This is a genomic window from Streptomyces canus, from assembly GCF_030816965.1.
Taxonomy (GTDB): Bacteria; Actinomycetota; Actinomycetes; order Streptomycetales; family Streptomycetaceae; genus Streptomyces; species Streptomyces canus_E.
In genome coordinates this window covers 6,789,807-7,020,492 of the sequence record NZ_JAUSYQ010000002.1, presented here as the reverse complement: position 1 = coordinate 7,020,492, position 230,686 = coordinate 6,789,807, and the positions used below count along the sequence as shown (strand labels likewise).

Genomic DNA, 230,686 nt, shown 5'->3' with positions numbered 1-230,686 from the left:
TGACCGACTCGAGGCGTCCGCTGGGGACGCGGACCCGCAGCCTCTCCTCGGGCGGCACGCCCTTGGTGCCGTCGTCGGGCGCGACCCTGATCACGTCCTCGGGCGCGGGAGGCTTCCCGAATCCGCCGACACCGCCGATCCCGCCACCCCCGTCCGCCGTACAGCCGGCGACCCCGGCCAGCAGTCCTGCCCATGTCATGACGGCGGCCAGAACGGCCCCCGCGCGCCGAGCGCGCCCTTGTCTCTGCCTCACGCCCAGCCCAACGACCGGGCCCACCCTGGGGAAACGTGAGGTCGGTGGCCGCAGGCACGTGCACCCCTTTGGCGCTACGGCACCACGGACGCGCCCCTTGGGGGCACGAGGAACTGCGCGACCGGCCCCCACCACTCCGCGGCCGCCCCACAACCTGACCTGGCAGATCCACGGGCGCCCGGCCCAAGCAAACGCAGCGAAACGTGAGTGCGAGGCAAGCGCTGGGCAGAACAGTGGGGAGAACGACGCGAGGGGGTGTCGCGGCCGGGACGCCGTGCGCCCTTTTCCGCGTTGCTCCATGAGCCGTGGGAGGCCGACCGGTGTCCAGCGCAGCCGAGCAGGAGGCGGTGACCGAAGCCGCCGAGGAGCGCCCCGCCGCGCTGGTGAACGGCGCGCAGCGCAAGGCGCCCGCCGTGCCGGTGTGGCCCGGGGCGCCGACGCCGCTGGGCGCCCGGTTCCGAGTCGGCCCGGACGGGGTGGCGGGGACCAACTTCGCGCTGTGGGCGGGCGGGGCCGAGGCGGTCGAGCTGTGTCTGTTCGACGCGGACGGCAAGGAGACCCGGGCCCGGCTCACCGAGCTCACCCACGAGATCTGGCACGGCTTCGTGCCCGGTGTCATGCCCGGCCAGCGCTACGGCTTCCGGGTGCACGGCCGCTGGGACCCGTGGACCGGCGGCCGCTGGAACTCCTCGAAGCTGCTCCTCGACCCGTACGCCCGCGCGGTGGACGGCGACTTCAGCCTGCCGCCCGAGGTGTACGGCCATGTCCGCGACTGGCCCCACCAGCAGGTGGCGGACACCGTACGGGACGACCGGGACTCGGCGCCGTACGTCCCGAAGGGCGTGGTCGTCCACGATGACGACGACTGGGCCGAGGACCGTCGCCCGAAGACCCCGTGGGCCGACTCGGTGATCTACGAGGTGCATGTGCGCGGGTTCACCGCGCTGCACCCCGGCATCCCCGAGGAACTGCGCGGGACGTACGCCGGTTTGGCGCACCCGGCCGCGATCGAGCACCTCGTGGAACTCGGCGTCACGGCCGTCGAGCTGCTCCCCGTCCACCAGTTCGCGCACGAGGACCACCTGCTGCGGCGCGGCCTCAAGAACTACTGGGGCTACAACTCCATCGGCTACTTCGCGCCCCACGCGGCCTACGCCGCCTCCGGTACGACGGGCCAGCAGGTCGGCGAGTTCAAGCGCATGGTGCGCGCGCTGCACGCCGCCGGGATCGAGGTCATCCTCGACGTGGTCTACAACCACACCGCGGAGGCGGGCGAGCTGGGCCCCACGCTGTCCCTGAAGGGCATCGACAACCGGGGGTACTACCGGTTGCAGTCCGACGCCCGGCGCTACGCGGACTACACGGGCTGCGGCAACACCCTGCACGTGGTCCAGCCGCACGTCCTGAGGCTGATCACCGACTCCCTGCGCTACTGGGTGACGGAGATGGGCGTGGACGGCTTCCGGTTCGATCTGGCCGCCGCGCTGGCCCGTTCCATGCACGACGTCGACATGCTGTCCCCGTTCCTCGCGGTCATCGCCCAGGACCCGGTGCTGCGGCGCGTGAAGCTGATCGCCGAGCCCTGGGACGTGGGCTCCGGGGGCTATCAGGTGGGTGCCTTCCCGCCCCTGTGGACGGAGTGGAACGACCGCTACCGCAACGCCGTACGCGACTTCTGGCGGGGCGCCCTGCCCGACGTCCGGGATCTGGGGTATCGCCTCTCCGGTTCCAGCGACCTGTACGCCTGGGGCGGGCGCCGGCCGTACGCCTCGGTCAACTTCATCACCGCGCACGACGGTTTCACCCTGCGGGACCTGGTGTCGTACGAGCGGAAACACAACGAGGCGAACGGCGAGGGCAACCGGGACGGCACGGACGACAACCGGGCGTGGAACTGCGGGACGGAGGGGGAGACGGACGACGAGCGCGTACGGGCGCTCAGGCGGCGGCAGTTGCGGAACCTGCTCACCACGCTGCTGCTGTCGACGGGTGTGCCGATGCTGGTCGCGGGCGACGAGCTGGGTCGCACACAGCGCGGCAACAACAACGCGTACTGCCAGGACAACGAGATCAGCTGGGTGGACTGGGGCCTGCTGGAGGACCCCGGCTGGAAGGCGCTGTTCGACCTCACCGCCCGGCTGATCGCACTACGTCACCGGCACCCGGTGCTCAGGCGTCGGGCGTTCTTCTCGGGGCGGGCCCACTCCGCGGACGGCCTGCGCGACCTGGCCTGGTTCACGGCTCGCGGCGCGGAGATGACGGAGCGGGACTGGTACGCCCCCGCCGGCACGCTCGGCATGTATCTGTCGGGGCGCGACATCCCCGGCCGGGACGAACGCGGCGCGCCGATCGTGGACGACAGCTTCCTCGCCGTCCTGCACGCCGGGGACCGGCCGGCGAGCTTCCTGCTGCCGGGGCCGCCGTGGGCGGAGCGGTACGAGGTGGTCGTCGACACGTCGAGGGAGGAGCAGGAGGAGGCGCCGGGGGTGGTGCACCGGGCGGGGGCGTCGATCACGGTTCCGGCGCGGGCGGTGCTGCTGCTGCGGGTGGCCGGGTGAGACGACGGGACCGCGCCGACCTGCCCGGTCAGCCGAGGATGCCCCGCTGGTAAGCCGTCGCGACCGCCGCCGCACGGTCGTTGACGCCCAACTTGGCGTAGAGGTGGGTGAGATGGGTTTTCACGGTCGCCTCGCTGATGAACAGTTCGCGGGCGATCTCGCGGTTGGACGTGCCCCGGGCAACCAGGGCGAGCACCTCGCGCTCGCGGGCGGAGAGGGGCTCGTTACCAGGAGCCTTGGGGGCGCGGACGGCCGAGACCAGCCGGGATGCCACGGCCGGGGACAGCACCGTACGGCCTTCTGCCGCCGCCCGCACGGCCGTGAACAGCTCGTCGCGCGGGGCGTCCTTCAGCAGATAGCCCGTCGCGCCCGCCTCGATGGCCGGCAGGGTGTCGGAGTCCGTGTCGTACGTCGTCAGGACCAGCACCTTCGCGCGGGCGGAGCGGTGCGTGAGCTCACGGATGGCGTCGACTCCCCCACCGCCCGGCATCCGCAGGTCCATCAGGATCACATCCGGGTCCAGCGCGGTGGCCTTCTCCAGCGCCTCGACGCCGTTCGACGCCTCGCCGAGAACCTTGAATCCCGGCGCGGAGTCGAACATGCCGCGCAGACCGTCCCGTACGACGGGATGGTCGTCGACGATCAGCACCGAGATACCCACGTCACTGGTCATGGCGGACCAACGGTACGCGAGCCGACAGCGCGGTGCCGTGGCCCGGTTCGGACTCGACGGTGAGGGAGCCCGCGATGCGTTCGGCGCGGGCCCGCATGCCGTCGAGTCCGAAGCCGCCGGTGCGGGAGCGGGCCGGAAGGGCGAGGGGGTCGAAGCCGGCGCCGTCGTCGCGGATGTCGAGGATGACCTCGCTGCCCAGGAAGGTCAGGGTGACGCCGAGGCGGCCGGCCCGGGCGTGCCGGGAGGCGTTGGAGAGGGCTTCCTGGGCGATGCGCAGGAGGGTGGCCGAGACCTCGTCGTGAAGCTGCTCGATGGTTCCGGCGACGGTGAACTCGGCGCGGATTCCGGTCCGTTCGCCCCAGTCGGCAACCGTGTTCCTCAGGGCCTGGGGCAACCCGTCGTGCTCCAGCGCGACGGGGGCGAGGTTGTGCACCGAGCGGCGGGCCTCGCCGAGGCTGTGCCGGGCGAGGTCCATGGCGCGGTGGACGTGCTCACGGGCCTGGACCTCGTCGGGCGTGTTCGCGACCACCTGGAGCTGGGCGATGATGCCGGTCAGACCCTGGGCGAGGGTGTCGTGGATCTCGGCGGCGAGCCGTCGGCGCTCGTCGGAGACGCCCGCTTCCCTTGCCTGGACGAGGAGTTGGGCGTGCAGGGCGGCGTTCTCGTCGAGCGCCGCCCGCAGTGCCTCGATGGTCTGGGCCCGTTCCCGGGAGCGCTGTTCCTCCTGCTCGGTGATGTGGGCGACGAAGGCCTGGAGGCCGAAGTTGACGATCAGCAGCCCGGCGAATCCGAGCCACTGCGCCGTACTGGTCACCGGCAGTCCGCCGACCTGCGCGCCCGCCACGATGACCGCGCTCGCGAACAGTCCGAGCCGCCGCCACATGCCGGGGATCAGCTCGTCGGCGTCCATGTAGCCGGTGGCCGCGTAGAACGCGAAGAACGGGTTGATCCAGGTGAGGACGAAGGCGATCGCCCAGCGGACGGCGTAGTAGGCGGCGCCGGCCGGGGAGGGACTGCGGCCGCGGTCGGCACGGCGGTAGCGGGTGCCGTGCCACCACAGCTGGAGCACGAGCGCGGCGCCGACCAAGGCGCCGGCGGTGTACCACTCGGCGGGGCCGTCCATGAGGTCCGCGGAGACGACCGCGAGGACGGCGCTGACGCCGAGCAGCGCGTACGGTCCCCAGATGTGCAGTTGTTCCAGGCGGCGCTCGAGTTGCGTGTCCACCACGGTCATGTCCTCAGTCTGCACGGCCCCGTTCGCCTACTCCCAGCGGAACCAGCGCGACGCGGCGGCCGTGAGCAGCACCGTCCAGGCGACGAGCACGCCCAGGTGGGTCCAGCCCGGCCAGTCGCCGGCCGCGGCCCGGTTCAGGGCCTCGGCGGCCGCGCCGAACGGGGTGTACCCGACGATCCGGGCGAGGACGTCCGGCATGGTCTGCACCGGCGCCCACACACCCGCGCAGAACATCGACGGGAAGAACACGGCGGATCCGATGGCACCGGCGATCTTCGTCGTCCGGGACAGCGCGGAGATCACCGCGCCCAGCGCGAGGGCGACGAGCACGGCCAGAACCAGGGCCAGCAGGTACCCGAACAGCTGCTCGGGCAGTCGTACGGCGAAGGCGAACCGTCCGACGAACAGGGCGAGCAGCGCGGATGCCAGGGCGGCGCCGCCGTAGACGGTCATCTGCGCGGTGAGCAGGGCGGTCGGGCGGACCGGGGTGGTGGACATGCGGCGCAGGATGCCGCGCTCGCGGTAGCCGGTGAGGGTCTGCGGCATGGACTGCAGGCCGCTGACGATCAGGCCGAGGAGCACGGCCACCGGGACGTAGACATCGATGGTCCTGAGGCCGCCGAGGTCGGCCTCGTGGTTCCGGAAGGACGGGATCGAGCCGAGGATCACCAGGAGCAGGGTGGGGAACAGCAGGATCCAGAAGAGGGCGCCGGGTTCGCGGCGGAAGAGTCGGACCTCGGTCCGCAGTACGGCGGTGTTCATGCCGTGGCCTCCTGGGTCAGGTCGAGGAAGGCGTCGTCGAGGGTGGCGTCGACGACACGGAGCTGGTGGGCGGTGACGTGCCGGCGGGCGAGCAGGGTGATCACGGCGTTCACGGTCTCGTCGGTGCCGGACAGGGTGAGGCGGCCGTCCCGGTCCTCGATGGAGGCGAGGGCGGGCAGCGTGTTCAGTTCGTGTGCGTCGAGCGGGGCGGACGGGGTGAAGCTGATGACGGTGGCGCCCGCCGAGCGGTGGATGAGGCCCGCCGGGGTGTCCAGGGCGGCGATCCGGCCCCTGTCGATCACGGCGATCCGGTCGCAGAGCCGCTGCGCCTCCTCCATGAAGTGCGTGACGAGCAGGACGGTGACGCCGTTGGCGCGGATGTCCTCGATGAGCTCCCAGGTGTCGCGGCGGGCACGCGGATCGAGCCCGGTGGTCAGCTCGTCCAGGACGACGACCCGGGGATTGCCGACGAGCGCGAGCGCGATGAACAGGCGCTGCTTCTGGCCGCCGGAGAGCTTGCCGAACCGGGTGGTGAGCTTCTGGGTCAGCCCCAGGCGCTCGGCGAGCGGGCGCCAGTCGAGGGGCTTGTCGTGGAACGCGCTGTACAGCTCCAGGGCCTCACGGACGGTGAGTTTGGCCTGGAGTTCGCTCTCCTGGAGCTGGGCGCCGAGGACGCGGGCCACGCGCGCGTGGTCGGCGACGGGGGCGAGACCGGTGACCCGCACGCGGCCCGTGTCGGGAATCCTCAGACCCTCGACGCACTCGACGGTGGTGGTCTTCCCGGCGCCGTTCGGGCCAAGAATTCCAAAAATCTCGCCCTCCTCGACGGCGAAGGAGACACCGTCGACGACGGCCCGGCCGCCGTAGGACTTGCGCAGTTCGCTGACTTCGATGACGGACATGGCATCAGCGTCCCGGCACGGGCCCCGCCGCCACATCGCCCGTCGCGCTCGACCCGGCATCAACCGATCGGTGGATGCGGCCGTACGACCCCTCGAACATGCAGGTCGTAGGACCAACGGCCGATTCCGGTCCGGCCAAAACTCGGTGGGCGTTGTCAGTGCCGGTCCGTAGGCTCGCAGCTGATGTCCACGACACGTGCAACCACCAAGGACCGATCGGCCGTGAGGACCCTGCTGCGCCTGTGGCCGTACGTCCGGCCGGCCCGCGCGCGGCTGATCACCGCCGCGTTCGTGGCGATCCTCGCCTCCTGTACGGGGCTGGTGATCCCCCTCGTCCTGAAGTGGATGGTGGACGGGCCGGTCGCCGACGGAGACACCGCGGGCGTATGGCTCGGGGCGCTGTACCTGCTGCTGCTCGGGTTCGCGGAGGCGCTGCTGTTCGGACTGCGGCGATGGCTGGTGGCGAGACCGCTCTCCCACGTCGAGGCGGAGATGCGGGCGGGCCTGTACCGGCACCTCCAGCGCCTCCCGGTGGCCTTCCACGACCGCTGGGCGTCCGGCCAGCTGCTGTCCCGGGCCACCACGGACCTCATGCTCCTGCGCATGTTCCTCGCCTTTCCGCTGACGTTCCTGCTGGTCAACAGCGTGACGATCACCGTCGGTGTGATCATCATGCTGCTCCAGGACTGGACGCTCGGGCTGGTGATCCTGGGGCCGGCCATCCCCGTGGTGATCACGTGCATGGTCTTCGAGAAGCGGTACCACCGTGTGGCGCGGCTCGCCCAGGACCAGGTCGGCGACCTCACGACGGTCGTCGAGGAGAGCGTGCTCGGCATCCGGATCATCAAGGGCTTCGGCCGCCACCGGTCCCAGGCACGGGCCTTCCGTGAACTGTCCGGGAAGCTGCGGGGAACCGAGCTGCGCAAGGCGGGCCTGCTGGCCACGATCTGGGGCGTCATCACCACCCTCCCCGAGGTGGCCATCGGGGCGGCGCTGGTCCTGGGCTGCGTGCAGGTGGCCGACGGGGAGTTGTCGGCGGGCACGTTGGTGGCCTTCCTGTCGACGGCACTTGCGCTCAGGTGGCCGGTGGAATCCATCGGCTTCCTGCTGGCGATGACCCAGGAAGCGGCGACGGCGACGGAGCGCTACTTCGAGGTGATCAATGAAGTGCCGGAGCAGGAAGACGCACCCCGCAGGGACGCGGAGCTGTATCGAAATGCGGCTCCGCCGCGGGACGCGGCCGGCCCCGACAAACGCGCACCCGACGACGAAGGCCTCCGGTTCCACCACGTCCGGTTCCGCTACCCGGACGCCCCCGAGGACTCCCCACCCATCCTCGACCGCGTGGACCTCCACATCCGCCCCGGCGAATCCATGGCCCTGGTCGGCACGACGGGCAGCGGCAAGACGACCCTCACCGCCCTCGTCCCCCGCCTCCACGAGGTGACATCCGGCCGCATCACCCTGGACGGCGAGGACATCACCGCCATGTCCAGAGAAGAGCTGCGCTCGAAGGTGGCCGTCGCCTTCGAGGAACCCACGCTCTTCTCGGCCAGCGTCAAGGACAACGTCCTGCTGGGCATGGACGAACAGGAACTGGACCGCGCCCTGTCCGTCGCGCAGGCGGACTTCGTACACGCCCTCCCCCACGGCACCGACACCCAGGTCGGCGAACAGGGCCTCAGCCTCTCCGGCGGCCAGCGCCAACGCCTCGCCCTGGCCCGGGCCGTGGTCGGCAAGCCCGGATTCCTCGTCCTCGACGACCCCCTGTCCGCGCTGGACGTGCACACCGAGGCCGCCGTGGAGGCCGCGCTGCGCGACGTCCTCGCGGACACCACCGCGCTCATCGTGGCGCACCGCCCCTCGACCGTGCTGCTCGCCGACCGCGTCGCGCTGCTGTCCGACGGCCGTATCACCGCCGTGGGCACCCACCACGAACTCCTGCGCACCAACGCCGAGTACGCCCACCTCATGTCCGGCACCGGGGAAGCGAAGGACGACGACCGATGACGGCCCCCACCACCAACGCCCCCACGGCGGACGACGAACCGGAACTCCCCCGTCACAAGGACGCCGCGGACGCCTTCGACCGCGACGTCCTGCCCACTCCCCCGCGCGCCACCTCCCTCCTGCTGCGCTCCCTGCTCGCGCCGATGAAAGCGCGGGTCACCCTCACCACGTTCCTGCTGCTGCTCCAGCAGGCGGCCGTACAGGCGGGCCCGCTGCTGGTCGCGTACGCCATCGACCGCGCGGTTCCGGCGTTCCGGGACCACGACAACGGCCCGCTGATCGCCGTCGGCGCCGGTTATCTGCTGTCCGCGCTGTCCTCCGGCGGGCTCCAGTACGCGTTCATCCTGGTCTCCGCCCGCGTCAACCAGGACGTGCTGCTCGACCTGCGCGGCCGCATCTTCCGGCACGCCCAGGCGCTGAGCATCGACTTCCACGAGCGCTACACCTCGGGGCGCCTCATCTCCCGTTCGACGACGGACGTGGAGTCGCTGCGCGAACTGCTCAATGAGGGCCTGCAGGAACTCGTCACCGTCATCCTGTCCTTCCTCTACATCTCCGCCCTGCTGCTCTGGCTGGATCTCGCCCTCGGCGCGGTCGCGGTGGCGTCCTTCGTGCCGCTGTACCTGCTCGTGCGGGGTTACCGGCGGCGCGCGGGCCGGGTGTACCGGAAGCGGTCGACCGCGATCGCCGCCGTGATCGTCAAGTTCGTGGAGACGATGAACGGCATCCGGCCGGTGCGCGCGTTCCGTCGCGAGGCCGCCAACGACGCCGAGTTCGCCGTACTGAACAAGCGGCACGAGCGGGTCAACGGCGACGCGCTGCTGGAGATGGCCCGCTATGTCGTCAGTTCCCGGCTGGTCGCCAACACGGCCGTCGCGGGGATCGTGCTGTGGGGCGCCTACCGAGTGGCGCAGGACTCGCTGGAGCTGGGTGTACTGGCGGCGGCAGTGCTGTATCTGCGGCGGCTGTACGACCCGATCGACCGGCTCGGGATGTTCCTGAACTCCTACCAGTCGGCGGCGGCCTCCCTGGAGAAGATCGCGGGCCTGCTCGCCCAGACCCCGACCGTGCCCGAGCCGGTGACACCCAGGCAGCTCCCGGCCCTCGAGTCGCAGCACCCGGGCCGCGAGGTCGTCTTCGACGGCGTCCGCTTCGCCTACCGCACCGGCGGCGAGGTGCTCCCCCGCTTCGATCTGACCCTGCCCGCCGGGCAGACGGTCGCGGTGGTCGGCTCGACCGGCGCCGGAAAGTCGACACTCGCCAAGCTCCTCGCCCGTTTCTACGACCCCTCGGACGGCCGCGTCCTCCTGGACGGCGTGGACCTCCGCGAGCTCGCCGTGCCCGAACTGCGGCGCGGGGTGGTCATGGTGACGCAGGAGGCGTTCCTGTTCTCCGGCACGGTCGCCGAGAACATCGCGATCGGCCGGCCGGACGCCACCCGCGAGGAGATCGAGCAGGCGGCGAAGGCGATCGGCGCGCACGACTTCATCAGCGCCCTGCCCGACGGCTACGACACGGACGTACGCAAGCGGGGCGGCCGTATCTCGGCGGGTCAGCGCCAGCTCGTGGCGTTCGCGCGGGCACTGCTCGCCGATCCGGCGGTGCTGATCCTGGACGAGGCGACCAGTTCGCTCGACATCCCCGGCGAGCGGGCCGTGCAGCGGGCGATGGCGACGGTCCTCAAGGGCCGTACAGCCGTGGTGATCGCGCACCGGCTGTCGACCGTGGAGATCGCCGACCGGGTGTTGGTCATGGAGCACGGCAGGGTCGTCGAGGACGGCACACCGGCCGAACTCGTCGCGGGCACGGGACGGTTCGCGGATCTGCACCGGGCCTGGCGGGACAGCCTGGCGTGAATCGACAGGGGGACAGGTGATCGACGCGTACGAGGACCCCGGCACGCCCGACGTCCGGGGCGGCTGGCGGTATCTGTGGTGGCTCGTGCGCTGTCAGCCGGGGCGGTCCGTGGCCGGGGCGCTGCTGGGCAGCTCCTGGATGGTGCTGCTGGCGGCGACGCCGTATCTGATGGCGAAGGCGATCGACGAGGGCCTGGAGCCGGGCGACTGGGCGGCGCTCGCCGGCTGGTGCTTCGCCCTGTTCGCGGTCGGCTCCTTCAACGCCTGGCTGAGCATCATGCGGCACCGCACGATGACGCGGGTGCGGATGGACGCCAACTTCCGCACGGTCAAGGTGGTCGTCGGACAGGCGGTCCGCCTCGGCGCCGCCCTCTCGCGCCGGACCGGAGCCGGTGAGGTCGTCACGATCGGCGTGGGCGACGTGCAGACGATCGCCGGCGCCCTGACCGTCGTCGGCCCGGGCGTCGGCGCGTGCGTCGCCTATCTGACGGTGGCCGCCCTGCTGGTGTCGGTCTCTCCGCTCCTCGCGGTCGTGGTCCTGCTCGGCATCCCGGCGATCGTGCTCCTCGTCGGCCCCTTCCTGTCCCGTCTCCAGGGCGCCGAGACGGAGTACCGCGACCGTCAGGGCGTCCTCACCTCCCGCATCGCCGACCTCGCGGGCGGCCTGCGCGTCCTCAACGGCCTGGGCGGCAAGGGCCTGGTCGCCGACGCCTTCCACCGCGACTCCCAGCACCTGCGGGCCCAGGGGTACCGGGTCGGCGCGGTCACCAGCTGGGTCCAGGCCCTCGGCGTGGGCCTGCCCACCCTGTTCCTCGCCGTGGTCACCTGGCTCGCGGCGCGCCTGGCCGCCCAGGGAGAGATCACCGTGGGCGAGTTGGTCGCGGTGTACGGCTATGTCGCGGTCCTGGTGGGCCCGGTGGCGTTCTGGGTGGAGTGCGGCTACCAGCTCAGCCGGGGCGTGGTGGCGGCGAGGAGGGTCGTGCGGTTCCTGCGCCTGGAGCCGATGGAGGACCGGGGCACGCGGGATGCCCCCGCGGAGTCCTCGGTTCTGTACGACCCGGAGTCGGGCGTACGCGTCCTGCCGGGCCGCCTGACGGCGCTGGCCTGCGCGAGGCCCGCGGACACGGCGGCGGTTCTGGACCGCCTGGCCCGCTACACCCCGTCGCAGGCGACCTGGGCCGGAGTCCCCCTGGACGAGATCCGGCTGCCCCAGGTCAGAGAGCACATCCTGCTGGCGGACCACGAGGCGGACCTGTTCGCGGGCACACTGCGCGATGTGATCATGGGTGCGGACTCCGACCCCGCGGCCGCCGTACACGCAGCCGTGGCAGACGACATCGTGCAAGCTCTCCCCGACGGCCTCGACTCACCGATGGACGCCCAGGCCCGCAATCTCTCCGGCGGCCAGCGCCAACGCATCCGACTGGTAAGGGCTCTCCTCGCCGACCCGGAAATCCTCCTGGCCATAGAACCCACCTCCGCCCTGGACGCCCACACAGAAGCCCTCGTCGCCAAGCGGCTGCGCCAGACCAGGGAAGGCCGCACCACAGCCGTCACCACCACCTCCCCCCTCGTCCTCGACCACGCCGACACGGTCCTCTACCTGGTCGACGGCAAACTCGCGGCGACCGGCACCCACCAGCAACTCCTCACCGAGGAACCGGGATACCGCGCCCTGGTCGCACGAGACGCGGAGGTCATGAAATGAGCAGGGGCCACCTCCCGGTCGCCGACCAGGCCACCGTACGGCGCGCGTCCGTCCGGCTGATACGCAAAGACGCCCGGGCCTTCACCGCCGTACTCGCCCTGAACGCACTCGCCGCCCTCAGCGGTCTGGCCGGACCGTGGCTGCTCGGCCGGATCATCGACGAGGTGCGCGCCGGTGACGGCGTGGCCGCGGTGGACCGGCTCTCGCTCGTCCTCGTGGTGTGCGCGAGCACTCAGCTCCTCCTCGCCCGCTGGGCCCGCTACGTCGGCCACCGTTTCGGCGAACGCACCCTCGCCCGCGTCCGCGAGGAGTTCGTGGAGCGCACCCTGGCCCTGCCCGCCTCCGTCGTGGAACGCGCCGGCACCGGCGACCTCACCGCCCGGGGCACCGCGGACGTCGCGACCGTCGGCACCACACTGCGCGACGCGGGACCCGAACTCCTCATCAACTCCGTGCAGTTCCTGTTCCTGCTGGCCGCTGTGTTCGTCCTGGACCCGCTGCTCGGTGCCGTCGGTGTGTTCGGTCTGCTGCCCATCTGGTTCGTCCTGCGCTGGTATCTGCGGCGGGCGCGGGACGGCTACCTGGCCGAGGGCTCCGCCACCTCGGACGTCGCCGAGATCCTTGCGGCCACGGCGTCCGGCGCCCGCACGGTCGAGGCGCTCCGACTCGAGGAGCGACGCGTCCGGGCGAGCCGGGACGCCCTCGACACGGCCCGCGGCACCCGCCTGTACACCCTCTACCTGCGCAGTGTGTTCTTCCCGGTGGTGGAGGTGGCGTACATCCTGCCCGTGGCCGGTGTGCTCCTGGTCGGCGGGATGCTGCACGCGCAGGGCGTGATGAGCCTCGGCTCGGTCGTGGCGGCCGCCCTGTACCTCCAGCAACTGGTCAACCCGCTCGACCAGATCCTGGTGCGGGTCGAGCAACTCCAGTCCAGCGGCGCCTCGTTCGCCCGCGTGGAGGGCCTCGCCCAGGCCCCACGCCTGACCGAAGGGGGCTCCCCCGCCCCCGCCGACGACCGCATCGACGTCACCGCCGTGCGCTACTCCTACGGCCGCGGCGCCGAGGTCCTGCACGGCGTCGACCTGACCGTGCGCCCCGGTGAACGCCTGGCCGTCGTGGGCCCGTCCGGCGCCGGGAAGACCACCCTGAGCAGGCTGCTCGCGGGTGTCGACGCGCCGACTTCCGGATCGGTGACCGTCGGCGGGGTTCCCGTGGTCGGCCTCGACCCCGAGCAGCTGCGGCGGCAGGTCGTCCTGGTCACCCAGGAGCACCACGTCTTCCTGGGCACGGTCCGCGACAACCTTCTCATCGCCGAACCCGGCGCCGGGGACGAGGAGTTGTGGGCCGCCCTGACCGCCGTGGGAGCCGACGGGTGGGTGCGGGAACTGCCCGAGGGACTCGACACCGCGCTCGGCGAGGACGGCTGCCGTACGGACGGTTCACAGGCGCAGCAACTCGCCCTGGCCCGCGTGGTGTTGGCGGACCCGCACACACTGATCCTCGACGAGGCGACCGCGCTCCTCGATCCCACGACCGCGCGGCACACCGAGCGCGCCCTGGCCGCCGTACTCGAAGGACGCACGGTCATCGCGATCGCGCACCGGCTGCACACCGCGCACGACGCGGACCGGGTGGCGGTGATGGAGAACGGCCTGCTGACCGAGCTCGGTACGCATGAGGAGCTGGTGGCGGCGGACGGGGCCTACGCGGCGCTGTGGGGGTCGTGGCACGGGGACCGGCCCCCGGTGTCCGACCAGGGTGGAAAGTCCGTATAGCGAACATGACCTCCCGGACAACGAACGATTTCCGGCCAAGTTTCTGACGCGCTCCTGACAGTACGGGCTTTCCGGTGCCAGGCTTCCCACGGCCGCTTCACAGCAACCTCACAGATCTCTCGCTGTGTTCTGATCCGCGGCCACCTGCACCTCGTTCCGCGTACCGCCCGGACGGTCGACCCACCGTCCGGTCTCCCCTGGCCGCGCGATCCGCGGCCGCGCAGAAGGAGTCAGTGTTGAGAGACAGTTCCTCCCACAGACGCACCCCCCGCACCCTGCACCGCAAGGCCGCCACTGTGGCCCTCGTCGGTGTCTCCGCCCTGATCGCCGCGGCCGTCCAGTCGGGCGCCGCCACCGCCGCCCCTCAGAAGGCACCGTCGGCCGCGAGCAAGGTGATCCCGGGCGCCGAGTCCCTCAAGCTCACCCCCGCCCAGCGCGCCGAGCTGATACGCGAGGCGAACGCCACCACGGCGGACACCGCCAAGGACCTCGGCCTGGGCGCCAAGGAGAAGCTGGTCGTCCGTGACGTCGTCAAGGACGGCGACGGCACGCTCCACACCCGCTACGAGCGCACCTACGACGGACTGCCCGTCCTCGGCGGCGACCTGGTCGTGGAGACCGCGAAGTCCGGGGCGACCGAGGCGGTCGTCAAGGCCACCCAGAAGGCCATCAGGCCCGCCACGACCACGGCCGCGCTGCCCGCCGCCAAGGCCGAGACGCAGGCCCTGAAGGCCGCGAAGGCGGCGGACGCGAAGACCCCCGACGTCAACCGCGCCCCGCGCAAGGTCATCTGGGCCGGCAACGGCACGCCGACCCTGGCGTACGAGACGGTCGTCGGTGGTCTCCAGGAGGACGGCACGCCGAACGAGCTGCACGTCGTCACGGACGCGGCGACCGGCGCGAAGCTCTACGAGTACCAGGGCATCGAGAACGGCACCGGCAACACCATGTACAGCGGCACGGTCACCCTCGGCACCACCCAGTCCGGGTCGACGTACAACCTGACCGACGGGGCGCGCGGCGGCCACAAGACGTACAACCTCAACCGCGGCACCTCCGGCACGGGCACCCTCTTCTCCGGCCCCGACGACATCTGGGGCAACGGCAGCGCGTCCAACACGGAGACCGCGGGCGCCGACGCGCACTACGGGGCCGCGCTCACCTGGGACTACTACAAGAACGTGCAGGGGCGTTCGGGTATCCGCGGTGACGGTGTCGGGGCGTACTCCCGGGTCCACTACGGCAACAACTACGTCAACGCGTTCTGGTCGGACAGCTGCTTCTGCATGACGTACGGCGACGGCTCGGGCAACACCCACCCGCTGACGTCGATCGACGTGGCCGGTCACGAGATGACCCACGGCGTCACGTCGAACACCGCGGGACTCAACTACTCGGGAGAGTCCGGCGGGCTGAACGAGGCGACCTCCGACATCTTCGGCACGGCCGTCGAGTTCTACGCCAACAACTCCTCCGACGTCGGTGACTACCTCATCGGCGAGGAGATCGACATCAACGGCGACGGCTCGCCGCTGCGTTACATGGACAAGCCGAGCAAGGACGGTGCGTCCAAGGACAGTTGGTACTCGGGGATCGGGTCGGTGGACGTCCACTACTCGTCAGGCCCCGCGAACCACTTCTTCTACCTCCTGTCGGAGGGCAGTGGCACCAAGACCATCAACGGTGTCACCTACAACTCCTCGACGTCGGACGGCCTTCCGGTCACCGGCATCGGCCGGGACAAGGCGGAGAAGATCTGGTTCCGCGCGCTGACCACGAAGTTCACGACCACGACCAACTACGCGGCAGCCCGCACCGGCACCCTCGCGGCGGCGGGTGAGCTGTACGGCACGACGAGCGCCGAGTACACGGCCGTGGCGAACGCCTGGGCGGGCGTGGCGGTCGGCTCGCGTCCCGGCGGTGGCGGCGGCACCTCTTTCGAGTCGACCACCGACGTATCGATTCCGGACAACGGGGCGGCGGTCAACTCGCCGATCACCGTGTCAGGGCGTACGGGCAACGCGCCCTCGAACCTCGCGGTCGCGGTCGACATCGTGCACACCTACATCGGTGACCTCCGGGTACAGCTGATCGCCCCGGACGGCACGGCGTACACGCTGAAGGCGTACGGCACCGGTGGCAGCACCGACAACCTCGACACCACGTACACGGTGGACGCCTCCTCCGAGGTCGCCAACGGCACCTGGCAGTTGCGGGTCCAGGACAACGCGGCCCAGGACACCGGCTACATCAACAGCTGGAAGCTCACCTTCCCGTAGGCCGGCACGACCGACAGGCACACGGACAGGGCGCCGCCCCGGTGGTTCGACTCCCCGGGGCGGCGCCCTCTTTTTGCCATCCCATGACTGACGTCTTGTTGGGGCTTTGCCCAGGTCAACTGGGTTTACATCGCTGCAATATTCACCCACTGGTCGACTTTCGGCCAACATCACTTGAGGGTCATGACATGTACGCGCCTTGATGCCACGCTTCCTCACAACCGCCGCACAACTTCACAACCACCCCGGAAGGCAACCCCACGCCCTCCGGGCTCCCCCACGAAGGAGCTTGTGTGACCCCCCTCTACGCGCGTCACAAGCGCACCACCCTGGCCATCGCCACCGCTGTCGCCGCCGGTGCCCTGCTCACCACCGGTCTGACCACCGGCAGCGCCGCCGCCGTGACCCCGGCGGAAGGCTCCAGTAAGGCCACCCCCGCGGGCGCCCCGGTCCAGCTGTCCGCGGCCGCGCGCACCTCCCTCATCAAGGAGCAGCAGGCCGACGCCGGGACCACGGCTCAGGAGATAGGCCTCGGCTCCAAGGAGAAGCTGGTCGTCAAGGACGTCGTGAGAGACGCCGACGGCACGGTCCACACCCGCTACGAGCGCACCTACGACGGTCTGCCCGTCCTCGGCGGCGACCTGGTCGTCCACGAGTCGAAGTCCGGTGCGACCGAGGGCGTCTCCAAGGCGACGAAGGCCACCATCAAGGTCGCCTCGCTGACCCCGAAGGTCACCGTCGCCAAGGCCGAGACGCAGGCGCTGACCGCCGCCAGGGCCGCAGGCTCGGACAAGGCCGCCGCGGACGGCGCGCGCAAGGTCATCTGGGCCGCCTCGGGCACCCCCGTCCTCGCCTACGAGACGATCGTCGGCGGCTTCCAGGACGACGGCACCCCGAACCAGCTGCACGTCATCACCGACGCCGCCACCGGCAAGAAGCTCTTCGAGTACCAGGGCATCGAGAACGCGACCGGCACCGGCAAGAGCCTGTACTCGGGCACGGTCAGCCTCGAAACCACCCTGTCGGGCTCGACGTACCAGCTGACCGACGGCACGCGCGGCAGCCACAAGACGTACAACAAATCGCACGGCACCAGCTCCTCCGCGGGCACCCTGTTCACGGACGCCGACAACACGTGGGGCACCGGAGCCGCCTCCAGCTCCACCACCGACCAGACGGCGGCCGTCGACGCCGCCTACGGCGCGGCGGAGACCTGGGACTTCTACAAGTCCACCTTCGGCCGCAGCGGCATCAAGAACAACGGTGTCGCGGCCTACTCCCGCGTGCACTACGGCAACCAGTACGTGAACGCGTTCTGGGACGACAGCTGCTTCTGCATGACGTACGGCGACGGTGAGGGCAACGTCAGCCCGCTCACCTCGCTGGACGTGGCAGGCCACGAGATGAGCCACGGCGTCACCTCGAACACGGCGGGCCTGAACTACTCCGGCGAGTCCGGCGGCCTCAACGAGGCCACCTCGGACATCTTCGGCACGGGCGTGGAGTTCTACGCCAACAACTCCAACGACGTCGGTGACTACCTCATCGGCGAGGAGATCGACATCAACGGCGACGGCAGCCCGCTGCGCTACATGGACAAGCCCAGCAAGGACGGCGGCTCGGCGGACTCCTGGTCCTCGTCGGTCGGCAACCTGGACGTCCACTACTCGTCGGGCGTGGCGAACCACTTCTTCTACCTCCTCTCGGAGGGCAGCGGCGCCAAGACGATCAACGGCGTGTCCTACAACTCGCCGACGTCCAACGGCTCCACGGTCACCGGCATCGGCCGCGCCAAGGCCCTGCAGATCTGGTACAAGGCGCTGACGACGTACTTCACGTCGACGACCAACTACAAGTCGGCGCGCACGGGCACGCTCTCCGCGGCGTCCGCCCTGTACGGCTCCACCAGCACCGAGTACAAGGCGGTGGCCGCGGCCTGGTCCGCGGTCAACGTGAGCTAGTCCGCGCGAGGTCCGCGAACGGCTTGAGGGGCGGTACCCGGAACGAAGGCATGTCCGGGTACCGCCCTACTCTTGGGTCCCATGTCCTTCACGTACGACGACGTCGGCGCGACCCGGCGGAGCGGATTCTGCCCGCCCGGCTTCCACCCCCTGCACGTACGCACCCGCATAGGCGAGGGTCACGACGTCTTCCAGAAGGCCTCCGAAGCGGTCCTGACCTGGGAGATGCACCGCGCCCTGGGCGTGGGCATCGACGCCACCGCGGACCGCGCGGCCCCCGACGTGGACGTCACGGTCACCCTCGCGGGCGTCATCAGGGCTCCCTGCCGAGTCGTCTGGACGGTCGAGGAACACCGCCGCGCGGGCTGGGCCTACGGCACCCTCTCCGGTCACCCCGAGTCCGGAGAGGAGTCGTTCGTCGTCGACCGCACGGGCGACGGGACGGTGTGGCTGACGGTGTCGGCGTTCAGCCGCGCCGCGAAGTGGTACGCCCGGGCGGGGGGCCCGGCGACCCGGGGCTTGCAGCACGCGTACGCGCGGAAGTGCGGGACGGTGCTGCGGAAGCTGTGCGGCGGGGAGGACGCGGGCTGAGCGGAGAAGCCCGGCCCGCGCCCTCGCGGTTCACCGCAGGAGCACCCCCGCCCCCTCCACCACATCCTCCGAAGGCACCGCCACCAGCCCCAGCTCCGCGCCCGACGCCAGCAGCCGATGCGAGGGCAGGACGCGGACCGTGTAGCCGAAGGGCCCCGTACGGTCCAGGGACAGCGGGCCCTCGTAGACCCACCGACCCTCCGCGTCCGGGCCGCCGACCGACTTCAGCGGGACCGTCGCCGCGTCCGCGATGCGGTCCTCCTCGTCCACCCGGCCGGAGACCGCCTGGATCTCCACGTCGTCCGGGCCGAGGGCGCCGAGGCCCACGTGGACCCTGAGGCCGAGCGTGGTGCCGAGTTCGGCCGTGGTCGTCGCGGCCGTGGTCTCCACATGGTCGACCGTCACCCGGTGCCACTCCGCCCGCACCCGGGACTTCCACTCCGCGAGCTCGCGCGCCACGTCCGGGGCCATCGTGCGGTGGGCGTGCGCCGCCGGGGCGTAGAGGCGTTCGACGTACTCGCGGACCATGCGGCCGGCCAGGACCTTCGGGCCCAGCAAGGTGAGCGTCTGGCGGACCATCTCGATCCAGCGGTCGGGGAGGCCTCCCTGTCCGTGCTCGTAGAAGCGGGGGGTCACCCGCTGTTCGAGGAGGTCGTAGAGGGCGTCGGCCTCTATGTCGTCACGGCGGTCGGGGTCGGTCCCCACGCCGTCCGCCGTCGGGATCGCCCAGCCGAAGTCGGGCTGGAACCACTCGTCCCACCAGCCGTCCAGGACGGACAGGTTCAGACAGCCGTTGAGCGCCGCCTTCATGCCCGAGGTGCCGCAGGCCTCCAGCGGCCGCAGCGGGTTGTTGAGCCAGATGTCGCAGCCCGGGTACAGCTTCTGCGCCATCGCCATGCCGTAATCGGGCAGGAAGACGATCCGGTGGCGGACCCGTGGGTCGTCCGCGAACCGCACCAGCTCCTGGACCAGGCGTTTTCCGCCGTCGTCCGCCGGGTGCGCCTTGCCCGCCACCACGATCTGGATCGGGCGTTCGGGGTGCAGCAGCAGGTCCATCAGCCGGTCGCGGTCCCGCAGCATCAGGGTCAGCCGCTTGTACGACGGGACGCGGCGTGCGAATCCGATCGTGAGGACGTCGGGGTCCAGCACGCCGTCGATCCAGCCCAGCTCCGCCGTCCCGGCGCCGCGTTGCCGCCAGGACGCCCGCAGCCGGTCCCGTACCTCCACCACCAGCTGCTCCCGCAGAGAGCGGCGCAGGTCCCAGACGTCCTGGTCGGGGATGTCGCCCACGGCGTCCCAGCGGTCCGAGCCGCCCACGGTCAGCGCGTCCTCGGTGCGCTGGGCGCCGATCTGGCGGGCGCCGAGCCGGAACACCTCGGGCGCGACCCAGGTCGGGGCGTGCACCCCGTTGGTCACGGAGGTGATCGGCACCTCCTCGGGGTCGAATCCCGGCCAGAGTCCGGAGAACATCTCCCGGCTGACCTGCCCGTGCAACAGCGAGACGCCGTTGGCGCGTTGGGCGAGGCGCAGACCCATCACGGCCATGTTGAAGAGGTTGGGCTCACCGCCGGGGTAGGTCTCCATGCCGAGGGCGAGGATCCGGCCCACGTCCATACGCGGGAGCTCGGCGTCGGGACCGAAGTGCCGGGCGACCAGCTCCCGGTCGAAGCGGTCGATGCCGGCCGGGACGGGGGTGTGCGTGGTGAAGACGGTCCCCGCCCGGACCGCCTCCAGGCCGGCGTCGAAGTCCAGTCCCTGGTCACAGAGTTCGGCGATCCGTTCCAGGCCCAGGAAGCCGGCGTGCCCCTCGTTGGTGTGGAAGACCTCGGGGCCGGCGTGGCCGGTCAGCCGGCAGTACGTCCGTACGGCGCGGACACCCCCTATCCCCAGCAGCATCTCCTGGAGCAGACGGTGTTCGCTGCCGCCGCCGTAGAGCCGGTCGGTCACCCCGCGTTCGCCGAGGTCGTTCTCCTCGACGTCGGAGTCCAGCATCAGCAGGGGCACCCGGCCGACCTGGGCCAGCCAGATCCGTGCGTGCAGCTGCTTGCCGCCGGGAAGGGCCAGCGACACCTGTGCCGGGGTGCCGTCGGCCTCCCTCAGCAGCGCCACCGGCAGTTCGTTGGGGTCCAGGACCGGATAGTGCTCCTGCTGCCAGCCGTCCCGGGACAGGGACTGGCGGAAGTAGCCGTGGCGGTACAGCAGACCGACGCCGATCAGCGGTACGCCCAGGTCACTGGCCGCTTTCAGATGGTCGCCCGCCAGGATTCCCAGACCGCCGGAGTACTGGGGCAGGGCGGCCGTGATACCGAACTCGGGCGAGAAGTAGGCGACGGCGGCAGGGAGTTCACCGGTGTGGGTCTGGTACCAGCGCTCACCGGTGACATAGTCGTGGAGATCGTCGGCGACCGCGGTGAGCCGGCGCAGGAAGCGGCGGTCCTCGGCGAGTTCGGCGAGCCGGGCGGGGCGCACGCTGCCGAGCAGTCGTACGGGATCACCGCCCGACGCGGCCCAGTGCTCCGGATCGACGGACTGGAAGAGATCGCGGGTCTCCGCATGCCAGGACCAGCGCAGATTGCGCGCCAAGTCGCTCAGGGGCCGGAGGGGATCGGGCAGTACGGGTCGGACGGTGAATCGACGGATAGCCTTCACTTGCCACCTCGTCATGCGTGCGGAGGGGGACACACGGCGGTGTGGGTCCCGTCGTCAACCCCGACCGTATCTGGGCGAGGGTCTCGTCACCACGGCGCGGTTCAAGGCAGAAGACCTTGTCACCCTGAAGCCGTCCCGGATCGAACAGTCCGAAAATCGCCGCAACCTCCGCACATCCCCCATAGCCGATATGGCCGATTCCACCCCCACAGGCGTCCTTGTGGTACTTCACACCGCACGAGAGGCTTCCCCATGGCGTGCCGGCCGACGCCGTGTGCATCCGGCGGACCGCGGCCGCGTACGCCGAGCTGAGGAGGGGAACTCAAGTCATGGCACGGACGCGAGATCGGCGTCTGCGCTGGGTGGGGGGCCTGACCGCGGTGAGCTGTGCTGCCGCACTTTCGGCCATCACCCTGCCCGCGCACGCCGCACCGGAGGGGCGGATACTCGGCGCCGGAGAGCCCGGTTCCGTCAGCGGGAGTTACCTGGTGACACTCAAGGGGGGAACGAAGGCTCCGTCGGCGACCGGAAAAGGACTCGCCGAGAAGTACGGGGCGAGAATCAGCCATACCTACGGCACGGTACTCAACGGCTACGCGATCCGGGCCGACGAGAGACAGGCCAGGCGGCTCGCGGCGGACTCACGCGTCGCCTCGGTCGTCCAGGACACCCGGGTGACCCTGGAGCGCGCCCAGAAGAACCCGCCGTCCTGGGGCCTGGACCGCGTCGACCAGCCGAAGCTGCCGCTGGACAGGTCCTACACCTGGCCGGAGTCCGCGGGCGCCGGGACGACGGTGTACGTGATCGACACCGGCATCCGGATCTCCCACAGGGACTTCGGGGGCCGGGCCGCCTACGGCTGGGACTTCGTCGGGGGCGACAGATCGGCGGGGGACGGAAACGGCCACGGCACCCACGTGGCGGCCACCGTCGCCGGCACCAGGTACGGCGTCGCCAAACAGACGAAGGTGGTAGCCGTACGGGTCCTCGACGACAACGGATCGGGCACGACCGCCCAGGTCATCGCCGGTATAGACTGGGTGACGAAGAACGCGCGGAAGCCGGCGGTCGCCAACCTCAGCCTGGGCGGCTCCCACAACGCCCAGCTGGACGCTGCCGTCCGCACCAGCATCGCGTCCGGAGTGAGCTACACGGTCGCGGCGGGTAACGACGGCCTGCCGGCCGGGCTCTGCTCACCCGCCGACGTACCGCAGGCGATCACGGTCGGCGCGATCGACGCGAAGGGCACCCGGCCGGGCTTCTCGAACTACGGATCCGCCCTCGACCTGTTCGCACCAGGAGTCTCGATCACCTCCGCGGGCATCACGAGCGACACCGCGAGGGCGACCTACTCGGGTACGTCGATGGCGACCCCGCACGCGGCGGGCGCGGCCGCTTTGTATCTCGCCGGCCACCCGAAGGCCACTCCGGCGCAGGTCGGCAAAGCGCTGGTGAAACTGGCGACCTCCGGGAAGGTGTCCGGTCGGGGGGCAGGTTCACCGGACAAACTTCTCCAGGTGCCCGGTTCCTAGGGGGAAGCGTCCGTAAGCCGGTCCCGTTCGGCTGGAACGGGACCGGTTTTGCGTAAAGACATACGCGTGAGTAGTTAACAAAGTCCTGGATTGCCCACCCGAATAGGGTGGGAAGGCTCCTGCGGTACACGGCTCAGGTAGGTTCACTGGGACGCCACGCAGGACCCCCTCCCCACATCCATCCGCCCACCCAAAGTTGACGCGGACAGGAGCGGTCATGCCCGCCACGCACCATTCGTCAGCACCCCCGACGTCCAGCACCGACGCGTCCACCACGCGCCCCGTCGACCCCGGACCACCGCGCCAGGAGCGACCCTCCACACCAGCGGGACCGGCTCCGGCCATCGGGCGCATACCCGTCCTCGACGTCCGCCCGGTGGTCCAGCGCGGGCGTCGGCCGGCCAAGGCGGTCACCGGCGAGACGTTCGAGATCTCGGCCACCGTGTTCCGTGAGGGCCATGACGCGGTCGCCGCGAATGTCGTACTCAAGGATCCGGAAGGCCGCGCCGGACCGTGGACCCCCCTGCACGAACTGACCCCGGGCACCGACCGCTGGGGCGCCACCGTCACCGCCGGCAGCCCTGGTCTGTGGACCTTCACGGTCGAGGCCTGGGGCGACCCCGTCACCACCTGGCGGCACCACGCCCAGATCAAGATCCCGGCGGGCATGGACACCGAACTGGTCCTGGAGGAGGGCGCCCGGCTCTACGAACGGGCCGCCGCCGGCGTGCCCGACGACGGCCGGAACGGCGTGATCCTCGCGGCCATCCGCGCCCTCCGCGACGAGACCCGGCCCGCCGCCGCCCGTCTCGCGGCCGCGTTGACGCCCGAGGTGGACGCGGTACTGGCGAGGTACCCGCTGCGGGAGTTGATCACGGCGTCGGAGACGCTGCCGTTGCTGGTGGAGCGGGAGCGGGCGCTGTTCGGGTCGTGGTACGAGTTCTTCCCCCGCTCGGAGGGCACGCCGCAGCGCCCGCACGGCACGTTCCGTACCGCGGCCCGCCGGCTGCCGGCGATCGCGGCGATGGGTTTCGACGTGGTCTACCTGCCGCCGATCCATCCGATCGGCAGCACCTTCCGCAAGGGCCGCAACAACACCCTGTCCGCCGGGCCCGACGATGTGGGTGTGCCGTGGGCGATCGGCTCGCCGGAGGGCGGGCATGACGCCGTCCATCCGGATCTGGGCACGATCGAGGACTTCGACTGGTTCGTGAAGGAGGCCGGGAAGCACGATCTGGAGATCGCGCTGGACTTCGCGCTGCAGTGTTCGCCGGATCATCCCTGGGTGCACAAGCACCCGGAGTGGTTCCACCACCGGCCGGACGGCACCATCGCGTACGCGGAGAACCCGCCGAAGAAGTACCAGGACATCTACCCGATCGCCTTCGACGCCGACATGGACGGGCTGATCGCGGAGACGCTGCGGGTGCTGCGGCACTGGATGGACCACGGGGTGCGGATCTTCAGAGTGGACAATCCGCACACCAAGCCGGTGGTGTTCTGGGAGCGGGTGATCGCGGACATCAACGCCACCGACCCGGACGTGATCTTCCTGGCCGAGGCGTTCACCCGCCCGGCGATGATGCACACCCTGGCCCAGATCGGCTTCCAGCAGTCCTACACGTACTTCACCTGGCGCACCACCAAGGAAGAACTCACCGAGTACCTGAGCGAGCTCTCGGGTGAGGCGGCCTCCTACATGCGGCCGAACTTCTTCGCCAACACCCCCGACATCCTGCACGAGTTCCTCCAGCACGGCGGCCGGCCCGCGTTCGCGCTGCGCGCGGTCCTGGCCGCGACCCTCTCACCGACCTGGGGCATCTACTCCGGCTACGAACTCGCCGAGAACACCCCGCTGCGGGAGGGCAGCGAGGAGTACCTGAACTCGGAGAAGTACCAGCTCAAGACCCGCGACTGGGACCGCGAGGACAGCCTCGCCCCCCTGATCACCCAGCTCAACATGATCAGGCGGGACAGCCCGGCCCTACGGCAGCTGCGTGACCTCCACTTCCACCACGCGGACAAGGACGAGGTGATCGCGTACTCGAAGCGGAACGGCTCGAACACGGTTCTGGTGGTCGTGAACCTCGATCCGCACCACACCCAGGAGGCCACGGTCTCGTTGGACATGCCGCAACTCGGCCTGGAATGGCACGAGTCGGTGCCGGTGCGCGACGAGCTCACCGGCGAGACCTATCACTGGGGCAGGGCGAACTACGTGCGTCTCGAACCGGGCACTCGCCCCGCGCACATCCTCACCGTCCTGCGACCGTCCACCCCGCAGATCGGAGGGTCACCCACAACATGATCGTCAACGAGCCCGTCCACGACACCTTCGAGGACACCCCCGCCAAGGACCGGGACCCGGACTGGTTCAAGCGGGCCGTCTTCTACGAGGTCCTCGTCCGCTCCTTCCAGGACAGCAACGGCGACGGCGTCGGCGACCTGAAAGGCCTGACCGCCAAACTCGACTACCTCCAGTGGCTGGGCGTCGACTGCCTGTGGCTGCCGCCGTTCTTCAAGTCACCGCTCAGGGACGGCGGTTACGACGTCTCCGACTACACCGCCGTGCTGCCGGAGTTCGGTGACCTCGCCGACTTCGTGGAGTTCGTCGACGCCGCCCATCACCGCGGCATGCGCGTGATCATCGACTTCGTCATGAACCACACCAGCGACCAGCACCCGTGGTTCCAGGAGTCCCGCGCCAACCCCGACGGCCCCTACGGCGACTACTACGTGTGGGCGGACGACGACAAGCAGTACCAGGACGCCCGGATCATCTTCGTCGACACCGAGGCCTCCAACTGGACCTTCGACCCGGTCCGCAAGCAGTACTTCTGGCACCGCTTCTTCTCCCACCAGCCGGACCTCAACTACGAGAACCCGGCCGTCCAGGAGGAGATGATCTCCGCCCTGCGGTTCTGGCTGGACCTGGGCATCGACGGCTTCCGCCTCGATGCCGTGCCGTACCTGTACCAGCAGGAGGGCACCAACTGCGAAAATCTTCCGGCGACCCACGAGTTCCTCAAGCGGGTCCGCAAGGAGATCGACGCGTCCTACCCGGACACGGTGATCCTGGCGGAGGCGAACCAGTGGCCGGAGGACGTCGTCGACTACTTCGGCGACTACGAGTCCGGCGGCGACGAATGCCACATGGCGTTCCATTTCCCGGTCATGCCCCGCATCTTCATGGCGGTACGGCGGGAGTCGCGCTACCCCGTCTCGGAAATCCTCGCCAAGACGCCGGCGATCCCCAACAACTGCCAGTGGGGCATCTTCCTGCGCAACCACGATGAGCTCACCCTCGAAATGGTCACCGACGAGGAACGCGACTACATGTGGGCCGAATACGCGAAGGACCCGCGTATGCGCGCCAACATCGGCATCCGGCGGCGGCTCGCCCCCCTGCTCGAGAACGACCGCAATCAGATCGAGCTCTTCACCGCCCTGCTGCTGTCCCTGCCCGGCTCGCCGATCCTCTACTACGGCGACGAGATCGGCATGGGCGACAACATCTGGCTCGGCGACCGCGACGCCGTACGCACCCCCATGCAGTGGACACCGGACCGTAACGCAGGCTTTTCCTCCTGCGACCCCGGGCGGCTCTATCTGCCGACCATCATGGATCCGGTCTACGGCTACCAGGTCACCAACGTCGAGGCGTCGATGGCGTCGCCCTCGTCGTTGCTGCACTGGACCCGTCGGATGATCGAGATCCGCAAGCAGAACGCCGCCTTCGGCCTCGGCTCCTACACCGAGCTCCCGTCGTCGAACCCGGCGGTGATCGCGTTCCTGAGGGAGTACGAGGACGACCTGGTCCTGTGCGTGCACAACTTCTCCCGGTTCGCGCAGCCGACGGAGCTGGATCTCAGCGCGTTCGAGGGCAGGCATCCGGTCGAGCTGTTCGGCGGGGTGCGGTTCCCGGCCATCGGTGAGCTGCCGTACTTGCTGACCCTGGCCGGGCACGGCTTCTACTGGTTCCGGCTCCGCAAGGAAGCCGCATAGCCGACGAGGACCCGGGCGAGGCGGTTTCCACCGCCCCGCCCGGGGCACGCATCAGTAACACCCCGATCAGCCAGCCCGGGGAAAGGACGCCACGCCATGTCGGAAGCCGTCACCCGTAGCGCCACGACAAGTCCAGGCCTCCTCGCCTCGCTCGATCCACTTCTGCGCGAGTGGTTGCCGCGGCAGCGCTGGTTCGCGGGCAAGGGGCGCCCGGTCACCGGGTTCTCGCTGGTGGCGGCCACCGAACTGCTGCCGCCCACGGCCAAGCTCGGTCTGTACCACCTGCTGGTCCGCGCCCACCAGCCGCTCGTCGTGGGCGCCCCGCCACACCCCGGCGACTGCTACCAGCTCCTCATAGGCCTGCGCGAGGCGCTGCCGCCCCGGCTGGCGCCCGCGCTGATCGGCCATGTCGAGGAGGGCCCGCTCACCGGCCGTACCGCGTACGACGCCCTCTACGACCCACTGCCCGCCGAACTGCTCCTGGAAGCGATCCGCACCGGGACCCGGATCGGCGGGCTGTCCTTCGAGCGGGACCCGCACCAGGAGATCCGGGAGGGTCTGGTGGCCCGGGTGATGACCGCCGAGCAGTCGAATTCGTCGATCGTCTACGGAGATACGTTCATCCTGAAACTCCTGCGCCGGGTCGTGCCCGGCGTCAACCCCGACCTGGAGCTGCCGCTGGCCCTGGCCCGGGAAGGCTGCCCCCGGGTGCCCGCGCCGACGGGGTGGCTGGAGGCGGAGCTGGCCGGAGAGCCGTACACCCTCGCGGTGCTCCAGCCCTTCGTGCAGGGCGCTTCGGACGGCTGGGAGCTGGCCCTGCGGGAGCTCGCCAAGGGCGAGGACTTCGGCGCCGAGGCGCACGCCCTCGGGCGGGCCACCGCCGAGGTGCACACGGCGCTCGCCCGGGCGCTACCGACCGTGACGCTGGGGCACCAGCAGCTGCACCTGCTCGTCGACGGCATGATCGAGCGGCTGGAGGCGGCCGTACAGGCGGTCCCCGCGCTCCGGCCGTACGCGCCTGGCCTGCGCTCCGCGTTCACCGCGCTGGGTGATCTCGCCGCCGAGGGCAGCTCCTGGACCGCCCAGCGCATCCACGGCGACCTCCACCTCGGCCAGTGTCTGCGCTCGGCGACCGGGCACTGGTCGCTGATCGACTTCGAGGGCGAGCCGTCCAAGCCGCTCTCCGAACGCCGGCTGCCGCAGCCCACGGCCCGGGACATCGCCGGGATGCTGCGCTCCTTCGACTACGCGGCACACTCGACCGACCTGCCGGTACCGGGCTGGGCCGAGGCGTGCCGCGCCGCGTACTGTTCCGGATACGCCGAGGTCAGCGGCGTGGACCCGCGGACCGATCCGGTGCTGCTGCGCGCGTACGAGACCGACAAGGCGATCTACGAGGTCGTCTACGAGGCCCGGCACCGCCCGGACTGGTTGCAGGTGCCGATGGCCGCGGTGGCGCGGTACGCGTCGTCCGACCTGATCTGACCCGACCTGACCTTCGCCGAGGAGGCTCCGCCAGTGACCCCCCGCCCCACCCCCAGCGGTTCGGACCCGAAGAAGTCGGCCGCGAAAGCGGCGAAGAGCGTGAAGAAGGCCGCGGAGAAGGCGGTGACCAAGAAGGCCGCCGCGAGGAAGCCGGATCCGGTGGCCGAGAAGGCGCCCGTGAAGAAGGCCGTGGCGAAGAAGGCCGCCGAGAAGAACGCCGTCAGCAAGGCTGTCACCAAGAAGACCGCCGCGAAGACCGCCGCCAAGACCGCGAAGAAGGGGACCGTAAAGGCGAAGAAGGTCGCCGCCCCGGTCCCGGCGTCACCACCGGAGGTACTCGTGGCGACCCCGGTCTCACCGGAGGTACCCGCCGCCGACCGCGACCGGCTGCTGTCGGGCACCCACCACGACCCGCACGGGGTGCTCGGCGCGCATCCGGTCCCCGGCGGGGTGGCCTTCCGGGTCTTCCGCCCGTACGCCCGGGCCGTCACGGTCGTGGCCGGGGACGTGCGGGCCGAACTGCACGACGACGGCGACGGCTTCTTCTCCGGCCTGCTGGCGCTGCGGGAGGTCCCGCCCTACCGGCTGCTCGTGGCGTACGAGGATACGGTCCAGGACACGGAGGACGCGTACGGCTTCCTGCCCGCGCTGGGCGACCTGGACCTGCATCTGCTCGGCGAAGGCCGGCACGAGCAGCTGTGGACGGCGCTGGGCGCCCGGCCCATGACCCACCAGGGCGCAACGGGAACACGCTTCACGGTGTGGGCGCCGAACGCGCGCGGTGTGCGGGTGGCGGGCACCTTCAACTTCTGGGACGGGTCGGCGTTCGCGATGCGCTCGCTCGGCTCCACCGGCATCTGGGAGCTGTTCGTGCCCGGTGTCGGCGAGGGCGAGCTGTACAAGTTCGAGATCACCCGCCCCGACGGTTCGAAGACTCTGCGCGCGGACCCGCTGGCCCGCCGCACGGAGGTCCCGCCCCACACGTCCTCGATCGTCCACGCCTCGCACCACGAGTGGGGGGACGGGGAATGGCTGGCCCGCCGTGCGGAGGGCGCCCCCGCACACGAGGCTCCCTTCTCGGTGTACGAGATCCATCTGCCGTCGTGGCGCCCTGGACTGACATACCGTCAGCTCGCCGAGCAGCTCCCCGCGTACGTCAAGGACCTCGGCTTCACCCACGTCGAGCTGATGCCGGTCGCCGAGCACCCCTTCGGCGGCTCCTGGGGCTACCAGGTCACCGGCTTCTACGCGCCCACGGCCCGCCTGGGCACCCCCGACGACTTCAAGTACCTCGTCGACGCGCTCCACCAGGCCGGCATCGGCGTACTGATGGACTGGGTGCCGGCGCACTTCCCGCGCGACGACTGGGCGCTCGCCGAGTTCGACGGCCGCACCCTGTACGAACACGAGGACCCGCTGCGCGCGGCCCACCCCGACTGGGGGACGCTGGAGTTCGACTACGGCCGCCGTGAGGTCCGCAACTTCCTGGTGGCGAACGCCGTTTACTGGTGCGAGGAGTTCCACATCGACGGCCTGCGGGTCGACGCGGTCGCCTCGATGCTCTACCTCGACTACTCGCGCGAGCCGGGCCAGTGGGTCCCGAACGTGCACGGCGGCCGGGAGAACCTGGACGCGGTGGACTTCCTCCAGGAGATGAACGCGACGGTCTACCGGCGGGTTCCGGGCGTGGTGACGATCGCGGAGGAGTCCACGGCCTGGGACGGGGTCACCCGCGCGACGCACCACATGGGCCCGGGCGGCTTCGGCGGCCTCGGTTTCGGCCTGAAGTGGAACATGGGCTGGATGCACGACTCGCTCGACTACATGAGCCACGAGCCGGTGCACCGCAAGTACCACCACGGCGAGATGACGTTCTCGATGGTGTACGCGTACAGCGAGAACTACGTCCTGCCCATCTCCCACGACGAGGTCGTGCACGGCAAGGGCTCACTGGTGTCGAAGATGCCCGGCGACTGGTGGCAGCAGCGGGCCAATCTCCGCGCCTACCTGGCCTTCATGTGGGCCCACCCCGGCAAGCAACTCCTCTTCATGGGACAGGAGTTCGCCCAGGGCGCGGAGTGGTCGGAGGAGCACGGTCCCGACTGGTGGCTCCTGGACCCGGCGTACGGCGCGGAGGCCGACCACCGGGGCGTCCGCGACCTGGTCCGCGACCTGAACGCCGTCTACCGCCACACCCCGGCCCTGTGGCAGCGCGACACGGACCCCTCGGGCTTCCAGTGGATCGTGGGCGACGCGTCCGAGGACAACGTCTTCGCCTTCCTCCGCTACGACGCGGAGGGGTCCCCGCTCCTCGCGGTCTCCAACCTCTCCCCGGTGGTCCGCCCCGCCTACCGGCTGGGCGCCCCGGACGACGTCCCGGCCTGGCTGGAGACCCTGAACACCGACGGAGCCCGGTACGGGGGCGGTGACATCACCAATCCGGACGTCGTGAAACCGGACCCCACCCCCTGGCACGGCCGCCCGGCGAGCATCCAGCTCACCCTGCCACCCCTGGCGACGGTGTGGCTGCGGCCGGCCTGAGGCCCGGTCTCAGCCGGCGGACTCGTCGACGAGGAGCGCTCCTGCCCGCTCGCCCCGCGCCGGGCGGGCGGAGAACCCGGCGTTCTCCAGGACGGCGATGACCGCGGTGTTCATCGCCTCCCGCGCGACCCGCAGCTCCCGCACCTGGGGGTCGCTCAGGAGCGCGTCGTGGGGCACGGTCCTGAAGTGTTCCTGGAGCAACGGGTGGACCCGCCACTGGAGGAAGGCCTGAGGCGGCAGCTGCTCGTCGTCGGCGATCTCCACGTAGACCCCGCAGGAAAGGGTGGAGTCGAAGGTCGCGGCGACGGGTAGGCCCGCTCTGACCAGGGTGGTCTTCACCTTGTCCGCGAAGATGTCGTGCCGGATCAATATCCCATCGCTTTCTTGAGCTTGTTCTCGAGGTCCGTATTCGACTGCTCGTTGATGAGCTGCCCCAGTTCCGTGTCCGGATCCGCCCAGGGTACAGACCACGTGACCTGCGCGTTGTCCGCCATGTGCTTGCCCAGCCGGCCGGCGCACCGCGGGCACGGCTGCCGTTCGGAGTACAGCTCCGAGATCTTCTCACCCGGCTCCAGCTGGCGGATGATGTCGTCCTCCGAATGGAAGTCCTTGCCGTTGCTCAGACCGTAGACCGGCTCGTCGCGTCCCTCGACGACGGCGACGGCCACGTTGCGCATCTTCAGCCCGAGGGTGTCCATCCGGTAGTTGAAGGCCTTGCTGGCCAGCCCGCCGCTGTTGATGGCGACCGCCGCGCCGATGGGGCACGTGCCGCCGCTGTTGTGCACCAGGATCGCCGTGGATCCGACGATCACGTAGAACGTGTGCAGGTCCTCGACGGTGAGGTTGTACATGTCGGCCCCGCCGGCACGGCCGGTGACGCCGACGACGGTCGCGTGCCGGTCCTCGGCCGTGTTGAGCGCGTGGCCCTCGGTGAGCTGCCCGGCCGCGACCCAGGCGTGTGCCGTGTCGTCCCAGAAGGGATGGCGGTACGTGGTGTGAAGGACCCGGACGCGCCCGTCACCCAGGCGGATCCGCAGGTCGACGAGGTCGGTGTCGTGGTGGACCAGGCGTGCGGTGACCTTGCGGGTGCCGCGGTGCTTGCCGTCGGCCGGGTCCGCGGCCTCGACCCGGTCACCCGGTTCGATCTTGCCGATCGCCTTCTTGAGGCCGTTCTTCAGCAGGACCCGGGTGTCCGGGGTGAAGCTGCACAGGGCGCCCGCCGCCCGGTCCATGGCGCGCACGAACCGCGCGCCGCCCGCCTCGACAGCACCGATGTCCCAAGTGGAGAGCGCCTCCCCCAGTACGTCGCACTCGTCCTGGTTGCCCTTGACGCAGCGGTACCAGGGCACGACCACGGTCACGTCGCCGAGTGCCGACAGGAGGTCCCTGGTCAGCGGCTTGTCGGCGTCGAGTTCCGCCTGTGTGTAGCAGACGTCGAACTTCGGGTTGGGGTCGATCGGGTTGCCGAAGCACTGGTTCGGGTTGAAGAAGTAGTCGTAGACCTGCTTGACCTTCTTCTTCTGGTCCTTGGTCAGGCCCGGGCTCTTGGTGGTGCTCGACTTCTTGGTGGAGCCGTGGTCGGGGACGCCGTCGCCGTTCTTGTCGTTCTTCGGGCAGGGGACGTCCGAGCCCCAGCCGCCGCAGTCCAGGTGCAGACCGGTCGGGTCGCTGTGGGTGACGGGGCTGCTGTTGGAGTAGGCGTAGGCGTTGAGCTGCTGGGGGTCGGTGGCGTCGAGGACCGGGTCGACGGAGAGGAAGCGGCCGGTGGCCGGGTCGTAGTCGCGGGCGCCGAGATGGACCAGGCCGGTGCTCGCGTCCTCGGTACCGCCGACGTACCCCTTGTCGCCGGGCCAGCTGCTCGGTGCGGTGCCGCGGGCGGTGCCGAAGGGGGTGGAGCGGCGCTGCTGGAGGGTGCCGGCAGCCGCGTCGATCGCCAGCTGGGAGGTGCCGTTCTGGTCGGTGACGAGGAAGGAGAGCTTGTTGTCGCTGGTGCGGACGGCCTGGTTGCCGCCGCCGAGGTCGTAGTAGCGGGTGGCCTTGGCCGCGGTGGCGTCCTTGGCCAGGGTGAGTTCGGTGGTGCCGAGGAACAGCGTGGTGTCGGCGTCGGTGCGGGTGATCAGCCGGTTGCCGTCGGCGTCGTAGACGTAGGAGGTGGTGGCAGTGCCCCCGCTGCCGTCGGGCTTGGTCACCTTCGTCAGGTGGCCCTCGGCGTCCCACTCCAGGGTCTGCTGGTCGCCGCCCATGGTGCGGGTGTGGGTGTTGCCGTCGGCGTCGTAGCCGTAGGTGTCCTGGGAGACGCCGTCGGGGCCGGTGGTGTCGATCGCGGTGACGGCGTGCGGGCGCACGCTGCCCGCGGTCGGGTAGGTGTAGGCGCGCTGGACGTCCTTGGCGGTGTTCCCGGTGGTGTCGTGCTCGGTCTCGGTACGGCGGTTGCCGCTGAGGTCGTAGGTGAAGGACTGCCAGTAGGGGGCGGGTCCGCCCAGCACCGCGGCGCTGGGAGCGGTGGCGCAGCCGGTGGTGTTCTGTGCCCAGGCCTCGGTCAGCCGGCCCAGGTAGTCGTAGGTGTAGCACTGGTTGTCGGTGCCGTCGCGGGAGACGTCCGCGACCGAGGTGATGTTGCCGGCCTCGTCGTAGGTGTAGGTGGCGGACTTGTCGGTGCCGGCGACTCCGTCGCGGTTGACGGCGGAGTTGTGCAGCCGCTGGGTGCCCCACTCGTAGGTGTTCTTGACGTCGGTCTTGATGGCGCCGGACGCCTGGTAGGTGTATTCGAGCGGTTTGCCGGTGTAGCTGTAGACGGCGCCGGTGAGGTAGGTGGCCCCGCTGCTCGCGCCGATGGTCTTGACCCGCAGCACGTCGTCGTAGCTCGGGGTGATGGTCTCCGCGGCCAGGCCGCCCGCGGCCGGGTAGCTGGTCGACTGGACGGTGCCGTCCACGTTGTACTGGACGTTGGTCTGGTAGGCCCCGGCGAGCACCCCCTCGGAGCTGGGGACAGTGACCGTGGTGCGGTGCGGCCGGTAGAGGGTGTCGTAGAGGCTGTAGGTGGTGGTGTAGGCGGAGCCGCTCGCGCCGCCCACGTACCGGGTGGCGGAGGCGAGTTGGCCCTCGAAGCCGCTGGGGTCCCAGACGTGCTTGGTCAGCAGCGGGCCGGTGGCGTCGCCGTCGTGGGTCTCCAGCTCGCGGCCGAGATCGTCGTAGAGGTGGGTGATCTTCTTCTGGTTGGCGTCCAGGGTGTAGGTCAACCGGTCCCGGTCGTCGTACTTCGAGGTGGTGGTGCCCTTGTCCGGGTCCGTGGCCTGGATCTGGTTGCCGCGCTGGTCGTACTGGTAGGTCCAGGAGTTGCCGGCTGGGTCGGTGAGCTTGGTCAGCTTGCCCGTCGGGCCGTACTCGTAGTGCGTCTTGTCTGGGGTGCCGGTCGGGGTGGCACCGTGGTACTGCCACAGCTCGGTGGTGTTGCCACGGGCGTCCGTGACCTTGGTGGTGGGGGTGGCACCCTGCGGCGGGGTGACGGTGGTGCGGTCACCGCCGTAGGCGGTGGTCGTGGTGGACAGCACCGCGCCGCTGTCGCCGTTGCCCGCGACCTGCTGGGACTTGGTGACCCGGCCCAGGCCGTCGTAGGTGTTCCAGGTCTGGGTCTCCACCCCCAGGGCGTCGTTGGGCACCAGGAGGTCCGCCGAGGGGGCGGCCGTGTTGTAGTACGGCGCGAACTGCTTGGCCGTCAGGCCGCGTTCGTCGTAGAAGGTGTCGCTGAGCAGCCGGCCGCCGTCCGGTCCCGGTGCCTGGGTCTGGCGCTCGCGCAGGAAGCCGTCGTAGAGCGTGTACGACGTCTTGCGGCCGGTGCCGTAGAGGGTGGTGGTGCCGACCGCGACGGGCTGCCCGTCGGTGATCGTGTAGGAGAACTCGTAGTTGGGGGTGTCGTTGTTCGCCTTCACCCGGTTGGGCAGCCACACCTTGAGGTTGCGGCCGAGCGCGTCGTAAGTGGTGTCGGTGCGCTTGTTGTTGGTGTCGAGGACCGTGGTGGGCAGGCCGCGCACGGTGTCGTAGGTGGTCGTGCTGGTCTGGGCGGTGGAGGCGGTGCCCGCGGTGGCGGGCGGGGTGGTGACCGTGGAGGTGGTCGGGAAGCCGGTCGTCGGGCTGTAGGCCGTGGTGGTGGTACGGCCGTCCGTGCGGACCGTGCGCACCGGCGCGGTGGTCTCGGTCCCCTTGACCGTCGCGGTGATGTCCGTGGCGGTGAGCTGACGCCCGTAGGTGTCGAAGCCCGCGCCCGCCTCCAGATAGGTGCCGGTGGTGCCGTCATGGCTGAGCAGGGAGGCGGTGCTGGTGGCGTCGCCCTTGGTGGGGGCGGCCCCGTAACCCTGGCCGTCGTAGGCGGACCGCACGTCGGAGACGACGTCCTTCGTACGGTCGGGGGTGTCGGCGCACTTGACCGCGACCGTCTCCGAGCGGGCGGGCTTGGTCAGGATCCAGGCGGTGGTGTTGTCCACGTAGGTCGTGCGGGTGCACTGGTTGTCCTTCGAGGTGGTCTCGTCGCCGAAGTCGTCGGTCTGGACGACCCGTCCGGCGGTGTTCTCGAAGGTGTTGGTCTTGTACGTCGTCCGCCAGGCGCTGCCCGCCCCGTCGTCCAGGGAGGTCCAGGTGCGAGTCGAGGCGGTGCCGGTCAGGTTGGCCGTGGTCGTACCCCACGTGCGGACGCGGGACGCGGTCTGGTGGTGCCAGGGCGTGCTGACCGTCTTCTCCAGGACGTGGCCGCCGGGGCCGCTGTACTGCTCCGTCTTGTACTCGAAGCCGGCCACCGCGTCGTCGTCGGTGATCGTGCCGCCGTTGTCGTCGGAGACGGAGGCCGACTTGGTGCCGCCGGAGGGCGCCGCCCGGTCGCCGTCCATGCCGCGCAGGAACCAGTGGTCGGTCTGCGACTTCATGCCGACCGGGTCCTGGCCGCCGGTCTGCACCCGGACGTGCCCGTAACCGCGCCAGGTCGACCAGGTCTTGTACTTCTCCTTGGTCAGCCCGTCATCGTCGTCGTAGTGCCAGGCCGCTCCGTCCAGATAGCTGTAGCGGGTGACCATCTCCGGCGAGGACTTGGTGCGGTCGACCTGGGTGACGGAGTCGACGACGTACTTGTCGAACCACTGAAGGCTCGGGTCCACGTCGCCTTCCTTGGTGAAGTACACCGGGAAGCAGCGTGTGGCGTTGGTCTGCGGGGTCGGCAGGTTCGCGGCGTCACAAGCGGCCGTCGAGTACTGCACGGCGAGTTCGCCGCCGGACTCGTCGTCGATCGTCGACAGGCGTTCCTTGATGAACGGGGAGGTGTCGTCGCCGTCGATGTCGAGCCGGTTGGCGCGCTGGTCGTAGGCGAAGGTGACCTTGGGCAGGGTGATTTCCGGGGTCGTCGACTTCCCGGTGTGCTGGATCGAGGCGAGCAGCAGCTGGTAGTCGATGTCGGCCATGCCCCAGCGGTGGTCGAGCGTCCAGGTGTCGACGGGGGTGTAGCTGCCGCCGGACTGGAGGACCTCCGTGGTGACGCCGGTCAGCCGCTTGCGGGTCCAGAAGCTCGGTGAGTACGACTTGGTGCAGTCCTCGCCGGACTTGCAGTTCAGGTCCCAGGGGGTGTCGTACCAGTAGAACGACTTGTCGTCGATCGTGTCCGCCGCGCAGGTCACGCCGGTCTCGGGCAGGCAGCGCTCGGCGGAGGTGAACTGGACCTTCGCCAACGCCTTCGCGGAGTAGGCGGAGGTGCTGCGCAGCCCGTAGTCGATGTGGTCGAGGTAGCCGCCGCGGTCGTAGACCGTCTCGTCGGCCGGCTTCAGGTCACGCGCGTAGTAGTTGGTCTCCTTGTTGTAGTAATAGGCGATGCTGTTGCCGTGTGGGTCGACGGCGTAGTCGAGGTTCCAGCGCCAGCCCTGCTGGCACCAGGAGTCGGCGAAGGCGGAGGCGTGGCAGGGCTCGCCGTCGTCGTCGCCGAACACCGGGACGTTCCAGGTGGAGTTGGTCTCGGGACTGCCGGAGGCCCACCCGGGGAGCCGGTTGTAGCCGAAGTAGTACTGGGTGCCGTCGGTGGTGGTGACCTTCCAGTACTCGTCGTTGTGGGCGCCATTGGAGCGCACGTCGCCGGTGGAGCCGTAGATCCGCTCGACCCGGGTGCCGTCGTCGCCCTTGATCCGGAAGGTGTTGGTGCCGGTCGCGATCAGCTCGCCGGAGTGGCCGTTGAACGACAGCGTCGCGTTGTCGTACGCCCAGCACACGTCGCCGGGCTTGGTGCCGTCGGCGTTCTTCACCCCGTCGTCGGCACAGGACTTGTAGCTGCGCTCGATGGATCCGGGCCACAGGCTGAAGCCGTCGCCGGCCCAGGAGGACTGGTTGTTGGTGTTGGCCGTCCGGCCGTCGATGCCGCCCGAGGAGTAGGCGAGGGTCACCGTCGGCGCGAACGCGCCGGGGACACCCGGCACCGGCATGTCGTACGACCAGGAGAAGTCACCGGAGTTGAGGTCGGTCTTCCAGGACGAGGACGCGGAGAGCTGGCTGGCGGTGTAGTCGCCGTGGTCACTGGAGCCGCCTGAAGTGGCGGCGAGCAGCATGGGGGCGGCCGTGGCGGCGCTGCCCTTGGCGACCTTCTCGCTCCGCTTCGGCAGCGTCAGGGCGTCGGCGGTGAGCGTCTGTGCGGCGGTGTCGTTGTGTGCGGCGACCGGGGTCCGGGTCGTGCACCTGCTGTCGCCCGGGTCGGTCGCCGCGCACGCGGGCAGCCGTACGAGCTTCAGGCGGGCCGCGTACGAACCGCCGTACGCCTGGGCGAACTCGGCGTAGTCGACACTGACGCCGACGGTGTCGCCCTGTGCCCCCTGCTGCGGGGTGACAAAGAACAGCAGACCGTCGATGCCGACGCGCTCGGTGGTCCTCTGGTCGAGGACCCGGACAACCGCTTTGCCGGACAACGGAGTCCGAGCCTTCTTCCGGGGCGCTCCGAGGGAGATCGGCAGGCTCCCGGCCCGCGTCGCCCCCTTCGCCACCGTGACCGTCGCCGATCCCGCCGCCGCCCAGGTGTGCTTGGGCGCGGCCTTCGGGAGTCGCGGCTCGCCGTCGTTCGTCCGGGCGCGGGGCGTCACCCCGTGTCCGGTCAGCGGCTTCTCCGCGCTCGGTACGCGCGGTGTGTCACCCGCCTCGGCCTCCGGCGCTGCCGTGGCCTGGAGGATCGCCCCCACCAGAACGGCGGGGACGAGGAGGGCGACCCGGGCCCGTATGCCTCTCGCCATCATCCGTGCTCGCATCACGATCGCTTCGTCCTCGTTCCTTCGTCAGGGCCCGGTGATGGTGTCCAGGTCGGCACCACCGGCGAGGGCGGCGATCTGGCTGTCGGTGGCGGCTCCTTGGAGCGCCCACACGTCGTCGACGGCGCCGCTCCAGTACTCGCCCCAGGTGCTCGCGCCGGTCTTGAGCCGGCCGATCTGGAGCCCCTTGGCGGCGGCGAAGGGCAGCACCGCGGTGTTCCACGACACCTCTTCGGTGCATGCGGGGTCGTCGGGCACGCCGTCGTCGTCGTTGTCGACGCACGACCTGACCTGGGTCTGGCCGTCGACGTAGAGGCTCATCCGGCCGGCGAAGGCGTCGTAGACGACCAGGATGTGGTTCCAGGAGGTGTTGTTCTGGAAATTGCTGTGCTCGGCCGTGGCCGTGGTGGCGGTCGCGCTGTCCGCGTTCGCCAGGACCAGCTGCCAACGCCCCGCGTTCGCCGGGTCGGTGGCGTCCGGGACATAGCGCACCGCGAACCCGTTGGTGGTGGCCCCGGCCATGCTCATCACCGTGACCGCCTTGGTCGGCCGGCTGGGCGCGGTCACCCAGGCGGACACCGTGAAGCTCTTGCTGGTGTCGACAGGTGAAGTCGCGGTCGCCGCATAGCCGCCTGCGGAGCCGTCCAGCGTCAGGTCGCCGGTGCCGACCATGTTGGTGAAGCTGGTGTCGTCGATCGCCGCACCGCTGCCCAGGGTGAGCGGGTGGGCGGTGTGGTCCTCGCGGACCAGGTCGTCGGCCGAGCTGCCCGCGGAGGCCGCGTCCAGCTTCCACCGGCCCTCCACCGTGGCCGTGCTGTCGAACATCGCCGCGATCTCAGGGGCGGACAGCGCCCGGTCGTACAGCTGCACGTCCGAGATCTGTCCCGGGAAGAAGCTGCTCGGGGTGCCGCTGAAGCGGCTGGCGCCGATCATCACGGGGCCGCCCGCGTAGAAGGGCGCGGTGACCTTCGTGGTCGCCACCCACTTGCCCTGTACATAGAGGCGCAGGTCGTCGGAGACGGCGTCGTAGGAGCCCACGACGTACGTCCACTCACCGCCCGGGGCCAGCGCCGGATCACCCTGCGCCGCCCTGAGCGGGGTGCCGCTGGTGGTGTCGGAGGAGTACTGGTTGAAGCTCCAGCCGTAGGTCGCCGAGTAGTACAGCTCGAAGCCCGGCATCACGCTGCCCTCCTGGGCCGCGATGACCGCCCCGTGCGTGGGTTTGGTCTTGGAGAGCTTGGCCCAGGCGGCGACCGAGAAGCTCTGCTGGTTGTTGAGGTGGGGGCCCGCGGTGACGGCGTAGTCGTCGACGCCGTCCAGGCTCAGCGCGGTGCCGGCGCGGCCCGCCTGCCCGAGCTTGGCCCCGCCGCTGAGCACCGCCGGGTTGACATCGGCGCGGCCGGTGAGCTGAGTCGTGGCGTTGCCGTCGGTGTCGGTGGCCTGTTCGTCGAGCGGGAAGACCGCACGGGCCGGACGACCGTTGCCGATGTTCCCGCTGCTGTAGAGGTTGCTCACCTCGGTCGACGACAGGGGCTTTTCGTACATCCGGACGTCGTCGATCGTGCCCGGGAAGAAGCTGGCCGGTGACCCGCTGTACGAACCGGCGCCGATCTGGAGACCACGGCGCGCGTCCCACGGGGTGGAGTACGCCGCCGTACCGGCGAGAGTGCCGTTGACATAGAGGGACAACTGCTGGGCACCGAGCCCGTAGACGCCCACCAGGTGCACCCACTCACCCGCCTTGACCCCGCCCGCGGCCGCCTGCATCGCACGCACCGGAGTGGCAGAGGCGGTGTCCGCCGTGTACTGGTTGAACGCCCACCGGTCGTACGTCTTGGAGTAGTACAGCTCGAACCCGGGCGCGTTGTTGCCCGGCTGCGCGGCGATCACCGCGGCCGTGTCGGGCAGCTTGTCCAGCTTGACCCACGCGGACACCGAGAAGCTGACGGAGGTGTCCACGGTCGGGATGTCGGAGACGAGGTAGTCGTCGACCCCGTCGAAGCCGACCGCGGTGCCCTTCTTGCCTTCGACGCCCAGGGTCGGGTTGCCCTGCACGTCGAGCGTGCGGGTGCCGGCGCTGCCCTCGGCCTGGGTGGCCGTGGCCGCCTCGTCCAGCTTCCACTCGGCGCGCACCGGCTGGCCCTGCTTGACGCGGAAGACGTAGGTGGTGGGTTCGCTGATCCGGCCCGCCGAGTCGATGGCCTGGACGGTCAGGAAGTTGGTGCCGGAGCGGGTCGGGCGGAAGCTGATCGTGCGGGCGGCGCCCGCGGAGGTGGTGACCTCGTTGTCGGAAGACGCGTCCTCGTTGACGCCGTACTGGTACTTCACGACGTCCGTGTCCGGGGTGTCGACGGTGAAGGTGCCGTAGCGGCCGACGCCGTCGTACACGGGGTCGTTGGGGTCGGCGTCGTTCTTGGCCGGGTAGTCGCCCGACGTGACGGTCGGGCCGACCGGGATGGTGGTGTCCCACACGAAGTAGCAGCTGGTGGCCGATCCCGAGGACGACCAGGGCGAGGCGCTGTAGTAGGTGCCCGCGTCGTAGTCCCAGGTCCGGGCGACCCAGGCCACCGTCGTGTTCTTCGGGATCTTCTTGCCGTTGGAGAGGGTCTCGGTGAGCGTGGTGCTGAAGTCCTTGCCGGAGGCCCGCGGGGTCATCCGGGCGGACGTCCACTGGGCCTTGAGGCCGCTACCCGTGTCCCACAGCAGCTGGAACTGCACGCTGACCTGGTCGCTGTCGGGGTCCTTGACGTCGTTCGCCGAGATCTGCGGCAACGAGCGGATGGAGACCTTGTTCGACGGTGTCCGGCAGGTGTTGCCGGGGGACATCGTCAGCTGACTCATGGCGAGCTGCTTGGGCGGCTGGTTGTACTTCACGCGCAGATAGGCGTCGTCGGAGAACCGCTTCCAGCCGTACTTGTCGTCCTCGTTCGCCGCCCGCAGCCCGAAGGAGGTGTACGCCGAATCGTGCGAGGACGCGTACTTCACACCCGCCGTCGCGTCGAACTCCACGTCACCGCCCGGGCAGGAGGAACTCGCGCCCTTGGCGACGTCCTTGGAGTCGAGTTCATCGAGCCAGTTGTCGGACGAGCTGTTCCACGTCGTCCCCGAGTCGAAGGACTTGGTGCGCCACAGCTGCACGGAGCGCCCGTCGCAGGAGCCGGACCAGGTCTCATGGGCCACGAAGGTCGCGCTGAGGATCGACTTGCCGGCGAACCTCGACGTGGGGAACTTGTAGAACAGCCGCTTCACGTCGTACGGCGCGCAGTAGTCCCAGCCGCAGTAGCCGACGCCCGCGTCCGAATCGCCGTTGAACCGCCACTGGGGCGAGGACGCCCAGTAGCGCGAGACCATCGTCCATTCGCCCGCCTTGGGCGTGTAGGTCTGCGGGTCGATGTAGACCGGGAACGTGGTGTCCTTGGCGGTCAACAGCTTCTGGTCGGGGGTGAGTTCGAGTCGGCCGCGGGCGATGTCCACACCGATGGGGGCGACCTTGGCGGCGTCGCCGGGACCTTCGGCCGTGGCGTCCTTCCCGGCGGAAGCGGCAGCCGCGGTGACGGTCCTGGCCGCGGCACCGTCCGCGGTCGCGAGGCTCTTCGGGGCGGCCGACGCCGCGGTGGGTGAGGCAACCGCGGGCGAGGCAACGCCGGTCGACGCGGCGCCTGCGGCGCCATCGGCCGTGGCCGACTCCCGTGTGGAGTCCCACATCACCGGCTGCCCGGCCTGGAACACCACTCCGCCGGCGTTCTCGTCGACGGCCTCCAGGCCGCCGGAGTCAGAGGTGCGCAGGTCCAGCCCCGGCGAGTCGACGCCCAGCTTCAGCTCCGCAAGGGCCGGGTTCTTCGCCGCCTCGGGGGTGTTGACGACCAGCACCTCGGAGAAGCCGTCCGTGACGGCGCGCAGCTTGAGGTCGACGTCCGGCAGGACGTCCGGGTAGGTGGCCGTGTCCCCGTGAAGGGTCGGCGCGGGCAGCGTGGTCGGCCACGTGAACGACAGTTTTCGCCCGGCCCGTTCGATCGTGACCAGCGGACCTCCGCCGCCACCGGAGAAGGAGAGGCCCACCGCGACCGCGTTCGGGGCCACGAGGCCGTCGGAGCGCCGGGCGAGGGTGTCGTCGATTCCCCTCCACCGTCCGTCGACCCGGGTGCGGACGGGCTTGAGGTGCTGCACCTCCTCGAACTGCCCGTCGGGGGTGGCGTACACCTCACTCGACTCCGTGCGCAGCGAGGTGATCTCGACCTTGGCACCGCCCGTGGTGGCCGCTTCCGCGGCGGCGGCCGACGTGGCCGCGGTCCTGGCAGGATGTCTGCCGGCACCGACGGCAGCGGTCGAGCGATGCGCGGCCTGCGCCTGGCTGCCGGTCCCCGTCGACGGCACCCCGCTCGCCACGACCGCCGCCGCGATCACGGCGATCACCGATCTGCCGTACCGCCGTTCCCGAGTCACACGCATGTCCCCCGCCCCCTCCGCCCTCACAGCGTCCCCACGTCGGGGTCATGAGAAGTTCAAAAACGGACGGGACCTTAACCGGTTCTTACTTGCACACGTCAAGGGCGTTCGACCGAACCTCCTGACCATTCCATTAGGTAAAGCGAGCACCTCCGGGCGCTCGGCCGACAGGTCGGTCCGGGGTGGTCTGATACTCACTTACCTGTTTTCGCCAGGGGCGCGGATCAGGACATACGGAGCGGACGCGCGGTCGGCGCACGTCGGGTCGCCTCAGCTGCCGCGGCCCGCCAACTCGTCTACCATTACCGGAATTTGGGATTCTTTACGGAAGGATTCGGCCTTTGTCGACTCCATGACCAGCTCGTCGCACAACTCCACAGGGCAGCCGAACACCTTGGTCCGTGACCATGAGCAGCGATGGCCGCGTGTACTGCGCCCCGAGTGTGGGGGCGCAGTCCGGCGGGGCCGCGTGGGAGTGGGCTTACGTACCGCACGCTTATCGCACCGGCCGTGCATACGCAGTGACCATGGCCTGAGCAGTTACGTCTTGACGATCCCCGGGACTGCTGTGTCGGCCAGCGCCTTCGGCAGTCGGCCCGTGTGCAGCACCCCCAGCCGCTGAGTCGCCCGGGTCAGCGCCACATAGAGGTCACTCGTGCCGTACAGCCCCGGCTCGACCACGAGCACGGAGTCGAATTCGAGCCCCTTCGACTGCCGGGGGTCGAGGAGTACGACGGTCCGTGTCAGGTCCGGCTCCGCGCCCGCGGTCACCCCGTCGAGCCGGGCCGCCAGCCTGCGGTGCAGATGGCGCGGAGCGATGACCGCGAGCCGCCCCTCGGCGGGGGTCAGTTCCTTCACCGCCTCCGCGACCGCGCCGGGCAGGTCGTCGGTGGCCCGCACCCAGGGCCGTACGCCGGTCGACCGCACCGAGCTCGGGGGTTCGAAACCGGGGTTCTGCGCGCGCACCACGGCCGCCGCGAGCTCCATGATCTCGGCCGGGGTGCGGTAGTTGACGCCCAGCCGGGCGTGCTCCCAGCGGTCCTCGACGTACGGCTCCAGGATCTTCTGCCACGACCCCACACCCGCCGCCTCCGCGGTCTGCGCCGGGTCGCCGACCAGGGTCATCGAACGGGTCGGGCTGCGCCGCATGAGCAGCCGCCAGGCCATCGGCGACAACTCCTGCGCCTCGTCGACGATGATGTGCCCGAACGCCCAGGTGCGGTCGGCCGCCGCGCGCTCGGCGGCGCTGCGGTGGTCGTCCTCCTCCTGCCGCTCGGCGAACCGCTCGGCGTCGATGATGTCGTGCGCGGACAGGACCTCGGAGTCCTCCTCGTCCTTGTCGTCGAACTCGTAGGTCCGCGAGGCGTACGACACGTCCAGCACACCCTGCGCGTACGCGACCTGTGTCTCCCGCTCGCGCTCGGCCCGGGCCCGGGCCAGCCGTTCGTCCACGCCGAGGAGTTCGGCCGCCTCGTCGAGCAGGGGTACGTCCGCCACCGTCCAACCGCGGGTCACCGGGCGGCGGATGGCGGCCGCGTCCTCGTCGGGGAGGTAGCCGACCGGATCGGCGAGGAAGTCCGCGACCAGCCGCTGCGGGGTCAGACGCGGCCACAACTGGTCGATGGCGGCCCAGACTTCGGGGTTCTCGGCGAGTTCGTCGCGGATCTGCGTGATGTCGCTCGGGTCCAGCAGATTCGTCCCGTCGAACGGATCCGTGCCGATACGTTCGGCGACCATGTCGGTGAGCGTGTTGAGGATGTGGCCCTCGAAGTGCTCACGGGCCACGTTGTGCGGCAGCCGGGCGGCCCGGGTGCGCTCACGGGCCACCTTCACCAGGCCGTCGTCGAGCATGAGGATCTCCCGGTCGTGCTCGATCGCGATCACCGGGTCGGGCAGAGCCTGCCAGTCGCGTACGACGTCGGCGAGGACGTCCGCCATGGCGGCGCGCCCCTTCACCGCGGCCGCCGCGCGGCTGTCGGTCGCCGTCGCCTTCACACCGGGGAAGAGCTCCCCGACCGTCGCGAGCAGCACGCCGGTCTCGCCCAGCGAGGGCAGCACCTCGCCGATGTAGCCGAGGAAGGCGGGGTTGGGGCCGACGATCAGCACGGCACGCTTGGCCAGCAACTCCCGGTGTTCGTAGAGGAGATACGCGGCCCGGTGCAGGGCGACGGCCGTCTTGCCGGTGCCCGGACCGCCCTCGACCACCAGCACCCCGCGGTGGGGGGCGCGGATGATCTCGTCCTGCTCGGCCTGGATGGTCTGCACGATGTCGCTCATGCGGCCGGTGCGCGCGGAGTTGAGCGCGGCGAGCAGCACGGCGTCGCCGGTCGGGTCCTCGTGACCGGTCCGTTCCTGGTCGCCCAGGTCGAGGATCTCGTCGTGCAGGTCGGTCACCCGGCGGCCCTCGGTACCGATGTGCCGGCGGCGGCGCAGGCCCATCGGGGTGTGGCCGGTGGCCAGGTAGAAGGGGCGGGCGACGCCGGCCCGCCAGTCGATGAGGATCGGGGTGCGTTCGGCGTCCTCGGTGCGCAGTCCGATCCGGCCGATGTGATGGGTGGTGCCCGAGGTGAGGTCGATCCGGCCGAAGCAGAGGGAGCCGTCGACCGCGTTCAGCGCGGCCAGCAGCCCCGAGCGCTCGGCGACCAGGATGTCCCGCTCCAGCCGCGCCTGTTGGGGGGTGTTGCCCTGGGCGAGCGCGTCCGTGACGGCGGCCTCGGTGTCGCCCCGCAGGGCGTCCACATGTGCGTACAGTCCGTCGATGAATTCCTGCTCCTGACGCAATTCATCGTCCGGAAAACCGGTGTTTGACAATTCCACTCCCGCCCGGATATACTGTGCTCACTGAGCTTCTTTGCGACGCATGCTTTTATACGCACAGCCATGAAGTCGCGAACCATTGAATATACGCAGAGAAATCCCCCGAGCGCAATCGCTCGGGGGATTTCTCTGCGTTATTGCGTCAGATCACAGGACGTCCGTCAGCTCCTCCAGCAGCCGCCGCTTGGGCCTCGCCCCCACCATCGACCGCACCGGCTCCCCGTCCCGGAACACCATGAAGGTGGGCATCGACAGCACCTTGTAGGCGTTCGTGGTCAGCGGATTGGTGTCGACGTCCAGTTGGACCACCTTGAGCCGCTCGCCCTCCTCCGCGGCGAGAGCCGTGAGCACCGGCCCCATCTGCCGGCACGGCGGACACCAGTCGGCGGTGAACTCCACCAGCACCGGCAGCTCCGATGCGAGCACCTCCGTCTCGAAGTCCGTGTCCGTCACCTCTGCCACACCCGCTGCCCTGATCATCTGTGGACCCCTCCCAGTTCACACCGCGGCTCCGGACCACCCGGAACCTCCGCGTCGGCGGCCAGCCCGTCACGCGCCCGCTCGGCCCGCTCCAGCTGCTGCCCGACCTGAGCCCGCACGGACTGCAACTCGCCGATCAGCGCATCCAGTTCACCGAGCTTGCGCCGGTAGACCGCGAGCGAGGCGGGGCACGCATCGCCCTCGGGATGACCGGCCCGCAGACACTCCACGAACGGCCGCGTCTCCTCCAGGTCGAACCCGAAGTCCTGGAGCGTCCGGATCTGCCGGAGCAGCTTCAGGTCGTCCTCGTCGTAGGTCCGGTATCCGTTGTGGCCGCGCCGCGCGGGCAGCAGGCCCCGCGCCTCGTAGTAGCGCAGCGTCCGCGTCGTGGTCCCGGCCCGTGCGGCCAGCTCGCCGATTCGCATGCCCACGAACGTAGTCCTTGACGCCGACGTCAAGGCAAGAGCGGTTTGCGCTGGACCGGAGAGGTCAGCACGATCGACGTCGTCGTGCGGCCCAGGGTGGAGACCTCTTCCAGGACGTCCTCCAGGTGGACCATGTCCCGGACGGCGACCTTGAGGATCCAGCAGTCCTCGCCGACCACGTGGTGCACCTCGGTGATCTCAGGGCGCTCCATCAGTTCCAGGGTCCTCGGATGCCGCAGGTTGTAACCGCCGTGCGGGCTGACCCGGATGAACGCCTGGATGCCGTAGCCGAGCCGGGCCACGACCACGTGGGCGCCGTAGCCGCTGATGACGCCCGCCGCCTCGAGCCGCCGCACCCGCTCGGTGACCGCCGCCGGGCTCAGCCGCACCCGGCGGCCCAGCTCGCTGAGCTTGATCCGGCCGTCGGTCTGGAGGAGCTCCAGGATCTGCCGGTCCAGCGCGTCGAAGGCCACCGAGGTTTCGTCGGCGGTGGCGCGTGGCTGCCGCGGTTCTTTCGGCACTACTGCTCGAACTCCCATGATTCCCCCTTCAATGCGCGGACATACGCCGGGAGAATTATGGTCATGGATACCCCACGAGAGGTACTGGTCATCGGCGGCAGCCGATACTTCGGCAAGCGGCTGATCGCCCGACTGCTGGCCGCGGGCCACCGGGTCACGGTCCTCAACCGGGGCTCGTCAGCACCCCCTCGCGGGGCGGTTCACCTGGTCGCGGACCGCGACGACGAAAGCTCGTTGCGCAGCGCCCTGGGCTCCCGCACGTTCGACGTCGTCGTCGACCAGGTCTGCTACACCCCGCGCCAGGCGGCGGTCGCCCGCCGGGTCTTCGCCGGACGCACCCGCCGCTATGTGATGACCTCGACCGTGGAGGTGTACGAGTACGAGGACTCGATCGCCCTCGTGCGGGAGGACGCCGTCGACCCGGCGACCGTACCCGTCGATCTCGGACTTCCCTGGGACGACCCCGAATTCCTCGACTCCCATTACGGAGAAGGCAAGCGCCAAGCGGAATCCGTGTTCGCCGCCGACTCCGTATTTCCTTTTACGACCGTCCGTGTGGCCCATGTCCTGGGCGGGGACGACGACTTCACCGGGCGGCTCGCCCATTACGCGGACCGTATCCGCACCGGCGAGCCCATCGCCGTCCCGGTGGACAACCAGCCCGCCACCTACATCCACGTCGAGGAGATCGCCGACTTCCTCGCCTGGACGGTGGGCCAGGACTTCACCGGCCCCGTGAACGCGGCCTCTCACGGACTGCTGGGCACGGAGGAGTTGTGCAGGGCGGTGGCCGCGCACTTCCCCGAGGGGAAGACCGTCCTCCAGCTCGTCGAGCTCGGCGAGGTCTCGCCGTTCTCCTTCGCCCGCTCCTACGGCATGGACAACTTCCGCGCCACCCGACTCGGGTTCACCTTCGGCGACGCACGGCAATGGCTGCCACGGGCGGTGGCCGAGACGCTCGGGAAGGGGGCCTGAGATCCGGTGCGGCACCGTGGACGGGCTGCGGGGGTGAGCGCGATCGGGCCGGCCGCGATGCCCCTGTCCACCTGCGAAGCGGCCACCACCAAGGTTGCGCCCCCGGCTCCCCCCGTCCCGGCTCGCTCTGCCTTGACCCACCCAGGGGCGCGGCCCGCACCGATGCGCGACTCCGAGGCGTTGGCGTGACCCTGGTGTGCGGCGCGGCCAAGGCGTGGCCGGCGAAGGAGGTCGCCGACCCGTGGGCCCGCCTAGGGGCGGCCCAGGGGGTGTCGAGGCTCCTGCCCCGATGCGCTGAGCTCGCTCAGCCCGCCGGCCTCCTCCACCTCCAGCAGCGACGCGCTCTGCCGTTCCTCCTCGAAGGCCCGGTGGCCGCCGCGCAGGCCGAACAGGCGCTTGGCCAGGAGGATGTAGAGGACGGCGAGGATGTTGAGGACCAGCGTGGCGATCTTCAACCAGCTGATGCGCTCGGTGAGTTCGTAGATCTCCAGCGGCAGGAAGGCGGCGGTCGCGACCACCGTCAGGTACTCCGCCCAGCGCTTGGCGTACCAGAGGCCGACCGCCTCGACGAGCTCGATGAGGGCGTACGCCAGCAGCAGCACGGCCACGAGGACAAGGGTGTTGTGCTTGTACCCGAACGTCTTCTGGAGGGTATCGACGACCGGTGAGTGGTCGAGGTCGTAGTGGAAGTGCCTGAACACCGGCCGGAAGACGTCGAGATACTCGTCGAAGAGCCGGCGCACCGCGTCCTGGCTGTTGCTGAACTTCCACACCGCCACTGCGGCCAGCACGATGAACACCCCGCGCACCGCCCGCTCGATCGCGAGGAAGCGAAGGATGAACAGGTCCCTGAGCACCTTGCCGCGCGGCACGAGGGGCGCGTGGTCCGCGGGCCCCGAGCCGTGCGGCTCGCCGAGGGCGAAGTCGCCGCAGCGCAGGCAGCGCCACACCCCGCCCAGGGCGGTCTCGGCGTACAGCCGGTCCCGGAGGCGGGGTTCGTCCGGCGCGTACGTCACATGGCCGCGGCGCGCACAGGTGCGTCGGTCCCAGTCGATCTTCATCCCCCGTGTGCCTCCGATGGAAAAGCGTGCGTCCGGGCACGGCACGCTAGTGGGGCCGGGTAAGAGTTCGGTGAGTCAGCGGGTGCCGACCAGCTCCTTCTCCTCCGCGTCCCTGGAAGCGGGCTCGGCGGACTTCCGACCGGGCAGCAGCACCGCGACCACCGCCGTCCCGACGCCCAGCACGATCGCCCCGACCAGGCCGGTGTGCGCCACCGCGCCGGAGAAGGACGAGCCGACCGCGTCCGCCATCTGCCGGGTACCGGAGGCGAGCTGCCCGGCCTGTGCCTTCAGCCGGGCCGCCTGCCGGGGGCCGGTGGCCTGGGCGGCCTGCGCGGCGACCGGCTGGGCCTTCTCGCCTGCGCCGCGCGACCGTGTGTCCGGCGCCGGCCGAGTCCTGCGCCGCGGCCGGCGTCGACGCGGGGAGCCTGCTGCCGGCGGTGGCGTCGGAGAGGTGGTCCCCGTACGAGGTGGCCAGCAGCGAGCCGAGGACCGCGATGCCGAGCGAGCCGCCGAGCTCGATCGAGGTGTCGTTCACCGCGCCGCCGCCGAACACTCCGAGCCTCAGCAGCAGCGCCCCGCGGCGGCTGTACTTGTCGCCGATGGCGCCGAACAGCAGCATCAGCGCGGCGCACGGGACGGGGTGTGCATTTGCTCAATACTGTGCAACCCACGCCTACTGCACAACCATGTGCAAGTTCGGCCGGGGAGGGACAGAATGACGGCCATGACCACGGGCCATTCACCTCGCGCCGAAGCCAACCGCCGCCACATCCTCGATGTCGCACTCACCGAGCTGCTGCGCGACCCCGCCGCGTCCATGGACCAGATCGCCCGCGCCGCGGGTGTCGTACGGCGGACCGTGTACGGCCACTTCCCGAGCCGTGAGGCGCTGGTCGGCACGCTCGTCGACGGGGCCGTGGAGGCGGTGGCGGCCGCGCACGCGGCGGGACGCGAGGGGGCCGAGGACCTGGCGCAGGCCGTGGCGGGCTCCGTGCTCGCGGTCTGGGAGGTCGCCGACCGCTATCGCATCCTGGTCGCGCTCGCCCAGCGCAGCGTCACCGTGCAGGGCATCCGCGAGCGCCTCGCCACCGTGCGCGAGTCCTGCACCGAGCTGCTCCAGCGCGGTCTGGACACGGGCGTCTTCGTCTCACCGCTGCCCGCGCCCGCGCTGGCGTACGTCCACGAGCAGATGATGTTCGCGGTGATGGAGGCGGTGAACGACGGGCTGCTGGACGCGGAAGAGGCGGGCCGCTCCACCGCGGTCACCGTTCTGACCGCGGCGGGCGTACCCGCCTCTCTGGCCACCGCGCTGGTGGCGAGACTGAGCGACTGATTCTTCGGGAGGGTGGTCCGGGCGGCCGAGCCACGGGGGAGTACTCGGCCGCCCGGGGCGGGAGCCGGGCCCGGGTTCAGGTCGGGTCCGGCTCGGTTCTGTGTGACCGTAAGGCCGGCGGTCCGCGGCCGCTCAGGCCTTGGCCAGCTCCTTCTCGCCGCCCTGCTCGGGGATGTCCGCCGAGACGTCGTCGTCAGCGTGGTCGAGGAGCGTCTTCTCGTCGAAGGGCAGGTGACCGGCGAGCACCTGGTCGACGCGCTCGCGGTCGATCTCCTTGGTCCAGGTGCCGATCAGGACGGTGGCGACGGCGTTGCCCGCGAAGTTGGTCAGGGCGCGCGCCTCGCTCATGAAGCGGTCGATGCCGACGATCAGGCCGATGCCGTCCACCAGCGCGGGCTTGTGCGACTGGAGTCCGCCGGCCAGGGTCGCGAGACCGGCGCCGGTGACACCGGCGGCGCCCTTCGAGGCGACGAACAGGAAGAGCAGCAGCGGGATCTGCTCGCCGATCGACATCGGCGTACCCATGGCGTCGGCGATGAACAGCGAGGCCATCGTCATGTAGATCATGGTGCCGTCGAGGTTGAACGAGTAGCCGGTCGGGACCGTGATGCCGACCACCGGCTTGCTGACACCCAGGTGCTCCATCTTCGCGATGAGCCTCGGCAGCGCGGACTCGGAGGACGAGGTCGACAGGATCAGCAGGAACTCACGGCCCAGGTACTTGAAGAGCGTGAGGATGTTCAGGCCCGCGATGATCCGCAGGAGGGTGCCGAGCACGACGATGACGAACAGGAAGCAGGTGATGTAGAAGCCGACCATCAGGAGCGCGAGATCCTTGAGCGCGTCCACGCCCGCCGATCCGACGACCGCGGCCATCGCGCCGAAGGCACCGACCGGGGCGGCCCACATCACCATGGCGAGGACCCGGAAGACGAGCCGCTGGATGTGCTCGACACCGCGCAGGACCGGCTGTCCGACCGGGCCCATGGCCTGCAGGGCGAAGCCGACGAGCAGGGCGATCAGCAGGGTCTGGAGCACCTCGCCCTCGGTGAAGGCGGAGACGAAGGTCGTCGGGATGATGCCGAGCAGGAACTCGGTGGTGTCCTTGGCCTCCGCGTCGACCTGCGCATGGCCGACGTCCTTGACCGCGTCGGTCACGGCGAGGCCGGTACCCGGGTCCAGGATGTTGCCGACGACCAGGCCGATGCCCAGCGCGACCAGCGACATGATCGTGAAGTAGAGGAGCGCGATACCGCCGACGGCGCCGACCTTGGCGGCCTTCCGTACCGATCCGATACCGAGCACGATCGTGCAGAAGATGATCGGCGAGATCATCATCTTGATCAGGTTCACGAAGCCGGTACCGATGGGCTTGAGCTCCACGGCGAAGTCGGGTGCGACCAGGCCGACCGTGATACCGAGGGCGACCGCGACGATCACCGCGATGTAGAGGTAGTGGGTGCGGTCCTTTTTGACTGCGGGTGCCGTATCGGGGGTGCTGGCGGCCACGGCTGCCCTCCTTGACGTCGTCGTCGGCATGACCGGCGTGCGGCTCACGTCCGGGCTTTTGAAGGAATGCCGTGACTATCTCCCGCCCTGTGAGGGCGGTCACCCTTCCGTTCATTTAGTTCACAATCAGCCATGGAGGCAGACTGACGACATGCGCATCCCCGTACCGAGACCCCGGAGCCTCGCGGCCCAGCTCTTCGCCATGCAGGCCGTGCTGATCGCCGTGGTCGTGGCGGGGTACGCGCTGTTCACGTACGTCAGCGACCGGGGCCAGGCCGAGGACGCGGCGCGCGTTCAGGCCAGGGCCGTGGCGCGGGCGGTCGCGGACTCGCCGTCCGTGCGGGAGGCCATCGGCACACCGAAACCGACGGCCGAACTTCAGCCCTACGCGCTGCGGGTCATGGCCGACACCGAGGTCGACTTCGTCACGATCATGAGCCCGCAGGGCATCCGCTGGACCCACCCCGACCAGGACCAGATCGGCAAGCACTTCCTCGGCAACACCGAGCGCGCGCTCAAGGGCGAGACCTTCACGGAGACCTACACCGGCACCCTGGGCTCCTCGGTCCGGGCGGTCACCCCGGTCAAGGACGGCAGCGGCAAGGTCATCGGCCTGGTCAGCGCCGGTATCCAGGTCGAGAAGATCAGCGAGCGGGTGCAGGGCCAGCTCACCGCCCTGCTCGCCGTCGCGGGCGGCGCGCTCGCACTCGGTGCCATCGGCACCTACGTCGTCAACGCCCGCCTGCGCCGCCACACCCACGGCATGAACGCGGCCGAGCTCAGCAGGATGCACGACTATCACCAGGCCGCCCTGCACGCGGTACGCGAGGGGCTGCTCATGCTGGACGGCCAGTACCGTGTCGCGCTGATCAACGACGGCGGACGGGAGTTGCTGGGCGTGTCCCCGCAGGACAGGGTGATCGGGCGGTCGGTGGCCGACCTCGGGCTGCCGGCGCCGCTGACGGGTGCGCTGCTCTCCTCGGAGCCACGGCACGACGAGGTGCATCTGACGTCCTCGCGGGTGCTGGTCGTCAACACCTCCCCGGTCTCCGGCGGAGAGCAGCGCGGCACCGTGGTCACCCTGCGCGATGTGACCGAACTCCAGTCCCTGATGGGCGAGCTGGACTCCGAGCGCGGCTTCACCCAGGCGTTGCGCTCCCAGGCCCACGAGGCGGCGAACCGGCTGCACACGGTCGTCTCCCTGATCGAACTGGGCCGCGCGGAGCAGGCGGTGGGCTTCGCGACCGCCGAACTGGAGCTGGCGCAGGCGCTGACCGACCAGGTCGTGGCGGCGGTCAGCGAGCCCGTCCTGGCCGCCCTGCTGCTGGGCAAGACCGCGCAGGCGAACGAACGCGGCGTGGAGTTGGTCGTGTCGGAGGACAGCCGCCTGGACGACGGGTTGCTGCCGGAGAGCCTTCCGGCCCGGGACCTGGTCACGATCCTCGGCAACCTCATCGACAACGCGGTGGACGCGGCGCAGGGCAGCGTGCGGGCGCGGGTGACGGTGACGGCATACACGGCGGGCACGGGGGGCACGGCGGACACGGCCGGGCGCGGGCTGGTCCTGCGGGTCTCGGACACCGGCGCGGGCGTCGACCCGGCCCACACCGAGGCGGTCTTCCGGCGCGGGTTCTCGACGAAGCCGGCGGGTCCCGGCGGGCGCGGGCTCGGCCTGGCGCTCGTCCGGCAGGCGGTCAACCGCTGCAAGGGCACCCTGACCGTGGCGGAGGCCGAAGGGGGCGGCGCCGAGTTCGAGGTGCGGCTGCCCCTGGAGAGCGGCCCCGGGCACCTCGAGGATGCCACGGTTCCCCACAGTGCCACCGTCCCCGGCGGTGCCACGGCCCCCGGAGGCGACGTATGACCACCCAGCAGCCCATCCGTGTCCTGGTCGTCGAGGACGACCCGGTCGCCGCCGACGCGCACGTCCTGTACGTGAACCGCGTCACCGGCTTCACGGCCGTGGGCAAGGCCCACACAGGCGCTGAGGCCCGCCGTCTCCTGGACCGCACGGCCGTCGACCTGCTCCTGCTCGACCTGCATCTGCCGGACGGGCACGGCCTCCAGCTGGCCCGTCAGCTGCGCGCGGCCGGACATCAGGCGGACGTGATAGCAGTGACGTCGGCCCGGGACCTGACGGTCGTCCGCGAGGGCGTCTCGCTGGGTGTCGTGCAGTACGTCCTGAAGCCGTTCACCTTCGCCACCCTGCGCGACCGGCTGATCCGGTACGCGGAGTTCCACGCGTCGGCCGGTGAGGCGAGCGGTCAGGACGAGGTGGACCGCGCGCTGGCCACGCTCCGGGCACCGGGCCCGGCCGCTCTGCCCAAAGGGCTCAGCGCGCCGACCCTGGAGCGGGTGACGGTGGCCCTGCGGGACTGCGCGGAGGGGCTCACGGCGACCGGCCTGGCCGAGGTGGTCGGGATCTCCCGGATCACGGCCCGCCGCTACCTGGAACATCTGGTCGACGCGGGCCGGGCGGCACGCAGTCCGCAGTACGGGACGGTAGGGCGGCCGGAGTTGCAGTACCGGTGGGTCAGGGGGCAGGGGCAGCAGTAGGTCCGAGACCGGTGAGTCCGAGCCCGTGCACGGTCATTGACGGGACTAGACCACTCCTCTTACGTTCACACGGCAGCCGTCCCGGCCACAACGACGTGAGCCCGTAGGAGGTCATGCCCGTGCGCCCCACCGCCGTACTTCCCTCCCTGCTCGCCACCGCCCTCGCCGCATCCGCCCTCACCGCATGCGGCGGTTCCGGCAGCGATCCGGACACCGTGAAGGTCTCGTTCAAGCAGTCCACGGACAACTCGATCCACGTCATGGACGACTACCTCGCGGACATCAAGAAGCAGTTCGAGAAGGCGAACCCCGGCAAGAAGGTCGAACTCGTCCCGATCAAGGCCCCGGACTCGGAGTACTACACCAAGCTGCAGCAGATGCTCCGCTCCGCGAAGACCGCCCCCGACCTGGTCTACGAGGACACCTTCCTCATCAACTCCGACATCACCAGCGGGTACTTGAAGCCCCTCGACGCCTACCTCGCCAAGTGGCCCGACTGGAACCGGTTCATCGACACCGCGAAGGCCGCCGCCAAGGCCGCGGACGGCAAGACGTACGGCGTCCCGGACGGCACCGACACCCGGGGGCTCTGGTACGACAAGGGCATCTTCGCCAAGGCCGGCCTGCCCGCCGACTGGCAGCCGAAGACCTGGGACGAGGTCCTCGACGCCGCCCGCACCATCAAACGCAGGGTCCCGGACGTCACCCCCCTCAACGTCTACACCGGCAAACCCGCGGGCGAGGCCGCCACCATGCAGGGCTTCGAGATGCTGCTGTACGGGACCGAGGACCGCCTGTACGACGATGCCGCGAAGAAGTGGATCGCCGGCAGCCAGGGCTTCGAGGACGCCCTCTCCTTCGTCGAGACGGTCTACCGGGAGAAGCTCGGCCCGGACGTCTCCACCGCCCTCGACCCCAACATCCAGACCATCGTCCGGGGCGACCTGCTGCCCAAGGGCAAGCTCGGCATCAATCTAGACGGCTCCTGGCTCCCGCAGGACTGGCTGCCCGGCAGCGGACACGAATGGCCCGAGTGGTCCCGCAAGTTGGGGCTCGCGTACATGCCGACCCAGCACGGCCAGGCCCCCGGCAAGGTGAGCATGTCCGGCGGCTGGACCTGGGCCGTCCCCGCCAAGGCGGCCAACCCCGACCTCGCCTTCGACTTCATCAGGGCGATGCAGACCAAGGCCAACGCCCAGAAGTGGTACGTCGCCAACTCGGGCATCTCCGTACGCGAGGACGTGGCCGCGGACCCCGCGTACGCCAAGGCCCAGCCCGGCATCAAGTTCTTCACCGATCTGGTCGCCAGCACCCATTACCGGCCCGCCTACCCGGCGTATCCGAAGGTCTCCACCGCGATCCAGGAGGCGATGGAGGGCGTGACGACCGGTGACACCTCCGTCGAGGAGGCGGCCAGGAACTACGACGACTCGCTCAAGGAGGCCACCGACAACCAAGTGATCGAAAAGTGAACCGGCGCTCCCTCGCCCGCGCCCTCCCCGTCACGCCCGCACTCGTCCTGCTGCTCCTCTTCCTCGCCGGACCCATCGCCTACTGCGCCTGGATCGCCTTCACCGACCTGCAGTTGACCGGTCAGGCCGAGTCGTCCTTCGTCGGCTTCGAGAACTTCCGCACGGCCTTCCAGGACGAGGAGTTCCTCAACGCCGTATGGCTGACCCTGGTGTTCACGGTCGTGTCGTCGCTGATCGGGCAGAACACGCTGGGCCTGGCCCTCGCGGCGCTCATGCGGCGCGCCTCGAAGCCCGTGCGCACGCTCACCGGAGGCATCGTCATCACCGCGTGGGTGCTCCCGGAGGTCGTCGCGGGCTTCCTCCTCTACGCCTTCTTCCGCAAGGAGGGCACGCTGAACGCCCTGCTCGACCTCCTCCATCTCCCGTCCCAGAACTGGCTGTTCACCCTGCCGATCCTGGCGGTGTCCTTCGCGAACGTCTGGCGCGGCACCGCCTTCTCGATGCTGGTCTACACGGCGGCGCTCGGCGAGATACCGAAGGAGATCACGGAGGCCGCCGAGGTCGACGGCGCCGGCGGCTGGCGCCGGATGTGGCACATCACCCTGCCGATGATCCGGCGCTCCATCGGCACGAACCTGATGCTCAACACCCTCCAGACGCTGTCGGTCTTCGGGCTGATCTGGGTGATGACGAGGGGCGGGCCGGGCGACAGGAGCCAGACCCTGCCCCTCTTCATGTACGAACAGGCCTTCCAGAACAGCATGATCGGCTACGGCACCGCAGTGGCTCTGCTGCTGCTCCTGGTGGGGTCGGTCTTCTCCGTGGTCTACATGCGCCTGCTGCGGACGGAGGTCTGACCATGGCCGCCACACACTTCGCCGACCGTCGCCGCAACCGCCGACTGGCCGCCGACGCAGGCCTGTTGGCGGTCGCCGCCGCGTTCGTGCTGCCGCTCGCCTGGGTGGTCCTCTCGGCCCTGGATCCGCACGCCGACCTGAGGGTGAAGGCCCCCGACGGTGTCACTCTCGAGAACTTCGACGCGATCCTGACCTCCGACATCACCTTCACCCCGCTGCTCAACAGCCTGATCCTGTGCGGCGGGGCAACCCTGCTGACGGTGGTCTGCGCGGCCCTCGCGGCCTATCCCCTGTCCCGCTTCAGCTCCCGTCTCAACCGGCCGTTCCTGCTGTCGATCCTCTTCGCGACCAGCCTGCCCATCACGGCGATCATGGTGCCGGTGTACGCGCTGTTCGTGCAGGTCGACCTGATCGACACCCTCCAGGGCACGATCCTGTTCTTCGCCGCGTCCCAACTCCCCTTCGCCATCTGGCTGATGAAGAACTTCATGGACGGCGTACCGAAGGAGCTGGAGGAGGCGGCCTGGACGGACGGTGCGGGCTCCCTCCAGTCGCTCACCAGGATCGTGCTGCCCCTCATGGGCCCCGGCGTCGCGGTCGTGACCGTCTTCTCCTTCGTCATGATGTGGGGCAACTTCTTCGTGCCGTTCATGCTGCTGCTCACCCCGGACCAGATGCCGGCGTCCGTGAGCATCAACGAGTTCTTCGGCAACCGCGGGATGGTGGCGTACGGGCAGCTCGCCGCGTTCTCGATCGTCTACTCGACGCCGGTGATCCTGCTGTACGTGCTGATCGCGCGACGGCTGGGCGGGGGCTTCGCACTGGGCGGGGCGGTCAAGGGATGACGGGCGCCCGCGGCCGCGGGCCGGCGTCGGCCTGCCCGGTCGCGGGTGTCGGTGTACTCGAAGAGATCGGCACCACGGGGCCGGGGGGGGGCACCGACCGACCGCCGGCCCACTGCCGCATCCACCGACGGCCCGCCGGGCCAGGGCCGTCACGGGATGTGCCGTCTGCCGCCCCCCGGGTGAGGCGTTCGCGATGCCCCCGGGCCGGACCCGGACGGTACCGCCCCGGCAGGTCCCCACGTCTTCCCGGGGCCCGGCAACGCTCTCACCCCTCGGGCAGGATCCCCGGCCGGAACGGCTCCACCCCCACCACCCTGCGCACCCGCACCGGCTCGATCAGCAGCATCACCCGCCGCTCCCCCTCGAGCAGCCACGGATACCGCTCCTCGCCGATGTACTTCCGCGTGAGCCGGTCCATGGAGCGCTCCGCCTCCTCGCCCTCCACGAACCGCACCACCCGGCCCCGGATCTCGACGCGGTCGTAGGGGTTGTCTGGGTCGTGGTGGGAGAGGGAAACGTTCGGATTGCGCCGCAGGTTTTCCTCCTTCACACGTCCGATCGCCGTGTTGACCATGACGTACTCACCTTCGACATCCGCCCACATGGGCGAGACCTGCGGCGCTCCGTCCGGACCGACGGTCGCCAGATGCCAGAAGTTCGGCGCCAGCAGCCGCTCGCGAATATGCCCCTCTACCTTGCCATTCACTTCGTACACGAAGATCGCACCTCTTTCCGGCCACCCGTCCGGGCACCCGGCGCCATCCTCACCGCGGCGCCCGCGCCGCCGACAGACGATCTTCGGCCAGCCCGAATACACGGCCGAAACCGTAGATTCCTACAATCCGTGTTCCTGGCCGAACAGACCGTAGTCACCGGGCGTCCGCTTCCCTAACTTGTGGGCCGTGCGCCGACCCGCAGCCCTGCCGAACCAGCCCGGACCGCCCTTCGACCACCTCACCGCCCGCAGACTCCGTGTCGCTCTCGGCATGGGGCCCGAGCACGTGGCCTACGGGCTGCGCGTCTCGTACGGGCTCCCCTACGTCACCCCGGATCTCGTCGTCGCCTGGGAGCGCGGGATCGTCTGCCCCACCAGTCCGGAACTCACCGCTCTCGCGGGCGTGTTGTGGTGCTCGCCCGGTGAACTCATCGGCCGCCCCCCGCACCCTGCGCGAGCACCGTGTCGCGCGCGGCATCGCCCCCGAGGACGTCGCCCGTGCCGTGGGGCTCGAACTGCTCACCTACCTGAGCATGGAGGAGCACGACGAGTGGCGCGGCACCGACCGCCAGTCCGCCGCTCTCGCCGCCCTGCTGGAGCTGAACCTGCCGGACTTCGTCGCCGTCACAGGACGCGAGAAGCGGCTCGCCGAGTGTCTGCGCGGCGCGGTCGGCACCCGCTGGCAGGCCTACGTCCGTCAGATCGCGAAGATCGTCCCCCTGGACCGGCGGCTGGTGGAGGAGACCCTCATGGATCTGCACCGGCAGTACCAGGGGCAGATGGTGTCCACCCTGAGCTGGGGCGGAGGCGGCGAGCGCGCCGGCGAGGCCGGCCAGGAGTTCCTGGACGAGATCGTGGAGCGGTTCTGGGAGGCGGTCGAGAGACGGCCGTAGGACAGCGACCGCCCGGACGCATGCCTAGAAGACCGACTCCGCCTCGTCCATCCGGTCCTTCGGGACCGTCTTCAGCTCGGTGACCGCCTCGGCGAGCGGCACCATCACGATGTCGGTGCCCTTGAGCGCGGTCATCCTGCCGAACTGGCCCCGGTGCGCGGCCTCCACCGCGTGCCAGCCGAAGCGGGTGGCGAGGACCCTGTCGTACGCGGTGGGCACGCCGCCGCGCTGCACATGCCCGAGGATGACCGGCTTGGCCTCCTTGCCGAGCCGGCGCTCGAGCTCGTGCGCCAGGGCCGTGCCGATGCCCTGGAAGCGCTCGTGGCCGAACTGGTCGATCTCGCCGTGGCCGTAGTCCATGCTGCCCTCGGCGGGGTGGGCACCCTCGGCGACGCAGACGACCGCGAACTTCTTGCCGCGGGCGAATCGCTCCTCGACCATCTTGACCAGGTCGGCCGGGTCGAAGGGGCGCTCGGGCAGGCAGATGCCGTGGGCACCGGCGGCCATGCCGGACTCCAGGGCGATCCAGCCCGCGTGCCGGCCCATGACCTCGACGACCATCACGCGCTGGTGGGACTCGGCGGTGGTCTTGAGGCGGTCCATGGCCTCGGTGGCGACACCGACCGCGGTGTCGAAGCCGAAGGTGCGGTCGGTGGAGGAGATGTCGTTGTCGATCGTCTTCGGGACGCCGACGACCGGGAGACCGGCGTCGAACAGCATGCGGGCGGCCGTGAGGGTGCCCTCGCCGCCGATCGGGATCAGCGCGTCGATGCCGAACTCGTGGATCATGTCGGAGGCGCTCTCGCACGCCTCGCGCAGCCGGTCGCGCTCCAGGCGGGAGGAGCCGAGGATGGTGCCGCCGCGGGCCAGGATGCCGCTGACACTGTCCAGGTCGAGGGCGCGGTAGCGGCCGTCCAGGAGGCCGGAGTAGCCGTCCTCGAAGCCGATGACCTCGTCGCCGTAATGGTCGACCGCTCGGTGCACGACCGACCGGATCACTGCGTTCAGACCAGGGCAGTCGCCGCCTGCGGTGAGAACTCCGATACGCATCGTGCTGTGTCTCCTGCTCGCTGTTGACACCGGTGAGCCAATTCCGATTGTTTCACGTCCCGCACGGGGCCGTCGCACTCCGTACTGCCGGGCGCCTTATCCATCGTCCGGGGTATTGTCAAGAGGGTTTCCGCTCACCTCGGTGGGCGATTTTCATGACAGCGACTTTTCCGAAGGCGACGGAACGGAGATCACGCGTGACCCGCAGCGTGTACGTGACCGGGATCGACCGCGGCGACGGCCGCCAGGTCGTCGAACTGGGGGTCATGGAGCTGCTGACCCGCCAGGTCGACCGGGTGGGGGTGTTCCGGCCGCTGGTGCACCACAGTCCCGACCGGCTCTTCGAGCTGCTGCGCGCCCGCTACCGGCTCACCCAGGACCCGGCCACCGTCTACGGCCTCGACTACCACGAGGCCTCCGCGCTGCAGGCCGAGCAGGGCACCGACGAGCTGGTCTCCACCCTGGTCGACCGCTTCCACCTGGTGGCCCGCGACTACGACGTCGTCCTGGTCCTCGGTACCGACTTCGCCGACACCCAGCTCCCTGACGAGCTCTCCCTCAACGCCCGGCTGGCCAACGAGTTCGGCGCCGCCGTGATCCCGGTCGTGGGCGGTCGGGGGCAGGCCGCCGAGTCGGTGCTCGCGGAGACCCGCAACGCCTACCGGGCCTACGACGGTCTGGGCTGCGACGTCCTCGCCATGGTCACCAACCGGGTGGCCCGCCAGGACCGGGAGGAGATCGCCGAGCGGCTCTCGGGGCCGATGCCCGTGCCCTGTTACGTCGTCCCGGACGAGCCCGCCTTGGCCGCGCCCACCGTCGCCCAGATCGGGCAGGCCCTCGGTGCCCGGGTGGTCCTCGGCGACGACTCCGGGCTCGCCCGGGACGCCCTGGACTTCGTCTTCGGCGGCGCGATGCTGCCGAACTTCCTGAAGGCCCTGACCCCGGGCTGCCTGGTGGTCACCCCGGGCGACCGCGCGGACCTGGTCGTCGGCTCGCTCGCCGCGCACAGCGCCGGCACGCCGCCGATAGCCGGTGTGCTGCTCACCCTGAACGAGGTCCCGGGCGACGACGTCCTCACCCTCGCCGCCCGCCTGGCCCCCGGCACCCCGGTGCTCTCGGTGGCCGGCACCAGCTTCCCCACCGCCGCCGAGCTCTTCGCGCTGGAAGGGAAGCTGAACGCGGCCACGCCCCGCAAGGCGGAGACCGCGCTCGGTCTCTTCGAGCGGTACGCCGACACCGCCGATCTCGCCCGCCGGGTCTCCGCTCCGAGCAGCGACCGCCTCACCCCGATGATGTTCGAGCACAAGCTCCTGGAGACGGCCCGCTCCGACAAGCGCCGCGTCGTCCTGCCCGAGGGCACCGAGCCGCGCGTCCTGCACGCCGCCGAGGTTCTGCTGCGCCGGGGTGTGTGCGACCTCACCCTGCTCGGTCCGGTCGACCAGATCCGCAAGAAGGCCGCCGACCTCGGCATCGACCTCGGCGACTGCCAGTTGATCGATCCCGCGACCTCCGAACTGCGCGACGCCTTCGCCGAGAAGTACGCGGCACTCAGGGCCCACAAGGGCGTCACGGTCGAGCTGGCCTACGACGTGGTCTCCGACGTGAACTACTTCGGCACCCTGATGGTCCAGGAGGGCCTCGCGGACGGCATGGTGTCCGGTTCTGTGCACTCCACGGCGGCGACCATCCGCCCCGCCTTCGAGATCATCAAGACCAAGCCGGACGCCGACATCGTCTCGTCGGTCTTCTTCATGTGCCTCGCCGACAAGGTGCTGGTGTACGGCGACTGTGCCGTGAACCCCGACCCCGACGCCGTGCAGCTCGCCGACATCGCCATCCAGTCGGCCGCGACCGCCGAGCAGTTCGGCGTGGAGCCGCGGATCGCGATGCTGTCGTACTCCACCGGCACGTCGGGCTCGGGCGCCGACGTCGACAAGGTGCGCGAGGCCACCGAGCTGGTACGGCAGCGGCGGCCCGACCTCAGGATCGAGGGGCCGATCCAGTACGACGCGGCCGTCGAGCCGACCGTGGCTCAGACCAAGCTGCCGGGCTCCGAAGTCGCGGGCCAGGCCAGCGTGTTGATCTTCCCCGACCTCAACACCGGTAACAACACCTACAAGGCCGTGCAGCGTTCGGCCGGCGCGATCGCCGTCGGGCCGGTGCTCCAGGGGCTGCGCAAGCCCGTCAACGACCTGTCCCGGGGCGCCCTCGTCTCGGACATCGTCAACACCGTCGCCATCACGGCGATCCAGGCCCAGATCCCGACCGAGCAGAAGGCTTCCGCCCAGTGAGTGCCACCCGCCCGTCTCCCACCACCGCCCTGTCCGACGAGCTGCGCTCGGCCCCTTCTGCGCGAATCCTCGTCCTCAACTCCGGCTCCTCGTCGGTGAAGTACCAGCTGCTCGACATGCGGGACAGCAGCCGGCTGGCACAGGGGCTCGTCGAGCGCATCGGGGAGCAGTCCTCCCGGCTGAAGCACATCCCCCAGGGCAGCGAGCCCCGTGAGTGGACCGGCCCGATCGCCGACCACGACGCCGCGCTGAAGGCCGTGGCGGAAGAACTGGCGAAGGACGGGCTCGGCCTCGACTCCCCCGAGCTGGCCGCGATAGGCCACCGCGTGGTGCACGGCGGCAGGACCTTCACCGAGCCGACGGTGATCGACGAGACCGTGCTCGCCGAGATCGAGCGGCTGATCCCGGTCGCCCCGCTGCACAACCCGGCCAACCTCACCGGCATCCGCACCGCGCGGGCGCTGCGCCCGGACCTGCCCCAGGTCGCCGTCTTCGACACCGCGTTCCACACCACGATGCCGGAGTCGGCCGCGCGCTACGCGATCGACGTGGAGACCGCCGACGCGCACCGCATCCGCCGCTACGGCTTCCACGGCACCTCGCACGCGTACGTGTCCCGGGCGACCGCGAAGCTGCTGGGCAAGGCACCCGAGGACGTCAACGTGATCGTGCTGCACCTCGGCAACGGCGCGAGCGCCTCCGCGGTCCGGGGCGGCAGGTGCGTGGACACCTCCATGGGGCTGACGCCTTTGGAGGGACTCGTGATGGGTACGCGCTCCGGAGACACCGATCCGGCTGTCATCTTCCATTTGGCGCGCGTTGGCAAAATGTCCATCGACGAAATCGACACTCTTCTCAACAAGAGGAGCGGACTGGTCGGCCTCTGCGGTGACAACGACATGCGGGAGATTCGGCGCCGGATCGACGAGGGGGACGAGCAGGCCGAGCTCGCCTTTGACATCTACATTCACCGTCTGAAGAAGTACATCGGCGCCTATTACGCCGTTCTCGGTACGGTGGACGCGATCGCGTTCACCGCCGGGGTCGGCGAGAACGCGGCACCGGTGCGGGAAGCCGCCGTGGCGGGCCTGGAGACCCTGGGCCCGGCGGTGGACCGTGAGCTCAACGCCGTACGGAGCGACGAACCGCGGCTGATCTCGCCCGCCGACGCACGGGTGAAGGTCGCCGTGGTGCCGACCGACGAAGAACTGGAAATCGCGACGCAGACCTACGCACTGGTCGCACGGCATTGATTTGCGGCTCCACCGCGTGGCGACTGAGCGGTAACCCAGCTGAGCGACGTTCCGCCCATTTGTATCTTCCGCCAGACGGAATATTCCGCAGCGAAACAAACCGATAGGATCGCCCCATGCGCCGTTCGAAAATCGTCTGTACTCTCGGCCCCGCGGTCGACTCCCACGAGATGCTGGTCTCGCTGATCGAAGCCGGCATGAACGTGGCCCGTTTCAACTTCAGCCACGGCTCGCACGCCGAGCACCAGGGGCGGTACGACCGCGTCCGTGCCGCCGCCAAGGAGACCGGCCGGGCCATCGGTGTCCTCGCCGACCTGCAGGGCCCGAAGATCCGCCTGGAGACCTTCGCCGAGGGCCCGGTGGAGCTGGAGCGCGGTGACGAGTTCGTCATCACCGCCGAGGACGTCCCGGGTGACAAGACCATCTGCGGGACGACCTACAAGGGCCTGCCCGGTGACGTCTCCCGCGGCGACCAGATCCTCATCAACGACGGCAACGTCGAGCTGAAGGTCCTGGACGTCGAGGGCCCGCGGGTCAAGACGATGGTCATCGAGGGCGGTGTCGTCTCCGACCACAAGGGCATCAACCTGCCCGGCGCGGCGGTGAACGTCCCGGCGCTGAGCGAGAAGGACGTCGAGGACCTCCGCTTCGCGCTGCGCATGGGCTGCGACATGGTCGCGCTGTCCTTCGTCCGGGACGCCAAGGACGTCGACGACGTCCACCGCGTGATGGACGAGGAGGGCCGCCGGGTCCCCGTCATCGCCAAGGTGGAGAAGCCGCAGGCGGTGGACAACATGGAGGACGTCGTGATGGCGTTCGACGCCGTCATGGTGGCCCGTGGCGACCTGGCCGTCGAGTACCCGCTCGAGAAGGTCCCGATGGTGCAGAAGCGCCTCATCGAGCTGTGCCGCCGCAACGCCAAGCCGGTGATCGTGGCGACCCAGATGATGGAGTCGATGATCACCAACTCCCGCCCGACCCGCGCCGAGGCCTCCGACGTGGCCAACGCGATCCTGGACGGCGCGGACGCGGTCATGCTGTCGGCGGAGTCCTCGGTCGGCGCGTATCCCATCGAGACCGTGAAGACGATGTCGAAGATCGTCGCCGCGGCCGAGCAGGAGCTGATGTCCAAGGGGCTGCAGCCGCTCGTCCCGGGCAAGAAGCCGCGCACGCAGGGCGGTTCGGTGGCCCGTGCCGCCTGCGAGATCGCCGACTTCCTCGGCGGCCGGGGCCTGGTGGCCTTCACCCAGTCCGGCGACACGGCCCGTCGTCTCTCGCGCTACCGCGCGGTCCAGCCGATCATCGCCTTCACCACGGACGAGAGCACCCGCAACCAGCTGGCGCTCAGCTGGGGCGTGGAGTCGCACGTGGTGCCGTTCGTGAACACCACCGATGAGATGGTCGACCTGGTGGACCAGGAGATCACCAAGATCAACCGGTTCAACCCGGGCGAGATCGTCATCATCACCGCCGGCTCGCCCCCCGGCGTCGCCGGCACCACCAACATGCTGCGCGTCCACCACCTCGGCGGCGCGCAGTAGGAATCCGTACGACAGCGAGGGCGCCGCCTGTGGCAGGGGGCGCCCTCCGTGCGTGTACTCAGCCGATCGTGCCGGCGTCCGCGGGGAAGTCCGGGGGCCAGGGCAGGGACGCGTCGTACAGGGCCTCCCGGTCGCCCATCAGCGCGTACTCGGCCTCGCGCCGGCTCGGTGTGCCGCTGACGACGAAACTGTCACCGTCGGGTTCCAGCATCCAGGTGTACGCGGCGTCCTCCGCCGCGAGCCGGTGCCGTTCGCCCAGGCCGGCGAACTCCTCGGCGGTGGCCCGGCGGATGTGCACGCCGTCCCGGTAGTAGGGCCGCAGCAGCATGAGCTCCACGTGTCCGAAGCAGACCTCGACGCGCGTAGTGGTCCCGTAGGAGCCTCTCTGTCACGGCCCCCAGGGCTCACGTACGCGCTGAGGGTGCCCTCTGTTGAAGAGGACACCCTCAGCGTGTGTGCGGCTCCCGGAAGGGTTCGTGAGGGGCGTCGGTCAGCCCTCGCTGTACTGGTGCATCCCGGGCACGGTCAGTGTCCCGCCGTACTGGGCGGCCTGCTGGACCGTCACATTGGTGAAGTAGATCAGCGGGATGTTCAGCGGCGGGGGGCTGTCCGGGCTGAACGTGACCGGGATCAGCCCCAGCAGGTTGCCGGAGATGCTCTCGGTGTACATGGTCGTCTTGCCGTCACGGATCGTGGACGTGGTGCCCTTGCCCGCCTGCACGTGATACGTCTTGCCGCGCTCGGTGACGATCTGGTGGAGGTCACCGATGTCGGTGCCGCCGGAGATGACGTACTTCAGCACCTTCTTGGTCTTGCCGCTGGCCGTCTTGACCTCCACGACACCCTGGTAGTCGGCACCCTTGAGCAGCAGCGAACTGGCCTTCAGGGTCCAGGCGTTGTCGGCCACCGTCACGCCGGGCTCGGTGTCGCCCACCTCGTCCGTGGCGACCGGGCAGTCCTCGGCGTCCGTGGTGGAACTCGCCGACGGGCTCGGGGAGGCCGTGGCGTCCGCCGCCGCCTCCTCGGCCGCCTTGGTGGTGTCCTCCACGGCCTTGGTGGTGTCCTCGGCCGCCTTGGACGCCGTGTCGGTGGTGTCCTTCACGGTGTCCTTCACCGTGTCGGTGACCTTCTCGGTCGTCTCCTTGGCGGTGTCCCCCGCGCTGTCGTCCGCGCTCTTGGACGCCGAGGCCGAGGGGGTCGGCGTAGGGCTGGCACTGGACGCGTCGCCGGAGCCGGAGCCGCCCGTGAAGATCCCGGTGATCGCATCACCGATGTCCGTCAGGAGGTTGCCGTCGTCGCTCGCGGAGGCCGGGGGGGACGCCGTGGCGGTGTCGGAGCCGGAGCTGCCGGAGGAGGAGCTGCTCTCCTCCTTGCTCGCGGAGGCGGACGGGGTCGGCGTGGGCGTGGCCTGGTCGCCGGAACCCGAATCCGACGAGGAGCCGCCCGAGTTCGACCCGGAGTCCGATCCCGAGCCGGAGGAGGCCGAGGGGGACGGCGTCGCCGTAGCGGAGCCGTCGGAGTCGTCCGGGGACGAGGACGGACTCGCCGAGGCGGACGGGGACGCACCGTCCAGCGCCGCGATGCAGTCCTTGTACTCGTCGGCCGTCAGGCTCTTCGCGGTCGGCGCGTCGTCGGCCAGCGCGAGCGTCGGCGTGAACCCGATGCCCATGAGGACGGCCGTCGGCATCGCCGCCATGGCTATCGCTTTGCCGGCCGGCATGTGGAATCTGTTGAACAGAGGCTTTTTGGGGGCCGCGTGCCGGGGGCCCGTTCTGACCTCCGCCGCGGCCGCGGAGCCCTCGCCATGAAGGTTCTCAGCCGACACGGTACCCCCCGTTCGCGTCGTCGCCGCCGGCCCAGGCACTCTCGGGCGTCCGCCCCGACGATCCGTCGCGAGGGGGCTCCGGCGCCCTGTACGGCGCTGGCTCGTCCATCACGGGCCGCAGGATCGCGGTGTCGGGGTCGGCGCCCTGGGGCGCACCGCCCTGCGTCCCGTCCTCGCCCATCGCCTGCGGCTGGGGCGGCGCTCCAGGCGCCCAGGAGACGGCGAGCGCTCCGCCGACCAGGGCGAACAGGAAGCCCAGGATGAAGCCGCCGATGTTGGAGACCACCAGGGACACCAGGGCGAGGACGATCGCGGCTACGCCGGCGAAGATCCGCGTGGCCTGCTGGAACCACATGGTCAGACCCAGCGTGAACAGCAGTATGCCGATGATGAGGGAGCCCGCACCCGCGGTGGTCGCCATGGCGATGGACATGGTGCCCAACTTGACCGTGGCGTACGGGAAGTAGGCGATCGGCAGACCGCCGAGCAGCGTGAACAGACCTGCCCAGAACGGGCGGTGGCCTCGCCAGGCACGGAATCGCAGGCGCAACCGGGTGAAGGTCCCGGCGCTCTGGACCGGAGTCTCGGCACTCATGGAAAAAGCTCCCTGGGTCCGGAAGTACGTACCGGCTCGGCCGAAGGCATGGAGAACCGGAAAGTCTGTCTGTGTGCATGCGGTCCGGCGGGCGCCGGGCCTGCCATGCGGGGCGGAGAAGCACCTGCCTCCCCGCCCCGGGCCACTCAGCGCGCTGAGTCACCCTGCGGCCTCAGCCGTCAGAAGCACTCCATCTTGGAGTCGGTGCCAAGGCGCATCTTCAGGCCGCTGAGCTTGAAGGTGCCGGCCGTGGTGGCCCACGCCGTCTGCTCGACGTTCGTCAGGTCGGCCGACTCGGCCTGCTGGGCGAAGCCGCCGGGCAGGACGTTGTCGCCGGACTTGATCTCCGGACCCTTGCCACCCTTGCTCTTGGCGCTGTCCTGGGCGGCCACACCGATGTCGATGTTCTTGAACGTCGCGTCGGCGTCGAGCTGGGCGACGTCGATGTAGAGGTTCTCGGCCTCGACCTTGTGGTCCGCGTCCGGACCCGCGTCAAGACGAAGGTAGATCGTCTTGCCTATGAGCGGGATCTCGGTCTTGACCGACTGGCACATGTTCGTGATCTGCGCCGTACGGAACGACGAGATCGCGACCGGGTGCACCGCGCCCTTGTTCTTGCCGTCGGTCGACGTGTAACCGGTGTCGATACCGCCGTACTGGGCGAAGCCCTGGCCCTCGAGGTGGCCGGCCTTCACCTTGAACTCCTGGCCGGACACACTGAACGACGCGGCGAGCGCACCCTGCGCCAGCCCGACACCCACTGCCGCGGCCGCTGCGACGCTGGGCACCATGACCACAGCGAAGCGCTTCCATCTGGTCCCGCCACGCACCTGGGACTGCATATTTCCTCCTTCTCGGACGTACATCTCCTGACCCTGACTGCCCCTGTCGAAAGGACGGCTCAGCCGGGCAGGGATGGGAGAAGTGCTACGTCCTCGGGAAGGAGAGCGCCCGCACTCGGAGGCGCGAACCGCGCACCGATCACCGGCGATCACCCCCGAGCGACAACCACTGGTCGCGCCTGACACGCATCACGCACAACCTTGCTGGACAGGCTCCGCCGGGTGGGCGAAGACCCCCCTGTCCAAGAGCCGGCGCACCTGCCGCCGACCCTGCTCGGTGGGGACCCAAGGAATCCCGCCGCCCGACCGGCTGTCGGGGAACGGGAAAGGACCGAGCGTCGCCGATCGTGGTGCATTCTCGCCGCCCGCACAAGGGGCTTCGTTACTCGGTAGTAACGGCCGGATAACCGAACAACGACCCGCTGGTCTCGGTCGACGACGCTGGGTGGCAAACAGGGGGAGGACAAAGCAGTTGATCGATGGACAGAATCCGACAGATCAACGGGCCTGACTTACTGGAAGTAACAGCGGCCGCGTTTACCAAGTTTTGGCAAAGCGCGGCCGCAGTGACGTTCTCACAGCAAATCTTTCACTCGGGCAACACATGCCGTGGTGTTTAGCAACTGGTCAGAACCGGGCTCGCGCCCCGCTCGGACCCCCGCTCAGAACAGGGCGCGCGAGAGCGCTCTGCGGGCCGCCGACACCCGCGGATCGTCGGCGCCGACCACCTCGAAGAGCTCAAGCAGCCGAATCCGTACGGTGTCCCGCTCGTCACCGGCCGTGCGCCGCACGGTGTCGATGAGCCGCCCGAACGCGTCCTCGACATGACCGCCGACCAGGTCCAGGTCGGCGGCGGCGATCTGCGCCTGTGCGTCACCCGGCTTCTCGGCCGCCTCCTTGCGCGTCTGCTGCGGGTCGAGGCTCTGCACCCGCTGGAGCAACTCGGCCTGGGCGAGCCCCAGTTTGGCCTCGCTGTTGCCGGGGTCATCACTCAGTACGTTCTTGTACGCCTGGACGGCACCGCCGAAGTCCCCTGCGTCCAGGGCGCGCACGGCGGCTTCGAGGAGTGCGTCGTACGGCCCCGCCGGCACGGCCGCAGGCTGCGGAGCGGCGCCGGGCTCGGCGTCAGGGTCGACCGCGAGACCGGTCAGCCCGAAGCGCTGCTCGGCGACCTGCACCAACTGGTCCAGGGTCTGCTGGATCTGCTCCTTGCCTGCCGCGCCCTGGAAGAGCGGCAGGGCCTGGCCGGCGACGACGGCGAACACGGCCGGGATGCCCTGCACCCCGAACTGCTGCATCAACATCTGGTTGGCGTCGACATCGATCTTGGCGAGGAGCAGGCGTCCGTTGTACTCGACGACGAGCTGCTCGAGGACCGGGCTCAGCTGCTTGCAGGGCTCACACCACTCGGCCCAGAAGTCGATGACGACCGGGACTTCGGTGGACCGCTGCAGGACCTCGCGCTCGAAGCCCGCCTCGTCGACGTCGATGACGAGATCGGCCGGGGAGACGGCACCCGTGCCGCCACCCTGCCGGGCCGCTTCGGCGCGCGCCTGCTCCGCCTTCGCCTTGGCCTCCTGGGCCGCCTTCACCGCGGCGAGGTCGACGACACCGCTCATGGACATGTTCCGTGGCTGCATGCGTCGATTCTCCCCCGTCCGCGCGTGTCTGTGAAAAGCGGTATGAAAGTCGGTCGTTCCCGTGGTCGTCGGCGCCGGGTCCCCACCCCACGCCGCGTCACTCGCGTACGCCTGTCGCGAGCTTTCGCTACGAGTCGTAGCGTAATGGCACCGAGTGCCTGCCTGGAACCCCGCCCCGGTGATCTCTCTCACTGCGACCGAGAACCGCCGGTTATGGTCGGAGGATGCAGAGCCGCACCCCCGCCCCGCGCGCCGCAGGACGCCCGCGCAGCGCTGCCGCGGACACCGCGATCCTCGCGGCGACGAGGGCGGCGCTGGTGGAGCTGGGCTGGTCGAAGCTCACGCTGGGAGATGTGGCTACCCGTGCGGGGGTCGCGAAAACCACCCTCTACCGCCGCTGGGCCGGCAAGAACGAACTCGTCGTGGACGCGGTGGCCGAGCTCTTCGACGAGCTGGAACTCCCCGACAGCGGGACCCTCGCCTCGGACATCGAGGGTGTGGTCCTCCAGTTCGCGGCGATCCTGGCGCGGCCGGAGGCGCAGAACGGGCTGATGGCGGTGGTGGCGGAGTCGTGCCGCGACGACGCGCTGCGCGAACGCATCCGGTCGTCGATCGTCGACCGTCAGAAGCGTCTGGTCCTCGAGGGCCGGGAACGCGCCCAGGCCCGCGGCGAACTCCCGCCGGAGGCGGACCCCTTGGAAGCGGCCCGCACGGTCGACCTGATCTTCGACATGGTGGCGGGAGCGGTGGTCCACCGCACGCTGGTCAGCGCGGAGCCGGCGGACGAGGCATGGGTCCACGGCTTCACCCAGGTGCTGTTGACGGGCCTGGCGGGAGAGCCCACGGAGTGAGGCATGTCGCCGGCCGCGGCCCGGCGGGGGCTGATCGCGCACTCCCCCGCGCCCCTGGGTGGGTCCGGCCGGCGTCGGCCGACATGCCGCCGTGGCTGCGCCCACCCGGCGGCAGGGAGCGAGACCCACTCACCGCCGGCATCGGCGCCGGACCGGTCAGAACCCCGCCGGCTCCGTGTACACCCCCCACTCGTCCCGCAGCACCCCGCAGATCTCCCCGAGCGTCGCCTCCGCCCGCACCGCGGCCAGCATCGGCTCGATCATGTTGGACCCGTCCCGCGCGGCGACGAGCATGGCCTCCAGGGCGGTTCGTACGGCGCTCTCGTCCCGCTCCGCCCGCCGCCCGGCGAGCGCCCGTACCTGCTCCCGTTCCACCTCATGGCTCACCCGCAGGATCTCCAGATCGCCGGTGACCGAGCCATGGTGGACGTTCACCCCCACGACCCTCTTCTCGCCCTTCTCCAGGGCCTGTTGGTACCGGAAGGCCGACTCGGCGATCTCGCCCGTGAACCAGCCGTCCTCGATGCCGCGCAGGATGCCGGAGGTGACGGGCCCGATGGGGTGCTGCCCGTCGGGGTGCGCCCTGAGCCCGCGCTCCTTGATCTGCTCGAAGATCTTCTCCGCGTCCGCCTCGATCCGGTCCGTCAGCTGCTCGACGAACCAGGAACCGCCCAGCGGGTCGGCCACGCTCGCCACCCCGGTCTCCTCCATGAGCACCTGCTGGGTGCGCAGCGCGATCTCCGCGGCCTGCTCGGAGGGGAGCGCGAGCGTCTCGTCCAGCGCGTTGGTGTGCAGGGAGTTGGTCCCGCCCAGGACCGCGGCCAGCGCCTCGACCGCCGTACGCACCACGTTGTTGTACGGCTGCTGCGCGGTCAGCGAGACACCCGCGGTCTGGGTGTGGAAGCGCAGCCACTGCGCCTTCTCGGAGCGCGCCCCGTACACGTCCCGCATCCACCGCGCCCAAATGCGCCGCGCCGCCCGGAACTTGGCGATCTCCTCGAAGAAGTCGACGTGTGCGTCGAAGAAGAAGGACAGTCCGGGCGCGAACACGTCGACGTCCAGCCCGCGCGACAGCCCCAGCTCCACGTACCCGAAGCCGTCCGCGAGCGTGTACGCCAGCTCCTGCGCCGCCGTGGAACCGGCCTCGCGGATGTGGTACCCGGAGACGGACAGCGGCTTGTAGGCGGGGATGCCGGCCGCGCAGTACTCCATCAGGTCGCCGATCAGGCGCAGGTGCGGCTCGGGCTGGAAGAGCCACTCCTTCTGCGCGATGTACTCCTTGAAGATGTCCGTCTGCAGTGTGCCGTTGAGGACGGACGGGTCCACGCCCTGCCGTTCGGCCGCGACCAGGTACATGCAGAAGACGGGGACGGCGGGGCCGCTGATGGTCATGGACGTCGTCACGTCGCCCAGGGGGATGTCCCGGAACAGGACCTCCATGTCGGCGGCCGAGTCGATGGCGACCCCGCAGTGGCCGACCTCGCCGAGCGAGCGGGGATCGTCGGAGTCCCGCCCCATCAGCGTGGGCATGTCGAAGGCGACCGAGAGGCCGCCGCCCCCGTTGGCGAGGATCTTCCTGTACCGCTCGTTGGTCTGCTCGGCGTTCCCGAACCCGGCGAACTGCCGGATGGTCCAGGTCCGCCCCCGGTAGCCGGTCGGGTAGAGCCCGCGCGTGAAGGGGTACTCCCCCGGCCACCCGATCCGCTCGAAGCCCTCGTACGCGTCTCCCGGCCGTGGCCCGTACACCGGCTCCACGGGGTCACCCGAGAGCGTGGCGAAGTCGGCCTCACGCTTGCGCGAGGCGTCGTACCGGGCCTGCCAGCGTCGGCGGCCCTCTTCGATGGCGTCAGCGTCCATACCTTCGAAGTTACTAGGACGTCCGAGTAAACGTCGAAGGACGACCGCCGTACGCGTGCCGTACGGCGGTGCGGGTTACGCCTTGACGGGCGCGGGGGCCCCGTCCACAACCTGGCCCTCCAGCTCGTGGCGGATCTTCCGCTCGACGAAGAAGGCGGCGGTCGGGATCGTCCCGGAGAGCAGTACCCACGCCAGCTTGCCGAGCGGCCACTTCGCCTTGGAGCCGAGATCGAAGGCGAAGACCAGATAGATGATGTAGAGGACGCCGTGGATCTGAGAGACGACCAAGGTGACGTCCTCACCCATGTCGAAGCCGTACTTGAACACCATGCAGGTGCACAGCACGAGCAGCATGACGGCGGTGACGTAGGCCATCACCCGGTAGCGGGTCAGCACGCTCTTCTTCATGGCGTCGAGCGTAACCGCCCGTTCCGGGAGATCTTGCCCCGGGTCAGTCCTCGTCGAAGTCGTGCGCGGCGACCCTCAGCGGCCGCAGCATCGCGAAGATCTCCGCGCACTCCTCGGCGTCGTACACGCCGAGCCCGAAGTCCATCGCCATGAGGTCACGCGTGGCGGCCTCGACGACCTCGCGACCCTTGTCGGTGATGGAGGCGAGGGTGCCGCGGCCGTCGTTGGGGTTCGGGCGCTTGTCGACCAGACCGGACCTGACCAGGCGGTCCACGGTGTTGGTGACCGACGTGGGATGCACCATCAGCCGCTCACCGATCTTCGACATCGGCAGCTCGCCGGCCTTGGAGAAGTTGAGCAGCACCAGCGCCTCGTACCGCGCGAACGTCAGCTCGTACGGCTTGACCACGGCGTCGACCTCAGCGAGCAGGATCTGGTGCGCACGCATGATGGAGGTGATCGCGGCCATGGACGGCACGTTTCCCCAGCGCTGCTTCCAGAGTTCGTCGGCGCGGGCGATGGGGTCGAAGGGAAGACTGAGCGGCTTCGGCACGGCAACGACCTTACCGGCCGGTCACATCGTGGTCAGCACCGTCTCGCCTTTCAGACGGTTGCCTCCGGCGGTTGGCCGGGGGTGCCTGCGGCGGCCTGCGCGGCTTCGGTGGGGGCGGGTGCAGCGCGCGCGGTCTGGTGGGTGGGTCGGGGCCGGGGTGGGGGGCATCCGTCCTCGGTCCGGCGGTTGCTGTTGCCTCGGCTGTACTGCCACGTCCCCTTCGCGCCGTACGCGGCGCACGGCCCGTCGGGCCGTGCGCCGCGTACGGCGAACGGTCCGTCATGGCGCCGGTGACTGCGACTCCCCAGGGGCGCGGGGAACTGCGCGCCCCCCCCCACCGGCCCGTACCCGCCTGGCAACCTGACCCGGCACCCCCGTAGGCGCCCGGCCCAAGCCCAGCGCAGCTGCCCGCGGGGAACTGCGCGACCAGCCCCCACTCACCCGCACCCGCCCGACACCGCGATCCGCCACCCCCATAGGCGCCCGGCTCAAGCCCCGCGCACGCGGCCCGCTCCGGTCACCGACATCACCAGGGAATACAGAGATGTCGTGGCCGCGATGAACATCCGGTTCCCCTTCGGCCCGCCGAAAGCCACGTTGGCCACCGGCTCCGGGACGCGGATGCGGCCGATCAGCGTGCCGTCGGGGGCGTAGCAGTGGATGCCGTCGGCCAGGGCGGCGGCCCACAGCCGGCCCTCGTCGTCGAAGCGGATGTTGTCGAAGTGGACGCCCTCGCGGGCCTCGGCGAAGACCTTGCCGCCCGAGAGCGTGCCGTCGGCGTGGACGTCGTACTCGTGGATCCGGGCCGCCCGGGAGTCGGAGACGTACAGCCGCTGCTCGTCGGGGGAGAGGATCACCCCGTTGGGCCCGTCCAGCCCGTCGGCGGCAAGAGACACCTCGCCCGTGGCCGGATCGATCCGGTACACATGGCACGCGCCGATCTCGGACTCGGCCCGGTGCCCCTCGTAGTCGCTGAGGATGCCGAAGTCCGGGTCGGAGAACCAGACCGTGCCGTCGGAGCGTACGGCGGAGTCGTTCGGGCTGTTCAGGCGCTTGCCCTGATAACGCTCGGCCAGCACGGTCACGGTGCCGTCGGGCTCGGTGCGGGTGACGCGGCGGTTGCCCTGTTCGCAGCTGACGAGGCGGCCCTGGCCGTCGACGGTGTTGCCGTTGGTGTTGCCTGCCGGGGTGCGGAAGACGCCGACCGTGCCGGTGGCCTCGTCCCAGCGCAGGAGGCGGTCGTTCGGGATGTCGCTCCAGATCAGCTGCCGCCAGGCGGGCAGATAGACAGGGCCCTCCGCCCAGCGGCAGTCGCCGTACAGGACCTCCAGCCTGCTGTCGCCGTTGGTACAGGGCCGAAAGCGGTCGTCCAGGATCTCGTAGAGGCTGTCGGAGCCAGGCATGGTGTGTCCTCCTCGGGTCGGGGTGGGGACGGGGTCAGCGGCGGCCGGTCCTGCGGAGGTGGTGGCGCACCGCGCGCTGGGCGACCGGGCCCAGGTCCTCCAGCGCGGCGACGAGCACGCCGAGTTGCTCCAGGGCGTCCAGGGCCGCGGTGGCGCCGGACGCGTCGACCCCTTCGTACAACTCGATGCCCACGAAGGAGGCGGCCACCGCTCGGGCCAGGCCCGCGGGGTCGGCGAACTCTCCGAAGGGCGTGGCCGCGAGGACCCTGGTGAGGACCTTCTCGATCTCGGCGATCCACAGCTCCAGGCCCGCCGCGGTGGCCGGTCCGAGGGTGGCGTGGGTCTGGGCACCGGCGAGCAGCTGGCCGAGGAGGGTCACATGGCCTCCGGCGCGCTCCTCCTCGTGGACCTGCCGTCCCACCGCGAGGAGTTCGGACAGCGAGGTCACGGCGGCCATCCGTTCCCGGTAGCGGGCCACCGCGCGCTCCGCGCCGTAGCGGCAGGCCGCAGCGAGGAGTTCGTCGACCGAGCCGAAGTGGTAGAAGACCAGGGCCTGGTTGACCCCGGCGGCCGCCGCGACCGTACGGGCGGACGTCTTGGCGATGCCCTGTTCGGTGAGGGTGCGCAGGGCGCCTTCCAGGAGTTTGGTCTTGGTCTCCACGGACTTGGCGGACTCCGGGCTCATGCGCGCGCCTCCTCGCGCACGGGGCGGAGGCCTGGCCGGACTCCGCAGGCCGCGATGTCGCTGTACGTCGCCTCGAAGGAGCCCTCGTAGCCGAAGAGCGGGCCGAAGTAACGGTTGACGACCCGGACCCTGATGCGGAAACGGCCTGCCCTGTCGTCGTACGACTCCCGCACCTCCGCCGTCGCTCCGATCAGCTCGGGCACCCGGACGTCCACCACGCCCTCCCGGAACCGGTGCTCCCCGGAGCGGATCAGCAGCGAGCCGTCGGGCTCGGCGTGGAAGTGGAGCTCGCTGGCCAGGTGCTGGTGGGTGCCGAGGTAGTCGAGGATGCGGTCTCCCTTGGGGCTCAGCACCATCTGGGCGTCGAAGCGGCGAGGGCGGCCGGGCAGGTGGAAGGTGCGCACAAAGGTCACCGTCTCACGACCGTAGGTGTCCGCGTAGGGCACGTTCTCGATCACGAACGGCACGCTCCGCCCCGGTCTCGGCACCAGGATGTTGCGGGTCGTACCGAGGGCCAGGAAGGGCTTCACGAAGGCCCCGCCGTGCCAGACGCGGTCCATCACACCCCGCCCGGTGCACGCCTCACCGGTGGTCAGGCCTACCGAGAAGCGGCGCTGGAGCTGGGGGTGCAGCCGGTCGAAGTCGGCGCCCATCACGGTGCGGAACATCGAGGTCATCGCGGGGTCTCCAGGGTGCGCAGGACACGCGGCGCACGCACACGCGTGGCGGGCCGGCGCAGACAGCGGCGGGCGGCCGGGGTGGCGGGCAGGGGTGAGGTGAACAGGGCCAGCGAGATGACGAGGGCGAGGAGGAGTGGCGAGACGTAGGCCATCGACGCCGCCAGTGGGCCGAAGAGGTGCAGGAAGCGCTCCAGGCCGAGTCCGGTGGCGCCGACGATCACGACGAGGGCGCGGACGAGGATCTCGGCGAGCCAGTTCCGCAGCGCGCGCTCCGGGGTGATCCCGCGCTCCAGCCACAGGCGCAGCCGGTCGAAGGACCAGGCCGTCGCCCAGCCGATCAGGGGGCGGAAGAGCAGGCGGTCGGCCACGGCGCCGACGCGGCCCCAGCGCGGGCGGTAGTCGTATCCGGTGAGGAAGGTGACGCCGTCGCCGTCGGGGAGGTAGCGCCAGTAGCCGCTGCCCTCCGCCAGGAGCGAGAGCGGGTGCGGGGAGGAGAAGCGCAGGGCGGAGGTGCGGGTGCCGTCGGGGCGTTCCCGCTCCCCCGCGGAGACTCCCGTGCCGGCGACGGTGAGACCGGGCAGCACCCGCGTGGCGTACCGGAAGCGCTGCGGCTCGCCCTCCGCGCGGGGGAGGTAGGTGATCCGGGTGAAGCGGAGGTCCCAGCGCTGGTGCTGGGACGGCTCCTGTGTCCGGGTCCAGAGATCGTCGAGATCGGCGCGGATGCGTGCCTCGATGTAGAGCCCCATTGCTGTCCCCCAGGGTGAGCTCGCTGTTTGAGCGACTGCTCAAACAATCCGGGGGAGGAACGTACACACTTTTGAGCGATCGCTCAACCAGGAGGGACGAGAAAACCCCGGCCCGCGCGGGCCGGGGTTCGTGTCGCGGTGAGGCTCTGTCAGTCGGCGAGGTGCCGCTCCACCGTCTCCACCTTGGAGGTCAGACCGTCCGTCACTCCGGGGCGGATGTCCGCCTTGAGCACCAGCGAGACGCGCGGCGCCCGCGCCTCCACGGCAGCCACGGCACGCTTGACGACCTCCATGACCTCGTCCCACTCACCCTCGATCGAGGTGAACATGGCGTCGGTGCGGTTGGGCAGCCCCGACTCACGGACGACCCGCACCGCGTCGGCGACGTACTCCCCCACGTCCTCACCGACCCCCAGCGGGGTCACGGAAAAGGCGACGATCATGCGTTCACGACTCCATCCTTCTCCTTGCGGGCGCGGGAGGCGATGACCGCGTCGTCGGTCTCACGGCGCAGGGCGCGCTCGATGATGAAGCCGCCGCCCGGGATGACCGAGTACGCGAAGTAGAGAGCCGCCTTGCCCTTGGCCCACTTGGTGCGATTCCAGGCGTCCGCCCAGAAGATCACGTAGAGGACGAACAGGACACCGTGAATCGGGCCGAGCACGGGGGCGACGTCGAAGCTGGACGCGACCGTGTACTTGATGACGGTGCAGGTCGCCAGGATGATCCAGGAAACACCTTCCGGCACGGAGATGAGGCGGAGGCGTCGGATGGCGGAGGCTGTCTTGAGGTCCACGGGTCACCTTCGGTGGGAGGTACGTCGACAGTTTGTGAACGCACGCACAAGCGTTTCGTCCATTGTGACAAACGGTTCCGTGGCTCAGTCTGGGGGGCATCGGTCCGACGCCCCGGGAGCGCCTGTGCAGTTCGTTTTCTTCATGACCCTGCCGGGGCTGGTGGTGCTTCTCACCCTCCTCGCCTTCCTCGACCAGCTACTCCTGCGCGCGGGGCGGGCCGGAGCGCTCCCCTGGCGGAACGCGGGCCGGCAGGGCCAGATCTCCGCGACCGGCTTCGAGCAGCTGCACGCGGCCCTCTCTCCCGGCAAGCAGAACGAGCTGAAGGAACGGCAGAGCGCCCTGGTGATGCGCGACGACGAGGAGGACGGGGCACCGCCCCGGTCGACGGTGGACCTGACCTCGGGCAAGGCGGTCATCCGGCTCCCTGGGACGCGGGGCTGACCGCCCGCCTCGATTGCCGGCTGACGACGCACGTCGCCGACCAGGTGGATGCCAACCGTCGCTCCGCCACCGCCCGCCAGGCCCGGAAGACGGTGACGCGCGACCGGGCGTCCTGCCGCACATGCAACGGTCACCGCTGCCGTGCCGGTCGCATCCGGCGCCCGGCACCCTAGGGGACCACTCAGGGTGCGACTCCACCCGCAGGACCTGTCGGCGCGGGCTCGCGCCAGCTACCTTCACTCCGTGGCGATGTTCCGACTTCAAGGCAGCAAGGTGCTCGCCGTCGACATGACCGGGGACGCCGTGAAGGCGAAGAACGGCTCGATGGTCGCGTACGACGGGCAGATGGCGTTCAAGAAGATGAGCGGCGGTGGTGAGGGGATCCGGGGGATGGTGACCCGGCGGATCACCGGCGAGCAGATGACCGTGATGGAGGTGTCGGGGCACGGGACGTGCTGGTTCGCGGACCGGGCCTCGGAGATCAACCTCGTCAGCCTCCAGGGGGACAAGCTGTACGTGGAGTCGAGCAATCTGCTCGCGACCGACGCCGGACTCAGGACCGGCACCAGCTTCACCGGCCTGCGCGGCGCCTCCCAGGGCAACGGCCTGTTCACGACCACGGTCGAGGGGCACGGCCAGGCCGCGATCATGTCGGACGGCCCGGCGGTCGTCCTGCGGGTCAGCCGCCAGTACCCGCTGACCGTCGACCCCGGCGCCTACATCGCCCACCAGGGCAACCTCAGCCAGTCGTTCCAGTCCGGTGTGACGTTCCGCACGTTCATGGGCGAGGGCGGCGGCGAGGCCTTCCAGATCCGCTTCGAGGGCGACGGCCTGGTGTACGTCCAGCCCAGCGAGCGGAACACGATCGCGGGGGATGTGTGACATGCCCTTCAGCGAGATCAACTCCAAGATGGTCGAGGCGACCGTCCTGCCGGGCCAGCGGCTGTTCAGCCAGCGCGGCGCGATGCTGGCGTACCGGGGCGAGGTGTCCTTCACCCCGAACGTCCAGGGCGGCCAGGGCGGCGTCATGTCGATGATCGGCCGCCGCGTGGCCAACGAGGACACGCCCCTGATGACCGTCGAGGGCAGCGGCACCGTCCTGTTCGGGCACGGCGGCCACCACGTCCAGATCATCAACCTCACCGGCGACACCCTGTACGTCGAGGCGGACCGCCTGCTCGCCTTCGAAGGCACCCTGCAGCAGGGCACCATGTTCATGGGCTCGCAGGGCGGCGTCATGGGCATGGTGCGCGGCCAGATCAGCGGCCAGGGCCTCTTCACGACCACGCTCAAGGGACACGGCTCGGTGGCCGTCATGGCCCACGGCGGGGTCTTCGAGGTCCCCGTCACCCCGCAGCGCCCGGTCCACGTCGACCCGCAGGCCTACGTCGCCCACCACGGCGACGTCCGCAACAAACTGTCGACGGCGCTCGGCTGGCGCGACATGGTGGGCCGCGGCTCCGGCGAGGCCTTCCAACTGGAGCTCAGCGGGAACGGCGTGGTGTACGTCCAGGCCTCGGAGGAGAAGCTGTGAGCCACTACCCGGGCGCGGGCCCCACCGTGTACGACCCCATGACGCTGCCTTCGGACGACAACGTCAACAACTACACCTTCTGCGTGGAGCTCAAGGGGAGCCAGTGGTTCCTGCAGAAGGGGAAGATGATCGCCTACTACGGGCAGATGGATTTCAACGGCATCGGACACGGCCGTCTCGACGGTCTCATCCGTACGTCTTTCCATTCGCCTCTGCACGCAAGCGACTGGGTCGTGGCGCAGGGCTCGGGCAAGATGCTCCTCGCCGACCGGGCCTTCGACGTGAATTCCTATGACCTCGAAGAGGGCAACCTGACCATTCGCTCGGGCAACCTGCTCGCTTTTCAGCCAAGTCTCGCGCTGAAGCAGTCGATCGTGCCCGGCTTCCTGACCCTCATCGGAACCGGAAAGTTCGTGGCCGCCTCCAACGGCCCGGTGGTGTTCATGGAGCCCCCGATCCGGGTGGACCCGCAAGCGCTTGTGGGCTGGGCGGACTGTCCCTCGCCGTGCCACCACTACGACCACGGCTACATGACGGGTCTGATGGGGGGCCTACGTGCGATGACGGGCCTCGGCGGGGCCTCCGGGGAGGAGCACCAGTTCGAGTTCGTGGGGGCCGGCACCGTACTGCTCCAGTCGACGGAGGTTCTGATGGCCGAGCAGGCCGTCGGAGCGACTCCGCAGCAGGCCGGAGTGCCCGGCGGTCATGGGGGATCCGCAGGGCATCCACAGCAGCCGGGGGCACCGCGCCTTCCCGGACAGCTGGGGGACCTCCAGCGTCGCTTCGGGCTGTGAGCGGTAGTCTGCGGAGTGTGACATCGAACGCGTGCGCACAGTCACACCACCCTCATTAGTTCGCCTTTCAACTTCTTAGGTAGACTTCATTCATGGAGACCGAGACGGCCACGCGCTGGCTGACCGATGCGGAGCAGTGCGCCTGGCGCACCCACCTGGAGGTCAACAGGCTGTTGACGTATCAGCTCGAGAGGGACCTTCAGCCGTTCGGCCTGACGATGAACGACTACGAGATCCTGGTCAATCTCTCCGAGTCGGAGGGCGTACGGATGCGGATGAGCGATCTCGCCTCCGCCACCCTCCAGTCCAAGAGCCGGCTCTCGCACCAGATCACCCGCATGGAGAACGCGGACCTGGTCCGGCGCGAGAACTGCGAGTCCGACCGCCGCGGCCTGTACGCGGTCCTGACCGAGCACGGCATGGAGACGATGAAGAAGGTCGCGCCCCATCACGTGGCGTCTGTGCGGAGGCACTTCATCGACCTCGTGCCGGCTGAGTCCCTGACAGAACTGGACAAGGCCCTCAAGCCGATCGCGGAGCATTTGCGGGGGCAGCGAGGGCGCCCCTGACACCGGGGCCCGATCAGGCGATCGGCAGGCGGAGTTCGAACAGAGCTCCGCCTGTCGGCGCGTCCCGCACCGTCAGCGTCCCACCGTGCCGGGCGGCGACATCACGGGCGATGGCGAGACCGAGTCCGGCGCCGCCGTCGTCCCGTGCCCGTGCCTCGTCCAGCCGCACGAACCGCTCGAAGATCCGCTCCCGGTCCCCGGCCGGCACCCCGTCCCCGTCGTCGCCGACCTCGACCACGGCGTTCCGGTCACCGTCCCGTCGTACCGTCACCACGACCGCCGACCGCGCGTGCCGTCCCGCGTTGTCCAGCAGGTTGTCGAGCACGCGCTCCAACTGCCCCCGGGACCCCGTCACTTCGACCGCATCCGCCCGCACCGTCACCCCGGTCCGTCCGGCGGCCCGCTCCCGGGCCAGCGCCGCCAGCTCGACCCGCGCGCCGGCGCCCCGCTCCCCCGCGTCCAGGCGAGCCAGCAACAGCAGGTCCGCCGCGAGGTGTTGCAGCCGTACGGTGTCCTCGACCGCCCCGTCCAGGTCCAGCAACTCGGGATGCGCGGCGGCCACTTCGAGCTGGGTGCGCAGCGAGGCGATCGGACTGCGCAGCTCGTGCGAGGCGTCGGCGACGAACCGGCGCTGGCGCTCGACGGAGGTCTCCAGCGCGGCCAGCGTCTCGTTGGTGGTGCGGGCGAGGCGGGCCACCTCGTCGTGAGTGTCCGGCACCGGGACGCGGCGGGCGAGGTCCTCGGAGGCGGTGATCGCGGCCATCTCGGCACGGATGCCCTCGACCGGACGCAGCGCACGCCGGGTGACCAGCCAGGTCACCGCGGCGACGACCCCGAGCAGCAGCGGGAATCCGACCAGCATGACGGTCTGGGCGGTGCCCACCGCGCTCTGTTCCGGATTCAGGGAGGCGCCGGCGTACACGGTGAGTGTGCCCTTGCCGGGAACCTCGACATCCACGGCGGCGAACCGGTAGTCGGCGGACTCACCGTCGATCGTCGCGGAGCCGTTCGTCAGCCCGACGTCGTCGGCGATCTCGCCGGGCTCGAGGACGGACTCGTCGTCCCCGGTCGTGTCGTCGTCGGAGTCGTCCGGGTCACCGGATGCACTCGTGCCCCCGGTGCCGCCCGCGGGCGGCTGCGGCCTCACCTCGGCAATGCCGGTGCCGCTGATCCGCTCCAGGTGCTCGGTGGCCGCGACCAGGGTGTCGTGCTCGTCGACGACCTGGACCGGCTCGTCGTCATCGTCCAGTTCCAGGCCCGTGTACGGCGTCCCGCCCGAGAGGTCGGCGGCGACGTTCCGCGCGGCCCGCTCGGCCTGCGTGCCCGCCTGGTCGATGAGGTTGGAACGCAGGGACAGCAGCACGGCGGCCCCGGCCGCGACCAGCGCCACGGCGACGACAAGGACGGCGCCGAGCGTGGCCCGGGCCCGGACCGAGCCGAACAGCCGTCTCATCTCCCGGCCTCCAGCCGGTACCCGGCGCCACGGACCGTGTGGATGAGGCCCGCGTCCAGCTTCCGGCGCAGGGTGCTGACGTACACCTCGACGATGTTGGGGTCGCCGTCGTACGCGAAGTCCCAGACGTGCTCCAGGATCTGCGCCTTGGAGACCACTTCGCCGGCCCGCACCGCGAGTTGCTCCAGGACCGAGAACTCCTTGGCGGTGAGGGTGACCTCGTCGCCGTCGAGGATGACCCGGCGGGCGGCGGTGTCGATCCTCACCCCGCCGAGTTCGAGCACCGGCGACGCCCCGGTGCCCTGCCCGCGGCGACGCAGCAGCGCCTTGATCCGGGCGACCAGGACGACGTAGGAGAAGGGCTTGGTCAGATAGTCGTCGGCGCCGGTGTCCAGGCCCTCGGCCTCGTCGTACTCGCCGTCCTTGGCGGTGAGCATCAGGATCGGCACCTCGTGGCCCGCGGCGCGCAGGGCGGCGCAGACCCGGTAGCCGTTGAGGCCGGGCAGCATGATGTCGAGGATCACCAGGTCGTACGACCCCTCGGTGGCCCGGTGCAGCCCCTCCCGGCCGTCGTGGACGACGTCGACGGCGTAGCCCTCGGCGGTCAGGCCCTTGGCGAGGGACAGGGCTAGGCGGCGTTCGTCCTCGACGATCAGCAGACGCATGTGTACAGCCTCGCAAAGCGAACCTGAAGACGCCTTCAGGGGCTTCAGGTCTCGTTCAGCTCCCCTCCGGCAGCGTGGTTGTCGTCGAAAGCGAACGAAGCAGAACGGCTCTGGAGGAATCCTCATGAAGCGCAACATCGTCATCGCCACCCTCACCGCCGCCGCGCTGGCCACCGGCGGCACCGTCGCGGCCTTCGCCGCGGGCGACGACGAGGCGACGGCGACGCAGCGCCAGACGAACACGAGCGCCCAGGCGGCCGCGGACCACGACGACGCAGACGACGCCGCTGACGACCGGGACGACGACGCCACCGAGGACCGTACGGCGGTCCGTGGCGCCGACGTCACCGCCGCCGAGGCGATCGCGGCCGCCCTGAAGCACACGCCGGGCACCGCCGTCTCGGCCGACCTGGACGACGACGGCGACGACGCGTGGAAGGTGAGCGTCGTCAAGGGCGACGGCACCGAGTACGACGTACGGATCGCCCCGGACTCCGGCAAGGTGCTCGGCGCCCAGCGTGACACCGACGACGACCACGACGGCGACGACCGTGCCGAGCTCGCCGCGGTGAAGCGCGCGAAGACGGACGCCCGCGAGGCCGCGCTGGCCGCCGCGCACAAGGGCACGGTGACCGAGGTCGGCATCGACGACGACAACGGCACCGTGGCCTGGTCGGCGGAGACCGTGAAGGGCAACAGCCACGGCGAGTGGAACGTCGCCCTCGACACGGGCAAGGTCACCCAGGACCGGGACGACGACGGCGACGACGCCTGACCCCACCGTCACGCGACAGGCGTGGCCTCCCGATCCCTACCGCTGCGAAGGGCGCCCCTCCCCCGGGCGCCCTTCGTCATGACCAGCACCGCCGTCACGGCGACCACCCCGCCCGTCACCGCGAAACACACGGCCACCGGCAGCCGCCCTGCCAGGGCTCCCGCCACGGCCGTTCCGCCCGTACTCCCGGCGTTGACGGCCGTGTTGACCCACGCGCCGGCCTGCGTGCGGGACTCGGGGGCGACCGCCGCGTCGGCGATGAGATACGCGGTGGTGAGGGCCGGCGACACGAAGAACCCGGCGCCCGCCATGACCAGGGCGAGGATGCCGAGGCCCGGTGCGAGCCCGGCGCCGACGAGCGCGAGGCCCAGGCAGGCCGTCAGCAGCGCCAGCCGGGTCCGGGCGGGCGTTCGCCAGTTCACCGCGCCGTTGAGCATCCCGCCGACCGCGCTTCCGGCCGACAGCGCCGCGAGCACCCAGGCCACGCTCGCGCCGCCGTGATGATGCCGCTCGGCGAACACGACGACGAGCAGGTCGAGCACACCGAGCGCGAGGCCCACGGCCGCGGCGGCCACGACGGGACGGCAGACCCGGCGCAGTACGCGTCGGCCGCCGCTGTCCCGTCGTGGAGAAGAACCCGCGGGACGCACGGCCCGTACCGCGGGCGACCGTACGAAGCCGGCCGTCCCCGCCACCATCAGGGCGGCGCCGACGACGAGCCCCACGGCCGGGGCGGCGGCCCCGACGAGGACGCCCACCAGCAGCGGCCCCGAGACGAAGAGCAGTTCCTCGGCCACCCCGTCGAGGCTGTACGCCCGCTGGAGCAGCGCCTTGTCGTCCTGGGCGAGCCGTGCCCACACGGCCCGCATGGTCGGTCCGAGCGGCGGGACGCAGGCTCCCGCGAGGGCGGTGAGGGTGCCGAGGAGGACAGGGGGCGCGCCTGGGCGCCAGACGGCCGCGGTGAGCAGGGCGAGCAGCAGGACGTAGGCCGAGAGCATGGGGACGAGCGCTCGCGGCGGCCCGAAGCGGTCGATCAGAGCGGCCCGCGCGGGCGCCAGGAAGACGACGGTGGCACCGAAGAGCGCCATCACGGCACCCGCCACCGCGTACGAGCCCGAGGCGCGGATCACGGCGAGCATCACGGACAGCGGGACGACGCCGTACGACAGCCTGCCGAGCAGGGCGGTGGCGAAGGTACGGCGGGCGTGCGGAATGCGCAGCACGCTCGCGTAGGAGGCAGCCATGGGTGAGTTCCTCGAAGGAGGCGTGGAAGGGGACACCGAGGAGCCACGGGAGCGGTGTGCTCGAACCGTGGCTCGGTGCGGCCCTACGCCAAGGAGAGGAACATGACGGTCAACGTATCAGGGGCTCAGCCCCGGGTCAGGCCCTCCACCAGCTCGTCCGCCGCGCGGTAGGGGTCCAGTTCGCCGGTGACGATCCTCTCCGCGAGCGCGTCCAGGCGCCGGTCGCCCCTGAGGTCGCCGATGCGTTCGCGCAGGGCGGTGACGGCGATCGTCTCGACCTCGTGGGCGGCGCGGATGCGGCGGCGCTCGGCGAGGACGCCGCGCTCCTCCATCCAGGCGCGGTGCTTCTCCAGGGCTTCCACGACCTCGTCGACACCCTCGGCGCGGGCGGCGACCGTCTTGACGATCGGCGGGCGCCAGTCGCCCGGGCCGCGGGACTCGCCCAGACCCAGCATGTGGTTGAGCTCGCGGGCGGTCGCGTCGGCGCCGTCACGGTCGGCCTTGTTGACGACGTACACGTCGCCGATCTCCAGGATTCCTGCCTTGGCGGCCTGGATGCCGTCGCCCATCCCGGGGGCCAGCAGCACCACGGACGTGTCCGCCTGGGCTGCGATCTCCACCTCGGACTGGCCGACGCCGACCGTCTCGACCAGGATCACGTCGCAGCCGGCCGCGTCCAGGACCCGGATGGCCTGCGGGGCGGCCCAGGCGAGACCGCCGAGGTGGCCGCGGGTCGCCATGGAGCGGATGTAGACGCCGGGGTCGGAGGCGTGCTCCGACATGCGCACCCGGTCGCCGAGCAGGGCACCGCCGGAGAACGGCGAGGACGGGTCGACGGCCAGGACGCCGACCCGCCTGCCCTGCTTGCGGTAGGCGGTCACGAGAGCCGAGGTGGACGTCGACTTGCCCACCCCCGGCGAGCCCGTCAGGCCCACCACGTACGCGTTGCCGGTGAGCGGGGCGAGCGTCGCCATGATCTCCCTGAGCTGCGGGGACGCCCCCTCCACCAGGGAGATCAGCCGGGCCACGGCCCGCGGGCGGCCCTCCCTGGCCTGGGTCACCAGGGTGGAGACGTCCTGCATCACAGCTCCGTTCGCCTGAAAACGCGCTTCGCCCGAAACCTACGGGGACTCAGGCCTTGGGTACCCGCACGACGAGCGCGTCACCCTGACCGCCGCCACCGCACAGCGCGGCCGCGCCGACACCGCCGCCGCGCCGCTTGAGCTCCAGGGCGAGGTGCAGGACGAGCCGGGCGCCGGACATGCCGATGGGGTGGCCCAGGGCGATCGCGCCACCGTTGACGTTCACCCGATCCGTGGAAACGCCGAGGTCCTTCATTGACTGGACGGCCACCGCGGCGAAGGCCTCGTTGATCTCGATGAGATCGAGGTCGGAGACCTCCAGGCCCTCCTTCTTGAGGGCGTGCAGGATCGCGTTGGACGGCTGGGACTGCAGGGAGTTGTCCGGGCCCGCCACATTGCCGTGGGCGCCGATCTCGGCGATCCACTCCAGGCCGAGCTCCTGCGCCTTGGCCTTGCTCATCACGACCACGGCCGCCGCACCGTCCGAGATCTGCGAGGAGGTTCCTGCGGTGATGGTGCCGTCCTTGGTGAACGCGGGGCGCAGCTTGCCCAGGGACTCGGCCGTGGTGTCGGCGCGGATGCCCTCGTCCTTGCTGAAGACGACCGGCTCGCCCTTGCGCTGCGGGATCTCGACCGGGGTGATCTCGGCCTCGAAGATGCCGTTCTTCTGTGCGGCGGCGGCCCGCTGGTGGGACAGGGCGGCGATCTCGTCCTGCGCGGGGCGCTGAATGCCGAGGCGGGTGTTGTGCGTCTCGGTCGACTGGCCCATGGGGATGTTCTCCCAGGGGTCGGTGAGGCCGTCGTGGGCCATCGCGTCGAGCATCTCGATCGCGCCGTACTTGAAGCCCTCGCGGGACTTCGGGAGCAGGTGGGGGGCGTTGGTCATGGACTCCTGGCCGCCCGCGACGATCACGTCGAATTCACCCGCGCGGATCAACTGGTCGGCAAGCGCGATGGCGTCGAGGCCGGACAGACACACCTTGTTGACGGTGAGCGCCGGGACGTTCATCGGGATGCCGGCCTTGACCGCGGCCTGGCGGGCCGGGATCTGACCCGCGCCGGCCTGGAGGACCTGACCCATGATGACGTACTGCACCTGGTCGCCGCCGATCCCCGCACGGTCGAGGGCGGCCTTGATCGCGAAGCCGCCGAGGTCGGCTCCGGAGAAGGACTTCAGCGAGCCCAGCAACCGCCCCATGGGCGTACGGGCGCCCGCGACGATCACCGAGGTCGTGCTGTTCGATCCAGACATGAGCTGTGATCCCCTTACCGGCTGCACTGCCGAGGAGTGAACGAGGGTTTACTCAAAATGTACTGAGTGGCACTCCGTGCCGTCATCGGGCCGTCGGTGTGATCGCGCGCACGTTGCGTAACCATGCCGGGAGCGCTGCACTGAAACCATGCTGACGCGAATCGACCACATCGGGATCGCCTGCTTCGACCTCGACAAGACCGTCGAGTTCTACCGGGCCACCTACGGCTTCGAGGTGTTCCACTCCGAGGTCAACGAGGAGCAGGGCGTGCGCGAGGCCATGCTCAAGATCAACGAAACCTCCGACGGCGGCGCCTCCTACCTGCAGCTTCTGGAGCCGACCCGCCCCGACTCGACCGTCGCCAAGTGGCTGGACAAGAACGGCGAGGGTGTCCACCACATCGCTTTCGGTACGGCTGACGTGGACGCGGACGCCGCGGACATCAAGGACAAGGGCGTTCGCGTCCTGTACGAGGAGCCGCGACGCGGCTCCATGGGGTCACGGATCACCTTCCTGCACCCGAAGGATTGCCACGGCGTACTGACAGAACTGGTCACTTCGGCGCCTGTTGAGTCACCTGAGCACTGACCCTCGTACATATGGGCCGGTAGGGTTGGGGGCGGTCGCCGCTCTTCCCAGGGCGACCGGGTCCTGCCCATGGCGGCAGAACCGAGCCGGGGTACGGGTTTCGGGGGGCGAGCGGCGGGCAGCAGCCCATGCTCCGCCGTTGATCTGACACCATTCCCCGGGGGCCCCGTTCGGCGGATGGACAGGGCTCGTCAGGAGAGACTTGCGACCAGGGGACGGATGGGACCGCGCAGTGCGGGGCTACGAACGCCAGGAGCGAGAGCCGGCGGCTGACGTCGACCACCTCTCTCGGTTCGAGGCCGAGATGGAGCGGCTGAAGACCGAGCGGGAAAAGGCGATCCAGCACGCCGAGGACCTCGGCTACCAGGTCGAGGTGCTGCGCGCCAAGTTGCACGAGGCGCGGCGCACCCTCATGTCCCGGCCCGAATTCGGCGGCGGGGACATCGGCTACCAGGCCGAACAGTTGCTGCGCAATGCCCAGATCCAGGCCGACCAGTTGCGCCAGGACGCCGAGCGCGAACTGAGCCAGGTCCGTGCCCAGACCCAGCGCATCCTCCAGGAGCACGCGGAGCAGGCCGCGCGTCTGCAGGCAGAGCTGCATCAGGAGGCGGTCACCCGCCGTCAGCAGCTCGACCAGGAGCTGGCCGAGCGCCGGCAGACCGTCGAGTCGCACGTCAACGAGAACGTGGCGTGGGCCGAGCAGCTGCGCGCCCGCAGCGAGTCACAGGCCCGACGGCTCCTGGAGGAGTCCCGTGCCGAGGCCGAGCAGGCCATGGCGGCCGCCCGCGCCGAGGCCGAGCGGGTCACCTCCGAGGCCCGCCAGCGTCTGCAGAGCGAGGCCGAGGCCGCCCGCGCGGAGGCCGAACAGCTGTTGCGCCGCGCCCGCGCGGACGCCGAGCGCCTGCTCGACGCCGCCTCCACGCAGGCCCAGGAGGCCACCGACCACGCCGAGCAGCTGCGCACCTCCACGGCGACCGAGTCGGACAGCGCCCGCCGCCAGGCCACCGAGCTCAGCCGGGCCGCCGAACAGCGGATGACGGAGGCCGAGGAGGCGCTGCGCAAGGCGCAGGCCGAGGCCGAGAAGGTGCTCACCGAGGCGAAGTCGGCCGCCGAGAAGGCGCTCGCGAGCGCGGAGTCGGCCAACGAACAGCGCACCCGCACGGCCAAGGAGCAGGTCGCCCGGCTGGTCACCGAGGCCAGCCAGGAGGCCGAGGCGACCAAGGAGGCCGCCGAGCAGATCGTCGCGGACGCCCGCGCCGAGGCCGAGAAGATCGTCACCGAGGCCGCCGAGAAGGCCCGCACGATCACCGCCGAGGAGAGCGCGACCCAGCTGTCCAAGGCGGCCAAGACCGCCGAGGACGTCCTCAACAAGGCACAGGAGGACGCGCAGCGGACCACCAGGGCCGCCGCCGAGGAGGCCGAGCGGATCCGCCGCGAGGCGGAGACCGAGGCGGACCGGCTGCGGGCCGAGGCGCACGACATCGCCGAGCAGCTCAAGGGCACGGCGAAGGACGACACCAAGGAGTACCGCGCCAAGACGGTCGAGCTGCAGGAGGAGGCCCGCCGACTGCGCGGCGAGGCCGAGCAGCTGCGCGCCGACGCGGTCGCCGAGGGCGAGAAGATCCGCGCGGAGGCCCGCAAGGAGGCCGTCCAGCAGATCGAGGAGGCGGCCAAGACCGCCGAGGAGCTGCTCTCCAAGGCCAAGGCGGACGCCGACGAGCTGCGCCAGACCGCCACCACGGACAGCGAGAAGGTCCGCACCGAGGCCATCGAGCGCGCCACCGCGCTGCGCCGGCAGGCCGAGGAGACCCTGGAGCGCACCCGCAACGAGGCCGAGCGGCAGCGCGCCGAGGCCGTCGAACTGTCCGAGGAGATCACAGCCGCCGCCGAGCGGGCCGCGGGCGAGCTGCGCGAGGAGACCGAGCGGGCCATAGAGACCCGCCGTGCCGAGGCCGCCGAGGAACTGACCCGGCTGCACGCCGAGGCCGAGGAGCGTCTCGCCGCCGCCGAGCAGGCCCTCACCGAGGCCCGTGAGGCGGCCGCGCGGATCCGCCGCGAGGCCGCCGAGGAGATCGACCGGCTGCGCGGCGAGGCCGCCGAGCGGATCCGCACCCTGCAGCAGCAGGCCGAGGCGGGAGGCCGACCGGCTGCGCACCGAGGCCGCGTCCGACGCGTCCGCCTCCCGTGCCGAGGGCGAGGCCGTCGCCGTACGGCTGCGTTCCGAGGCCGCCGCGGAGGCGGAGCGGCTCAAGACCGAGGCGCAGGACACCGCGGACCGGGTCCGGGCCGAGGCGCAGGCCGCTGCCGAGCGGCTCGCCACCGAGGCGTCCGAGACGCTGGCCGCCGCCCAGGAGGAGGCCAACCGGCGCCGCCGGGAGGCCGAGGAGTATCTCGGCTCGGCGCGCCAGGAGGCCGACCAGGAGCGGGAGCGGGCCCGCGAGCAGAGCGAGGAGCTGCTGGCCTCGGCGCGCAACCGCGTGGAGGAGGCCCAGGCCGAGGCCGTACGGCTGGTCGAGGAGGCGGACCGGCGGGCCACCGAGATGGTGTCGGCCGCCGAGCAGCACGCCCAGCAGGTGCGGGACTCGGTCGCCGGGCTGCACGAGCAGGCGCAGGAGGAGATCACCGGGCTGCGCTCGGCCGCCGAGCACGTGGCGGACCGTACCCGGCGCGAAGCTCAGGAGGAGGCCGACCGGGTCCGCTCGGACGCCTACTCCGAGCGGGAGCGGGCCAGCGAGGACGCGGCCCGGATCCGGCGCGAGGCCACCGAGGAGACGGACGCCGCCAAGTCCCTTGCCGAGCGCACCGTCTCGGAGGCGATCGCGGAGGCGGAGCGGCTCAGGTCGGAGTCGGCCGAGTACGCCCAGCGGGCGCGCACCGAGGCCTCGGACGCCATCGCCCAGGCCGAGCAGGACGCCTCCCGCACCCGGGCGGACGCCCGCGAGGACGCCAACCGCATCCGCTCGGACGCGGCGACGCAGGCCGACACCCTCATCACCGAGGCGCGCAGCGAGGCGGAGCGGCTCACCGAGGAGACCATCAACGACACCGACCGGCTGCGGACGGAGACGGTCGCCGAAGCCGAGCGGGTGCGCGCCGAGTCGGTCGCCAAGGCCGAGCAGCTGATCGGGGAGGCCTCCGGGGAAGCGGAGCGGCTGCGCGCCGAGGCCGCCGCGACGGTCGGGCAGGCCCAGCAGCACGCGGAGCGGATCCGTACCGAGGCCGAGCGGGTCAGGGCGGACGCGGCGGCCGCGGCCGAGGAACTGGTCAACTCCGCGCGTGCGGAGGCCGATCGCACCCTCGACGAGGCCCGCAAGGACGCCAACAAGCGGCGTTCGGAGGCGGCCGAGCAGGTCGACACGCTCATCACGGAGACCGCCGCCGAGGCGGACAAGCTGCTCAGCGAGGCGCAGCAGCAGGCTCTCAAGACCACCGCGGACGCGGAGGCGCAGGCCGACACCATGGTGGGCGCGGCCCGCAAGGAGGCCGACCGGCTGGTGTCCCAGGCGACGGTCGAGGGCAACGCCCGTGTGGAGAAGGCCCGCACGGACGCGGACGAACTGCTCGTCGGTGCCCGCCGGGACGCCACCGCGATAAGGGAGCGCGCCGAGGAGCTGCGCGACCGGATCACGGGCGAGATCGAGGCGCTGCACGAGCGGGCCCGCCGTGAGGCCGCGGAGACCATGAAGTCGACCGGCGACCGCTGCGACGCGCTCATCAAGGCCGCGGAGGAGCAGCTCGCCAAGGCCCACGCGAAGGCCAAGGAGCTGGTCTCCGAGGCCAATTCGGAGGCCGGCAAGGTGCGTATCGCCGCGGTCAAGAAGGCCGAGGGGCTCCTCAAGGAGGCCGAGCAGAAGAAGGCCACCCTGGTCCGGGAGGCCGAGGAGCTCAAGGCCGAGGCGATCCGCGAGGCGAAGCGCACGGTCGAGGAGGGCAAGCGCGAGCTCGAGGTCCTCGTCCGCCGCCGCGAGGACATCAACACCGAGATCTCCCGTGTCCAGGATGTCCTGGAGGCATTGGAGTCCTTCGAGGCCCCGTCGGCGGGCAAGGACGGCGGCGTCAAGGCGGGCGCCGCGGTCGGCGCCCCTCGTTCGGGTAAGCCGTCGGACAGCTGACCGACTGGTCGGAATCCGGTGTCGTCTGGGGCCTTTGACCAAGTTTTTGGCAAGCCGTCCCAGGGTTAGCCACTCAAAAGGGGTGTCATTCTCCAGATCAAACACGTATCCGCTCGATGACACACCGCTTCGGCCCCTAGGATTCCCCCTATCACCTCACCGGTCTCATTTGACAGGAACCCCATGAGCGACACTTCCCCCTACGGCTTCGAGCTTGTGCGGCGTGGGTACGACCGCGCTCAGGTGGACGAACGGATCTCCAAGCTCGTCTCCGACCGTGACAGCGCTCTTTCCCGCATCACCGCCCTGGAAAAGCGCATCGAGGAGCTCCATCTCGAGACGCAGAACGCCCAGGCCCAGGTCTCCGACGCCGAGCCGTCGTACGCCGGCCTCGGCGCGCGTGTCGAGAAGATCCTCCGCCTCGCCGAGGAGGAGGCCAAGGACCTGCGCGAGGAGGCCCGTCGCGCGGCCGAGCAGCACCGCGAACTCGCCGAGTCGGCGGCCCAGCAGGTCCGCAACGACGCAGAATCGTTCGCTGCGGAGCGCAAGGCCAAGGCCGAGGACGAGGGCGTCCGGATCGTCGAGAAGGCCAAGAGCGACTCCTCTCAGCTCCGTCAGGAGGCGCAGAAGGACGCGCAGCAGAAGCGTGAGGAGGCGGACGCCCTCTTCGAGGAGACCCGCGCCAAGGCCGCGCAGGCCGCCGCCGACTTCGAGACCAACCTCGCCAAGCGCCGCGAGCAGTCCGAGCGCGACCTGGCCTCGCGTCAGCAGAAGGCGGAGAAGCGTCTCGCGGAGATCGAGCACCGCGCGGAGCAGCTGCGCCTGGAGGCCGAGAAGCTGCGCACCGACGCCGAGCGCCGCGCCCGCCAGACGGTGGAGACCGCGCAGCGCCAGGCCGAGGACATCGTGGCCGACGCCAACGCCAAGGCCGACCGCATCCGTTCGGAATCCGAGCGGGAGCTTGCGGCTCTGACGAACCGTCGCGACTCGATCAACGCCCAGCTGACGAACGTCCGCGAGATGCTCGCCACGCTCACGGGCGCCGCGGTGGCCGCCGCCGGCACCCCCGCCGACGACGAGCCGATCTCCCGTGGGGTTCCGGCCCAGCAGTCCCGGTAACACCACCTGACGGCACATCAAGGGCCCGCACCTTCTCCCCCGACAGGTGCGGGCCTTTGGCGTGTCCGGGGGCTACCGGTGCACGTCGGGAACCCGCCCTGCCCGGCCGTACGGCGGGATGTTCCTCCTGCTGGGGCGGGCGTCCCGCACCGCTCGGACTCAGCCGCGCACCGGTCGGGAGTCTCGCCGACCCCGCGCCGTGCGCTGTCCTCCACCTCCCGGGTGGCGCATTCTTGCCCTTCTCGTCTGTCTCCGTTTGCCCACACGATTGGCATCTGACGAACCCCGCACCTAGCGTGGTCCGCATGATCGAGCTAGCGGGCCTGACGAAGCGGTACGGCGAGAAGGTGGCGGTCAACAACCTGACCTTCAGCGTCAGACCGGGCATCGTCACGGGCTTCCTCGGTCCCAACGGCGCCGGCAAGTCGACCACCATGCGCATGATGCTGGGCCTGGACCGGCCCACCGCCGGGGACGTCCGCATCGACGGCAAGCACTACGACCAGCTCAGGGACCCGCTCACGTACATCGGCGCCCTGCTGGACGCCAAGGCCATGCACGGCGGGCGCAGCGCCTTCAACCACCTGCTGTGTCTCGCGCAGAGCAACGGCATCCCGAAGAAGCGGGTGCACGAGGTCCTCGACACGGTCGGTCTCACCGCCGTCGCGAGGAAGAAGGCCAAGGGCTTCTCGCTCGGCATGGGCCAGCGGCTCGGCATCGCGGGCGCGTTGCTCGGCGATCCGCAGATCCTGATGTTCGACGAGCCGGTCAACGGGCTCGATCCCGAAGGCATCCACTGGATCCGCAATCTGATGAAGTCCCTTGCCGCGCAGGGCCGTACGGTCTTCGTCTCCTCCCACCTCATGAGCGAGATGGCGCTGACCGCCGATCACCTCGTCGTCATCGGCCAGGGACGGCTGCTCGCCGACACCTCCATGGCCGACTTCATCGCGCAGAACTCGCGCTCCTACGTCCGTATCCGCACTCCGCAGCGCGAACGGCTGCTCGACGTGCTGCACGCGGCCGGGGTGACCGTCGTGGAGACCGGGAACGGCACACTGGAGGTCGACGGAAGCAAGTCCGAGTACATCGGTGAGCTGGCCGCGCAGCACCAGCTGGTGCTGCACGAGCTGAGCCCCCAACAGGCCTCCCTGGAGGAGGCGTTCATGCGGCTGACCGCGGAGTCGGTCGAGTACCACGCCCACACCGACACACCCGTCGACGCACCGCTGCCGCCCCAGCAGCTGTGGGGCGACGGCTGGAAGGGGAACTGACCATGGCGGCGACCCAGGTCATCCGCTCCGAGTGGACCAAGATCCGGTCGGTGGCCTCCACGGTGTGGACGCTCTCCCTCGCCGTGGTCGTCACCATCGGGCTCGGCATCCTGATCTCGGCCCTGTCGAAGAACGAGTTCGACAACATGAGCCGCGAGGACAAGCTCTCGTTCGACCCGACTTTCATCAGTTTCGCCGGGATGAGCCTCGGACAGCTCGCGATGATCGTGTTCGGGGTGCTCGTCGTCTCGAACGAGTACAGCACCGGCATGATCCGCACCTCGCTGGCCGCCGTGCCTCAGCGCGGCAGCTTCCTGGTCAGCAAGATCGCGGTCGCCACCGGGCTGTCGCTGGCCGTCGGTCTCGTCACCAGCTTCGTGACGTTCTTCCTCGGGCAGGCGATGCTCGGCTCGCACCGGGCGGAGATCGGTGACCCGGGCGTGCTGCGGGCCGTGATCGGCGGTGGCGTCTACATGACTCTCATCGCGATGTTCTCGATGGGCGTCGCCGCGATGCTGCGCTCGCCGATGCTGTCGCTGGGCATCCTGATGCCGTTCTTCTTCCTCATCTCCAACATCCTCGGCAACGTCTCGGCCACCGAGAAGATCGGCCGGTTCCTGCCCGACCAGGCCGGCAGCAGGATCATGCAGGTGGTCACCCCGATCGACGACGACACTCCCTACGGCCCCTGGGGCGGGCTCGGGATCATGGCGCTGTGGGTGGCGGCGGCGCTGATCGGCGGTTATGTCCTGTTGAAGAAGCGGGACGCGTGACGCGCTGAGCCTTTGCTTTCATTTGAGCGGAACCGTCAGCGCCCCGATAAGCTCCTAACCCTTACGGGGGGCGTGTGCCCCGCTGTCCTGAACCTTGCGATGGGTGCGGAGCATGATCGAGGCAGTCGGCCTGACCAAGCGCTACGGCGACAAGACCGCTGTGTACAACCTTTCCTTCCAGGTGCGTCCCGGTACCGTCACCGGCTTCCTGGGCCCCAACGGCTCGGGCAAGTCGACGACCATGCGGATGATCCTCGGGCTGGACAACCCCACCTCGGGGCGGGTGACGATCGGCGGCTACCCGTATCGCAAGCTGCCGAACGCGGCCCGGCAGGTCGGTGCGCTGATCGACGCCAAGGCCGTGCACGGCGGGCGGGCGGCCCGTAACCACCTGCTGTGCCTGGCCCAGCTGTCCGGGATCCCGGCCCGCAGGGTGGACGAGGTGCTGGGCGTGGTGGGCCTCCAGGACGTGGCCAGGAAGCGTTCCAAGGGCTTCTCTCTCGGCATGGGGCAGCGTCTCGGGATCGCGGCCGCGCTGCTCGGCGACCCCCAGGTGCTGCTCTTCGACGAGCCGGTCAACGGGCTCGACCCCGAGGGCATCCTGTGGGTGCGCAACCTCATGAAGGCGCTTGCGGCGGAGGGCCGTACGGTCTTCGTCTCCTCCCACCTCATGAGCGAGATGGCGCTGACCGCCGACCACCTCATCGTCATCGGACGCGGGCAGCTGCTCGCCGACATGAGCATCCAGGACTTCATCGCCGCGAACTCCGCGGGCTTCGCGCGAGTGCGGACGCCGGACACCGAGCCGCAGCTGCGCGAGAAGCTGTCGGCCGCGATCACGGAGGCCGGCGGGCACGTCCTGCCGGAGCAGGACGGGGCGCTGCGGGTCACGGGGCTGGCCCTCCCCCGCATCAGCGACATCGCGCACGACACGGACGTACGCCTGTGGGAGCTGTCGCCGCACCAGGCCTCGCTGGAGGAGGCCTACATGCGGATGACGCAGGGCTCGGTGGACTACCGCTCGACCATCGACCAGAAGGCGGGCCTGATGCAGCCCCTCCCGCCGGGCGCGCAGCCCCCCATGCCGGTCCCGGGCCAGGGGCAGCCGGGCTGGTACGCCCCGCCGCCGCCCCAGCAGGGCGGGCAGCCGTTCGCAGGCCCGCAGGCCCAGGTGCAGACGGGCCCGTACGGCGGTCCCGGCGCCGGCATGCCCCATCCGTACGCCCAGGCGGGCCCCGCGGCTTCCCAGGGCCAGGCTCAGCCGCCGGTCCAGGCTCCCGCGGCTCCGCCCTCCGACGCCCCGCCCGCGCAGGCCCCGCCCGGAGGAGCCCTCCCGGCCGCACCCGTGCCGCAGCCGCAGGCCTCCGCTCCCGCCACCCCGACCCAGCCCGAGGACGTCCGATGAGCACCCCGCAGCCCTCGATGCCGCAGGCCCAGGCCGCCGTGCCGAACCGGCAGGCGGACGGGCCGTCGTATCCCGGCTACACCTCACCGATTCCCGTCGTGCGCACCCATCTCGGGAACGCCATCGCGTCGGAGTGGACGAAGATCCGGTCGGTGCGGTCGACGATGTGGACGCTGGGCGTGTTCGTGGTGCTCAATGTCGGGATCGGCCTCGCGGTCGCCGCGCTGCTCGCAGCCAACACGTCCCAGGAGAGTCTGCGGGACGAGAACCCGCTGTCGTTCGGCTTCTTCGGGCTGCTGCTCGGCAGCATGTGCGTCATCACGCTCGGTGTGCTGACCACGGCCTCGGAGTACGGCACCGGAATGATCCGTACGACGATGGTCGCCTGCCCCTCCCGCGGCCGCGTCCTCGCGGCGAAGGCGGTCGTGTTCTTCGCCGTCGCCTTCGTGACGACCCTCGTCTCGGTCCTCGTCGTCGCCCTGGCGGACGTGGCCCTGCTGGACGGAGCCCGGACTCCGACCGGCCAGGAGTGGCTGAAGGGCACCTTCGGCATCTCGCTCTACATCGCCCTGCTCGGCCTGTTCTCGCTGATCATCGGATCGATCATCCGGCACTCGGCGGGCGCGATCACCATCATGATCGGTATCGTGCTGGCCCCGCTGGTCATCGCGCTGTTCATGTTCTCGCCGTCCCTGGAGGGCCTGCGCCAGGCGCTGTTCGAGTACTCCATCCCGAACCAGCTCAGCGTGTTCTACTCCAACTCCCTCACCGAGACCGGCCCTTCGGGCTGGGACCCGCTGTGGATCATCATCGGTGTGACGGCCGCGGCGTTCGCCTGCGCCTTCGCCCTGCTGGAGAAGCGGGACGTCTGATCCCCTAGAACCTCGGCGCGTTACGGGACCGCTGCACCCGCGTGGTGCGGCGGTCCCGCGCGTTCCAGCACGCCTTGTGCCAGTGTCTGCGCTCGTCGACACCTGAGTGGTCCGGCCAGGCCACGACGTGCGGGACACCGTCCGGGATCATCTGGTCGCAGCCCGGACAGCGGTACGTCTTGCCCTGCGCGCTCGCCCCTGCCACATGCCGGACGTTCCAGTCCTCGCCCTGCCAGTGCGTCGAGGACTGGAAGCCGCCATAGCGGCCGGAACGGTCGTCCTCGGCACTCCGGCCGGCCGAGTCCGACGAACCGGAACCCTTGGGTCGGTTGCGACGCGGGGACACAGGACACCTCACGGGGCTATACAGGGAGCAGGGACCGTGTCCAGCCTACGCGGCACGAGGCGGGGTACGCGTAGGGCGCCAACCCCCACAAGTGCCCCTTCGGGGCGACCCATTCTGAAGACAATCGGCAAATCTCTCCGCCAGGCCGTGTCCTCGGCACGTGTCAGACGGTTATGCCGGGTGGGGGAGCTCCGTGTCGGAGCCAAGGAAGCAGGAAAAGCACATGCACGTGGGAAGTTTCGTGTTGGCGGCCCAGTTCCCGGGGCAGGGCCAGGGGGAGGCGCTGCACCGCGCGGTCCGCTCGGCCGAGGTCGCTGAGGAGGCCGGACTCGACGCGGTCTGGCTGGCAGAACACCACTTCGTACCGTACGGCACCTGCCCGTCGGCGATCACCCTGGCGGCCCTGCTGCTGGGCCGCACCCGCCGTATCCGCGTCGGCACCGCCGTGAGCGTGCTGCCCACGGTCCACCCCGTCGCCCTCGGCGAACAGGCCGCGCTGCTGCACATGACGAGCGGCGGGCGCTTCTCGCTGGGCGTGGGGCGCGGCGGTCCGTGGGTCGACCTGGAGGTGTTCGGGTCGGGTCTTCAGGCGTACGAGAAGGGGTTCCCGGAATCACTCGATCTGCTGGTGCGCTGGCTGCGCGAACCCTCCGTCGGAGCCGACGGCGAGCGTTTCCGCTTCCGCGAAGTGCCCGTCGTACCACGGCCGTCGGAGTCGCTCACGGAAGCGGACGGCCCCGAGGTGATCGTCGCCTGCACCTCCCCCGCGAGCGTCCGGCTGGCCGCCGAGCGCGGGCTGCCGATGCTGCTCGGGATGCATGTCGGGGACGAGGAGAAGGCGGAGATGGTCGCCCTGTGGCGCAGGCAGGCGCGCACCGCCGGACACGCGCCGGAGAAGGTCCTGAACGCGCCCCATGTCTCGGCCGGCGTCTGCCAGATCGCGGACCGGCGCACGGACGCGGTGGAGGCCCTGGTGAAGGCGATGCCGGGCTGGCTCAGGCAGGGACTCGGCGCCCATGTCACGGTCGACGGCCGGGCACGGCAGATGCGCGATCCGGTGGCCTACACGGAACTGCTCTGCGGGCTGCACCCGGTGGGGACCCCGCGGCTGTGCGCAGACCGCCTCGCGGCGACCAGCGAACGGACGGGTGTCTCCCGCTTCGCCCTGCTCGTCGAGGGCTCGGGAGATCTGGCGGCAACCGAGGAGAACGTACGGCGGCTGGGTGCGGAAGTGCTGCCGCATCTGACCTGAAACGGAACAGCCCTGTCCGGCGGGAGCTTGCCGCCCCGGTACTGATGCACCTCCCGCGTACGGAGCGGCAAGCAAGCGGCGCCGCGTCAGCAGTCCCGGAACTCCGGAGACTGGTTCAGCAGCTGACTGCGCACCGAGGTGAAGCGGACCAGCGTCTCGTCGACCGAGGAGTCCAACGGGAACACCGCCACCCGATGGCAGTTCTGGAAAGCCAGCCGCACACCGAAGTGCCGCTGAAGCGCGCCGCGTATCGCGTCACTCGCAAGCGCACGCAGCAGCTGACCGCGTGCCTGCTCGTCCGGCGGGGGCGTCTGGTTGTCGGCGAAGTTGCCGCCGTCGACCTTCAGCTGGGCCACCAGGGAGCTGATCATCTCCCATGCGTAGGGCAGGGAGGTCCGGACGCAGTCGACGAATTCCGCTTCGTCGACCTCGCCTCGCTCGGCCTTCTCGAGTAGGGCCGGTGAGACGTCGAGCGACATGGGTTCTCCTCTCGCACCCCCGATTGCGCAGGGGTTGCCGGACAGATGAGGGAGTTCGCGCTGCCGGACACGCTCAGTACACGCCTCGCGACCTCCCGTTTACTACGGTAGGCAACCGACGGTGACGGCACCAGGAGAATGCGAACAAAGAGCACTCCCAACAGGCCCACAATCGGCCACAAGTGAACAGGGTTTCTCCACAGCCTTACGGGCCGAATCGCGTGGACATGCGCCCGTCGAGTAGCGTTGCCGACCATGCGTCTCGTCATTGCCCGGTGTTCCGTCGACTACGCGGGCCGGCTCACCGCCCACCTGCCCTCGGCCCCCCGTCTGATCCTGGTGAAGGCCGACGGCAGCGTCTCCATCCACGCCGACGACCGGGCCTACAAGCCCCTGAACTGGATGTCGCCGCCCTGCACGTTGAAGGAGGAGACCGGGGGCTTTCCCGAGGGCGCCGTGGGCGTCTGGACCGTCATCAACAAGGCGGGCGAGAAGCTCATCATCACGATGGAGGAAGTTCTCCACGACTCCTCGCACGAACTCGGCGTGGATCCTGGCCTGATCAAGGACGGCGTGGAAGCGCACCTTCAGGAGCTGCTCGCCGACCGCATCGAAACGCTCGGCGACGGCTACACCCTGATCCGCCGCGAGTACATGACGGCCATCGGCCCCGTCGACATCCTGTGCCGGGACGCCGACGGCCAGACGGTCGCGGTGGAGATCAAGCGGCGCGGCGAGATCGACGGCGTCGAGCAACTCACCCGCTATCTCGACCTGTTGAACCGGGACCCTCATCTCGCCCCGGTCCGCGGCATCTTCGCCGCCCAGGAGATCAAGCCCCAGGCCCGTGTCCTCGCGACCGACCGCGGTATCGGCTGCCACGTCATGGACTACGACGCGCTGCGGGGCATCGAGGACGACAAGCTGCGGCTGTTCTGACAGCGCCTCTTCTACGACGACGAAGGCCGGGTCCGCTTCTTGGACCCGGCCTTCTGGTGTCGCCCGGTGTTTCTAGATGACCGCACCACTCGGAGAGCTCACGGTGCTGCTCTGCGGGGCACTGGCGGAGCTGCTGGTCTCCACCGGGGTGGTGGAGGCGGGGCCGCTGGCCGAGTCGGAGGTGGAGGGCTCGGTCGTGGGTGTGCTCGACGGAGTTTCGGACGGCGTGGTCGGCGTCGGGGTGGGTGTCGGTGTACCGGACCCCGTCGGTGTGGACGGTGTCGACGGCTTCGTCGTCGACGGCTTGGGCGTCGTCGGCTTCGGCGAACTCGGGGTGCCGCTCCCCGGGCGCTGCGTCCCGCTCGGCCTGTCCGACGGCTCCGCCACATCCGTAGGCGTCGGATCGTCCGAAGTCCCGTACGTCCCGTCGGGCCCCGGGTCGGTCGGACGGGACGTCGCCGTGCCGGTGTCACCGGGGTTGTCGTCGTTCTTCGGGACGTCGGCGCCGAGGTTGCCGTCGTCGATGCCGACGCTGGCCGACGGGTTGACGCCCACCTCGTTGGACGGGGAGTTCGGGTCGTTGTCGGAGGTGGCGCCCAGCGTCACGACCGTGCCGAGCACCGCGACCAGCAGCGCACCCGCGCCGGCCGCGACGAGATTGCGCTTGGCCAGGCCCTTGAGTCCGCCCCGGGCCTTGCGCGAGGGCGCGGGCGTGGAGGGCGAGCGGTGGACGACGATGGTCTGCGAGTCGGCCGGCGGCTGGAGCGGCGGGAAGGCCGCGGGGACTCCCCCGGGCGGTGAAGCGGACTCGTCGTACCGGGCGTCGGGAATCTCCTCGCCCGCCATCGCGCCGAGGCCGGCCAGGCCGGGCGCACTGCCGTCCCGGTCGGAGACCAGGGCGAGGGCTCGGCGGCCCGCGACGGTGCCGCGCTTGTCGGCGAGGGCGCCGCGCAGGCCGATGGAGGCCTCCAGTTCGGCGCGGGCCCGGTCGAGCTGTCCGCCGCAGAGCGCGAGGATGCCGAGCTCGTGGTGGAAGTAGGACTGTTCGGACACCTCGCCGGCCAGCCGGGAGGCCTCGGCACCGGCCCGCAGCGAACGCTCCCAGGCCCCCCAGTGGCCGCCGGCGGCGAACGCGGGCGCCGCTGTGCGGGCCAGCTGCACGGTGGCGGCCTCCTCGCCCTCGGCGGGCGGGGTGGTGGCCGGGACCAGGACGGCCAGGGCGGCGAGCAGGGCGTCGGCCTCGGCGCACACCCGCTCGGGGGTGACCGAGGGATGTCCGGCCCACCAGCCGTAGTGCTGGGCGGCGGTGAGGGCGCGGGTCTCGATGTCGTCGCCGTATCCGGCGGCTTCCAGCTGGGCGAGGACACCGGCGGCGAGCCGGTAGCGGGAGCCGACCGGGGAGACCAGACCGCAGTCCGCGAGCTCGCCGAGTGCGGCGTCCGCGTGGGTGTCGCCGACCAGGGCGGGCAGGTGCGCCTGGTGGGGCACCTCGCCGCCGAGCGCGACGGCGAACCGCAGGGTGGCGCGCGCGGACTGGCTCAGCCGGGACGCGAGCAGCGGGGCCGGTGCCGCGGCCTCGCCGAGCGCGGGCAGGGGCATCTCCTCGCCCTCGTCAGGGGTGAACGGGGCGTCCACCGGGGCCGCGTCCGCGAAGACGCCGAACTCGTCGACGGCGTTCGCCCCGGCCCGCAGCCGGTCGCGCTGCCTGAGCAGAGCACCCGCCTGGACGAAGCGCAGGGGCAGCCCCTCGGACTCGAACCAGAGGTCGCCCGCCCAGTTGGACTCCTCTTCCGTCAGCACCCGGCCGACGGAACGCTCCAGGAGCTCCACACCGTCGGCGCGCTCCAGGCCGCTGAGGAAGATCTCCTCGACGGCGGAGTCGGCCGAGGGCGCGGGCACGTCGGGCGTCGCGCCGATCACGAACGCGCACTCGGGGGTGGCGTCCAGCAGTTCGTCGAGGGCCGCGCCGCCGAACTCGATGTCGTCGAGGACGACGACCGCGCCGACCTCCCTCACGCAGGAGAGCAGTTCGTCCCGGTCGGGGCGGTGCAGGGGCGCGTTGAAGACGGCGTGGAAGAGGTCGTACAGCAGCTCGCTCGCCGTGCGGTTGAAGCCGGTGAGGCGGACCACTCCGTCGGGGGCGAGATCCGCGCAGTCCTCGGCGACGAGGTCGAGGAGGCTGGTGCGGCCGGAGCCGGCGGGGCCGGTCAGGCGTACCGAGCGGCCGCGGGCGAGCAGCCGCACGAGTCGTTCGCGTTCGTCCTGGCGGGCCAGGAGCGACAGCGCGGTGCGGGTCGGTCCGGGCGGGACGGGCGGGCGGGCCGCCCGGTCCACCTCCGCGCGTTCGGCGGCGCTGTACCTCTCGGGTCGTCCCGGCCGCTCGCCGGGCGGGCAGGCCTCTATCTCGCTGCCGTCGACGGGGTTGACGGTGAGCAGGAAGTCACCGGCGACGAGCTGCACGGTGCGGGCGAGCGCGGGCGAGTGCTGGCCGAAGTCCGGTGTGAGGGAATCCCTGGGAGGCCGCTGACGCGGCGAGCCACCGTCGTCGTCATGGCCGTACTCCTCGGGTCCCCGGTTGTTCGGGTCCATAGGTTCAAGCCCCCCAAAAGCGTCTCGTGTGCCGTCAGTGGCCCCTCCCGGCCTGCAGCACACTGCGCTGTCGCTTCTGGTCCGGGCCCGCTGGAAGGGATGCAGACAGCGGGCGACCGAACCCTAAACCTTCGCACAGTATCTACGACAGCCCGGGGTCCCGCGCCGTCCGAGACGTCACAGTCTCGTGAGGATTGCGCGCGGGATACGTTTCGCCTGGATGGCCGGGGTCACACGCGGGGCAGTGACTCCACCCCGATGCCACCCTCGATCGCCAGGATCCGGTGCAGTCGGGTGGCGACCAGGAGGCGCTGCATCTGCGGAGGTACGTCGCGCAGCACCAGTCGGCGACCGCAGCGACCGGCCCTGCGGTGCGCCCCCATGATCACCCCGAGCCCGGTGGCGTCCCAGGAATCCAGCTCGGACAGGTCGAGCACCAGATCGCCGACTCCGTCGTCGACGGCCGAGTGCAGGACCGTACGGGCGTCCGCCGCGCTGCGGACGTCGAGGCGGCCCCCGACGACCAGCTCGGCGTGGTCGCCCCTGATGTACATATGCGCTCCCCGTGAGTGCGTGTAGTACTCCACGAATCTGATGTCCAGTGATGACACCTCTGACTGCGTTGGGCGGTCGAAGGTTGCCGTCTGTAAGCGAACCGATACCGAATTCACCCTCGGGTGTGAAACCTGAGGGGCTTGTGCGGTTTCAGTGCTTGTAGAAGCCCTGCCCGCTCTTGCGTCCGATGTCACCGGCGTCCACCATCCGGCGCATCAGCTCCGGCGGGGCGAACTTCTCGTCCTGGGACTCGGTGTAGATGTTGCTGGTGGCGTGCAGCAGGATGTCGACGCCGGTCAGGTCCGCCGTGGCGAGCGGTCCCATGGAGTGGCCGAAGCCCAGCTTGCAGGCGAGGTCGATGTCCTCGGCGGTCGCGACGCCCGACTCGTAGAGCTTGGTCGCCTCGACGACGAGGGCGGAGATGAGACGGGTGGTCACGAACCCCGCCACGTCCCTGTTCACGACGATGCAGGTCTTGCCGACCGACTCGGCGAACTCCCGCGCGGTGGCGAGGGTTTCGTCGCTCGTCTTGTAGCCGCGGACCAGCTCGACGAGCTGCATCATCGGCACCGGCGAGAAGAAGTGCACGCCGACGACGCGCTCCGGGCGCTCGGTGGCCGCCGCGATCTTGGTGATCGGGATCGCGGAGGTGTTGGAGGCCAGCACGGCGTCCGCGCGGACGATCTTGTCGAGCGTGCGGAAGATCTCGTGCTTGACTTCGAGCTTCTCGAAGACGGCCTCGACGACGATGTCGGCGTCGGCGGCCGCGTCCAGGTCGGTGGTCGCGGTGATCCGGGCGAGGGCGGCGTCGGCGTCGTGCGCCTCCAGCTTGCCCTTGCTCACGAACTTGTCGTACGAAGCCTTGATGCCGTCGGTGCCACGCTTCAGCGCTTCGTCGGTGACGTCCCTGAGGACCACGTCCCAGCCCGCCTGGGCGGAGACCTGGGCGATACCGGAACCCATCAAGCCGGCGCCGATGACGGCAAGCTTCCGTGCCACTGTTGCGACTCCCCTTTGAAACGCCTTACACCCTGTTTACGTTGCCTCTTCGGCGGACCCTAGCGCTCGTGAGGTGCTGTGTGACCGGTTAGTAATGCGCGTCACGTCTCATCTGACGGACATCACACCGGCAGACGTCACTAGGGGTCTCGTACGGCGTAGTTGAGCACCCTATCGCTCAACAGCTCCTCCTTCTCGTCGACAAGCACCAGCACCTCTCGTGATACTTCGTCCGGATTGCGTCCGGCGGCCGATCTGACCGGCGATCAGGCCTCCTCCAGCTCGCCTCGACGGCCGGAGCGTACTTACGCTGGCCTCATGGTCAATCTGACGCGCATCTACACCAGGACCGGCGACCAGGGCACCACCGCCCTCGGCGACATGAGCAGGGTCGCCAAGACCGATCTGCGGATCTCCGCGTACGCGGACACCAACGAGGCGAACGCGGTGATCGGCACGGCGATCGCCCTGGGCGGTCTCGAGGAGGAGGTCGTCAAGGTCCTCACCCGTGTGCAGAACGACCTGTTCGACGTCGGAGCCGATCTCTCGACGCCCGTCGTCGAGAACCCCGAGTTCCCGCCCCTGCGTGTCGAGCAGTTCTACGTCGACAAGCTGGAGGCGGACTGCGACCGCTTCAACGAGCGGCTGGAGAAGCTCCGCTCCTTCATCCTGCCGGGCGGCACCCCGGGCGCGGCCCTGCTCCACCAGGCCTGCACGGTCGTACGCCGCGCCGAGCGCTCGACGTGGGCAGCGCTGGAGGTCCACGGCGAGGCGATGAACCCTCTCACCGCGACCTACCTGAACCGCCTGTCGGACCTGCTCTTCATCTTGGCGCGCACGGCCAACAAGGGCCTCGGCGACGTCTTGTGGGTGCCTGGCGGCGAACGCTAGCGACAACGTGCTGTGGGTCCCGGGCGGGGAGCGTCAGCGCCCGCGCTTGGGGAACAGCGTGTAGCCGCCGGCGATGACCACGTTGATGCCGATCAGCCAGAGCATGCGTTGCTGCCAGGCGCGCAGCGAGTCGCTCTGCCCGTCCCCGACGTACCAGACCGCGGCCTGGAGCAGAGCCACGGCGACCACCGCGGCGAGGATCCAGCGGCCCGCGACCTTCCACTCGTGGACGGCGCGGGCCGTGCCGTACCTCGGTGGCTTCACCGGCGGGGGGCCGCCCGCGAACCGGTGGGCGGCCCAGGCGTCCGCCCATCTGATCGTGGAGTGACCGAGGCCCACGGTGAAACCGATGTAGACGGCGGCCAGGCCGTGCTTCCAGTCGGGTTCGGCACCGTTCCTGAGGTCGATCGCGGTGACCGTGAACAGCACGAGCTCCAGCAACGGCTCGCACAGCAGCAGGGCCAGCCCGACGCGCGGCATGCGCAGCCCGTAACGGAAGGTCAGCCCGGCTGCCAGCAGCACCCAGAAGGCCACCTCACACGCGACGATCAGTCCGACGATCACGACCGCTCCCTTCGTCCGCTCTCCAGGCTCCCGGCGCGCGCGGCCCCTTTCGTCGTCGCCGGTGACGAAACCGCCGTACATCGAAAGATGCAGTCCAGGACCGTTCCCGGGCATCAGGCGCGGGGCGCGGACACCGTGTTGTATGGAGTCATGGCCCTGCCCCGCCCGCACCGCTTCGACGTGTACATCGCGGCCGGTGGCCTGCTCGGCGGCCTGCTGCTGGTGGGCATCGGTCTGAGCACCCGGCCGTCCAGTGACCCGATCACCCTCTTCGACGGGCCCTGGCCGGTCCTCGTGCCGCTCACCGTGCTGGCCGGCTGCGAACTGCTGCGCCGGACGGCGCCCCGCACGGCCCTGCTGACCGGCACCGGCGCGATCTGCGCCGACCTCGTGACCCAGGGCAACCTCGCCACGATCCTGATGTTCACCGATGTCGTCTACGCGGCCGTGCTCTACGGCCCGCTCGCCTCGGCCCGCCGCATCCAGTGGATCACCGGCCTGCTGACCGTGGCCGGGACGCTGGTGCCGTTCGCGGTGTGGCGGGTGCCGGAGGCGCTGCTGATCGGTGTGGTCGTCGGTGTCGTGGCGTACGGGCCGGCCGCCACCGGTTGGATCGTGCGCAACCACCGTGACGCCGCCGAGGCCGCCCGGCTGCGCGCCGAACAGACCGCGCTGCTCGCCGAGAAGGACCGCACGCAGGCCGTCACCGCCGAACGTGCCCGGATGGCACGGGAGTTGCACGACATGGTCGCCAACCACCTGTCGGCGATCGCCATCCACTCCACGGCCGCGCTGTCCATCGACGACCCCGCGACCTCCCGGGAGGCGCTCTCGGTGATCCGGGAGAACAGCGTCGACGGCCTCGCCGAGATGCGCCGGCTGATCGGCATCCTGCGCGACGGCGACCACGAGCCCTCCGCCGTCCCCACCCTCGACGGTCTCACCGCCCTCGTCGACGGCGCCCGCGCCAACGGTCTGGACGTCACGCTGGACGCCTGCCACCACGGCGCCGTGCCCGCTCCCGTCGAACTCGCCGCCTACCGCATCGTCCAGGAGTCCCTGACCAACGCCCTCAAACACGCGTGTCCGGGCCGGGTCCGGGTGAGCCTCGCGCAGCGGGACGGTGAGCTGACCGTGGCGGTGAGCAGTCCGTACGGTGACCGGGACGGCCCCCGCGCTCCCGGCTCCGGCGCCGGGCTGGTCGGGATGCGCGAGCGGGCCGCGTTGCTCGGCGGCACGTTCGACGCCGGTCCCGACGGGCCGCACTGGACCGTACGCGCCACTCTGCCCCTGCGTGAAGGAGTCCCCGAATGATTCGCGTCCTCGTCGCCGAGGACCAGTCCGCCGTCCGCGCCGGGCTGGTCCTCATTCTGCGCAGCGCCCCCGGCATCGAGGTGGTCGGCGAGGCGGCGGACGGTGAGCAGGCGGTGGCGCTGGCCCGTGAGTTGAGGCCGGACCTCGTGCTGATGGACGTTCAGATGCCACGTCTGGACGGGGTGTCGGCGACCCGGCAGGTCGTCGGGGAAGGCCTCGCGGACGTCCTCGTGCTGACCACCTTCGATCTCGACGAGTACGTGTTCGGAGCCCTGCGGGCCGGGGCCGCCGGTTTCCTGCTGAAGAACACGGAAGCCAAGGACCTCATCACCGCCGTGCACACAGTGGCACGGGGAGAGGGAATCGTCGCCCCGGCCGTCACCCGGCGTCTGATCGCCGAGTTCGCCGCCAGGCCGGTTCGCGGGACGAACGCCGACCCGACCGTCCTGGACACCCTCACGCGCCGGGAACGCGAGGTGTTGTCCTGTCTCGGGGAGGGCCTGTCCAACGCCGCCATCGCGGGCCGCCTCGACATGGCGGAGGCCACGGTGAAGACGCACGTCAGCCGTGTGCTGGGGAAGCTGGAGCTGCGCAGCCGGGTGCAAGCGGCCGTACTGGCACAGGAGTTGGGCGTCTAGTTGCGCCTTGCACCAGAGTGGTCCAGACCTATTGACCCGTGGTCCAGACCTTTCTATTCTCGCGGCACCGTGGGTGTGAAGGCTCAGTCACGCCCCCAACTCCCCTAGGAGGCGCACGATGCGCTTCAGACACAGAGCCGCGGCAGGGTTCGCGACGCTGTTGCTTCCCTTCGCCGGCCTGGTCGGCCTCGCGAGCCCCGCCCAGGCCGCGAGCACCGCCACCGCCACCTACGCCAAGACCCAGGACTGGGGCACCGGCTTCGAAGGCAAGTGGACGGTGAAGAACACCGGTACCACCAGCCTCAGTTCCTGGACCGTCGAGTGGGACTTCCCCTCCGGCACCTCCGTCACCTCCGCCTGGGACGCCGACGTCACCTCCTCCGGCACCCACTGGACCGCCAAGAACAAGTCCTGGAACGGCACCCTCGCCCCCGGCGCCTCCGTCTCCTTCGGCTTCAACGGCGCCGGATCCGGGTCCCCTGCCAACTGCAAGCTGAACGGCGGCAGTTGTGACGGCGGCTCCATTCCGGGAGACGCGGCACCGTCCGCCCCGGGCACCCCCACCGCCTCCGGCATCACCAACACCTCGGTGAAGCTGGCCTGGAGCGCCGCCACCGACGACAAGGGCATCAAGAACTACGACGTGCTGCGCGACGGCGCCAAGGTCGCCACCGTGACGACGACCTCGTACACGGACACCGGTCTGACCGCCGGCACCGACTACTCCTACACGGTCCAGGCCCGTGACACCGCCGACCAGACCGGACCGGCCAGCGGCGCGGTCGCCGTGCACACCACCGGCGGCACCACCGACCCCCCGCCCACCGGCTCCAAGGTCAAACTCGGGTACTTCACCGAGTGGGGCGTCTACGGCCGCAACTACCACGTCAAGAACCTGGTGACCTCGGGCTCCGCCTCGAAGATCACGCACATCAACTACGCCTTCGGCAACGTCAAGGACGGCAAGTGCGTCGTCGACGACACCTACGCGGCCTACGACAAGGCGTACACCGCCGACCAGTCCGTCAGCGGCGTCGCCGGCACCTGGGACCAGCCGCTGCGCGGCAACTTCAACCAGCTGCGTGAGCTCAAGGCCAAGTACCCGAACATCAAGGTGCTCTACTCCTTCGGCGGCTGGACCTACTCCGGCGGCTTCGCGCAGGCCGCGGCCAACCCGGCCGCCTTCGCCGCCTCCTGCAAGTCGGTCATCGAGGACCCGCGCTGGGCGGATGTCTTCGACGGCATCGACATCGACTGGGAGTACCCGAACGCCTGCGGTCTGACCTGCGACACCAGCGGCGCCGCCGCCTTCAGGAACCTGATGGCGGCACTGCGTTCGGAGTTCGGCTCCAGCTACCTGGTCACCGCGGCCATCACGGCCGACGGCTCGTCCGGTGGCAAGATCGACGCGGCCGACTACGGCGGCGCCTCCCAGTACGTCGACTGGTACAACGTGATGACGTACGACTACTTCGGCGCCTTCGACGCGGACGGTCCGACCGCTCCGCACTCCCCGCTCACCTCGTACGCCGGCATCCCGACGGCGGGCTTCGACTCGGCCGACGCGATCGCCAAGCTGAAGTCGAAGGGCGTGGCCTCGAACAAGCTGCTGCTCGGCATCGGCTTCTACGGCCGCGGCTGGACCGGCGTCACCCAGGCCGCCCCCGGAGGCTCGGCGACCGGCGCGGCACCCGGCACCTACGAGGCGGGCATCGAGGACTACAAGGTCCTCAAGACGTCCTGCCCCACCACCGGCACCGTCGCGGGCACGGCCTACGCCTACTGCGGCAACAACTGGTGGTCCTACGACACCCCCGCGACGATCGCCGGCAAGATGACCTGGGCCAGGAACCAGGGTCTGGGCGGCGCGTTCTTCTGGGAGTTCAGCGGCGACACCGGTGACGGAGAGCTGGTCCGCGCCATCAACAGCGGACTGAGCTGACCTGATCCACTGTGGGCGCGCGGTCTGCCGCGCGCCCCTCGACTCAGGCCACGTTGACACGCTGACCGGGGGGAGCTGCCTCCAGCCAGGCGAGGAAACCGGTCAGCGCGTCCTCGCTCATGGCGAGTTCGAGACGCGTGCCCCGGTGCAGACAGGTCAGGACGATGTGGTCGGAGAGCAGCGCCAGCTCCTCCTCACCCTCGGGCAGGCGACGGCCGGCGACCTCGATCGCGGCGCGCTCCAGCACCCGGCGCGGGCGATAGGCGTAGGAGAAGACGCGGTACCACTCGACACGGTCGCCGTTGTAGCGGGCGACGCCGTAGCTCCAGCCTTTGCCGCTGGTGTCGGTCTTCTCCAGCACGTCCCAGCGCAGGGAACAGTCGAAGGTGCCACCGGAGCGCTGGATGAGTCTGCGCCGCAGACCGAAGACGAACAGCCCCAGCACCACCAGGGCCACGACGATTCCGCACACAGTCAGAGCGAGGACCATCGACACCGACCTCCTCGTCTCCTAGGTACCTTCAATAGGTAACGGAACGGAAAAAACATCCAGATCTGCCTCAGCCGCGACCGGCTCCGGATCACTCCGGTGCCGGCCGCGGCTGAGGAACGTCATACGGCTCCGCGCAGTCTCAGCGCGTCGCCGCCGCACGCAGTCGTACGTCCGCACGACGCTCGGCGGCGGCGTCGCCCTCCGCCTTCGCGCGCTCCAGCTCCCGCTCCACGCGCTGGACGTCGATCTCGTCCGACAGCTCGGCGATCTCGGCCAGCAGCGACAGCTTGTTGTCCGCGAACGAGATGAAACCGCCGTGCACCGCGGCGACGACCGTCCCGCCATCACGCGTACGGATGGTCACCGGGCCCGACTCCAGCACACCGAGCAGCGGCTGGTGACCGGGCATGACGCCGATGTCGCCGGACGTGGTGCGCGCGACGACCAGGGTGGCCTCGCCGGACCAGACCTCTCGGTCGGCCGCGACCAGCGCGACGTGCAGCTCAGCAGCCAAGGTGGCTCCTCGGGTCACCACCCGGCGGTTCTGCCGGGTGTTGGTTACAAGTCTAGTAGGCGTGAATGAGGGGGCGGGACGTGCCCCGCCCCCTCAAGCGTGAACCACAGGATTCACTTCGAACTCAGGCAGTTCAGGAGACGCCGAGCTCCTTGGCGTTGGCCTTGAGGTCCTCCAGGCCACCGCACATGAAGAACGCCTGCTCCGGGAAGTGGTCGAACTCGCCGTCACAGATCGCGTTGAACGCGGTGATCGACTCGTCCAGCGGCACGTCCGAACCGTCCACGCCGGTGAACTGCTTGGCGACGTGGGTGTTCTGGGACAGGAAGCGCTCGACGCGGCGGGCACGCTGGACGACCAGCTTGTCCTCCTCGCTGAGCTCGTCGATGCCGAGGATCGCGATGATGTCCTGGAGGTCCTTGTACTTCTGGAGGATCCCCTTGACGCGCATGGCGGTCTCGTAGTGGTCCTGCGCGATGTAGCGCGGGTCCAGGATCCGGGACGTGGAGTCCAGCGGGTCCACGGCCGGGTAGATGCCCTTCTCGGAGATCGGACGGGACAGAACCGTCGTCGCGTCGAGGTGGGCGAAGGTGGTGGCCGGGGCCGGGTCGGTCAGGTCGTCCGCGGGGACGTAGATCGCCTGCATCGAGGTGATCGAGTGACCACGGGTCGAGGTGATGCGCTCCTGGAGGAGACCCATCTCGTCGGCCAGGTTCGGCTGGTAGCCCACCGCGGAGGGCATACGGCCGAGCAGGGTCGAGACCTCGGAACCGGCCTGCGTGAAGCGGAAGATGTTGTCGATGAAGAACAGCACGTCCTGCTTCTGCACATCGCGGAAGTACTCCGCCATGGTCAGACCCGCGAGAGCCACGCGAAGACGGGTGCCCGGGGGCTCGTCCATCTGGCCGAAGACCAGCGCGGTCTTGTCGATGACGCCCGAGTCGGACATCTCCTCGATGAGGTCGTTGCCCTCACGGGTGCGCTCACCGACACCGGCGAACACGGAGACACCGTCGTGGTTGTTGGCGACGCGGTAGATCATCTCCTGGATGAGCACCGTCTTGCCGACGCCGGCACCGCCGAACAGACCGATCTTTCCACCCTTGACGTACGGGGTGAGAAGGTCGATGACCTTGACGCCGGTCTCGAACATCTCGGTCTTCGACTCGAGCTCGTCGAAGCGCGGGGCCTTGCGGTGGATGGACCAGCGCTCGCCGTCGTAGGTCTCGTCGACGTTCAGCACCTCACCGAGGGTGTTGAACACCTTGCCCTTGGTGAAGTCGCCGACCGGGACGGTGATGCCCGTGCCGGTGTCGGTGACGGTGGCCTGGCGGACCAGACCGTCGGTGGGCTGCATCGAGATGGTGCGGACCAGGCCGTCACCCAGGTGCTGGGCGACCTCCAGGGTCAGCGTCTTCTTCGCGCCGTCCTGGGCCGGGTCGGCCACCTCGACGTGCAGCGCGTTGTAGATCTCCGGCATCGCGTCGACGGGGAACTCCACGTCGACGACCGGGCCGATGACCCGGGCGACGCGGCCCGTGGCAGCGGCCGTCTCAACTGTCGTCGTCATTACCTGTCACTCCCCGCGGACGCGTCGGCCAGGGCTGCGGAGCCACCGACGATCTCGCTGATTTCCTGGGTGATTTCGGCCTGGCGGGCCGCGTTGGCAAGTCGGGAGAGCGTGGTGATGAGCTCTCCCGCGTTGTCGGTGGCCGACTTCATCGCGCGCCGCGTGGCGGCGTGCTTGGAGGCGGCCGACTGGAGCAGCGCGTTGTAGATACGGCTCTCCACGTAGCGCGGCAGCAGGGCGTCGAGGACGTCCTCCGCCGAGGGCTCGAAGTCGTAGAGCGGGAGGATCTCGCCCTGCGGCTTGGCCTCCTTGGCCACCTCTTCGAGGCTGAGCGGCAGCAGACGGTCGTCGAGCGCCGTCTGCGTCATCATCGAGACGAACTCGGTGAAGACGATGTGGAGCTCGTCCACGCCGCCCTCGGCCGTGTCCTTCTCGATGGCCTCGATCAGCGGGCCCGCGACCTTCTTGGCGTCCGCGTACGTGGGCTCGTCGGTGAAGCCCGTCCACGACTCCGAGATCTTGCGCTCACGGAAGTTGTAGTGGGCGACGCCCCGGCGGCCGACGACGTAGATGTCGACCTCCTGGCCCTCGCGCTCCAGCCGCTCGGTGAGCCGCTCCGCCTGCTTGATGGCGTTGGAGTTGAAGGCGCCGGCGAGACCGCGGTCGCTCGTCAGGAGCAGCACCGCGGACCGCGTGACCGTCTCGGCCTGCGTGGTCAGCGGGTGCCTGGTGTTCGAGCCGGTGCCGACCGCCGTGACCGCGCGGGTGAGCTCGGTCGCGTAGGGCGTGGAGGCCGCCACCTTGCGCTGCGCCTTGATGACGCGGGAGGCGGCGATCATCTCCATCGCCTTGGTGATCTTCTTGGTCGCGGTGACGGATCGGATGCGACGCTTGTAGACCCGGAGCTGGGCTCCCATGAGTCAGGTCCCTTCCTTACGTCACTTGGCCGTGGCCGGGGCGTCCTCGCCGAGAAGCCTGCCGTCCGAGGTCTCGAACTGCTTCTTGAAGTCGGCGATCGCGTCGGCAACAGCGGTGAGGGTGTCGTCCGACATCTTGCCGCCCTCCTTGATGGAGGTCATGAGGCCCTGCTCCTTGCGGTGCAGGTACTCCAGGAGCTCCTTCTCGAAGCGGCGGATGTCGTTGACCGGGACGTCGTCCATCTTGCCGGTGGTGCCGGCCCAGACGGAGACGACCTGGTCCTCGGTCGCCATCGGCTGGTACTGGGCCTGCTTCAGCAGCTCGACCATGCGCTGGCCGCGCTCCAGCTGCGCCTTCGACGCGGCGTCCAGGTCGGAACCGAAGGCGGCGAACGCCTCCAGCTCACGGAACTGGGCGAGGTCGACGCGCAGTCGGCCGGAGACCTGCTTCATCGCCTTGTGCTGCGCGGAACCACCGACTCGGGAGACGGAGATACCGACGTTCAGCGCGGGGCGCTGACCGGCGTTGAACAGGTCCGACTCCAGGAAGCACTGGCCGTCGGTGATGGAGATGACGTTGGTCGGGATGAACGCCGAGACGTCGTTGGCCTTGGTCTCGACGATCGGCAGACCGGTCATCGAGCCGGCGCCCATCTCGTCGGAGAGCTTGGCGCAGCGCTCCAGCAGACGGGAGTGCAGGTAGAAGACGTCACCCGGGTAGGCCTCACGGCCCGGCGGGCGGCGCAGCAGCAGGGACACGGCGCGGTAGGCGTCGGCCTGCTTCGAGAGGTCGTCGAAGATGATGAGGACGTGCTTGCCCTCGTACATCCACTGCTGGCCGATGGCCGAACCGGTGTACGGCGCCAGGTACTTGAAGCCGGCCGGGTCGGACGCCGGGGCGGCGACGATGGTCGTGTACTCCAGCGCGCCGGCCTCTTCGAGGGCGCCACGCACGGAGGCGATGGTCGAGCCCTTCTGGCCGATGGCGACGTAGACGCAGCGGACCTGCTTCTTCGGGTCGCCGGAGCGCCAGTTGTCACGCTGGTTGATGATCGTGTCGACGGCCAGGGCGGTCTTGCCGGTCTGACGGTCACCGATGATCAGCTGACGCTGGCCACGGCCGATCGGGGTCATCGCGTCGACGGCCTTGTAGCCGGTCTCCATCGGCTCGTGCACCGACTTACGGGCCATGACGCCCGGAGCCTGCAGCTCAAGCGCGCGACGACCGCTGGTCTCGATCTCGCCGAGGCCGTCGATCGGGGCACCGAGCGGGTCGACGACGCGGCCGAGGTAGCCCTCGCCGACGGCCACGGAGAGGACCTCACCGGTACGGGTGACCGGCTGACCCTCCTCGATGCCGCTGAACTCACCGAGGATGACGCAGCCGATCTCGCGCTCTTCCAGGTTGAGCGCGAGGCCGAGGGTGCCGTCCTCGAACTTCAGCAGTTCGTTGGCCATGGCCGAGGGCAGACCCTCGACCTTCGCGATGCCGTCGCCGGCAAGGGTGACCGTACCGACCTCCTCGCGCGAGGCCGCGTCCGGCTTGTACGACTGGACGAAGTTCTCCAGCGCGTCCCGGATCTCCTCCGGCCGGATCGTGAGCTCCGCCATCTGGGTTCCCTGCTCTCCTTGTTGGGCCCGAAGTTTCACTTTGGGGGTCTGGGGGCGACCCCCAGGATTCTTCATGTACGGCCCAACCAGGGCCGTCGTAAGTACGTACTGCTATGAAGTTGCTGTCAGCCCGCCAGGCGGCGGCCGGCGTCCTCGATGCGGTCCGCGATGGAGCCGTTGATGACCTCGTCGCCGACCTGCACCCGGATCCCGCCGAGGACCTCGGGGTCCACGTCGAGGTTGAGGTGCATCTGGCGGCCGTAGAGCTTCGCCAGGGCACCGCCCAGACGCTGCTTCTGCTGGTCGCTCAGCGGAACCGCCGAGGTGACGACGGCCACCATGCGGTCCCGGCGCTCGGCGGCGAGCTTGGACAGGGACTCCAGTCCCGCCTCCAGGCTACGTCCCCGGGGCGCGGCCACAAGGCGCGTCACCAGACGTTCGGTCGTCGCATCGGCGCGGCCGCCGAGCAGGCTGCCGAGCAGCTCACGCTTGGCCGGGGCCGTTGCGGCGCGGTCGGTCAGCGCGGCGCGCAGCTCGGTGTTCGAGGCGACGATCCGGCCGAACCGGAACAGCTCGTCCTCGACGTTGTCGAGCTTGCCCCGCTGCTGCGCGGCGGTGAGGTCGGCGGTGTCGGCCAGCCCCTCCAGCGCGTCCACCAGGTCACGCGAGCGTGACCAGCGGGAGCGCACCATGCCGGACACCAGGTCGGTGGCGGGGCCGCCGACCTGCGTGCCGATCAGGCGCTGGGCCAGTTGGGCCTTGGCCTCGCCGGGCTGCGCCGGGTCGGTCAGGACCCGACGCAGCGACACCTCGCGGTCGAGCAGCGCGGTGACGGCGGCCAGCTCGTCGGCGAGCGAGCCGGCGTCCACGGACGTGTTGTCCGTCAGCGCGTCGAGACGCTCGCGTGCGGCTGCCAGGGCGTCGCGGCTCGCTCCGTTCATCGCGCGGCCTCGGCCTTCTCCTCGAGGTCGTCGAGGAAGCGGTCGATCACGCGGCTCTGCCGGGCGTGGTCCTCGAGGGACTCACCGACGAGCTTGCCGGCCAGGTCGGTGGCGAGCTTGCCGACGTCCTGGCGCAGCGCGGACGCGGCGGCCTTGCGGTCGGCCTCGATCTGCGCGTGACCGGCGGCGACGATCTCCTCGCGCTGCCGCTGGCCTTCCGCGCGCATCTCGGCGATGAGCGTGGCGCCCTGCTCCTGAGCCTCCTGGCGCAGGCGCGCGGCCTCGTGGCGGGCCTCGGCGAGCTGTGCCTTGTACTGCTCAAGGACGCTCTGGGCCTCGGTCTGCGCGGCCTCGGCCTTCTCGATACCGCCCTCGATGGCCTCGCGACGCTCTTCCAGAACCTTGTTGATGGTCGGGAGGAGCTTCTTGGCGAGGAAGCCGAAGACGATGACGAAGGCGATCAGGCCGATGACGAGCTCCGGCCACGGCGGAATGAGGGGATTCTCCTTCTCCGCCTCGGCCGCCAGCTGAACCAGTGCGTGGTTCACATCAGTGCCTTTCGTCGAATGGGGCTGTCGTCGTGGTTCGTCTTAGTAGACGAACGGCATGACGAGGCCGATGAGGGCCAGCGCCTCACAGAACGCGAAGCCGAGGATCTGGTTACCGCGGATGAGGCCGGCCGCCTCGGGCTGGCGGGCGAGAGCCTGGGTGCCGTTGCCGAAGATGATGCCGACGCCGACGCCCGGGCCGATCGCGGCGAGGCCGTAACCGATGGAGCCGAGGTTGCCTTCGACCGCAGCGAGGGTCTGGAGAGCGGACATGCCGGTTCTTCCTTCTCTTTCAGTGACCGGTGGGGGTTGGCCACCGGATGTCTCTGGGGTGTGGCGCGGGCGGTGCTCAGTGGTGCTCGGCGAGCGCGCCCTGGATGTAGGTACAGGTCAGGAGGACGAAGACGTACGCCTGGACCGCCTGGATGAAGAGCTCGAAGGCCGTCATCACGATGACCATCACGAACGAGACGCCGGAGTAGGCGATGCCGATGCCGTTCAGCATGTACCAGCTGGCGATCGTGAAGAGCAGCAGCAGGGTGTGACCGGCGAACATGTTCGCGAAGAGCCGTACGGCGTGCGTGAACGGACGGACCAGCAGGTTCGAGAAGAACTCGATGACCATGGCCAGCGGGAGCACCGCGCCGAGCGACTTGTCGTAGCCCGTCACGTTCTTGAAGAAGCCGACGAAGCCGTGCCGCTTGAAGGTCAGCGAGACCCAGGTGACGTAGACGACCGCGGCGAGGACGGCCGGGTAGGCGATGATCGACGTCACCGGGAAGGAGGCGACGGGGATGATCGACCACAGGTTCAGCATCCAGATGAAGAAGAACAGCGAGACGGCGAGCGGAACGTACTTCTCGCCCTCCTTCTTGCCGATCGTCTCGTAGACCACGCCACGGCGGACGAAGTCGTAGCCGGCCTCGGCGATCATCTGGAGCTTGCCGGGGACGACCTTCGGCCGGGCGAAGGCGGCCCAGAAGAAGCCCACGATGATGACGGAGCCGAGCAGGGCGAGCAGCATCGGCTTGTTGAAGTAGAGGCCGTTGCCGTCCGCGTCGCCCCAGAGGGGCTCGAACATGAACGAGTGCAGGCCCGGAGCCGGGAAGCCACACCCGTCGAACAGGTGACAGCTCGTGTCGAAAGCGAGCGTCTGCGTCGGGTCAGCACTCACCGCGGGCTCCTTCGTCGTGGCGCATAGGTACGGCAACCTCGTTGTGTCGGCGCGGCGGTAGGCCGCAGTTCGGCACGGGACAGGTGTAACGGATGTGGGGGCGGCCGGGGGGCATCGAGCCTCGCGTTCGAGCAGGCGTCAGCTCGGATGCCCGCGCCCGCGATGCCGCAGTTGGCACCGGACGATAGCAGGGTCTCTCAGTCGCATTTATCCCGGCCCTACCTCTCACGACGAGTGCCCCGTTTTTTCGGGCTTGGTGCCCGAATCGGGTTCGACGTAGAGGATCTTGGACTTCATGTGGGCGCGTGTCTGTGCGGCGATCCAGGTGAGGGTGCCGACGACGAGCGTAAGAGCGAAAGCCTTGGGGTGGAACAGCGTGGTGTTCTTGAACACCGCGACGAAGACGAACAGCAGCAGGATCTGAGCCGTGTAGAGCATCAGGCCCATCGCCTGGAACAGGTGCGGAAGCGATTTGGCAGTGCGCTGCAGGACGTAGAGGCCGATACCCATGAAGAGGATCACGATCAGCGTCGCCACCCCCGCCCCGATCGCACCCTTGCCACCGGCGACCACACCACTGACGACGGCGGCAACAGCGCCGACGGCAGCCGTGGGCACGGCGGCCTGAGCCAGGATCCGGACGTCGTTGGACGGCATGGCGGCAACTCCGCATTCAAAAGGGGGGCAGGGCGTCGTCATGGACGAGCGTAGTCCCGGGCTGAGGGTGACCCTCACGCCAATGGGCCGTCGCACTACGGCCCTTCGGCTCCGCCCTGGGTTCTCGTGAACCGTATCACAAACTATTTGATGCGGTCTTTACCTAGAAGGTGTGCCCACTGTCACACATGAGAGTGAAGCTGCGCGTCTGTGCAGAAATGCGGCCGACTTGTCTGCTATAAGGGCGGTTTGTCGGCCTGTCGAACTCCCACGCGTTGGCAATGCTTTAGTCAGATTCTTACCTTGGGCGTCAGCGCGAGGTCTCGGCCTTACGCCTCTCCGGGGCGTGCGGACGAGCCCGCAGCGCGGTCGCGCCGTTGACACCCGCCACCCCGGCGGCGACCGGGGTGCGCTGTTCCACCTCCACGGACTCCACGGACTCCGCGACCACGGGACGCCGACGGCGGTAGCGCGGCGGCACGATGGCCTGGGCCCACATCGGGACGCGCGGGGTGAACCGCGGCAGCAGGAGCAGCACGAGACCGATCGCGCTGAGGAACACGACGCCGAGCACGATCCACATGGACGCGGAGTTCACCGAGTAGGCGAGCGAGCCGAACGCGATCAGCGCCGACCAGAAGTACATGATCCACACCGCGCGGCTGTGCGAGTGCCCGATCTCCAGGAGCCGGTGGTGCAAGTGCCCGCGGTCGGCGGCGAACGGCGACTGGCCGCGCCAGGTGCGGCGCACGATGGCCGAGATCAGGTCGGCGGCCGGCACCGCGATGATGCTCAGCGGCAGCAGCAGCGGGATGTAGACGGGGACCGTCTGGTGCACGGCCGCCTTCTCGGACCCGGCGAACAGCTTCAGCGCGTCCGGGTCGATCTGCCCGGTGATGGAGATGGCGCCCGCGGCCAGCACCAGGCCGATGAGCATCGAGCCGGAGTCACCCATGAAGATCCGCGCGGGGTGCATGTTGTGCGGCAGGAAGCCCAGGCACATGCCCATCAGGATCGCCGAGAACAGCGTCGCCGGGGCGGCCGCCTCGATGCCGTACGAGTACCAGATCCGGTAGGCGTACAGGAAGAACGCCGCCGCCGCGATGCAGACCATGCCGGCCGCGAGACCGTCGAGGCCGTCGACGAAAGTTCACCGCGTTGATGGTGATGACGACGAGCGCGACCGTCAGCAGGGTGCCCTGCCACTGGGTCAGCGCGACCGAGCCGACGCTGGGGATGGGCAGCCACAGGATCGTCAGACCCTGCATGACCATCACGCCCGCGGCGATCATCTGGCCGCCCAGCTTGATCAGGGCATCGATCTCGAACTTGTCGTCCAGGACACCGATCAGCCAGATCAGGGCCGCTCCGGAGAGCAGGGCGCGCGGTTCGTTCGACTTCTCGAAGACCTCGCTGAGGTTGGTCAGGTGGTCGGCGACCAGCAGGCCCGCGCACAGTCCGAAGAACATGGCGATACCGCCGAGCCTCGGAGTCGGTTCCCGGTGCACGTCACGGGCCCTGATCTCCGGCATCGCTCCGGCCACGATCGCGAACTTCCGTACCGGCCCTGTCAGCAGATACGTCACCGCGGCCGTGATGCAGAGCGTCAGCAGGTATTCACGCACAGGCTTCCCCACAGGTCTCGCTGGCCATCTCAGCCCCACACACTAGCGACGCACGCATACGGTTGGGGACTTCCGGGTAGAGCCGATGGTTGCACGTGCGGCTGTGCCCGCTGGTGCGGATACCCCCGCTCAGGCCGGATACGGCGGAAATCCGCCGACCAGATCCCGCACTTCTTCACGTGCCCTGACGCTCTCCACCTCGCCGCGCACAACCCCCGCGAGCAAGGCGGCGATCCTCTCCATCTCCTTCTCGGCCATGCCCTGGGTGGTGACGGCGGCGGTGCCGAGGCGCAGTCCGCGGGTGTCCGCGTGAGGCAGCGCACAGCAGTCGAGCACCATGCCCGCGGCCGCGAGCCGTCCCCTCGCCGTGCGTCCGTCGACGCCGAGGGGCGCCGGATCGGCCGTGACGAGATGGGTGTCGGTCCCGCCGGTGGTGACGACGAGCCCCTCGTCGGCCAGCGCGGCCGCCAGGATCCTCGCATTGGCCACCACCTGATGGGCGTACGCGGCGAACGCCGGTGTCGCAGCCTCGCCGAACGCGACCGCCTTGGCGGCGATGGTGTGCATCTGCGCGCCGCCCTGCGTGAACGGGAAGACGGCCCGGTCGACCCGCTCGGCCAGTTCACCGCCGCAGAGGATCATTCCGCCGCGGGGGCCGCGCAGCACCTTGTGCGTGGTGGCGCAGACGACGTCGGCGTACGGCACCGGACTGGGCGCCGCTCCCCCGGCGACGAGCCCCATGGGGTGGGCGGCGTCGGCGATCAGATACGCGCCCACCTCGTCGGCGACCTCGCGGAAGAAGGCGTAATCGATGTGCCGGGGATAGGCGATGGAGCCGCACACGATCGCCTTGGGCCGGTGGGTGCGGGCCAGTGTCCGGACCTGGTCGTGGTCGATGAGCCCGGTCTCGGCGTCGACACCGTAGGGGACGAAGTCGAACCAGCGGCCGGAGAAGTTGGCTGGCGAGCCGTGGGTGAGGTGGCCGCCGTAGGGCAGCCCGAGGGCGAGGACGGTGTCGCCGGGGCGCAGGAGCGCGGCGTAGGCGGCCAGAACCGCCGAAGAGCCGGAGTGGGACTGCACGTTGGCGTGCTCGGCACCGAACAGGGACTTCGCCCGGTCCACCGCGAGCCGCTCGGCGACGTCGACGATCTCGCAGCCCCCGTGGTGACGGGCGCCCGGATACCCCTCGGCGTACTTGTTGGCCAGCGCTGAGCCCAGCGCGGCCAGTACGGCCGGCGAGCAGAAGTTCTCGGCGGCGATGAGCTGAAGCGTCGACGACTGCCGGTGGAGCTCCCCGAGCAGGATCTCGGCCAGCTCGGGGTCCTGCCGCGTGAGGACGTCGGTGGTCTGGGGTGCATGGGTGACCGACATGGTGGACTCCGGGGCGTCGACGATGACGTACGTCCAATGTAGGCCCGGGGCCCGTGGGGTGCCCGGTCGTTACGTCCTTGCGGGTACACCCGTGAGCGCGGTGACGACAGGATCGAGCGCCTCGTTTATCTCGTCCCCGATCGAGCGGAAGAAGGGCAGCGGTGCTCCGTACGGGTCGAAGACCTCGTCGGCCTCGGCGGTCGGGGCCAGGAGCCACCCGCGTAGAGCCGCCGCCGCCCGGACCAGGGCGCGTGCGCGGATCACCAGGCCCTCCTCGAGGGGCGGCAGGGTCGCCGTGTCTATCGCCTTCACCAGACGGGTGAACTCCTTCAGCGTGAAGGTGCGCAGGCCCGCCGAGTGGCCCATCGAGATCACCTGCTGACGGTGGTCGCGGGTGGCGGTCAGGACCAGATCCGCCATGATCACGTGTTCGTCCAGCAGTTCCCGGCCCGTGAAGCCGGAGGCGTCCGCGCCGAACTCGGCAAGGACGGTCTCCGCGTTGGCCTCCATGGGCGCGCCCTCGTGGCCCCAGGTCCCCGCGCTCTCCACGACCAGGCCGCCCCACAGCGGGTCGCCGAGCCGGTCCGCCAGGGCATGCCGGGTCAGCCGCTCGGTGATCGGTGAGCGGCAGACGTTGCCGGTGCTGACGTGGAGGATGCGGAAGCTGTCATGCGGGAGCCCTGTGAAGGTCCGCGTCTCTTCCCCGTCCCATATGCCACGCCCCGCGTCAGGGGCCGTCAATTCGCCACCTCGAGGTCGGGTACGACCTTCCTGAGCTCGTCCGCGGAGATCGCGCCCGCGCGCAGCAGCAGGGGCACCTCGCGGGTGACGTCGACGATCGAGGAGGGGACGTTGCCCGGGGTCGGGCCGCCGTCGAGGTAGACGGACACCGAGTCGCCGAGCATTTCCTGGGCGGCGTCGCAGTTCTCCGGTGCCGGGTGACCGGTCAGGTTGGCGGAGGAGACCGCCATGGGGCCGACCTCGGTCAGCAGCTCGATGGCGACCGGGTGCAGCGGCATACGGACGGCCACCGTGCCCCTCGTGTCACCCAGGTCCCACTGAAGGGACGGCTGGTGCTTGGCGACGAGGGTGAGCGCGCCCGGCCAGAAGGCGTCGACGAGCTCCCAGGCCAGCTCGGAGAAGTCGGTGACGAGACCGTGGAGGGTGTTCGGGGAGCCGATCAGCACGGGGGTGGGCATGTTGCGGCCCCGGCCCTTGGCCTCCAGGAGGTCGGAGACGGCCTCGGAGGAGAACGCGTCGGCACCGATGCCGTACACCGTGTCGGTCGGGAGGACCACGAGCTCGCCACGGCGGACGGCGGACGCGGCTTCGCGCAGACCGGTCGTGCGGTCGGTCGCGTCGTTGGTGTCGTATCGCCGTGCCATATCTAGCGGGCCTCCTCGTACACGTACTGCTCTGAAGTCTTGGGAGTGTGGCTCACGGCATCGCCCTGCGGGCCGTCGCGAACCGGGGGCGGTTGTTGAGGTCGGGGTGGTCGGCCGCGTCGGCCCAGCCCCGCTCCTCGGTGAAGATCCACGGCACCTGGCCGCCCTGGGTGTCGGCGTGCTCGATGACGACGACGCCGCCCGGGCGCAGGAGCCGGTGTGCGGTCCGTTCCAGACCACGGATGAGGTCGAGGCCGTCCTCGCCCGAGAACAGGGCGAGTTCGGGATCGTAGTCCCGCGCCTCGGGAGCGACGTACTCCCACTCGGTGAGCGGGATGTAGGGGGGGTTGGAGATGACCAGGTCGACGTGGCCGTCGAGGTCGGGGAAGGCGTCCAGGGCGTTGCCCTGCCGCAGGTCGACCCGTGACCCCTCGACGTTCTTACGGGTCCACCGCAGGGCTTCCTCGGACAGCTCCACGGCGTGCACGCGGGAGCGCGGGACCTCCTGGGCCAGGGCGAGCGCGATGGCGCCGGAGCCGGTGCACAGGTCGACGATGCACGGCTCGACGACGTCCATCGCGCGTACGGCGTCTATGGCCCAGCCGACCACGGACTCCGTCTCGGGCCGCGGCACGAACACACCGGGCCCCACCTGGAGTTCGAGGTATCGGAAGTAGGCGAGCCCGGTGATGTGCTGGAGCGGCTCACGCTGCTCACGGCGGGCGATGACCTCCCAGTAGCGGGCGTCGAAGTCCGCGTCCTTGACGGAGTGCAGCTCGCCCCGCTTCACGCCGTGCACGAACGCGGCGAGTTCCTCCGCGTCGTTGCGCGGCGAGGGCACGCCGGCGTCGGCCAGCCGCTGGGTGGCCTGGGCCACCTCTGCGAGCAGCAAGCCGCGGGGGTTTGGGGGTCGTCCCCCAAATGATGGCTGCACGCAAGTCCTCCGTGTCGTACTCGGTCGTACGTAGGTACCTCTTCGGCGGCCTTTACGCGGCCGCCAGCTTCGCCGCCGAGTCCGCGTCGACGCAGGCCTGGATCACCGCGTCGAGGTCGCCGTCCAGGACCTGGTCCAGGTTGTACGACTTGAAGCCGACACGGTGGTCCGAGATGCGGTTCTCCGGGAAGTTGTACGTGCGGATCTTCTCGGAGCGGTCGACGGTGCGGACCTGGCTGCGCCGGGCGTCGGCGGCATTCCGCTCCGCCTCCTCCTGCGCAGCCGCGAGCAGCCTGGAGCGCAGGATACGCAAGGCCTGCTCCTTGTTCTGCAGCTGGCTCTTCTCGTTCTGGCACGAGGCGACGACTCCGGTGGGAATGTGCGTGATGCGCACGGCGGAGTCGGTCGTGTTGACGGACTGGCCGCCGGGTCCGGAGGAGCGGTAGACGTCGATGCGGAGGTCGTTGGGGTTGATCTCCACGTCGACCTCCTCCGCCTCGGGGGTGACCAGCACACCGGCAGCGGAGGTGTGGATGCGGCCCTGGGACTCGGTCGCCGGGACGCGCTGCACGCGGTGCACACCGCCCTCGTACTTCAGGCGGGCCCAGACACCCTGGCCGGGCTCGGTGGCGCCCTGGCCGCCCTTGGTCTTCACGGCGACCTGGACGTCCTTGTAGCCGCCCAGTTCGGACTCGGTGGCGTCGATGATCTCGGTCTTCCATCCGACGCGCTCGGCGTAGCGGAGATACATGCGCAGCAGGTCGCCGGCGAACAGCGCGGACTCGTCGCCGCCCGCGCCCGCCTTGATCTCGAGGATGACGTCCTTGTCATCGCTGGGGTCGCGCGGAACGAGGAGAAGGCGCAGCTTCTCCGTCAGCTCCTCGCGCTGCTTCTCCAGCTCCTTGACCTCGGCGGCGAAGTCGGGGTCGGCGGCGGCGTACTCGCGCCCGGTCTCGATGTCGTCGCCGGTCTGCTTCCAGGAGCGGTACGTGGCGACGATCGGGGTGAGCTCGGCGTAGCGCTTGTTCAGCTTGCGCGCGTTGGCCTGGTCGGAGTGGACCGACGGGTCGGCGAGCTTCTTCTCCAGGTCGGCGTGCTCACCGACGAGTTCCTCGACGGCCTCGAACATCTCAGGGCTCCTGTACTGCGGATGAAGGGGGAAGACGGGCGACCAAAAACGCCGGTCCCGGCGCACTCCGAGGAGTGCGGCGTGGACCGGCGCTGGTGGCTCGCTACTTCTTGGCAGCAGCCTTGCCGAAGCGGGCCTCGAAGCGGGCCACACGGCCACCGGTGTCGAGGATCTTCTGCTTGCCCGTGTAGAACGGGTGGCACTCGGAGCAGACCTCGGCGCGGATGGCGCCGCTCTGGATCGTGCTACGGGTGGTGAACGACGCGCCACAGGTGCAGCTGACCTGCGTCTCGACGTACTCGGGGTGGATGTCGCGCTTCAAGGTGTCTCCTAGTTTCGGGAGGGCACCGGGTCGCCGCCGCGGGTTGCGGGGGGCGTGAACCGGGGCCGACGTACCAGTCTGCCAGGACTGGCCGCATCCCCCAAAACGAGGGGGCACCGCGATCTATTCCCAGCCCTCGGCAGACGGTGTCCTACGACGTGACGACGCCCTTGGCCTGGCCCGTCGCGGTGCCTTCCGTGGCCGACTTCGGGATCGTGCGGTCGTTCTCCAGGGCCGTCCAGATCTGCTTGGCCTTGGTCTCCTGCACGATCACGCGGTTCGGGTTCGCCGGGTCGTAGCGGACCGGCATCGTGACCATGGTCATGTCCGACGGGCTGATGTGCTTGAGGCCGCTCGCGAAGGAGACCAGGGAGTTGACCGAGCCGAGGTCGGAGTCGGTGGTGACGGCCTTGGTGGCGGTGTTCGCGAGGTCGTACAGCTTCTTGGGGCTGGTCAGCACGCCGACGCTCTTGACCTGCTTGACCAGCGCCTTGATGAAGGCCTGCTGGAGCTGGATACGGCCGAGGTCGGAACCGTCGCCGACGCCGTGCCGGGTGCGGACGAGACCGAGGGCCTGGGCGCCGGTGAGTTCGTGCGGGCCGGCCTTGAGGTCCAGGTGGCTGTCGGTGTCCTTGATGTCCTTGGTCGTGGTGACCGTGACCCCGCCGAGTTCGTCGACCAGCTTCTCGAAGCCGCTGAAGTCGACCTCCAGGTAGTGGTCCATGCGGATGTCGGTCATGGACTCGACGGTCTTGACGGCACAGGCCGCGCCACCGGTCGTGTACGCGGAGTTGAACATGACGTCCGACGCGGCGTCGTGGTCCTTGCCGTCGGTGTCGGTGCACTCGGGGCGGTCGATCAGGGTGTCGCGCGGTATGGAGACCACCGTGGCCTTCTTGTGGCCCTCGTACACGTGGATGATCATCGCGGTGTCGGAGCGGGCGCTGCCGTCGTCGGTGCCGCCGCCGAGCTTCTTGTTGGAGCCGGAGCGGGTGTCCGAGCCCAGGACGAGGATGTTCTCGGAGCCGTTGTCGACCTTCGGGGGCCGTTCACTGCCGAGGACCTGGTCGATGTCGACGCTCTTGATGTTGCCGTTGAGCTTGAAGTACAGGTAACCCGCCCCGGTACCGCCCAGCACGACGATCCCCGCGGCGACCCAGGCCGTGACCAGCAGGCCTTTTCGCCCCTTGCTGCGGGGTTTGCGACGACGTCCCTTGCCACTGCCCTCGGCTGACATGCGCTCCTCGAATCTCGTCCGGTCGGTTACCCCCTGTTTTCAGGGTCAGACGTGGTCGCAAAAGGACCCGTACCGCACCATGTTCGCTCCGCCTGGTCAGACGGGGAAACTCGAGAAAGGGTTGCACAACGTGCTGTGACCACCACGTGAAGCAGTGGTCACAGCACGTCACGGGAGAATCAGGGCAAGCCCTGTTCACCAGCGGTTTCAGCCAAAGATGTCGTACTGCTGGAAACCGGTCCCCAGGCTGGCCCTTGTGGCAAAGATCTCGCTGGTCGCCTTGCCGGTGCCCTTGTACAGATAGAGCGTGCCGCCCGCGGTGCGGGCCACGAGGTCGGCCCTGCCGTCGCCGGTGATGTCACCGACGGCGTCGAAGGCGTTGTAGCCGCTCCAGTTCGTGCGCACCTTGACCCGGGCCGCGAAGACGCCCGTGCCGGACTTGCCGGTGCCCTTGTACAGGTAGAGGTCACCGGTGCTCTTGTTGCGGGCGAGCACGTCCGCCTTGCCGTCACCGGTGAAGTCGCCGTGGCCGAGCAGGAGGTTGTACTGGCTCCAGCCGCCGCCGACCCTCACCCGGGTCGCGAAGCTGCCGTCGCCCTTGCCGGGGTAGATCCACAGGACGCCCGCGGAGTCGACGGAGAGCAGGTCGGGCTTGTAGTCGCCGGTGACATCGCCGGGGGTGACGATCCGGGTACGGGTCCTCCAGTCGGTGAAGACCTTCTTCGGGTCGGCCCAGGCCCCGGTGGAGGGGAGGAAGCGCAGCCAGTAGACGTCACCGGTGGCGGAGACGCGGTACATGAGGTCCTGGTAGCCGTCCCGGTTGAGGTCGGTCTGGCGGACGAGGTTCACGCCGTTCCAGTCGCCCCAGGACTGCCGGGCGCCGAGGGTGGTGCCCTTGGAGTCCAGCTCGTAGCCGACCTTGGTGGAGGACTTGCGCATCCACAGGTCGGCCTTGTGGTCGAAGTTCAGGTTGGTGTCGTCGACGCGCGGGTAGGCGGCGCCGACGTACTTGCTGACCTTGGTGAAGACGCTGTAGGCGCCCTTGGTCACACAGTCCGTCACGTTCCAGGAGACGACGCCGACGATCCGGCCGTTCACGACGAGGGGGCCGCCGGAGTCACCGTTGCAGATGGCGGTCGTACCGGAGTCGCTGCCGCTGGCGGGCGGGCCGGCGCAGGTCATGTGCCCCTTGATGAACCAGGAGCCGTAGGCCGCGGCGCAGGTCGTGTCCGACTTGATGGGCAGCGTGGCCGTCTTCAGCGTCTCGGAGATGTCGTCGCTGGTGGAACTGGTGCGGCCCCAGCCGTAGACCTTGGCGCTCTTGGCGCCGGTCGTGGCGGGGTCGTACGAGGCGGTGTCGGTGGACGTCGTCATACGGATCGGGGTGGCCTTGACGGGAACCGCCAGGGTCAGGACCGCGATGTCGTTGTCGATCGTGTCCGCGTTGTACGACGGGTGGTACCACTGCCGCAGCACGGCCGTCGCGGTGCCGCCGTGCAGGTCGCCGTCCTCGGAGGGCAGCTGCGTGGCCCCGGTCACCACGGCGCCGCCCTTGGCCCAGTCGGCGCCCTTGACGCAGTGCGCGGCGGTGAGGATCTTCGTCGGCGCGACGACGGCACCGCCGCAGAAGAAGCCGGTGTCGTCACTGGTGTCAGTGGTGCCCTGGTCGTCGGTGTACCAGAGCTGAGCCATCCACGGGGCCGAGCTGATGGTGGTCGTCGTACCGCCGATGACCATCGGCGAGACGGTGGAGTCGACCGTGCCACCGCTCATCGGCGACCGGGTCATCGTCCCCGAGGTGTCCTCGGCCGCCATGGCACCGGCGATCCGCTGCTCGAGCTCGGCCTGCGACGGCGTGGACGCGGCGGTGGCGGCCGTGGCCGGCGCCTTCGGCTCGGGCCCGACGGTGGCCGCGTTCGCGGACGTGGCCAGCAGCGCGGCGGCCACGGCGACGGGTAGCGCGATCCACGCACGCCCTCTGTGCCGGCCGGCGCCTCCGGACATGGGTATGCCCATGCAAGTCCCCCCAAGGGATCAGAAGTTCAGAGATCGAAAATTCGACCGAAGAGCGTGATCTTAGACCAAAGAGGGCCGCCCCCTGACAACAGGGGGCGGCCCTCTCTTCGAACGCTTGACGTCAGTCGCCGTTGCCCGGCATCGGCGTCGTCTTCTGGATCTGCAGCAGGAACTCGCCGTTCGACTTCGTCTGCTTCATCTTGTCGAGCAGCAGCTCGATCGCCTGCTGGGAGTCGAGCGCGTGCAGCACCCGGCGCAGCTTCCAGGTGATGGCGAGCTCGTCGCTGCCGAGCAGGAGCTCTTCCTTACGGGTGCCGGATGCGTCGACGTCCACCGCCGGGAAGACACGCTTGTCGGCGAGCTTCCGGTCGAGCTTGAGCTCGGCGTTGCCGGTGCCCTTGAACTCCTCGAAGATGACCTCGTCCATGCGGGACCCGGTGTCCACCAGCGCGGTGGCGAGGATGGTCAGCGAGCCGCCGTCCTCGATGTTGCGGGCCGCACCGAAGAAGCGCTTCGGCGGGTACAGGGCGGTCGAGTCGACACCACCGGACAGAATGCGGCCGGAGGCGGGCGCGGCGAGGTTGTAGGCACGGCCCAGACGCGTGATGGAGTCGAGCAGCACGACCACGTCGTGGCCCAGCTCCACCAGACGCTTGGCGCGCTCGATGGCGAGCTCGGCGACCGTGGTGTGGTCCTCGGCCGGGCGGTCGAAGGTCGAGGAGATGACCTCGCCCTTGACCGACCGCTGCATGTCGGTGACCTCTTCCGGACGCTCGTCGACCAGGACGACCATCAGGTGGCACTCGGGGTTGTTGTGCGTGATCGCGTTGGCGATCGCCTGCATGATCATGGTCTTGCCGGTCTTCGGCGGGGCCACGATCAGACCACGCTGGCCCTTACCGATCGGCGCGACGAGGTCGATGATGCGGGTGGTGAGGATGCCGGGGTCCGTCTCCAGGCGGAGGCGGTCCTGCGGGTACAGCGGCGTCAGCTTGTTGAACTCCGGGCGGCCACGGCCGTGTTCGGGCGCCATGCCGTTGACGGAGTCGAGCCGCACCAGCGCGTTGAACTTCTCGCGCCGCTCGCCTTCCTTGGGCTGACGCACCGCACCGGTGACGTGGTCGCCCTTGCGCAGGCCGTTCTTGCGGACCTGGGCGAGGGAGACGTACACGTCGTTGGGACCTGGCAGGTAGCCCGACGTACGGATGAAGGCGTAGTTGTCGAGGATGTCCAGGATGCCCGCGACCGGGATCAGGACGTCGTCCTCGTTGATCTGCGGCTCGCCCGCGCCACCGATCTCGTCACGGCCACGACGGCCACGGCGGTCCCGGTAACGGCCCCGACGGCCGCGGCGGCCGCCCTCGAAATCGTCGTCGTCCTGCGGGCCGTTGTCGCGCTGCTGACGGTCCTGGCGGTCCTGACGGCCGCCGCTCTGCTGCTGGTTCTGTTGCTGGCGCTGACCGCCCTGGCCCTGCTGGTCGTCACTCTTGCGACGGTCCCCGCGGTCGCCCCGCTCACCGCGGTCACGGCCGCGGTCGCGGTCACGGCGGTCGCGGCGGCCACGGCCGTCGCCGTCACCGGCGTCGCCCTGCGGCTGCTGCTGCGCCGGCGTCTCGGCCTTGGGCTCGCTCTTCGCCTCGGCCACGACCGTCTCGGGGCTGCCCGAGGGCGCGCCGGCCTCGGCGGTGGCACGGCGACGACGGCGCTCCGCGGGAGCGTCATCGTTGGCCGGCTGACCGGGGATCTCGATCTGCTGCTGGGCCACGGCCTTCTCGGCGGGGGCCTCGGCCTTCGCCTCCGCCTTCTTCTCGGCGGCATCGCCCGTACGGGCCTTGGAGGTGGCGCGGCGCTTCGGCTTGGTCTCGGTGGCGTCCCCGGCGGGGGAAGATGCGACCTTGGGAGCCGCGGCACCTCCCCCGGCCTGCGCCTCCTTGATGACCTCGATCAGCTGGCTCTTGCGCATACGCGCGGTGCCCCTGATGCCGAGGCCGGATGCGACCTGCTGCAGCTCGGCCAGCACCATGCCGTCGAGGCCGGTACCGCGGCGCCGCCGGGAGCCGGCACCGGTGGCAGGCGCGGAGGCGTCCGTGGAGGGCGCGGCAGCGGTCTCCTCGACACGTGCGCCCATCAGATCGGTGGTGTCGCTCACGAAGGGTCCTTCCCTGGAGCGGACGTCGGCCTGTCTGGCTCGGCGACCGTTTGTGCTGTCCGACGTCGGTCCCATCCTTGTGGACCGTGCCGGGGCGGTGGTCCGCCTGAGTGGCGGAGGAATGTGGTGACGGCGCTTCCGAGAGCCGTGGCACTGAGTGTCCGTGTCACGTGGCTTGGTCACACCGGTTCCGGAGCGTGCCCGGCAAGTCGCTCAGTGCTCGCGTACGACGTACTGCCCATGTACGTCGTACGGAACGCTGTGCGGCTTGGGAGGCTCCCGGAAGAATGTCTGTCCCGGACGGGGACGTGAAGCACCTCGCCATGGTGGGGTCGGGTGCAGACTTGAGATTAACACTACCGGATCCAACAAACATTCCCCCTCTCGAAATCCGGCACACGCCGGATCTCACATGTCACTGGCGGCCGCGAGCGGGAGCACACAGGCCCCCTGGGCGTCGAGCTCCAGCCGGTTGGCGGCCCAGCCCTCGCCCGCCAGATGGGCCACCTTGTCGGCGCTGTCGGCGTCGACCAGCGCGAGCACGGTGGGCCCTGCCCCTGAGATGACTGCCGGGACTCCGTCGGCCCGCAGCCGCTCCACCAGCGCGGCGCTCTCCGGCATGGCCGGAGCGCGGTACTCCTGGTGGAGACGGTCCTCGGTGGCCGGCAGCAGCAGCTCGGGGCGCCTGGTGAGGGCCTCGACGAGCAGCGCGGCACGGCCGGCGTTGGCGGCGGCGTCGACGTGCGGCACGGTGCGCGGGAGCAGTCCGCGCGCGGTTGCGGTCAGGACGGGCTTCCCGGGCACGAAAACCACCGGAACGATGGAATCGTCGGGCTCCAGCCTGATCGCCCGGGCGGCGCCGGCCTCCATCCAGGCGACCGTGAAGCCGCCCAGCAGGCACGGGGCCACGTTGTCGGGGTGGCCCTCGATCTCGGTGGCGAGCTCCAGGAGCGCGCTGTCGTCGAGCCGGGCCTCGCCGCCTATGGTCACGGCGCGCGCGGCGACGATTCCGGCGCAGATGGCGGCGGAGGAGGAGCCGAGGCCGCGGCCGTGCGGGATGCGGTTGGCGCAGACGATCTCCAGGCCGCGCGGCTGGCCGCCCAGCAGGTCGAAGGCGGTGCGCAGGGACCGTACGAGAAGGTGGTTTTCGTCACGCGGGAGCGTCTCGCTCCCCTCCCCCGCGATGTCGATGTGCAGCCCTGAGTCGGCCACCCGGACGACGACGTCGTCGTAGAGCCCCAGCGAGAGGCCGAGGGCGTCGAAGCCCGGGCCGAGGTTGGCGCTGGTGGCGGGGACGCGCACCCGGACGGCGGCGGCGCGGAATGCGGGACCGGCCATCTTTCGATGACTCTCCTTGAGCTGCGTGATTGTCGAATGACATTCGATGACGTACGAAGACCCGGCCGGCCGCGGAGACGACGCGGCACCCCCGCTGTACGCGAGGGCATATGCAGCGGGCGGGTTCGGTACAGCCTATCGAAGGAAGGTTCTGTGGCGACATAGGGCGCACAGGAGGCGCACGATGCGTGTCGTAAGCCCCCTGTGCACCCCTCCTAGGGATTCCCTGCTCGGACGGCGTGGACCGGATGCTCAGGCGAGCCCGAGGCGCTCGGCCGCCGTGGCCGCGTCGACCGGGACGGTGACCGGCTGCGGGGCGCCCGCGACGGCCCAGTCGGGGTCCTTGAGGCCGTTACCGGTGACCGTGCACACGATCCGCTGGCCCGGGTCGACCTTGCCCTGCTCGGCGGCCTTCAGCAGACCGGCCACGGACGCGGCGGAGGCGGGCTCCACGAAGACCCCCTCCTGAGCGGCCAACAGCCGGTAGGCGCGCAGGATCTCACGGTCCGTCACCTCGTCGATGAACCCGCCGGACTCCTCCTTCGCCGCGAGGGCGTACTGCCAGGAGGCCGGGTTGCCGATACGGATGGCGGTGGCGATGGTCGACGGGTCCTTGACGATCTCGCCGCGCACGATCGGGGCACTGCCGGAGGCCTGGAAGCCCCACATCCGGGGCGTCCTGGCGGCCACCGCGTCGGCGGCGTACTCCTTGTAGCCCTTCCAGTACGCCGTGATGTTGCCGGCGTTGCCGACCGGGAGGACGTGGATGTCGGGCGCGTCGCCGAGCATGTCGACGATCTCGAAGGCGGCGGTCTTCTGGCCCTCGATGCGCACCGGGTTGACCGAATTGACCAGCGCCACCGGGTAGTTGTCGCTCAGCGCGCGGGCCAGGGTGAGGCAGTCGTCGAAGTTTCCGTCGACCTGGAGGATCTTCGCGCCGTGGATGAGCGCCTGGCCCATCTTGCCGAGCGCGATCTTCCCTCGCGGAACGAGTACGGCGGAGACCATGCCCGCGCGTACGGCGTAGGCGGCGGCGCTCGCCGACGTGTTGCCGGTGGAGGCGCAGATGACCGCCTTCGCGCCCTCCTCCTTGGCCCGCGTGATCGCCATGGTCATACCGCGGTCCTTGAAGGACCCGGTGGGGTTGGCGCCCTCCACCTTGAGGTGGACCTCGCACCCGGTGCGCTCGGAGAGCACCTGCGCGGGCACGAGGGGCGTACCGCCCTCGCGGAGCGTCACGACCGGCGTGGTGTCGGAGACGGGCAGCCGGTCCCGGTACTCCTCGATGATTCCGCGCCACTGGTGGGTCATTGCTCGTTACTCTCCTTCAACCCGCATGATGCTGGCGACACCCCGCACGGTGTCGAGCTTGCGCAACGCCTCGACGGTCCCGCCCAGGGCGGCGTCGGACGCGCGGTGCGTGACGACGACGAGAGAGGCCTCGCCGTCCTTCCCCTGCTGCCGAACGGTATCGATGGACACCCCGTGCTCGGCGAACACGGTCGCGACCTGGGCGAGAACACCCGGTTTGTCCGCCACGTCGAGACTGATGTGGTAGCGCGTGACGACCTCGCCCATGCCCGAGACCGGGAGGGCCGTGTACGCGGACTCACCCGGTCCGGTCGTACCGCTGAGCCGGTTGCGGCAGACGGCGACGAGGTCACCGAGGACGGCGGAGGCGGTGGGGGCGCCGCCCGCGCCCGGGCCGTAGAACATCAGCTGGCCGGAGGCGTCGGACTCGACGAACACGGCGTTGTAGGCGCCGCGCACGGAGGCCAGCGGGTGACTCAGCGGGATCATCGCGGGGTGCACGCGCGCGGTGACGGACTGCCCGTCCTCGGCGCGCTCACAGATGGCCAGCAGCTTGATGGTGCAGCCCATGTTCTTCGCGGAGGCGAAGTCGGCCGCGGTGACCTCGGTCATGCCCTCGCGGTAGACGTCGTCGAGACGCACGCGCGTGTGGAAGGCGATTCCGGCGAGGATGGCGGCCTTGGCGGCGGCGTCGAACCCCTCGACGTCGGCGGTCGGGTCGGCTTCCGCGTACCCGAGCGCCGTGGCCTCGTCGAGGGCCTCCTGGTAGCCAGCCCCCGTGCTGTCCATCTTGTCGAGGATGAAGTTGGTGGTCCCGTTGACGATTCCGAGCACCCTGTTGACCTTGTCGCCGGCGAGGGACTCGCGCAGCGGACGGATCAGCGGGATGGCACCGGCGACGGCGGCCTCGTAGTAGAGGTCCTTGCCGTGCTGTCCGGCCGCCGCGTGCAGGGCGGCGCCGTCCTGGGCGAGGAGCGCCTTGTTGGCGGAGACGACGGAGGCGCCGTACTCGAAGGCAGTGGTGATGAGGGTGCGGGCGGGCTCGATGCCGCCGATGACCTCGACCACGACGTCGATGTCCCCGCGTTTGACGAGGGCGGTGGCGTCGGTGGTGACGAGTTCCTGCGCAATGCCCTCACGGAGCTTGGAGGGCCGCCGTACCGCGACCCCCGCGAGCTCGACGGGGGCCCCGATCCGGGCGGCGAGGTCGTCGGCGTGCGTCGTCATGATGCGCGCCACTTCTGAGCCGACCACTCCGCAGCCCAGCAGCGCCACCTTCAGCGGACGCGTACGCATCATCCGACCTCGTTTCCTCATACCGTCTACGGTGGGACCAGTCTCACTCACCGGACGGGAGTTTCTGCCCCTCGTCCGGATTATGAGACATCTATTTCATTTGCACGGGGCCGAAAGACCGTAGATCTTCCTTCTCCGCTTTTCCTTCTCCGCTTTCCTTCTCCGCTTTCCGGTCAGCCGACGTCGAGCCGCAGAAGGTCCTCCTCCGTCTCACGGCGGACGATGACCCGGGACTCGCCGTCGTGGACGGAGACGACCGGCGGACGCAGCACGTGGTTGTAGTTGCTCGCCATGGAACGGCAGTAGGCACCCGTCGCCGGTACGGCGATGAGGTCACCCGGTGCCAGGTCGGCCGGCAGGAACGCGTCCTTGACCACGATGTCCCCGCTCTCGCAGTGCTTGCCGACGACGCGGGCGAGCATGGGCTCGGCGTCGCTGGTCCTGGACACGAGGGCGACGGTGTACTCGGCGTCGTACAGCGCGGTGCGGATGTTGTCGGACATGCCGCCGTCGACGGAGACGTAGGTGCGCAACCCGTCGAGGGGCTTGATGGTGCCGACCTCGTAGAGCGTGAAGGCGGTGGGGCCGACGATGGCGCGCCCGGGCTCGACGGAGATCCTCGGGGTCCGCAGCTTGGCGGCCTCGCACTCCCTCGTGACGATCTCGGTCAGCGCCTTGGCGATCTCGTGCGGCTCGCTGGGGTCGTCGTCGCTGGTGTAGGCGATGCCGAGGCCACCCCCGAGATCGATCTCCGGCAGCTCGACACCGTGCTCGTCACGGACGTCCTTGAGCAACCCGACCACCCGATGGGCCGCGACCTCGAAGCCGGACATGTCGAAGATCTGCGACCCGATGTGGGAGTGGATCCCGATGAGCTCGAGACCGTCGAGCTTCAGCGCCCGCCGCACGGCCTCGGCGGCCTGTCCGCCGGCAAGCGGAATGCCGAACTTCTGATCCTCGTGGGCGGTGGCGATGAACTCGTGCGTATGGGCCTCGACGCCGACGGTGATACGGATCTGGACCCTTTGGCGCTTCCCCAGGCTCTGGGCGATGTGGGCGACGCGCACGATCTCCTGGAAGGAGTCGAGGACGATGCGTCCGACACCGGTCTCGATGGCCCGGGTGATCTCTTCCCTGGACTTGTTGTTGCCGTGGAAGGCGATGCGGTCGGCGGGCATGCCGGCGGAGAGAGCGGTGGCGAGCTCGCCGCCGGAGCAGACGTCGAGGTTGAGCCCTTCTTCGTGCAGCCAGCGCACGACGGCCCGGGAGAGGAACGCCTTGCCGGCGTAGAAGACGTCGGCGTCATGGCCGAATGCGGTACGCCAGGCCCTCGCCCGGGCCCGGAAGTCGGCCTCGTCGACGACGTAGGCGGGGGTGCCGTGCTCCTCGGCGAGGGTCTTCACGTCGATGCCGCCGACGGTGACGACGCCGTCCTCGTCACGGCCGACCGTCTGGGCCCAGACCTTGGGGTCGAGGGTGTTGAGATCGGCGGGCGGGGCGGAGTAGTGGCCCTCGGGAAGGACGTCGGCGTGACGGGGCCCGGCGGGGTGTGCGGAACGGCTCATCTTCTTGACTGGCTCTCTAGAGGTGTTCGGGTGCGTCGATGCCGAGCAGGGACAGGCCACCGGCCAGCACCGCCCCGGCGGCTTCGGCGAGCGCGAGCCGGGCACGGTGGGCGGCCGAGGGTTTCTCCGCACCACGAGGAAGGACAGCGGCGAGAAAGGGGAGGGCGGCATCGGCGACGGTGACGAGGTGCCGGGCCAGGCGGTCGGGGGCGTGGTGCGCGGCGGCTGCCTGGAGGATGCGGGGGTGATCGGCGAGGGCGTGCCGCAGGGCGGTCGTGTCTTGTGCGTCTTGTACGGCGGTTTCCCGTACGGCTGCGGCTGCGCCCCCTGGGTTCACGTCCCCGGGCTCGGCGTGGAAGCCAAGGTCGGCGGCGTTGCGGGTGAGGGCCCGGGTGCGGGCGTGGGCGTAACGGACGCGGAAGAGAGGGTTGCTCTCACGCTGGACCAGGTGGTCGGCGGTGATGCGAGGCCGGTCGTGGAGCGCGGGGTGGAGAAGGGCCCAGCGGGCGGCGTCCCGGCCGAGGGGGGTGGGATCGGCGGGGGCCGCCGGTACGGGGCGCACGTCGACGTCGAGGGGAGCGGGGGCGTCGGCGGTGCCGTGTGCGTCGATGTCGACGCCGAGGACGTCGGCCCACTCGGGCTCAGGCCTGCCGGCACAGCTGGTGCGGACGAGGGCGCCCTGAGAGCGGAGGATGCGGGCCACGGCGTCCATGACGACGACGGCGCGGACCTCGTGGGGGGCGTGCAGCTGCACGAGCCGGCCGGTGGGCCGGACGGCGTGACCGTACCGGTGACCGCTCAGCAGGATCTCCCGTACGAGGGCCGTCCCGGTTCCCCGCAGGCTGATGTTGAGGAAACCGGGTCCGGTGACGACGACCTCACTGATGCCGTCGGCCCGGACAAGGCGCTCCCGGAGGATCTCGGCGACCCGAAGCGGCGGCTGCCCGGCGGGCCGGGCGAGCTGGAGGGCGACGTTGGTGGCGTAGTCACCACAACCACCTGGCCCCGGCGGCGTGACGCTCGTCCGCCCCGGCACGGCCACGTCCAGCTCCCCGTCGTCGACAGCACGACGCACCGCGCGCAGCACGGTACGGGAGAGCTCGACGGGGGTCACGGGACAAGCGTAGGGGAGGAGGGGGGTGGGTGGGCGAGCGGGTTTGGGCGGGGTCCGGGATGTGGACGGTCGACCGTCGCGGGCGGGACGAGGCCGCGGAGCGACCAGGGGGAGCAAGGCGGGTGACAGGGGATGGAGGATGTGCGCTCTCCGGGGAGGTGGTGTCACCGGGAACCGCTGTCCCGGTGATCAGCCGCCGGCGCGACCGGCCCGCTCGGCCTCTCCGCCCCCGAGGACGCCACCGACCAGCCGACCGTCCTCGACACCGGCACCGGCACCGGGAACCCCCCCTTGCGCGTTCTGCTCCATCAACCGCCGTACGAGCCGTACGAGTTCGGCGGGCTCGAAGGGCTTGGCGAGGAAGGCGTCGACGCCGACGTCGAGACCGCTGTCGACCTCGTGCTGCGTACAGGCACTGACGATGGCGAGGGGAAGGTGAGCCGTCCGGGGGTCGGAACGCAGCCGCGCGGCGGTCCGCAGCCCGTCCAGCCGGGGCATGACCACATCGAGGGTCACGACATCGGGCCGCACCTGATGCACGACATCCAGACACTCGACACCATCGGCCGCGGTCACGACCTCGAGACCCTCCAGCTCGAGATTGACCCTGATCAACTGCCGGATGACCTTGTTGTCGTCCACAACAAGCACCCGACCCGACGCGCCTGGCACAACTCGAGAGTAGGTGCGGACCGGCCACCGCGTCCGGGTTTTCCCCACTTCCACCCCGCCCGGGAACCCACACCCGGGCGCCGCCGCGAAACCCGTTCCTGATCACCCCGAGCGAGCTGGTAGTGTTCTACCCGTCGCCGCGAGCCACCAACTCAGCGCCCGACACGCCCCCGTAGCTCAGGGGATAGAGCAACGGCCTCCGGAGCCGTGTGCGCAGGTTCGAATCCTGCCGGGGGCACTCCGGGAAAAGCTCCTGACCTGCAGAAATACAGGTCGGGAGTTTTTGCGTTCACGCCAAAACGCACACGGTCTTTTGACCGTTGCTCTTTTCAAGGCATACGTCGCTCCACATGCTGTGGATAACCTCTTAAACTCACAGGTTTCCGCAGGCCAAAGACTTGCGACTGGACCCTCTAATGGCCTTGCCCCCCAGCAAATACCGACCAGTCCTCGTCGTGGGCATCAGAGCGTCACCTTTCCGCGAGCGCCGCGCGTGACCTGCACTGATGTGACTGACAGCACACCAAAGCGCACACGGTCTGGTGGGTCGTTGCTCTTTACACCCGGAGGCACGAATCGGCCGACGCCGCGACGCTCATGACACCTGGGCGGCTTTGACGGTGCGATTGACCCCACCACCTCCGGACCGAGCCGGCTCCAAGCATTGTTCGACTCCGGCCTGACCTGGCCCCGCCGGACGGCATTGATACTGACGACCGGATGGGGCCGGATCGCGGGGGAACCCTCGCCCTCGGGTTTGGGTGGGTCCGGGCAAGACGGAGAAGTGGGGCCTGTTCTCGGGGAGGAAACCACTCAGGACCATTTTGGCCTGAAATATCCGCATGTCCGAGAAGCGGTGTTTATGTCGCCGGTTCTCTCCTGGCTGTGCTCATCCTGGCTCTTCAACCCCGGGTGACGAAGCCGTGACCCACGGAGATCATTGCCTCGGCCGCTTGAGGCTGCGTGAGGGAGGCTTCGCGCGGCCCCGACGCCGGGCAGGGATCGGAGCCGTGCTCGACGGGCGTTACTGACTTCGGCTTGTGGCTGCACAATCGCATCGACCCCTTCATATCGACTGCACTCGCCGTGTTCATCGATGAACTTGCCCACCGCTCACGGCACATCGAACTGGCCGGCGAGCCCCGCCGCAACGCCTCCCACGATGTCTGGGGCTACGCCTCCCTGCCCGTCCCACTCTCCGAGCGCGCGGATCACGCGTGAGCTAACCTGCGCGCATGCGCGGACAGTTCACCGGCTGGCCGGAGCAGGCCATGGACGTGTTGTGGCAGCTTCAGGGCGAACCGACCCACGCGACCCGCGAGCGCTGCCGCGCGGACCGCGAACGCCTGGTCCGACAGCCGATGATCGCCCTGCTCAACGAGGTCGCGGACACCGACCCCCGGTACGAGGACTTCTCCGTCTGGCACTACCGCACCAACTCCTGGTGGTGGCAGCACCAGGGCGCGGTGATCCGGCTCGGCCGCAAGATCGAGATTGGTCTCCGGTTCGACCTGGACGGCCTGCGGATCCAGGGCGCCTGGTGGTACCCCGATCCCGGCCAGGTGGACACGTTCCGCAAAGCCGTGGCCTCCGAAAAAAGCGGCCGCGAACTGTCCGCCATCGTCGAGGACGTGCGGAAAAAGGGCTACGACATCTCCGGGGACGTGATGAAACGTCCCCCGCGCGGCTACCCGACAGACCACTCCCGTACGAACCTGCTGCGCCACCGTTCACTGATCGCCGCCCGTCCCCTCGGCTGCGAACAGTGGTTGCACACCCCCGAGGCGGTCGACCGGGTCCTCTCGGCCGCCGCCGACCTGGACGCCCTGCTGATGTGGCTGGTCCGCCACGTGAAGCGCGCCACCTGACATCACGAAGGCGCCGCGCGCCCCACGCTCAAAAGGTGATGCGCAGCTTCAGCGCCGACCGGTCGTCCATCGCCCGATAACCGTCCGGCACCTCGGCCAGGGGACGGCACGGTCGAAGACGGGTTCCCGATCGAGGACCCCGCAGAGCGCATCCGGCAGGAGTTTGGGCATGTAGGCGCGGACCGGGGCGCTCCCCCGCGCAGCGCGATGTTGCGGTCGAACATCCGGCGCAGAACGCACCCCGCGTTCCCGCCGTACGGCCCCCCCACACAGCCGACCACACCGCCGACCCGGGTGATAGTGGACCGTGAGACACCGCAGGTCAGCGCTCTGACCGTCTGGAGTGGCCTCAGCGAAGGTGGTGCACCGAGCGAGAGCTGAGACAACCGCACATGAAGCAGCGTGAGACAGCGCGAGAAGTCGCAGGTCACAGCCTCGGCGCAGGCAGCGAAGCGCGAGAGCCTACACCTCTGCTGGTGCGGGGGAAGAAACCCCGTGCGCGCCAGGCAGGGAGCAGATAGTTGCTCCATGGACCCGATTGACACTGCGCGTGCCGTTGTGGACGAACATCACCCTGACGCTCGGGCGGCGTTCTTGGGAGGCAGCGTCGTGACGGGCCGTCGTACGGCGATGTCTGATCTCGACATCGTGGTGCTGCTCCATGGCGCCCCGGCCCCCTACCGGGCAAGCTTCCGGCACGATGACTGGCCGGTGGAGCTGTTCGTGCACACCGAGGCGAGTTGGTACGCGTACGTCGAGCGGGAAGTACGCAAGCGCCGGTCACCGCTGCTCTGGATGTGTGCCGACGGGCTGCTGCTCTTCGACACCGATGGAGTCGGCGCGCGCCTCGCTGCTGAGGCCCGGAAGCTGACTGCCGCGGGCCCGCCCACCGCGTCGGCCGAAGAGATCGATGACCGCCGCTACGCGATCACCGACCTCCTCGACGACCTCTCGGGAAGCTCCGACCAGGGGGAGCGGCTGTTCATTGCCACCGAACTGGCGCGGCGAACTGGCGAGTTGGCGCTGGTCATGGGCGGGTCTTGGGGTGGAGGCGGGAAGTGGATGGCACGGCGTCTTGAATCCACGGCACCAGGGCTCAGCATGCGCCTGCATCACGCTGTCCGTGAGGTGCTGGACGGTCGGATCGAGCCCCTCGTCGACGTGGTGGACGAGAGGCTGGGGCAGTCTGGTGGTCGGTTGTGGGATGGCTACAAGCGCGGCGGCGTAGAGCCGTGAGCGGGCTGGAATCTGGCCGGGCGGCTAGCTGCCTCGATCGGCGCCCTGCGGAGGCCGGGGGCGCGCAGAAAACGGGTCGAGCGAGGCGCTGAGGCGCTGGCACACTGGGGCAATGTTGTTCAAGCTCACCGGTTCCAGCTGCTCGGGCAAGACGACGCTCGCCTACGCCGCTGCCGACAGGCTCGCGCAGATCGCCGTGCACGACTTCGATGAGCTGGGTGTGCCGGAGGGCGCCGACCTGCACTGGCGCCATCGCATGACCGAGATGTGGGTGCGCCGCGCGCTGGAGTACCAGGAGCGCGGAATCGACCTTCTGCTTACTGGGCAGTCGCCTTTGGGCGAAGTCCTCGCCGTGCCCTCCGCCCCGCTGCTGGACGGCATCGCCGTGTGCCTGGTCGATGTCACGGACGAGGTCCGGCGCGTTCGCCTCGCCGAGCGCGATCCCGGCCGGTGGGACGCTCCGGCGGTCGACGCCTTCCTCGGCTGGGCCGCATGGCACCGGAAGCACGCCCTCGACCCCCGTTACCGACCCGACATCGTCATCGACAACAGCTGGCCCGAGATGGTCTGGCACCGCTGGACCGGGTGGCACGCCGATGATCCCCGATGGAACACTCAACTGCTCGACACAACGGACCAACCGATCACGAACTCGGTGGGCCAGATCGAGCAGTGGATCACTGAGCGACGTGACACGCATCAGGCCGGCCGACTCGCTTTGGGCCACAGTTGGGCTCCATGATCCGTTCGAGCGGTCCTGACGTAAGCATCTGACGATCTCGCTCGGGGTCGACGCCGGCCGGTGTGCTGTCCCGCCTCATGTCTGCTGGTCGGCCGCTCCCGGCCGTGGGCAACACTGAGTACGCCCGGTGCGCGCGGTGTCGACCACTCGCCGCGCGGCCGTGGAACCCTTGGCATCGAGAGGCAGAGCGACGTGAGGGCGGGTTCTCCTCGCTCTACCCGTCGGGCAGGAGGGTCAGACGGCATGACGACGAGCGAGCGAACCACGTTCGACGCCGCAGCTTCAGAGAGCATCCTGCGCACAGCTTGCGAGTTGATCGGACTGGACCCCGACGGAATCGAACTGCTGCGGCTCGGTGACCACGCGGTGTTCCGCATCGCCGGAGGCCGGGTCGTCTCTCGCGTCGGCCGCCACGCGGACCGTCTACCGTCAGTGCGCCGAGAGGTTGCCGTTGCGCAATGGCTCGCGGCTGAGGGCTACCCGTCGGCCCGACTCGTCACAGAGGCGGAACAGCCGGTCGTCGTCGACCGGCACCCCGTGACCTTCTGGGAGGGGCTGGCCGACGGCGAGAAGTACGCCAGCACCGGTGAGATGGGCGAACTCCTGCGGCGGCTTCACAGACTGGAGCCGCCGCACTTCTCCCTGCCCGCCCTCCGTCCCTTCGACAAGGTCGAGCAGCGCCTGCGGCGTGCTGTGATCCGTGCCGAGACCCGCGTGTATCTAGCCGGGCTGGCTGAGGAGTTGGCGGCTGAGTACGAGAAGCTGGAGTTCGCCCTTCCGCCCGGGCATGTGCACGGTGATTTCAATGTGGGCAATGTTCTGCGCGACGTCGAAGGGCACCCGAAGGTCATCGACCTGGACGGCTTCGCGGCAGGCCCCCGTGAGTGGGACCTCATGCAGACGGCCATGTACTACGACAGCTTCGGCTGGCACACGGAAGCCGAGTACGCCGACTTCTCGGAGGGCTACGGCTTCGACGTCCGGCAGTGGTCCGGGTACACCGTGCTCAGGAGTGTCCGCGAACTGCTGATGGTCACCTGGCTCGCGCAGAACGCCGGCACGAATCCGCGCGCCGCCGAGGAAGTCGAGAAGCGTGTCGAGACACTGCGGTCCAGTGGCTCGCGGCGGGACTGGGCGCCGTTCTAAGCGACTCCGGTCTGCTTCCAGAGGCGAAGATGAAGCCCGAGCTCCGGGCTGCTCGGCTCGGCCTTCGCCAGAAGCTGTCTGGTTGTCATCCCTCCTCACTCCCGTCCCCGTTCGGCCATCACGGCTGTTTGTATCCCGACAGGCCACGTACTCGCGACGTTCGGGCCCAACAACTCGCACGGCTGTGGCCAGGCCAATTCCCGCTTCTCGGGACCGACGGGAGGCGATCACAGGGTGTTTCTCGATTGCGGATGGAGGCGCGCCGTCCCTATCCTTCTACGCAACGCGCTGACGGAGACGAGTAGCCACGGATCACGCGAGCAGAGAGAGCCGCCGGTAGCTGGGAAGGCGGTCTCGCGCCCCGAGGTGAAGACCCTCCTGAGCGCGGGGAGGAACGGCCCCCGTCTGGTGGTCCAATGCCCCGCCGGCCGGCCCCCGTCACCGGGCCTGAATGAGGCCGCCACCCTGTGGCGTCGAAAGTGCGGTGGCACCGCGAGTTGCCCTTCTCGCCCGCACTCCCAAGGGATCATGACGACGTCCTTCGGAGGACCGAAATGATCCACAGCCGCGTACACGTCTCCCACCTGCGAGAACACCTCGGCCGTACCGTCACCATCTGCGGATGGGTGAACACACTCCGCCTGCAGCGCAAGATGCAATTCGCCATCGTGCGGGACAGCACCGGCATGGTGCAGGTGACCCACAAGCGCGACGACGGGCCGCTGGAGGCCCAACTCGAAACCCTCACATCTGAGTCCGCCGTCAGGATCACCGGCCGCGTCGTCGACGCGGCCCAGGTCAAACTCGGCGGCCTGGAGATCGTCCCCGAAGCGGTCGAGGTCCTGAACCCGGCCGCCACGCCGCTACCGATCGACGAGCACACCGGCCTGGAACAGCGGATGGACTGGCGCTTCCTCGACGCGCGCCGCCGTCCCGCCACCCAGCTGATGTTCGCCGTACAGACCACCCTGGAACAGGGCATGCGCGAGTACGCCTACGCGCAGGGCGCCACCGAAATGCACACGCCCAAGCTCATGGGCACCGCCTCGGAGTCCGGCGCCGAGGTCTTCAAGCTCGGCTACTTCGGCCGCAGCGCCTACCTGGCGCAGTCGCCGCAGTTCTTCAAGCAGATGGCGATCGCGGCCGGCGTCGACAAGGTCTTCGAGATCGGGCCGGTCTTCCGCGCGGAGCCATCGTTCACCTCCCGGCATGCCACCGAGTTCACGGGCGTCGACGTGGAGTTGGCCTGGATCGACGGGGTCGAGGACGTGATGACGTTTGAGGAGCAGATGCTCGCCCACGCGATCGCCAAGGTCGCCGACGCGCACGGTGAGGCCATCGCCGAGCACTTCGGCGTCGAGGTCACCGTGCCCACGACGCCCTTTCCCCGTATCACCATGGCCGACGCGCAGGAGATCCTGCGCAAGGGCGGCTGGGACCCCGCAGGGGTCAAGGAAGACCTGGACCCGGAGGGCGAGCGGAGCATCTCGGCCCACATCAAGGAGGCCACCGGGCATGAGTTCGTGTTCATCACGCACTACCCGGTCGGCATCCGGCCCTTCTACCACATGCGGTCTGCCGACGACCCGAGTGTGACCTTGAGCTTCGACCTACTCTGGAAGGGCCTGGAGGTCACCACCGGCGCGCAGCGCGAGCACCGGTACGACGTGCTGCTGAAGCAGGCCGCCGAAAAGGGCATGAGCACCGAGCCGATGCAGGACTACCTCAACGCGTTCCGGTACGGGTGCCCGCCGCACGGGGGCCTCGGTATGGGCCTCGGCCGGGTGCTGATGGTCATGCTCGGCCTGGACTCGATTCGCGAGGCGACCTTCCTGTTCCGCGGGCCGAACCGGCTTACTCCGTAACCCGGTTGTGGCTGCGTCCCACGACACCCTGGTGTGCCCATCTCCCCGATGACCGTCTGGCGCGTCACGGTCTTGCGATCAGCCATCACCACACCGTCCCTGCTGGACACGGCACGGCTACGAGCCGCCGGCCGAGCTGCTGCTCAGTCAGGCTACGCGGCACCACTGACAACCAGGCCCGAGCACATACAGAGGCTCCGCAGGACAACGGCCGCGGCGCAAGGGGCATCCGCCGTTCCAGCTGAATCTGGCCCGGGTCGGCAGGGTGTAGAGATGGGGAGGGAAGCATCATGGCGACAGTGACTGCGGCCAAGACGGTCACGGACATAGCTGGCCTGCCGGAGGTCGCCGCCCCCTCCCGGGTTGCGCCCAAGGACGCCCGCGAGTTGTCGCGGTTGTTCTGCACCGCGAAGGCGGCGGTCGGAGCCGCGTTCTAGAGCCGTCGTGCGGCGGGACTGCTGATCGGCTCGTCGGTGAGGGCGATGCGGGCGGTGATGCGTTTGCCCACCGCCTCCTTGCGGACTGCGAAGCCCTGGGCGACGGCATCACGATCTCCAGGCCGTGCTGGCCCACCCGGCCGACGTTCGCGGCCCGGGCCACCGGCAGCACCGGGTCGGAGTCCCACACCGCCACCTCCACCACATCGCCGTCGATGCGCAGATCTATCAGGACCGGGCCCGGCGCGTACTTGAGGGCGTTGGTGACCAGTTCACTGACCACCAGCTGCGTCAGGTCCAGGCCGCGCTGGGAGACCACCAGCCCGTACTCGGTCTGATGCCGGGTGAGGAAGGCGGCGGCCAGGTGGCGGGCGCGGGCGATGTCGGTCCCGCCTCCCTCCAGCGCCACCATGACCTGCCACGGGCGGCCGGCGGCCGGGGCTGTGCCGTCCCCGCTCAATGGCTCCGGTTCCCTCATCTCCCGCCCTTCGCTCCCCGCTCACCCGCCCGCGCGTCCCCGCGCCGTGTGTGCCGCGTACCCCCGCGGGCAGGATCGACGCGGGCCCCGGTCGGAGGTTGGCTCCGCATCCAAAGGGATCACCCGTACGATGCACGGCAGCCCCGGGTGTGAAGATCCGGTGTGCCAGTATCACCGACATGGTTGAGGGAAAGATGGCGGATTCCGAACAAGCTGAGCAGCCGGGCCAGTTGTCGGTCGTGTCCACCGTCAGCGAGGGCGTCCGCGTGGTGACTCTCGGCGGAGAGATCGACCACCAGACCGGCGGGACACTGCGCCAGGCCCTGGACGTCACCGGCACCGCCAGCCCCCGCGTCGTGATCGACATGCGCGGCGTCGGCTTCATGGACTCCACCGGCGTCAACATCCTCCTCGCCGCCCACCGCGACCTCACCGAGGCCGGCGGCTGGCTGCGCCTGGCCGCACCGACCCAGGCCGTACTGCGCACCATCCAGATCGTCGGCCTCGACACCGTCATCGCCTGCCACCGCACCCTGAGCCAGGCTCTCAACGCCTGACCGAAAGGCGCCGCCGGGACCGACTGAAAGAACGGCGGCGGCGTTGGCAGCGCAGCCGATGCACTCAGCGCTCATGTACGTCACGTTCAGCTGGTCAGCCCCTGAGGCCGGTTGCACCGAACAGGCCCGAGGCGGCTGGCCACAAGAGCATCGGGACGAGTCCGACGAGATCTGGAAGAGGCCCGGCGTGACGCTCGTAGGATGCCTACATGCCCAAGCCGTTAGGGATGAGCCGCCGCACGTGGGTTGCCGCATGGGCGGTGCTGTGCGCGGCCGGTATCGCTGCCACCACCGCACTGAACGCCTCTCCGGCTCCTGACCCGCAGCCCGAGAAGCCCGTCAGCGCCGAGTGCGCCGAGTACATCGCGAACATCGAGACGCAGCTGGCCAAGGCCAAGAGGGAAGGCAATGACGACGGCGTGCTGGCCTTCTCGCGAACCCGGGTCGGCGCGGACGACTGCAGCGATGAAATTCTTGAACACTTCAGCGGCGACCGGTGAGCCGCCGTACAGGGCTCTCCGTGATAGCGGGGCTGATCTGTGCCGGGGCCGTGGCATTCATTGCTGTGAGCGCCGCGACGGAACCACAGCCGCAGCTCACTCCGCCGCGGGTGTATTCCTCCTGCCTGGCGGCCGACACCAAGCCGATGCCTGTGGGCGACGACCCGTGCGACGGCCGGTGAAGAACCACTGAGTGGCTGTCCCCCCCGCAGGACGGCGACTGAGGCCCCTGCCCCGCTCGCATCAGGCACATCCGAAGTCCGGACCAACTGCGCTCGGGAGTACGCGGCGACAGCGGAGCCACCCGCTCCCACAGGTCGTCCCGGAACAAGATCCGACCGCCAACGGCACGACCCGCAGCTCAACGTTGTCTCGAGTACGCCACCGCGCTCCGCCTGGGGACGGCGGAGGCCGAGCAGGTGCTGCGGCGCTTCACCCGCGGCGGCCCCAAGCACCCCACGTACGCCGCGCTCGAAGAACTCGGCCCCGCCGTGCGTACGGTCTTCGCCTGCGACTACCTCGCCGCCCCCGGCCTGCGCCGGGAGATCCACGGCGGCCTCCAGGTCGTGGAGAACTGGAACAGCGCGAACACCGTGCTCCACTACGGCAAGGACGGCGCGCTGACCGGCCCGGACAAGGAGCACGCCGAGACCTCGATGCTCGCCCTGCACCTGCTCTGGTCGAACATCAACCCGTACGGGACCTTCCGCCTGGAGATGGACAAGCGGCTCGACCTCGCCCCTTCCCTGTCCGTGCCCCGCCCCCGCACCCCGGCGGACGCCGTCGGCCACGTCCTGGCAGAGCCGCGGTGACCCCCGTGCTGACGGGCCGGTGCCTATACCGCGCCGAGCGCGTCTACGTCGACGGAAAGGGGGTCGGCCACAAGGTCCTGCACCTGTACGCCACTGGCCACCGCCGGCACGCCGGTGGATGACTCGGACTGGTCCGAGGGGCTCGACCTGTGGTGTCGACGCCATCGTCTTCGGCCGGCCGGCGATCGCCCGGCAGAACCTCGTCCTCCACAAGGGAACGGCCGTGCCGTCGGCTGCCGTGGCACAGCTGATCAGCGGCTGTCGCCCGGGCGGTAGACGCTGAGGTCACCGTAGGCCGACAGAATGCCGGCCAGGTCACCGGGTGTGTGCCGCAGGGTGGCGTCCAGAAAGGCGAGAGAGGTTACGGCGACGACGTGCGGGCTCTCGGCGCGGCCGAGGGAGCCGACTATCGAGGGCACGGGCGGCAGATACAGGGGGCCGTCCATGAAGGTGAGGTGCGCGGCGCCGGGGATCGTGAGCCGGTAGCTCGTCGCGGCGTTGTGCTCGAGGACCTTGGTGAGGCGGGGTAGGTAGTGCGGGTCGGTTTCGGGGGTGATGGCCTGGGTGAGCGCGAGCGTCGGCCGATGGAGGGAGGGCGAGGTGGGGCCGTGGGGGTAGCCGTCCAGGTCGATGACGGCGTCGAAGCGGGCGTCCTGCCGAGCTGCCTGCAGGGCGGCGGCACCCCCCATGGAGTGGCCGGTCACCGCGACCCGGCTGGTGTCCAGGCGTCCGGTCAGCGGGCCGGAGATCTCACCTCGGCCCAGCCGGTCCAGCTGGGTGAGAACGAAGCCGAGGTCAGCGGCCCGAACAGCCGTCCAGCGGGCCGCCAGCGTGTTGTCCTTGTCCCGGTCGCCGGTTGAGTCGATTCTGGTGCGAATCGTGCGGCCGTCGGTGAGGACGACGGCGGCGGAGTCGTACGGGTGGTCGAGGGCGGCGACCACGTAGCCGTGGCTGGCCAGTTCCTCCGCCCAGGCGGTGTTCTGGGTGCGCACTCCGCCCGACCCGGGGGAGAACAGTACGACCGGGAATCGTTCACTCCCGCCGGCCACCGCGGCGTTGAAGACCGCACGGGTGTGGGCACGCGGGACGCCGTCGACCAGGAAGCCGGGCAGGCCGACCTCGCGAGCGAGGGCGTCGGAGACGATGCGCGCCTCGTGCTCCGTGCGTCCCAGGTACTGAGCCCGCCGCGCGCCCGCGGGGCTCTTCCGCGCGGGATACCAGAGCTGGACCACGACCGTGCGCCGGTCGTGCGGGTCGGCGGTGAAGGTCTCGGGGCGGTGCGGGTCGGTCCACTGCACCACACGGGTGCCGACCGCGAAACGACCTGACGGCTCGGGAAACACGGGTACGGGAAAGGACCAGGCGGCCACCGGGCCCATGGCGATCAGACCGACGCAGGCAGCCGACCCCGGCAACGCCAGCCACCACCGGGCCCGCCGCGCCGGCCGACCGCTACGGCGGCGCAACAGAGGAGAGAAGGCGAACGGCAGCGCGAAGGCACCGCCTGCCAGTACCGGCAACAGCTGCCAGCGGATCCCCGTCGCACCCGTCACACCCATCACACCCGTCACACTCAGCGCGATCGTGGACAGCACCAACACCACCCCCGCCGCGATCGTGACGCGCGGGCGGGCAGCGGGGGGAAGCCAGCGCGCCACCACCAGCGCGACGGCACCCAGCAGGGCAAGAAACTCCAGCGGGGACATGTACAGCCCCGTGATGGTCTCGGTCATCCGGCCATCCTCAGCGCGGGGCAAGCGATGCCACATCGATCCCGGGTCGCCCTCGCATGCGACCGGAGTCGCAACCCGAAGCATGCTCCCCGTGCAACCGGAGTGGCAATCGAACACGTCAGCTCAGCGGCCGCTTTGCGACTACGGGGGTAGCGGGACTCCTCCTACAGTCGCATCTCAGCGCGGTGCCATCCGACGGTGGACTCATGCGTTCCGCTGGAACTGCGGCCTACCGTGACGGGGCTACGGAACACGCTGGGCAGCCCGGGGCTTCGCTCCCCCCATATCCGACCCGGCTCCGGCTGTACGCGGTGGTGGCCCCGGCCGGGGCCACCATGATGCTCAATCGACGGGGACGTGTGATGACCCAGGTGGCCGCGGAACCCGGCAATGCCCTCCCGGCGCGCTTCCGGGACCGCGTGCGGCGGACGAAGACAGCCACCCGGCTGACGAGGTGCGCCGACCTGGCCTCCGTGCGAGCGGGGCGACTGGTGAGTGCCGCCCGGCGCTGGGGCCTTCGGCTGCCGCCCGTGGTGGGGGACTTGCTGTTGCCGACGCTGCTCCTGCTCAACATTGTGACCACGCGCGCGCCGCGAGAGCTCCCGGTGTCCGTGGCCCTCACCGCCGCCCTTGCGCTGCCCCTGGTGTGCCGACGCCGGGCTCCGCTCACGGTGTTCGGCGTCGTGGCAGCCGCGGCCTTCGTCCAGTGGCTGACGGACGTCCAACTGCCGGCGGACATCGCCTTGCTGGTAGCGCTCTACACGGTGGCCGCGAACTCGGGCCGGCGCGGCACGCTTGTCGCCGGTGCCATCGTGGAGGGCGGGGCCCTGCTGGCCTGTCTGCGCTGGGCGACGGAAGGCGCATTCCTGACCCTCTTCGTCGCCGTGACGGCGATGGTCGTCGCCTCCGCCGTCCTGGGTGTGAACGCGCGGACCACGCGCGCCTACCTCGCGGCTCTGGAGGAACGGGCCGCACGCCTGGAGCAACAACAGAACCAGCAGGCGCGACTGGCCGTCGCCGAGGAGAGGACACGTATCGCCCGGGAGATGCACGACATCGTCACCCACAACCTGTCCGTCATGGTCGCGCTCACCGACGCCGCCGTCTACGCGCAGCACCGGTCTCCCGGCAAGGCCACCACCGTGATGCTCCAGATCTCCGAGACGGGCCGACAGGCCCTGACCGACATGCGGCGCTCGTTGGGCATCCTGCGGACCGACGAACCGGACGCGGAGCGCCACCCGCTGCCCGGCATCGCGCAACTGACAGCTCTCGCCGACCAGATGTGCGCCGCCGGGCTGCCGACCCGCGTCGAGGTCCAGGGCGGCCACACCCACATACCCGCCACCGCACAACTGACCGTCTACCGCCTGGTACAGGAAGCCTTGACCAACACCCTCAAACACACACCCACCGGCACACGCGCGAAGGTCCGGATACGGTGCTCGACCGAGACCATCACAGTGGACGTCACCGACAGCGGCCCCTGCTCGCCACTTCCCGGCGCCACACCATCCGGCCACGGCATCCCCGGCATGCGCGAGCGCTCGGCCACCTACGGGGGAAAGCTGCAGACTGGACCGCTTCCGGGCGGAGGCTGGGGAGTCCACACCCGCCTCGACCTCGGCAGCAGCGGAGCGGTATCCACATGACGATCCGCATCCTGATCGCCGACGACGAAGCACTGCTCCGTATGGCCTTCAGCACGGTCCTTGAGGCCCAGCCCGACATGGCACCGGTCGGCGAAGCCGCAGACGGCATGGAGGCCATACACCTCGCCCGGGAGCTACGCCCCGATGTCGTCCTCATGGACGTCCGCATGCCTCAGACCGACGGCCTCGAGGCAACCCGACAGGTCATCCGGATCTCCCCGCAGAGCAGAGTACTGATCCTCACCACCTTCGACCTGGACGAATACGCTTTCGCCGGACTCAACGCCGGAGCCTCGGGCTTCCTGCTGAAGAACACCAGGCCCGAGGAACTGCTCACCGCGATACGCAGCGTGGCCGCGGGCGACGCAGTGGTCTCCCCACGAATCACCCGCCGCCTGCTGGAGAACCTCCGCCCGCACATCCCCGACGCCGGCAGCGCCGACCGCGACGAGCGGCTGAGCCGACTCAGCGCTCGTGAACGCGAAGTGCTCATCCAGGTGGGCCGCGGCCTGTCCAACACCGAGATCGCGGCCACCCTGTACCTCGCGGAGGCGACCGTGAAGTCCCATCTGGGGCGAATCCTGCAAAAGCTCGAACTTCGCGACCGGATACAGGCCGTGATCTTCGCCTACGAAAGCCACCTCATCGACCCGGCATAACGCCGCCGCCCGGACCCAACAGTGATGTCCTCAGCCCCCGGCGTCACCAGCACTACACGATCGTCTGACGCAGCTACTACGAGACGTGTGGTACCGCTCCTGTGATTCATGCGCGCCGCGGAGTCGGCAGATTTATGCCTCCGGGCACAAAGAGGCATCAGTCACATTCAGGCAGGTCAGAAGCGGTCCTCGGCACGGAGCCGACGACTCTCTCCAGATCGCAATCCGCGCATCATTCACAGCCTGTGGGTGAGCCTCGACCGATGCCCGGCGTTCCGCAGTCGGGACGCCGGGCATCATCAGGATGGCGCGATCAGGCGGGGCGGATGTTCTCCGCCTGCGGGCCCTTCTGGCCCTGGGTGACGTCGAACTCGACCTTCTGCCCTTCCTGCAGCTCGCGGTAGCCCTGGGCGGCGATGTTGGAGTAGTGGGCGAAGACGTCGGGGCCGCCGCCCTCCTGCTCGATGAAGCCGAAGCCCTTCTCGCTGTTGAACCACTTGACAGTGCCCTTGGCCATGCCCGTCTCCTTCGAGGGAAACCGGGCCCGCACCCTGCGTGCCCGGGAGGTGATCGCCCTGGTCCGGAGAGGCGCTGAAACGCAAGAACGCCCGTGATGGCGATCACGGGCGAACGGGACTTCGGAACCACGACTGCTGATCACAACGCTATATCGGTCTGACGGCAGCCGCTAGCGAAAACGCGCCAGGGCCAGCGTTCCGCATGTCGCCTCGCGAAGGATGCGGTGATGCGTCCCGTCACTGCTGGTGCGTCTGATCGGCGCCACCGAATTCGCTGGTGCTCTCCGTGTGACATCAGCTTGGGAGCCTGGGCTGCCCAGGGCGAAGGCGTCCGTCAGACCGGAAGGAGTCACGGGCACAGTGCCCGATGACGTCACGGCGTGCCCGATACACTCTACGCCGCTCGGTCGCCGCTCATCACAGCCCGAATGACATCACTGTGCACCGCCGGGCAAGGACCTGCCGACCCGGCAACGCTTTACCAGAACCTGACATATCTGCAGTGGGCACAAATATACGATCCGCTCCATGAATAGAGCGGCGAAGGTCGGCATAGCCGGTACGTGTACGGCACTGCTCGTCCTCGGGGGATACGGCGCCTACAACATCGTCCACGGCCTGACCTCGGAGTCGACGGGCGACGTTCAGACCAAGGCGGCGCACAGCTTCGACCCGGCGACGGTGTCGACCTCGCCGCCGTCGGACGCCAAGGCCGTCAAGCTGACCCGGGCGTTCCTGGACAGCTGGTCGCAGCAGCGCCTCGACGCGGCGTCGAGCGACACCGATGCACCGAGTACCGCCGCCCCGGCGCTGCACGGGTACACCGACGGTCTGCATCTGACGAAGCTGACGTTCGGGCAGGTGGTGTCGGCCGGGCCGTCGACGGTCACGTCCGGCGCCACCAAGGTCACCTTCGACGTCACGGCAGAGGTGGCTGGCGGCACCTGGACCTATTCGAGCGCGGTGGCGGTGCTGCAGAGCGCCAACGGCCAGACGGCGGTGCACTGGAACAATTCGGTGCTCTACCCCGGTCTGGGCGATGACCAGTCGCTGACGGCGGGCAAGCTTCCCGCGGGCGCGAGCACCGCCGAGGTCGTCGCGAGTGACGGGACGACGGACCTGTCCACGTTCCCCTCGCTGCGGGACATCGCGGCGACGATCCGTCAGAACACCAAACCCGGTGGCGGCAGCACCGGCACGGGCGTGGCCGTGGTGGACTCCGGTGGTGCCGGTGTCAAGACGTTGAAGGTCTTCTCCAAGGGCAAGGCCCCGAAGATCAAGACGACCATCGACGCGCACCTCCAGGCCGTGGCCGAGAGCGCGGTGAAGGACTCTCCCCTGCAGGGCAAGCCCGCCGGGACGGTGGCACTGGACTGGAGGACCGGCCACATCCTCGCGGTCGCGCACACGGGCGCGGACGGCGACATCGCCGTCAACGGCATCAAGTCGCCGGGCTCCACCATGAAGATCATCACGTCGGCGGCCCTGTTCGACAAGGCCGGCCTCACGCCGAGCAGTCCGGCCCCGTGCACGGACTCGATCACGGCCAACAGCCAGACCTTCCACAACGACCCGGGCGTGACGGCCAACCCGGCCTCCACCATCGCCCAGGCGTTCACCGTCTCGTGCAACACCTCCTTCATCAAGGACGGCTTCCACTACCTCGTCAACAACGGAGACGCCTCCGCCCTGCACGACGAGGCCGTGGGCGTCTTCGGTATGGGCAGCTGGTCCATCGGCGGCGGCGTCGCCACCACCGACCCGAGCATCCCGGCCGACATCCAGGACGGCGACCAGGCGGCCCAGTTCATCGGACAGGGCAGGGTCACGGCCACACCGCTGTTCATGGCGTCGGTGGCGGCGACCGTACGCAACGTCGGCTTCGAACAGCCGATCATCCTGCCGGGCCAGCACCAGGACAGCGCACCGCAGCAGATCTCCAGCCGTACGGCCGGCTACCTCCAGTCGATGATGCGCAGCGTGGCCACCAGCGGCACCGCGGCCCCGCGCCTCGGCGGCCTGGTCGGCGTGGGCGCCAAAACCGGCACCGCGGAGGAGGCCGACCACACCAACGGCTGGCTGACCGCGTACAACTCCCGCATCGCCGTCGCGGCACTGGTCGAAGGCGGCAGCTCCGGCGTGAACTCCGCCGGATACGTCGTCCGACACCTGCTGACCGAGAACTGATCCAAAGCAAGCGAGGACAGTCGTGAGCAGCAACGACAACGGGGAAGAGCCCATGCCCGGACCGGCCCGGCACCGGGGCACGGCCCTGTATGCGATATCCGCGACCTGCGCCGCCGTAGGCGCCCTGCTGTGGGTGCGCGGCCGGACCAGCGCGCCTCCCAGGGTGTACGCGGACTACCTGGCGGCCGACAGCTACACCCCGTCGGCCTGGCGGGTGTGGTCACCGGCGGTGCCCGAAGACCGTCTTGGCCTGTATCTCATCGCGGCCGGGCTCGTGCTGGCTGCGGCGGCGCGCCTGTTCTCCGCCCGCCGCGGCTGAGCAGCGCCAGGACCAGCTGCTGCACGCGGTCCACAGATCTGCCGCGCATCCTGACTCCGAGAGACCAAGGCCGTGCTGCTGCGGCGGATCTCCGTGCATCGCCAGGCTGATCGCTGTCAGCGCGTCGCTGACCTCGTCACGGGTCTTCGCCGCCCTACCGGACCAGTGCGCCCGCGCGTACTCGGCCGCAAAGGCGTACCGGCTCAGCTGAGACAGACCCCGAGGGCCGTAGGCGGTGTAGCACGCCTGGGCCAGGCCCGCGCGCATAGCCCGCACCAACTCTGCACCGAACAATGACTTCCGATCATGGAAGTTGCGGTGATCGCCAGCCACAGCGTCATCAAGTCTCGCGTGGCGCTGAGGGTGATCGCCAGTTCGAGACCACATCGGCAGACAGCGCCGGTGAGCCTCGAGAAGCCAGGCCCGTGGCGGCACCTAGCGCAGGAGGTCCGCGTCTGCGCTAGGCAGCCGCGCTCCTTCTTTGGTGAGCACCCGTTCGGCCAGCGCCCGGAACTCGGCGCGCGCCTCGTCCTGGTCGCCGCCGCGTAGCAGCGTGCCGGCCAGGGAGTCCAGGCTCCAGGTGACGAGTACACCGTGCCGGGCGAGGTACAGCCCGACGTCGCGGATGCGGTAGCGGTCGGCGATGTCCAGCCAGGCATAGGCGATCAGCTGCCACAGCCAGCGTACGGAGCGGTCCTGTTTGTCGACCTTGGCCACCGTTTTGACGTCGATCAGCGTGGCGCCGGTCGGGCCGGATATCAGCAGGTCGCCGTCGGCCCAGTGATTGACGAAAACGGGCCCGGCGATGCCCAGTGGCCGGCCCTCGGGTGGATCACCTGCCAGTCGGCGAAGCTCGGCCAGGGCGCCATGGACCTCTGTCTGCCGTGCCAGAAGTGCCAGTTCGTCCACGACCGCTTCGTTCGCGGCCGCACGCATCGTCTCCACGGTCGGGACCCGTGGGCGGAAGACTTGGTGCATCGACTCGTGGATGGTGCCGGAGCGGTAGACGTCCTCGAACATGTCCAGCAGCCAGCAGACACGGGCGAGGCCGGCCTCGGCACCGCGGGTGCCGAGGTGCCCCGGAGGGGCATGCTGGGCGAAGTAGGCACGGGTACGGGTGAACAGGTCTGCCAGCACGGGCTGGGCCGGCCAGTACCGGTCAGCCTGGGAGTTCGGCCCCCGCATGATGCTGTTGACGATGCTGTCGAGCTCGCTGCGAGGGGCGTTCACGATGCTGTTGACGAAGTCGGCGCGCTCCGTGTCGGAGCTGTGCCGTGACGGCGCCGACCGGGCCAGGGGGCAAAGGTCCAGCCACCCCACCATGGTCGGGCGCAGGTCGAGTGCTCTGGCACGTTCCCGCTCGCCGAGGTCGGCGTGGGTCGGATAGAGCGCGGCCTGCTCGTTGGCCCATTCACGGCTCACCAGCCTGGCGGCCACCAGGCCGTGCAGCGCGTAGTACGGCGGTGCGGGCTGCACGAGCGCGGCCAGGCGGGCCCCGAACGCGCCGCCGATCGAAGCCCAGTGCCGTCCGTCGACCTGCCCGCTCGGATACACGGGCCGTCGGCCGCGGGTGGCGCCGGCCAACCGGCCGACAACCTCCGCCGAACCGGTGAACCGGCGGGCACACCACTTGCTCAGTTCCCCGTCACGCAGCTGAGACGTCAACGACATTGGCCCACCCGCGCATAGACCCATTTCACCGGCTCAGAGCTATCACATGGCCGGCATCCTCGAAGCGTTCACCGGAAAGATCATCCGGGCGAGCGAACATGCCTGCCGCCCCCTGGGCAGCTTCAGAGCGCCCTGGGCTGCCGAAGGAACTGCACGAGCCTGCCCGGGCCGAGGATGGCGTATCACATACTCCGTCGGCGCTTTTGGGCTCGGTCACGGCGGGCTCGCCCCGGCGCGCGAGCGTTCCGGGAGAGCACGTAGGGCCGGATTCCAGCCAATGATCCACGCTTTCCTGAATTCAGGATTCTATGTACTGTCGTGCTGTGCTGACTGTTGCCTCCGACATCGAGGTGCTCGCCCGTTTCGGCCGCGCGCTCGCCGACCCGATCCGCTGCCGCATCCTGCTCGCGCTGCGCGAAGCCCCGGCCTACCCCGCCGATCTCGCCGACGCGCTCGGCATCTCGCGCACCCGGCTCTCCAACCACCTCGCCTGCCTGCGCGACTGCGGCCTGGTCGTCACACTGCCCGACGGCCGCCGCACCCGCTACGAACTGGCGGACGAGCGCCTCGGTCACGCGCTGGACGACCTGCGCGCCGCAGTGGTGGCCGTGGAGACCGACCGCACCTGCGCCGACGCCGACGACAAGGGATGCTGCTGATGACCGCAATATCCCTCGGCCCCTCCGCAGCCCGCCGAGACGAACTCGCCCATCGGATACGTCTGCTGGTCACGGCGACCATCACCTACAACGTCATCGAAGCGATCGTCGCCATCACCGCCGGCACTCTCGCCTCGTCCACCGCCCTGATCGGCTTCGGCCTGGACTCCGTCATCGAGGTCTCCTCCGCCGCTGCGGTGGCCTGGCAGTTCTCCGCCCGTGAGCATGCCGTGCGCGAGGCACGGGAGAAGACGACGCTGCGGATCATCGCGCTGTCGTTCTTTGCACTCGCCGCCTACATCACGGTCGACGCCGCCCGCGCACTGATCGGCACGGGGGAGGCGGAAAGCTCCATCCCCGGCATCGTGCTCGCCGCTCTCTCCCTGGCGGTCATGCCGTTCCTGTCCGCAGCCCAACGCCGCGCGGGCCGTGAGCTCGGCTCCGCCAGCGCGGTCGCCGACTCCAAGCAGACCCTGCTGTGCACGTACCTCTCGGCAGTGCTCCTGGTCGGCCTGGTCCTCAACGCCACCCTCGGCTGGTCGTGGGCCGATCCCATCGCCGCCCTCGCCATCGCCGCCGTTGCCACAAAGGAAGGCCGCGACGCCTGGCAGGGCAAGGGCTGCTGCACGCCCTCCAAGGTGGCGGCCCCGGCCATCGAGACTGAGGCGGACGGTGCGTGTGGCTGCCGCCCAGGCTGCGATTGCTTGCGAACCTGAACGCCCCGAGCGCCGAATCGGTCGCGCGCTCGGTCTGCGGTCTGGTTCGCATCACGACGGCGTCAAAGTAGGTGCGATCGGGGCACCGATGAGAAATGACGCCGACAGTCGTCTGAGTAGTGTCCGGTGAACGCTGGGCGCGCCTCAAGGGAGATGCAACGGGATGAGACCACTTCGATACTCGATCAACGTCACGCTCGACGGCTGCTGCCATCACGAGGCGGGTCTTCCCCCGGACGAGGAGTCGATGCGCTACTGGACCGCGGAGATGGAGCGAGCCGATGCCCTGCTATTCGGCCGGGTGACCTACGAGATGATGGAGTCGGCGTGGCGGAAGCCGGCCACGGGCACGTGGCCTGAGTGGATGGATGAGTGGGAGATCCCGTTCGCCGAGACCATCGACCGGGCGAAGAAGTACGTCGTGTCGAGCACGCTGAGCGGGGTCGATTGGAATGCCGACCTGGTGCGAGGCGACTTGGGGCAAGCGGTTCAGCGGCTCAAGCAGGGGTCAGGCGAGGGCCTGTGGGTGGGTGGCGTGACGCTCCCCCTGGCGTTGGCAGATCTGGGACTGATCGACGAGTACGAGTTCGTTGTTCAGCCGGTCCTTGCCGGACACGGGCCGACCTTGCTCGCCGGTCTGCGCGAGCGCATCCAGCTCGAGCTCGTGGACCGCCATGAGTTCCGGTCGGGGGCGGTAGCCCAGCGATACCGGCCCACGCCAGTTACGGCTTGACGTGATTTGTCCTGGCACGTTGGCCGCTCCCTCGCGACGGAACGACGGCTCGGTGGCGCGTTGCCCCGCGCTGGCCGTGCCCCCGAACGGCGGACGCGCTGGCGGCCGGGGACTGGCTTCGGCCGCCGCAGCCTCGACAAGCACGCATATCCGAGCAGCGCGTCGGTGTGGCCCAGCATGCGGGTCTCGCCGACGCCGGTGAGTCCCTCGTCGGTGTGCACCTGAACGAAGGCCCGATGCCTCCTCGCCGGGGTCGGGTGACGGGTGGTTCGGCCTCCACGGAGGCCGCATCACCCCTATCGCCCGATACCCTTCGTAAGGTCTACGGCGTCACATAGCGGGCGCCAAACCACTGGAGGCAACACCACGTGCTGATTGCTCAGCGTCCCTCGTTGACCGAAGAGGTCGTCGACGAGTTCCGTTCCCGGTTCGTGATCGAGCCGCTGGAGCCGGGCTTCGGTTACACCCTCGGCAACTCGCTCCGCCGCACCCTCCTGTCGTCGATCCCCGGTGCGGCTGTCACCAGCATCCGCATCGACGGTGTCCTGCACGAGTTCACCACCGTGCCGGGCGTCAAGGAGGACGTCACCGACCTGATCCTCAACATCAAGCAGCTGGTCGTCTCCTCGGAGCACGACGAGCCGGTCGTGATGTACCTGCGCAAGCAGGGCCCGGGTCTGGTCACCGCCGCCGACATCGCGCCCCCGGCCGGTGTCGAGGTGCACAACCCCGGCCTCGTCCTCGCCACGCTCAACGGCAAGGGCAAGCTGGAGATGGAGCTGACCGTCGAGCGTGGCCGTGGTTACGTCTCCGCCGTGCAGAACAAGCAGGTGGGCCAGGAGATCGGGCGTATCCCGGTCGACTCCATCTACTCGCCGGTTCTGAAGGTCACGTACAAGGTCGAGGCGACTCGTGTCGAGCAGCGCACCGACTTCGACAAGCTGATCGTCGACGTCGAGACCAAGCAGGCGATGCGTCCCCGTGACGCCATGGCCTCCGCCGGTAAGACCCTGGTCGAGCTGTTCGGTCTCGCCCGCGAGCTGAACATCGAAGCCGAGGGCATCGACATGGGCCCGTCCCCCACTGACGCCGCCCTCGCCGCTGATCTCGCCCTGCCGATCGAGGAGCTCGAACTCACGGTCCGTTCGTACAACTGCCTCAAGCGCGAAGGTGTCCACTCCGTGGGTGAGCTTTTGGCGCGCTCCGAGGCGGACCTGATGGACATCCGCAACTTCGGTGCGAAGTCGATCGACGAGGTCAAGGCGAAGCTGGCTGGCCTGGGTCTGGGCCTCAAGGACAGCCCGCCGGGCTTCGACCCCACGGCCGCGGTCGGCACCTTCGCCACCAACGACGCGGACACGACGTTCGTCGAGACCGAGCAGTACTGAACGGTGCGCCGCGCCGGTCAATCAGTCCCGGCCGTCTTCCGAGGATGGTGACGGGTCGGGACTGTCGCTGAGACTGGGCGGCAGGAACTGGGCATGCTTTGAACGCAGGTATTCCACCCCGTCGTCATGATTAGCCCGGTAATCGAGGCTGCGTTCTACAAACTTCAGCCGGTGCCGGGCATCATTGATCACCTCGGACCAGGTACGCACTTGTACGCGGTGGCGGTCGGTGCGCTGGATATAGCCGAACGGCAGTCCGGTCTGGTTACGACGGGACTCGGCGAACTCATCCAAAGTATTGCCGATAATCCAGAAATCCCACGAGACGTTCGGCTTGTTGAACCGCTCGTCGCGCATGACCGCCAGCGCATACTTTTCGATCTGGGTGAGTTCGTCCGCACCGATCACTTCACTCGGCCGCTTCAATTCGACCACGATGTTCTCGACTCGGTCTTGCGCAATCTCGCACGTGCGAGTTAGTACAAGATCGGGAATGGGATTGGTGCCGTCATGACGCAGCACGGGCTGCGCGTGGCCGGTGAGCTCAACCTCCTCGCCAAGAAAGTGGAGATATTTCGCGAGCACCTTGGTCAGGGACTCATCGTCACCAGTCAGGGCGTATTCCTCGCCGAATACCCATGTCTCGTTGGCCAGGATCCGGTGAAGCTGCCGCCGCTCCAGCGTCTGGCGCCGCGGCTCGCTGTCGAACAGTATTGTGTCGAGACCGGACAGGAAGCTGAGCCGGTCTCCGACCTTCTTCGAGGTGGCGATGATCGACGAGAGGGTAGTTCTGTTGAGCAGCTCACTGAGTTCGGCCAGGCGTTCCGCCGACAGCTCGAGAACACTCCTCAAGACGTTGTGGAGGTTCCCCGGGTTGGATGCCAGGGCTTCACGGAGGAGCCTCAGGGTGAACTTTCGCGAGCGGAAGTCTCCGTCGTTGATCACTTTTGACGCACTGAATGCGACGAGGTCAAAAACCTGCCGCTCCGCATTCTCGGCAGCAGAGGGCGATCCGTCACTGTACGGGTAACTGCCCTCCGAAACCCATCCCCTGATGATCGACCTGCTCTTGTCCGCACTACGACGTTTGAAGTGCTCGCGCAGCTTTTCTTTCGCCACCGTGACAACGGAACTCATAGGTTCCAGGCCGGATTCAGCGAGCAGTACGTCATGCCCTCTGAATCCATCCCACTTGAGATATGCGGTGAAATCGAACCCGGGGGCCTGGATTCCTGGCTTGATATCGTGGAGCGCCATGCCGGCCTCATCGCACAAATACAAGGCCCGGTCGACCTGGCGACGCCACTCGATGACAACCAGTTGTGGGCGGTCGTCCAGTCCATCGACATCCAGGTCGTATTCCTCGCGTTCGACCTGCAGCGCCGCCGGATTGAGCTTCTGGCCGCGCCACGAGATCTCAACATGCCGGTAGGATTCGAGACAGATCGCGAATTCTGCCGAGAGGGTGTCAATCAGCGAGTCCTGCTCAAGCTGCTTACCGGCCGTTTCGTTGACCGAGACAACTGACACCCTGGTGCCGATGTCACCGTCGGCCGGAGCGGTGGTGATCTCGAAGCGGCGCAGGTTGTGACGCTCGGCGCGGATCCTCGTCTCGGTCGCAGGGTCTCCCTCATGCACCGTGCACCATTCGACGACATCACCGATGCCGAATGCCGCGAACCGCCCCTTGCCCTGTTCTCCGTGAAGGCGTCTTCCCTGCTGCCGCGTCGTCCTGGTGGCCCTCTTCCACGAACCCCCCAGCGCGCCGAATCCCTGCTGCACGTCGTCCGGCGACATGCCGTGACCGCGATCAACTACGATGACGCGCTCCACAGCACCCAGCGTGCTGAACTCAAGCCCCCCATCGACGACGTCAGCATCCGCATCGAGGGCGTTCCAGATGAGCTCCGTCAGGCCGGCGCGCGGGCTACGGACAAGGCGAGCCAGGTGATCTCCGTCCACCTGCACGGTCAGGGAATGCATGCGTGCATGAAAGCACGAGGTGGGTCACTTGTGTCCGACTTCGTCCAGACGCCCGGCCGCCTTCCAGGTCACGTTTTCCAGTCACCCTCCGCACCTCCCGCCCGGAACGTGCCTTTACGCGGTCAGCGCGTCCGGCGAAACGCCCCCGAGGCCGGCTTGCGCAGGTCGGCCACCGGCCGGAATGCCCCGCCATCCACTGGGGGAGCACGTCGGGGCGCACCGTGACCCAACGGACAGGATCCCTCTGTTCGGCGGCACTCCGGCATCCGGCACTGTGCGTCCGGAAGGGCGGAAGAGCTACTCCTCGTCCTGCTGGCCGGGCTCGCGTGGCTGGTCATACGCACTCAACAACCCCTCGATGCGCTGGTTGTTGATGGACTGCCGGTCGTACAGGCACCGCGCGTACCGGCTCAGCAGAACCCCGACGCTGTTGCCCGCCCGCTCGGCGACCTCCGCCGGGTCGGCACCCGCGCACAGCCAGGTGGACAGCGCCGAGTGCCTCAGGTCATAGGGCCGCTTCGCGAGCGGGGTGCCGGTGAGCGCGGGCGGCAGGGCGAGAGCGCGGCTCTCGTGCCACACCCGGTGGTAGGTGGTGTAGCTGATGACCCGGCCCTGCTCGGTGAAGAACAGCCGGCCGTCGTCGGCCGTGCCGAACGTGGTGACGTGATCTCTCCACAGGGCCACCAGATGCGGCGGGAGCGGCACAACTCGTGTCTCTCCCGCCGGACGGTTCTTCAGGCCGCGCTCGTCGTGGTTCTCGCCGCTGTCGGTCCATCGTTTGCCCGCCTGCGGCCGGGTGCGGTGCAGGATCACCCGGCCCCAACCGGTGGTGGGCAGGCGGCAGTCCGGCAGCGCGACCGCGACCGCCTCCTCGGGACGCAGGCCCGCGTAATACATGCCGGCGAAGAACCCGACCAGCCGACGGCCGCGAGCCCGTTGGTAGCCGCCCACGTAGGAGACGGCATCCAGCAGATCCCGGGCCTGGTGGGGGTTGGCCACCACTCGCGGGTCCACCGTGACCGCCGGCTTGGGCAACCGCCAGCGCACCTTGTTCAGCGGGTGGCTGCCCAACTCGCCCCGCTCAACGGCGTAGTGGAGCGCGTGCACCATCACCTTGCGCTTGCGGCGCATCGTCTCCACCGCCGCCTCACCACCGTCGAGCTTTCGGCGCAGCGACTCCAGCACATCACGCGCCAGGACCGGATCATGCAGATCCACCAGGGGACGGGACGCCTTCGCCACCCACTGCAGCACCAGCCGGTCCTCCACCGGCATCTCCCCCTGCCCCGGGCCGGGAACGACGAACGCCCAGTGCCGCAAAGCGCGGCGCAGCAGCTGCCCGCCCGGCCGCCCCGGAAGATCCCACAGCATCGCCACCGTGACGGCAGTCAGCGCGTCGCTGACCTCGTCCCGGGTCTTCGCCGCCCTGCCCGGCCAGTGGGCCCGCGCGTACTCGGTCGCGAAGGCGTACCAGCTCAGTTGCGACGGCCGCCGTGCCCCGTGGGCGGAGCTGCTCACCTCGGCCAGGCCCACGCGGATGGCCCGCACCAGCTCCGCGCCGAACTCGCCCGCCAAGCCTGCGACCGGGCTACCTCCGTCCGGCCGTCCCTCACCATGCGGCTGCGCCGGGGATCGGTCTGCAGGCTGTTCGGGCTCCGGTGCGGCGCCGTGGTGCTCGTTCGGGTCCATACCCGCCTCCTTCTGATCGGCGGGAGCATGGCTGCCCGGCACATCCACTCCAGCATCCCCCCGCAAGAGGGCACTCGTGCGGCGCCCGGTTGACGAGCGTGGTTTGTCAGATGTTCGGCTTGACTCCGTCGCCACTGGTCATACCCGGTCCCGGTGTGGCCAGTTGTAGTCATTGGTGCGCCATGCGCACTTGCACGCGCCCCAATGTCCCGAATTACCGTTCCCGGCCAGCCAGAGCACGCGGACCGTGGGGGATGCATGGCGAGAACCGCGCGACAGATCCTGAACGCACTCAGCCGCTCGACGAGCGTTCACGTCCACTCGACGACAGAACTGGCCGCGCACGTGGACTCCGCGGCGGCGGCCATCGACAAGAAGCGCCGGGAAAAGGGCCAGGATGCAGCGCGCAGGAAGCCCGACCTGCGGCCGGTCGCGCTGGCCGAGCACGGCCGGTCCATCGACCTGACGCCGTGGCAGGTCCTGCACGCCGTAGCGCGCGGCTACGTCCTGGCCGGCCAGGGCATGGGACGCGGGCTGGCAGAACACTGGCTCAGCCTGAAGTTCTGCGAGGCACTCGACGCCAACCGCGCCGGCTCCATGGACCTCACCGACAAGGGCCGCTCTTCCGAGAGCTGGTACAAGGGCATGCAGGCCCGGGAGCTGGCCGTCGGCTTCGGGCTCGCGGTGGCGGAGCACATCGTGCAGCAGCGCTACCCCGACCACATCGTCTCGGTCGTCGACACGAACACGGTGCTGCGAGCCGGCTGGCCCCTGAGCGTCTCCCAACGGAACAAGGGCTCACGGCCCCGGCCCGACTACATCATCGAGGCATGGAAACCCGGCGAGCCGTCGAAAGTCACCTTCGTGGCCTGCCGCGGAAACCACCAGAAGCCCAGCAAGCGCACCGGCCGAACCCGCAGCACTACGATCCAGCAACTGGTCAAGGGAGCAGAACTGACCGAAGGCATGCAGATCGGCCCCTGGAACACGACGCCCTGCCTGATGCTGTCCACCGAGCTCATGGGCCAGGGCGGGGTCGTGGTCAATGTGCTGCAATCCCCAGGCGAGGCTCTGCTCCCCGTCCGCATACCCGGCGCCCTGAATGACGCCAACGAGGAGATCAGGGACAAGCCCGGAATCCCCTACCCCAACGCCATTCACCTACCGGCCCGCGACGGTCGACGGGCGCGGACGGTCGACGGCTTCCAGGTGGGCGAGGACGACCTCGCCTGGTTCGGCCAACTCCTGGCCCGTACCGCAGCAGCCGGCCTGACCGCTTTCTCGGGCGGACGGAAATACACGGCCGGCTATCTCACCGCACGCCAAGGCCGCGAGCACTACGACGTGCCCGCCTTCGCCGCGACATCGAGCGTCGACGACGCGGACATCGAGGTCGGCGACACGAAATTCGTCGGCACGGACAACGTCTTCCGCATGGGGACCGCACGCATCGAGGCATTCTCCGGAATGGACTCAGGATTGTACGAACTGATCAAAGCCGGCCGCGTGGAGGAGTACCGGCAAGCTGTCTACGAACTCTGCTCCAAACGGCGCGACTCCCATGAATCCGGGAGATGGAACGACCCGATCTCGTTCCAGGACGACGGCACCATCATGGCCCTGAGCATCCTGCCCATCCGCAAACGGCGCCCGCTCTGAACCAAGGGCTCACAACTTCTTGGTGCTTCTGCGTTCGCCGCTTCGGGCAGCGCAACATAGCTCGGGATCGCCGGTTGGCCAAACCGGCGATCCCGAGCATCATTGATAGTCCACCGCCCCTACTTGCCCACACGTCGAAAGGCCGCATCCCGAACTCAACCTCACAACTCCGCACGACGGCTGCCCGTATTCACTTCGCTCCCCCCCACGGAGGTGTAGGGGCGCCATCGGGATTCAGCCCGTATGGCCACCGGCGTGCAGGATTGACGAGCCAGGCCAAGCCGGCATCAGCCGTCTGGCGGTAGAGAGCTTCGGCGCCGCTTCGGTCCCCCGCTTCTTCCCGCATACGGGCGAGGGCCTCCAGGGCGAAAGCGTTGCCTGCATCCGCCGCTTGGCGGTAGAGCGTCTCGGCGCCTTCCCAGTCTCCTTCCTCCTGCCGCGCCCGAGCTGAATCAATTAGCGGGAGGACATCATCGCTGTCCGCGGCGCGCGCGAAGCGCCGCGCTTCGTTCCGGTCCCCAGCCTCCTGCCGCATCTCGGCGAGGCGGAGAAGGGATGGGGTGTCATGGAAGTCCACGGCCGCCTGGCGGTACAGGGCCTCGGCGCTGGTGATGTCTCCGGAGACTTCTCTCATTCGGGCAAGTTCCCGCAAGGCGAAGGTGTCGCCGACGGCAGCCGCCTGCTGGGCAAGCTGTTCGGCGTTGGCGGAATCGCCTTGCTCCTCATACGTCCAAGCAAGTTCGGCTAGAGCAAGGCCGTCGCCGGATTCAGCGGCCTGCCGCGCGAGGGCCTCTGCGCTCTCGAAGTCTCCCGCTTCTTCCCGCATCCGGACCAGTTCCCGCAGGCCGGATGTGTAGCCAGCCGCGGCGGCTGCACGGGCGAAATACTCGGCTTGCTCGCGGTCCCCGGCCTCCTCACGCAGTCGGGTGAGGCGCAGCAGGCCCTCGTCGCCGACTTCAGCAGCCCGGCGACGCAGGTGGTGAGCCCACTGCAGGCGATAGCGATCGTCGGCTGCTTCAGCCAAGCCTTCGAGATCCTCCGGGACCGTGAGGTGGTTGTAGGCGGCCAGCCAGAAGGAATCAGGCGGGCACAGGAACTGGCGGGTTCTACGGCCTGCCAGGTCAAGGTGGTCCGCAAGTCGGTAGGTTGGGCCGACCGACCGGACGGGCGCACCGTGGGCAGGCGGGGATCCGGGCGTACGCAATGTAGGGCGCGGCCGAATCCGCCGAAGCGGACTCGATCCCCCGGTGACAGGACGGGTGAGTTCGGCGAAGACTTGCTCTGCCCAGTCCTCGGTAAGCACGGCGAACGCGGAGTCACTGAGGTAGCCGACCGCCGCTTCCGTGAGAAAAGACTGAGGCAGTGGGCTACTGATGCCGAGACGGCAGGCATCCATCGCCGCCTCCAGCACTGCCTTGCTGGCTGACATCGCCATGCTGAAGAGGTTCATGAGCTGGGGGCCGCTGGCAAGGTACTGCGTAAGGCGGCCGTCACTACCGGATTGCTCGACAGCTTCGGCCAGGCGCGGATCCCTGATAGCGCTTTGGGCCTTTGCGGAGCTCAACGCGACCGGGTCGAAACGGTCCGGGACGAAGATGATCCGACCGGACAGTAGCCGTCTGGCCTGTTCGTGCAAGTCGGGCGCGTTGGGGGCAGGCGATGCCGTTAGCTGGTCCAGGTTCCTTGGCCAAATGGTGCCCAGGACAAGGATCGGTCCCCGGTCGAGCTGGCGGAGCAAGCGCCCTATGGCGTACGCGACCCGCTCGCCGAGTTCGGGCGCCAGTAGGTAGCGCTCAACATCGTCGAGCCACACCACTGTCCGCGGCTCGACTCGGGCGATACCGTCCATGGCCGCCTCGGCCGGAGTGGGATTGAAGGGGTGCCACAGCCGCCACCCTTGTTGCGACAGTGACTGGATTGCCTCCCAGCACGCCCGCGTTTTGCCGGTGGTGGAATTTCCGGTCACCACCAGCATCTGGCTCCGGCCTGCTGCGGCGTCGCGGACCGCGTCAGCGAGCAGTTCATCGTGTGATCGCGGAATGTATGGAGGGAGCTCGGACTCTTCATTCTCACCGGTCCCGATCGGCGCCGCCGCGCGATGGACCCCAAGCTCGAGAGCACTCCATTCGCTGATCGGCCGACCCGGGATCTGATCGGCCTGGGCAGTCTCGCGGAAAGCCAAGAGCTCAGAGACAGGCAGGTCCAGCCTGCGTGCGAGGCTGGCCATCGCCTCCTCGGACGCCACCGGCATGCTAGATCGAAGTGACGCCAGCAACTCCGACTTCCCCGCGCCAGGCTGGCCCATCACGTAGATGGCGGCGTTGTGAGCAGGGCCAATGTAGGACCGGTGCAGCTTCTCGGCTGCTGGGCCGCGTACATGCTCCGGCAGAGCCTCGATGAGGATGGTGCCCACCTGGAGAGCCTGTAGCGGAGACCGGTTAGGGTCTTCGAGGATGCGTTCAACGGTTGACTTCGCCATGGGGGAGCCCGCCACGGTGAGGCGGTGCGAGATCTCCCGGAGGCTGATTGCCGCCTCCTGACGGAGCTCGGCCAGGATGTCAGCAGGGCCCGTGCCAGCGCCCTCGCGCCCGTGCGATTGCGCCCCATGCGCTTCATCCATTGCCTGCTGGTGGAGGAAGACGAGGGACGCGCGCTGTGTCTCGTTCAGTCCGAGCGCATCGATGAAGCTGTCCAGCTCGCGCGCATCGATGCGGCGTTCGCCGTTCAGGGCGCGTGAGGCGGCAGTCAGGCTGATGTGCGTGCGCGCGGCCAACTGGCGCGTAGTGACGGCAGATTCGTCGGCATGGCGGCGTAGTTGAAGAGCGAATCGCTTGAAGGCTGGCGGGAGGGTGGCGGGAAGGGGCTTGCGAGGGCGCCCTGCGCGCTTCTCGTTCACGACTGTTCACCTCCTCTGACGTGCATTGTTTTGATTGTCTCAAAAAACCTGGGACAGTGGGCGTGGGGAAAACCACAGTCGACCCCGCACATCCGTCGTGCCCGCAAAGCACTTCGCCGCAAGGGGGTCGCCGTGTCCATCGTCGTCATCGTGCTTCTAGCGTGCACCGTCCTGGCCGCCCTGGTCACAGCTCGTGTCGCATTCCGCCTTGCCGTCGGCGACGGCGCCACCCACGCCCTGGCCTGGGGTGCGGCCGGCGCCGCTGTCATAGCCACCTTCACTGACGTATGCATCGTCGCCGCCGCCCTCGATCTCGCCGACGGCACTACCAGCGGGCCGCGCGTCGCCCTAACCGCCGTCACGATCTTCGTCGGACTCGTCCTCGCGTACACCGCGTACGACCTCACCGGCCCTAGGGTCGCACCGCCCGGCGGTACCCCCACCCTCGGAGCCAGCAAGGCAAAGCGACTCGCTTCCGCCGCCAGCACTTTTACCGGCACCTTCGTCATCCTCGCGCTGATCCTGCCCTTGCTGGGCTGACGCCTCCCCTCGCAGCGATCCACACCCCGTGCCTTCTCGATGACGGAAGGCCCTTCCGGTCTTCGTCCAGACGCGGACCTCCAGATAGGCGATCTCAGCTTCGAGTGCATGCGACCGACGTCAACCAGCCAGCCCTTCACCGCGGCTGTCACATCATCACTGACGGCGTCCACCCTGCGTTCGAAATCGACGGCGTCGAAGCTCTGTTCACCCGAGCTGGGGCCCGACATTCGCATCGCAGCCCCGTTCCTCACTCCCATCCTGAAGTAGTACGTGTTCTGGCGGCGGAGCAGTTCGGGCCCCCGGGGCGACTGCTGGATGGTGGCGTTACGGACACAGCCAAGCCGTGATCAGGATGAACAGGCAGTGATGCATCGGCAATCGCGGGTATCGACGATCAAGTAACTACGTGACCGTACACAGCGCCGCACGGGAGCGCCCCAACCACACCTGGCACACGACCGGCTCGCTTGGATTGCCCGCGCCCCGGGCTGCCCCCCTGTTCGATTGAGGGCCGCACCGTATACCTCTACGCTTGCCCGAGGAAGCCGTGATCTACGTCATGGCGCATGGATCTGCGGCCACGGGGAACGATACGGACAAGGCAACCAAAAGGGCTATTTCAATCTCGCGGGACATGCGCGGGACGGCGGGCCTGACAGCCTGTCAGGTAAGCCGCTGACCTGCGAAAACGCGCGGGAAGCCGACGGCCTCCGGAGCCGTGTGCGCAGGTTCGAATCCTGCCGGGGGCACCTTGATTCAGGTGCCCAAAGACCCCGCCATCGGCGCTTTTGCCGAGGACGGGGTCTTCGCGTGTGTGCTGGCGTGTGCCGGTCGGAGCGGCTGTATGTCGGGGTCTATGGACGAGGCATGGACGGGATCTTGAAGCGTCGCCCCCAGGTGAAACCCAGGAAACGACGAGGCCCGGGCAAGGCACTCCACGGCGCTGGCGAGCGCCTGGAGCCCGTGAGGGACGTCGCGAGCGAATCACTCAGGACCTCAGCCCCATCGTGAACTGCTCGGCACCGGGCTTACCTCCGGACGACCCGGCTGAGTTGTCTCCCCCAGCTGTAACAGCCCGAAGGCCGTCCTCCACCCGCAACAGCCCGTCATGGCATCAAAAGATCGCCGTCCCGGAAGAGACATACGCGTGTACACGCGTAAGCTTGTGTGAGTATCCTTGAGTTCACGTACACACGCTGGAGTGTGTACGAGTGAGGGGAGGGCCGATGCGCCTACTTGAAGGCACACCGCAGGAGATCGCTGAGTTTCTTCGGCTGACTGGTGCGGACGAAGACAACGACTCGGGGGCACCAGTCGAGGTGGCCGTTGATACCGCCGTCGACGCGCTGGAGTGGGCCCAGATCACTGATCTGGTCCATGGCCGAGCGCGAAGCGCGGAGACCGCTAACCGAGTGCTCGACTTCCTCCGCGGAGTCGTCGAACTCGGCAACGTCGAGATCGGCCCAGGCGAATCCGAGCGCACACAGGACGGTCGCACTGACTACGTCATGGTGCACGATGCCGGCATTCGTCGGTTTGGGGCGGTTGCTTATGTCAAGCCCCGGAACGGGGGCCTGACCTTGCGTCTGACGAAGGAAGATGTGGCCGAACTGAACGACCCGCACGTGAGTTACCGCGACGTGCGGCCCGGTCATCAGTACGTCGTGAATTGCCCGCTCCGCGACGACGCAGCCGTCAAGACGGCTCTGCGGCTCGTGCAGCTGGCTCTGGCGAAGGTTCGCCAATAGACGAGAGGTGACACCGAACACTCGGTAGCCGCTGTACGCATACAGCCGCATCCCGAGCGGACGGCTTGAATCAGAGCCCATGCAAAGGCTCTGCGTACGCGTTCAACTGCTAGACAGTGCGCAAACAGCGAGGCCCCTGGATAACTCCAGGGGCCTCAGGCACGGGTGATGGCCTCGCTCGTACTCGCGAAGCAGGTCCTGGATGCGCCGGTTGGCGACGTCCTGCCGTCCGTCGAGGCACTTCGCGTAGCGGGTCAGCAGGACCTCAACGCTGTTGCCGGCGCGCTCGGCAACCTCGGTGGGGTCAACGCCGGCGTTGAGCCACGTCGACAGGCCGAGTGACGGAGGTCGTACGGTCTACTCGCGAGCGGCGAGGCCGCGACGGTCGGTGGGAGGGCGAGGAGCCGGGCTTCCTGCCATGCGGTAGTAGGTAGAGGACGGGACGACCGAGCCTTCTCGCTGAAGAAGAGCCGTCCGTCTTCCGCCGTGCCGAAGTTGGCCAGATGCTCGCGGAGCACGGCGACGAGGTGAGGCAGGATGGTCACGCGCCGAACGTCCTCGGTCGGCCGGTTCTTCAGCCCGCGGTCGTCGTGGGTCTCTCACGAGTCGGTCCACTGCTTGCCGACCGACGGGCGGGTCCGGTGGAGCAGGGCCGAGCCCCAACCCCGTTCGGGAAGGATCAGGTCCGTCTCGACGAGGCCGACTGATTCCGCCGGCCGGAGACCACCGAAGTACATGGCGGCGAACAGACCCACGAGGCGACGGCCGCAGGCACGCCGCACAGTTACGAAGTGCCTTACGGAGCGCCGCATCGGACGGACGTCCGGCGCGGTCGTCAAGGCGGCTCGCTCCGCTCACCGCGCGGGGTACATGTGAGCGCCTCGATGCCCGGGTTTCCCCTACCGGGACGTGCGGTGCAAGCTGGAATGGAGGCCGCTTCGCCATCTCGGGTGTGGGCTCGGGACACGCGGTCTCGCCACTCCGAGTGAGCTCTCTCGGGCTCGGCAGGAGGGAAGCGAGATGACAGAGCAGGTCACCACCGGTACGCGCTGGCGCCTGGCCGGTGATTGGTTCGATGTGTGCAAGTGCGCCATACCGTGCCCCTGCACGTTTGCGCAGACCCCGACCTACGGCGACTGCGAAGGCGTGCTGGTCTGGCACATCCGGGAAGGAAGCTTCGGCGACGTGCGGCTCGACGATCTCAACGTCCTGATGCTCGGCGCCTTCGTGGGCAACGTCTGGGCCGGCACGCACACCGACGCGTACGCCGCGGTCTTCCTGGACGAGCGCGCCGACGAGCAGCAGCGCGGTGCACTCGGAGCGATCTTCGGCGGTGAGGCGGGCGGATGGCCTGCGCAGTTCGGGGCCATGCTCCACCCCGAGATGCGCGGCATGGACTTCGCCCCCATCCACGTCGAGATCGACGAGGACCTCGCCACCTGGCGAGCCGAGATCCCCGGCAAGGTCACGGCCACCGCCGAGGCACTCACCGGCCCGACGACGCCGGACGGCGCACGCGTCCAGGTCCACAACGCCCCGGGCGCCGAGGTCGGGCCGGGCCAGGTCGCCACCTGGGGACGGGCCACCGTCGACCGCGCCGACGCATTCGGCTTCTCCTGGGAACGCTCGGGGAAGTCGAGCAAACACTTCCCGTTCGACTGGAGCGGTCCTGACTGACGAGAGGCTCCGCCCCGGGCCTCTCCGTGCAGGGGGAGAGACGGGCTCAGTGGCTGTGTCCATGGCGGGTATGGGCGTGCTCGTGCCCCTGTTCGCCGGCTTGGGGGATCCGCCCATCATCCGCAGCATCGCAGGGCCGCCAGTGCGCAGGAGCGTACGAGCAGAGTTGCCGCCAGAAGCAGGAAGGTGATGTTGAGCCAGGTCGTGTAGTGCCAGGTGATGCCCTCTTCGGGGATCCTCGCATCGGCCTGGTCGGGGATGAGTCCCGGGCCCCGAAGGCGAACCCGACACCATGTCCCGCGACGGCCGGCGCCGCGAAGAAGGTCACCAGCAGGAAGCCGGCCATGCGGGCGCCGTAGTACTTCCGGTAGATGCTCAGGATCGGAAGGATCAGCAGGGCGAAGACGTGCGACAACGAGGTGAAGCCGTCACGGGAGAACAGCCTGCGGGCGGAGCCCTTCCCGCCCTGTAGTACGACGATCATGATCGGCTCGCCGACGAGCTCGGCGGCGGTGCATTGCCATCCCCTCAACAGCGCCATGATCACGCCGAGTTCGATGACCAGGTGGGTGGAGGCGATCTCAAAGGTCATCGCCGCGGTGAAGTTGGCGCCCTTGCGGAAGAGAGACCGGGCGAGGGCCACGGCAGCGCAGGAGCAGGAGGACGAGGCGGCGTGAGCACGGCGGACAGGGTGAGCACGCCGGTACGTCTTGTCATGAAACGCCGTTTACATGCCAATTTGACAGGTCTAGCGTGAAAGTACAGACGACGCTTGCCGCCATCACCATCGGAAGAGGGGAGCAGTCATGTCGTGGACGATATCCGGCACTTATGTGGCCGGTTGCTCTTGTGCGGTGTTGTGCAGCTGTCCGTACGACGGTCAGCCGCGGGACGCCAAGGGCGGGACCGAATGTCTGGGCACGGCCGTGTTTCATGTGGCGGACGGGAATCTGGGCGATCTGGACCTGTCCGACGTGGACTTCGCGTTCTACAACCATTTCCCCTCCAATCTGTCCTCGGGCAACTGGAAGGTCGGGCTGGTCGTGGACAGCGCGGCCAGCGATGAGCAGGCCGAAGCCCTGGACCGCATCCTGTCCGGCCGGGAAGGCGGACCTTTCGGCCAGCTGTCGCAGTTCTACGGCGAGTACCTGGGCATGGAGCGGGCGAGGGTGTCCCTCACGGACGGGGACAGGCCCGGCCTCACCGTCGAGGGCAGGACGGAACTCTCCTACCAACCGCTCACCGGACCCGACGGCAGCTCGACAAAGATCAAGAACGCCATGTTCGGGTTCGCACCCGAATTCGAAGTCGGCACCACCACTGGTCGTTCCAACGCCTTCGGGCTGAGCTACGAGGCGTCGTACGGCGAGACCGCCGACTACGTCTTCAGCAGCGAGGAGACCGAAGAGGCCGCTCACGGGCGGGTCTGAGCGAGTTCACCCATGAGCGCAGGCGAGCCACCGCGACTCCTGGCGACGGTGTTCTCGGCGGCCTCGGTATCGAGGTGCGTGCCGATCGCCCTCCTTGTGGGCACCCTGCTCTCACTGGTCAACCAGGGCGCGGTGATCGCGTCCGGCGACGCCACGGCCGCGACCTGGTTGCGGGTGCTGTTCAACTACCTGGTGCCGTTCTGCGTGTCCAGCGCGGGCTTCTTCGGCTGTCGGCGGGCCGCCTGGCGGAGCGCACGGTCGCGGCGGGCCAGGTGAGTCACATGCCGTCCATCGAGGGCATTTCCCCCTGCAGCCCCGGCAGCAGCCAGTCCTGGAACGGCGCGAGCACAGCCAGCACGAGAAACACGACGCCCACGATCCGGCCGAGCAGCGGGCCACGGGACCACAGCTTCTCCACGAAGATCACCACGGCCAGTCCGGCCATCGCCGCAACGTTCATCACGCCGAGCGGGACCAGCACGACCATCAGTCCCGCGCAGCAGCCGACGCAGTAGGCGCCGTGATGGACGCCCACCCGAAGGTCGCGGGCCGGCTGCCGGAACCCGGCGTAGTGCACCAGGTGGCTCATGGGGTCGCGGCAGTGCCTCAGACAGACGTATTTGAGGGGGCCCAGCTGATAGAGGCCCGCGAGCAGGAAGGCCACGGCGCCGATCCAGCGCCCGGCGGTCGGATGGTCGTCCACCAGTCCGCCGGTAAGGGCCAGGGCCGCGTAGGCGAGAAGTCCGAAGGCGGTCCACACCAGCAGATACCCGCCCACGAACTCGACGGTGCGCCCGGTCCGACTCCAGCCGGAGGACTGCCGTCCGATTCCCCGCACCCACGTGATGGCCACTGGCGCCATGGACGGCAGCATCATGGCCGCCATCATCGTCACCCACAGCAGCAGGAACAGCGGCAGCGCCATCCCCATCGTGCCGGGCCCGACCTCCATGTCCCGGGCCTGCCCGACCGTCAGCGCCCAGGCGGGCACCGCGATCAGGACGACCAGGAACCATGCGACTGCGAGGTCCCGCTTCGGCAGCAGGCCGCCGCCCGCTCCGGTCGGCGCGGGCGACCGGGCGGATACGAAGGCGGAAGTCCGGCTGTGACGCATCGGCAAGTCCTCCTGCGGATGCTTCCAGGACAGCACGCATCCCACTGCGGCGCGACCTCGCACAGCGCGGTGTGCTCGCGCATGGACCAACCCAGCCGGGGCCGCCGCCTGCGGGTCGCACGGCTGTCGAGCCGCCCATGAGGACCACCACCACGTTGGGCGACGCCGGCTTCAACGCCCGGTCCAGGATCGGTACTTCGAGGGCTACGCGCCGGGTTCGGTGTACGCCGACGGCAGCATCACGGTGAGCGAACAGGACGCGCACACCGCCCGGGAGGATTGACGGTAGGATACGTAGCATGAGTGAGCCTACCGGCAAGTACTCGATCACTATGCCACGCGACATCGCCGAAGCCGCCAAGGCCCGCAGCGGCCCCTCCGGGCTGTCCGCGTACGTCGCCGCAGCAGTCGCCCGCCAGATCGAACGCGACAACCTCAACGAGCTCATCGCCGTCGCCGAAGCCGAACACGGACCCGTCACCGACAAGGAGATCCAGGCCCTGCGCGACCAGCTCCACCAGGCCCGTGACGACCAGGCGGCGGGTGGAGCGAACGCCGCGTGAGCCGTTCTCCCGCCGTCCCCGGCGGCACCCTCGTACTGGACAGCGAGGGACTGGCCAAGGCCGTCCTCCGCGACCGTACCGTCACCGGCTGGCTCGCTCTGGCCCGAGCCGACGATCTACGGGTGATCACCTCCGCGGCCACCCTGGTGGACGTCGTCCACCCGCGGATCAACCGCCCCGCGCTGGAGTGGACTCTGTCCCGCCTCGTCGTAGAGCCGGTCACCGAGGCCATCGCCCGTCACGCGGCCGCTCTCCTCGCCGACGCCGGCCTGCACGGCCACAAGTACGCCGTCGACGCCATGCTCGGCGCCACCGCCCTCGCCGCCCCCGGACCCGTCACCGTGCTCACATCGAACCCGGAGGATCTCAACTCACTGTGCGGTGGACAGGCCACCGTCATCAAGGTCTGACCCGAACGCCTTTCGTGGCCCGGCAACGCCTCCGCCGTCCCGGGCGGGTCTGCGAGGGAGACACGAGGATGCCGTGGGCTCCCGCCCGGCGTGCGGTCTCGAGGTCGGCGCCGATGCCGCCGGTGACGAGGCAGTCGACGGGCGCGGTGCGGGCACACGGCCCACACCGCGCACGGGCCGAGGAGTTCATCGCGCGACGCGACGGTTACGCGACGCTTTGACGCGGCGGACGCCGGTCTCGCCCGAGCGCGACGCCGTCGGTTCGGGCGTTCCGACGCGGCGAGCGGCTCGTCGACGGGGCGTTCGACGAAACGGATACTGAGGCGGAGCCGGCGAGATCGAGCATCGGGATCTCCTCTCCGCCGCCGACATTCACGGGCCCCGGCTCATCCGAGGCCGCCAGGACGAGGACGCCGTCGATCGTGTCGTCGACGTAGCACAGCGAGCGGCGCGCATGCCGCTTCAGCCCTGTCGGCTCTGTCAGTGGGTCAGTCCTGCTTTCCGCGGCCGGTGAGCATGTCGCGCAGGCGGTCGACCATGCCGGTGCCGGGCGCGAGGATTTTGTTCGCGGGCGGGGTGTCCGGCGCGGACGGGTGCGGGCGGGTGGGAGCGTGCTGCTTGGCCGAGCGGACCTTCTCGCCGAGCTCCTCCAACGCGTCGGCGGAGCAGACATCGGCCAGCAAGGGGAACAGCCTGTTCTCCTCGTCGCTGACGTGCGCCGTGACGGAGTTCTTCAGCCGCAGGATGAGCGTGTCGAACTGCCCGTCCCCGGGCTGGCAGCCTTCGAGCTCCTTCAGCATGCGCTCGACTTCACCGTGGTCGGCGATCTCCTTGTCGGCGAGGTCGTCTCCCCCGTCGACGTACCGGCGCACCGCCGGGTACAGGTACTCCTCCTCGGCCACCGAGTGCCGGATCAGCTCCATGGTGAGCCGGTCGGCCAGTTCGCGCCGCTGCGGGTCGGGACCGGGCAGCGCTTCGATCTGCGCGAAGAGGTCGTCCACCTCGCGGTGGTCCGTAGTCAGTTCCTGGATGACGTTTCCGCCGTGTCCCATGGGTTCTCCACTCCTTGTCGTTTCCAGATACCTGCCACGCGCGTACCGACGACCTCACACAGGTCCGCCACTTCACTCCGGTGGCCGACTGCGCCGCTCCGGCTGTGCGGGTACCTGCCGCCGCATCGCACAAACCGACGACAGCTTTACGCCGGTGAAGACCTGGTCCGAGATACCTCGTCCGCGTGACGTGGCTTTTCGGGTGGTGCAGGGCGGGAACTCGCTGGTTCGTCCGAACCCGCCGGCGTTGAGGAGGCCGCTGTGACCGAGCACCAGCACACCCAGCAGGACCCGACGACGCAGCACCCGCGCCCGGAGTTTCCGGCGCAGGACCAGCCGCACCCTGGCTGGACCGGGCCGATGGACCCGCCGCCCGACCACGGCGAGGAGTCCTACCGCGGCACGGGTCGGCTGGAGGGCCGCAAAACCGTCATCACGGGCGGGGACTCCGGCATCGGGCGGGCGGTGGCGCTGGCCTTCGCCCGGGAAGGCGCCGACGTGCTGTTCACCCATCTGGAGGAGGAGGCGGACGAGGCGCGTGAGACGTCCCGTCTCGTCGAGGGCGCCGGCCGCAAGGCGGTCGCCGTCTCCTGCGACATCCGTGAGGAGGACAACTGCCGGGCGCTGATCGAGCGCGCGGTTTCCGAGTTCGGACGCATCGACGTGCTGGTGAACAACGCGGCGTTCCAGATGTCGCAGCCGGACGGCATCGAAGCCATCACGACCGAGCAGTTCGACCGGGTCATGCGCACCAACCTCTACGGGATGTTCTGGCTGACCAAGTTCGCCCTGCCGCACATCCCGGAGGGCGGCAGCGTCATCAACTCCACGTCCGTGCAGGCGTACAAGCCCAGTCCGCACCTGCTGGACTACGCGATGACGAAGGGCGCGATCGTGACCTTCACCCAGGGGCTGGCCCAGATGCTCGCGGAGCGCGGCATCCGCGTCAACGCGGTCGCGCCGGGCCCGGTGTGGACGCCACTGATCCCCGCCACGCTGCCCGACACCGTGGAGTTCGGCAAGCAGAGCCCGCTGGGCCGCCCGGCCCAGCCCGCGGAGCTGGCCCCGGCGTACGTCTACCTGGCCTCTCAGGAAGCGAGCTTCGTCACCGCGGAGATCCTCAACGCGACCGGTGGCACGCCCCTGCCGTGAGCCACCGGCGGGCCGCGGAGCCGCTCACCCGACGTACCTCCCGCCGGGCCGAACCGCTGTTGTGGGTGACCGTCGCCGTGGGTCGGGCGTCCGCTCAGGCCGGCCCGCGCCCTGACGGCCGGGCGGGTGCGTGCCGCTCCAGCAGCCTGGTCGCAGCCTCCACGTGCGGTGGCAGCGGTCGGCGTCGTGCCAGGGCGGCGGGAAGGCGTACGACCACTTCGCGCAGGGCGCGGCGGGCGCCGGGGGCACCGGCGGTCGCCGCGGCGGCCAGGCGGGCTGTGGCCCGCAGCGCCAGCGGATACGGCGGCGCAGCCACAGGGTCAGCACCTCGTTGCGCCGCAGCAGGTGGCTTCGCTCGTCGCGGCCGCTTTCCCGCATTGATCCACCTTGTGCACAGGCCCCACAGCACGCGCGACTGCTGCGGGGCCGCTCTGTGCCCCTCCGGTTCCGGGGCGGAACGTGATGACGAGACGAAGCCTGTGAGCAACCACACTCGACACGGCAAGTGACGTAAAGGCGGTCGGCAGTTGAGCCCGTGAGGGCGGCGTCGCGCGGCGAACCGCAGCCGCCGCACCGATCACGTCTGCCACGATGGTCCGCGCCGTGACCGACTCGGTGGATGGCCGCGCAGCGCAGCCGGCGTTCCTCGGTTTCGCCTACCTGTCTGACCTGCCACTTCGCCTCTCGGGTACCGCACTGTGTCTTCCACTCCTGTCCCTGCCTGCCCTTCCGCTGCCCCGAACATCGCCGGGACCTCCCCCCGGGAGGCGTCACGCGCGCCGTGGCGATCCCTGAGACACCGCAGCATGCGCTGGTGGTCCGTCGCGAACTTCGTGTCGAACGCCGGCACCTGGATGCAGCTCACGGTGCAGAACCTGCTCGTTCTGCAGATCACCGGGTCCGCCGCCGCGACGGGGCTGTCGATGTCCGTCCAGGCCGGCCCCGCCCTGTTCATGAGCCTGCTGGGCGGAGCGGCCGTGGACCGCTGGTCGCGCAAGCTGACGGCGGCCGTCAGCCAGACCCTGCTCGGCGCGGTCGCCTTCGTCACGGCCGTGCTCGTGGCGCTGGACCGGCTCGACATGACGTCGCTGCTGGTGCTGGCCGCTGTGACCGGCATCATCGCCACCGTCGACGGACCGGCGTGCGCTCTGCTGGGCAACGATCTCGTCCCGGCCGAGGACGTCCCCTCCGCCATCGGCATCGGCGCGATGGTGCACAGCGCCGGCCGCCTCGTCGGGACCGCCCTGGCCGGCGTGACGGTCGGCTTTCTCGGCACGGCCGCCGCGTACGCGGCCAACGGGCTGTCCTTCCTGTTCGTCGCCGCGGTCGTGCCGTTCCTGCGCCCCGCGCCCGGGGCGGCGCCGACGGCCGGGCCCGACCCGACCGCCGCCGCGCGCGGACCGGGGCCGGGGCCGGGGCCGAGGCCGGGGCCGGGGCCGAGGCCGGGGCCGAGGCCGAGGCCGGGGCCGGGGCCGACACGACCATGCGCGAAGGCCTGCGCTTCTTCGCACGCCGGCCCCGCCTGGTCGCGCTCGCCGGCATCACCGGGATCAGCGCGGTCTTCGGGCGCAACTACGGGCTGACCCTGGCCGTGCTCGTCACCGGGCCGCTCGCGGGCGGTGCGGAGGCCTTCGGCACGGTCTCCGCCGTCCTCGCCGTCGGCGGCATCCTGGGCGCGTTCCTCGGTGCCCGGCTGCGGCGGCCCTCCGTCCGGCTGGTGGGCACGCTGGCCGCCGCGGGCGCGCTGCTGCAACTGGCGGCGGGGCTGTCACCGTCGGTGGCCGTCCTGCTGGTGCTGGTCCTGCCCATGGCCGCGGTGGAGTCCGTCTCCGACACCGCCGGAACGGCCGTCCTCCAGACCGACCCGCCCCCTCACCTGCGCGGACGCGTCCTCGGCGTGTGGAGCAGCATCGGCACGGTGTGGGGCCTCGGCGGCCCGCCGGCGCTGGGCCTGCTCATGGAACTGGCCGGGGCACGCGGAGCTCTCGTGACCGGTGGCCTGCTCGTCGCCGGCGCGATCGGTGCGGGTTTCCTGCTACGGGCACGCCGCACACCGGAGCCCGTCGCCCTGCCGACGAAGCCGGGCGGCGAGGTGGCGGGACGGGAGGCGCTGAGCACGGCTGCCTGAGGCACGCTCGTCCCGCGCGGCACCTACGGGGCACAGCTAGCACTCAGGTACGGGGTTTGGGCCGCTCCGGAGTGGTGAGGCGCCCGGGATGCACGAGCAACTTGTCACTGTCGCCCCTCGGGAAAGACCCGCAGCGCAGCGTCCCGCGGAGCGCGACGCCTACTTCGACAACATCAAGTATCTGGCGATCGTGCTGGTCGCGGTGGGACACGCGTGGGAGCCGTTGCGGGACGGGAGCCGGGGCGTCTCGGCGCTGTACCTGCTCGTGTACGCCTTTCACATGCCCGCGTTCATCGTCGTCTCCGGGTACTTCTCGCGGAACTTCGACGCCGGCCCGCAGCGGCTGCGGAGACTGGTGACCGGGCTGATCGTGCCGTACGTCGTGTTCGAGACGGCGTACACGTTCTTCACCCGGTGGACCGACCAGGTGCCGGAGCGGCCGGTGAGTCTGCTGGACCCGCTGTATCTGACGTGGTTCCTGGTGGCGTTGTTCGTATGGCGGCTGACCACTCCTCTGTGGCAGCGAGTACGTCATCCGGTGCCGCTCGCCCTCGTCGTGGCTATGCTCGCCACCCTCACGCCCTCCATCGGCGACGATCTCGATCTGCAGCGTGTCCTGCAGTTCCTGCCGTACTTCGTGCTGGGTCTGTGCCTTAAGCCGGAGTACTTCCGCCTGATCCGTCGGCGGGCCGTACGGCTGGCGGCCCTGCCGGTGTTCGTGGTCGCGCTCGCGCTCGCCTACTGGGCCGTGCCGCGGATGAGCGGGGCCTGGTTCTACCACCGGGACAGCGCCCAGGAGTTGGGGGCGCCCGGCTGGTCGGGGCCGGTGATGACGCTGGTCACCTTCGGGTGCTCGCTGGTCCTGGTCGGGTGCTTCCTCGCCCTGGTGCCCGGGCGGCGGACCTGGTTCACGGTGCTGGGCGCGGGCACGCTCTACGGCTATCTGCTGCACGGATTCCTCGTCCAGGGCGCCCGGTTCTGGGGCTGGTACGGGCCCGCCTGGGTCCACGAACCGCTCGGCGCGGCCGCGGTCGCCCTCATCGCCGCCGCCGTCGTGACCGCCCTGTGCACCCCACCGGTCCGACGCGCCCTGCGATGCCTGGTGGAACCGGAGATGCGGTGGGCCTTCCGACAGCACACGGCCCGACCAGCGCACACCTAGGGGGACGGCGCCACGACCGCTCGACGCGGGCCCGCTCCCCCACGCCGCCACCTCCGACACGACCGCACGACGGGGCTTCCGGCAGCACGCGGCCCAACCCGGCTGCAACCAGGGCGACTTGGCCGTACACCGAGCCGGTGCCCCCGCTCGACGCGGGCCCGCTCCCCCACGCCGCCACCTCCGACACGACCGCACGACGGGGCCTTCCGGCAGCACGCGGCCCAACCAGGGTCCGCCCAGGAGGACTTGGCCGTACGACGGGACGGCGGCCGTACCGGACCTACTTCGACGGCCTCGTGGGGGCCGACGGCACCGGGCTCGGTACGGAGGTCGGCTCCGCCGTCGCCGGCGGTCGAAGGATCCGACGCCGTCGTACGGCAGTCTCGGGCGCCGTGGGAGTGCTGGTGGCCGCCGTCCTCACGGCCGGGGCCGTGGCCGCCCTGCCCGGCGCGGACCCCGGCCGCTCCTCGGTGCCGCCGGCCCCGGTGAGCAGTCCCCCGCCCACCACCACGGGCCCGGCGTCGCCGTCACCTGTCCCCTCCGAACCGTCGGCCGTTCCGACGGCGGGCGGCACGACCGGGAACGCGCCCGGTGACGCCCCTAGGACGTCGCCTCTGCCGTGAGGCCGCGACGCCGTGACGCCGTGAGGTCGTCGGGCCTGGGCAGCCGTGTGACAAGATGCTTCGGTCATGCCCCACCAGAAAGGGACGATTCCCATGTCCAGGGTCGAGCTGACCACTAATTTCGGCCGTATCGTCCTCGAGCTCGCCGACGCCGAGGCTCCCAAGACCGTCGAGAACTTCCTGAAGTACGTCGGCAACGGGCACTACGACGGCACGATCTTCCACCGGGTGATCAACGACTTCATGGTCCAGGGCGGTGGCTTCACCCCGGACATGGTGCAGAAGCCCACGCTCGCGCCGGTCCCGAACGAGGCCGACAACGGTCTGAAGAACACCGCGTACACCGTGGCGATGGCGCGCACCAGCGACCCGCACTCGGCGACCGCGCAGTTCTTCATCAACGTCTCGGACAACGAGTTCCTCAACTTCACGGCCAAGAGCCCGAACGGCTGGGGTTACACCGTGTTCGGCAAGGTCGTCGAGGGCCAGGACGTCGTCGACCAGATCAAGGGCGTGCGGACCGGCAGCAGCCGCGGTCACGGTGACGTGCCCACGCAGCCGGTGATCATCGAGTCCGCGAAGGCCGTCGGCTGACCCCGCCGACACACTGACGCGACCTGCGCGGTGCCGACGGCGGTGCGCAGGTCACGCGGTCCGTTTGCGGGCGGTCGTCTTCTTGGCCGTCGTCTTCTTCGCGCTCGTCGCCTTCTTCGCCGACGCGGTCTTCTTCGTTCCCTGTGACGACTTCGCCGTCGTCTTCTTGGCGGCCGCCGTCTTCTTCGTGGCCGACGTGGACTTCTTGCCGCCCGTCTGCTTCGGCGCCGCCCGCGCCGACTTGCGCTGCGGCAGCCGCGTGATCTCCCCCGACTCCTCGCCCCGGGACTCCTTCGCGTCCCGGACACTCTTCTCCAGCGCGGCCATGAGGTCGAGGACCTTGCCGCCCTTCGCCCGCTCGGGTGCCTCCGGAGGTGCCTCGCCCGCGGCCTTCGCGGCGACGACCTCCTCCAGCGCCTCGCGGTACTCGTCGTGGAGTTCGTCGAGGTCGATCTCGCCGAGGGTGTCCATCAGGGCGTCGGCGAGGTCCAGTTCCTTGTCGCTGACGGTGACCTTGGTGTCGGGGGCGAGTCCCTCGGGCGCGCGGACCTCGTCCGGCCACAGCAGCCCGTGCAGTGCGATGGCGTCCTCCACCACCCGCAGCATCCCGAGCCGCTCCCGCCCCCGCAGCGCGAACTTGGCGATGGCCACCTTGTTGCTGCGCTTGAGGGCCTCTCTCAGCAGCGTGTACGGCTTGGCGGCGGGGGCGCCGCCCGCCTGGAGGTAGTACGCGGCATCCATCTGGAGCGGATCGATCCGCTCGCCCGGCACGAAGGCCACGATCTCGATCGTCTTCGTCGTCGGGAGCGGCAGATGGGCAAGGTCCTCGTCGGTGATCGGGATGATGGTGCCGTCGGCGTCCTCGTACCCCTTGCCGATCTCCGCCTGGCTGATCTCCCGGTCCTCCAGTTCGCAGACCTTGCGGTAGCGGACGCGGCCGCCGTCCTCGGTGTGGATCTGGCGGAAGGAGATCGAGTGGCTCTCGGTGGCGTTCACCAGCTTGATAGGAATGCTGACCAGGCCGAACGAGATGGCGCCGTTCCAAATGGATCTCACCAGCAGCACCCTTTCTGGGGTATTACACCGTTTCATCAGGTATGCGTGAGATTCTCATCGTATGACGCCGATCACAGAGGTGGAGGGGCGACGGCTCGCGCTCAGCAATCTGGAAAAGGTGCTGTATCCGGCCACCGGCTTCACCAAGGGCGAGGTGCTGCACTACTACGCCACGACGGCCGAGGTGCTGCTCCCCCATCTGCGGGACCGTCCCGTCTCCTTCCTGCGCTATCCGGACGGCCCCGAGGGTCAGGTGTTCTTCGCCAAGAACGTTCCGCCGGGTACGCCCGACTGGGTCACCACCGCCGAGGTGCCCCGCTCGGAGGGGCCGGCCCGGATGGTGCTCGTGCAGGACCTCCCGAGCCTGATGTGGGCCGCCAACCTGGTCACCGAGTTCCACACCCACCAGTGGCCGATCGGCACCCCCGACGAGGCCGACCGCCTGGTCCTCGACCTCGATCCGGGGCCGCCCGCGACGATCGTCGAGTGCTGCGAGGTCGCCCTCTGGCTCCGGGAACGGCTGGCGGCGGACGGTATCGAGGCGTACCCGAAGACCGCCGGGTCGAAGGGTCTGCATCTGCTGGCGGCGGTCCGGGGGGCGTCGTCCGATCAGGTGTCGGAGTACGCCAAACAGCTCGCCGTGGAGGCGGAGCGGGCGATGCCCCGGCTGGCCCTGCACCGGATGACCCGGAACCTGCGCCCCGGCAAGGTCTTCGTCGACTGGAGCCAGAACGCCGCCCGCAAGACCACCGCCACCCCCTACACACTGCGCGCCCGGCCCCGGCCCCTGGTGTCGGCACCGGTGACCTGGACGGAGGTCGAGGACTGCGGCACACCGGCCCAGCTGTCCTTCGAGGCGCCGGACATGGGCCCCCGCCTCCAGGACTACGGCGACCTGCTGGCCCCGCTCCTCGACAGCGAGCGGGCGGCACCACTGCCGTGAACACACCGTCGGGCGACCGCGGGCAGGTCGTGGCCGGCCGCGCCCGCACGGCGGTGCCTCAGCTCGTGCGCAGGCCCGCGCCCCCGGGTGAGGGCAGGCGCCCCGGCTCAGACCTTCGTCCAGGTGTGGCGGTCCCGTGCCATCGCGTGCAGGGCCTCCACGTCCGCCGGTTTGAGCACCCCGCCGAGGCGGGCGAGGCCTTCGAGGTCGGTGTCCGCGAGGACGCGGACCCCACGGGGCGGGAGGGGGACCGTCACGGCTGCGGGGCCGACGAGGGCGAGGACCGGGTGGACCTCGGCCGTCAGGGCGTAGGAGGCACGGTCGGCGTCGGCGCGGACGCGGCGCAGCAGCGGCTGGGGGTCGCGGCGACCGAAGGCGACCATCGGGTCGGCGACCGTGACCCGCTGCCTGCGGGCGTACAGCGCGTGCACGGCGAACAGTCCGGCGGGACCGATCACCACATGGTGGACGCGGTCGCCACCGGGCAGCGGGACGGAGTGCAGGGTGTGCCAGCCCGCGCCGTCGAGGCTGTCCAGCGCCTCCCCCACGGTCTGTTCCGCCTCCAGCGCGCGCCGACGGGGGTCGCGGCGGATCAGGTGCGGGGAGCCGGGATCCCGGTCCAGGGCGATCTGGAGGGCCTCGCCGGGCCGGTTGGGCGCGAGGTCGTCGTCCGGGTGGAGGGTGAGACGGGCCAGTTCGGCGGGCGTCGGCACCGGGGGCGGGCCCACGGCCACCGGGCCGGTCAGGAAGGGCCCGAGGACATCGAGCACATCCTCTCTGCGGTCCTCTCTCAGCAGATTGATCCGGGCCGCCTCACGGTCGTACCAGGCGATGTTCGTGCCGTCCGTGAGGCAGACGTACAGCCGCTCCTGACCATGGCGCCAGGTCGGTACGACGCGCAGTCCGCTCATGCACCATCACCCCATGGACCATGGGAACAGGCGGGGTGCTGCGCAGGCAAGAAGCCGGTTACCTTTGGGGTGAGCTGCCGTGAGTTGCAGGGCTTGGCGCAGGGGGCTTGGGAGGCGCTGTTGCGGACCCGCAGGAAGCAACCCGATGTACCGGCTCCGGACAGAGCGTGGGACGAGATCGTGCCCGGGCTGTGGATGGGCGGGCACGAGTTCCAGGGCATGTCCGGACAACGGGAGTTCGCCGTCGTACGGGACGAGTTCGAGGTCGTCCAGACGCTGTTGCGGCTGCCGGGCCACGGCCCCGATCCCGGCGTCGAGCACCACGTGTGGCCGATTCCGGACGGCCCGCTGGACGGGACCCAGCTCACGGGCGTGATGCGGCTGGCACAGGCCGCGAGCGACGCACTCGACGAGGGCCGCAAGGTCCTCGTCCGCTGTTACCACGGTTACAACCGCTCGGGCCTGGTCGTGGCACACGCCCTGGTCCGCAGGGGGCATACGGCCGACGAGGCGATCCGGCTGATCCGGAGCCGGCGCTCGTCGTGGGCGCTGCACAACGAACTGTTCGTCGAGTACCTCCGGGCCGGCCTTCCGACGGCCCGGCTCCTGGAGGAGCTGACCGAGTAGTGCGGCCCGGGGACGCCGGAACGTAAAAAGGACTTCCACACGAATAAGGTGGTCGGGCCGACACACCCCCCGGCGCACGCCCCCGACGCATGCCCCGACCCCAGGAGCACAGTGCCACCCGCCCGCCGCGCACCCCGTACGACCCGCGCCGTCGCCGCCGTCGCCCTGCTGCTCGCGGCCGCGTCGGGCTGCGGCGACGCGGGCGACCTGGTGGGCGCGGGCTCGACGCCGACCGCGATCAGCCCCGACCGTCTGTGGCCGCAGCTGACGCCCGCCTCCAGCCCGGCGTTCGAGATCGGCGAGGTGGACTCGCAGGTCGTGGCGGGCGTCTCGGTGCCCGGCGACGACATCCTCGAGGTGGACCCGGTCGCTCTCGTACGCGCGGAGATCAAGGAGGACGCCGGCAGCTACGCCGACGGGGGCTACGTCGAGACGGCCCGCCGGATGGCGGACTGCGGGAAGCAGGGAGCGGCCGGGAAGAGGTGTCCGGTCCTCCAGCCGTACTACCGCGACCTGACCGGTGACGGGCACAAGGACCTGGCGCTGGGCTTTCGGCAGCTGCCCGGCAATGTCACCGCCGTACGCGTCTTCACCGTCGAGAAGCACCGGCTCGTGCGGGTCATGCACTGGGAGGACGCGGTCAGCGGGGTCGAGCTGGCCGGGCGGTCCGTGATCATCCGCTCGCCGTCCGAGGTGGCCGGATACGAGTACCGGCTCCAGTGGACCTGGGATCCGGAGCAGAAGTCGATGCTCCTCACCCACGACGAGATGCTGCGCACCGGCAGCCGTGCCGTCGGGGATGCGCAGAACCCGGCGCCCGGCCCGTCCGCGAGCTCGCGATGAGACTCGCGCTGCCCCGCGGGTCCGGCACGCTGGCCGTGAAGGCCGCCGTCTTCATCACCGTGATGTGCTGCGCCCTCGCCGCGCTGCTCGGAGTCCTCGTGCATGTCTCGGTGACGAACCAGACCGTCGGTGAGGCCCGTGAGCTGGCGCTGAGCCGGTTGAAGGACGCGACCGAGGCGTACGAGGCCGGGGACACGCTGAAGTGGGACGCCGGTGTGGATCCGCCGGACCTGCCGGGCTCGTTGCGGGCGCTGGCGGTCGCCGGGGACCGCGGCACGATGGTCGGCGTGCACCGCGGGCGCCCCGTGATGTGGGCGGCGGGTCCGGTGGACGGGGACCGGTCGCTGGCCGTGGAGGTCGACTACTCGCAGAACGCGCGGACGATCGCGGCGCTCGACCGGGCGATCCTGTGGTCGTCGGCGCTGGCGATCACGGCGACGCTGCTGGTGGGCGCGTTCGCGGTCACCAGGGTGACGACGCGGCTGCACACGACCGCTCGGGTGGCCCGGCGGATCAGTGCGGGCGACCTCGACGCGCGGGTCGACGATCCCCGTACGAAGGATCCGTCGCGGCCGCAGGACGAGGTGGCCGCGGTGGCCGTCGCGCTGGACTCGATGGCGGTGTCCCTGCAGGGGAAGCTGCTGAGTGAGCAGCGGTTCACGGCGGATGTCGCGCATGAGCTGCGGACGCCTCTGACCGGGCTGCACGCGGCCGCCGAGTTGTTGCCGCCGGGGCGGCCCACGGAGCTGGTGCGGGATCGCGTGGGGGCGTTGCGGACCCTGACGGAGGATCTGCTGGAGATCTCCCGGCTGGACACCGGGCGGGAAACCGTGGAGCTGGACACCGAGCCCTTGGGGGCGTTGGCCGAGCGGGTGGTCCGTGCGTCCGGTACCGATACCGAGGTCGTTGTCGTGCGGGACCTTGCCGTGGAGACGGATCGGCGGCGGCTGGAGCGGGTGTTGGGCAATCTGGTGGTCAACGCGCATCGGCACGGCCGGGGGCCGGTGTCTTTGACGGTGGACGGGCCGGTGGTGACCGTGCGGGACCACGGGGACGGGTTTCCGCCGTATCTCATCGAGCACGGGCCGCAGCGGTTCCGTACCGAGGGCGTCTCGAAGGGGCACGGCCTGGGGTTGACCATCGCGGTGGGGCAGGCGGAGGTGCTGGGGGCGCGCCTTTCGTTTTCCAACGCGGTGAACGGCGGGGCGGTCGCGACGTTGTTCTTGCGGTAGCCGGCCCTGGGCCGGTTCTCCTATGGCTCAGTGTGAAAGGCGACCTGTGTACGGGGCTCCTAACGTGGCGAATAGTCAGGTTCGCACTCCCATCACGGAGGTCCCCCCATGTCCCTGCGCTCCCGTCTCTCCATAGCCGTGGCCGTCGGCGCCCTCGCCGTCACCGCCCTCGCCACGCCCGCCGTCGCCGGTGACGACCCGGACGACCCGCGCGACGACTGGGGGCAGAACCAGAACCAGGATCAGAACGAGGATCAGAACCACAACGAGGACCAGAACCACAGCCAGGACCAGGACCAGGGCCAGGGCCAGGGCCAGAACCAGGGCCAGGGCCAGGGTCAGGGTCAGGGTCAGGACCAGGACCAGGGTCAGGGCCAGGGCCACAACCCCCGCCTGTCCAGAGGCGTCGTGACGACCGGTTCGCTGGCGCTGCGCAGTGCGCCGAACCGGGGCGGTCAGATCATCCGGTGGGCCGACCGGGGCGAGGTCGTCACGATCTTCTGCAAGACCAACGGCCAGAGCGTCCAGGGCAACGGCCAGTGGTACCTCCTCACGGACGGCACCTGGGCCTGGGGCCCGGCCCGTTACATCAGGACCACCGGACCGGCGCCACGCTGGTGCTGACATCCCCCGCACGCTAGGAGACATTACGTCCTCTTTGGGTAAGTTCCGGACATGACCAAGGCCGGAACCACCGTGGCCCCCGCGGAGACCTCCGCTCCCTCGGTACGCCTGCCCCGGCGCCGTGGCATCGAACTGGCCCTCATCGTCCTCGCCGTCCTGCTGTCGGTGTACGGCTACTGCGCTGTCGGCCTCGCCAAGAACGGCTCCGTCCCGCCCGGCGCCGCCGGTTACGGCGCCGGGCTCTGCGTACTCGCGCTCATCGCCCACGGAGCGGTGCGTCTGAGGGCGTCGTACGCCGATCCGCTCCTGCTGCCGATCGGCGTACTGCTCAACGGCCTGGGCCTCGTCCTGATCTACCGGCTCGACCTGGAGACACCCGGCGACCGCGCGGCCCCCACCCAGCTCGTGTGGTCCACGGTCGGGGTGACCCTGTTCATCGTGGTCGTGCTGATGCTGCGCGACCACCGCGTGCTCCAGCGGTACGCCTACGTCTGTGTCGCCGCCGCACTGGCCCTGCTGACCCTCCCGATCCTCTTCCCCTCCGTGAACGGCGCCCGCATCTGGATCCGGATCGCCGGGTTCTCCATCCAGCCGGGCGAGTTCGCCAAGGTGCTGCTGGCGGTGTTCTTCGCCGCGTATCTCGCGACCAACCGGAACGCGCTGGCGTTCACGGGGCGGCGGCTGTGGGGGCTTCAGCTGCCCACCGGGCGGGTGCTGGGCCCGCTGCTCACCATCTGGCTGATCAGCGTCGGGGTCCTGGTCCTGGAGCGGGACCTCGGCACCTCGCTGCTGTTCTTCGGGCTGTTCGTCGTTCTGCTGTACGTCGCCACCGGACTCACCGGCTGGATCGCGCTGGGCCTGCTGCTCGCCGCCGTCGGCGCCTTCGCCGTGGGCCGGCTGGAGCCGCATGTGCACATCAGGGTGGAGGACTGGCTGCACCCCTTCGCGTCGATCGAGGCGGGCCAGGGGCCGAACCAGCTCGCGCAGTCCCTGTTCGCCTTCGCGGCGGGCGGGGTCCTCGGCACCGGGCTCGGGCTCGGCCACTCCATCCTGATCGGCTTCGCCGCGAAGTCGGACTTCATCCTGGCGACCGCCGGCGAGGAGCTGGGCCTGGCGGGCCTCGCCGCGATCTTCCTGCTGTACGCCCTGCTGGTGGAGCGCGGCTACCGGGCGGGCCTCGCCCTGCGCGACCCGTTCGGACGACTGCTCGCGACCGGCCTCGCCTCGATCGTGGCGCTCCAGGTGTTCGTGATCGCGGGCGGGGTCGGCGGACTGATCCCGCTCACCGGCATGGCGATGCCGTTCCTCGCGCAGGGCGGCTCGTCGGTCGTCACCAACTGGGCGATCGTCGCCCTGCTGATCCGGGTGAGCGACTCGGCCCGCCGCCAGTACGACGGAAAGGAGAACCCGTGACGACGCGAGGCCCCGGTATGGCCCGTTACATCCGGCACGCCGCCTGCTTCTGCACCCTGCTGCTCGTGGCGCTCCTCGTCAACGCCACCCGCGTCCAGGTCGTCCAGGCCCGAGCCCACGGCGAGAACCCGGCCAACCGCCGCGAAACCATCGCCCGTTACAGCCGGGAGCGCGGCGACATCCTGGTCGGCGGCCGACCGGTCACCGGGTCCCGGGACACCGGGGAGCAGTTGCGCTACGAACGGACGTACACGGACGGGCCGTTGTACGCGCCGGTGACCGGCTTCGCCTCGCAGGAGTACGGCACGTCCTTCCTGGAGCACACCGAGGACTCGGTCCTCTCCGGCTCGGACCCTCTGCTGGCACCGTTCCCGCTGTGGAACGACTTCACGCGCAGACGCAACCCGGGCGGGAACGTCGTCACCACGCTCAACAGGGCCGCACAGAAGGCCGCCTTCCACGGGCTCGGCGGCCGCAAGGGCGCGGTGGCGGCGGTGGAGCCGGCGACGGGCCGCGTGCTCGCGCTGGCGTCCTCCCCTTCGTACGACCCCGCGGCGCTGTCCGGGAACGATCCGCGGGTGGGCCGGGCCTGGGCCCGGCTCAACGAGGACGCGGACCGGCCCATGCTCAACCGGGCGGTACGGCAGACCTATCCGCCGGGGTCCACGTTCAAGGTGGTCACCGCGGCGGCTGCGCTGGACGCGGGTGTCATCAAGGACGTGGACGCGCCGACCGACTCGCCGGAGCCGTACACCCTGCCCGGTACCACCACCTCCCTCACCAACGAGTCCGAGGGCTGCGAGGACCTGTCCCTGCGGGAGGCCTTCCGGTGGTCGTGCAACACGGTGTTCGCGAAGCTCGGGGTGAAGGTCGGGGTGGGTGACATGACGGCCACCGCGCACGCCTTCGGCTTCAACGACAACTCACTGCGGATCCCCTTCTCGGTGGCCCGCAGCACCTTCGACCCGACCGTCGACAAGGCTCAGCTGGCCCTGTCGTCGATCGGCCAGTACAACACCCGCGCGACCCCGCTCCAGATGGCGATGGTCTCGGCGGCGGTCGCCAACGGCGGGCAGATCCGCACGCCCTATCTGGTGGAGCGGACGACGACGGACGACGGGGACACGGTGGCGACGGCGGGCTCACGCCCGGTACGGCAGGCGATGTACCCGGCGACGGCGGCACGGCTGAAGGAGCTCATGGCCCAGGTGGTCACGGAGGGCACCGGCACCAACGCGGCCATCCCGGGCGCCGTCGTCGGCGGCAAGACCGGCACCGCCCAGCACGGCATCGGCAACTCCGGGATCCCGTACGCCTGGTTCGTGTCGTGGGCGCAGGGCGAGCGGGACATGGAGCCGAAGGTCGCGGTGGCCGTGGTGGTGGAGGACGCGTCGGCGGTCCGGGGGGACATCACCGGGGGCGGGGTGGCGGCGCCGATCGCGCGAGGTGTGATGGAGGCGGTGCTGAACTCCAGGTATTGAGACGGGGGTTGAGTCCCGCCCGGTCACCGACCTAACGTTCGGTACATGACTGGAGCCAACGCGTACCAACTCGCCCAGGTGAACATCGGCCGTCTCAAAGCCCCGCTGGACTCCCCGCAGTTGAAGGCCTTCGTCGACAACCTCGATCCCGTGAACGCCGACGCGGACAGCGCCGACGGCTTCGTCTGGCGACTGGAGGGCGAGTCCGGCGACGCGACGGACATCGCCGTCTTCGGCGACGAGTGGCTGATCATCAACATGTCGGTGTGGCGGGACACCAACGCGCTGACGGCGTACATGTACCAGGGCCGGCACCGCGAGATGCTCGCCCGCCGCAGGGAGTTCTTCAAGCGGGTCCAGGAGGCGATGGTGGCCCTGTGGTGGGTCCCGGCCGGCCATCGCCCCACGGTCGCCGAGGCGGAGTCCCGCCTGCTGCACCTGCGCACGAACGGGCCCACACCGTACGCGTTCACCCTGCGGACGCCGTTCCCGGCACAGGGGGCCGAGCAGTTCACGGCTCCGGCGATCCCCGACGATCTGGGCTGCCCGGCCTAGGGCCTGTCGCGGCACGCAGGTGATGCGTCACTCCTCGGTGGCGCCCGCCTCGATGGCCTGCGCCACCTCGGCGACCCGCTCCCGCTCCTCGGCCGCGAACCGCTCGGCGTCCAGCTTCTCCGCGATCTCCTCGTCCTGGGCCATGAGGAGGTCGAGGTTGGAGTCGCCCATCTCGAACACGCCCATGTCGACGTAGGCCTGCTGGAGACGCTTGCCCCACAGGCCGATGTCCTTGACGCAGGGGACGATCCGGGAGAAGAGCAACTGGCGGAAGAGGGCGAGGAATTCGGACCGTTCGGCGTATTCCTCGGCCTCCGCCTTCGGGATGCCGAAGTTCTCCAGGACCTCGACTCCGCGCAGGCGGTCACGCATCAGGTAGCAGCCCTCGATGACGAACTCCTCACGTTCGCGCAGTTCGGCCTCGGAAAGCTGCTGGTAGTAGTCGCGCAGCGCCATGCGGCCGAAGGCAACGTGCCGGGCCTCGTCCTGCATGACGTACGCGAGGATCTGCTGGGGGAGGGGCTTGTCCGTCGTGTCGCGGATCATGCCGAACGCGGCCAGGGCCAGTCCCTCGATGAGGACCTGCATGCCGAGGTAGGGCATGTCCCAGCGCGAGTCCCTGAGAGTGTCGCCCAGCAGCGACTGGAGGTTGTCGTTGATCGGGTACAGCATCCCGATCTTCTCGTGCAGGAAACGGCCGTAGATCTCCGCGTGCCGCGCCTCGTCCATCACCTGGGTCGCCGAGTAGAGCTTGGCGTCGAGGTCGGGGACGGACTCCACGATCCGCGCGGCGCACACCATCGCGCCCTGCTCGCCGTGCAGGAACTGGCTGAACTGCCAGGAGGCGAGGTGCTTGCGGAGCTCTCCCTTGTCCTGGTCGGTGAACTTCGCCCAGTACTTGGTGCCGTAGACGGAGATGGACTCGTCGGGGGTGCCGAGCGGGTCGTACGGGTCGACCTCGAGGCTCCAGTCGATGCGCTTCTGACCGTCCCACTGCTTGTCCTTGCCCTTCTGGTAGAGGGCGAGGAGGCGGTCGCGGCCGTCGTCGTACTCCCAGCTGAAACGGGCCTTGCCCGTCGCCGGCACCTGCCAGTGGGGGTCCCGGGGATCCGTGGTGTACAGGTCGAAAGTCGGCATGTTCCGCAGGCTGCCCCTTCGTAGACGCCGGGTCAACAAGTCGTGCGCAAGGGATTGACGAGCTTGCTGACAAGCAGTCTCATAAGAGCCATGACGAGTCTGACAGAAGTCGACGCGCTCGAAGGGCTGCGTGACGCGCTCGGTCTGCTCAAGGACCGGGAGCAGGTCGCCGAGCGGCTGCTCGACTCCTCCAGGAAGCGCTCCTTCGACCCGGACGAGGAACTGGACTGGGACGCGCCCTTCGATGAGGGCAAGTGGTTCTGGCCGCCGGAGCTGGTCTCGCTGTACGACACCCCGATGTGGCGGCGGATGAGCGAGGAACAGCGGATCCTGCTCTCGCAGCACGAGGCCGCGGCGCTGGCCTCGCTGGGTATCTGGTTCGAGATCATCCTCATGCAGCTGTTGTGCCGTCACATCTACGACAAGGCGGCGACGAGCGCGCATGTGCGGTACGCGCTCACCGAGATCGAGGACGAGTGCCGGCACTCCAAGATGTTCGCGCGGCTGATCTCGCGGGGCGGGACACCCTGGTATCCGGTGAGCCGGGGCCATCAGCAGCTGGGCCGGCTGTTCAAGACGATCTCCACGACGCCGGGATCCTTCACGGCGACGCTGCTGGGTGAGGAGATCCTCGACTGGATGCAGCGGCTGACGTTCCCGGACGAGCGGGTGCAGCCGCTGATCAGGGGGGTGACGCGGATCCATGTGGTGGAGGAGGCGCGGCATGTGCGGTACGCCCGGGAGGAGCTGCGGCGGCAGATGGTCTCCGCTCCGCGGTGGTCGCAGGAGTTCACTCGGGTGACGTCCGGGGAGTTCGCGCGGGTGTTCTCCGTGGCGTTCGTGAATCCGGAGGTGTACACGAATGTGGGCCTGGACCAGCGGGAGGCGTTGGCGCAGGTGAAGGCGAGCGGTCATCGGAAGGAGGTCATGCAGACCGGCGCGAAGAGGCTGACCGACTTCTTGGACGACATCGGGGTGCTGCGCGGTGTCGGGCGGAGGCTGTGGAAGTCGTCGGGTCTGCTGGCCTGATGTCGGCTGCGGGCCGGTGGGGGCTGGTCGCGCCCACGCGGCGGAGCCGCCCGTCGATACAGCCCCGCGCCCCTGAGAGGTGAGTACTGCCAGGCACGTCCGACGGCACCCACCCAGGGGCGCGGGGCTGTGACATCAGCGGCTCCGCCGCGGGGCGCGACCAGCCACGACGTACCCCCAGACGGCCGACTACCCTTCGAGGCATGACCCCTGCCGCGCCCGCCTATCGTCGCCTCAGCGTCGAGGAGCGACGCAGTCAGCTTCTCGAAGCCGCCCTCACCCTTTTCGCGCACCGGGTTCCCGAGGACGTCTCCCTCGACGACGTGGCGGAAGCGGCCGGAGTCTCCCGTCCCCTCGTCTACCGGTACTTCCCGGGCGGCAAGCAGCAGCTCTACGAGGCGGCCCTCCGCTCCGCCGCCGATGAGCTGGAGCAGTGCTTCGACGAGCCCCGGGAGGGCCCCCTCCTCACCCGCCTCTCCCGCGCCCTCGACCGCTACCTCGCCTTCGTCGACGAGCACGACGCCGGTTTCAGCGCGCTCCTCCAGGGCGGCAGCGTGGTCGAGACGTCCCGGACCACCGCCATCGTCGACGGCGTACGACGGGCCGCCGCCGAGCACATCCTCAGGCACCTCGGCGTCGCCGAACCCGGCCTGCGGCTGCGCATGACCGTACGGATGTGGATCACCGCGGTGGAGGCGGCCTCGCTGATCTGGCTCGACGAGGGCAAGCAGCCCCCGGTCGAGGAGCTGCGCGACTGGCTGGTCGAGCAGTTCGTCGCCGTGCTCTCCGTGACCGCGAACCGCGACCCGCAGACCGCCGCGCTGGTCACGGCCCTCGCGGCGGATGGCTGACACTGGTGCGGTGAAGAGCGAAGACACCCCCTTCGAGGGCGGCCCCATGGACGGCCGGGTGCTGCCCGTGCTGCTGGGTCCCACGGGCCGGCCGCCGAAGACGTACCGCATCCCCGTCCCCGACGCGGCCGGCGGCCCGCCCACCGTGCTGGTCTACCGCCTGGTGCCCAGGGGTCACTCCAGGATGGGGATCCAGAAGGGGTGGAAGTACGAGTATGCCGCCGAAGGTGAAAACGGGGTGGGCCAGGTGGGCAGGCTGAAATGGCCCTGGTCCAAGCCCGACAGGCCCAACGACGGGCCGAACGAGGGACCGGCTGACACCGAAGGGTGACGAGGTTGCGCCGAACCGCCCACCCGGCGCGCGAGGACGCCGACGCCGCCTGATGCTCACCGTGCGGAACAGAGGGGCTGCTCCGCACGGGAGGTGATGGCGTGTCAGGAAGGCTTCTGCGTCTGGCGTGTACGGCGGCGGTGGCGGTCGGCACCGTCCTCGCGCCGCTGCCCGCGGCGGCTGTCCCGGAGCCGGAGCCGCGCGAGCGTTCCGTCGCCGACCTGGTGACGGATCTTCAGCGGCTGTACCGGGAGGCCGAGGAGGCCACCGAGACCTACAACGCCACCGAGGAGAAGCTGAAGGAGAAGCGCGCGGAGGTCACCCGCCTCGATACGCAACTCTCCCAGACCCGCCTCTCCCTGCACGACAGCCGGGGTGCCGCGGGACGGCTGGCCCGGCAGCAGTACCAGAACACCACCAGTATCTCGCCGTACGTCCGCCTCCTGCTCGCCCGCGATCCCCAGCACGCTCTCGACCAGGGCCATGTCATCGGCCAGTTGGCGCGCGAGCGGGCCGTGACGGTGGGCCGCCTGACCGGCACCGAGCACCGCGCCGACGAACTCGCCCGCAGGGCGCGCAAGGCGCTCGACGACCAACTCACGCTCGCCGCCCGGCAGAAGCAGCAACGGGACGACGTACAGGAGAAGCTCGCCGACGTGGAGGCACTCCTCGCCTCCCTCACCGCCGAACAGCTCACCCGGCTGGCCGAGTTCGAGGAGAAGGGGGTCGAGAAGGCGCAGCAGGAGCTGACGACGTCCGGCGCCCTCGGCGAGGAGGACCGCAAGCCCACCCGGAAGGGCGAGACGGCCCTGCGGTACGCCCGGCGGCAGCTGGGGAAGCCGTACGAGTGGGGCGCGGAGGGCCCGAAGACGTACGACTGCTCGGGCCTGACGTCGGAGGCCTGGGCGCACGCCGGCATCCCGATCCCGAGGACCAGCCAGGAGCAGTGGGCGCGGCTCCCGAGGATCCCTCTGGAGGAACTACGCCCCGGTGACCTGGTGATCTACTTTCCCAAGGCGACCCACGTGGCGCTGTACATGGGGAGGGGAAAGGTCATCGAGGCTCCGAGAACCGGCGAGCGGATCAAGATCTCCCCGATCGCAGCCCACCCGCTCCTCGGAGCCGTACGTCCGGACAGCCACGCCCCCCAGGAGGCGCGGGGAACCGCGCGACCAGCCACAGACGACCCCGCCCCCGCACGACGATGATCAGCCGCCCGCCACCGAAGCCAGGTAGGCCCCCGCCTTCTCCGGCTCGTAGAAGAAGTTCTCGAAGTCGGCCGGGTCGTCGAAGCCGTTGGCGAACCGGTCCGCCACCGGCGGCAACTGCCCGGCCGCCCCGATCAGATTCAGGATGTGCTCCGGCGGGGGCGCGAGCATCGCGTTCGTCCACTTGGTGACGTGCTGGGCGGTGGCCCAGTACCGCTCGAACGTCGCCCGCATCCACTCCTCGTCGAACTCCTTCTCCCCCTGGTCGAGAATCGACGCGAGATAGGAGGCCGCGCACTTGGACGCGGAGTTGGAGCCCTGCCCGGTGATCGGGTCGTTGGCGACGACGACGTCGGCCACGCCCAGGACCAGTCCTCCACCGGGCAGGCGGCCTATCGGGTTGCGCACGGTGGGCGCGTAGCGGCCGGCCAACGTGCCACCGGCGTCCGTGAGTTCGACCTTCGTGGCGCGTGCGTACTCCCACGGCAGGAACTTCTCCATGAGTTCCAGGGTCAGGGAGAGATGTTCCGCCGGGTCCTTCACGCCGTTGAAGACGTCGAGCGGGCCGCCGGGTATGCCCTCCCAGAAGAGGATGTCGGCGCGCCCGGAGGTCGTGAGCGTCGGCATGACGAAGAGTTCACCGACGCCGGGGACGAGGTTGCAGCGGACGGCCTCGGTCTCCGGGTGCTCGGGGCGCGGGCCCAGGCCGTGGACGTAGGAGACGGCGAGCGCGCGCTGCGGCTCGCGGTACGGGGAGCGTTCCGGGTCCCTCGCGAACATGGAGACCAGCTCGCCCTTGCCGGCCGAGACCAGCACGAGGTCGTACGTACGGGAGAAGTAGTCGAGGTCGCCGACCGCCGCGCCGTGGATGACGAGCTGGCCGCCGCGCTGCGCGAAGGTCTCCATCCAGCCGGCCATCTTGACCCGCTGGTCGACCGACTGCGCGTACCCGTCGAGCCTGCCCAGCCAGTCGATCGCGCGCTGCGAGGGCCCCGGGTCGAACGAGCCGGGAGCCGCCACCGAGACGCCGAGTCCTTCGATCTTCGGGGCCTGGGACTCCCAGAAGTTCAGCTGGAGATGGCGCTCGTGCTGGAGTGCCGTGTGGAACATGCACTGCGTCGACATGACCCGGCCGGAGCGGATCTCGTCCGCCGTCCGGTTGGACATCAGGGTGACCTCGTACCCGTGCGACTGGAGGCCGAGGGCGAGCTGGAGTCCGGACTGGCCGGCTCCGACGACGAGTATCTTCCGCATGCGGGGCTGTTCTCCTACTCGGGGGTGACGTCCAGTGCGTGGCCGACGAGGGACAGGAGGGTCTCGATCACCGAGATCTTCCTCCGCGCGTCCATGATCATGACAGGTATGTGGGCGGGGATCGTCAACGCCTCTCGCACGTCCTCCGGTTCGAAGCGATCACTGCCGTCGAAGTGGTTGACCGCGACGACGTAGGGCATCCCACAGCCGTCGAAGTAGTCCAGCGCCGGAAAACAGTCCTTCAACCGCCTGGTGTCCGCGAGGACCACCGCGCCTATCGCGCCCCGCACCAGGTCGTCCCACATGAACCAGAAGCGCTCCTGGCCCGGCGTGCCGAAGAGGTACAGGACCAGGTCGTCGTCGAGCGTGATGCGGCCGTAGTCCATGGCCACGGTGGTGGTGGCCTTCTCCGGGGTGCCGGTGAGGTCGTCGACCTGCTCGCTGGCCTCGGTCATCAGCGCCTCCGTCTGGAGGGGCTCGATCTCCGAGACGGTGCCGACGAGGGTGGTCTTGCCGACGCCGAAACCGCCGGCCACGACTATCTTCGTGGCGATGGGGGCCCGCGTGCGGTCCGTCTGCCAGGACCTGAGGTTGTCGTCGGTCTCGACATCGACGAACGGGGTGACGCCGAACGCCTGGGAGGCGGCGGCGTCAGAGACGACGGAGTCCACTGAGCACCCTTTCCAGCAGAGCGCGGTCGGGACGGCCCGTACCGTGACCGGTCCCGGTGCCGTACACACGGATCTTTCCCTGGTCCGCGAGGTCGCTGAGGAGCACGCGGACCACCCCGAGCGGCATCTTCAGCAGCGCGGCGATCTCGGCCACCGTGCGCATCCGGCGGCACAGTTCGACGATGGCCCGCAGCTCCGGCATGACCGACTTCAGCCCGCCGTTGGTGAGCTCCTTGCGCTCCTCGGGGGCTTCGAGGGCCGCGGTGCTTGCCACGAACGTCTCCACGAGGAGGACGTGGCCGAAGCGGGTACGGCCGCCGGTGAGCGAGTACGGCCGTACCCGGGCGGCTTTGCGGTCACCGCCGCGGACCGGGAGGCCGGGCCTGTTCGTCATCGGGCTCCCCCTGTCGGGTCGTTCTCCAGCGACTGGCGCAGCTCGCTGCGGAGTTCGGGCGTCAGGACGTGTCCCGCGCGGCCGACGAACAGCGCCATGTGGTACGCCACCACGCTCATGTCGCAGTCGGCGGAGCCGTGCACACCGAGCAGCGAACCGTCGCTGATCGACATCACGAACAGGCTGCCGTCGTCCATCGCGATCATGGTGTGTTTGGTCGCGCCGAAGTCCATGAGCTTCGCAGCGCCGAGGGTGAGGCTGCCGATGCCGGAGACGACGGTCGCGAGGTCGGCGGAGGAGCCGCGCGGGCCGGAGGGTTTCTCCTCGCGGGCCTCGCGGGCCGCCGCGTTCCGCCCGGCGTCGGAGGAGAGCAGGAGCAGTCCGTCGGAGGAGACGACGGCGACGGACTGGACGCCGGGGACCTCCTCGACGAGGTTGGTCAGCAGGAAGTGGAGATTGCGTGCTTCACGACTCAGTCCGAAGGTACTGGGCGCGGTCAACTGCTTGCCTCCTCGGCTGTGCCCCCCGTGGCTTCTTCGGATGCGGTGCTGTGCGTTGCCGGCAGTCTGCTCTCGCCGGTCTGTTCCTGGATCTCCGCTTCCACGTCGCGATAGCCGGCCTCCGCCCCCCGGCGGAAGCCGCCCAGCCTGCGGCGGAGGGCGTCGGCGTCCACGGAGCTGTTCCGTTGACGGGGCGCCGGGATGCTGGGTGCGGTGATCTTGGGGGTGCGCTTGGGGAGGCCCTTGTCGGTGAGGGGTTCCTCGTCGGCGCGGGTGTGTTCCGTCGCGGCATCGGTCTCGGCAACCGTGGGTCCGGGGGCCGACGGCTCCTCCGGTACGGGGTCCGGCTGCACCGGGTCCGGCTCCCCCTGTGCCGGTACGGGGGCCAGGAGTTCCATCGTCGTCTCGGCGGGGGACTCCGCCTCCGCGTGGCGTACGGCCTTCTCGGCCAGGTCCACCAGGGGGTCGCCCTGCGAACGGCCGCTCAGAACGTTGGAGTTGGCCTCCGCGTCGGCGCCGGGGAGGGAGAAGGAGTGGGGTGCGCCGGTGACCGGGCCGGTGCCGGAGGCCGGTACGGCGGACGTGGGCGCGGCGGTGAGCAGGGGCTTGGGGAGGACCACCACCGCGGCCACCCCGCCCTGCTTCTGCTCGCGCAGCTGCACCCGGACGCCGTGCCGGTGGGCGAGCCGGGCCACGACGTACAGGCCAAGGCCGAGTCCCTCGTCGCCCTCGTCGTACGACTCGTACGCGGCCTCGGGATCGAACTCGGCGAGGCGGGAGTTGAGGGTGGTCATCCGCTCGGCGGTCATGCCGATGCCCTCGTCCTGCACGGAGAGCATGACCTCGCCGCTCTCCAGGAGCCACCCGGAGACCTCGACGGGCAGGTCGGGCGGGGAGAACGAGGTGGCGTTCTCCATCAGTTCGGCCAGGAGATGGGAGAGGTCGTCCGCGGCGAAGCCCGCCACGTGGGCGTGCGGCGGGAGGGCGGCGATGCGGACGCGCTCGTAGCGCTCGATCTCGCTGACCGCGGCGCGGACGACGTCGACGAGCGGGACGGGTCCGGCGCTCTGCTGCACGTGTTCCGTACCGGCCAGGACGAGGAGGTTCTCGCTGTGGCGGCGCATGACCGTGGCGAAGTGGTCGAGCTTGAAGAGGGTCGCCAGGCGGTCCGGGTCCTGCTCTCGCTCCTCCAGGCTCTCGATGACGGCGAGCTGCCGCTCCACGAGGCCGAGGGTACGCAGCGCGAGGTTGACGAAGGTGGCGCCGATGGTGGTGCGCAGCCGCTCCAACTGGGCCGCGGAGTCGGCGAGTTCGCCCTTGAGCTGCTCGCGCGCGTCCGCCATCTTCTGGCGCTGGCCGACCAGGTGCTTGCGGTCGGACTCCAGGGTGTGGATCCGCTCGGCGAGCGCGACGCTGTGCGTGTGCAGGGCGTTGACGGAGCGGACGACCTGGGCGAACTCGTCGTTGCGGCCGGTGAAGGAGACCGCTTCCTCGGTCGTGGGGTCCTCGGCCCCGGCGAGCCGGGCGGAGCCGCGGCGCAGCACGGAGAGGGGGCGGGTGAGGGTGCGGGCCATCGCGGTGGCGATACCGACGGCCAGCAGCATCAGGGCGCCGAGGATCGCGACGCGCAGCTCCAGCGCGGTGACGTCGTCGTCGCGCAGCTGGGCGAGCTCCTTGACCCGGCGGTCGAAGAGCGCGGACTCGGCGCCGCGCATGAGGTCGACGCGGGCGGAGAGCGCCGCGCCGAGCTTGGCGGTGCTGGTGCCGAGCTCTCCGCCGGAGAGGGTGGGCTGGTCGGTCAGGGCGGCGAGGTACTTGTCGGCGGAGTTGACCTCGGGGCCGGTGACGGTGGAGTCGTAGCTCGCCTTGGCGGTGGCGGGCGCGGAGTCCTGGAAGTCGGCGAGGGCCGCGTCGGAGCGCAGCCGGGCCTGCTGGGCGGCGGCGCTGAGCGCGTCGCGCTGCTTGGCGTCGGCGACCGAGGACACCCTCTTGGTGCTGGTGAGGCCGGTGATCGGGTCGTAGTCGCTCTCGGTCGACGTCGGCACGCTGAGGGCTGCGAGCAGCAGTCCGCGGGTGGCGGCGGCCTGCTGTACGGCGGAGTCCAGCTCGGCGAGGGAGTAGGCGCCGGAGCCCGCGCGGGACGGCATCCTCTCGGCCAGTTCCTCGGCGAGCCGGTGCAGTTCGGTGATGGCGGCGGAATAGGCGCTGTGCGTCTCGAGCGCGGTGGTCTTGCCGGTGAGCGCGGAGCGCCGTACGGCGGCGATGTCGTCCAGGTCGCCGCGCAGGGTCGTGGACAGGTCGCTGTCGGCGCGCAGTTCCTCTGCCTGGCGGTCGACGCGGGCGCTCGACTGCTCGCCGGGCGCCTTCGACCTGGGGCGCCCGGCCGCGATGTAGGAGGTGACCTCGTCGCGTTCGTCGGCGAGCGAGTGGGCAAGATCGAGGGCGTCCTGGGTCTGCTCGGCGAGCGTCACCAGGTCCTGGGAGTCGTGGAGGTCCCCTGAGGCGGTCACGAGGGAGGGGGCGCCGGCCCCGGCGATCGCGGCGGCCACGACGGCGACGGCGAGGATCAGCCGGGTGCGGACGTGGGTGGGGCGGCCCTTGCCGACGGGGGTCTCGGGGGCGCCGGGCGTGGCGGGTGCGCGCTCCGCGCCTGTCCCGGAGGCCGTCTGCTTGCCTGTGCGACGAGGCCGCGTCTTCTGCACCGCTGCTCGCATTCCTGAACTCGTGATACCCATGGGCCCGGGGTGACGCTCCGTCAACTGCTGTGCACACCGGGGTACGGTTCCCGACCCTCCCAGTGCCGGTGAGCGGTGGCCGCGCATAGCCTGAGCCGCCACCCGAAGGAGTGAACCCCGGAGGAGAGTTGGCGGGCAAGTTCCTGCGGCACGCGCACGGGCGTTGTTCGGCAGGCCGGTTGGACGCCGGCGAAGACCGATGGCAGTATTCGCCGCCACGCCTGCCCGGAGTGAACCATTCCATCCCAAACCTGGCGTCTGACCTGCGCGACTGCGTCAATTCCGCGCCTGTTGCCACCCTTTGGCGAAGCATGTGAAGGGCTCGTGCAGACTGGCCGAATGCGTACGGAACTTGTCTCGGAACCCGGTGATGTCAACCGCCCCAACGAGGACTTCGCGAGCGTCGCTCTCCCCGCTTCCGGACGGGGCGGTGTACTGATCGCCCTCGACGGGGTCACCCCGCCCGACGGCCCGACGGGCTGTCTGCATTCCGTCCCCTGGTTCACGGCCCGTCTCGGCGGGGCGCTGACCGAACTGGCCGTTTCGCTCATGGATGTTCCACCGGCCGAGGTGCTGTCCCGGGCCGTCGCGCACACAGCTGAGACACATGGTGAAGGTTGTGACCTTTCTCACCCACGGACGCCACAGGCGACGGTGGTGATGGCGCGGTGGTCCCCGGAGACGGTCGAGTACCTGGTCCTGTCGGACTCGGCGCTGCTCGTGGAGGCACCCGACGGCACGGTCACGGCCGTACTGGACGACCGGCTCTCCCGCCTCCCCCGCGCCTCCCTGGCCACGGACGCCCTGATCGACGCCAACCTCCGCAACAAGGAGGGCGGCTTCTTCACGGCGGCGGCCGATCCGTCGGTGGCGGAGCGCGCGGTGACGGGAGTACTGCCACGATCGGCGGTACGCACCCTGGTGGCCCTGACCGACGGGGCGACCCGGTGGGTGGAGAAGTTCCACGAGGGCGACTGGGGGGACTGCCTCAGCCTCGTCCGGAAAGAGGGGGCGCAGGCGCTGGTGGACCGCGTCCGGGAGCTGGAGCGGGCGGACGCGGAGACCCGGACGTATCTGCGCCGCAGCAAGACCCACGACGACGCGACGGTGGTGTACGCGGACCTGTGAGGGGCGGTGTCCCGCCGAACGGCACGGGAATCCGGCCACGCCGACCGACGAGGAGGTCCGCCACCTTCACATCCACGAGCCGACCTCCCCGGAGCGACGCCGGACCGACCGTCAGAGGCGATGCCCCGCCGAACGGCACGGGAATCCGGCCACGCCGACCGACAAGGAGGTCCGCCACCGTCACGTCCGCAAGCCGACCCCCGGGCGCCGCCGGACCGACCGCGGAGCGCTGTCCCCCCGAGCGGCACAGGAATCCCGGCCACGCCGACCGACAAGGAGGTCCGCCACCTTCACATCCACGAGCCGACCTCCCCGGAGCGACGCCGGACCGACCGTCAGAGGCGATGCCCCGCCGAGCGGCACGGGAATCCGGCCACGCCGACCGACAAGGAGGTCCGCCACCGTCACGTCCGCAAGCCGACCCCCGGGCGACGCCGGACCGACCGCGGAGCGCTGTCCCCCCGAGCGGCACAGGAATCCCGGCCACGCCGACCGACAAGGAGGTCCGCCACCTTCACATCCACGAGCCGACCTCCCCGGAGCGACGCCGGACCGACCGTCAGAGGCGATGCCCCGCCGAGCGGCACGGGAATCCGGCCACGCCGACCGACAAGGATGTCCGCCACCGTCACGTCCGCAAGCCGACCCCCGGAGCGCCGCCGGACCGACCGTGGAGGTCGGGCGGTCCCTGCCGGCGATGCCCGCCGAGGCCCGCCGCCGTGAGTTGCCGCTCCTGGCGATGCACCGGATCGTGCCTTCGTCCGGATCACGTAGGCCGCTCCGGTACAGCCCCGGCACCGCCGTGGGCGCCCGCACCGAGACCCCCGGCACCACCCGCCTCGCCCCCGCCCGGATCGCCACCCTCACCGCCAACCGGGCGATCGTCCGGACGGCCGGTATCCGGTCGACGCCTCCTCGACCACCCCGGGCTCGGGAGTGGCCCGATCGGGAGGCCGGCCCGCGACGACGCGACCAGCTCCCGGCGGTGGCCTACTTCTCCATGCCCCGGTTCAGCTGGTGCAGCAGCCGCGCCAGTTCGATGACCTCTCCCGGGTCCCAGTGCGCCAGCCGGCCCGCGTACCGGGCCCGGCGCGCGTCGCGGACCCTCTGCACCCGGGAACGGCCCTCCTGTGTGAGGTCGACGAGCCAGGCCCGGCCGTCCGCCGGGTCGGGTGCGCGGGCGACGAGGCCCAGGTCCTCCAGGGCGCGCAGCTGGCGGGACATCGTGGCCTTGCCGACGCCGATGTAGGCGGCCAGTTCGGTGGCGCGCTGGCGGCCGCATTCATCCAGACGGACGAGCAGGCCGTAGGCCGCCGACTCCAGGTCGGGATGGACCTCGCGGGCCATCTCCCCCTGGTTGGCCCGGGCACGGCGCAGCAGGACGGTCAACTCGCGTTCCAGTGCGAGGAATCCGGGCTGGTCCACACCGCTCGGCACCACGTCGGCCGCGCCCCGGCTCCCGCGCCGCCGTTTCCGTCTTCGTGCACGTCAGCCCCTGCCTTGAATGTCCCGGTCGTAAAGGTTTCCGCCAAATTGCGCCATCACCGCGGCTCCGTAAGTATTTCGCAGGGCTGGACCAGAGGCATCCTCCGGTCCCGCTTCCCACCCTCGTCGTCGTAGCAAGCGTCACCGCCGAGCAGCGGCTGGCATGCTCACGCCAGCCCGCACGGCCCACCCGTATTCCCCAACCGAGCATCACCGAGCCTTCGGAGGCACGCCATGCCCGTGCACAGACCCGGACCGATACGTCCCCCACGCCTCTTCCTCGTCGCACTCCTGCTCACCGCGTTCTCCTTGCTCCACCCGGCCGCCGCCTCGGCCGCCGAAACCCCCACCGCCACCCCGGCCCGCGGCTCCGCCCACATGGGAATGGGCGTCGTAGCGCATGACGGCCAGGGCGCCCTGCCCGCCGGCACCCGCGCCACCCAGGCGGAGGGCGTCGACGTCGCCAGCTACCAGGGCAACGTCTCCTGGTCGACCCTGTGGAACAGCGGGGTGCGCTGGGCGTACACCAAGGCGAGCGAGGGGACGTACTACAGGAACTCCTACTTCAGCCAGCAGTACACCGGCTCCTACGACGTCGGCATGATCCGCGGCGCCTATCACTTCGCCACCCCGGACACCAGCAGCGGCGCGACGCAGGCCGACTACTTCGTCGACAACGGCGGCGGCTGGTACGGGGACGGCAGGACACTGCCCGGCACCCTCGACATCGAGTGGAACCCGTACGGCGACGCGTGCTTCGGCAAGTCGCAGAGCGCGATGGTCACCTGGATCCGCGACTTCCTGAACCAGTACAAGGCGCGCACCGGCCGCAACGCCGTCATCTACACGGCCACCAACTGGTGGACCCAGTGCACCGGAAACTACGGCGGCTTCTCCGCCAACCCGCTGTGGATCGCCCGGTACGCCTCGACGGCGGGCACCCTCCCGGCCGGCTGGAGCTCGTACACCATGTGGCAGTACACCTCCTCCGGCCCGACGGTCGGCGACCACGACCGGTTCAACGGCGCCCTGGACCGCGTACAGGCGCTCGCCGGCGGCTGACCCACCCCGGCGTACGGCGAAGGCCCGGGCCTCCCTCACGAGAACCCGGGCCTTCACCTCATCCGGCAGCCGCGGGCCGAGCCCGCTGACGGACTACGGCGTCACGCCGCCACCGGAACCTCCGGCGTGGCCCCGTTGGTCGCCGGGGACAGCGCCAGCTCCAGGACCTGGCGGACGTCGGTGACGGCGTGGACGTCGAGCTTGTCCAGCACCTCCGCCGGGACGTCGTCCAGGTCGGCCTCGTTGCGCTTGGGGATGATGACGGTCGTCACCCCGGCGCGGTGCGCGGCGAGCAGCTTCTGCTTCACGCCGCCGATCGGGAGAACCCGGCCGGTCAGCGAGACCTCGCCCGTCATCGCCACGTCCGTGCGGACCAGGCGGCCGGAGAGCAGCGAGGCCAGCGCCGTCGTCATGGTGACGCCCGCGCTCGGGCCGTCCTTCGGGACCGCGCCCGCCGGGAAGTGGATGTGCACGCCCCGGTCCTTCAGGTCGCCGACCGGCAGTTCGAGCTCCGCGCCGCGCGACCGCAGGAAGCTCAGCGCGATCTGCGCGCTCTCCTTCATCACGTCACCCAGCTGGCCGGTCAGCGTCAGACCCGCCGCGCCCGTCTCCGGGTCGGCCAGCGACGCCTCGACGAACAGCACGTCTCCGCCCGCTCCGGTGACCGCGAGTCCGGTCGCCACCCCGGGGACCGCCGTACGGCGCTCCGCCGGGTCCTGGGCCGACTCGGGCACGTGGTGCGGCCGGCCGATCAGACCGCGCAGCTCCTCGGCCGTGACGGTGAACGGCAGCTCCCGTTCGCCCAGTTCGTGCTGGGCCGCCACCTTGCGCAGCAGCCTGGCGACGGACCGCTCCAGGGTGCGGACGCCCGCCTCGCGGGTGTACTCGCCGGCGAGCTTGCGCAGCGCGCTCTCGTCGATGACGACCTCGTCCTTGGCGAGCCCCGCCCGCTCCAGCTGGCGCGGGAGCAGGTGATCACGGGCGATGACGATCTTCTCGTCCTCGGTGTACCCGTCGAGCCGGACCAGCTCCATCCGGTCGAGCAGCGCCTCCGGGATGGCCTCCAGCACGTTGGCCGTGGCGAGGAAGACGACGTCCGACAGATCGAGCTCGACCTCCAGGTAGTGGTCGCGGAAGGTGTGGTTCTGCGCCGGGTCCAGGACCTCCAGGAGGGCCGCCGCGGGGTCGCCGCGGAAGTCGGAGCCCACCTTGTCGATCTCGTCGAGCAGGACCACCGGGTTCATCGACCCGGCCTCCTTGATCGCCCGCACGATCCGGCCGGGCAGCGCGCCGACGTACGTCCGCCGGTGACCGCGGATCTCCGCCTCGTCCCGTACGCCACCGAGGGCGACGCGGACGAACTTGCGGCCCATGGCGTGGGCCACGGACTCGCCCAGCGACGTCTTGCCGACACCGGGCGGGCCGACGAGCGCCAGGACGGCACCGCCGCGCCGGCCGCCGACGACCCCGAGACCCCGCTCGCTGCGGCGCTTGCGCACCGCCAGGTACTCGGTGATCCGCTCCTTCACGTCGTCGAGGCCCGCGTGCTCGGCGTCGAGGATCTCCTTGGCGCCCTGGATGTCGTACTGGTCCTCGGTCCGTTCGTTCCACGGCAGTTCGAGGACCGTGTCCAGCCAGGTCCGGATCCAGGAGCCCTCCGGGGACTGGTCGCTGGACCGCTCCAGCTTGTCGACCTCCTTGAGGGCGGCTTCCCGCACCTTCTCGGGCAGGTCGGCCGCCTCCACGCGGGCGCGGTAGTCGTCGGACTCCTCGCCCTCCTGCTCGCCGTTGAGCTCCCGCAGTTCCTTGCGTACGGCTTCCAGCTGACGGCGGAGCAGGAACTCCCGCTGCTGCTTGTCGACGCCCTCCTGGACGTCCTTGGCGATGGTCTCGGCGACGTCCTGCTCGGCGAGGTGGTCGCGGAGTTGCTGGGTGGCGAGCTTGAGGCGGGTGACCGGGTCCGCGGTCTCCAGCAGTTCGACCTTCTGCTCGGTGGTCAGGAAGGGCGAGTAACCGGAGTTGTCGGCAAGGGTGGAGACGTCGTCGATGGCCTGCACCCGGTCGACGACCTGCCAGGCGCCGCGCTTGCGCAGCCAGGCGGTGGCGAGGGCCTTGTACTCCTTGACCAGTTCGGTGACGTGACCGGGCAGCGGTTCGGGGACGGTCTGGTCGACCGTGGTCCCCTCGACCCACAGGGCGGCGCCCGGGCCGGTGGTCCCCGCACCGATCTTCACCCTGCTCCGGCCGCGGATGAGCGCGCCCGGGTCGCCGTCGGCCAGTCGGCCGACCTGCTCGATGGTGCCGAGCACACCGGTGGCGGCGTATTCGCCGTCGATGCGTGGCACCAGAAGGACCTTCGGCTTTCCGGGTTCCGAGCGGGCGGCGGCCTGGGCGGCCTCCACCGCGGCGCGGACGTCGGTGTCGTTCAGGTCCAGCGGAACCACCATTCCGGGCAGCACGACTTCGTCTTCGAGCGGCAGCACGGGCAGGGTGAGCGGTGTGGACGTCGAAGCCATGATCTCCCCTTAGGCAGTCAAGTTGAGCTATGCCGACTCAATGCACAGGCGCCTTCGAATGTTCCCCACCCACTTGCCTGTTCGCTGTCGGCGATCACGGCTGCCGGAATCCGCAGATCGGGACCTATTGTCATTCAGTAATAGACACATGCCGCGAATGACCATTACAGGGGGATGTCATGGACGGAGTCGTACAGGCGTGGGTGACCGGCTGGGTCGTGTCCCGGGGGGCAGCGGCGCCGGAGCGTGAGCCCTGGGGATTCACCGTCGACGTGGGGCAGGTCGCGCAGGTGTCGCGGCACGTGTTCGAGGCGCTGGGCGACGACGTGGACGAAGAGGTCGTGCGCAAGGTGGTGGGCGGGGTGACGGGGGCCGGGGTGTGGCTCAAGGTGTTCCAGGACCCGGAGGTGGTCGGGCCCTGGCTGGACGAGGGCTGGTGGGTGGACCCCGAGCAGGGTTACCTGATGACGGTCCCGCTGACGGCGCCGGCGCAACGGACCGCCGCCCCCGACGGATACCGGCTGCGCACCTGGTCCGTCGGCGGCGTCACCCGCGTACTCGTCGCCGCGCCCGACGGGTCCCTCGCGGCGCGCGGTCAGGTCGCCCCGACCGGCGCGACCGCCGTCTTCGACCAGATCGAGACCGTGCCCGCCCATCGGCGCCGGGGGCTGGGCGGCGTCGTCATGCGCACACTCCAGGCCGTGGCGGCCGACACGGGTGCCGAGACCGGCGTCCTCGCGGGAACGCCGGCGGGGCGGGGGCTGTACGAGTCTCTGGGCTGGCATGTGGAAGCTCCGCTCACCAGTGCGAAGTTCGTGGGACCGGACGCCGGGTGACCGTCCGTCGCCGCCGGCGGAACACCCGGAGGCGGCTCGGGACGGCTTCTGTCATGCTGCGCCGGTGATCGCCCCGATACCTCCGGTGGTTCCCGCCGGCCGCATGGCGGACAACACCCAGCCGATCCTCGCTCTTCCCGGCGGCCTGGAGCTCCACCGTTCCTGTGGACTGAGCGGGAGTGAGTCCGTTCAGCCGCGCGCCCCGAACGGTCTTGGGCGAGCTGGTCCCCGGCGTACTCGACCCCGGGGCGGCGACACGCATCCTGTGCGCGGTCCGAGCCCGGGAGGCCAGTTCCCTGTGCGACCTGTCAGGTCGGTACGGCCAGAGGCGACGGGGAGGCCCTGAACCATCCTCTGGTGGAGCAGGGGCCCCGCACGCTGACGCCGTACCCGGTGTCCCAGGCCGCACGACCACGCTAGCCCAAACAGACCAGGGCGCCGCAAGCCCGTCAGCGGACGATCACACGATCGAGCTCATGCGGCCTGGTGCGCACTACCTGGTGAGCAGCACCAACCCCTTGTTCACGACGGACGCCGGTGCCCTGGTGGCCGCGAGCCACGATCCGGGCATCAGTGGGTGGAACCAGCTGCCGACGCTGACCGAGGACGAGGCACGCACGCGTGTCGGGCGGATGAGGGCGCGGTGAGAGAGGGAGACGGCGGCGGTGTGGGCGGTTGCGCGGGCCAAGGGGCGGGCGTCCTGACGAGCACCGGCATCGGCCTCGCCGCCGGTACGCGGGTCGATCACGCCCAGAACGCCGGCCCCGGCGACCTCCTCGGTCTCGCCGCCCTGGATCAACGTCGACCTCGACCGGGGCCACGCCGAGATCGCCTACTGGGCGCTGCCCGCCGGCCGCGGCACCGTCATCGCAGTCGAGGCCGCCCGTCGGCCGACCGACTGGGCATTGCACGATCTCGGCCTGCACCGCCTGTCCTCTGCCGCGCCGCCGCCAACTCCTGCCGGACGGCGGAGAAGGCCGGCTTGCGGCTGGAGGGCAGGGCATCATGCGCCACGCCCCCTGCACGGGGACGGCCGGCACGACCAGCACCTCCACACGCGCGTGCGGGGCGACGACCAGAACGACCGAGACGACCGAGACCACCGAGACCACCGAGACGACCGGGGGAACGAACGACCATGACCACCGCAGACATACAGCCCCTCCTCTCCGCCTACGACGACCAGATGCGCGGCGCTCCCCCGACTGCGCCCGCGGGGGTGACGTACGAGCAGGACGGACCGCTGCTCAGGATCGTCGGCCAGTTCCGGGGGTTCGTGAGCGGGCCGCGCGACCTCGGCGTCGACGGCGGCGCGCTCGACGAACTCATCACGCGGCAACGTGACTTCTTCGCGGCTCGCGGCGAGGCCGTCGAATGGAAGACCCGCTCCCACGACACCCCGGCCGAACTCACCGAACGACTCCGCGCGGCCGGTTTCGTGCCCGAGGAGCGGGAGACGGTACTGGTCGGCCGGGCCGCCGAGATGGCCGTACAACAGCCCACGCCGCCGGAAGGCGTCACCGTGCGCCGCGTCACGGCGGACGCGGACATGCGCCGGATCGCCGCGATGGAGTCGGCGGTCTGGGGCCAGGACTCGAGCTGGCTCGCCGACGACCTGATCGGCAGGGTGGCCACCGCACCGGACGACATCGCCGTGTACGTCGCCGAGGCGGACGGCGAAGTGGTGTGCGCCGCCTGGCTGGTGTTCCGCACGGGCACGGGGTTCGCGAGTCTGTGGGGCGGATCCACGCTCGCCGAGTGGCGGGGCAGGGGCATCTACCGCGCCCTGGTCGCCGTACGCGCCGCTCTCGCCGTCTCCCGCGGAGTCACCTATCTGCACGTGGATGCGTCCGACGACAGCGCGCCCATCCTGCGCAGGCTGGGCATGCACGCGGTGACCACGACGACGCCGTACGTCTGGACGCCCCCGGCCCGCTGACACCGCACGCACCAGACCCCGCTCACCCGCGCTGATCAGGCACCGTTGCTTGAAGTTGACGTGCGCGGTGCCACCGGCGTGCCGCAGGCCAGGTCGCGACGCCGATCGTCAGGGCGATCAGGTGGCCCCAGTCGGTCATCGGGTCGGTGAACGCGATCAGGTCCCTCACCAGCATCCAGCCGAACAGGGCGAGCAACGGCCGGCGCAGCCACGGCCCGAGCAGCCCGGCCAGCGCGCCGAGGCTCGCGGCGACGCCGAAACTGACTCCGTAGTCGAGACGGTGCAGTGAGCTGGCGGGCAGATGCCCGACCAGGACCGCGAGTCCTATGGGGACCTCCGTGGCGAGGGTCGCCCCGACATGCCCGAGCAGGAAGACACCGGCCGTGCGCACCCCACCGATCCGCCGCTCCAGCGCGGTGAGGACGAACAGCAGGGCGACGGCGTACGGCGAGAGGATCCCGCCCGCGATCCACAACGCACTGGCGACCAGCACCAGTACGGGCGTCCGTACGAGGTGGGCGACATCGGTGCTGGAGCCCTGGTGCAGGGTGTGCACGAGGGCGGGGTCCAGATGCGCGGCGACCAGCGAGACGACGGCCAGGAGGGCGCCGTAGACGAAGGTGAAGGGGGTCCCGGCGGGGGTGGGGAACAGCCGCCGGAGGCGGGGGACACGGAGCCGGGTGTCCGGGGCGGCCGTTGCCAGGGGGGCCACTGCCACCGGTGTCTCGGCGGCACCCGTCCCGCCCCGTTCCCGCTGCCGGGGCATCCCGTCGAGCAGTCCCGCCACATCCGGAAAGCACGCGTCCGAAGCAGGAGCGGCCGACACGGGGGCGGCCGATGCGGGTGCAGCCGGTGCGGGCGCGTCCGAAGGAGCTGCAGGCACGGTCCGTTCCAAGGTGGGCTGCTCCTTCCGTTTCACCCCAGCCTTCGCGCTCGACCCACCCGCTGTCTGTGACCTGCGCCACCTCGCCCCTCATTCACAGGGACTTCTCAAAAAGTCCCGGTCCGGACGCCGTACCTGCCAGGATGGGCCGATGCCCACCTCGTACGACATTCCCGAAGTCCTGGACCGTCGCGAGGGCCCCTACGGAGAGGTGGTCCTGCGGCGCCAGGGCGAGTTGCTCCAGATCATCGCCAACGGCTGCTTCCTGATGGACACCTCCGACGGACGCTCGGAGCGGATGCTCGTCGACGCGGCGCTCGACGCCCTCGACGACCGTCCCGCCCCGCACGTCCTCATCGGCGGCCTCGGCGTCGGCTTCTCGCTCGCACATGCGGCCGCGAACCCGCGCTGGGGGCGGATCACGGTCGTCGAGCGGGAACCGGCGATCGTCGACTGGCACCGCACGGGCCCGCTCTCGGCACTGTCGGCCGAGGCACTCGCCGATCCCCGGACGAAGATTCTGGAAACGGATCTAGTCGGATTCGTCAATGAGACATGCGCCACTTTTGACGCGCTGTGCCTCGACATCGACAACGGCCCCGACTGGACGGTAACGGAGGGCAACGGCGGACTCTACGCGCGTGCCGGACTCACAAGTTGCGCAAGGGTGTTGAAGCCGGGCGGGGTACTGGCCGTGTGGTCCGCGAAACCCTCTGCGGAATTTGAGGGATCCCTAGCAAATGCCGGGTTCCAGCAGGTACGTACCGAGGAGATCCCCGTTGCCCGGGGCGTACCCGACGTCGTGCATCTCGCCGTCCGACCTGGATAGCAAAGGGGTGATGACTCCCCGTACTCTGCTTCCCTACGCCGATCATTCAAGCGTCAATCGCAGTCATGCGCAGACAAGGAATCACCCCACATGGTTCCGGAAAGCACTCCCCAGGGGCGGGCGATGGAGCAGACACACACCTCCCACAACGGCACGACGGCTACACCGGGCGCTCAGCGCCGGGTTCTGGTCGTCGAGGACGATCCGACGATTGTCGACGCCATCGCGACCCGCCTGCGCGCCGAGGGATTCCTCGTGCAAACGGCGGTCGACGGTCCGTCGGCGGTGGACACGGCAGAGGCCTGGCAGCCGGACCTGCTGATCCTCGACATCATGCTGCCCGGCTTCGACGGTCTCGAGGTCTGCCGCCGTGTGCAGGCCGCCCGTCCGGTGCCGGTGATGATGCTCACCGCGCGGGACGACGAGACCGACATGCTGGTCGGGCTCGGCGTCGGTGCCGACGACTACATGACCAAGCCGTTCTCGATGCGTGAGCTGGCCGCGCGCGTGCATGTCCTGCTGCGGCGGGTCGAGCGGGCCGCACTGGCCGCCGCGACGCCCCGGTCCGGCATTCTCCGGCTCGGCGAGCTGGAGATCGACCACGCGCAGCGCCGGGTGCGGGTGCGCTCGGAGGACGTACACCTGACGCCCACCGAGTTCGACCTCCTGGTGTGCCTGGCGAACACCCCGCGCGCGGTGCTCTCCCGTGAGCAGCTGCTGGCCGAGGTGTGGGACTGGGCGGACGCCTCCGGCACCCGCACGGTCGACAGCCACATCAAGGCGCTGCGCCGGAAGATCGGCGCCGAGCGGATCCGCACGGTGCACGGCGTGGGCTACGCCCTGGAGACGCCGACGCCATGAGCGAGGGTCCGGCCGGCCGGAGAAGCCCCAGGGAGCCCTGGGGCGGTGTAAGCCCGTTCTCGATCAAGACGAAGCTGGGTGTCCTGGTCGTCATCGCGGTCCTCATCACCACCGGGCTGATGATGATCGCGATGCGCACGGCGACGGAGCTGCGCTTCATCACGGTCTTCTCGATGATCGCCACACTGCTCATTACGCAGTTCGTGGCGCATTCGCTCACCGCGCCGCTGGACGACATGAACGCGGTCGCCCGGTCCATCTCGCACGGCGACTACACCCGCCGGGTACGCGAGAACCGGCGGGACGAGCTGGGCGACCTGGCCCAGACGATCAACCGCATGGCGGACGACCTGGAGGCCCAGGAACGCCAGCGCAAGGAACTTGTGGCAAATGTCTCCCATGAGCTGCGCACGCCCATCGCGGGCCTGCGCGCGGTGCTGGAGAACATCGTCGACGGGGTCACCCAGGCCGACCCCGAGACCATGCGCACGGCCCTGAAGCAGACCGAGCGGCTCGGCCGGCTGGTGGAGACGCTGCTGGACCTGTCCCGGCTCGACAACGGCGTCGTACCGCTGAAGAAGCGCCGTTTCGAGGTGTGGCCGTATCTGTCGGGCGTGCTGAAGGAGGCCAACATGGTCGCCACGGCACGCGCGGGCATCGCGTCCGGGTCCGGCAGTCACACCCGCAACGACGTCCATCTGCACCTCGACGTGTCCCCGCCGGAGCTCACCGCGCACGCCGACCCGGAGCGCATCCACCAGGTCGTCGCCAACCTCATCGACAACGCGGTCAAGCACAGCCCGGCGCACGGCCGGGTGACGGTCAAGGCGCGGCGCGGTTCCCTGCCGGAGTCGCTCGAGCTGGAGGTGCTCGACGAGGGCCCCGGCATTCCGCGCTCGGAGTGGCACCGCGTCTTCGAGCGGTTCAACCGCGGCCAGGTCAGGCGGCCGCACGGGCCGGGCAGTGACGGCGGCACCGGACTCGGGCTCGCGATCGCCCGCTGGGCGGTGGATCTGCACGGCGGCCGGATCGGAGTGGCCGAATCCGATCGGGGCTGCAGGATCCTTGTCACCCTTCCAGGCCTTCCATCTCTGCCAAGTTGACGTAAAGTTCGAAGCGGAGCCACAAGATCCATCTCCGTTCCGCGCCGACGGACACGTGTGATCAGGCAGAGGGCCGCGCCACCGTCGCGCAGGGCCCCGCTCGGCGCTTCCCTCACGTGGATCCACGCGGCAGAACCACGCTTGTTTCCCGCCATTTCCACCCCCGAAACCCGCTCTTTGATGTGACTTACACGACGATGGACCGGCCCGGCCTGACCTTCCCGGTCCAGGGGGCGTAGCCTTTATTTCCGCTGTCCATCACCTTGTGAGAAGCGGAAGAGGGCGGTTGCCGCCGTGTCGCCACAGTCCCCCAGTAACTCGAGCATCTCGACCGACGCAGACCAAGCGGGCAAGAACCCCGCTGCCGCGTTCGGGCCGAACGAGTGGCTCGTCGACGAGATCTATCAGCAGTACCTCCAGGACCCGAATTCAGTAGACCGTGCCTGGTGGGACTTCTTCGCCGACTACAAGTCGGGGGCTGCCGCTCCGGCTGCGGCAGGTACCGCGGCCGCGGGGGCCGCGGAGACCACCACTGCGGCCGCGGCCGCACCGGCCCCCACCGCTCCGGCTCAGGCCGCCGCGCCGGCCCCGGCCGCTGCTCCGGCCGCGAAGCCGGCCGCTGCGGCTCCGGCCCCCGCCAAGGCAGCTCCGGCCGCCGCTCCGGCTCAGGCCGCTCCGGCTGCCAAGCCGGCCGCTGCCAAGCCCGCCGCCGCGAAGCCCGCCACCGCGGGTTCTTCCGCGGAGGGCCCGGAGATGGTGACCCTGCGCGGTCCCGCCGCCGCGGTCGCGAAGAACATGAACGCCTCCCTGGAGCTGCCCACGGCCACGTCCGTGCGCGCGGTCCCGGTGAAGCTGCTCTTCGACAACCGCATCGTCATCAACAACCATCTGAAGCGGGCCCGGGGCGGGAAGATCTCCTTCACGCACCTGATCGGCTACGCGATGGTGCAGGCCATCAAGGCCATGCCGTCGATGAACTGGCACTACGCGGAGAAGGACGGGAAGCCCACCCTCGTCAAGCCGCCGCACGTCAACTTCGGCCTCGCCATCGACCTGGTGAAGCCCAACGGCGACCGCCAGCTGGTCGTCGCGGGCATCAAGAAGGCCGAGACGCTGAACTTCTTCGAGTTCTGGCAGGCCTACGAGGACATCGTCCGCCGCGCCCGTGACGGCAAGCTGACCATGGACGACTTCTCGGGTGTGACGGTCTCCCTGACGAACCCGGGCGGCCTCGGTACGGTCCACTCCGTGCCGCGTCTGATGCCCGGCCAGTCGGTCATCATGGGCGTCGGCTCCATGGACTACCCGGCGGAGTTCCAGGGCACCTCCCAGGACACCCTGAACAAGCTCGGCATCTCGAAGGTCATGACGCTCACGTCGACCTACGACCACCGGGTCATCCAGGGTGCCGCCTCCGGCGAGTTCCTGCGGATCGTCGCGAACCTCCTCCTCGGCGAGAACAACTTCTTCGACGAGATCTTCGAGGCGCTGCGCATCCCCTACGAGCCGGTCCGCTGGCTCAAGGACATCGACGCCTCGCACGACGACGACGTCACGAAGGCCGCCCGCGTCTTCGAGCTGATCCACTCCTACCGGGTCCGCGGCCACGTCATGGCCGACACCGACCCGCTGGAGTACCGCCAGCGCAAGCACCCCGACCTGGACATCACCGAGCACGGCCTCACCCTGTGGGACCTGGAGCGGGAGTTCGCGGTCGGCGGCTTCGCCGGCAAGTCCCTGATGAAGCTGCGCGACATCCTCGGTGTGCTGCGCGACTCGTACTGCCGCACCACGGGCGTCGAGTTCATGCACATCCAGGACCCGAAGCAGCGCAGGTGGATCCAGGACCGCATCGAGCGCTCACACACCAAGCCGGAGCGCGAGGAGCAGCTGCGCATCCTGCGCCGGCTGAACGCGGCGGAGGCCTTCGAGACCTTCCTGCAGACCAAGTACGTCGGCCAGAAGCGCTTCTCCCTGGAGGGCGGCGAGTCCGTCATCCCGCTGCTCGACGCGGTGCTGGACTCGGCCGCCGAGTCCCGTCTGGACGAGGTCGTCATCGGCATGGCCCACCGCGGCCGGCTGAACGTCCTGGCGAACATCGTCGGCAAGTCGTACGCGCAGATCTTCCGCGAGTTCGAGGGCAACCTCGACCCGAAGTCGATGCACGGCTCCGGCGACGTGAAGTACCACCTGGGCGCCGAGGGCACCTTCACCGGTCTGGACGGCGAGCAGATCAAGGTCTCGCTGGCCGCGAACCCTTCCCACCTGGAGACGGTCGACCCGGTCATCGAGGGCATCGTCCGCGCCAAGCAGGACATCATCAACAAGGGCGGCACGGACTTCACGGTCCTGCCGGTCGCCCTGCACGGCGACGCGGCCTTCGCGGGCCAGGGCGTGGTGGCCGAGACCCTGAACATGTCGCAGCTGCGGGGTTACCGCACCGGCGGCACGGTCCACATCGTCATCAACAACCAGGTCGGCTTCACCGCCGCCCCGGAGTCCTCCCGCTCGTCGATGTACGCGACGGACGTGGCGAGGATGATCGAGGCCCCGATCTTCCACGTGAACGGCGACGACCCGGAGGCCGTGGTCCGGGTGGCCCGCCTGGCCTTCGAGTTCCGCCAGGCGTTCAACAAGGACGTGGTGATCGACCTCATCTGCTACCGCCGCCGCGGTCACAACGAGTCGGACAACCCGGCCTTCACCCAGCCGCTGATGTACGACCTGATCGACAAGAAGCGCTCGGTGCGCAAGCTGTACACCGAGTCCCTGATCGGTCGCGGCGACATCACCCTGGAAGAGGCCGAGCAGGCCCTGCAGGACTACCAGGGGCAGCTGGAGAAGGTCTTCACCGAGGTCCGCGAGGCCGTCACGGCCCAGCCGGCCGCCGGACCGGTCTCCGACCCGCAGGCCGAGTTCCCGGTCGCCGTGAACACCGCGATCTCCTCGGAGACCGTGAAGCGGATCGCCGAGTCCCAGGTCAACATCCCCGACACCTTCAACGTCCACCCGCGTCTGCTGCCGCAGCTGCAGCGCCGGGCGTCGATGGTCGAGGACGGCACGATCGACTGGGGCATGGGCGAGACGCTGGCCGTCGGCTCCCTGCTCCTGGAGGGCACCCCGGTCCGGCTGTCCGGCCAGGACTCCCAGCGCGGCACCTTCGGCCAGCGCCACGCGGTCCTGATCGACCGGGAGACGGGCGAGGAGCACACCCCGCTCCAGTACCTCAACGAGGACCAGGCCCGCTACAACGTCTACAACTCCCTCCTGTCCGAGTACGCGGTCATGGGCTTCGAGTACGGCTACTCGCTGGCCCGCCCCGACGCGCTCGTGCTGTGGGAGGCCCAGTTCGGTGACTTCGTCAACGGCGCGCAGACGATCGTCGACGAGTACATCTCGGCGGCGGAACAGAAGTGGGGCCAGACGAGCGGTGTGACGCTGCTCCTCCCCCCACGGCTACGAGGGCCAGGGCCCTGACCACTCGTCCGCGCGTGTGGAGCGCTTCCTCCAGCTCTGCGCCCAGAACAACATGACGGTCGCGATGCCGACCCTCCCGTCGAACTACTTCCACCTCCTGCGGTGGCAGGTGCACAACCCGCACCACAAGCCGCTGGTGGTCTTCACCCCGAAGTCGATGCTGCGCCTCAAGGCCGCCGCGTCGAAGACGGAGGAGTTCACGTCGGGTCAGTTCCGCCCGGTCATCGGCGACACGTCCGTGGACGCGGCCGCGGTCCGCAGGGTCGTCTTCGTGGCGGGCAAGCTGTACTACGACCTGGAGGCCGAGCGTCAGAAGCGCGGCATCACGGACACGGCGATCATCCGCATCGAGCGTCTGTACCCGCTCCCGGGCGCCGAGCTCCAGGCGGAGATCGCCAAGTACCCGAACGCCGAGAAGTACCTCTGGGCCCAGGAAGAGCCGGCGAACCAGGGCGCGTGGCCCTTCATCGCCCTCAACCTGATCGACCACCTGGACCTGGCGGTCGGCGCGGACATCCCGCACGGCGAGCGGCTGCGGCGGATCTCGCGCCCGCACTCGTCGTCTCCGGCGGTGGGCTCGGCGAAGCGGCACCAGGCCGAGCAGGAGCAGCTGGTGCGGGAGGTGTTCGAGGCGTGAGCCTCTGAACATCCGCTCGTGAGAAGGGCCCGGTCCGCTGAGGAGGACCGGGCCCTTCGTCCTCATGGGGTCCGGGTGTCGGGTCCGTCGTAGTACACGCCCAGGTTGCAGTCCCAGGCGGCCCGCAGGTGGTGGGCGTCGGCTGCGGCGCCGGCGCGCAACCTGCGGATGGCCTCGAGGAGTTCGAGGGCGGTGGGCGACTCGGCGAGCAGGGACTCCGCTTCCTCGAAGAAGGGGGAACAGTCCCCTGCCAGCGATCTCGTGCGGTCCCACAGGATGAGCGGAAACCCCGCGAGCCGGGCGGCGTCCAGCATCTCGTGCCCGTTGTGCCGGCAGGCGACGGCCACCATGTTCGGTTCGGCGGATACCAGCTCCCCGACGGGGCTGAAGAATTCGCCTTCCAGTCGCAGGGCGCGCAGGGGGCCGCGCGCCACCGCATCCTGCCGTCTCAGACGTTCCGACGCCTGTCTCTGCCACACCGTCCCGGGCCGTACGAAGACCTGGTGCCGGGCGCCCAACCGGACCGCTCTCAACTGCCATTGCCCGACCGGCAGCTCCCACAGCAGTCCGGGCGGCAGCAGAAACCGGATCCTCGTGGTCCACCCGTCTCCGAACTCCGGCAGCCGGCCCACGAGAGCGGCGCACAGATCGGCTGTCATCTCATCCTGAGGCTGAAGAGTGGGGTACGGATGTTTTGTCCTCGTCCACTGCAATGTCCGCAGCTGCCAATTGAACTGCGTGCTCGCGCCGTTCGGGTCCGGAGCGGGGTGCGCCCGGATCTCGACGTCGATCTCGCCCATGAGGATCTCGTCGATGCGGCGCCGCTGCGCCACGTCGCGGTCCTCGGCGATCCGGTTGACCCATCCGGTCAGGGCGGCCAGTGCGGGCCGGGCACTGGCGGGCCGCAACGCCACACGGGCGCTCACGAGTGCGGCGTAGACCAGGGCCTCGTCCCGCCTCAGGCCCACACCGTCCCGCCAACTGTGTGCGGGGGTGCCCAGGACACGTACGTCGGCTAGGACACCGGCCTCGCCCGCCTCACGCGGCGGGGGCAGCTCGACGAACAGGCCGAGGAGCTCGATGTGCTGGCCCGGTGAGAGGTCACCCTCTTGGGACGGAGGGAGGTCTCCGTCGTACGGGTCCCTCTGCGCGACCAGTGTCTGCACACCGGCCCACGTCATGTTCAGGCCGCGCTGCCGCAGACGTTCCGCGTGGTGCCGGTCGTGCGCCCGTACGATGTCCTGCCACAGGTCAGCGGTCCCCGGTTCACTGCCGAGCGCCCACAACGCACCGATCCGCACCACGTGTCCGGCACCGCCGACCACACCGACGACGGCACTGTCCGGGTGTCCCAGCACCGGGCTGCCCCGGCGACCCGCCTCCCCGGGTGCCGCTGTCAGCTCGTCCGCGGTGACGCCCGACCCGGCGACCGTTGCCGAGCCCGGCCCGCGTCGCCCATTGTGCCTGGACACGCGCGCCTGGAGCGGTGGTTTCGGGACCTATCCTTGAGCCATGTACTTCACGGACCGTGGCATCGAGGAATTGGAGAAGCGGCGCGGCGAGGAGGAAGTCACCTTCGAGTGGCTCGCCGAGCAGTTGCGGACGTTCGTGGACCTCAATCCCGACTTCGAGGTGCCGGTGGAGCGACTGGCCACGTGGCTGGCCCGGTTGGACGACGAGGACGACGAATAGGGTCGTACGGCTTCCCCACCGCGGGGCACCCCTGAGGTGTCCCGCTTTTCGTGCCGGCGACCGGGCGTGCGGGTCAGTCGCGCGGGTGCGTCAGGTCGTACGACAGACCGAGCGCGCCGTGCGCCAGCAGCAGCGCCCCCGCCGTGAGCCAGCCACCGCTGCGGTGGCGCAGACCCCAGACGGCCATGGGGAGGCCTGTCGCCATCTGGGCCAGGGCGAGGGTGCGGGCCTTGGGGTCGCCGGACCAGGGGAGCCAGGGCGTGAGGCGGCGGCCCACGACGACTTCGAGTTCGCCGCGGACCGTTTCCTGCCGGCCCTCCCACTCGACCGGCCGGGCGTCCGGCCGATCCCGGGCCACCTCGCGGAGGCGGTCGGTCGGTTCCCCGGGGGCGAGGCCCGTGGGGAGATCCAGACCCACGCGCGTGAGGACCGCGAGCAGGCCGCGCAGCCGGGCGCGGGCGTCGGAGGCCGGGTCCGTTTTCGTGAGGTGGTCGAGGGACTGGACGTCCAGGACCGGGTCGAGGGCCAGGCGGGCCGCGAAGGTGCGCATGGCCTCGTCCTCGCCCGCCGGGGTGCCGTTGGCGAGCCAGACATAGCCCACAGGGCGGCGGAAGCCGGACGCGAGGGTGTAGCCGCCGCGGTCGGCGTCCCACCACAGGGCGAGAACGGGCCAGGGAGCGCCGACGGCCAGGGCGGTTGCCCAGCCGTTCATGACGCGGTCGACCGGCTCCTCACCGTGCAGCCAGGGCCTGCCTTCCGGCACGAGGACGCTCCAGCCCCGACCCGCGCGCGTGAGCAGCATCCGCTCGTGCAGCAGCCGGGCGGCGGGGGCGACGGAATCCGGCTCGGCCCGGCAGAGCAGCAGCGCGCCGGGGGCCGGGCCGGTGCGACCGGTACGGGAGGTGTCTTCCGTCGACATGGTCACACGCTAGGGCGATTCGCCGAGATTAGTCATATTTGCGACCCCGCGCCCCCAGAATGAGTGTCTTGACTTTCGACGGCCACGATATATCGTGAATTGCAGGAGACGCGATATGGCGCGTTGCTACGGGGAGGTCTGCACCATGCCCGAGTGGTCCGTGACGGAGCCCAGGAAGCTCACCTTCGACGAGCCCGTACGCGAACTCCACGTGCGCATCGTCAACGGAACGGTGAACGTGGTGGGCACGGACGAAGGTTCCGCACGCCTGGAGGTGTCCCAGATCGAGGGACCGCCTCTGGTCGTCACGCAGGAGGGCGGGACCCTCACCGTGGCCTACGAGGACCTGCCCTGGAAGGGCTTCCTCAAGTGGCTCGACCGCAAGGGCTGGCGGCGCAGCGCGGTCGTCTCGCTGGCCGTGCCGGCCGACACCCGCGTCGAGGTGGGTGTGGTCAGCGCCACGGCGGTCGTGTCGGGGGTGCGCGGCCCGTCGGTGGTGAAGGGGGTCAACGGTGACACGACCCTCGTCGGTCTCTCCGGCACCGTGCGCGCCGACACCGTCTCCGGGAACCTGGAGGCTCAGGCCGTCACCGGTGACCTGCGCTTCAACTCGGTCTCCGGGGATCTCACCGTCGTGGAAGGCTCAGGTCCGTCCGTGCGGGCCGACTCGGTCAGCGGCTCGATGATCGTGGACCTCGATCCGGAGGGCCCCACCGACGTCCGGCTGACCAGTGTCTCGGGCGAGATCGCCATCCGGCTCCCCCAGCCCGCGGACGCGGAGGTGGAGGCCAACACCGCGAGCGGGACGATCTCCAACGCCTTCGACGGCCTGCGCGTGCACGGCCAGTGGGGCGCCCACAAGGTCACGGGCCGCCTCGGCGCCGGCACCGGCAAGCTCCGCGCGACCACCGTCTCCGGCTCCATCGCCCTCCTGCGCCGCCCACCCCGGGAGGACGAGGAGGAGCCGTGGGAGACGGATCCCTTCGTGAAGGACGGTGACACGGGCGCGGGGCCGGCCGACACCGCCGACCCGGTGGACGGCGGGCACGGCGCCTCGGGGGACAATTCCCTCTCCGGCCAGGACGAGACCCCCGCCCCCGCGGACGACCCCACGGACGCCCGCGCGAACGACCCGACCCGCGCCCCGGCCGACGGCACGACCGACAAGAAGGTGCTCTGACATGCCTCCCGTCTTCGCCCACGGCCGCCTCCGTCTCTACCTGTTGAAGCTGCTGGACGAGGCCCCGCGCCACGGTTACGAGGTGATCCGGCTCCTGGAGGAGCGTTTCCAGGGCCTGTACGCCCCCTCGGCGGGCACCGTCTACCCCCGGCTGGCCAAGCTGGAGACGGAGGGCCTGGTCACCCACACCACCGAGGGCGGCCGCAAGGTGTACGCCATCACGGACGCGGGCCGCGCCGAGCTGGCCGACCGCAGCGGTGAACTTGCCGACCTGGAGCTGGAGATCCGCGACTCGGTCGCCGAGCTCGCCGCCGAGATCCGGGCCGATGTGCGCGGCGCGGCGGGTGATCTGCGGCGCGAGGTGCGGGCTGCCGCGACCCAGGCCCGCAGGGGCGGTGGCGCCAAGGAAGGCACCGGCGAACACGAAGGCCCCTTCGGGGACTTCACGGAGTACGCCGACAAGGAGGCGTGGCGCACCGCCAAGGAGGAGATGCGCCGCGTCAAGCAGGAGTGGAAGGAGCAGGCCCGGCGCGCCAAGGACGAGAGCCGCCGCGCCCGCGAGGAGGCCCAGCGGGCCCGCCGTCAGGCAAAGGAGGCCCAGGACCGGGCCCGGGAGCAGGCGCAGGAGGAGGTGCAGCGCATCGCCAAGCGCGTACAGGAGCAGGTGCAGGACCACTTCGCGCGCGGCGACTGGCCGACGGGGGTGCGCGAGGGGCTGACCGAACTGGCCAAGGAGTTCGGCGAGTTCGGGAAGGACTACAGCAAGGAGTTCGGGAAGGACTTCGGTTTCGGCCGGGGCGGCGCGAAGTCCGAGAAGGCCGAGGGGCCGTCAACCGGGCCCCAGTACTCGCACACCCCGGAGGACTTTCCCGCCGAGTACGAACCCTCCTGGGCCCACGAGGACTCCACCGGAGACCCGGCCCGCGACCTGGACCGCCTGCTCGACCGCTTCCGCGACGACATCCGCGACGCGGCCCGCGACCACGGCATCACGGCCGACCAGCTGCGCGACGCCCGCCGCCACCTGTCGACGGCGGCGGCCCACATAGGAGCACTGCTGCGAGCGCCGAAGGCGTGAGCCGGCCGGGCGCCGCCGTCTTCGACGTCGGCGCTCCCGCGGGACTCAGCCGGCCTTCTCCTCTCCCCTGCCGTAGAGGACACGCACGACCGACTCGTAGGTCACCCCGTGATCGGCGAGGACCTCCCCCGGCACCCCCGGCCTGACGGTCAGGGCCAGCAGGATGTGCTCGTCGCCGATATGACGGTCCCGCCGGGCCACGGCGATACGGAGCGCCTTCTCCAGAGTCTCCTTGGCGCCCCGCCCGAAAGAGCGCCGCCCGGCCCACCACCCCTTGTCCTTCCGGTCGCCGGACATCGCCCCGACCCCGTGCACCTCCTCGACCCGGGCGACGATCTCCGAGACGTCGATCCCGAGCCCGGCCAGCGCCTCGGCGTCCGCCTGGGACAGCCCGGCCCGCCGCCGCGCCTCAGTCAGCGCCTCTCGTACGGCGTCCCCGCGCTCGGCGAGCCCGAGAGCGGCCAGGGCGAAGGAGGCCCGACTGGCCTCCCGGTCCAGCAGCGCCAGCAACAGATGCTCGGCGTCCACGGAACCCGCCCCGGTCCCCTCGGCTTGTTCGACCGCACCCATGACCACCGCCCGGGCGTCCTTCGTGAACCGCTCGAACATCAATGCCTCCCGTACTTCTTGTGCACGGCCTGCCTGCTCACTCCGAGTTCCGCGGCGATCTCCTGCCACGACCAGCCCTGATGGCGCGCGCTGCGCACCTGCACCGACTCCAGCTGCTCCAGCAGCCTGCGCAGCGCGGCGACGGCACGCAGTCCGACCCGGGGATCGCGATCACCGGCGCGCTCGGCGAGATCCGTTGCTTCGGTCATGACGTCAACCTACGTTGACACCAGTCGCCTGTCAACCACGATTGACAAACGTTGGCGGCCGATCCGAAACCGGACCGGCCGCCGACGCGAAGAGAAAGAAGAGATCAGCCGTTCGTGAGCACGACCTTTCCGAACTGCTCACCGGACTCCACCCGTTGGAAGCCCTCACGCGCACGGTCCATCGGGAGCACCTCGTCGATCACGGGCCGCACACCCGTGGCCGCGCAGAACGCGAGCAGGTCCTCCAGCTCGTCCTTGGTCCCCATGGTCGAGCCGACGACCTTGAGTTCCAGGAAGAAGATCCGGGTCAGTTCGGCGTGCGAGGGGCGGTCGCCGCTCGTGGCACCGGAGATGACCACCGTGCCGCCGGGCTTGAGCGACTTCACGGAGTGCGACCACGTGGCCGCGCCCACCGTCTCGATGACGGCGTCCACCCGCTGCGGCAGCCGCGCGCCCGACTCCAGCGCCTCCACGGCCCCGAGCTCCACCGCACGCTTCCGCTTGGCCTCGTCCCGGCTGGTGGCGAAGACCCGCAGCCCCGCGGCCTTCCCCAGCACGATCGCGGCCGTGGCGACACCACCGCCCGCGCCCTGCACCAGCACGGAGTCTCCGGGCCGGACCCCCGCATTCGTGAACAGCATCCGATACGCCGTCAGCCAGGCCGTGGGCAGACAGGCGGCCTCCGCGAAGGACAGCTCCTTCGGCTTGGGGAGAATGTTCCAGGTCGGCACGGCAACCTGCTCGGCGAACGTCCCCTGATAGCGCTCGGTGAGGATGGAGCGGGGCTCCTTGGGGCCGACGCCGTGCCCGCTCTGCCCGATGACGGAGTGCAGGACGACCTCGTTGCCGTCCTCGTCGACACCGGCGGCGTCACAGCCGAGGATCATCGGCAGCTTGTCCTCCGCGAGGCCTACGCCGCGCAGGGACCAGAGGTCGTGGTGATTGAGGGAAGCGGCCTTGACGTCGACGACGCTCCAACCCGGGCGGGCTTCGGGGGCCGGGCGCTCCCCCAACTCCAGTCCCGAGAGCGGGTTGTCGCGGTCGATTCGGGCGGCGTAGACAGCGAACATGACGTCGACGATAGGCAACGGGGGCTGCCTGGGGAACCGGGTCGCGTTGTGACACACGCCCTCTTGCGGAATGGTGCGCGGATGGGGGTGCCACGTGATGCCGGCGGGCGGCTGCGGGCGCGTCGTGGCTGGTCGCGCCCCGCGGCGGAGCCAATCGACCACCCCACCGCCACCCGATCAGCCGCACCCGAAAGCAAAGAAATGGCCCCGCCGGGAACCACACCCGGACGAGGCCACCTCACACCCCACAGAACTCAGCGGCGAGCAACACCCTCAGCCCGAGCCGCCGCGGCGACCGCCGCCGTAACGGCCGGAGCCACCCGCTCGTCGAACGGGGACGGGATCACGTAGTCCGCCGCCAGATCGTCTCCGACCACCGAGGCCAGCGCCTCGGCCGCCGCGATCTTCATGCCCTCCGTGATCCGCGAGGCCCGCACCTGCAGCGCCCCCGCGAAGATCCCCGGAAACGCCAGCACGTTGTTGATCTGGTTCGGGAAGTCGGACCTCCCGGTGGCCACCACGGCCGCGTATTTGTGCGCGACATCCGGGTGCACCTCGGGGTTCGGGTTGGCCATCGCGAACACGAAGGCCCCCTTCGCCATGGAGGCGACCGCGGACTCCGCGACCGTACCGCCGGACACGCCGATGAAGACGTCCGCACCAGCGAGCGCGTCCTCCAGGGATCCCGACAACCCCGCCTTGTTCGTGAACCCGGCCAGTTCCCGCTTCACGGACGTGAGGTCGTCCCGGTCGGCGGACACGACACCCTTGCGGTCGGCGACGGCGACATCGCCGATGCCCGCCTCGACGAGCATCTTGGCGATGGCCACGCCGGCCGCGCCCGCACCGGAGATCACCGCACGAAGATCCCCGATCGACCGCCCGCTCAGCCGCGCGGCGTTCCGCAGTGCCGCCAGCGTCACGACCGCGGTCCCGTGCTGGTCGTCGTGGAACACGGGAATGTCGAGCCGCTCCTGGAGCCGCCGCTCGATCTCGAAGCACCGAGGAGCCGAGATGTCCTCGAGGTTCACGCCGCCGAAGGACGGCGCGAGACGGACCACCGTCTCGATGATCTCGTCGACGTCCGTGCAGGCCAGCGCGAGCGGAACCGCGTCCACGCCACCGAACTGCTTGAACAGGATCGCCTTGCCCTCCATGACCGGGAGGGAGGCCTCGGGCCCGATGTCGCCGAGCCCCAGCACGGCCGTACCGTCCGTCACGACGGCGACGACCGACGACTTCCACGTGTAGTCGTGGACGAGGTCCGGCTGCTCGGCGATGGCGCTGCACACCTTCGCCACGCCGGGTGTGTACGCGAGGGACAGGTCGTCCTTGTCACGGACCGGCACGGTGGCCTGCACAGCCATTTTGCCGCCGCGGTGCAGCGCGAACGCGGGGTCGAAGGAATCGAGGGGCTCCGCCCCTCCGTCCTGTCCCGTATCGCTGTCGCCGCGAGGATTGACGATCTCCGCTGCCACTTTGTCTTACCCCTTAGGTCTTCATGGTTTGAGGGTGGCCACTCCTGGTTGAGGAGTGGGCGGGCACCGTGTACGGCCCTGTTCACTGATGCGTACGGGCCGGTACACGACGGGCGCGCCGCACACGCGCCCTGAGCCCCGGATGAGGGGTGTAAAGAACCTTCTTACCGGACGACCGGCGTCGGGGACGAGTCCAATACGTCCAAGGTCACATGCCGGAACGTAAATCGATCATCGATCATCGGAGGCCGGTGACATGAATCATGGAGGGCCATCCGGACAAACCACAGGGCAGGCCCTTGACGATCACCGGTCAGCCGCTCGACCGACCGTGGCCCGCCCCGTCCCCGTCACCCATTCAGCGGCTCGCACCGAAGATCTTCCGGCCGGAATGCCGGATTCCCGCAGATGGTCCGGTCGTGTTGTACGGACATGGTGCGGTTCGAGGGTCACCCGTTATCCGATTTTGACATGACCGGCCCCCTGAATGGTCCAGTCCGAATGGCAAGATGCCGTCATCACACAAGGTCGCGACACTCGAAGGTGCGTGCTCTCGTCGACCTGAGGAATGAAGGCAGTGCTGCCGAACCACTCGGCAGTCGCCCCGCCCATCGGCAACTCCACCCATCCGCCGGAGGAACCCACCATGACCGCAAGCTCCACCCGTCGTACGACCGTCGCGCGCACCAGGACAGCCGCGGTAGGTGCGATCGCGGTCGCAGGCGCCCTGATTCTCACCGGCTGCGGTGACCAGACGGACAGCGGCAGCAGCACCAAGGAATCCTCGTCGTCCAGCAGCGCACCGCTGTTCGACAAGCTGCCCGCGAAGATCCAGAAGGCCGGCGTCATCAAGGTCGGCACCAACGCCGAGTACGCCCCCATGGAGTACCAGGAGGGCGGCAAGATCGTCGGCGTCGACCCCGACATCGCGGCTGCGCTGAGCAAGCAGCTGGGCGTGGAGTTCCAGTTCACCTCGGGCTCCTTCGACGGCCTGATCAGTTCCCTGAACTCCGGGCGCTACGACGTCGCCATGTCCTCCATCACGGACACCAAGGCACGCCAGGAGGGCCTGGACGAGAACGGCAAGAAGCTCGGCCCGGGCGTCGACTTCGTCGACTACTTCACGGCCGGCACCGCCATCTACGTCCAGAAGGGCAACCCGAAGAAGATCGGCTCGATCGAGGACCTCTGCGGCCAGAAGGTCGCCGTGCAGCACGGCACGACCTACGAGCAGGCCCTGCAGAAGCAGTCCACGGCGTGCACGAAGGCCGGCAAGAAGAAGCTGACGATCGAGGCGTTCGACAACGACACCGAGGCGCAGACCCGTGTGAAGTCGGGCGGCGCGGTCGCGGGTGTCAACGACTACCCGGTCGCCGTCGACATCGCCCGCAAGGCCGACGGCGGCAACGCCTTCGAGGTCGTCGGCGAGCAGGTCGACGCCGGGCCGTTCGGCATCGCCGTGAACAAGGACAACAAGGAGCTCACGAGCGCCCTGGAGGCGGCCGTGAACGCCATCATCGAGGACGGCACGTACAAGAAGGTCCTGGACAAGTGGGGCGCCCAGACCGGTGCCATCGACAAGGCCGCGGTCAACGGCGGCAAGTGACGGACCCGGTACCACTGAAGGGCAGTCACGGTGACTGACAAGATCGACAAGGGGCCGGCGGACACACCGCCGCGGGCCTCCCTCGCACCGGAGGCCATCAAGGCCATCCCGGTCCGCCACTACGGCCGCTACGTCAGCGCGGTCATCGTGCTGGCGCTGGTGGCCCTGCTGGTCAACGCGTTCGCCACCGCCGAGAAGATCCAGTGGAGCGCGGTCGGCGACAAGCTGTTCGACTCCACGGTCCTCGCGGGCGCCGGCCGCACCCTGCTGATCAGCGTCCTCGCGATGATCGTGGGTGTGGTCCTCGGCGTCGTGCTGGCCGTGATGCGGCTCTCCAAGAACCCGGTGACGAGCTGGGTGGCCTGGGCCTACATCTGGTTCTTCCGCGGAACTCCGGTCTACGTCCAGCTGTTGCTGTGGTTCAACCTGGCGCTGATCTTCCCGATGCTGAATCTCGGTCCGATCTACAAGGACGAGATGACGGACGTGATGACCCCGTTCATGTGCGCCCTGCTGGGCCTCGGCCTGAACGAGGCCGCGTACATGGCGGAGATCTGCCGCGCCGGTCTGATGGCCGTCGACGAGGGCCAGACGGAGGCCGCGCACGCGCTCGGCATGAGCCACGGCAAGACGCTGCGCCGGATCGTGATTCCGCAGGCGATGCGGGTGATCGTGCCGCCGACGGGCAACGAGTTCATCAACATGCTGAAGACCTCGTCGCTGGTGTACGCGGTGACGTACAACGAACTCCTGCGGGCCACCTCGACGATCGGCTCGACGTCGTACGCCGTCATGGAGATGCTGTTCGTGGCGTCCATCTGGTACCTGGTCATGACCAGCGTGTTCAGCGTCTTCCAGTACTACCTGGAGCGCCGTTTCGCCCGCGGTTCGTCCCGGAGCCTGCCGCCGACGCCGTTCCAGAAGATCAGGGCGAACCTGATGTCGCTCCGGCGCGAAGGGGGTGCGGCATGACGGCCATGGTCAGGGCCGAGAGCGTCCACAAGTCGTACGGCCTGGTGGAGGTCCTCAAGGGCATCGACCTGGAGGTCCGCCAGGGCGAGGTCTTCTGTCTCATCGGCCCCTCGGGGTCGGGCAAGTCGACCTTCCTGCGGTGCATCAACCACCTGGAGAAGATCAACGCCGGCCGGCTGTACGTCGACGGCGAGCTGGTCGGCTACCGCGAGAAGGGCGACAAGCTGTACGAGCTCAAGGACAGCGAGGTCGCGCTGCAGCGCCGGGACATCGGCATGGTGTTCCAGCGGTTCAACCTGTTCCCGCACATGACGGCCGTCGAGAACGTCATGGAGGCACCCGTCCAGGTCAAGGGCGCGGGCCGGACCCAGGCCCGGGAGCGGGCGCGGGAACTCCTGGAGAAGGTGGGCCTGGCCGACAAGGCGGGCAGCTACCCCGCCCAGCTCTCCGGCGGCCAGCAGCAGCGGGTGGCGATCGCCCGGGCCCTGGCGATGGACCCGAAGCTGATGCTCTTCGACGAGCCGACATCGGCTCTCGACCCGGAGCTGGTCGGTGACGTCCTCGACGTCATGCGCGACCTCGCCGAGTCCGGTATGACGATGATCGTCGTCACCCACGAGATGGGCTTCGCCCGCGAGGTCGGCGACAGCCTGGTCTTCATGGACGGCGGCGTGGTGGTGGAGTCCGGTGACCCCCGCGAGGTCCTGGGGAACCCTCAGCA

190 protein-coding genes, 1 tRNA gene and 13 pseudogenes (2 of these 204 only partly in view) are annotated in these 230,686 nt (G+C 69.8%); 102 read left to right on the top strand and 102 right to left on the bottom strand.

All coding sequences use genetic code 11. From position 1 onward, the window contains the following. On the bottom strand, positions 1–253 hold the start of the coding sequence (locus QF027_RS33370; protein WP_306976134.1) for a L,D-transpeptidase. It extends 980 nt beyond the left edge of the window; 253 of the gene's 1,233 nt are visible here — the first part of the coding sequence; it begins with the start codon at positions 251–253; its stop codon lies beyond the left edge, outside the window. 320 nt (positions 254–573) lie between these two features. Here QF027_RS33370 and glgX point away from each other — a divergent pair, with 320 nt between their 5' ends. Then, positions 574–2,811, top strand: a complete 2,238-nt coding sequence (glgX, locus tag QF027_RS33365; RefSeq protein WP_306976136.1) for a glycogen debranching protein GlgX — start codon at positions 574–576, stop codon at positions 2,809–2,811. Between the two features lie 28 nt (positions 2,812–2,839). Here glgX and QF027_RS33360 read toward each other — a convergent pair whose 3' ends face one another. From QF027_RS33360 to QF027_RS33345, 4 genes are read right to left on the bottom strand one after another with little or no spacing between them, the layout of a single operon-like run. Beyond that, a complete protein-coding gene (locus tag QF027_RS33360) occupies positions 2,840–3,484 on the bottom strand; it encodes a response regulator (RefSeq protein ID WP_306976137.1) in 645 nt (214 codons plus the stop codon). Further along, positions 3,474–4,718, bottom strand: coding sequence for a sensor histidine kinase (locus QF027_RS33355; RefSeq protein WP_307078830.1), 1,245 nt, complete (start codon positions 4,716–4,718; stop codon positions 3,474–3,476). The genes QF027_RS33360 and QF027_RS33355 overlap by 11 nt, the downstream gene beginning before the upstream one ends. Before the next feature lie 27 nt (positions 4,719–4,745). Further along, positions 4,746–5,480 carry an ABC transporter permease gene (locus QF027_RS33350; protein WP_306976140.1) on the bottom strand — a complete coding sequence of 245 codons (735 nt, stop codon included), beginning with the start codon at positions 5,478–5,480 and terminating at the stop codon, positions 4,746–4,748. Then, complete coding sequence (locus tag QF027_RS33345; protein WP_307078828.1) at positions 5,477–6,382, bottom strand: ABC transporter ATP-binding protein; 906 nt, start codon at positions 6,380–6,382, stop codon at positions 5,477–5,479. The genes QF027_RS33350 and QF027_RS33345 overlap by 4 nt, the downstream gene beginning before the upstream one ends. 183 nt (positions 6,383–6,565) lie before the next feature. Here QF027_RS33345 and QF027_RS33340 point away from each other — a divergent pair, with 183 nt between their 5' ends. From QF027_RS33340 to QF027_RS33310, 7 genes are all read left to right on the top strand, one after another. After that, on the top strand, positions 6,566–8,392 hold the full coding sequence (locus QF027_RS33340) for an ABC transporter ATP-binding protein (protein WP_307078825.1): 1,827 nt from the start codon (positions 6,566–6,568) through the stop codon (positions 8,390–8,392). Continuing rightward, positions 8,389–10,248, top strand: coding sequence for an ABC transporter ATP-binding protein (locus QF027_RS33335; RefSeq protein WP_307078823.1), 1,860 nt, complete (start codon positions 8,389–8,391; stop codon positions 10,246–10,248). Before QF027_RS33340 ends, QF027_RS33335 begins: the two co-directional genes overlap by 4 nt. Before the next feature lie 16 nt (positions 10,249–10,264). Further along, positions 10,265–11,956 (top strand): ABC transporter transmembrane domain-containing protein, encoded by a 1,692-nt coding sequence (locus tag QF027_RS33330; protein ID WP_307078821.1) that lies wholly within the window; start codon positions 10,265–10,267, stop codon positions 11,954–11,956. Then, positions 11,953–13,731, top strand: a complete 1,779-nt coding sequence (locus tag QF027_RS33325) for an ABC transporter ATP-binding protein (RefSeq protein WP_307078819.1) — start codon at positions 11,953–11,955, stop codon at positions 13,729–13,731. Before QF027_RS33330 ends, QF027_RS33325 begins: the two co-directional genes overlap by 4 nt. Before the next feature lie 236 nt (positions 13,732–13,967). Then, positions 13,968–16,010, top strand: coding sequence for a M4 family metallopeptidase (locus QF027_RS33320; protein WP_307078818.1), 2,043 nt, complete (start codon positions 13,968–13,970; stop codon positions 16,008–16,010). A gap of 293 nt (positions 16,011–16,303) precedes the next feature. After that, positions 16,304–17,971 (top strand): M4 family metallopeptidase, encoded by a 1,668-nt coding sequence (locus QF027_RS33315; protein ID WP_306976153.1) that lies wholly within the window; start codon positions 16,304–16,306, stop codon positions 17,969–17,971. A gap of 81 nt (positions 17,972–18,052) precedes the next feature. Beyond that, on the top strand, positions 18,053–18,562 hold the full coding sequence (locus tag QF027_RS33310) for a DUF1990 domain-containing protein (RefSeq protein ID WP_306976156.1): 510 nt from the start codon (positions 18,053–18,055) through the stop codon (positions 18,560–18,562). Positions 18,563–18,592: 30 nt separating this feature from the next. Here QF027_RS33310 and QF027_RS33305 read toward each other — a convergent pair whose 3' ends face one another. Beyond that, positions 18,593–21,211: a glycosyltransferase family 1 protein gene (locus tag QF027_RS33305; protein ID WP_307078816.1), complete on the bottom strand. Its 2,619-nt coding sequence runs from the start codon at positions 21,209–21,211 to the stop codon at positions 18,593–18,595. Positions 21,212–21,540: 329 nt separating this feature from the next. On the opposite strand from QF027_RS33305, the gene QF027_RS33300 reads away from it, so the two are divergent. The 5 genes from QF027_RS33300 to glgB all read left to right on the top strand — a co-directional run bounded on the left by QF027_RS33300 (position 21,541) and on the right by glgB (position 30,774). Then, entirely contained in the window at positions 21,541–22,743 is a 1,203-nt protein-coding gene (locus QF027_RS33300) for a S8 family peptidase (RefSeq protein WP_307078813.1), read from the top strand. Positions 22,744–22,960: 217 nt separating this feature from the next. Next, complete coding sequence (locus QF027_RS33295; protein ID WP_307078811.1) at positions 22,961–25,051, top strand: alpha-1,4-glucan--maltose-1-phosphate maltosyltransferase; 2,091 nt, start codon at positions 22,961–22,963, stop codon at positions 25,049–25,051. Then, on the top strand, positions 25,048–26,748 hold the full coding sequence (treS, locus tag QF027_RS33290; RefSeq protein WP_306976165.1) for a maltose alpha-D-glucosyltransferase: 1,701 nt from the start codon (positions 25,048–25,050) through the stop codon (positions 26,746–26,748). The genes QF027_RS33295 and treS overlap by 4 nt, the downstream gene beginning before the upstream one ends. A gap of 96 nt (positions 26,749–26,844) precedes the next feature. Next, a complete protein-coding gene (locus QF027_RS33285; RefSeq protein ID WP_306976168.1) occupies positions 26,845–28,233 on the top strand; it encodes a maltokinase N-terminal cap-like domain-containing protein in 1,389 nt (462 codons plus the stop codon). Positions 28,234–28,266: 33 nt separating this feature from the next. Next, positions 28,267–30,774, top strand: a complete 2,508-nt coding sequence (gene glgB, locus QF027_RS33280; protein ID WP_307078809.1) for a 1,4-alpha-glucan branching enzyme — start codon at positions 28,267–28,269, stop codon at positions 30,772–30,774. Positions 30,775–30,783: 9 nt separating this feature from the next. On the opposite strand, the gene QF027_RS33275 is transcribed toward glgB, so the two are convergent. The 7 genes from QF027_RS33275 to QF027_RS33245 all read right to left on the bottom strand — a co-directional run bounded on the left by QF027_RS33275 (position 30,784) and on the right by QF027_RS33245 (position 46,740). Continuing rightward, positions 30,784–31,143, bottom strand: coding sequence for a hypothetical protein (locus QF027_RS33275; RefSeq protein WP_306976171.1), 360 nt, complete (start codon positions 31,141–31,143; stop codon positions 30,784–30,786). After that, positions 31,140–38,033, bottom strand: a complete 6,894-nt coding sequence (locus tag QF027_RS33270; RefSeq protein WP_307082584.1) for a polymorphic toxin-type HINT domain-containing protein — start codon at positions 38,031–38,033, stop codon at positions 31,140–31,142. The genes QF027_RS33275 and QF027_RS33270 overlap by 4 nt, the downstream gene beginning before the upstream one ends. Before the next feature lie 27 nt (positions 38,034–38,060). After that, the gene (locus tag QF027_RS33265) at positions 38,061–42,482 is read right to left on the bottom strand and encodes a LamG-like jellyroll fold domain-containing protein (RefSeq protein ID WP_307078807.1); all 4,422 of its coding nucleotides are present in this window, start codon (positions 42,480–42,482) and stop codon (positions 38,061–38,063) included. Positions 42,483–43,019: 537 nt separating this feature from the next. Next, complete coding sequence (locus QF027_RS33260; protein ID WP_307078805.1) at positions 43,020–45,260, bottom strand: HelD family protein; 2,241 nt, start codon at positions 45,258–45,260, stop codon at positions 43,020–43,022. 183 nt (positions 45,261–45,443) lie between these two features. Then, the gene (locus QF027_RS33255; RefSeq protein ID WP_306976177.1) at positions 45,444–45,776 is read right to left on the bottom strand and encodes a thioredoxin family protein; all 333 of its coding nucleotides are present in this window, start codon (positions 45,774–45,776) and stop codon (positions 45,444–45,446) included. After that, the gene (locus QF027_RS33250) at positions 45,773–46,201 is read right to left on the bottom strand and encodes a MerR family transcriptional regulator (protein ID WP_307082582.1); all 429 of its coding nucleotides are present in this window, start codon (positions 46,199–46,201) and stop codon (positions 45,773–45,775) included. Before QF027_RS33250 ends, QF027_RS33255 begins: the two co-directional genes overlap by 4 nt. Before the next feature lie 29 nt (positions 46,202–46,230). After that, complete coding sequence (locus QF027_RS33245; protein ID WP_307078803.1) at positions 46,231–46,740, bottom strand: Lrp/AsnC family transcriptional regulator; 510 nt, start codon at positions 46,738–46,740, stop codon at positions 46,231–46,233. 45 nt (positions 46,741–46,785) lie between these two features. Between QF027_RS33245 and QF027_RS33240 the strand changes: the two genes are divergently transcribed. Then, on the top strand, positions 46,786–47,697 hold the full coding sequence (locus QF027_RS33240; protein ID WP_307078801.1) for an NAD-dependent epimerase/dehydratase family protein: 912 nt from the start codon (positions 46,786–46,788) through the stop codon (positions 47,695–47,697). 251 nt (positions 47,698–47,948) lie between these two features. On the opposite strand, the gene QF027_RS33235 is transcribed toward QF027_RS33240, so the two are convergent. Further along, positions 47,949–48,758 carry a DUF2127 domain-containing protein gene (locus QF027_RS33235; RefSeq protein WP_306976182.1) on the bottom strand — a complete coding sequence of 270 codons (810 nt, stop codon included), beginning with the start codon at positions 48,756–48,758 and terminating at the stop codon, positions 47,949–47,951. Between the two features lie 75 nt (positions 48,759–48,833). Beyond that, a pseudogene (locus QF027_RS33230) lies at positions 48,834–49,317 on the bottom strand (MFS transporter); the annotation flags it as partial. 156 nt (positions 49,318–49,473) lie between these two features. On the opposite strand from QF027_RS33230, the gene QF027_RS33225 reads away from it, so the two are divergent. Continuing rightward, positions 49,474–50,091, top strand: coding sequence for a TetR/AcrR family transcriptional regulator (locus QF027_RS33225; RefSeq protein ID WP_373430948.1), 618 nt, complete (start codon positions 49,474–49,476; stop codon positions 50,089–50,091). A gap of 132 nt (positions 50,092–50,223) precedes the next feature. Here the strand turns inward: QF027_RS33225 and QF027_RS33220 are convergent, their stop codons facing one another. After that, positions 50,224–51,630 (bottom strand): cation:dicarboxylate symporter family transporter, encoded by a 1,407-nt coding sequence (locus QF027_RS33220; protein ID WP_306986531.1) that lies wholly within the window; start codon positions 51,628–51,630, stop codon positions 50,224–50,226. Between the two features lie 121 nt (positions 51,631–51,751). On the opposite strand from QF027_RS33220, the gene QF027_RS33215 reads away from it, so the two are divergent. From QF027_RS33215 to QF027_RS33195, 5 genes are all read left to right on the top strand, one after another. Next, positions 51,752–53,461, top strand: coding sequence for a sensor histidine kinase (locus tag QF027_RS33215; protein ID WP_307078799.1), 1,710 nt, complete (start codon positions 51,752–51,754; stop codon positions 53,459–53,461). Beyond that, positions 53,458–54,153, top strand: coding sequence for a response regulator (locus QF027_RS33210; protein WP_057612029.1), 696 nt, complete (start codon positions 53,458–53,460; stop codon positions 54,151–54,153). The genes QF027_RS33215 and QF027_RS33210 overlap by 4 nt, the downstream gene beginning before the upstream one ends. 113 nt (positions 54,154–54,266) lie before the next feature. Next, positions 54,267–55,625: an extracellular solute-binding protein gene (locus QF027_RS33205; RefSeq protein ID WP_307078797.1), complete on the top strand. Its 1,359-nt coding sequence runs from the start codon at positions 54,267–54,269 to the stop codon at positions 55,623–55,625. Beyond that, complete coding sequence (locus QF027_RS33200; RefSeq protein WP_307078795.1) at positions 55,622–56,482, top strand: carbohydrate ABC transporter permease; 861 nt, start codon at positions 55,622–55,624, stop codon at positions 56,480–56,482. Before QF027_RS33205 ends, QF027_RS33200 begins: the two co-directional genes overlap by 4 nt. Positions 56,483–56,484: 2 nt before the next feature. Next, on the top strand, positions 56,485–57,327 hold the full coding sequence (locus QF027_RS33195; RefSeq protein ID WP_307078793.1) for a carbohydrate ABC transporter permease: 843 nt from the start codon (positions 56,485–56,487) through the stop codon (positions 57,325–57,327). 265 nt (positions 57,328–57,592) lie between these two features. On the opposite strand, the gene QF027_RS33190 is transcribed toward QF027_RS33195, so the two are convergent. Next, a complete protein-coding gene (locus QF027_RS33190) occupies positions 57,593–58,042 on the bottom strand; it encodes a PPOX class F420-dependent oxidoreductase (RefSeq protein ID WP_306986532.1) in 450 nt (149 codons plus the stop codon). A 187-nt stretch (positions 58,043–58,229) separates the two neighbouring features. On the opposite strand from QF027_RS33190, the pseudogene QF027_RS33185 reads away from it, so the two are divergent. Then, positions 58,230–58,935: pseudogene (locus QF027_RS33185) on the top strand (helix-turn-helix domain-containing protein). A gap of 24 nt (positions 58,936–58,959) precedes the next feature. Here the strand turns inward: QF027_RS33185 and QF027_RS33180 are convergent. Beyond that, positions 58,960–59,985: an ATP-dependent 6-phosphofructokinase gene (locus QF027_RS33180; protein WP_307078791.1), complete on the bottom strand. Its 1,026-nt coding sequence runs from the start codon at positions 59,983–59,985 to the stop codon at positions 58,960–58,962. A 197-nt stretch (positions 59,986–60,182) separates the two neighbouring features. Between QF027_RS33180 and pta the strand changes: the two genes are divergently transcribed. The 3 genes from pta (at position 60,183) to pyk (ending at position 65,070) form a co-directional block, all read left to right on the top strand. After that, a complete protein-coding gene (gene pta, locus QF027_RS33175; protein WP_307078789.1) occupies positions 60,183–62,276 on the top strand; it encodes a phosphate acetyltransferase in 2,094 nt (697 codons plus the stop codon). A 41-nt stretch (positions 62,277–62,317) separates the two neighbouring features. Continuing rightward, positions 62,318–63,529: an acetate kinase gene (locus QF027_RS33170; protein ID WP_307082579.1), complete on the top strand. Its 1,212-nt coding sequence runs from the start codon at positions 62,318–62,320 to the stop codon at positions 63,527–63,529. Positions 63,530–63,645: 116 nt separating this feature from the next. Next, the gene (pyk, locus tag QF027_RS33165; protein WP_306976204.1) at positions 63,646–65,070 is read left to right on the top strand and encodes a pyruvate kinase; all 1,425 of its coding nucleotides are present in this window, start codon (positions 63,646–63,648) and stop codon (positions 65,068–65,070) included. Positions 65,071–65,128: 58 nt separating this feature from the next. On the opposite strand, the pseudogene QF027_RS33160 reads toward pyk, so the two are convergent. The 5 genes and pseudogenes from QF027_RS33160 to QF027_RS33140 form a co-directional block, all read right to left on the bottom strand. Then, positions 65,129–65,440 (bottom strand): annotated as a pseudogene (locus QF027_RS33160) (hypothetical protein); the annotation flags it as partial. 120 nt (positions 65,441–65,560) lie between these two features. Further along, the gene (locus QF027_RS33155) at positions 65,561–66,895 is read right to left on the bottom strand and encodes a hypothetical protein (RefSeq protein WP_373432031.1); all 1,335 of its coding nucleotides are present in this window, start codon (positions 66,893–66,895) and stop codon (positions 65,561–65,563) included. Next, positions 66,885–67,490 (bottom strand): DUF6114 domain-containing protein, encoded by a 606-nt coding sequence (locus QF027_RS33150; RefSeq protein ID WP_306976207.1) that lies wholly within the window; start codon positions 67,488–67,490, stop codon positions 66,885–66,887. Before QF027_RS33150 ends, QF027_RS33155 begins: the two co-directional genes overlap by 11 nt. Positions 67,491–67,669: 179 nt before the next feature. After that, complete coding sequence (locus QF027_RS33145; protein WP_306976209.1) at positions 67,670–68,332, bottom strand: DUF6230 family protein; 663 nt, start codon at positions 68,330–68,332, stop codon at positions 67,670–67,672. 662 nt (positions 68,333–68,994) lie between these two features. Then, positions 68,995–69,972: a tetratricopeptide repeat protein gene (locus QF027_RS33140; RefSeq protein WP_307078785.1), complete on the bottom strand. Its 978-nt coding sequence runs from the start codon at positions 69,970–69,972 to the stop codon at positions 68,995–68,997. Between the two features lie 224 nt (positions 69,973–70,196). On the opposite strand from QF027_RS33140, the gene QF027_RS33135 reads away from it, so the two are divergent. Further along, a complete protein-coding gene (locus QF027_RS33135) occupies positions 70,197–70,823 on the top strand; it encodes a TetR/AcrR family transcriptional regulator (RefSeq protein ID WP_307078783.1) in 627 nt (208 codons plus the stop codon). A gap of 156 nt (positions 70,824–70,979) precedes the next feature. Here QF027_RS33135 and QF027_RS33130 read toward each other — a convergent pair whose 3' ends face one another. The 9 genes from QF027_RS33130 to QF027_RS33090 form a co-directional block, all read right to left on the bottom strand. Beyond that, a complete protein-coding gene (locus QF027_RS33130; RefSeq protein ID WP_307078781.1) occupies positions 70,980–72,680 on the bottom strand; it encodes an acyl-CoA mutase large subunit family protein in 1,701 nt (566 codons plus the stop codon). A 75-nt stretch (positions 72,681–72,755) separates the two neighbouring features. Continuing rightward, entirely contained in the window at positions 72,756–73,088 is a 333-nt protein-coding gene (locus QF027_RS33125; protein WP_306976218.1) for a DUF3817 domain-containing protein, read from the bottom strand. A 43-nt stretch (positions 73,089–73,131) separates the two neighbouring features. Next, complete coding sequence (locus tag QF027_RS33120) at positions 73,132–73,641, bottom strand: MarR family winged helix-turn-helix transcriptional regulator (protein WP_306976220.1); 510 nt, start codon at positions 73,639–73,641, stop codon at positions 73,132–73,134. Between the two features lie 488 nt (positions 73,642–74,129). Next, entirely contained in the window at positions 74,130–75,044 is a 915-nt protein-coding gene (locus tag QF027_RS33115; protein WP_307078779.1) for an SMP-30/gluconolactonase/LRE family protein, read from the bottom strand. Positions 75,045–75,078: 34 nt separating this feature from the next. Next, complete coding sequence (locus tag QF027_RS33110; RefSeq protein WP_306976224.1) at positions 75,079–75,729, bottom strand: TetR/AcrR family transcriptional regulator; 651 nt, start codon at positions 75,727–75,729, stop codon at positions 75,079–75,081. Continuing rightward, entirely contained in the window at positions 75,726–76,406 is a 681-nt protein-coding gene (locus QF027_RS33105; RefSeq protein WP_306976225.1) for a DUF4166 domain-containing protein, read from the bottom strand. Before QF027_RS33105 ends, QF027_RS33110 begins: the two co-directional genes overlap by 4 nt. Beyond that, positions 76,403–77,155 (bottom strand): hypothetical protein, encoded by a 753-nt coding sequence (locus QF027_RS33100; RefSeq protein ID WP_306976227.1) that lies wholly within the window; start codon positions 77,153–77,155, stop codon positions 76,403–76,405. Before QF027_RS33100 ends, QF027_RS33105 begins: the two co-directional genes overlap by 4 nt. A gap of 149 nt (positions 77,156–77,304) precedes the next feature. Further along, positions 77,305–77,598 (bottom strand): MTH1187 family thiamine-binding protein, encoded by a 294-nt coding sequence (locus tag QF027_RS33095; RefSeq protein ID WP_057612050.1) that lies wholly within the window; start codon positions 77,596–77,598, stop codon positions 77,305–77,307. After that, a complete protein-coding gene (locus QF027_RS33090; RefSeq protein ID WP_306976230.1) occupies positions 77,595–77,951 on the bottom strand; it encodes a DUF3817 domain-containing protein in 357 nt (118 codons plus the stop codon). The genes QF027_RS33095 and QF027_RS33090 overlap by 4 nt, the downstream gene beginning before the upstream one ends. A 124-nt stretch (positions 77,952–78,075) precedes the next feature. Between QF027_RS33090 and QF027_RS33085 the strand changes: the two genes are divergently transcribed. The 5 genes from QF027_RS33085 (at position 78,076) to QF027_RS33065 (ending at position 81,290) form a co-directional block, all read left to right on the top strand. Beyond that, positions 78,076–78,393, top strand: coding sequence for a DUF6191 domain-containing protein (locus tag QF027_RS33085; RefSeq protein ID WP_307078777.1), 318 nt, complete (start codon positions 78,076–78,078; stop codon positions 78,391–78,393). Between the two features lie 249 nt (positions 78,394–78,642). Continuing rightward, on the top strand, positions 78,643–79,275 hold the full coding sequence (locus QF027_RS33080) for an AIM24 family protein (protein WP_031051516.1): 633 nt from the start codon (positions 78,643–78,645) through the stop codon (positions 79,273–79,275). A gap of 1 nt (position 79,276) precedes the next feature. Further along, positions 79,277–79,927 carry an AIM24 family protein gene (locus tag QF027_RS33075; protein ID WP_306976234.1) on the top strand — a complete coding sequence of 217 codons (651 nt, stop codon included), beginning with the start codon at positions 79,277–79,279 and terminating at the stop codon, positions 79,925–79,927. Then, complete coding sequence (locus QF027_RS33070; RefSeq protein WP_307078775.1) at positions 79,924–80,721, top strand: AIM24 family protein; 798 nt, start codon at positions 79,924–79,926, stop codon at positions 80,719–80,721. Before QF027_RS33075 ends, QF027_RS33070 begins: the two co-directional genes overlap by 4 nt. A 92-nt stretch (positions 80,722–80,813) precedes the next feature. Beyond that, positions 80,814–81,290: a MarR family winged helix-turn-helix transcriptional regulator gene (locus tag QF027_RS33065; RefSeq protein ID WP_057612054.1), complete on the top strand. Its 477-nt coding sequence runs from the start codon at positions 80,814–80,816 to the stop codon at positions 81,288–81,290. Between the two features lie 13 nt (positions 81,291–81,303). Here QF027_RS33065 and QF027_RS33060 read toward each other — a convergent pair whose 3' ends face one another. Together QF027_RS33060 and QF027_RS33055 are read right to left on the bottom strand one after the other, a co-directional pair. Then, positions 81,304–82,743 (bottom strand): sensor histidine kinase, encoded by a 1,440-nt coding sequence (locus QF027_RS33060; protein WP_307078772.1) that lies wholly within the window; start codon positions 82,741–82,743, stop codon positions 81,304–81,306. Then, positions 82,740–83,408 carry a response regulator transcription factor gene (locus QF027_RS33055; protein WP_307078771.1) on the bottom strand — a complete coding sequence of 223 codons (669 nt, stop codon included), beginning with the start codon at positions 83,406–83,408 and terminating at the stop codon, positions 82,740–82,742. Before QF027_RS33055 ends, QF027_RS33060 begins: the two co-directional genes overlap by 4 nt. A gap of 124 nt (positions 83,409–83,532) precedes the next feature. On the opposite strand from QF027_RS33055, the gene QF027_RS33050 reads away from it, so the two are divergent. Then, positions 83,533–84,183, top strand: coding sequence for a PepSY domain-containing protein (locus QF027_RS33050; protein ID WP_306976242.1), 651 nt, complete (start codon positions 83,533–83,535; stop codon positions 84,181–84,183). An 8-nt stretch (positions 84,184–84,191) separates the two neighbouring features. On the opposite strand, the gene QF027_RS33045 is transcribed toward QF027_RS33050, so the two are convergent. The 3 genes from QF027_RS33045 to QF027_RS33035 form a co-directional block, all read right to left on the bottom strand. Continuing rightward, positions 84,192–85,427 (bottom strand): MFS transporter, encoded by a 1,236-nt coding sequence (locus QF027_RS33045; protein ID WP_306976244.1) that lies wholly within the window; start codon positions 85,425–85,427, stop codon positions 84,192–84,194. Positions 85,428–85,552: 125 nt separating this feature from the next. Continuing rightward, the gene (gene meaB / locus QF027_RS33040; RefSeq protein WP_306976246.1) at positions 85,553–86,509 is read right to left on the bottom strand and encodes a methylmalonyl Co-A mutase-associated GTPase MeaB; all 957 of its coding nucleotides are present in this window, start codon (positions 86,507–86,509) and stop codon (positions 85,553–85,555) included. Positions 86,510–86,558: 49 nt separating this feature from the next. After that, positions 86,559–87,761 carry an acetyl-CoA C-acetyltransferase gene (locus QF027_RS33035; protein WP_306976248.1) on the bottom strand — a complete coding sequence of 401 codons (1,203 nt, stop codon included), beginning with the start codon at positions 87,759–87,761 and terminating at the stop codon, positions 86,559–86,561. Between the two features lie 148 nt (positions 87,762–87,909). Here QF027_RS33035 and mce point away from each other — a divergent pair, with 148 nt between their 5' ends. The 7 genes and pseudogenes from mce (at position 87,910) to QF027_RS33000 (ending at position 97,905) form a co-directional block, all read left to right on the top strand. Continuing rightward, a complete protein-coding gene (mce, locus tag QF027_RS33030) occupies positions 87,910–88,350 on the top strand; it encodes a methylmalonyl-CoA epimerase (protein WP_059192301.1) in 441 nt (146 codons plus the stop codon). Positions 88,351–88,582: 232 nt separating this feature from the next. Then, a pseudogene (gene scy / locus QF027_RS33025) lies at positions 88,583–92,462 on the top strand (polarized growth protein Scy). A gap of 183 nt (positions 92,463–92,645) precedes the next feature. Further along, entirely contained in the window at positions 92,646–93,581 is a 936-nt protein-coding gene (locus QF027_RS33020; protein WP_069765577.1) for a cellulose-binding protein, read from the top strand. 305 nt (positions 93,582–93,886) lie between these two features. Further along, positions 93,887–94,855 (top strand): ABC transporter ATP-binding protein, encoded by a 969-nt coding sequence (locus QF027_RS33015; protein ID WP_306976255.1) that lies wholly within the window; start codon positions 93,887–93,889, stop codon positions 94,853–94,855. Positions 94,856–94,857: 2 nt separating this feature from the next. Continuing rightward, the gene (locus tag QF027_RS33010) at positions 94,858–95,628 is read left to right on the top strand and encodes an ABC transporter permease (protein ID WP_306976256.1); all 771 of its coding nucleotides are present in this window, start codon (positions 94,858–94,860) and stop codon (positions 95,626–95,628) included. A 112-nt stretch (positions 95,629–95,740) separates the two neighbouring features. Beyond that, positions 95,741–97,033: an ABC transporter ATP-binding protein gene (locus QF027_RS33005; protein ID WP_306976258.1), complete on the top strand. Its 1,293-nt coding sequence runs from the start codon at positions 95,741–95,743 to the stop codon at positions 97,031–97,033. After that, positions 97,030–97,905 carry an ABC transporter permease subunit gene (locus QF027_RS33000; RefSeq protein WP_306976260.1) on the top strand — a complete coding sequence of 292 codons (876 nt, stop codon included), beginning with the start codon at positions 97,030–97,032 and terminating at the stop codon, positions 97,903–97,905. The genes QF027_RS33005 and QF027_RS33000 overlap by 4 nt, the downstream gene beginning before the upstream one ends. Positions 97,906–97,909: 4 nt before the next feature. Here QF027_RS33000 and QF027_RS32995 read toward each other — a convergent pair whose 3' ends face one another. Then, positions 97,910–98,251, bottom strand: a complete 342-nt coding sequence (locus QF027_RS32995) for a hypothetical protein (protein ID WP_037721485.1) — start codon at positions 98,249–98,251, stop codon at positions 97,910–97,912. 223 nt (positions 98,252–98,474) lie between these two features. Between QF027_RS32995 and QF027_RS32990 the strand changes: the two genes are divergently transcribed. After that, a complete protein-coding gene (locus QF027_RS32990) occupies positions 98,475–99,503 on the top strand; it encodes an LLM class flavin-dependent oxidoreductase (RefSeq protein WP_306976263.1) in 1,029 nt (342 codons plus the stop codon). An 86-nt stretch (positions 99,504–99,589) separates the two neighbouring features. On the opposite strand, the gene QF027_RS32985 is transcribed toward QF027_RS32990, so the two are convergent. Next, a complete protein-coding gene (locus QF027_RS32985) occupies positions 99,590–99,982 on the bottom strand; it encodes an SCO5389 family protein (RefSeq protein ID WP_007384741.1) in 393 nt (130 codons plus the stop codon). A gap of 255 nt (positions 99,983–100,237) precedes the next feature. Between QF027_RS32985 and nucS the strand changes: the two genes are divergently transcribed. Continuing rightward, positions 100,238–100,921 (top strand): endonuclease NucS, encoded by a 684-nt coding sequence (gene nucS, locus QF027_RS32980; RefSeq protein ID WP_306976267.1) that lies wholly within the window; start codon positions 100,238–100,240, stop codon positions 100,919–100,921. A gap of 72 nt (positions 100,922–100,993) precedes the next feature. On the opposite strand, the gene QF027_RS32975 is transcribed toward nucS, so the two are convergent. The 4 genes and pseudogenes from QF027_RS32975 to QF027_RS32960 all read right to left on the bottom strand — a co-directional run. Next, positions 100,994–103,510 (bottom strand): ATP-binding protein, encoded by a 2,517-nt coding sequence (locus QF027_RS32975; protein ID WP_307078768.1) that lies wholly within the window; start codon positions 103,508–103,510, stop codon positions 100,994–100,996. Positions 103,511–103,740: 230 nt separating this feature from the next. Next, positions 103,741–104,064 carry an STAS domain-containing protein gene (locus QF027_RS32970; protein WP_031040714.1) on the bottom strand — a complete coding sequence of 108 codons (324 nt, stop codon included), beginning with the start codon at positions 104,062–104,064 and terminating at the stop codon, positions 103,741–103,743. Between the two features lie 151 nt (positions 104,065–104,215). Then, the gene (locus QF027_RS32965; protein WP_307078766.1) at positions 104,216–105,064 is read right to left on the bottom strand and encodes a 3-hydroxyacyl-CoA dehydrogenase family protein; all 849 of its coding nucleotides are present in this window, start codon (positions 105,062–105,064) and stop codon (positions 104,216–104,218) included. Between the two features lie 140 nt (positions 105,065–105,204). Further along, positions 105,205–105,312: pseudogene (locus QF027_RS32960) on the bottom strand (TetR/AcrR family transcriptional regulator); the annotation flags it as partial. A 70-nt stretch (positions 105,313–105,382) separates the two neighbouring features. On the opposite strand from QF027_RS32960, the gene QF027_RS32955 reads away from it, so the two are divergent. Continuing rightward, on the top strand, positions 105,383–105,955 hold the full coding sequence (locus tag QF027_RS32955; RefSeq protein WP_307078764.1) for a cob(I)yrinic acid a,c-diamide adenosyltransferase: 573 nt from the start codon (positions 105,383–105,385) through the stop codon (positions 105,953–105,955). A gap of 33 nt (positions 105,956–105,988) precedes the next feature. On the opposite strand, the gene QF027_RS32950 is transcribed toward QF027_RS32955, so the two are convergent. Then, positions 105,989–106,519: a hypothetical protein gene (locus QF027_RS32950; RefSeq protein WP_306976276.1), complete on the bottom strand. Its 531-nt coding sequence runs from the start codon at positions 106,517–106,519 to the stop codon at positions 105,989–105,991. Between the two features lie 150 nt (positions 106,520–106,669). Here QF027_RS32950 and QF027_RS32945 point away from each other — a divergent pair, with 150 nt between their 5' ends. The 3 genes from QF027_RS32945 (at position 106,670) to QF027_RS32935 (ending at position 110,413) form a co-directional block, all read left to right on the top strand. Continuing rightward, positions 106,670–107,833, top strand: coding sequence for a sensor histidine kinase (locus tag QF027_RS32945; protein ID WP_307078761.1), 1,164 nt, complete (start codon positions 106,670–106,672; stop codon positions 107,831–107,833). Then, the gene (locus QF027_RS32940; protein WP_307078760.1) at positions 107,830–108,471 is read left to right on the top strand and encodes a response regulator; all 642 of its coding nucleotides are present in this window, start codon (positions 107,830–107,832) and stop codon (positions 108,469–108,471) included. Before QF027_RS32945 ends, QF027_RS32940 begins: the two co-directional genes overlap by 4 nt. A gap of 118 nt (positions 108,472–108,589) precedes the next feature. Then, positions 108,590–110,413, top strand: a complete 1,824-nt coding sequence (locus tag QF027_RS32935; protein WP_307078758.1) for a glycoside hydrolase family 18 chitinase — start codon at positions 108,590–108,592, stop codon at positions 110,411–110,413. A gap of 43 nt (positions 110,414–110,456) precedes the next feature. On the opposite strand, the gene QF027_RS32930 is transcribed toward QF027_RS32935, so the two are convergent. From QF027_RS32930 to QF027_RS32805, 26 genes and pseudogenes are all read right to left on the bottom strand, one after another. Then, on the bottom strand, positions 110,457–110,903 hold the full coding sequence (locus tag QF027_RS32930) for a DUF2550 domain-containing protein (protein WP_306976281.1): 447 nt from the start codon (positions 110,901–110,903) through the stop codon (positions 110,457–110,459). Between the two features lie 142 nt (positions 110,904–111,045). Continuing rightward, complete coding sequence (locus QF027_RS32925) at positions 111,046–111,420, bottom strand: F0F1 ATP synthase subunit epsilon (RefSeq protein WP_306976283.1); 375 nt, start codon at positions 111,418–111,420, stop codon at positions 111,046–111,048. 133 nt (positions 111,421–111,553) lie between these two features. Next, the gene (atpD, locus tag QF027_RS32920) at positions 111,554–112,990 is read right to left on the bottom strand and encodes a F0F1 ATP synthase subunit beta (RefSeq protein ID WP_007384726.1); all 1,437 of its coding nucleotides are present in this window, start codon (positions 112,988–112,990) and stop codon (positions 111,554–111,556) included. Then, positions 112,990–113,907: a F0F1 ATP synthase subunit gamma gene (locus tag QF027_RS32915; protein ID WP_306976287.1), complete on the bottom strand. Its 918-nt coding sequence runs from the start codon at positions 113,905–113,907 to the stop codon at positions 112,990–112,992. Before QF027_RS32915 ends, atpD begins: the two co-directional genes overlap by 1 nt. A 21-nt stretch (positions 113,908–113,928) precedes the next feature. Continuing rightward, positions 113,929–115,518, bottom strand: a complete 1,590-nt coding sequence (atpA, locus tag QF027_RS32910) for a F0F1 ATP synthase subunit alpha (protein ID WP_306976290.1) — start codon at positions 115,516–115,518, stop codon at positions 113,929–113,931. Positions 115,519–115,643: 125 nt separating this feature from the next. Beyond that, the gene (locus QF027_RS32905) at positions 115,644–116,459 is read right to left on the bottom strand and encodes a F0F1 ATP synthase subunit delta (protein ID WP_306976291.1); all 816 of its coding nucleotides are present in this window, start codon (positions 116,457–116,459) and stop codon (positions 115,644–115,646) included. Next, positions 116,456–117,007 carry a F0F1 ATP synthase subunit B gene (locus QF027_RS32900; protein ID WP_020136564.1) on the bottom strand — a complete coding sequence of 184 codons (552 nt, stop codon included), beginning with the start codon at positions 117,005–117,007 and terminating at the stop codon, positions 116,456–116,458. The genes QF027_RS32905 and QF027_RS32900 overlap by 4 nt, the downstream gene beginning before the upstream one ends. Positions 117,008–117,049: 42 nt before the next feature. Continuing rightward, positions 117,050–117,280: an ATP synthase subunit C gene (locus QF027_RS32895; RefSeq protein WP_031040683.1), complete on the bottom strand. Its 231-nt coding sequence runs from the start codon at positions 117,278–117,280 to the stop codon at positions 117,050–117,052. A 76-nt stretch (positions 117,281–117,356) separates the two neighbouring features. Then, positions 117,357–118,181, bottom strand: coding sequence for a F0F1 ATP synthase subunit A (atpB, locus tag QF027_RS32890; protein WP_306976296.1), 825 nt, complete (start codon positions 118,179–118,181; stop codon positions 117,357–117,359). A 225-nt stretch (positions 118,182–118,406) separates the two neighbouring features. Continuing rightward, on the bottom strand, positions 118,407–118,838 hold the full coding sequence (locus tag QF027_RS32885; protein ID WP_057612081.1) for a hypothetical protein: 432 nt from the start codon (positions 118,836–118,838) through the stop codon (positions 118,407–118,409). 310 nt (positions 118,839–119,148) lie between these two features. Then, positions 119,149–120,463, bottom strand: a pseudogene (locus QF027_RS32880) (MraY family glycosyltransferase). A gap of 129 nt (positions 120,464–120,592) precedes the next feature. Continuing rightward, positions 120,593–121,834, bottom strand: a complete 1,242-nt coding sequence (gene glyA, locus QF027_RS32875) for a serine hydroxymethyltransferase (RefSeq protein WP_307078756.1) — start codon at positions 121,832–121,834, stop codon at positions 120,593–120,595. A gap of 69 nt (positions 121,835–121,903) precedes the next feature. Continuing rightward, on the bottom strand, positions 121,904–122,575 hold the full coding sequence (locus QF027_RS32870) for an arsenate reductase/protein-tyrosine-phosphatase family protein (RefSeq protein WP_306976305.1): 672 nt from the start codon (positions 122,573–122,575) through the stop codon (positions 121,904–121,906). Then, complete coding sequence (locus QF027_RS32865; protein ID WP_057612085.1) at positions 122,572–123,219, bottom strand: L-threonylcarbamoyladenylate synthase; 648 nt, start codon at positions 123,217–123,219, stop codon at positions 122,572–122,574. The genes QF027_RS32870 and QF027_RS32865 overlap by 4 nt, the downstream gene beginning before the upstream one ends. A gap of 52 nt (positions 123,220–123,271) precedes the next feature. Further along, positions 123,272–124,111: a peptide chain release factor N(5)-glutamine methyltransferase gene (gene prmC / locus QF027_RS32860; protein WP_306976307.1), complete on the bottom strand. Its 840-nt coding sequence runs from the start codon at positions 124,109–124,111 to the stop codon at positions 123,272–123,274. A 94-nt stretch (positions 124,112–124,205) separates the two neighbouring features. Then, positions 124,206–125,282 (bottom strand): peptide chain release factor 1, encoded by a 1,077-nt coding sequence (gene prfA, locus QF027_RS32855; protein WP_306976309.1) that lies wholly within the window; start codon positions 125,280–125,282, stop codon positions 124,206–124,208. Between the two features lie 103 nt (positions 125,283–125,385). After that, the gene (rpmE, locus tag QF027_RS32850) at positions 125,386–125,604 is read right to left on the bottom strand and encodes a 50S ribosomal protein L31 (protein ID WP_059211395.1); all 219 of its coding nucleotides are present in this window, start codon (positions 125,602–125,604) and stop codon (positions 125,386–125,388) included. Positions 125,605–125,755: 151 nt separating this feature from the next. Next, entirely contained in the window at positions 125,756–126,841 is a 1,086-nt protein-coding gene (locus QF027_RS32845; protein WP_307078754.1) for an LCP family protein, read from the bottom strand. A gap of 207 nt (positions 126,842–127,048) precedes the next feature. Continuing rightward, positions 127,049–128,845, bottom strand: coding sequence for a trypsin-like serine protease (locus QF027_RS32840; RefSeq protein WP_306986534.1), 1,797 nt, complete (start codon positions 128,843–128,845; stop codon positions 127,049–127,051). Positions 128,846–128,978: 133 nt separating this feature from the next. Next, positions 128,979–131,006: a transcription termination factor Rho gene (gene rho, locus QF027_RS32835; RefSeq protein WP_307078752.1), complete on the bottom strand. Its 2,028-nt coding sequence runs from the start codon at positions 131,004–131,006 to the stop codon at positions 128,979–128,981. 408 nt (positions 131,007–131,414) lie between these two features. After that, positions 131,415–132,344: a homoserine kinase gene (gene thrB, locus QF027_RS32830; protein ID WP_306976319.1), complete on the bottom strand. Its 930-nt coding sequence runs from the start codon at positions 132,342–132,344 to the stop codon at positions 131,415–131,417. Between the two features lie 252 nt (positions 132,345–132,596). Beyond that, on the bottom strand, positions 132,597–133,655 hold the full coding sequence (thrC, locus tag QF027_RS32825) for a threonine synthase (protein WP_307078750.1): 1,059 nt from the start codon (positions 133,653–133,655) through the stop codon (positions 132,597–132,599). 6 nt (positions 133,656–133,661) lie between these two features. Beyond that, a complete protein-coding gene (locus QF027_RS32820; RefSeq protein WP_306976323.1) occupies positions 133,662–134,954 on the bottom strand; it encodes a homoserine dehydrogenase in 1,293 nt (430 codons plus the stop codon). Between the two features lie 170 nt (positions 134,955–135,124). Continuing rightward, positions 135,125–136,516: a diaminopimelate decarboxylase gene (lysA, locus tag QF027_RS32815; RefSeq protein ID WP_306976326.1), complete on the bottom strand. Its 1,392-nt coding sequence runs from the start codon at positions 136,514–136,516 to the stop codon at positions 135,125–135,127. 16 nt (positions 136,517–136,532) lie between these two features. Further along, a complete protein-coding gene (gene nrtL, locus QF027_RS32810) occupies positions 136,533–137,630 on the bottom strand; it encodes an ArgS-related anticodon-binding protein NrtL (protein ID WP_307078748.1) in 1,098 nt (365 codons plus the stop codon). 189 nt (positions 137,631–137,819) lie between these two features. Then, the gene (locus tag QF027_RS32805; RefSeq protein ID WP_307078745.1) at positions 137,820–138,350 is read right to left on the bottom strand and encodes a response regulator; all 531 of its coding nucleotides are present in this window, start codon (positions 138,348–138,350) and stop codon (positions 137,820–137,822) included. A 118-nt stretch (positions 138,351–138,468) separates the two neighbouring features. Here QF027_RS32805 and QF027_RS32800 point away from each other — a divergent pair. From QF027_RS32800 to QF027_RS32790, 3 genes are all read left to right on the top strand, one after another. Further along, a tRNA-Arg gene (locus tag QF027_RS32800) sits at positions 138,469–138,540 on the top strand. Between the two features lie 848 nt (positions 138,541–139,388). Continuing rightward, on the top strand, positions 139,389–139,523 hold the full coding sequence (locus QF027_RS32795; protein ID WP_307078743.1) for a hypothetical protein: 135 nt from the start codon (positions 139,389–139,391) through the stop codon (positions 139,521–139,523). A 14-nt stretch (positions 139,524–139,537) separates the two neighbouring features. Further along, positions 139,538–140,170, top strand: a complete 633-nt coding sequence (locus tag QF027_RS32790; RefSeq protein ID WP_307078740.1) for a DUF2461 family protein — start codon at positions 139,538–139,540, stop codon at positions 140,168–140,170. Between the two features lie 28 nt (positions 140,171–140,198). On the opposite strand, the pseudogene QF027_RS32785 reads toward QF027_RS32790, so the two are convergent. After that, positions 140,199–140,469 (bottom strand): annotated as a pseudogene (locus QF027_RS32785) (IMP dehydrogenase); the annotation flags it as partial. 229 nt (positions 140,470–140,698) lie between these two features. Here QF027_RS32785 and QF027_RS32780 point away from each other — a divergent pair. The 5 genes from QF027_RS32780 (at position 140,699) to QF027_RS32760 (ending at position 145,596) form a co-directional block, all read left to right on the top strand. Then, positions 140,699–141,406, top strand: a complete 708-nt coding sequence (locus QF027_RS32780; protein ID WP_307082577.1) for a nucleotidyltransferase domain-containing protein — start codon at positions 140,699–140,701, stop codon at positions 141,404–141,406. A gap of 112 nt (positions 141,407–141,518) precedes the next feature. Beyond that, a complete protein-coding gene (locus tag QF027_RS32775; protein WP_307078738.1) occupies positions 141,519–142,148 on the top strand; it encodes a hypothetical protein in 630 nt (209 codons plus the stop codon). 243 nt (positions 142,149–142,391) lie between these two features. Beyond that, on the top strand, positions 142,392–143,294 hold the full coding sequence (locus tag QF027_RS32770; protein WP_307078735.1) for a phosphotransferase enzyme family protein: 903 nt from the start codon (positions 142,392–142,394) through the stop codon (positions 143,292–143,294). 554 nt (positions 143,295–143,848) lie between these two features. Beyond that, positions 143,849–145,159: an aspartate--tRNA(Asn) ligase gene (aspS, locus tag QF027_RS32765; RefSeq protein WP_307078733.1), complete on the top strand. Its 1,311-nt coding sequence runs from the start codon at positions 143,849–143,851 to the stop codon at positions 145,157–145,159. Between the two features lie 290 nt (positions 145,160–145,449). Next, positions 145,450–145,596, top strand: coding sequence for a hypothetical protein (locus QF027_RS32760; RefSeq protein WP_307078731.1), 147 nt, complete (start codon positions 145,450–145,452; stop codon positions 145,594–145,596). Here QF027_RS32760 and QF027_RS32755 read toward each other — a convergent pair. Further along, positions 145,593–146,008: pseudogene (locus tag QF027_RS32755) on the bottom strand (ATP-binding protein). The gene QF027_RS32760 and the pseudogene QF027_RS32755 overlap by 4 nt on opposite strands. Positions 146,009–146,253: 245 nt before the next feature. On the opposite strand from QF027_RS32755, the gene QF027_RS32750 reads away from it, so the two are divergent. The 3 genes from QF027_RS32750 (at position 146,254) to QF027_RS32740 (ending at position 147,943) form a co-directional block, all read left to right on the top strand. Next, positions 146,254–146,631 carry an STAS domain-containing protein gene (locus QF027_RS32750; protein WP_307078729.1) on the top strand — a complete coding sequence of 126 codons (378 nt, stop codon included), beginning with the start codon at positions 146,254–146,256 and terminating at the stop codon, positions 146,629–146,631. 209 nt (positions 146,632–146,840) lie between these two features. After that, complete coding sequence (locus tag QF027_RS32745) at positions 146,841–147,131, top strand: hypothetical protein (RefSeq protein WP_307078727.1); 291 nt, start codon at positions 146,841–146,843, stop codon at positions 147,129–147,131. Between the two features lie 242 nt (positions 147,132–147,373). Continuing rightward, on the top strand, positions 147,374–147,943 hold the full coding sequence (locus QF027_RS32740) for a Tn3 family transposase (protein ID WP_307082575.1): 570 nt from the start codon (positions 147,374–147,376) through the stop codon (positions 147,941–147,943). A 251-nt stretch (positions 147,944–148,194) separates the two neighbouring features. Here the strand turns inward: QF027_RS32740 and QF027_RS32735 are convergent, their stop codons facing one another. After that, complete coding sequence (locus QF027_RS32735; protein ID WP_307078725.1) at positions 148,195–149,676, bottom strand: alpha/beta hydrolase family protein; 1,482 nt, start codon at positions 149,674–149,676, stop codon at positions 148,195–148,197. A 362-nt stretch (positions 149,677–150,038) separates the two neighbouring features. Between QF027_RS32735 and QF027_RS32730 the strand changes: the two genes are divergently transcribed. Further along, complete coding sequence (locus QF027_RS32730; RefSeq protein ID WP_307078723.1) at positions 150,039–151,328, top strand: sensor histidine kinase; 1,290 nt, start codon at positions 150,039–150,041, stop codon at positions 151,326–151,328. After that, positions 151,325–151,987: a response regulator gene (locus QF027_RS32725; RefSeq protein WP_307078721.1), complete on the top strand. Its 663-nt coding sequence runs from the start codon at positions 151,325–151,327 to the stop codon at positions 151,985–151,987. Before QF027_RS32730 ends, QF027_RS32725 begins: the two co-directional genes overlap by 4 nt. Before the next feature lie 313 nt (positions 151,988–152,300). Here the strand turns inward: QF027_RS32725 and QF027_RS32720 are convergent, their stop codons facing one another. Next, a complete protein-coding gene (locus QF027_RS32720) occupies positions 152,301–152,504 on the bottom strand; it encodes a cold-shock protein (RefSeq protein ID WP_010040284.1) in 204 nt (67 codons plus the stop codon). Positions 152,505–153,033: 529 nt separating this feature from the next. On the opposite strand from QF027_RS32720, the gene QF027_RS32715 reads away from it, so the two are divergent. After that, complete coding sequence (locus tag QF027_RS32715) at positions 153,034–154,692, top strand: penicillin-binding transpeptidase domain-containing protein (protein ID WP_307078717.1); 1,659 nt, start codon at positions 153,034–153,036, stop codon at positions 154,690–154,692. Positions 154,693–154,714: 22 nt separating this feature from the next. Beyond that, positions 154,715–155,011, top strand: a complete 297-nt coding sequence (locus QF027_RS32710; protein ID WP_307078715.1) for a hypothetical protein — start codon at positions 154,715–154,717, stop codon at positions 155,009–155,011. Between the two features lie 435 nt (positions 155,012–155,446). Here the strand turns inward: QF027_RS32710 and QF027_RS32705 are convergent, their stop codons facing one another. Then, the gene (locus QF027_RS32705) at positions 155,447–156,682 is read right to left on the bottom strand and encodes a hypothetical protein (RefSeq protein WP_307078713.1); all 1,236 of its coding nucleotides are present in this window, start codon (positions 156,680–156,682) and stop codon (positions 155,447–155,449) included. 323 nt (positions 156,683–157,005) lie between these two features. On the opposite strand from QF027_RS32705, the gene QF027_RS32700 reads away from it, so the two are divergent. The 4 genes from QF027_RS32700 (at position 157,006) to QF027_RS32685 (ending at position 160,178) form a co-directional block, all read left to right on the top strand. Next, complete coding sequence (locus QF027_RS32700; RefSeq protein WP_307078711.1) at positions 157,006–157,341, top strand: ArsR/SmtB family transcription factor; 336 nt, start codon at positions 157,006–157,008, stop codon at positions 157,339–157,341. Further along, positions 157,332–158,057, top strand: a complete 726-nt coding sequence (locus tag QF027_RS32695; RefSeq protein WP_307078709.1) for a cation transporter — start codon at positions 157,332–157,334, stop codon at positions 158,055–158,057. The genes QF027_RS32700 and QF027_RS32695 overlap by 10 nt, the downstream gene beginning before the upstream one ends. A gap of 163 nt (positions 158,058–158,220) precedes the next feature. Further along, the gene (locus QF027_RS32690; protein ID WP_307078707.1) at positions 158,221–158,790 is read left to right on the top strand and encodes a dihydrofolate reductase family protein; all 570 of its coding nucleotides are present in this window, start codon (positions 158,221–158,223) and stop codon (positions 158,788–158,790) included. Between the two features lie 368 nt (positions 158,791–159,158). Further along, positions 159,159–160,178 (top strand): DNA-directed RNA polymerase subunit alpha, encoded by a 1,020-nt coding sequence (locus tag QF027_RS32685; protein ID WP_307078705.1) that lies wholly within the window; start codon positions 159,159–159,161, stop codon positions 160,176–160,178. Between the two features lie 21 nt (positions 160,179–160,199). Here QF027_RS32685 and QF027_RS32680 read toward each other — a convergent pair whose 3' ends face one another. Then, a complete protein-coding gene (locus QF027_RS32680; protein WP_307078703.1) occupies positions 160,200–162,161 on the bottom strand; it encodes an ATP-binding protein in 1,962 nt (653 codons plus the stop codon). Between the two features lie 297 nt (positions 162,162–162,458). Then, positions 162,459–163,850, bottom strand: coding sequence for a tyrosine-type recombinase/integrase (locus QF027_RS32675; RefSeq protein WP_307078701.1), 1,392 nt, complete (start codon positions 163,848–163,850; stop codon positions 162,459–162,461). Between the two features lie 258 nt (positions 163,851–164,108). On the opposite strand from QF027_RS32675, the gene QF027_RS32670 reads away from it, so the two are divergent. Continuing rightward, positions 164,109–165,509, top strand: a complete 1,401-nt coding sequence (locus QF027_RS32670; protein WP_307078700.1) for a hypothetical protein — start codon at positions 164,109–164,111, stop codon at positions 165,507–165,509. 190 nt (positions 165,510–165,699) lie between these two features. Here the strand turns inward: QF027_RS32670 and QF027_RS32665 are convergent, their stop codons facing one another. Further along, positions 165,700–168,405 carry a helix-turn-helix domain-containing protein gene (locus QF027_RS32665; protein WP_307078697.1) on the bottom strand — a complete coding sequence of 902 codons (2,706 nt, stop codon included), beginning with the start codon at positions 168,403–168,405 and terminating at the stop codon, positions 165,700–165,702. A 132-nt stretch (positions 168,406–168,537) separates the two neighbouring features. On the opposite strand from QF027_RS32665, the gene QF027_RS32660 reads away from it, so the two are divergent. Both QF027_RS32660 and QF027_RS32655 read left to right on the top strand, forming a co-directional pair. After that, positions 168,538–168,945, top strand: a complete 408-nt coding sequence (locus tag QF027_RS32660) for a hypothetical protein (protein WP_307078696.1) — start codon at positions 168,538–168,540, stop codon at positions 168,943–168,945. A 1,229-nt stretch (positions 168,946–170,174) separates the two neighbouring features. After that, positions 170,175–170,696: a hypothetical protein gene (locus QF027_RS32655; RefSeq protein ID WP_306976332.1), complete on the top strand. Its 522-nt coding sequence runs from the start codon at positions 170,175–170,177 to the stop codon at positions 170,694–170,696. A 102-nt stretch (positions 170,697–170,798) separates the two neighbouring features. Here the strand turns inward: QF027_RS32655 and QF027_RS49705 are convergent. Next, a pseudogene (locus QF027_RS49705) lies at positions 170,799–171,475 on the bottom strand (tyrosine-type recombinase/integrase); the annotation flags it as partial. A 241-nt stretch (positions 171,476–171,716) separates the two neighbouring features. On the opposite strand from QF027_RS49705, the gene QF027_RS32640 reads away from it, so the two are divergent. Continuing rightward, positions 171,717–172,373 (top strand): DUF1326 domain-containing protein, encoded by a 657-nt coding sequence (locus QF027_RS32640; protein WP_306976338.1) that lies wholly within the window; start codon positions 171,717–171,719, stop codon positions 172,371–172,373. 46 nt (positions 172,374–172,419) lie between these two features. Here QF027_RS32640 and QF027_RS32635 read toward each other — a convergent pair whose 3' ends face one another. After that, on the bottom strand, positions 172,420–173,016 hold the full coding sequence (locus tag QF027_RS32635; RefSeq protein WP_373432033.1) for a permease: 597 nt from the start codon (positions 173,014–173,016) through the stop codon (positions 172,420–172,422). 163 nt (positions 173,017–173,179) lie between these two features. Between QF027_RS32635 and QF027_RS32630 the strand changes: the two genes are divergently transcribed. Beyond that, positions 173,180–173,803 carry a DUF1326 domain-containing protein gene (locus tag QF027_RS32630; protein ID WP_306976340.1) on the top strand — a complete coding sequence of 208 codons (624 nt, stop codon included), beginning with the start codon at positions 173,180–173,182 and terminating at the stop codon, positions 173,801–173,803. A gap of 12 nt (positions 173,804–173,815) precedes the next feature. After that, on the top strand, positions 173,816–174,079 hold the full coding sequence (nrtS, locus tag QF027_RS32625; protein ID WP_306976342.1) for a nitrate/nitrite transporter NrtS: 264 nt from the start codon (positions 173,816–173,818) through the stop codon (positions 174,077–174,079). 1 nt (position 174,080) lies between these two features. Here the strand turns inward: nrtS and QF027_RS32620 are convergent, their stop codons facing one another. Next, a complete protein-coding gene (locus QF027_RS32620; protein ID WP_307078691.1) occupies positions 174,081–174,917 on the bottom strand; it encodes a DUF2182 domain-containing protein in 837 nt (278 codons plus the stop codon). Positions 174,918–175,216: 299 nt separating this feature from the next. Between QF027_RS32620 and QF027_RS32615 the strand changes: the two genes are divergently transcribed. Together QF027_RS32615 and QF027_RS32610 are read left to right on the top strand one after the other, a co-directional pair. Beyond that, on the top strand, positions 175,217–175,480 hold the full coding sequence (locus QF027_RS32615; protein WP_307078688.1) for a CopG family transcriptional regulator: 264 nt from the start codon (positions 175,217–175,219) through the stop codon (positions 175,478–175,480). Beyond that, positions 175,477–175,890: a DNA-binding protein gene (locus QF027_RS32610; RefSeq protein WP_306976348.1), complete on the top strand. Its 414-nt coding sequence runs from the start codon at positions 175,477–175,479 to the stop codon at positions 175,888–175,890. Before QF027_RS32615 ends, QF027_RS32610 begins: the two co-directional genes overlap by 4 nt. A 284-nt stretch (positions 175,891–176,174) precedes the next feature. Here the strand turns inward: QF027_RS32610 and QF027_RS32605 are convergent. Beyond that, positions 176,175–176,338, bottom strand: a pseudogene (locus QF027_RS32605) (SDR family NAD-dependent epimerase/dehydratase); the annotation flags it as partial. A gap of 40 nt (positions 176,339–176,378) precedes the next feature. Next, positions 176,379–176,942, bottom strand: coding sequence for a hemerythrin domain-containing protein (locus QF027_RS32600; RefSeq protein WP_307078686.1), 564 nt, complete (start codon positions 176,940–176,942; stop codon positions 176,379–176,381). Between the two features lie 261 nt (positions 176,943–177,203). Between QF027_RS32600 and QF027_RS32595 the strand changes: the two genes are divergently transcribed. After that, entirely contained in the window at positions 177,204–178,094 is an 891-nt protein-coding gene (locus QF027_RS32595) for an SDR family oxidoreductase (RefSeq protein WP_306976353.1), read from the top strand. A gap of 94 nt (positions 178,095–178,188) precedes the next feature. Here the strand turns inward: QF027_RS32595 and QF027_RS32590 are convergent, their stop codons facing one another. Next, positions 178,189–178,410 (bottom strand): hypothetical protein, encoded by a 222-nt coding sequence (locus QF027_RS32590; protein ID WP_373430952.1) that lies wholly within the window; start codon positions 178,408–178,410, stop codon positions 178,189–178,191. 490 nt (positions 178,411–178,900) lie between these two features. Here QF027_RS32590 and QF027_RS32585 point away from each other — a divergent pair. From QF027_RS32585 to QF027_RS32570, 4 genes and pseudogenes are all read left to right on the top strand, one after another. Next, positions 178,901–180,222 (top strand): annotated as a pseudogene (locus QF027_RS32585) (MFS transporter). An 88-nt stretch (positions 180,223–180,310) separates the two neighbouring features. Next, positions 180,311–181,384, top strand: coding sequence for an acyltransferase family protein (locus QF027_RS32580; protein WP_307078684.1), 1,074 nt, complete (start codon positions 180,311–180,313; stop codon positions 181,382–181,384). 137 nt (positions 181,385–181,521) lie between these two features. Continuing rightward, complete coding sequence (locus QF027_RS32575) at positions 181,522–182,007, top strand: hypothetical protein (protein ID WP_306976358.1); 486 nt, start codon at positions 181,522–181,524, stop codon at positions 182,005–182,007. Positions 182,008–182,100: 93 nt separating this feature from the next. After that, positions 182,101–182,601: a peptidylprolyl isomerase gene (locus tag QF027_RS32570; RefSeq protein ID WP_306976360.1), complete on the top strand. Its 501-nt coding sequence runs from the start codon at positions 182,101–182,103 to the stop codon at positions 182,599–182,601. Positions 182,602–182,652: 51 nt separating this feature from the next. On the opposite strand, the gene ku is transcribed toward QF027_RS32570, so the two are convergent. Next, positions 182,653–183,657: a non-homologous end joining protein Ku gene (ku, locus tag QF027_RS32565; protein WP_444876092.1), complete on the bottom strand. Its 1,005-nt coding sequence runs from the start codon at positions 183,655–183,657 to the stop codon at positions 182,653–182,655. 61 nt (positions 183,658–183,718) lie between these two features. Between ku and ligD the strand changes: the two genes are divergently transcribed. Beyond that, positions 183,719–184,600 (top strand): non-homologous end-joining DNA ligase, encoded by an 882-nt coding sequence (ligD, locus tag QF027_RS32560; RefSeq protein WP_306976364.1) that lies wholly within the window; start codon positions 183,719–183,721, stop codon positions 184,598–184,600. A gap of 107 nt (positions 184,601–184,707) precedes the next feature. Here ligD and QF027_RS32555 read toward each other — a convergent pair whose 3' ends face one another. Further along, entirely contained in the window at positions 184,708–185,511 is an 804-nt protein-coding gene (locus QF027_RS32555; protein ID WP_307078679.1) for a nuclease-related domain-containing protein, read from the bottom strand. Between the two features lie 120 nt (positions 185,512–185,631). Between QF027_RS32555 and QF027_RS32550 the strand changes: the two genes are divergently transcribed. The 7 genes from QF027_RS32550 (at position 185,632) to QF027_RS32520 (ending at position 192,286) form a co-directional block, all read left to right on the top strand. Continuing rightward, complete coding sequence (locus QF027_RS32550) at positions 185,632–186,138, top strand: protein-tyrosine phosphatase family protein (RefSeq protein ID WP_306976369.1); 507 nt, start codon at positions 185,632–185,634, stop codon at positions 186,136–186,138. Positions 186,139–186,249: 111 nt separating this feature from the next. Continuing rightward, complete coding sequence (locus tag QF027_RS32545) at positions 186,250–186,981, top strand: hypothetical protein (protein WP_307078677.1); 732 nt, start codon at positions 186,250–186,252, stop codon at positions 186,979–186,981. Beyond that, positions 186,978–188,213: a sensor histidine kinase gene (locus QF027_RS32540; protein ID WP_307078675.1), complete on the top strand. Its 1,236-nt coding sequence runs from the start codon at positions 186,978–186,980 to the stop codon at positions 188,211–188,213. Before QF027_RS32545 ends, QF027_RS32540 begins: the two co-directional genes overlap by 4 nt. Positions 188,214–188,321: 108 nt before the next feature. Further along, on the top strand, positions 188,322–188,837 hold the full coding sequence (locus QF027_RS32535) for an SH3 domain-containing protein (RefSeq protein WP_307078673.1): 516 nt from the start codon (positions 188,322–188,324) through the stop codon (positions 188,835–188,837). Between the two features lie 51 nt (positions 188,838–188,888). Continuing rightward, positions 188,889–190,250: an FtsW/RodA/SpoVE family cell cycle protein gene (locus QF027_RS32530; protein WP_307078671.1), complete on the top strand. Its 1,362-nt coding sequence runs from the start codon at positions 188,889–188,891 to the stop codon at positions 190,248–190,250. 17 nt (positions 190,251–190,267) lie between these two features. Continuing rightward, on the top strand, positions 190,268–191,731 hold the full coding sequence (locus QF027_RS32525; protein ID WP_307082573.1) for a penicillin-binding transpeptidase domain-containing protein: 1,464 nt from the start codon (positions 190,268–190,270) through the stop codon (positions 191,729–191,731). A 45-nt stretch (positions 191,732–191,776) separates the two neighbouring features. Then, positions 191,777–192,286: a DUF3291 domain-containing protein gene (locus tag QF027_RS32520; protein WP_307078668.1), complete on the top strand. Its 510-nt coding sequence runs from the start codon at positions 191,777–191,779 to the stop codon at positions 192,284–192,286. A gap of 27 nt (positions 192,287–192,313) precedes the next feature. Here QF027_RS32520 and QF027_RS32515 read toward each other — a convergent pair whose 3' ends face one another. Beyond that, the gene (locus tag QF027_RS32515; protein ID WP_307078666.1) at positions 192,314–193,423 is read right to left on the bottom strand and encodes a ferritin-like domain-containing protein; all 1,110 of its coding nucleotides are present in this window, start codon (positions 193,421–193,423) and stop codon (positions 192,314–192,316) included. Between the two features lie 90 nt (positions 193,424–193,513). Here QF027_RS32515 and QF027_RS32510 point away from each other — a divergent pair, with 90 nt between their 5' ends. The 4 genes from QF027_RS32510 (at position 193,514) to QF027_RS32495 (ending at position 196,842) form a co-directional block, all read left to right on the top strand. Continuing rightward, positions 193,514–194,452, top strand: a complete 939-nt coding sequence (locus QF027_RS32510) for an AurF N-oxygenase family protein (protein ID WP_307078664.1) — start codon at positions 193,514–193,516, stop codon at positions 194,450–194,452. 203 nt (positions 194,453–194,655) lie between these two features. Then, the gene (locus tag QF027_RS32505) at positions 194,656–195,303 is read left to right on the top strand and encodes a TetR/AcrR family transcriptional regulator (RefSeq protein ID WP_306976385.1); all 648 of its coding nucleotides are present in this window, start codon (positions 194,656–194,658) and stop codon (positions 195,301–195,303) included. After that, entirely contained in the window at positions 195,296–195,634 is a 339-nt protein-coding gene (locus QF027_RS32500; protein ID WP_306976387.1) for a hypothetical protein, read from the top strand. The genes QF027_RS32505 and QF027_RS32500 overlap by 8 nt, the downstream gene beginning before the upstream one ends. A gap of 101 nt (positions 195,635–195,735) precedes the next feature. Continuing rightward, the gene (locus tag QF027_RS32495) at positions 195,736–196,842 is read left to right on the top strand and encodes a C40 family peptidase (protein ID WP_306976388.1); all 1,107 of its coding nucleotides are present in this window, start codon (positions 195,736–195,738) and stop codon (positions 196,840–196,842) included. On the opposite strand, the gene QF027_RS32490 is transcribed toward QF027_RS32495, so the two are convergent. From QF027_RS32490 to QF027_RS32470, 5 genes are read right to left on the bottom strand one after another with little or no spacing between them, the layout of a single operon-like run. Then, complete coding sequence (locus tag QF027_RS32490; RefSeq protein ID WP_307078662.1) at positions 196,843–198,096, bottom strand: styrene monooxygenase/indole monooxygenase family protein; 1,254 nt, start codon at positions 198,094–198,096, stop codon at positions 196,843–196,845. It abuts the gene before it with no gap. A 14-nt stretch (positions 198,097–198,110) separates the two neighbouring features. Next, the gene (locus QF027_RS32485; protein WP_306976390.1) at positions 198,111–198,767 is read right to left on the bottom strand and encodes a GTP-binding protein; all 657 of its coding nucleotides are present in this window, start codon (positions 198,765–198,767) and stop codon (positions 198,111–198,113) included. Further along, on the bottom strand, positions 198,748–199,161 hold the full coding sequence (locus QF027_RS32480; protein WP_306976391.1) for a DUF742 domain-containing protein: 414 nt from the start codon (positions 199,159–199,161) through the stop codon (positions 198,748–198,750). Before QF027_RS32480 ends, QF027_RS32485 begins: the two co-directional genes overlap by 20 nt. Then, positions 199,158–199,661: a roadblock/LC7 domain-containing protein gene (locus QF027_RS32475; protein WP_307078659.1), complete on the bottom strand. Its 504-nt coding sequence runs from the start codon at positions 199,659–199,661 to the stop codon at positions 199,158–199,160. The genes QF027_RS32480 and QF027_RS32475 overlap by 4 nt, the downstream gene beginning before the upstream one ends. Next, positions 199,658–202,363, bottom strand: coding sequence for a sensor histidine kinase (locus QF027_RS32470; protein WP_307078657.1), 2,706 nt, complete (start codon positions 202,361–202,363; stop codon positions 199,658–199,660). Before QF027_RS32470 ends, QF027_RS32475 begins: the two co-directional genes overlap by 4 nt. 372 nt (positions 202,364–202,735) lie before the next feature. Here QF027_RS32470 and QF027_RS32465 point away from each other — a divergent pair, with 372 nt between their 5' ends. Further along, positions 202,736–203,524 (top strand): protein phosphatase 2C domain-containing protein, encoded by a 789-nt coding sequence (locus QF027_RS32465; RefSeq protein ID WP_306976396.1) that lies wholly within the window; start codon positions 202,736–202,738, stop codon positions 203,522–203,524. Positions 203,525–204,514: 990 nt separating this feature from the next. Here QF027_RS32465 and QF027_RS32460 read toward each other — a convergent pair. Next, positions 204,515–205,011 (bottom strand): annotated as a pseudogene (locus QF027_RS32460) (MarR family winged helix-turn-helix transcriptional regulator). Between the two features lie 232 nt (positions 205,012–205,243). Here QF027_RS32460 and QF027_RS32455 point away from each other — a divergent pair. Beyond that, on the top strand, positions 205,244–206,071 hold the full coding sequence (locus QF027_RS32455) for a lysozyme (protein WP_306976400.1): 828 nt from the start codon (positions 205,244–205,246) through the stop codon (positions 206,069–206,071). Positions 206,072–206,172: 101 nt separating this feature from the next. Here QF027_RS32455 and lon read toward each other — a convergent pair whose 3' ends face one another. Then, on the bottom strand, positions 206,173–208,587 hold the full coding sequence (lon, locus tag QF027_RS32450) for an endopeptidase La (protein ID WP_307078655.1): 2,415 nt from the start codon (positions 208,585–208,587) through the stop codon (positions 206,173–206,175). Between the two features lie 179 nt (positions 208,588–208,766). Between lon and QF027_RS32445 the strand changes: the two genes are divergently transcribed. Continuing rightward, entirely contained in the window at positions 208,767–209,423 is a 657-nt protein-coding gene (locus tag QF027_RS32445; RefSeq protein WP_307078653.1) for a GNAT family N-acetyltransferase, read from the top strand. Between the two features lie 493 nt (positions 209,424–209,916). Here QF027_RS32445 and QF027_RS32440 read toward each other — a convergent pair whose 3' ends face one another. Next, positions 209,917–210,222: a hypothetical protein gene (locus QF027_RS32440; protein WP_307078649.1), complete on the bottom strand. Its 306-nt coding sequence runs from the start codon at positions 210,220–210,222 to the stop codon at positions 209,917–209,919. Between the two features lie 339 nt (positions 210,223–210,561). Here QF027_RS32440 and QF027_RS32435 point away from each other — a divergent pair, with 339 nt between their 5' ends. Continuing rightward, positions 210,562–211,362, top strand: a complete 801-nt coding sequence (locus QF027_RS32435) for a GNAT family N-acetyltransferase (protein ID WP_307078647.1) — start codon at positions 210,562–210,564, stop codon at positions 211,360–211,362. A 22-nt stretch (positions 211,363–211,384) separates the two neighbouring features. Here the strand turns inward: QF027_RS32435 and QF027_RS32430 are convergent, their stop codons facing one another. Beyond that, positions 211,385–212,149 carry a rhomboid-like protein gene (locus tag QF027_RS32430; protein ID WP_373432444.1) on the bottom strand — a complete coding sequence of 255 codons (765 nt, stop codon included), beginning with the start codon at positions 212,147–212,149 and terminating at the stop codon, positions 211,385–211,387. Positions 212,150–212,396: 247 nt separating this feature from the next. Here QF027_RS32430 and QF027_RS32425 point away from each other — a divergent pair, with 247 nt between their 5' ends. The 4 genes and pseudogenes from QF027_RS32425 to QF027_RS32410 all read left to right on the top strand — a co-directional run bounded on the left by QF027_RS32425 (position 212,397) and on the right by QF027_RS32410 (position 219,152). Then, positions 212,397–213,074 (top strand): spermidine synthase, encoded by a 678-nt coding sequence (locus QF027_RS32425; RefSeq protein ID WP_307078643.1) that lies wholly within the window; start codon positions 212,397–212,399, stop codon positions 213,072–213,074. Between the two features lie 123 nt (positions 213,075–213,197). Beyond that, entirely contained in the window at positions 213,198–213,935 is a 738-nt protein-coding gene (locus QF027_RS32420; protein ID WP_057612257.1) for a response regulator transcription factor, read from the top strand. Beyond that, positions 213,932–215,038 carry a HAMP domain-containing sensor histidine kinase gene (locus QF027_RS32415; RefSeq protein WP_306976414.1) on the top strand — a complete coding sequence of 369 codons (1,107 nt, stop codon included), beginning with the start codon at positions 213,932–213,934 and terminating at the stop codon, positions 215,036–215,038. The genes QF027_RS32420 and QF027_RS32415 overlap by 4 nt, the downstream gene beginning before the upstream one ends. A gap of 294 nt (positions 215,039–215,332) precedes the next feature. Then, positions 215,333–219,152 (top strand): annotated as a pseudogene (locus tag QF027_RS32410) (multifunctional oxoglutarate decarboxylase/oxoglutarate dehydrogenase thiamine pyrophosphate-binding subunit/dihydrolipoyllysine-residue succinyltransferase subunit). Between the two features lie 62 nt (positions 219,153–219,214). Here the strand turns inward: QF027_RS32410 and QF027_RS32405 are convergent. Beyond that, complete coding sequence (locus tag QF027_RS32405) at positions 219,215–220,624, bottom strand: hypothetical protein (protein ID WP_307078641.1); 1,410 nt, start codon at positions 220,622–220,624, stop codon at positions 219,215–219,217. A gap of 40 nt (positions 220,625–220,664) precedes the next feature. Between QF027_RS32405 and QF027_RS32400 the strand changes: the two genes are divergently transcribed. Continuing rightward, positions 220,665–220,844 carry a DUF6104 family protein gene (locus QF027_RS32400; RefSeq protein WP_003992906.1) on the top strand — a complete coding sequence of 60 codons (180 nt, stop codon included), beginning with the start codon at positions 220,665–220,667 and terminating at the stop codon, positions 220,842–220,844. Between the two features lie 73 nt (positions 220,845–220,917). Here the strand turns inward: QF027_RS32400 and QF027_RS32395 are convergent, their stop codons facing one another. Further along, on the bottom strand, positions 220,918–221,763 hold the full coding sequence (locus QF027_RS32395) for a hypothetical protein (protein WP_306976418.1): 846 nt from the start codon (positions 221,761–221,763) through the stop codon (positions 220,918–220,920). A 145-nt stretch (positions 221,764–221,908) separates the two neighbouring features. On the opposite strand from QF027_RS32395, the gene QF027_RS32390 reads away from it, so the two are divergent. Next, complete coding sequence (locus tag QF027_RS32390) at positions 221,909–222,943, top strand: DUF4097 family beta strand repeat-containing protein (protein ID WP_307078639.1); 1,035 nt, start codon at positions 221,909–221,911, stop codon at positions 222,941–222,943. A 1-nt stretch (position 222,944) separates the two neighbouring features. Then, on the top strand, positions 222,945–224,021 hold the full coding sequence (locus QF027_RS32385) for a PadR family transcriptional regulator (protein WP_307078637.1): 1,077 nt from the start codon (positions 222,945–222,947) through the stop codon (positions 224,019–224,021). 45 nt (positions 224,022–224,066) lie between these two features. Here QF027_RS32385 and QF027_RS32380 read toward each other — a convergent pair whose 3' ends face one another. The 4 genes from QF027_RS32380 to QF027_RS32365 all read right to left on the bottom strand — a co-directional run bounded on the left by QF027_RS32380 (position 224,067) and on the right by QF027_RS32365 (position 227,387). Next, positions 224,067–224,630 (bottom strand): Clp protease N-terminal domain-containing protein, encoded by a 564-nt coding sequence (locus QF027_RS32380; protein ID WP_306976424.1) that lies wholly within the window; start codon positions 224,628–224,630, stop codon positions 224,067–224,069. Further along, on the bottom strand, positions 224,630–224,839 hold the full coding sequence (locus QF027_RS32375) for a helix-turn-helix domain-containing protein (RefSeq protein WP_013000766.1): 210 nt from the start codon (positions 224,837–224,839) through the stop codon (positions 224,630–224,632). Before QF027_RS32375 ends, QF027_RS32380 begins: the two co-directional genes overlap by 1 nt. Before the next feature lie 104 nt (positions 224,840–224,943). Then, entirely contained in the window at positions 224,944–225,909 is a 966-nt protein-coding gene (locus QF027_RS32370) for a zinc-binding dehydrogenase (RefSeq protein ID WP_266522270.1), read from the bottom strand. A 254-nt stretch (positions 225,910–226,163) separates the two neighbouring features. Then, positions 226,164–227,387 carry an NAD(P)-dependent malic enzyme gene (locus tag QF027_RS32365; protein ID WP_306976428.1) on the bottom strand — a complete coding sequence of 408 codons (1,224 nt, stop codon included), beginning with the start codon at positions 227,385–227,387 and terminating at the stop codon, positions 226,164–226,166. A 646-nt stretch (positions 227,388–228,033) separates the two neighbouring features. Here QF027_RS32365 and QF027_RS32360 point away from each other — a divergent pair. The 3 genes in view from QF027_RS32360 to QF027_RS32350 are tightly spaced (at most 30 nt apart) and all read left to right on the top strand, a layout consistent with a single transcriptional unit that may run on beyond the window. Continuing rightward, positions 228,034–228,993: an ABC transporter substrate-binding protein gene (locus QF027_RS32360; RefSeq protein WP_306976430.1), complete on the top strand. Its 960-nt coding sequence runs from the start codon at positions 228,034–228,036 to the stop codon at positions 228,991–228,993. Positions 228,994–229,023: 30 nt separating this feature from the next. Continuing rightward, positions 229,024–229,965, top strand: a complete 942-nt coding sequence (locus QF027_RS32355) for an amino acid ABC transporter permease (protein WP_306976431.1) — start codon at positions 229,024–229,026, stop codon at positions 229,963–229,965. Next, on the top strand, positions 229,962–230,686 hold the 5' portion of the coding sequence (locus QF027_RS32350; protein WP_306976433.1) for an amino acid ABC transporter ATP-binding protein. Its footprint extends 37 nt past the window's final position; only the first 725 of its 762 coding nucleotides appear in the window; its start codon is at positions 229,962–229,964; its stop codon lies off the right edge, out of view. The genes QF027_RS32355 and QF027_RS32350 overlap by 4 nt, the downstream gene beginning before the upstream one ends.

Coding starts and splice junctions, on each gene's coding strand:
- QF027_RS33195 (WP_307078793.1), top strand. CDS start 56,485: ATGGCCGCCACACACTTCGCCGACCGTCGCCGCAACCGCCGACTGGCC.
- atpD (WP_007384726.1), bottom strand. CDS start 112,990: ATGACGACGACAGTTGAGACGGCCGCTGCCACGGGCCGCGTCGCCCGG.
- QF027_RS32380 (WP_306976424.1), bottom strand. CDS start 224,630: ATGTTCGAGCGGTTCACGAAGGACGCCCGGGCGGTGGTCATGGGTGCG.
- QF027_RS32955 (WP_307078764.1), top strand. CDS start 105,383: ATGGTCAATCTGACGCGCATCTACACCAGGACCGGCGACCAGGGCACC.
- QF027_RS32445 (WP_307078653.1), top strand. CDS start 208,767: ATGGACGGAGTCGTACAGGCGTGGGTGACCGGCTGGGTCGTGTCCCGG.
- QF027_RS33150 (WP_306976207.1), bottom strand. CDS start 67,490: ATGAGTGCCGAGACTCCGGTCCAGAGCGCCGGGACCTTCACCCGGTTG.
- QF027_RS33110 (WP_306976224.1), bottom strand. CDS start 75,729: ATGAGCCCGGAGTCCGCCAAGTCCGTGGAGACCAAGACCAAACTCCTG.
- QF027_RS32395 (WP_306976418.1), bottom strand. CDS start 221,763: ATGTCGACGGAAGACACCTCCCGTACCGGTCGCACCGGCCCGGCCCCC.
- QF027_RS32480 (WP_306976391.1), bottom strand. CDS start 199,161: ATGACGAACAGGCCCGGCCTCCCGGTCCGCGGCGGTGACCGCAAAGCC.
- QF027_RS32555 (WP_307078679.1), bottom strand. CDS start 185,511: ATGAGCGGACTGCGCGTCGTACCGACCTGGCGCCATGGTCAGGAGCGG.
- QF027_RS32760 (WP_307078731.1), top strand. CDS start 145,450: ATGGCGACAGTGACTGCGGCCAAGACGGTCACGGACATAGCTGGCCTG.
- QF027_RS32640 (WP_306976338.1), top strand. CDS start 171,717: ATGACAGAGCAGGTCACCACCGGTACGCGCTGGCGCCTGGCCGGTGAT.
- atpA (WP_306976290.1), bottom strand. CDS start 115,518: ATGGCGGAGCTCACGATCCGGCCGGAGGAGATCCGGGACGCGCTGGAG.
- QF027_RS32705 (WP_307078713.1), bottom strand. CDS start 156,682: ATGTCGTTGACGTCTCAGCTGCGTGACGGGGAACTGAGCAAGTGGTGT.
- QF027_RS32840 (WP_306986534.1), bottom strand. CDS start 128,845: ATGTCCGGAGGCGCCGGCCGGCACAGAGGGCGTGCGTGGATCGCGCTA.
- QF027_RS32895 (WP_031040683.1), bottom strand. CDS start 117,280: ATGTCCGCTCTCCAGACCCTCGCTGCGGTCGAAGGCAACCTCGGCTCC.
- QF027_RS33245 (WP_307078803.1), bottom strand. CDS start 46,740: ATGGGAGTTCGAGCAGTAGTGCCGAAAGAACCGCGGCAGCCACGCGCC.
- QF027_RS33100 (WP_306976227.1), bottom strand. CDS start 77,155: ATGGGGCTCTACATCGAGGCACGCATCCGCGCCGATCTCGACGATCTC.
- QF027_RS32455 (WP_306976400.1), top strand. CDS start 205,244: ATGCCCGTGCACAGACCCGGACCGATACGTCCCCCACGCCTCTTCCTC.
- QF027_RS32990 (WP_306976263.1), top strand. CDS start 98,475: ATGCACGTGGGAAGTTTCGTGTTGGCGGCCCAGTTCCCGGGGCAGGGC.
- QF027_RS33350 (WP_306976140.1), bottom strand. CDS start 5,480: ATGAACACCGCCGTACTGCGGACCGAGGTCCGACTCTTCCGCCGCGAA.
- QF027_RS32945 (WP_307078761.1), top strand. CDS start 106,670: ATGGCCCTGCCCCGCCCGCACCGCTTCGACGTGTACATCGCGGCCGGT.
- QF027_RS32530 (WP_307078671.1), top strand. CDS start 188,889: ATGACCAAGGCCGGAACCACCGTGGCCCCCGCGGAGACCTCCGCTCCC.
- thrC (WP_307078750.1), bottom strand. CDS start 133,655: ATGACCCACCAGTGGCGCGGAATCATCGAGGAGTACCGGGACCGGCTG.
- QF027_RS32865 (WP_057612085.1), bottom strand. CDS start 123,219: ATGGCACGGCGATACGACACCAACGACGCGACCGACCGCACGACCGGT.
- thrB (WP_306976319.1), bottom strand. CDS start 132,344: ATGGCCGGTCCCGCATTCCGCGCCGCCGCCGTCCGGGTGCGCGTCCCC.
- QF027_RS33270 (WP_307082584.1), bottom strand. CDS start 38,033: ATGCGAGCACGGATGATGGCGAGAGGCATACGGGCCCGGGTCGCCCTC.
- QF027_RS32690 (WP_307078707.1), top strand. CDS start 158,221: ATGAGACCACTTCGATACTCGATCAACGTCACGCTCGACGGCTGCTGC.
- QF027_RS32520 (WP_307078668.1), top strand. CDS start 191,777: ATGACTGGAGCCAACGCGTACCAACTCGCCCAGGTGAACATCGGCCGT.
- QF027_RS32720 (WP_010040284.1), bottom strand. CDS start 152,504: ATGGCCAAGGGCACTGTCAAGTGGTTCAACAGCGAGAAGGGCTTCGGC.
- QF027_RS33135 (WP_307078783.1), top strand. CDS start 70,197: ATGCAGAGCCGCACCCCCGCCCCGCGCGCCGCAGGACGCCCGCGCAGC.
- QF027_RS33015 (WP_306976255.1), top strand. CDS start 93,887: ATGATCGAGCTAGCGGGCCTGACGAAGCGGTACGGCGAGAAGGTGGCG.
- QF027_RS32780 (WP_307082577.1), top strand. CDS start 140,699: ATGGACCCGATTGACACTGCGCGTGCCGTTGTGGACGAACATCACCCT.
- QF027_RS32360 (WP_306976430.1), top strand. CDS start 228,034: ATGACCGCAAGCTCCACCCGTCGTACGACCGTCGCGCGCACCAGGACA.
- QF027_RS32670 (WP_307078700.1), top strand. CDS start 164,109: ATGGCGAGAACCGCGCGACAGATCCTGAACGCACTCAGCCGCTCGACG.
- QF027_RS32620 (WP_307078691.1), bottom strand. CDS start 174,917: ATGCGTCACAGCCGGACTTCCGCCTTCGTATCCGCCCGGTCGCCCGCG.
- QF027_RS32570 (WP_306976360.1), top strand. CDS start 182,101: ATGTCCAGGGTCGAGCTGACCACTAATTTCGGCCGTATCGTCCTCGAG.
- QF027_RS33035 (WP_306976248.1), bottom strand. CDS start 87,761: ATGTCTGGATCGAACAGCACGACCTCGGTGATCGTCGCGGGCGCCCGT.
- prfA (WP_306976309.1), bottom strand. CDS start 125,282: ATGTTCGAGGCCGTCGAGGAACTCGTCGGTGAGCACGCCGACCTGGAG.
- QF027_RS33125 (WP_306976218.1), bottom strand. CDS start 73,088: ATGAAGAAGAGCGTGCTGACCCGCTACCGGGTGATGGCCTACGTCACC.
- treS (WP_306976165.1), top strand. CDS start 25,048: ATGATCGTCAACGAGCCCGTCCACGACACCTTCGAGGACACCCCCGCC.
- QF027_RS32535 (WP_307078673.1), top strand. CDS start 188,322: ATGTCCCTGCGCTCCCGTCTCTCCATAGCCGTGGCCGTCGGCGCCCTC.
- nrtS (WP_306976342.1), top strand. CDS start 173,816: ATGAGCGCAGGCGAGCCACCGCGACTCCTGGCGACGGTGTTCTCGGCG.
- QF027_RS33205 (WP_307078797.1), top strand. CDS start 54,267: ATGCCCGTGCGCCCCACCGCCGTACTTCCCTCCCTGCTCGCCACCGCC.
- QF027_RS33115 (WP_307078779.1), bottom strand. CDS start 75,044: ATGCCTGGCTCCGACAGCCTCTACGAGATCCTGGACGACCGCTTTCGG.
- QF027_RS32490 (WP_307078662.1), bottom strand. CDS start 198,096: ATGCGGAAGATACTCGTCGTCGGAGCCGGCCAGTCCGGACTCCAGCTC.
- aspS (WP_307078733.1), top strand. CDS start 143,849: ATGATCCACAGCCGCGTACACGTCTCCCACCTGCGAGAACACCTCGGC.
- QF027_RS32905 (WP_306976291.1), bottom strand. CDS start 116,459: ATGAACGGAGCGAGCCGCGACGCCCTGGCAGCCGCACGCGAGCGTCTC.
- QF027_RS32390 (WP_307078639.1), top strand. CDS start 221,909: ATGCCCGAGTGGTCCGTGACGGAGCCCAGGAAGCTCACCTTCGACGAG.
- QF027_RS32845 (WP_307078754.1), bottom strand. CDS start 126,841: ATGTCAGCCGAGGGCAGTGGCAAGGGACGTCGTCGCAAACCCCGCAGC.
- QF027_RS32525 (WP_307082573.1), top strand. CDS start 190,268: ATGGCCCGTTACATCCGGCACGCCGCCTGCTTCTGCACCCTGCTGCTC.
- QF027_RS32580 (WP_307078684.1), top strand. CDS start 180,311: ATGCACGAGCAACTTGTCACTGTCGCCCCTCGGGAAAGACCCGCAGCG.
- QF027_RS32885 (WP_057612081.1), bottom strand. CDS start 118,838: ATGCCGTCCAACGACGTCCGGATCCTGGCTCAGGCCGCCGTGCCCACG.
- QF027_RS33095 (WP_057612050.1), bottom strand. CDS start 77,598: ATGATCGTCGCCTTTTCCGTGACCCCGCTGGGGGTCGGTGAGGACGTG.
- QF027_RS33335 (WP_307078823.1), top strand. CDS start 8,389: ATGACGGCCCCCACCACCAACGCCCCCACGGCGGACGACGAACCGGAA.
- QF027_RS32400 (WP_003992906.1), top strand. CDS start 220,665: ATGTACTTCACGGACCGTGGCATCGAGGAATTGGAGAAGCGGCGCGGC.
- QF027_RS33345 (WP_307078828.1), bottom strand. CDS start 6,382: ATGTCCGTCATCGAAGTCAGCGAACTGCGCAAGTCCTACGGCGGCCGG.
- QF027_RS33060 (WP_307078772.1), bottom strand. CDS start 82,743: ATGAGACGGCTGTTCGGCTCGGTCCGGGCCCGGGCCACGCTCGGCGCC.
- QF027_RS32600 (WP_307078686.1), bottom strand. CDS start 176,942: ATGGGACACGGCGGAAACGTCATCCAGGAACTGACTACGGACCACCGC.
- QF027_RS32735 (WP_307078725.1), bottom strand. CDS start 149,676: ATGACCGAGACCATCACGGGGCTGTACATGTCCCCGCTGGAGTTTCTT.
- QF027_RS32425 (WP_307078643.1), top strand. CDS start 212,397: ATGCCCACCTCGTACGACATTCCCGAAGTCCTGGACCGTCGCGAGGGC.
- QF027_RS33045 (WP_306976244.1), bottom strand. CDS start 85,427: ATGGCTGCCTCCTACGCGAGCGTGCTGCGCATTCCGCACGCCCGCCGT.
- QF027_RS32745 (WP_307078727.1), top strand. CDS start 146,841: ATGCCCAAGCCGTTAGGGATGAGCCGCCGCACGTGGGTTGCCGCATGG.
- ligD (WP_306976364.1), top strand. CDS start 183,719: ATGACGCCGATCACAGAGGTGGAGGGGCGACGGCTCGCGCTCAGCAAT.
- QF027_RS33140 (WP_307078785.1), bottom strand. CDS start 69,972: ATGCAGCCACGGAACATGTCCATGAGCGGTGTCGTCGACCTCGCCGCG.
- QF027_RS33300 (WP_307078813.1), top strand. CDS start 21,541: ATGGCACGGACGCGAGATCGGCGTCTGCGCTGGGTGGGGGGCCTGACC.
- lysA (WP_306976326.1), bottom strand. CDS start 136,516: ATGAGCCGTTCCGCACACCCCGCCGGGCCCCGTCACGCCGACGTCCTT.
- QF027_RS32725 (WP_307078721.1), top strand. CDS start 151,325: ATGACGATCCGCATCCTGATCGCCGACGACGAAGCACTGCTCCGTATG.
- QF027_RS32770 (WP_307078735.1), top strand. CDS start 142,392: ATGACGACGAGCGAGCGAACCACGTTCGACGCCGCAGCTTCAGAGAGC.
- QF027_RS32695 (WP_307078709.1), top strand. CDS start 157,332: ATGCTGCTGATGACCGCAATATCCCTCGGCCCCTCCGCAGCCCGCCGA.
- QF027_RS33250 (WP_307082582.1), bottom strand. CDS start 46,201: ATGCGAATCGGCGAGCTGGCCGCACGGGCCGGGACCACGACGCGGACG.
- QF027_RS33065 (WP_057612054.1), top strand. CDS start 80,814: ATGGAGACCGAGACGGCCACGCGCTGGCTGACCGATGCGGAGCAGTGC.
- QF027_RS33220 (WP_306986531.1), bottom strand. CDS start 51,630: ATGCCGACGACGACGTCAAGGAGGGCAGCCGTGGCCGCCAGCACCCCC.
- QF027_RS32615 (WP_307078688.1), top strand. CDS start 175,217: ATGAGTGAGCCTACCGGCAAGTACTCGATCACTATGCCACGCGACATC.
- QF027_RS33080 (WP_031051516.1), top strand. CDS start 78,643: ATGTTCCGACTTCAAGGCAGCAAGGTGCTCGCCGTCGACATGACCGGG.
- QF027_RS32675 (WP_307078701.1), bottom strand. CDS start 163,850: ATGGACCCGAACGAGCACCACGGCGCCGCACCGGAGCCCGAACAGCCT.
- QF027_RS33020 (WP_069765577.1), top strand. CDS start 92,646: ATGAGCGACACTTCCCCCTACGGCTTCGAGCTTGTGCGGCGTGGGTAC.
- QF027_RS33355 (WP_307078830.1), bottom strand. CDS start 4,718: ATGACCGTGGTGGACACGCAACTCGAGCGCCGCCTGGAACAACTGCAC.
- QF027_RS33360 (WP_306976137.1), bottom strand. CDS start 3,484: ATGACCAGTGACGTGGGTATCTCGGTGCTGATCGTCGACGACCATCCC.
- QF027_RS33010 (WP_306976256.1), top strand. CDS start 94,858: ATGGCGGCGACCCAGGTCATCCGCTCCGAGTGGACCAAGATCCGGTCG.
- QF027_RS32750 (WP_307078729.1), top strand. CDS start 146,254: ATGGTTGAGGGAAAGATGGCGGATTCCGAACAAGCTGAGCAGCCGGGC.
- QF027_RS32940 (WP_307078760.1), top strand. CDS start 107,830: ATGATTCGCGTCCTCGTCGCCGAGGACCAGTCCGCCGTCCGCGCCGGG.
- QF027_RS32970 (WP_031040714.1), bottom strand. CDS start 104,064: ATGTACATCAGGGGCGACCACGCCGAGCTGGTCGTCGGGGGCCGCCTC.
- QF027_RS33130 (WP_307078781.1), bottom strand. CDS start 72,680: ATGGACGCTGACGCCATCGAAGAGGGCCGCCGACGCTGGCAGGCCCGG.
- QF027_RS33225 (WP_373430948.1), top strand. CDS start 49,474: ATGACGGCCATGACCACGGGCCATTCACCTCGCGCCGAAGCCAACCGC.
- QF027_RS33285 (WP_306976168.1), top strand. CDS start 26,845: ATGTCGGAAGCCGTCACCCGTAGCGCCACGACAAGTCCAGGCCTCCTC.
- QF027_RS32415 (WP_306976414.1), top strand. CDS start 213,932: ATGAGCGAGGGTCCGGCCGGCCGGAGAAGCCCCAGGGAGCCCTGGGGC.
- QF027_RS33295 (WP_307078811.1), top strand. CDS start 22,961: ATGCCCGCCACGCACCATTCGTCAGCACCCCCGACGTCCAGCACCGAC.
- QF027_RS33105 (WP_306976225.1), bottom strand. CDS start 76,406: ATGACCTCGATGTTCCGCACCGTGATGGGCGCCGACTTCGACCGGCTG.
- nucS (WP_306976267.1), top strand. CDS start 100,238: ATGCGTCTCGTCATTGCCCGGTGTTCCGTCGACTACGCGGGCCGGCTC.
- QF027_RS32715 (WP_307078717.1), top strand. CDS start 153,034: ATGAATAGAGCGGCGAAGGTCGGCATAGCCGGTACGTGTACGGCACTG.
- pyk (WP_306976204.1), top strand. CDS start 63,646: ATGCGCCGTTCGAAAATCGTCTGTACTCTCGGCCCCGCGGTCGACTCC.
- QF027_RS32515 (WP_307078666.1), bottom strand. CDS start 193,423: ATGCCGACTTTCGACCTGTACACCACGGATCCCCGGGACCCCCACTGG.
- QF027_RS32730 (WP_307078723.1), top strand. CDS start 150,039: ATGACCCAGGTGGCCGCGGAACCCGGCAATGCCCTCCCGGCGCGCTTC.
- QF027_RS32420 (WP_057612257.1), top strand. CDS start 213,198: ATGGAGCAGACACACACCTCCCACAACGGCACGACGGCTACACCGGGC.
- QF027_RS32820 (WP_306976323.1), bottom strand. CDS start 134,954: ATGATGCGTACGCGTCCGCTGAAGGTGGCGCTGCTGGGCTGCGGAGTG.
- QF027_RS32510 (WP_307078664.1), top strand. CDS start 193,514: ATGACGAGTCTGACAGAAGTCGACGCGCTCGAAGGGCTGCGTGACGCG.
- QF027_RS32500 (WP_306976387.1), top strand. CDS start 195,296: ATGGCTGACACTGGTGCGGTGAAGAGCGAAGACACCCCCTTCGAGGGC.
- glyA (WP_307078756.1), bottom strand. CDS start 121,834: ATGTCGGTCACCCATGCACCCCAGACCACCGACGTCCTCACGCGGCAG.
- QF027_RS33180 (WP_307078791.1), bottom strand. CDS start 59,985: ATGCGTATCGGAGTTCTCACCGCAGGCGGCGACTGCCCTGGTCTGAAC.
- QF027_RS32540 (WP_307078675.1), top strand. CDS start 186,978: ATGAGACTCGCGCTGCCCCGCGGGTCCGGCACGCTGGCCGTGAAGGCC.
- QF027_RS32915 (WP_306976287.1), bottom strand. CDS start 113,907: ATGGGAGCCCAGCTCCGGGTCTACAAGCGTCGCATCCGATCCGTCACC.
- QF027_RS32385 (WP_307078637.1), top strand. CDS start 222,945: ATGCCTCCCGTCTTCGCCCACGGCCGCCTCCGTCTCTACCTGTTGAAG.
- QF027_RS33050 (WP_306976242.1), top strand. CDS start 83,533: ATGAAGCGCAACATCGTCATCGCCACCCTCACCGCCGCCGCGCTGGCC.
- QF027_RS33340 (WP_307078825.1), top strand. CDS start 6,566: ATGTCCACGACACGTGCAACCACCAAGGACCGATCGGCCGTGAGGACC.
- QF027_RS33145 (WP_306976209.1), bottom strand. CDS start 68,332: ATGCAGTCCCAGGTGCGTGGCGGGACCAGATGGAAGCGCTTCGCTGTG.
- QF027_RS33210 (WP_057612029.1), top strand. CDS start 53,458: ATGACCACCCAGCAGCCCATCCGTGTCCTGGTCGTCGAGGACGACCCG.
- QF027_RS33005 (WP_306976258.1), top strand. CDS start 95,741: ATGATCGAGGCAGTCGGCCTGACCAAGCGCTACGGCGACAAGACCGCT.
- QF027_RS33310 (WP_306976156.1), top strand. CDS start 18,053: ATGTCCTTCACGTACGACGACGTCGGCGCGACCCGGCGGAGCGGATTC.
- QF027_RS32935 (WP_307078758.1), top strand. CDS start 108,590: ATGCGCTTCAGACACAGAGCCGCGGCAGGGTTCGCGACGCTGTTGCTT.
- meaB (WP_306976246.1), bottom strand. CDS start 86,509: ATGCAGGACGTCTCCACCCTGGTGACCCAGGCCAGGGAGGGCCGCCCG.
- QF027_RS32930 (WP_306976281.1), bottom strand. CDS start 110,903: ATGGTCCTCGCTCTGACTGTGTGCGGAATCGTCGTGGCCCTGGTGGTG.
- QF027_RS33000 (WP_306976260.1), top strand. CDS start 97,030: ATGAGCACCCCGCAGCCCTCGATGCCGCAGGCCCAGGCCGCCGTGCCG.
- QF027_RS33215 (WP_307078799.1), top strand. CDS start 51,752: ATGCGCATCCCCGTACCGAGACCCCGGAGCCTCGCGGCCCAGCTCTTC.
- QF027_RS33265 (WP_307078807.1), bottom strand. CDS start 42,482: ATGCGTGTGACTCGGGAACGGCGGTACGGCAGATCGGTGATCGCCGTG.
- QF027_RS32790 (WP_307078740.1), top strand. CDS start 139,538: ATGCGCGGACAGTTCACCGGCTGGCCGGAGCAGGCCATGGACGTGTTG.
- mce (WP_059192301.1), top strand. CDS start 87,910: ATGCTGACGCGAATCGACCACATCGGGATCGCCTGCTTCGACCTCGAC.
- QF027_RS33325 (WP_307078819.1), top strand. CDS start 11,953: ATGAGCAGGGGCCACCTCCCGGTCGCCGACCAGGCCACCGTACGGCGC.
- QF027_RS33075 (WP_306976234.1), top strand. CDS start 79,277: ATGCCCTTCAGCGAGATCAACTCCAAGATGGTCGAGGCGACCGTCCTG.
- QF027_RS33255 (WP_306976177.1), bottom strand. CDS start 45,776: ATGATCAGGGCAGCGGGTGTGGCAGAGGTGACGGACACGGACTTCGAG.
- QF027_RS32985 (WP_007384741.1), bottom strand. CDS start 99,982: ATGTCGCTCGACGTCTCACCGGCCCTACTCGAGAAGGCCGAGCGAGGC.
- QF027_RS33240 (WP_307078801.1), top strand. CDS start 46,786: ATGGATACCCCACGAGAGGTACTGGTCATCGGCGGCAGCCGATACTTC.
- lon (WP_307078655.1), bottom strand. CDS start 208,587: ATGGCTTCGACGTCCACACCGCTCACCCTGCCCGTGCTGCCGCTCGAA.
- QF027_RS32435 (WP_307078647.1), top strand. CDS start 210,562: ATGACCACCGCAGACATACAGCCCCTCCTCTCCGCCTACGACGACCAG.
- QF027_RS32680 (WP_307078703.1), bottom strand. CDS start 162,161: ATGCATTCCCTGACCGTGCAGGTGGACGGAGATCACCTGGCTCGCCTT.
- QF027_RS32505 (WP_306976385.1), top strand. CDS start 194,656: ATGACCCCTGCCGCGCCCGCCTATCGTCGCCTCAGCGTCGAGGAGCGA.
- QF027_RS32375 (WP_013000766.1), bottom strand. CDS start 224,839: ATGACCGAAGCAACGGATCTCGCCGAGCGCGCCGGTGATCGCGATCCC.
- QF027_RS32465 (WP_306976396.1), top strand. CDS start 202,736: ATGCGTACGGAACTTGTCTCGGAACCCGGTGATGTCAACCGCCCCAAC.
- QF027_RS32655 (WP_306976332.1), top strand. CDS start 170,175: ATGCGCCTACTTGAAGGCACACCGCAGGAGATCGCTGAGTTTCTTCGG.
- QF027_RS32775 (WP_307078738.1), top strand. CDS start 141,519: ATGTTGTTCAAGCTCACCGGTTCCAGCTGCTCGGGCAAGACGACGCTC.
- QF027_RS32630 (WP_306976340.1), top strand. CDS start 173,180: ATGTCGTGGACGATATCCGGCACTTATGTGGCCGGTTGCTCTTGTGCG.
- QF027_RS32975 (WP_307078768.1), bottom strand. CDS start 103,510: ATGGACCCGAACAACCGGGGACCCGAGGAGTACGGCCATGACGACGAC.
- QF027_RS33235 (WP_306976182.1), bottom strand. CDS start 48,758: ATGAAGATCGACTGGGACCGACGCACCTGTGCGCGCCGCGGCCATGTG.
- QF027_RS33055 (WP_307078771.1), bottom strand. CDS start 83,408: ATGCGTCTGCTGATCGTCGAGGACGAACGCCGCCTAGCCCTGTCCCTC.
- QF027_RS32370 (WP_266522270.1), bottom strand. CDS start 225,909: ATGTTCGCTGTCTACGCCGCCCGAATCGACCGCGACAACCCGCTCTCG.